A 230,686-nucleotide genomic window follows, 5' to 3' on the forward strand; every position below is an offset into this window, starting at 1 on the left:
TCAAAGAGCTGGGTAACCAAGGTTATTCGCCGCAGCAAATGGCCTCCCAACTCGGTTTGCATCCGTACGCGGTGAAAATTACGGGCGAGCAGGCCCGGAAATTCAGCCAAGAGAGGCTCGCGGTACTGCTGAATGAGCTAGCGGAACTCGATTACGCGATGAAGACTGGACGAGTCGAAAAAGCGCTCGGACTCGAACTGTTCTTGTTGAAGACAGGGTCCGGTAGCGCCGGCTAAACGAAAGTCATAAATCAATGCCAAAAGAGCCATCCTACAGCAGGGAATCCTGCAGAGGATGGCTCTTTAATAGCTGCCGCTTTTAAGGGCGGCAAGCCGCATATGCATCAGGCGCAGCCTTAAGCTTGCGCGGACAATGCGTTGAGTTTTTTGGCCAGACGGGACTTTTTGCGAGCAGCCGCATTTTTGTGAATGAGACCTTTGGTCGCTGCTTTGTCCAGTTTTTTCTGAGCCGCGCCGTAAGCTGTTTTAGCAGCGTTTACGTCCGTTCCTACGACCGCTACGTCAGCTTGTTTAACGGCTGTACGAAGAGCGGATTTAGCCGAAGCATTGCGCAGACGGCGAGCTTCGTTCGTTTTGGTACGTTTAATGGCGGATTTGATGTTTGGCATTCTTTTCACCTCCAGAACATACAGAAGTATTTCTCCACACAACTTGTAACATTCTATCATGCAAGGGGGTAAAAAGCAAGCAGGATCCCATCTCTAATCCGCATACGAAAGGGGCTTATTCCATCAGATGGACAAAGATTTATCGCTGTACGACGTACGCACGGATTTGGCTCTTGAGGCGAGAGAGCTTGCCGTAAGAGGGCAGCCGTCCGCAGACATTCCCGGGGTCTGGTCCGAGACCGATAGCCGCGAGGGGATTACCGTCACCAGAATGGAGATTCAAACCGACCAAGCCGCCAGACAGATTGGTAAAATGATCGGGCATTATGTCACGCTGGAAGTGCCGGATATGAGGCAAGGCGATACGACGCTGCAGGATCAAGTGGCGACGACGTTCGCGAAAGAATTCGAGGCGTTCCTGAAGCGGATCGGAATAACCGCGAAGAGCAGCGTTCTGATCGTCGGCCTCGGCAATTCGAACGTCACCCCCGACGCGTTAGGTCCGATCGTCATCGACAACATCATGGTGACGAGACATTTCTTCGAATTGATGCCTGACCAGGTCAGTCCGGGTTATCGTCCGGTCAGCGCCGTAGCTCCGGGGGTGCTCGGCACGACAGGCATCGAATCAAGCGATATCGTGCAAGGGATCGTCGATAAAGCCAAGCCGGAATTGATTATCGCGATCGACGCGCTTGCCGCCAAGTCGCTTGAAAGGGTGAATACGACGATCCAGATCGCGGATACGGGTATTCATCCGGGTTCTGGCATCGGCAATAAGCGCAAAGGCTTGACGAAAGACATTCTCGGCGTGCCTTGTATCGGGATCGGCGTTCCGACCGTCGTGTACGCTTCGACCATCGTGAACAATACGATGGATCTCGTATTCGAACATATGAAACGGCACACGGATAATACCGACCCGCTGTTCGGCGTCTTCGGCAAAATGGACGAGACGGAACGGCTGCAGTTAGTGAAAGAGGTTCTTAATCCACTCGGTCACGATCTTCTCGTCACGCCCAAGGAAATCGACAAATTTATCGAGGACATCGCCAACGTCATCGCTAGCGGCCTGAACGCCGCGCTTCATGAAGCCGTCGATAAGGATAACGTCGCCGCATACACGCATTAGCTTTACCGATCATGGAATGAAGGGTTTTCCCGGCTTGCGAGAGCCGGGCAGCCGCGCTCGCGACTCTATTAACCTCTGATTTCGCGGTTCTATCATTTTGGATTCTCTCATATGATAGGATACCGCAGAAAACAGAGAAGGCGCCTCGTTAGCTGATGGCTCCGGGAGGTAGAGGAATGAAACGTGGCTTCGTAACGCGCGATTGGGCATTTGCGCGGGCAAAATGGCGTCGGATGCTGATTACCGGCCGCGCTTTTTTCGCTTTAAGCGTATGCTCCATGCTGTTGTTCGTCATACTGGGATTGGGGGGGATGGTTCAGAAGTCTTTGGCCGCTTCCCCCGTGCAATCTATGAAAGGATGGGCAGCGTCGTTATCCGGGCATTTTTTTCAATCGCTCTTAAGCATGGAGCTTCCGCAGATGGAGGCACCCGCTGATTCCCCGCTGCAAACCGGCCGGATGGCCGCCTTCTTGCTGCGATTCATGACCGATATTAACGCTAACGATCCCAAAAGTTTGCTAGCTTTGGAGATGCCGGGCATGGACCGGGATCATTCCGTGCTGCTTCGTCCGGGAACCGGGGAACCGGAAGCGCCGGAAGACCGCAGCCCGTTAGAAGACTCCGGACAGACATTGCCGCCCGATGAAGATCAGATCGGAACGCCCGAAACGGCTTCGCCTGAGCCTCCCGCCCGCGACGACCGGAAGCCTGGTATCGAAGAAACTCGTTCGACGGGGAATCGCAAGGTCGCGTTTATCTACCATTCGCATAATCGCGAATCCTTTTATCCGGAGCTAAGTCCGGACAGCAAAGGCGCCGACTCCGGCAAGGTGAATGTAACTCTGGTCGGCAAACGGCTAGCGGACAAGCTGGAGGAGCTCGGTGTCGGTGCAAGCCATTCTTCTAAAGATTACGCGGCAACCATCGAAAGCTATAATTACAATTTTTCGTACAAATATTCATTGCAAACGGTTCGTCAGGCGCTGGCCGCGAATAAGGAACTGAAGTATTTCTTCGACATTCACCGCGATTCCCAGCGACGCAAAAAAACGACCGCTTCGATCAATGGCAAAGATTACGCGCAAGTGTATTTCATCATCGGGCACCGGAACCCGGATTGGCGCGAGAACGAAGCATTCGCCAATCAAATTCACGAACAGCTGGAGAAAACCTATCCGGGTCTGTCGCGAGGGGTATGGGGAAAGACGGCCGCGAACGGAAACGGGGAATACAACCAATCGGTCGCTCCGGACAGCGTGCTGATCGAGATCGGCGGCGTCGACAATACGCTCGAAGAATGTTACCGGACGGCCGACGTGTTGGCGAAAGTCATCGCGGAATTGTACTGGGACAGAGAGAAGACGGTTAAAGCGGATATCTCTGTCAAATAAAAGGAGGGAAGCATAATGCGCCGGGATACCTTTAAGTTACTCATCATGGCCTTGATTCTGGGTTTTGCGGTTCTATACGGAATGGAACTGTCTTCGCGAGGAATCGAGAACGTGAAAGGCCCGTGGGAAACGCAGGACCCTTCGCTCGGAAGATCCTCTTCCTCCTCGGAGGAAGATTGGACGCTGCCCCCGACCGGGAAAAAGACCGATCCGTCTTCGGTTAAGAAGCGTTTTCCGGCGGCCGGCGAAGAGAGTCCGTTCGGAGAGGACTCCGAGCAATTCGGCATTCCCCGCAATGACCGCGAGCCAATCGTCGACCGAGTGTCCGGCAAAACGGCCGAAGTGCTGCACGATCTGTCACGCGGCGGAATTCGTTTTGTCGTATCGCTGTTCGATAAAGTGCTGGGGTAACGGCAACGCCTCCCGCGTAGCATTCGGGCTTGACGTTGTACGTTGGCTGGCTTATGATAATCGCATCACGTTTGTAAGGGGAAATTTTGATGTTGGTATTGGTTCTGAACTGAATTATTCAATAGGCCGCGAATAAGCAAGGACGAGAAACCTTATCGGTTAAGGTTTATTTCCTTTCGAATTCGTCGCGGCTGGGATAACCAGTGAAGAACCGGTCAAGACCGCCCCTTCGTAACGAAGATCATCGGGGAGATCAGCCGTGCTCATCAGGGTACGGCTTTTTTGCGCAATTAAACCGGCATACGCCGACTTCTTGCGCTATTCCTCGACGACACTCACGACAGGCTGCGAGCTTGCGCCGATGGCGCACGTTCTTGCGGCCTGTTTTTTATTTTCTGCATCGAAAAACAAGGAGGTATTAGCTCATGAGAAACCATTCGCTTCAGAAACTGGAATTTCATCGAATCGTCGAACTGCTTACGGGATACGCTTCGACTTATTTGGGAAGAAGGCTAATCGAGAGGCTTGAACCTAATCTCGACAGGGAAGCTGTTCGCCGGAGATTGGAAGAAACGGAGGAAGCTTGCCGTTTGCTCGCAAAGGGCGGACATCCGCCGCTTCCATCGTTAGAGGGCATGGAAACACTAATGCCGCTGCTCGGGACGGGATACGTCATGGCAGAGCAGGACTTCGGCTTTTTGGCCCAATTCTCACGCAGCTGCGAACAATTGAGGCAGTATATGGCGGCTAAAAGATCGGATTCCCCGACGGTCGCGGGATACGGCATGGCCATGTTCGATTTGAAGCCTTTACGTGAAGCGATCGAAGCTTGCATCGACAGGGGACGGATCATCGATACGGCCAGCTCCGACTTGCACAAGCTCCGTAAAAAAATCCGCGCTGCGGAAGAGAAACTGCAGAAAAAGCTGGAAGGTCTAATGTCCAGGCATGCGGATATTTTACAGGAGCGGATCGTCAGCCAGCGGGGAGGGAGATACGTTCTTCCAGTGAAGAAAGAGTACCGCAAGCGGGTTCCGGGTACGGTGTTGGACGAATCGTCGAGCGGCCAGACCGTGTTCGTCGAGCCGTCCGAATTGGCCGGTTTGCAGATGGATCTGAACGAGCTGCGACTGGAGGAAAATCGGGAGGAAACGTTGATTTTGGCTCGTCTCACGGGAGAGGCGGAATCTTATGCCGATGAATTGTCCATTAATCTCGAAGCGGTCGGCCATTACGATTTTTTGTTCGCCAAAGCCAAATGGGGACTGGCGATCGGAGGCATCGCGCCTAAGCTGAACGATGACCGGACGATCGATCTTCGGGAAGCCAGACACCCGCTTCTTGCGGGCAACCCCGTGCCTTTGAACATACGGGTAGGAGGCGAATACAGAGCACTGCTTATTACGGGACCGAACACGGGCGGCAAGACGGTCGCGCTGAAGACGGCCGGACTGCTGACCTTGATGGCGCAATCCGGATTGCTCATTCCGGCGGCCGAAGGCAGCAGCCTATGCGTGTTCAGCTCCGTGGAAGCCGACATCGGGGACGGTCAAAGCCTGGATTCGTCGCTCAGCACGTTTTCCTCTCATTTGCGTAACGTTATCGATATTTTGGGCAGCGTTGGCCCGTCCGCCCTCGTATTGCTTGACGAACTGGCGACGGGCACCGATCCCGGGGAAGGCGTCGGCCTATCCATAGCCGTGCTGGAGGAGCTTTATCGGCGAGGCTGCGTCGTGATGGCGACGACCCATTTTAACGAAATCAAAGAATACGCCCGGGTGACGAAAGGTTTCCGCAACGCAAGGATGGCGTTTGACGAGGAGACGCTAAGCCCGCTCTATCGTCTTGACATGGGGGAAGCGGGAAACAGCTACGCGTTCGTCATCGCGGCGAAGTTAGGCATTCCGGGCAATATCATCGAAAGAGCGCGCTCGATTGCCGATGGTTTGAAAACGGGCCGTGGGGAAATTACGTTGCCGGGGTCAGAAGAGAGGTCGGGGCAAACTTCGAGTCCCAATATAAGGCGTGATGCTCACCGAAATGCCGCAAAGAGCTCTAAGCCAGACGCGAAGAGTGACGAACCCGCGGTAAAGTGGACGGTCGGGGACGTCGTATTTATCCCCCATCTGCGCAAGCCGGGCGTTATCTATCGCTTGCCGGACGAGCGGGGCAACATGATTGTGCAGGTGCGGAAAGAAAAGATAAAGCTGAACCATAAGCGGGTGCGCAAATATATCGACAAAAAACATCTGTATCCCGGAGATAACTACGATCTGGACATCGTGTTCGATACGGTGGAAAACCGCAAAAATCGCCGTTTGATGGGTAAGCGTCACGTAGAGGGAATGACGATCGAAAATCCGTCGGAGGAATAAGCGACTAGCCCGCCGCAACCGTTTTAAGATAAGGATCATTGATGCGGCGGGGATACGTTGTTATAATGAAGTGATTGTCATTTGACGCAAGGAACCGGCTGGAGGTACTTATTGGAATGGCACAACTTTCAATTAAACAAAGCCACATTCGCAATTTTTGCATTATCGCGCATATCGACCATGGCAAGTCGACACTGGCCGATCGCATTTTGGAATATTCGGGAGCGCTGACTTCCCGGGAGATGCAGGCCCAGGTTCTCGACTCGATGGACCTCGAACGCGAGCGCGGCATTACGATCAAGCTTACGGCGGTACGCCTGTTATACAAGGCTGATGACGGCGAGACGTATTTGCTTCATCTGATCGATACGCCGGGACACGTCGACTTTACGTACGAAGTATCCCGAAGCCTTGCCGCCTGCGAAGGAGCGTTGCTCGTCGTCGATGCTGCGCAAGGGATCGAAGCGCAAACATTGGCCAACGTCTATCTGGCGCTCGAGAATAACCTGGAGATCGTTCCCGTCATCAACAAGATCGATTTGCCAAGCGCGGAACCCGAGCGGGTGAAGCAGGAAATCGAGGACGTCATCGGGCTCGACGCCAGCGACGCGGTACTGGCTTCCGCGAAGAACGGCATCGGGATCAAAGAAATTCTGGAGGACGTCGTCAAGAAAATCCCGCCTCCGCAAGGCGATCGAGACAAACCGCTTAAAGCGCTCATCTTCGATTCCCATTACGATGCGTACAAGGGAGTCGTCTGTTACATTCGCGTCATCGACGGCACGATCCGTGCGGGTACGCGGATGAAGTTCATGGCCACGGGCGCGAATTTCGAAGTCGTCGAAGTCGGGACGTTCATGCCCCGCGCGACGGCCGTCGACGAGTTGGGACCGGGCGATGTCGGGTTCGTCAGCGCGTCGATCAAGAACGTGAAGGACACTCGTGTCGGGGATACGATTACCGATATGAGAAACCCGACGGCGGAACCCCTACCGGGTTATCGTAACATCAACCCGATGGTATTCTGCGGTCTGTACCCGATCGATTCGACGGACTACAATGACTTGCGCGACGCGCTCGAGAAGCTCGAACTGAACGACGCTGCGCTTCGCTACGAGCCGGAATCGTCTCAGGCGCTTGGATTCGGCTACCGTTGCGGTTTTCTCGGCATGCTTCATATGGAGATTATTCAGGAGAGAATCGAGCGCGAATTCAACATTCCGCTGATTACGACTGCACCTAGCGTTATTTACAAGGTCACGCAGACGAACGGCGAAGTGTTGGAAATTTCCAATCCGGCGGATTATCCGGACTCGAGCAAGATCGACTTCGTGGAAGAACCGTTCGTGCTGGCATCGATCATCGTACCGAACGATTTCGTCGGCGCGATTATGGAACTATGCCAAGGCAAACGCGGCGAGTTCATCGACATGCAGTACTTGGATACGAACCGCGTCACGTTGAAATATAACGTTCCGCTCGCGGAGATTGTGTACGATTTCTTCGATCAGTTGAAGTCGAGCACGAAAGGTTACGCTTCGTTCGACTACGAGCTGACCGGTTATCGCCAATCCGCGCTCGTTAAAATGGATATTTTGCTGAATGCCGAGAAGGTTGACGCGCTTTCCTTTATCGTCCATAGGGACAGAGCCTATAATCGCGGCCGCGTCATCTGCGAGAAGCTGAAGGATTTGATTCCGCGCCAGATGTTCGAGGTTCCGATCCAGGCGGCGGTCGGCCAGAAGATCGTCTCCCGCGAGACGATCAAAGCAATGCGCAAGAACGTACTCGCGAAATGTTACGGCGGGGACATCTCGCGGAAACGGAAGCTGCTCGACAAGCAGAAGGAAGGCAAGAAACGGATGAAGCAGGTCGGCAACGTAGAAGTGCCGCAAGAAGCGTTCATGGCCGTGCTGAAGCTGGACGAAGATTAAAAAGCAGGTTCCTGCCATACATGCGAAATAGCGGGCTTCCGGCCCGCTTTTCTTTATTGGCGGACGATGATCGGCTATTCAAGAGAGGTGACGAAGATGAGTTCTCCGATCTCCGGAAAAGGAGTTCCGCCGCTTCATCGGTGGACTCCCCGAGCGCTGTATATTCACATTCCTTTTTGCACGAATAAGTGCTTTTATTGCGACTTTAATTCATACGTCGCCGCAGGGCAGCCGATCGATGCGTATTTGGACGCGCTCGAGAATGAAATGAAACAAACGGTCGCCGTGCTGCCTCCGGAAGCGATCGAAACTGTATTCGTCGGAGGCGGTACGCCGACGGTGCTTTCGCCAGATCAAATGGCCCGGTTTCTCGCTTCGGTGAAAAAACATTTTCCACTGGCGGACGGGGCGGAATTTACGATGGAGGCTAACCCTGGCACGACGGACATGGACAAATTGGCGGCGATGCGCGAAGGCGGCGTTAACCGGATCAGCTTCGGTGCGCAGTCGTTCGACAACGGCTTGCTCGCCGCGATCGGGAGAATCCATGCCGCAGACGATGTCGTTCGCAGCATCGCGAACGCGAGAGCGGCCGGTTTTACGAATCTGTCGATCGATCTCATGTTCGGCTTGCCGAACCAGACGCTCGAACAATTGCAGGATAGCGTCGCCAAAGCGCTGGAGCTCGATCTGCCACACTATTCCCTGTACGGGCTTAAAGTAGAAGAAAATACGCTGTTCCACCGGCTTTACCAGCGCGACGAGCTTCCTCTCCCAGAAGAGGAAGAGGAGGTTGCAATGTATGAATATCTGATGGGACGTCTCGGAGAGGCCGGCTACCGTCATTATGAAATCAGCAACTTCGCCAAGCCCGGATACGAAAGCCGTCATAACACCACTTACTGGCATAACGAGCCTTATTACGGGCTGGGAGCGGGCGCTCACGGCTATGCGCTAGGAGAACGGCATATCAATATCAAAGGCGTCCAGCCGTACATCGACGCGGCGAACAAAGCGCTGCCCCGATTGGATAAAAGCGACGTAAGCGTTGAAGAAGCGATGGGCGACTTTATGATGGTGGGATTGAGGTTGCAGGAAGGCGTCACGCAGGCCGACTTCGCCAAACAATTCGGCGGGCCGAAGCTGGACGATGTCTACGGCCAAGAGCTGAATAAGCTGATCGGCCAAGGTTTGCTGGAGAAGACCCCAGACGATGGTTACCGCCTGACAGCCCGCGGTATATTGCTCGGCAACGAAGTGTTCGGAGCTTTCGTGTAACGGTTGAGCTGCTGCGAACATCATTGTATAGGGGCGTTAAAAACAGTTTCTTGGACGGTACGAATTGTACCTTGTAGGTTCATTCCTTTTGTTGTATATTTATTCATAAATATTCAACGTACAGAGAGAAGGAATCGTTATGTCTGTCATCTGCCGCAATGCGCTGACCGAGGACGTAGAAGCGCTTTTTGAACTTATAAAAGGGTATGCCGAGAAAGGCATTATGCTCCCGCGTTCCCGCGAAGCCCTGACCCGCAGTATCGATACGTTTATCGTGGCTGAGGATGAAGGGCGACTGATCGGCTGCGGCTCGCTATGTCAACTTGGCAGCGATCTCGTGGAAATTCGTTCGCTCGGTATCGCGGAAGGCTATAAAGGCCAAGGAATCGGAAGTCGACTAGTCGACGCGCTGATCGAGGAAGCGAAGATCCAGGGCATTCCGAAAGTGATGGCATTGACATACGAAGCGGCCTTCTTCCAGAAGAACGGTTTTGTGATCGTCGAGAAAGAAATTTTTCCGGAAAAAGTGTGGACGGATTGCGTGAATTGTCCTAAGCAGCATTGTTGCGACGAGATTGCGGTCGTTCGGGTCATCGCGCCGATCCCGGAGAACGAGAAAGTGACCTACGCCCAAATATAATCGTTTAAAGCCGAATCAGGCCAATTGGAGCCAAATCGAGCCGGAACGTCCTTGACACGACCGCCCTCGGTTTGGTATTTTTGTATTATCCGTTAGCACTCGACGCATTGGAGTGCTAACGAATCAAAAAGCGGTAAAACGAATAAGGAGGAGATTCGGATGCTGAGCGAACGGCAGCGGATGATTTTGAATGCGATTATCGACGATTATATTCGTTCCGCGGAACCGGTCGGATCGCGGAGCATTTCCAAGCGTGGCGATGTTTCTTTCAGTCCGGCCACGATTCGCAATGAGATGGCGGATCTGGAAGAAATGGGCTTGCTGGAGCAGCCGCATACGTCTGCCGGCCGAATCCCTTCCATTAAAGGCTACCGCTATTACGTAGATCACCTCGTTAAGCTTGGCGGCGTAGGGGATCAGGACGTCCGCACGCTTCGCACCTTTTTCGCGGAGAAGATGAACCGCTGGGAAGGGATCGTCGAGCATGCGGCCACGATATTGTCCCAAATGACCAATTACACCTCCATCGTTCTCGGACCGGAAATGTTTCACACGACGCTGAAGCATTTTCAACTCGTTCCGATTAACGATGTTTCGGCGGTTGCCATCATCGTGGCGAACACCGGTCATGTCGAGCATCGCACGATTACGATTCCGGACGGCGTCTCAATGGACGATATGACGAAAACCGTTAACCTGTTGAACGAAAGGTTGGCGGGCGTTCCTTTTTACAAAGTCAAATCCGTCCTTCACAGCGAGATCGCCAAGGAACTGAGCCGGTACGTGGAACATTGCGAGGATATTCTGTCTCTTCTGGATCAAACCATTACGGAAGAACAGGAGCCGAAAGTGTATTTAAGCGGAGCATCCAATATGCTCACCCAACCCGAATTCAAAGACGTGGACAAAGCAAAGACCATTCTGGAAATGCTGGAAGAGACGCAGATGCTCATGCAGCTGTTTCAATCCAATTCCGACGGAATTCAAGTGAAAATCGGCACGGAGAACTCGCTGGAAGCGATCAATCATTGCAGTCTGATCACGGCTACGTACTCCTTTGACGGACAATCGCTTGGTACGATCGGCATATTGGGGCCAACCCGAATGGAGTACGGAAAAGTCATTAGCCTGTTGGATTATCTATCCAAGGACATCGCCCAATTGATGAGCCGTTGGCATAAGTAATAGGCTGTATAGCCCCCGCTAGCGGGTGGTACGGTAAGGAGGTGAATCGTACATGAGTACGAATGAAACGAAGGAGCAGGTTAATATGGATGAGCGCCAAGAGGACGTAATGGAACAGGAATCGGAAGTAAACGAAACATCTGCCGCGGGCAACGAACAGCCAACTGCGGAAGAGGTTAGCGAGGACAACGCTCGTGTCGCCGAGCTTCAGCGCCAGGCGGACGATCATTATAACCGTTATTTGCGCACGCAGGCCGACTTCGACAATTTCCGTCGCCGCTCGACTAAGGAAAAGGAAGAACTCGCACAGTACGCTTCGATGAAGCTGATCACGCAATTGTTACCCGTTATGGACAATTTTGAGCGGGCGTTCCAAGCCGGAGGAGAAGGCGCGGATAGCAGCTTCGCCAAAGGCGTGGACATGATCTATCGCCAGTTCACGCAAGTGATGGATGCGGAAGGTTTGCAGCGGATGGAAGCGGAGGGCCAGCCCTTCGATCCCGAATATCATCAGGCGATCATGCGCGTGGAGAGCGAGGATCACGAGGAAGGTATCGTGGTCGAAGTCGTTCAAACCGGGTATATGTTAAAGGATAAAGTCATTCGTCCGGCAATGGTTAAAGTTAGCGGTTAATCCGTTCTTAGCCCGGTCGGTTTAAACAATCGCGCACTTATTTAAGGGAGGAACACAAGCCATGAGCAAAGTAATCGGAATCGACCTTGGTACAACCAACTCTTGCGTAGCGGTAATGGAAGGCGGCGAAGCCGTCGTTATCCCTAACGCGGAAGGAAATCGCACGACCCCTTCGGTCGTCGGATTTAAGAAAGACGGGGAGCGCGTCGTCGGCGAGACGGCCAAGCGCCAAGCGATTACAAACCCGGACCGTACGGTTAGCTCTATTAAGCGCCATATGGGTACGACTCATAAAGAAACGATCGAAGACAAATCTTATTCCGCTCCCGAGATTTCGGCGATCATTCTGCAGAAGCTGAAAGCCGATGCTGAAGCATACTTAGGTCAATCTGTTACGCAAGCGGTTATTACCGTTCCTGCATACTTTAATGACAGCCAGCGCCAAGCGACGAAAGACGCGGGCAACATCGCGGGTCTAGAAGTGCTCCGGATCGTTAACGAACCAACTGCGGCAGCGCTGGCGTACGGATTCGAGAAACAAGAAGACCAAACGATCCTCGTATTCGACTTGGGCGGCGGTACTTTCGACGTCAGTATTCTCGAGCTTGGAGACGGCTTCTTCGAAGTTAAGGCGACGAGCGGGGACAATCACCTCGGCGGCGACGACTTCGACCAAGTGGTTATGGAATGGTTGTCCGGAGAGTTCAAAAAAGAACATAGCATCGATCTGCTGAAAGACAAAGCAGCCGTTCAACGTCTGAAAGACGCTGCGGAAAAAGCGAAGAAGGAACTTTCCGGCGTCGTCTCCACGACGATTTCCTTGCCGTTCATCACCGTCGTTGACGGAGTTCCTCAGCACTTGGAGCTTAACCTGAGCCGCTCCAAATTCGACGAACTGACGGCAAACCTGGTCGAACGCACGATGGCGCCTACCCGCCAAGCGTTGTCCGACGCGGGCATGACGGCGTCCGATATCGACAAAGTCGTTCTCGTCGGCGGTTCCACGCGGATTCCGGCCGTTCAGGATGCGATCAAGAAGCTGACCGGCAAAGATCCGCACAAAGGCGTTAACCCGGACGAAGTCGTTGCTCTCGGCGCGGCTGTTCAAGCCGGCGTATTGACAGGCGAAGTTAAAGACGTCGTTCTGCTTGACGTTACGCCTTTGTCGCTCGGAATCGAAACGGCGGGCGGCGTCTTGACGAAGATGATCGACCGCAACACGACGATCCCGACGAGCAAATCGCAAGTGTTCTCCACTTACGCGGACATGCAGACGCAAGTCGAAATCCACGTCCTGCAGGGCGAGCGCGCAATGGCGAAAGACAACAAAACGCTTGGTCGCTTCGTTCTGAGCGAGATTCCGGCTGCGCCGCGTGGCGTGCCGCAAATCGAAGTTACGTTCGACATCGACGCGAACGGTATCGTTAACGTCTCCGCGCTAGACAAAGGCACGGGCAAAACGCAAAAAATTACGATCACTTCCTCCGGCGGCTTGAGCAAGGAAGATATCGAGCGCATGCAGAAGGAAGCAGAATTGCACGCTGAAGAAGACAAGGTGCGCCGCGAGCTGATCGAGGCCAAGAACAGCGCCGACCAATTGATCTATAGCGTGGACAAAACGATTAAAGATCTTGGCGACAAAGTCGACGCGAGCGAGATCGAGAAAGCGAACGCGGCGAAAGAGAAGTTGACAAGCGCGGTTGCTTCCGATAACCTTGAACAGATCCAAAAGGCGACTGAGGAACTGACGGAAGTCGTGCAACAGCTTTCCGTCAAGCTCTACGAGCAAGCGGCCCAAGCTGAGCAGGGGCAAGCTGATCAAGGTCAAGCCGACGCGGGCACAGGCCCAGCGAGAGACAACGTAGTCGACGCTGATTACGAAGTCGTCGACGAAGACAAGAAATAAGCTTATTCATGCAGAATAAATCGAAAGTCAAAGTTGATGCCGCTTCGGCGGGATCGCTTTGACTTTCCTTCATGAGGAGGTGGAGAAGTGGCCGACAAAAGAGATTATTACGAGGTGCTAGAGCTCGAGAAGAACGCCTCCGCGGACGATGTAAAAAAAGCGTATCGCAAGCTGGCGAGGCAATATCATCCCGACGTCAACAAAGCACCGGATGCCGAAACGAAGTTCAAGGAAGTCAAAGAGGCTTACGATGTTCTGAGCGATGATCAGCAGCGCGCGCGCTACGATCAATACGGGCATCAGGATCCTAACGCGGGTTTTGGAGGTTTCGGCGGTGGCGGCGCGGATTTCGGCGGCGGCTTCGGCGATATTTTCGATATGTTTTTCGGTGGCGGCGGCCGGAGGGATCCGAACGCTCCGCAGCGGGGGAACGATCTGCAATACACGATGACGATTGAGTTCAAGGAAGCGATCTTCGGCAAGGAAACCGACATTACGATTCCGCGCACGGAAACTTGCGATACTTGCCACGGCAACGGCGCCAAGCCGGGAACGAAACCGGAAACGTGTTCGGTGTGTCACGGCTCGGGTCAACAGGAAGTGGCTCAGAACACGCCGTTCGGCCGAATCGTCAACCGTCGTGCCTGCTCCGCGTGTTCGGGCAGGGGCAAGATCATCAAAGAACGTTGCGGCACTTGCAGCGGCAGCGGACAAGTGAAGAAACAGCGTAAAATCCATGTCAAAATTCCTGCCGGCGTCGATGACGGCGCTCAACTCCGCGTAAGCGGGGAGGGCGAAGGCGGAGTGCGCGGGGGACCTTCTGGCGACCTTTATATCGTGTTGAGGGTCAAGTCGCACGATTTCTTCGAGCGGGAAGGCGACGATATTTACTGCGAGATTCCGCTGACGTTCGCGCAAGCGGCGCTCGGGGACGAGATCGAGATTCCGACCTTGACGGAGAAAGTCAAGCTGAAGATTCCCGCGGGCACGCAGACCGGAACCTACTTCCGCCTCAAGGGCAAAGGCGTTCCGAAGCTGCGCGGCTACGGCCAAGGCGATCAGCAGGTCAAGGTAACTATAGTTACCCCGACCCATTTGAGCGACGATCAGCGCGAATTGCTGCGCGAGTTCGCTTCCAAAAGCGGCGAGGCCACGCACGAGCAGAGCAAAAATATTTTCGAGCGAATGAAACGCGCGATTTTGGGAGAATAAATCACACATCGAAACCGTCCGAATCTTCGGACGGTTTTTTACGCTAAACAAAAAACGTTAATTGAACCAGACCATCAACCAAGGCGCGAGACATAGCGTGATCAAAGCGGTGAACAGCATCGCGATGCCTGCGACGGAGCCGGTTACGGCCCCGTATTCAAGCGCTTTGCTGATTCCGGCGGAATGTGCGCTTGTTCCGAATAATATGCCGCGCGCGACCGGATGGCGAATGCGGCACCACTTGACGACCAGAGGGCCTGCGATCATCCCGAGCAATCCCGTAACCAAAGTCGCGACGGCGGTAATCGTAGGTAAGCCTCCGATCATTCCCGACACCGTTACGGCAATCGGCGTCGTCGCCGATCTTGGCACCAGGCTATCCATGACTTCCGGCGACAACCGCATCATTCGGGCCATTCCCACGGAAGTCACGATGGCGGCGAATGTTCCTCCGCCGACTCCGGCTAAGATAGCCGCGGCGTTCTTTTTCAACACGTCCAAGTGTTTATGAAGCGTGACGGCTAGCGCGATCGTGGCGGGCTCGATCATTTCCGAGAGCCAGTGGGCTCCTTTATCGTAACTTTTGAATGAAACGCCGCTTATTTCGATGACCGCGATCACGACGATCGGAGAGACGAGCAGGGGCGTGAGGTAGGTTTTGGGGAAGCGGGCGTACAGCATTTTCGAAGCCAAATAAACCGCGACCGTGAAAACGAGCCAGAACATTGCCGATAACATGGGCACTTAATCAGCTCCTTTCGCGCCGCGCGAAGCCAACTTTTGGCTGACAAGACCGGCGCACGCCATGACGATCAACGTACTTAGAACGATCGTCCCCATGATCTGAATTCCGCTGCTTAAGACGAGTTTCTTATAATCGATAATGCGGATCGTTGCCGGAATAAAGAACAGCAGCATTTCCGCGAGCAGCCATTTTGAACCGAGATCGACCCAATTCGGTTTGATCGCTTTCGCGCGAAGCAACGCGAACAGAATCGCAATGCCTAACAAACTTCCCGGCACGGGAAGATGCGCGTATTGTACGACCACATCCGAGCCTTTGGCTAGAAGCACGAAGAAAAGCACCTGAGCGAACGCGATCATTATTTTTTTCATTTGTTTTCTCCATCTCCTTCAGACTTTAAGTATACGAGCATTAAGATTATGCGTAAAATGAATAAAAGGAATAGTTTTCATTCCGAATAGCTATGTAAGAGGTGGCTTATGGAAATCAGACATTTGCAAACCATCATTGAAATCGTACGCCGGAACAGCTTTACGGGAGCCGCGGAAGCTCTGCATGTTACACAGCCGACGATCAGCAAAACGATTCGCAATTTGGAGCGCGAGTTGAATGTCGAGCTGTTCGTCAGGGATAGCAAAACGGTAAAACTGACCGATGCGGGAGAGACGATCTTACGTCATGCCGGAGCTATTCTTCAGTCCTTCGACCTGTTAATGACGGAGTTAAATGACCTGACTTATTTGAAGCGGGGAACGATACGGATCGGATTGCCTCCCATGGCGGGCTCGAGTTTCTTCCCGGTCGTGATCAAAAGGTTTCAAGAGCGTTATCCGGGCATTGCGATCAAGCTGGAAGAGGAGGGAGCGACGAGAATCGTCGAAGGAATTTCGGACGGTACGCTGGATGCCGGAGTCGTGCTGCCTCCGTTCGACGAGGAGAAGTTCGACTCTTTTCCGCTCGTAAAGGAACGGCTTAAACTCGTAGTCCCTCCATCGCATAGAATGGCCGGGCGGCAAAGCGTTAATCTTGGCGAATTGTCGGAGGAGAGGTTCATTTTGTTCAGCAGAGAGTTTGCTCTTCACGGTATCATTAACCGGGCGTGCGAGTCGATGGGGTTTTCTCCGCGGATCGTGTACGAAAGTTCGCAGTGGGATTTTATCGGCGAGATGGTCGCTTCGGACTTGGGAATATCGATGCTTCCAGATACGATATGTCGCTTGTTGAATCCGGACAAAGTACGCGCGATCGAACTGGTCGATCCGGTCATTCCTTGGCATCTGGCGATGGTTTGGAAACGGGAAGGGTATCATTCGTTAGCGATTCGGGAATGGATCCAATTTACGCGGGCGCAATTCGCTGAATAAGCCATCCTTATATTGAGAAATCTATGGGAATCATAGCGATGCGGTTTTACGTGCATTGCTCCCTAGGGAGGATAACTTAATGGCAAAACATAATGAAGAACAACTGCCCATCGGTTCGGCCGAGGATGTTGAATATTCCGAAGAACTTGCGGATCGCGACGACCAAGTCGCACAACAGCGCGCCGAAGCAGCGGATCGGCGGGCCGTTGCCGATGAGAGGGAGTGATAGCGTTGGAGATGCAGTCCTTGCAGGCGGGGTTCGCGAATCAAGATCAAGCGGAATCGGTAATCCGCAAGTTATCCGCGCTTAGAGGCGACTGTTTTCGGCTGGAACGGGCCGGCGGCGTCAAAAACGCAAACTTCGAGTTTGCAGGGGAGCTGGGGGCCTCGTCCAAGGTAATGGCTGCCGAGTTTACGTTGGCTGTCAACATCCCCGCTGCCGCCGTAGAACAAGCCCGGACCGTCATTATCGGAGCCGGCGGACAAATGATGTAGATCGGGTCGTACGTCTCATAGGTTTCTCAATGTCGGCACAGCGTTCGCGCTGCGCCTTTTTCGTTATCTCTTCTGCAGCCATTATCCCATTTGCTCAGAATGTTGCAGTGAAGTACCTTTTAAGCGCCTCTCTTTGCCGGTATCCCCTTGGTTCAGAACCCGTGACATCCCATCGCTCATGACTTCGCCGGTATCCCCTTGGTTCAGAACCGTGACATCCCATCGCTTATGCCTCTGCCAGTATCCCCTTGGTTCAGAAATGTGACATTCAATCGCTTATGCCTCTGCCAGTATCCACTTGGTTCAGAACCCGTGACATCCCATCGCTCATGCCTTCGCCGGTATCCCCTTGGTTCAGAACCGTGACATCCCATCGCTCATTCCTCTGCAAGTATCCCCTTGGTTCAGAAATGTGACATCCAATCGCTCATGCCTTCGCCGGTATCCCCTTGGTTCAGAACCCGTTACATCCCATCGCTCATGCCTTCGCCGGTATCCCCTTGGTTCAGAACGCTACAGCCACCGTCCAGAAGCTACGATTCTAACGGAAGCCGTAGCTGCTATTTAAGACAAATTCACGTTTTTCATAATCTAAAGGATGCCAGAAACCTTATTCGGCCTTCGAAAGCTATAAACCATGCCTTTTCGAGCCAATAACGGCTTCTCGTTCCGTTAGAATTTATGCCGGCGGATTTTCGGAATAATAACGGCTTTCGCTTCCGTTAGCATCCGTGTGCACGGTGCGGTCAACTAATTTTGATCGGCATCTACGAGCCAGCGTCTGGTTGAAGTCGAATTCCAAAGTATCCCGGTCATGTTCTGAACCTAAGGGATAATGGGCATAGAGAGCCGCATCATGCTACTGATCGAAAGGGATAATGGGCGTAGAGGACGGGAATGGAGTGTAAAAACGCGAGCTTCCTGATCGAGGGGGATAATGGCCGTAGGGAAACTGTACGGGGTAATCGATGTGATGTGAACTGAGCGAAGGGAATAGTGGAGATCGACTGACTGAAGGGGATAATGGCCATAGCAGAAAACGCGAGTATTTATTTTGCTCCGATAAAACAGTACGTGTATAATGGATTTCATTGAGCAGCAAGGGAGAGGAACAGATTTGCGGTGGCATGAAATTACCGTTCTGGCGGCGGAATCATCCCAGGAAATGGTGACCCATTATTTGACGGAACTTGGGGCCGGAGGCGTCTCGGTCGAGGAAGCGTGGTCGGCGGATAAGCCGAGGGACACGAAATACGGAGAGCTGTATGATACGCCGCTTAACGATATTCGTCCGGGATACGCGCAATTTAAAGCTTATTTTTCCGAGGATAACGATATGGAACCGATCGCGGAACAGCTTAAAGAGCTGCTCGCCGGTTTGCCGGAGTTCGGATACGACGCGGGAGAGTTTACGATTGAAGTGGGCTCCGTTCACGAGGACGACTGGGCCAACGCGTGGAAGCAATATTTTAAACCGGTTGCGATTACGGAACGATTGGTTATTAAACCGACTTGGGAAGAATACGAGCCTGAAGGTGATGAACTCATTATCGAGTTGGATCCCGGCATGGCCTTCGGAACGGGAACCCATCCGACGACGGCGTTATGTCTTAAGGCGCTCGACAGCGCGATTACCGGAGGAGAGCGGATTATCGACGTCGGAACGGGTTCGGGCGTTCTCGCGATCGGAGCGATGAAGCTCGGCGCGTCGAAGGTGCTGGCTCTTGACCTAGATCCGGTAGCGATAAAATGCGCGCAAGAAAACATCGATCTTAACGGATACGGGCAAGACGTGGAAGTCAGACTCAGCGATCTGCTCGGCGTGCTGCAGGAGAACAACGCGGAAGCTAGTGTCAAACCTCCCGTGGATCTTGTCGTCGCCAACATTTTGGCGGAAATTATTTTGCTCTTCATTGCGGACGTCATGGACGTTCTTAAGCCGGGCGGGCTCTATATCGCTTCGGGCATATTCAAAAACAAAGAAACAGCCGTGGAAGCGGGGCTGCTCGCCGCGGGTTTCGAGATTATCGATGTATTGCGGCAGGAAGATTGGGTTGCGTTCGTAGCCGGTAAACCGAAAGGGGGAGACGAGTGAACTTATTCTGGTTTCCGATCGAACATTTGCCGGTCATTATCCTGATCATGTTGGTTGCTTTCAGTGTGCATGAATTCGCGCATGCTTGGACGGCTTGGAAGTTCGGGGATGACACGGCTTACCGCGAAGGTCGGGTTACGCTTAATCCGCTTGCCCATCTGGATTGGATCGGAATGCTGTTCCTCGTCATCGCTGGCTTCGGTTGGGCGAAGCCTGTGCCGGTCCGTCGCAGCAGATTCAAGAACCCCCACCTGATGAATATTATCGTTACTGCGGCAGGGCCGGTAAGCAATCTGCTGCTCGCGTTTTTGCTTTTGCTGGTCGTGGATGTGCTGCATGCGTTTCATGTGATCGACAATTTCTCGAACCAGTTTTTTATTTTTATTCTCTATTGGATTTCAATTAACTTGGCTCTCTTTTTATTTAACCTTATTCCGTTGCCGCCGCTTGACGGATATCGGATCATCGAAGAGTTTCTGCCGATAAGAATCCGAATCAAAATCCAGGAAATGGGGCAATGGATCACGTTCGCGTTCCTGCTGATCGTGTTTGTTCCTCCTCTCCGCAGTGCGACGATCGGTCAACTGATGAGTTTAAGAGGGCCGCTTGTCCATGGCATGACGTGGATATTGGATAAGCTGTTCGCTTTCGGCGGAGGCAGTCTTGCGAAGGACTGGCTCCAGTATGTGAAGTGGTAGCGAAAATAGCTCGAAAACGGTATGATGAAGGTTGGAACTAAAGCGGGAGGCATGGAGAGATGCAGCGTTATTTTGTGCCGGAGGCGCAGATGGGCGACAGCGCCGTCTCGCTTACCGGAGAAGACGCGCGGCATGCGGCCGCCGTCATGAGATCCAAGCCTGGAGATCTTTTTATTGCCTGTAACGGTCAAGGACGCGACGTGATCGCCAAAATCGTGTCCGTGGATAAAGATAACGTGCAAGCGGACATCGTGGAACAATTGCCTTCGAGCGCGGAGATGGCCTGGAGGGTCGCGGTCGCGCAAAGTCTGCCCAAGGGAGACAAGTTAGAGATCGTCATCCAGAAAGGAACTGAAGCGGGAGCAGCCGAATTCATCCCCTTCCTATCGAAGCGGACCGTCGTGCAATATGATGAGCGCAAGGAAGCGAAACGGCTCGAGCGTTGGCGTAAGATAGCCAAAGAAGCGGCGGAGCAGAGTCACCGAAGCGTCGTTCCGCACATCCGCGAGGTGAACTCGTGGAAAACGTTGCTGCAGCGGTTCGCCGAATACGATTTGGTGCTGTTCTGTTACGAAGAACAAGGGCGTACCGGCAACGGGCTGCGGGATCTGTTGGCGGAGTTTAAGCGAGATCTCCCGTCCGGCCAACCGCGGGTGATGGTCGTTATCGGTCCCGAAGGCGGATTTGCCCCCGAGGAAGCGGAAGCGGCGCTCGCCGCCGGAGCTAAGCCGATCGGCCTGGGCCGAAGAATATTGCGGACGGAGACGGCCGCGCTGTACGCGCTCGCCTGTCTCGCTTACGAGTCCGGAGAGTTAGGAGGAAATTAAATATGCCTAGCGTGGCATTCTATACGCTTGGATGCAAAGTTAACTTTTACGATACCGAAGCGATCTGGCAGTTGTTCAAGAACGAAGGGTACGAGCAGGTTGACTTCGAGCAGACGGCGGATGTTTATTTGATCAATACGTGTACGGTGACGAACACCGGCGACAAAAAAAGCCGACAAATTATTCGGCGAGCGGTTCGGCGAAATCCGGACGCGGTGATCGCGGTAACGGGCTGTTACGCGCAAACATCGCCGGCGGAGATCATGGCGATCCCCGGCGTCGATCTGGTGATCGGAACGCAGGATCGCGAGAAGCTGATGTCGTTTGTCTCCGATATTCAGAACGATCGCAAGCCGGTCAACGCCGTGCGCAACATTATGAAAACTCGCGAGTTCGAAGAATTGGACGTGCCGAGCTTCACGGAGAAAACGCGCGCGTTCCTGAAAATCCAGGAAGGCTGCAACAACTTCTGTACGTTCTGCATTATTCCGTGGTCCCGCGGGCTGTCCCGCAGCCGCCAACCGGACAGCGTGCTGGAACAAGCCCGTCAACTCGTCGCTGCGGGTTATAAGGAAATCGTCCTGACCGGCATTCATACCGGCGGTTACGGGGACGACCTCGAGAACTACCGGCTCGCCAATCTGCTGGCCGACCTTGACCGTATCGACGGTCTCGAACGGATTCGTATCAGTTCGATCGAAGCGAGTCAGATCGACGATAAGATGATCTCGGTCCTGAACAGCTCGCCGAAGATGTGCCGCCATTTGCATATTCCGCTTCAAGCGGGCGATGACGACATATTGAAGAGAATGCGCCGCAAGTATACGACCGACGAATTCGCGGACAAAATCCGCCGCATTCAAGAAGCGATGCCGGGCGTGGCGATCACGACAGACGTCATCGTTGGGTTCCCGGGCGAGACCCAGGAGCAGTTCGAGAGCGGCTACCGCTTCATGGAAGCGATGAAATTCGCGGAAATGCACGTATTCCCTTATTCGAAGCGGACCGGGACGCCTGCGTCGCGCATGGACGATCAGGTAGATGAAGAAATCAAGCACGAGCGGGTGCAGCAATTGATCGACCTGTCGGAAAAAATGCAAGCTGATTACGCTCGCGAATGGGTCGGACGCGTCGTGGAAGTCATTCCGGAGCGTGACGGCAAAATGCTTCGCGAGCCCGGCAGTGTCGCCGGCCGTGCCGATAACTATTTGCAGGTCGTGTTCAAGGGGGATACGTCCCTGACCGGCAAGCTCTGCCGCGTCCGGATTACCGAAGCCGGCGTGAACGAATGCCAAGGCGAGCTTCTGGAAGTCGTAGAAGCATCCGCAAGCAAGGTTGCCTTGCAAGCCTAAAGCCGCAGACCGAAGATTTCATCGCAATGAAGGCATGCGCAAGCTTCCGCCTTGCGGTGAAATCTTTTTTTCATTCTAGGAGATTTTCGCGATCGTGAAGAGAGGGGATTTCGCAATATGCATAAGGAAATATCGGCCGGAGGCGTCGTCTATCGCCGTTTGAACGGTCGGCTCGAGATTCAACTGATCGAGGACCGGTTCGGGCGAATGACACTCGCAAAAGGGAAGATGGAAGCCGGCGAGACGATCGAGCAGACCGCGCTTAGGGAAATTCTCGAGGAGACCGGCGTCACGGGAAAAATCGAGGCGTCTCTTCAGGTAATCTCCTACGTATACGAGCATGACCGGTTAGGAACCGTGCAGAAGGAAGTGCACTATTATTTGGTCGAAGCCGAGGAGGGCCGTCTGCAGGCGCAACTCGAAGAGATCTCAGGAGTCGCTTGGTACGAGCCGACCGAGGCTTGGCGACTTCAGCGTGATTCCGGCTACGACAACAACGACGAAGTGCTTCGTCTCGGGCTCGAGAAACTTGGAGTAGCGATTGCTTAAGCTGCGTCGGGAGTCCTGCGATGCCAAAGAGGCAAGTAAGCGATTGGCAGCGCGATCAAGGAGCAGAGGACGTTAAAGATCGTCTGGGCATGAGCGATCTGCGCGGACGGGTCGTTCGGGGCGAACAAGGCCGACGCTTCGTGCAGCGCTCCGATCAGTGGATAGAAGAGCAACGCGCCACCTACGTTCAGGGCAAGCTGCGATAAAGCGACGAAACGGCCGCCGGTTCCGCCTCCGAGCGATGCGACGAGTCCCGTGAAACAGGTTCCGACATTGGCGCCGAGAACGATCGCGATGCCGGCTTCGGGGGAGATGGCGCCGGCGGCGGCAAGTCCCATGCACATGGCGATGACGGCCGCACTGGAATGAATAAGCGACGTAATGACGGCTCCACCGAGCACGCCCCATAGCAGATTGTCGTACGTTCGGCTCATTAATTGTTCGAAATAACCGTTTTCCCGGAGTGCTGGACCGATGCTTTGCAGCAGCTTAAAACCGACGAGCAGCAAGCCGAAGCCACCGAACGCGACCGATGCGTAACGAAACCAGACGAAATGTCCCGGACTTGCGGCAGCGTCACGCATTTCGTTGAGGACGTACGTAGCCGCCCATCCTGCAGCTCCGGCAAGAAGAAAATAAATACCGTACCGATGCAGTTGCAGGCTGATCAGCTCGGTCGTAAAACAGGTTCCAACGTTCGTGCCCAGAATGATGCCGAAGCTTCGGGATAACGTGAGCCATCCGGCGTTGACGAAGCCGATCGTCAGGACGGTTACGGCCGTGCTGCTCTGCAATAATGCCGAGGCTGCCGTGCCTACGACGAATCCTCTTAGCGGCGTGGCGGTCGATCGGGCCACCCAGGAGGTGAGCCGGTGTCCCGCCCAACGCTGCAAGGAAATTTCCATCACCTTCATGCCGGCTAACAATAGCGCGAATCCGAGTATGGACGGGATTATCAAACTGGCTATCATATTGCCACCCCCTCTTAACCCTATGCAAAATCAGGACAAGTTTATGATCGGATAAGGAGTGATCGTCAAGTGAGCAGTCAAGCGGCGATATGGTTAAATAAAAGCAGGCGTACCCGCCTGGAAGAAGGACACCCCTGGATTTACGCGAACGAAATTGCTAAGACGGAAGGGGAGCCGACACCCGGGCAGCTCGTAGAAGTGCGCGATCACCGCGGACAGCTGCTCGGAACGGGCTACTGGAACCCGGCTTCGCAGATTACGGTGCGAATCGTAGCATACGAGCCTTTGGAGGCGATGGATGCGGCATTTTTCCGCGCTAGATTCGAACGCGCGGCGGCTCACCGCTCGCGGTTTCTGGGGGAAGGCGTCTCTTGCCGGCTCGTATACGGAGAGGCGGACTTTCTGCCGGGTCTCGTCGTCGACAGATTCGACGACGTCTTGGTCGTGCAAGTGCTCACGCTCGGTATGGAGATTGCTAGAGAAGCTTGGCTTCCGGCTCTGGTCGTGGTATTCGCTCCCAAGGGCGTATACGAACGAAGCGACGTAGGCGTCCGTACGTTGGAGGGGCTTGAGGAAAGAACGGGCGTGCTTTACGGAGAATGCCCTAGACATATCGAGATCGTGGAAAACGGCCTCAAGGTTCAAGTCGATATTGAAGGCGGGCAAAAAACCGGCTACTTCTTCGACCAGCGGGAGAACAGGGCCGCGATCATGCCGTTGATCAAAGGCTGGGGGACGAGAAGCGGAATCCGGTTAGAGCGTCGGGAGTCGGACAACGGCGACATTCAAACAGTGCCCGTAAACGAGAAAGGCAACGTCGTCACATTCCCTTATTGGGATGGGGCGACGGTGCTCGAGTGTTTCGCGCATACGGGGAGCTTTACGTTGCATGCTTGCGATTACGGCGCGAAGAAAGTGACTTGCCTTGATATTTCCGAGCATGCATTGCAGACCGCTCGCCATAACGTGGAGATTAACGGTTTCGCCGATCGCGTGGAATTCGTCGCGGCTGATGCTTTCGAATACTTGCGCGAGCAGGTCGCTGGCCGGGACGAGCGGCAAGCGAGAGCTAACGCCAAGGCGGCCGGAGCCAAGGTAGATACGTCCAAGCCGCTATCCTCCGAGGGCAGAACCTGGGATGTAATCATACTCGACCCTCCGGCGTTCGCCAAAACGAAACGCTCGGTAGATGGGGCTCGCCGCGGATACAAAGACATTAATCTGCAGGCGATGAAGCTGCTGAACGAAGGCGGATATTTGGTTACGGCCAGTTGCTCTTACCATGTGAAGCCGGAGCTGTTTCTGGAATCGATTCAGGAAGCGGCCAAAGATGCGGGCAAAATCATTCGGCGCATCGAATGGCGCGGCGCTGGCAAAGACCACCCTCAGCTTGCGGGCGTCGAAGAAGGCCATTATTTGAAGTTCGGCATTTTCGAGGTGCGCAGCCGCAAGGATATTTAGATGTTGCGGACAGCTGATGCATATTGTTAAGAAAGTGTTAGCAAAATATCAGATCGATTCCCTCCATTTCTGGAACATTTCTAACGCCTCTCGATTATCTTTATCGTATAGGTGCTGAAACGGAGGGTTAGGCATGGTGCATGAAGTCTTTCTATTCGGAAAAAGAGCGGTTCCTCTGGAAAACAGGGCGAAAGCGCTGAACAGCCGAAACCGATTCAATACCCGGATGCGGGCGATGGCGGACGATTTGGAGTTTCGAAGGCGTTGGAAACATGTCAGCTTTATCGAGCTCTGGTCGGATGCCGCAATTTTCCAATATGATGACGGCACGAAGTGGTATATGAATATATCGTAAAAGCAAACGTCAGGAGAAAATCCTGGCGTTTTTTGTTGTCTTTTAAAACCCTAATCGAACAAATTTCGACCTCGTTATGATAGGAATTTGTCCCAAATTGTTAGAAATTGCCCCTATTTAGTTCGATTTTCCTCTCTACAATGGAAGGTGTAACCAGAATTCAAATTTTTTGTCGATTTACTTAGGTCTTTCTACTCGGTGAGTCGAATTTCTTAAAGGAGGTGAAGGTGAGAATCGCATTTCGTTTACAGCAGATATTCAGTAAAGCTAATGAGGAGAGGTGTATGATTTAATGGTACAACGCGGGTTATCTATTCGAAAAGGAAGTATCATCGTATTGCTTGCAGCTCTTATTCTATCAATGATTTCCTCGACAGAATTCGGCATTCAGAGGGCGAAAGCGGCATCATCCTACAAGGTAGTTGGCTATTACCCTGCATGGGGCGCATACGGAAGAAATTATAATGTCACAGATATGGATGTAAGCAAAGTCACCCATATCAACTATGCATTCGCGGATATTTGTTGGAACGGTATTCACGGAAACTCGGATCAGACGGGGCCGAATCCGATGACTTGGTCCTGTCAGGACGAAGTGGGCACGATCAACGTTCCTAACGGCACGCTCGTGCTCGGCGATCCGTGGATCGACGCCCAGAAGTCGTTCGCCGGGGATACCTGGGACAAGCCGATCAAAGGGAATATCGGGCAATTGATCAAGCTCAAGCAGTCGAATCCCCATCTGAAAACGATCATTTCGGTCGGCGGGTGGAGCTGGTCGAATCGGTTTTCAGACGTCGCAGCCAGCGAGACTACACGGGAGACGTTCGCGAACTCTGCGGTCAACTTCTTGAGAAAATATCAATTCGACGGAATTGACCTCGATTGGGAGTATCCGGTTGGCGGGGGATTAGCGGGTAACAGCGTAAGGGCGGCTGATAAGCAAAATTATACCCTTCTACTACAAAAAGTCCGTGAAAAGCTCAACGCGGCTGGAATCGTGGATGGTAAAACGTATTTGCTTACCATAGCTTCTAGCGCAAGCCCGACGTTCGCACAAAATACGGAGCTCAGCAAAATCGCTTCGATTCTCGATTGGATCAACATCATGACCTACGATTTCAACGGAGGCTGGCAAAACATAAGCGCACATAATGCTCCTCTGTATTATGACCCGGCCGCAGCCTCGGCAGGCGTTACGAACGCTTCTACCTTTTACGTGGCGGCAGGCGTTCAGAGCCATTTAGATGCCGGAGTTCCGGCAAGTAAAATTGTGCTCGGCATGCCGTTCTACGGACGCGGCTGGGCGAATGTCGGAACAGGCAACAACGGGCAGTACCAGATTAGTTCAGGTCTCCCAGCCGGTACTTGGGAAGCCGGCGTGTTCGATTATTCCGATCTTGAAGCAAGATATATTAATAAGAATGGGTACACTCGTTATTGGAACGATACGGCGAAGGTGCCATACTTGTATAACGCGTCCAATCGTACTTATATTTCTTACGACGATGCCGAATCTTTCGGACATAAAACCGCGTTCATTAAGAGTAAAGGGCTCGGCGGCGCGATGTTCTGGGAGTTCAGCGGGGATCGCAACAAGACGCTATTGACGAAGCTCACCAACGACTTATCCAGCGGATCTGGAAATGTAGACACGACTCCTCCGACAGTTCCGGGCAATCTCCGTTCGACAACGAAAACATCGACTAGTGTAAGCCTTGCTTGGGATGCTTCGACCGACAACGTCGGCGTGACCGGTTATACGGTTACTTACGGCTCCACGAACGTCAACGTTTCGGGAACGAGCACGGTGATCAGCGGACTTTCGCCGAATACGTCTTATACGTTTACAGTGAAAGCGCGTGATGCTGCCGGTAACGTATCAGGGGCAAGCAATGCGGTAACCGTTATTACAGAGCAGGCTCCGGTAGATACGACTCCTCCGACGGTTCCAACGAATTTGCGAGTAACCGGTCAAACATCCTCCAGCATTAACCTTGCCTGGGATGCTTCGACCGACAACGTCGGCGTGACCGGTTATACGGTTACTTACGGCTCCACGAACGTCAACGTTTCGGGAACGAGCACGGTGATCAGCGGACTTTCGCCGAATACGTCTTATACGTTCACGGTTAAGGCCAGGGATGCGGCGGGCAACGTGTCGGACGGCGCTTCGATTACGGCGGTGACCGAAACAAGCGGTGATAATAATATTGCCCCTTGGGCTCCGAACACCAGCTATAAAGTGAATGACCTGGTTACCTACGAAGGGAAGACGTATTATTGCATTCAGGCTCACACGACTCTCGTAGGTTGGGAGCCACCGATCGTTCCTGCTTTGTGGGGATTAAAATAAGGAAACAAGAGGCTGTCCCGTATGTGACGTATGGGCAGCCTCTTTTCTATCAGGTTCAATGCTTAACCCGAGGGCAGGTACTTTAATAGAGTGCTCTCTCGGGCTCTTTGCGATTCAGTTACTTATATATGTTACAATAATCAAGATAAAGAAATAGAGGAATTCGGACTAAGCAAGGAGGAAGAAGCATGTCTTTAAGGCTCATCGCCGGGCGTTCCGGAAGCGGCAAGACGCGCTTCTGCCTGGATGAAATCAGGAGCAGGCTGAAGGAAGATCCATTGGGCGCTCCGCTGATACTGATCGTTCCCGAGCAAGCAACGTTTCAAACGGAATACGCAATGGCGACGACGCCCGGATTAGGCGGGTTCATGAGGGCGCAGGTGCTGAGTTTTCGCAGGCTCGCTTACCGAGTCATGCAGGAAACGGGCGGTTCCGCCGTCGTTCCGATTCATGATAACGGCAAAGCTATGCTTTTACATAAAGCGCTTGAAGCAAGAAGGGAACAATTGCGACTGTTTCGCGGCGGGAAGACCGAATCGGGGCTAGTCGCGCGAATCAATGAGCTGTTTACGGAGATGAAGCGGTACGGCCTAGACGGCGGCTTGCTGTCGCAACACGCAGAGACTGCTTCCGGACGGATCGGAGAGACGAAAGAAACCGCGCTTTTAGCGGACAAGCTGCACGACCTGTCTCTGATCTATTCTGATATGGAACGACAATTGGCCGGTCATTGGCTCGACGGGGAAGACATGTTGGAATGGCTGACCCGCGGGGCCGGAAATTCTTCACTGCTTTCCGGCGCGGAAATTTGGATGGACGGCTTTCACGGATTTACCCCGAGCGAGTATGCGGCTGTAGAAGCTCTCTTGAAAAAGGCGGACAGAGTCAGCGTCGCCCTGTGCGCGGATCGCTTGTACGGTGAAGGTGAAAACCCGGACGAATTGGATGCGTTCCATCCGACAGCGGAGACGTCCGCCCGGCTGAGCGATCTGGCTCGTTCCGCGGGTGTTGACATAGAGCCACCTGTCGTTCTGGCGCCAGAGACGGCGCCACGATTCCGTTCGAACCCGCTGCTCGCGTTCCTTGAACGGAATTGGGAGAATCGGAAACGTTGGGACGGCGAGACTGAATGGTTGCGGCCGGATCACCCGCAATGCGGCCTCTCTCTGCACGAAGCGGCCAATCGCAGGGCGGAAGCGGAAGCCGCCGCCCGCGACATGCTTCGCCGGGTAAGGGAAGAAGGCAACCGCTGGCGGGATATGGCGGTGTTCGTCCGCAAGATGGACGATTATGCGGATTTGCTTTCGGCCGTTTTCGGCGATTATGGCATTCCGTATTATTTGGACGGCAAAGCGGCCGTCTCCCATCACCCGTTCGTCGAGTTCGTTCGCTCGGCGCTCGAATGCGTGACGGGAGGCTGGAAGGCGGAAACCGTATTCCGCTGCGCGAAAACGGACTTGTTGGGGACGCCCGAGCGGCGCGTGTCACGGGATGAGGTCGACCGTCTGGAAAACTATGCGTTGGCGGCGGGAATCGACGGCTGGCGGTGGCATGCCGATCAAGCATGGTTTCCTTTGTACCGAGGGGACATCGAGGACGAGACGGATCAGGCGCAAGCCGAGGAAGCGATGGCTCCGTTGATCGAAGTCCGCGATGCATTGCTGAAGCCGCTGATCGCTTTGGAGCGAAGAATGAAGCAAGGGGGTTCCGTAAAGGAATTGTGCGAGAGCGTTTATTATTTTCTCGAAGAGACCGGAGCGGCCGATACGCTGGAAAGCTGGGCGAAGCAAGACGCCGCGTCCGGCAAGCCGGGACGGATGGCCGTCCATCGGCCGTTATGGGATGGCGTCGTCAACCTTCTCGATCAACTGGTCGAGCTGATGGGAGAACAGTCGCCGGATACGGCGCTGTTCGCTGGCATGATCGACTCGGGGCTGGAAGAACTGAAGCTTGGGGCGGTTCCTCCGTCCCTCGACGGGGTGTTGATCGGAAGTCCCGAGAGGACAAGGTCCGATCGCGTGAAGATCGTTTATTTGCTCGGGGCGAGCGACGGTGTGATGCCGATGCGCATTTCCGAGAACGGCTTGCTGGCCGAAGAGGAACGCGACCGTCTTGCCGCGGCCGGATTGTCGCTCGCACCGGGGGCGAGGCGCCGGTTGCTGGACGAGCAGTTTTTGGCCTATTTGACGCTGACGACCCCTTCCCATCATTTGTGGGTAAGCTATCCGGTCGCCAACGAGGAAGGACAAACACTCCTTCCTTCGGAATGGATCGCGAAGCTGAGGAAGCGATTCCCGGGCATCCCCGTGCGTTCCGCGGCTGCCGAGCCGCAGGAAACGCATTCGGAGGAAGAGCAGCTCGAATACGCGGTGCACCCCGGCAAGGCGATGACTCATCTCTTAACGCGGCTTCGCGCTTGGCGTCAAGGAGAAGCTCTGTCCCCGGGCTGGCGTTCGGTATATAACTGGCTTCTGTCGCGCGAGGAGTGGAGAGCCAGGCTAGTTTCATTGATCTCATCTCTCAATTATACGAACGAGGAACAGCCGTTATCGCCCGAAACAAGTCGGCTGCTATACGGAGACCGGCTGCTAGCCAGCGTGTCCCGCATGGAAAGATTCATCGCCTGTCCGTTCCAGCATTTTGCCGTTCACGGCTTGCGTCTGCGGGAGCGCAAATTATTCCGGGTCGATTCCCCGGATATCGGACAGTTGTTTCACGCGGCATTGCGCCAGACGACCGAGAAGCTGTTCGCCGAAGGACCTGCGGGGCTGGACGCTTCCAGATGGCAGAGCGAAGCGGCGGCCGCCGTGGACAAGCTGCTGCCGCGTGTGCAATCGCAGATTTTGCTCTCCTCGCATCGCCATCAAGTGATGGCCCGCAAACTGCGGGACATCGTCATGCAAGCTTCGTCCGTGCTCGGAGAGCAGGCCGCGCTGTCGGCATTCAAGCCGGTCGGCCTGGAACTGAGTTTCGGTCCTAACGGCTTGCTGCCCGCATTGTCGCTTCCGATCGACGGCGCGCGCTGGATGGACATCGCGGGCAAGATCGACCGCGTCGACGCGGCGGAATCTTCGTCGGGCTTGCTGCTTCGGATCATGGATTATAAATCGAGCGCGATGAAGCTCAGATTAGACGAAGTGGCACACGGGCTGTCGCTGCAAATGCTCACCTACCTGGACGTCGTCGTCTCCCATGCACCGCACTGGCTGGGACGCCCAGCGGAACCGGCGGGCGTGCTCTATTTTCACGTTCAAAACCCACTGCTGCTTACGTCGAACGGATTGTCCCAGGAAGAGGCAAGGAACGCCTTGTTCAAGGAATACCGGATGCAAGGCCTGCTTTTGTCCGACGGCGAAACGGTCAAGCTGATGGACGAATCGCTCCATCAAGCGAGCAAGTCCGCGGTCGTTCCGGTCGAATTCAAGAAAGACGGGACGTTCTCCGCACGCTCGCAGGTCGCCAGTAGAAGCGAATGGGATGTGCTTCGCGGGTCGGTACGCTCCCAGATTCGCCGGATCGGCAAGCGGATCGTGGACGGGGACGTGGCGATCGCCCCTTATCGGCTGGACAAGCGTAGTCCGTGCGCGTTCTGCGATTACAAGCCTGTTTGCCATTTCGATACTCAGGTGGAAGGCAACGTATATCAATCGCTAAGCAAAGCTGCGAATCGGGAAGAGCTCTGGCAACGGCTCGCGAAAGACGCTCAAGGGAGGGAACCGTCGTGATCAAAGCGCAGGAATGGCCGGCCAAGCCGGAAGGCAGCCGTTGGACGGACGAGCAATGGGCGGCCATCGTCGCGGACGGCTCCAATCTGCTCGTCGCCGCGGCGGCAGGTTCGGGCAAGACGGCCGTGCTCGTGGAAAGGATCATCTCTCGAATCGCTGACGAGGAGAAGCCGCTGGACGTCGATGCCATGCTCGTGGCGACGTTCACGAAAGCGGCCGCTGCGGAGATGAAGGAAAGAATCCGCCATGCGCTGGAGGAAGCGTTGGAACGGAATCCGGATTCGAAGCATCTTCGGCGCCAGATCGCTCTTCTGCCGAGAGCGTCCGTGACGACGTTGCATTCGTTCTGTTTGGAAATCGTGGAGCGGTACGCACCGCTGATCGAACTCGACCCGGGATTCCGCATGGCCAACGATACCGAAGCGGAACTGCTCCGGATGGACACGCTGGATGAGCTGTTCGAGGAACTGTACGCAAGCGAAGGAGAGAACGGGGCGTTGGCGGCGCTTGCCGACCGCTTCGGGGGTGAAAGAAGCGATGAACCGCTTCATCGCCTCGTGCTCGAACTGTTCGAATACGCGGGCAGCCATCCGTGGCCGGAGCATTGGCTAAGACGGACGGCCGGTGAATTCCGGCTGGCCCAAGCGGAAGAGCTGCTTCGCTCGTTATGGGTCAAAAGCTTGCGGGACGATGCCGAACTTCTGCTGCAAGGCACGCTTCACCTGCTTCGCGGCGCGCTCAGACTGGCCCATGAACCGGGAGGGCCGGAGCCCTACATCGAAACGCTCTTCGCTGATATCGACGGTTTGGAGAAAGCCGCCGAGGCGTTCCGCACGGGGAATTGGGCGGACTGGCAGGCAGCGGTCGAAGGAATCGCATTCGGAAGGCTGAAGGCTTGCAAAGGCGACGAGTACGATCCAGCTATGATCGAGCGTGTCAAAGGTCTTAGAGATGCGGCGAAGAAAGCGGCGGGCAAGCTCGCAGGCGAGTGGCTCGTCCGCTCTCCGGAACAGTACGCGTCGGAGCTGCGTGAGCTGGCGCCGGAGATGGAGAGGCTGGCCGAACTCGCGATCGCGTTCGGCGAGCGTTACGAGCAAGCGAAGCGGGCGAAGGGATTGCTTGACTTCGGAGATCTCGAGCATTATGCGCTGCGGATCTTGCGAGATCCTTCCTCGACGCCGGAACGAAGCGTTCCTTCCCTGGCGGCACAGGGTTTCAGCGAGCGGTTCGCGGAGATCTACCTGGACGAGTATCAGGACACGAACGAGGTTCAGGAGGCAATCGTTTCGCTGATCGCGAGAAAAGACCCGGGCAACGTCTTTATGGTTGGCGACGTGAAGCAAAGCATTTACCGTTTCCGATTGGCGGAGCCGGGATTGTTCCTGGAGAAGTACAAAACGTATGAGGCTTGGAGTCCTGAATTCGCGCAAGTTCCTGCGGACAACGACGGACTTCGCATCGATCTGGCGAGAAACTTCCGCAGCCGCAGGGAGATCGTAAACGCGGTCAATCACGTGTTCCGGCTCATCATGCGCGAACCCGTCGGAGAGATGAATTACGACGAGCGGGCCGAGCTTATCTACGGGGACGGATATCCCTCAGCCGAAGAAGAAGCTAATCCGTACGCCGTCGAGATGATTTTGCTGGATGCAGCCGGTGGTTCGGACGACAGCGCCGACGAGGCGGCAGGTGCTTCCACCGAGTCGCCGGGAACGGGAGAAAGCGAAGCCACCTCCGAAGACGGGTCGCCCGACGGTGCCGAAGATATGGAAGCGGCACAGTTGGAAGCGCGGTGTATCGCGTCCGAGATCCGCAAGCTTATGGGCACGGACAGCGAAGATCGGGTTCCTTTTGCGGTATACGACGGCAAAGCAAAGCTGCACCGTCCGGTTCAGTACCGCGATATCGTCATTTTGCTCCGCGCCGTATCCGCGCTAGCGCCGACGTTTCTCGAAGAATTGAAGTCGGCGGGAATACCCGCTTACGCGGATCTCGCGACAGGATATTTCGCCGCGACGGAAGTCGATATTATGCTATCGCTGTTGTCGATCATCGACAATCCTCAGCAGGATATTCCGCTGGCTGGCGTGCTTCGGTCTCCAATCGGGGGGCTGACGGCGGAACAGCTTGCGCGAATCCGGCTTGCGCGGCGCGGGGGAACGTTCTGGGAAGCCGTGAACGCCGCGGCCGAGAATCCGGATGATTCGGAGGACGCGGATGGTCTGCGGGAGATGCTCGGCGGGTTGCTGCGGAAACTGGAAGAATGGCGGGATTTCGCGAGAAGGGAGCCCTTGGGTGATCTGCTCTGGATGCTTTACCGCGAAACCGGGTATTACGATTTTGTCGGCGGCTTGCCGGGAGGCGGGCAGCGGCAGGCGAACCTGCGCGCCCTCGTCGACCGCGCGATCCAATACGAGCGCTCTTCCAAGTTCCGCGGACTGTTCCGTTTCCTTCGTTTCCTCGGCCGGATGCGCGATACCGGAGCGGATCTAGGTGCCGCGAGAGCGCTCGGCGAAAGCGAGAACGTCGTGCGGATCGTGTCGATCCACCGGAGCAAGGGGCTTGAATTCCCGGTCGTATTCGCTGCGGGATTAGGTCGGAATTTCAACCGGAGGGATTTGAACGGCTCGTTCCTTAAGCATAAAAAACTCGGCTTTGGACCGCGAGTTGTCGAGCCGGATACGCGGGTCGCATATCCAACGCTTCCACAGCTCGCGATTCGCCGCAGGCTTGCCGCGGAAATGTTGGCGGAGGAAATGCGAGTGCTCTATGTCGCGTTGACCCGGCCGAAAGAAAAGCTATATTTGATCGGCACGAGCAAAGACGCGTCGAAGCAATGGGAGCAATGGGCCGAAACGGCCGCGATGTCGGACGAAAGCTTGCCATCGTTCGTCGCAGCCGCCGCGAGTAAGTATTTGGATTGGCTCGGTCCAGCGGCCGTTATAGCTAGCCAACTTTCAGACGCTTCACGGAAGTGGATATGCCGAATAGAGCCGTTTTCTGTTTATACCCGTCTGTCGGGTGCGGCGCAAGAGGAGCAGCCGGACTCGGACCGCTTGTGGCAGGCGGTATTAAACGGCGAGCGCGTAGAAGCGGCAACGATTACGGCGGAGTCCGCCGCTCTGGAGGAGAAGATCGAAAAAGTTTTGTCTTGGGAGTACGGGGGTGCGACCGCAGCTAAGGTCGCGGCCAAAACGTCGATCACCGCTTTGAAAAATCGTTTGTCCCTGGACGAAGCCGCCGCGACAGTCATTCCAGACGTATCGACGGGCGAGTCGGCAGGCGAGTGGACGGAGCGTTTGACAGAGGAGGGAGCCGCCGCTGCCGCGACATTCCGGCTGCGCAGACCACGGTTCATGTCCGCTCGGGAGCTTACCCCTGCAGAAAGGGGAACGGCGTATCACCTGGTCATGCAACATCTTCCCCTTAGCGGCGAGGCGGCGGAGGAGCATATCTCGGGCTTGCTGGACGGTCTGGTCGAGAAGCGGATATTGTCCGCAGACCAGCGGAACGGCATCGAAGCGTCCGCGGTAGCGGCTTTCTGCCGCACGCCGTTGTTCGATCGGATGCGCCAAGCTGCAAGGATATGGCGCGAAGTGCCGTTTACTTACGGCTTGAACGCCGCCGAAGTATATCCGGAGGCATTGGCACCCGCCTCAGGGGAAACCGTCGTGATTCAAGGCGTGATCGATTGCCTATTCGCGGAGGAAGACGGACTCGTACTCGTTGACTATAAGACGGATGCATTGAAGGGGCAAGACGCCGCGAACGCGGCGGAGAAACATCGCTACCAGGTGGAGAAGTATGCCGAAGCCGTTCGCGGAATCGCAGGGGCTCCGGTGAAGGAAGCGTACGTCTATTTCTTCGATGGCGGTCAGACCGTTCGGCTTGTCTGATCGGAAATGGAAGGGATTGAATATCAGGAGGGAACGTTATGCCGGCGAACGCCGAAAACAAAACCACAAATAAAAGATCCTACACCCTCGCGGCATTGTTCGCGGCAATCGTCGTTCTGGCGACGTTCGTAATTATGGCTTACTCGAAATACATTCTTTCGGAACAATCGCATACGACCGATAAGGGCTTAAGATTGGCGGAGCGTTACGGTTACGCGATGACGTTCGCTGATCGTCTGCACGAAGGAGCGGAGTCGCTGCTTGTCGCGAAGACGGAAACGGAACGAATCCGGGCTGTAAAAGCGATCGCCGAAGGGAGACTAGCCGGGGGAGAAACGTTGGGCTTGTTTATCGAAGCAGCTCATCTGGATTCGGGATTGTCTCGAACGGAAGCGGCCAAGCCCATTATGGAGGCGATGAACGCCGTTGTCGGAGCGGAAAGCCCGTTGGCGACGATCGGCGAGCACGAGGGTCCCTTGACAGAGGAGGAGACGGTTTTCCTGACTAACGTCCGGGACGGCGCCGCGAAGATGCAAGAGACGCTGTTCCGCTTTCGCCCGCCATCTGGCGAAGCGGGTTACCGCCAGATGATCACGGTGGGTGAATGGAGAGCCCCGGCGCTTGAAGCTTCGAAGCAATTGGAAGAGCTCGCGGACGTACTCGCCAAATAACGAAGCTTATTCAGAATCAGCCCATTCTAACCGCCCCCATGTAGCCATTCGCCTATGCCGGCATATGATGTGAAGAAGGCAGGCACCCAAGTTACGACGGATCGTAGAGGGATCCCTGACGATTGGACGGGACGGCGGCGGATGCGGTATGATGGATGCAAACGAAACAGAGGGGTGCGTCCATTGTCGGATTGCTTATTTTGTAAAATCGTCGAAGGAACGATTCCTTCCCGCAAAGTTTACGAGGACGATTCCGTCATCGCGTTTCACGACATTCAGCCTCAAGCTCCCGTTCACCTGCTCGTCATTCCGAAGAAACATATCGCGACGATGAACGATTGCGAAGAGCAGGATCAAATGCTTCTCGGACATCTACTGCTGTCGGCCCAAAAGATCGCGAAGGAAGCCGGATTAGCGGAAGGCGGCTATCGCTTGATCAACAACTGCGGCCGCGATTCGGGACAAGTGGTTTTCCATATCCACTGGCATATTCTCGGCGGAGAGAAACTGGGTCCGCTTAACGCGAGCGAACAAGCATAATTTCCATAATCGCAAGACTTTGAGGGAAGGAAAAACTTAGTGCCGTCCGATTAAGAATTTCTCGCCGGCTCAAGTTGACACTCCCTTTCCTCATCACATATAATATAGCTTGATAACCGTGTTGGGTCTGTTGCGGAGGGAGGGAAAACAGGTGGCCGAAACAAAAGTACGAAAAAATGAAACAATCGACGCTGCACTCCGCCGCTTTAAGCGTTCCATTGCCAAAGATGGCGTTCTCGCGGAAGTGAAAAAACGTAAACATTACGAAAAGCCAAGCGTGAAGCGGAAGTTGAAATCCGAAGCTGCACGTAAACGCAAGTACTAGGAGGAATCCGCACTCATGAATCTTGCGGACCGTTTGAACGACGAGATGAAACAAGCGATGAGGGACGGCAACAAATTCCGTCTGCAGACGATTCGTTTGCTTCGCGCGTCGATCAAAAATCAAGAAATCGAGCTGCGCCGACCGCTTGACGATAACGAAACGCTTAATATATTGAGCCGTGAACTCAAGCAACGACGCGATTCCCTCCAAGACTTCGAAAGAGGCGGGCGGGAAGATCTCGTAAGCAATGTCAAAGCAGAAATTGAGATCATCTCCGAATATCTTCCGCGACAGCTTACAGAAGAAGAAATTAAAGCAATCGTTGTGCAGACCATGCAAGAAACCGGTGCTTCTTCTAAAGCCGACCTCGGGAAATTAATGGGCGCTTTGATGCCCAAGGTGAAAGGCGTTGCGGACGGCAAGCTCGTCAACGCAATCGTCCAGCAATCTCTGCAATAATTCCGACATGAACGACAGGCACTCCCGCCAGGGGGTGCTTTTTGCTTTTTGCGAAGCCCCGTGACAAAATAACGCCTTTAGGAGTGCGAGCCAATCAGTAGGCCGCAACTTCCACACCACGTTTGATTTTATCTTTTTGATGAAAATTGTAATAATGTGTAACTTTTTCTCGTTTGTGGTGACTTAATAATTGGCTTTCTGGCCAGGATTTCATCATAATGAGTGGCGGTGTATCTATAGTGTCCAAAAATAATCGTATAGTAGTTCTTATTTCAAGTTTTATATTAGGTTTACTGATTATGTTCTCGCCTAACATTATTACTGGATCATCATATGATACTACTCATGTAATGGGAGGTCTCTTGACTGCTGAATTTGTTGTAAGAACAATCGTTATCGTGATTGGATTGATCGTTATTTACGATGGTATTAAAAATTATTTTTATATTAAGTAGACAATTAATTGGATACAGCCCCCATCCAGTCTGCTAAACGAGCAACTATTGTTTTTCAAAAATCAACCTAGGGGATGACAAGCAGGGGTTTGACTTTTTGGGTTGAGACCTAGAAAATTCGTAAAGAGGATGAAACGGTTCCTTTGTCGAATCGTAATATGGGGTATGTTGGAGAAATATAAAGAAGGAGGAATGAAAATGGGTTCAACGAATAAGCGCTCGCGCTTTCCGGATTGGACAAGGCGAATCTGGCTATTCGCATGGGCGGCATTGATCGCTATTCCGCTTATCGGTTCCGCCGCCCAAGGCGCTCGCGCATCCGCATCTCCGACTGCGGGATCCGTGTACGTGATCCCCGTCCATCAAACGGTGCAGACCGGCCTGGCCTCGTTCCTGGAACGTGCCTTTAAGAACGCTGAAGAAGCGAAAGCCTCTCTGATCGTGCTCGATATAGACACGCCGGGAGGAGAGCTCAGAACGGCCGAGGATATCGCCAAGCGAATTCGGAGCTCGTCGGTTCCGACCGTTGCCTTCGTTACGGGCAAAGCCGCGTCTGCCGGGGCTTACCTGGCTTTGAACGCCGGCGGAATCGCCATGGCGCCGGGAACGACGATCGGCGCGGCCATGATCGTGGATGGCTCCGGCAATCCAATCGACAATCCCAAGCACGTATCCTTCTGGAGCGAAGAAATGCGTTCCGCCGCGGAGCTTAACGGGCGTGACGCGAATATCGCAATCGGGATGGTTGATCCACACCGCGTTGTCGAGCTTAAGGAGATCGGGGAGACGAAGGAAAATGGTCAGATTATTTCTTTAAGCGCGGAGAATGCGTTTAAGGTCGGATACGCCGACAAATTGGCCGGGACGGTCGATGAAGTGATTGCCTGGAAAGGCTTGTCCGATCGTACCGTCGTCGAATTTAATCTGTCCCTCGCCGAGAAAATATCCGCAGTGGTTACCGGGACGGGCGTCAGCATTCTGCTGCTGATCATCGGAATCGCGGGTGTCGTGATCGAGCTTATCGTGCCGGGCTTCGGCGTTCCAGGAATCGTAGGATTGGTCGCGTTTGGCTTGTATTTCTTCGGACAATCGATCGCGGGCTTTGCGGGTATGGAATCGTTGGTCGTTTTCCTGATCGGGATCGGGATGCTCGTGTTGGAAGTGTTCTTACCGAGCTTCGGCATTCTGGGCATACTCGGAATCGCGGCGCTGATTACGGGGATCACGATGGGCGCCTACGATACGGGGAACGCGCTGAGGTCACTTGGAATCGCGGTGCTCGTGGCTGCCGTCGTCGTCGTTGCATTCGCGTACATTTTCCGCAAAAAGGGCGTATGGAACCGGTTTATCTTGAAGGAGCAATTGACAGCGGACAAAGGTTATGTTCCGCAAGAGCCTCGCCAGCATTGGGTCGGACAGACCGGCTTGGCGGTGTCCATGCTCAGACCTTCGGGTGTTGCGGAGATCGGCGGCCAGCGACTGGACGTCATCACGTCCGGTGAATTCGTCGAGGCGGGCAAGGCGGTACAGGTCGTCTCCGTTGACGGTACCCGGATTCTCGTAAAGGAGATTCACTAAGCGGCAACGAATCTTAAAGACCAGTAGTCGAAAACAAAAAAACGTCGGAGGTACACTATGAACATTACAGACATTCAACTTCTCGTAATCGTGGCGCTTGTTGTCGTCGCGGGTTCGGTATTCTTGAGCTTCTTCCCTTTTATGCTGTGGATATCGGCGCTCGCGGCAGGCGTGAGAATCGGCATTATTACGCTCGTGGCCATGAGATTGCGGAGAGTCGTTCCTAGCCGGATCGTCAATCCGTTGATCAAAGCGACCAAAGCAGGTCTAGGTTTGAATATTAACCAGTTGGAAAGCCATTACTTGGCCGGGGGTAACGTCGACCGTGTCGTCAATGCATTGATCGCCGCTCAACGGGCGGACATTCCACTCGTCTTCGAACGGGCTGCGGCAATCGATCTGGCGGGACGCGACGTGCTTCAAGCGGTACAGATGAGTGTTAATCCGAAAGTTATCGAAACGCCGGTCGTATCCGCCGTAGCGAAGAACGGGATTGAAGTTAAAGTCAGAGCCCGGGTTACGGTGCGCGCCAACATCGACCGTCTGGTCGGGGGAGCCGGCGAAGAAACCGTATTAGCACGTGTTGCCGAAGGCATCGTCAGTACGAACGGCGCGTCCGAGTCGCACAAAGACGTGCTGGAGCATCCGGATTTGATTTCCAAGACGGTTTTAGGCAAAGGCTTGGACGCAGGTACCGCTTTCGAGATTCTTTCGATCGATATCGCGGACGTCGACGTCGGCAAGAACATCGGCGCTCATCTACAGACGGAGCAGGCGGAAGCCGACAAACGGATCGCCCAGGCGAAAGCGGAAGAACGCCGCGCCATGGCCGTCGCCCACGAGCAGGAGATGAAGGCGAAAGTCGTTGAGATGCAGGCGAAAGTCGTCGAAGCCGAATCGGAAGTGCCGCTTGCGATGGCAAACGCGCTTAAGTCCGGCAATCTCGGCGTTATGGATTACATGAACTTGAAAAATATCGAAGCCGACACCCGGATGAGAGGATCCATCGGCAACCAGAGCGACCCGCACGGCGGAGACGGAACGCGTAAACCGTAAGGTGTGCGAATAGACCGATCTTAAAGGGGGGACAACCATGGAAGAGCTCCTATCGTTCCTGTCGCGCAACTTTTATATCGTTTTTATCATCATCGGGCTCCTTTATTCGATGTTTTTCCGCAAATCCCCGATCGAGAAACGGCCACCCAATCGGATGCCGGATTTCGGGGGAGAGGGACAGCAGCGTCATCCGGAGAGGCCAGAACGGCCTCGGATGGGACACGCTCCCGAAGTCTCTTGGCCGGGTTCCGAAGAAGTGGAAAGTCCGGAGCCCGAACGGCCCATTGCGGTAAAAGTTCGCGTTCAGTCTAAACCGGAGCCCAAGAAGGCTGCCACGCCAGTCGCAGCGCAAAGCAGCTTGGCCGCACCGGCGACCCTAGAGCAGCCTCAGGGATCATCCGAGGCTTCGTTGAATCTTACCGCAGTCGATATGCGCCGCGCGGTCATTTGGTCAGAAATATTAGGCCCTCCGAGGGCCAAGCGCCCTTACCGGCGCTAATATCGAAGTAACGAAAAAAGCAGGCCCGCGGGGCTTGCTTTTTTCGTCAGTTCACGATTTTGCTCCAGCGACCCAGAATAGCACGATTATATCGAGCAACTTCCCCGCATAGACGCCGCTGTCCCAGAATAGCACGAATAAATCGAGCAACTTCCCCGTATCCCCTCCGTGGTCCCAGAATAGAACGAATATATCGAGCAACTCCCCCGTATCCCCGCCGCGGTCCCAGAATAGCACGAATATATCGAGCAACTCCCCCGTATCCCCGCCGCGGTCCCAGAATAGCACGAATTTATCGAGCTACTCCCCCGTATCTCTGCCGAGGTCCCAGAATAGCACGATTAAATCGAGCAACTCCTCCGTATCCCCGCCGTGGTCCTAGAGTTGCACGAATACATCGAGCAACTCCCCCGCTCGGACGGCATCGCTTCATAAAGGGAGACTCCGGTGCATATGTTTTACGGTATAGGAGGGAGGACCGCCTAATGATGCGTGTAAGTCGGAAGCTGCGCAAATGGACCGCGACGATTCTCGACCTGCCGCAGGATGTGGCGCTGGACTTGCCGCGCATTACGATGATCGGGGGCCTTCAGTTAACGGTAGAAAATCATCGCGGCATTCTTCACTTTTCTCCGGAAAGTCTTAGATTGGCTATGGACAACGGAGAAATGGAAGTTACGGGGCGCGATTTGGTCATTCGCAACATCGGCACGGAGGAAGTATTCGTCGAAGGGCAAATCATGGGCGTTCAACTGCACGTCAAAGGGAAAACGCCCGGCTGATGCGTTCCTCACGCTCGTGAAGAACGGGCTGCTGATGCGCAGGACAAGCTTTAAGCCTGGAGGGGAGCAAGGATGAGGGCAAATTGGGTCGCTTATGCGCGCGGTTACGTATGGGTCAAGCTGATCGGCAAACAATCCGAAGCGTTCGTGAACGCGGCGACGAGAGAGCGGATCGAATTATGGGATATTTCTTTCGGACGGGCTGGCGAACTGACTTTCGGGGTATCCATTCCGGACTTTTTCCGGCTTCGTCCGATCCTTCGCCAGCATGGATGCAGAACTCGCATCATTTCCCGGCATGGATTGCCGTTTCGTATGGCGCGCTTATCGCGCCGGAAAACGTTCGCCGCGGGTATGCTCGGCTTTGTGCTAATTCTATTTATTTTATCGTCGCTGATTTGGGACGTGAGAATAGAAGGGAGTTCGGCGATTCCGGAAGAAAAAATTTTACAAGCAGCAAAGGCGGAAGGCATTTACGATTACCAGTGGTCGTTTCGGCTCGGGAACGCCGCGACTTTATCGCAGCGACTGGCGCAGAGGCTGCCTGAAGCGGCTTGGGTCGGTGTGGAGAAAAAGGGGACGTCGATCAAGATTACGGTCGTCGATTCGACGAAACCCGAGCAAAAAAAGTTGGAAGGACCGAGGCATCTCGTCGCTAAGACTGACGCGGTGATCACGAAGATCGTCGCGGAGAACGGCCGCCCGAAGGTGGAACGCAACGACCGTGTGCGCAAAGGAGAAATTCTCATTTCCGGCATTCTGGGCAGCGAGACGGACCAGAAGGCGGTTGTATCGAAAGGCAAGGTGATGGGGCTTGTGTGGCACGAGTACCGAATTGCAACACCTCTCGAGACGAAAACGAAAAATTTAACAGGTGAGTCGCAAGAACGCAAATATTTGATTATCGGGAATCGCGCACTGCAAATTTCCGGCTATGGAAATTCGGCGTTCGATAGCTCAGAAATCCGCACGACCGTCCAGCGCGCGCAGTTGTGGCAAAGGCTACTGCCGTTCGGAACGATGAAAGAGCATGAGCTGGAAGTCGTCGAGATCGAGAAAATACTGACTCCCGAACAAGCCAAAGAAGCGGGCTTGTCGCAAGCGCGCGCCGAATTGTTGGCGAAATGCGGCCCGGAGTCGACTATAAAAGCGGAAAACATTTTGCATGAACAAACCGAGAATGGTAAAGTGATGTTAACCGTTCTTTTTGAAGTGGAACAATCCATTGAGGTCGAACGTCCTATATTCTAGAAGCGATGAATTAGGGGGAATGAGTTTTTTTGACGGAACTGACTCAACATACGACAATACCGTTGCGCAACGCAGCCGAGGGGATGGCCCTGTTCGGCCCGCAGGACAAGTTCCTGCGATTAATCGAGAAGGAAACCGTGTCGCTCATTCGTTCGAGAGACGCTGAAATTTATATTGAAGGTCCCTCCGAGGAAGTCCGATCCCTGCAACAGCTGTTCGAGACATTGATTCAGCTCGTGCAAAGCGGTTTGGAATTAAATGAAAGAGACGTACGTTACGCGCTCGAGCTTTCGCGCGAGATGAAGGCGGACGAACTGCTATCGCTCTTCAAAGGCGAAATCACGTTGACGTTCCGCGGCAAGCCGATCATTCCGAAGACGCTGGGGCAGCGCCATTACGTTACGACGATCCGCAAGAAAGATATCGTCTTCGGCATCGGTCCGGCCGGAACGGGCAAAACCTATTTGGCAGTCATGTGCGCCATCGGGGCGCTGAAGGAAGGGAAAGTAAAGCGCATACTACTGACAAGACCCGCAGTAGAGGCCGGGGAGAATCTCGGATTTCTGCCTGGCGATTTGCAAGAGAAGGTCGACCCCTACTTGCGTCCGTTATACGACGCTCTTAACGACGCTCTCGGCCTGGAAGGCGTGGCGAAAGCGATGGAGCGCGGACAGATCGAGGTCGCGCCGCTCGCTTACATGAGAGGGCGGACGCTGGACGATTCTTTCGTTATTCTGGACGAAGCGCAGAATACGACGCCGGAACAGATGAAGATGTTCCTGACGCGGCTCGGTTTCGGATCGCGTATGGTCATTACCGGAGACGTCACCCAGATCGACTTGCCTAAAGGCAAGAAATCCGGTTTGAACGAGGCGGAGCGCATCCTGCGCGACATCGAAGAAATCGGCATGGTCTACTTCACCGATCAGGATGTCGTGAGACACGCTCTCGTGCAGAAAATCATACAAGCCTACAACGCAGACAGCGAATAATAACCCTAAGGGAGGGGAGAGCCGGATGAGTCGGAAAAACAGCGGCCAGCCTAGCAATCCGCTTACCTTGTCTGGGGCAGCGGCAGGATGGAAGAACAGCGCGGCGATGCGCTGGTTCCTGCTCCTGCTTTTTGTGTTTTTGTTTTATTTCAGCCTTGCGCCCAGGCTCGTGCCGGAAACTTACAATATTACGTTAAACGGCAAAGCGGACAAAGATATCAAAGCGCCCCGCCAGGAACTTGACGAGAAGGCGACGCTGCAGGCGCAAGAGGAAGCGGCGGAGAAGGTCTCCGATATTTATTCCATCGTGCCCCTAAGGAACGAGGTGCTCGTAAACGAGCTATTCGCGAGAATCGAGGAACTGAACTCGGACGATCAGATTACGGAAGCCGACAGGGTCGAGATTTTCCGCAGGGTGATTCCCGAACGCGTCGACCAGTATGTCACCAACTTCGTGATGACCAACCGAGGATCGGAAGCGTATTCCACCGATCTGCTCACGGAGATGCAGCGCGTCGTGAACGCGCAGAAATACTCGATTCCGGAAGAGACGTTCTATAAAATTCCGCGCATGACGACGGAGCAACTGCAAGAAATGAGGGCGGTCGGTCGCGACGTCGTGCGCAAGCTGACCAGCGAGCCGCTGACGCAAGCCGAGACGGCCCGCACGAAAGTGGCGGAGCTCGTGAATGCAAGCTCGTTGTCTCAGAAGACGGAGCGGGAGATCGTACAGGAGCTGGCCCGTCTGGCGATTATGCCGAACAAGTTTTTCGACAAAAAAGCGACCGAAAACGCGAAGGTCGAAGCGAAGCAAAATACGCCTTCCGTGCAGATCAAGCAGGGAGACGTCGTCGTCAAAGCCGGGCAGGTCATTACGGAAAGCCTGTACGAGAAGTTGGATTCCCTGGGCCTACTGCAGCAACGGAAAAACTATATGCCGCAGCTTGGCGTTCTGCTGTTCTCGGTTCTCTTCACTTTGGCGCTATACGGCTACGGCGAATTGACGTCGGCCGCAACCGCGCAGAAAAGAACGAACGCCCATTGGGTGATGATGCTGTTGATTTTCGCCCTGAACATCGTCCTGATGCATCTAGTCGCGCTGACTTACAGCGAGGAATGGCCTTTCGTCGGTTTCGTTGCCCCGGTAGCGATGGGCAGCATGCTAGTGACACTGCTCATCGATATGCATTTGGGGCTAGTCAGCTCGTTTTTGTTCACGCTGCTCGCCAGCATAATCCTGAACGTCACGCAGGAGCATGTATTCGATTTCCGGTACGGCTTCGTTGCCGCCGTCGTGTCCTTTACGGCCGTGCTCGCGATTCATCGAGCAAGCCAGCGGTCATCGATCCTGAAGGCGGGAATTATGGTCAGCCTGTTCGGCTCTGTAGCCGTGCTCGCCCTGATGCTCGTCAATCCGGAGCCCAGCCGTATGCAGTTGATCCAATCCGTCATTTTCACGCTGTCAAGCGGTTTGCTGACGGCCGTGCTTGTCATCGGACTAATGCCTTTCTTCGAATTGACGTTCGGTATCCTGTCCGCGCTTAAGCTCGTTGAATTGTCTAATCCGAACCATCCGCTGCTGCGCAAGCTGCTGACGGAAACGCCGGGCACGTACCATCACAGCCTGATGGTCGGCAATCTGTCGGAAGCCGCGGCCGAGTCCGTCGGGGCGAACGGGCTGCTCTGCCGGGTAGGTTCGTTCTATCACGACGTCGGCAAGACGAAACGACCGCTCTATTTTATCGAGAACCAGAACGCTTCCGGCAACCCGCACGACAAGCTGGATCCGAAAGTGAGCGCATCGATCATTATCGCCCATGCGAAGGACGGCGCGGAGATGCTTAAGGCGCACAAGCTCCCTAAGCCGATCCGGGATATCGCCGAACAGCATCACGGCTCTACTTTCTTGAAATATTTTTATTACAAGGCGGTTAAGCAGGCGCAGGAACAAGGCGCGGAGGTCGACTTTACCGAAGACGATTACCGTTATTCGGGGCCGAAGGCGCAATCGAAAGAGGCGGCGATCGTCGGCATCGCGGATTGCGTGGAAGCGGCCGTACGTTCGCTGAACCATCCGAAGGTCGAACAGATCGAAGCGATGATTGCCAAGATCATCAAAGATCGGCTGGACGATCAGCAATTCAACGAATGCGACCTAACGATGAAGGAACTCGACAAAATCGCGGAAACGCTGAAGGAAGCGGTCATCGGCATGTTCCACTCGCGGATCGAATATCCGGATGATAAAGAGTTGAAAAAAATGAAGGAAGCAAAGGAGAATCAAGCATGACTTTGAGCTTGGAATGGATCGACGAGCGTGAAGGCGGAGCCGGCGAACGCGAAGAAAAATGGATGGACCTGCTCGAGAAGCTGCTTCGCGTCGCAGGGGAGAAAGAAGACGTGAAGCGCGGGATCGTAACATTGACGCTGACCGACGACGAAGGCATTCGCGAGCTGAATCGCCAGTATCGCGGGCTGGACAAGCCGACCGACGTGCTTAGCTTCTCGATGATCGAAGGCGAACAGGCGGATATTCATTACGAGGACGAATACGAATCGTCGGAAGAAGGCGCAGACGATTGGCGCGACGAAGACCAAGCGGGCGATCCGTTCTCCGATATGCTCGGCGATATCGTCATTTCCGTACCTCGAGCGGAGGCGCAAGCCGAAGAATACGGCCATAGCTTCGAGCGCGAACTGGGCTTTCTGTTCGTGCACGGTTTTCTTCATCTGCTCGGCTACGATCACGGGGACGAGGAGCAGGAGCGGGCAATGTTCGCCAAGCAAGAGGAAGTGCTGCTAGAGGCGGGTCTCACCCGGTGAGCGGCTGGCGTTCGCGCGAGATCCGTTCGTTCCGCAGCGCGTGTGCGGGAATCGCGGAAACGTTGCGAGGCGAACGCCATATGCGATTTCACTTGGTTTCCGCTTGTATCGTAGCCGTTCTGGCAATCTGGCTGAGGATTCCGCGATCGGACATATTATGGCTGCTGCTAGCTATTGCGTTCGTCTTTACGGCGGAACTGATCAATACTGCGATCGAACGGACGGTAGACCGGATTTCATCCGACATTCATCCGCTCGCGAAAGCGGCGAAAGATGCTGCGGCAGGCGCCGTTCTAGTCGCCGTGATTTTCGCGGCGGCGGTAGGCGCGATCGTGATTGGTCCGCCATTATGGAGAGTTTGTTTTCAGTAGGTTGAACAAGGGAACTTCAGGGAATAGCCCGATGCAATGGAGAAAAGGAATGGTGTTCATGGAATTCAACGGACTATCCGCAACGATCGAGCAATTGGTGGAAGAAGCGAAGCAAGCCCGTTCGCGAGCGTACGTCCCGTATTCCGGCTTTGCCGTCGGAGCGGTAGCCATAGATGCCCAAGGCCGCATGCACCACGGCTGCAACGTAGAGAACGCGGCTTACGGGCCGACGAACTGCGCGGAGCGCACCGCGTTGTTTCGCGCGATCGCGGACGGGTGCGAAGCGGGAGAATTTCAAGCCATCGCCGTTGTCGCCGAGACGGATTTGCCGGTTTCGCCTTGCGGCGTCTGCAGGCAGGTGCTCGCGGAGCTATGCGGACCGGACATGCCGGTTATTTTGGCCAATATGCAAGGAGAAACGCGCGTGACGACCGTATCGGAGCTGCTTCCGGGCGCGTTTACGTCGCGCGATTTGAACAAATGAGCGTAACACAAGGAGATTAACGCATGCAGAAAAAAGGCTTCAAATCCGGCTTCGTGGCCATCGTAGGCCGCCCGAACGTGGGCAAGTCGACGCTCATGAACCAGGTCATCGGACAGAAGATCGCGATTATGTCCGACAAGCCGCAGACGACGCGCAACAAAATACACGGCGTATATACGACGGATGACGTGCAGATCGTGTTCTTGGACACGCCGGGTATCCATAAGCCGAATTCCAAGCTGGGCAATTATATGGTCAGAGCCGCTGAGAGCGCCTTTAACGAAGTGGACGCGATTCTGTTTTTGACCGACGTGACGGAAGCAATCGGCGGAGGAGACCGCTACATCATCGAGCAGTTAAAGAAAGTCAAAGAAACGCCGGTATTTTTAGTGCTCAACAAAATCGACAAGATTCATCCGGACGAGATGCTTCCGGTCATCGATAAATTCCGCAAAACAATGGATTTTACCGAGATCGTGCCGGTATCCGCGCTTCACGGCAATAATGTCAACTCGCTGCTCGAACAAGTGTCCAAATATTTGGGCGAAGGTCCGATGTATTACCCGGCCGACCAGATTACCGATCATCCGGAACAGTTCGTCTGTGCTGAGTTGATTCGCGAGAAACTGCTGCAATTGACCAGAGAAGAAATTCCGCATTCCATCGCAGTCGAGATCGAGAGCATGAGCGTCGGGGACAACGGGCTTGTCAGCATCGGGGCCGTCATCTACGTCGAACGGGATTCCCAGAAGGGAATTATTATTGGCAAAAACGGAGGCCTGCTTAAGGAAGTTGGCAAGTTGGCCCGACTGGATATGGAACGGCTGCTAGGTTCGAAAATATTCCTTGAACTTTGGGTGAAAGTAAATAAAGATTGGCGCAACCGGGAGTCGATCCTGAAAACGCTCGGTTACCGGGAAGATTAGGTTAAGAGCAATTGCGCCATACCGGTGTACAAAATGTGTCAGGCATACAGCTTCGGTTCCCGTGACATGCTAACTCTCGAAGGTGCAATTCATTTTCGCCCGGAGAGGATGAGGCGCTGTGCGGGATTTCACGTGGCACGTGTTTACGCAAACCGGCGATATCGAAGCGTATTTGCTTTATAAGGAAATGCACAATCTCGGCGCTCCCGAGCTCGGCGCGAATGCCGGAGCCGAAGATGACGAGGGGAACGTCGCGGACGAGGAATGAGAGCCGATGCTTTATCGGGCCGAAGGATTGGTCATCCGAAGTACCGATTACGGAGAAGGAAACAAAATTATTACCCTGCTTACGCCGTCTTTCGGCAAGCAGGGCATCGTCGTTCGCGGAGCGAAAAAGCTGAAGAGCAGATACGGATCGCTTGCTCAATTGTTTACATACGGCGATTATTCTTACTATAGATCGGGTTCGCTCGGAACGCTGAACAGCGGAGAGATTATCGAATCCTTTCAAGAACTAAGAGAAGGCCTGGAAGGCCCGGCCTACGCCGCGTACGCCGCGGAGCTTACCGACCGGGCCATTAACGACGACGAAGCCGCCGCCTATTTGTTTCATCAGCTTAAAGCGTGCCAGACTGCGCTTGCGGAAGGCAAAGATCCGCAAATCGTGCTGCGGGCATACGAGATGAAGGTCGTCAGCGCCGCGGGTTACGCCCCGATGCTGGACGAATGTGTCAGCTGCGGTAAGCTAGAAGGCCCCTTCCGATTCAGCGCGGGAGGGGGAGGCGCTTTATGTCTTTCTTGCAGGCATAGGGATCCGAACGCGCTGGAGCTGTCGGAGACAGCATGGAAGATTTTGCGCGTGTTTCTCGCAATCGATCTGAGAAGGCTCGGGAACATTGCGGTCCGCGATCGCACGAAAAAGGAACTGCAGCTTGCTCTCCGGCGATGGCTGGATACTCATCTAAACCTGAATTTGAAATCCCGAAACTTTCTCGATCAATTGGAGAAATACGGGGATTTGCTAGGCGAGCGGCCGATTCGGGCTAATCCGGAACGGGGTTCCGCGACGCCAGCCGCGGCTGAATCCGCGCCGGAAACCGGAGCGGAAGATGAAACGGTTTGACAGCGCACTTCCCTGTAGTTTAGAATGACATCATAATTTATATTTGTCTCGGTGAAAGAGAGAGTAACCGAATACCGTTGGGAACGAACAGCGAGCCGGGGATGGTGCAAGCCCGGAGTCACGGATCGGCGAAAGGCACTCTGGAGAGAACGGTTTGCGAAAGAGGAGGGTTTCCTTGACGTTTCGGCGGTTTATCCGCGTCGCGTCTCTGGGAAGCCAAGTAGGGTGGAACCGCGGGAACGTTCAGCTCCCGTCCCTATGTCTGCCAACGCGGGCGTGGGACGGGAGTTTTTTGACGTTCCAGGGCGCATTGAACGACTTGTATGTCCATATACAAAGAATTCGATTAAGGAGCGAACGAGATGAATTTTCAGCAAATGACGCTAACTCTGCAGCAATTTTGGGCAGAGCAGAAATGTATCGTCGTGCAGCCGTATGATACCGAGAAAGGCGCGGGTACGATGAACCCGATGACTTTCCTCCGTTCGATCGGCCCCGAGCCGTGGAACGTCGCTTACGTCGAGCCTTCGAGACGGCCGGCGGACGGCCGTTACGGGGAAAATCCGAACAGGCTTTATCAGCATCACCAATTCCAGGTGATCATGAAGCCTTCGCCGGACAACATTCAAGAGCTTTATTTGGAAAGCCTCAAACGGCTTGGCATAGATCCTCTTCATCACGATATCCGTTTCGTCGAGGATAACTGGGAATCTCCGACGCTTGGCGCCTGGGGGCTCGGATGGGAAGTGTGGCTGGACGGAATGGAAGTCACCCAGTTTACGTACTTCCAGCAAGTCGGAGGCATCGATTGTTTTCCCGTGGCGGTCGAGATCACGTACGGTATGGAACGTCTTGCTTCTTACATTCAGGACAAAGAGAACGTATTCGATCTAGAATGGGTCGACGGCGTATCTTACGGCGACGTATTCAAGCAGCCCGAATACGAACACTCCAAATATACTTTTGAAGTGTCGGACGCGGCGATGCTGTTCCAATTGTTCTCGACTTACGAGACGGAAGCGAAACGGGCGATGGAAGCCAATCTGGTGTTTCCCGCTTACGATTACGTGCTGAAATGCTCCCATACGTTTAACCTGCTTGATGCGCGCGGAGCGATCAGCGTTACCGAGCGTACTGGATATATTACACGCGTCCGCAATTTGGCCCGTCAAGTCGCGGCTACGTATTTGCAAGAGCGGGAGCGGCTGGAATTCCCGCTGCTGAAGAAAGGAGCGGCGAACAATGGCTAAAGACCTGTTGCTAGAGATCGGATTGGAAGAGGTGCCTGCCCGTTTCGTGCGCGCAGCAATGGCCCAACTGAAGGAAAAAACCGAAAAGTGGCTGAGCGACAGCCGCTTAACATACGAAGAAGTTAAAGCTTACGCGACTCCGCGCCGTCTTGCGGTACTCGTAACGGGAGTGGCCGATAAGCAAGCGGACATAAGCGAAGAGGTTAAAGGACCATCGCGCAAGATCGCGTACGACGAGAACGGCGGTTGGAGCAAACCGGCCCTCGGATTCGCGCGCAGTCAAGGCGTAGACCCGGATACGTTGTTCCTGCGCGAAGTCGGGGGCGTGGAATACGTATTCGCGAACAAAAGCAGCTTGGGCGTTGAAACGGCAGGTCTTCTGCCGGAGGCGTTGCCTGCACTGGTTACTTCTTTGACATTCCCGAAAAACATGCGATGGGGCGACCACGAGCTTCGTTACGTACGCCCAATCCGTTGGCTGGTGGCTCTCCACGGAACCGATGTCGTTCCTTTCGAGATCGCCGGCGTCGCTGCCGGCAGCACGACGCGCGGACATCGTTTTCTCGGAACGGATACGTCGATCGAGGAGCCGGGCGTTTACGTCGAACGGCTTCGCGCCCAGCAAGTGATCGTCGACGTGGAAGAACGCGAGAGCGCCATTCTGGAAGGCATTCGGAACCTGGCAGCGGAACGCGGATGGAAGATCGCCGTGAAGGAAGATTTGCTTGAAGAAGTTTTGTTCCTGGTCGAGACGCCTTCTGTACTGTCGGGATCGTTCGACGATTCGTTCCTGCAAATTCCGCAGGACGTGTTGATTACGTCCATGCGCGAGCATCAGCGTTATTTTCCGGTATTCGACGGCGACGGACGGCTGCTGCCGCATTTCGTGACCGTCCGCAACGGGGATCGCGCTTCGATCGACGTCGTGGCCAAAGGGAACGAGAAAGTGCTTCGCGCCCGTCTGTCCGACGCGAAATTTTTCTATGAAGAAGATAAGAAGCTGAAGATCGCGGATGCGCTCTCCAAGCTTGAGAATATCGTTTATCACGAAGAACTCGGCTCCGTCGCGGATAAAGTTCGCCGCGTACGCACCGTGGCCGATCGGATCTCCGCGCATTTGCGGCTGGACGAAGCTGCCCGGCAAGACGTCAGCCGTACGGCGGACATCTGCAAGTTCGACCTGGTATCGCAGATGGTTTACGAATTTCCCGAACTGCAGGGAATTATGGGCGAAGATTACGCGCGGATGGCTGGAGAACGCGAGAGCGTGGCGCGGGCGATCAATGAGCACTATTCTCCTCGCAACGCCGGGGATAAACCGGCCGCTTCGCTGATCGGAGCGATCGTGGGTATCGCCGACAAGCTGGATACGATCGCCGGATGTTTCTCCATCGGCATTATCCCGACCGGCTCGCAAGATCCGTACGCGTTGCGCCGCCAAGCGGCAGGTATCGTCAGCACTTTTCTCGCCCACGAGTTGGAGATTACATTGGACGATCTGTTCAACATTGCTCTCGATATTCATGCCGAGAGGGGATTAAAGCAGGAAGCATACGACGTCGCTAAGGACATGCAGGAGTTTTTCGTTCTGCGGGTCAAGAACGTGTTGTCCGATCAAGCGATTCGATACGATGTCGCGGATGCGGTGCTCGGAGCGGGCGTATCGGACATTCGCCGCACCTTGCTTCGCGCTCATGCGCTGCAAAATGCGACTTCGGAGAACGGCAAAGCAGAATTCCGTCCGGCGGTGGAGGCGTTTAACCGGGTATGCAATCTTGCGGCAAAAGCCGATTCCAAGCAAGTGGACGCGAATCTGTTTGCGGACGATGCCGAGAGAAAGTTATTCGAGGCTTGGCAGAAAGCCCATGCGGAATTCCTGAACGCTTCGACCGAGGCCGACTTGGCTGGGGCTTTAACCGCGCTCGCCTCTCTGAGCAATCCGGTGACGAACTTCTTCGAGGCTGTCATGGTTATGGCCGAAGACGAGGCGGTGCGCCGCAACCGTCTAGCCGTTCTCGCGCTGATCGCGGACGACGTGAAACAATTCGCCGACTTTTCTAAGCTGTCCGGCTAACACTAACGCAGGAGGTTGATGTTCATGCCGCAAGCGAGCGTAACCGTCTACGTCGTGTCCGATTCCGCGGGGGATACGGGAGAGCATGCGGTAAGGGCCGCGGCTGCCCAATTCCACCCGCTCTACATTCAGATCCGCCGGGCGGCATTTATTCAGACGCGGGACGGCATTGATTCCGTTCTCGCCGCGGCCCAAGCGGACAACAGCATCGTGTTGTATACGCTGGTCATCCCTTTTCTGCGAGATTACATGGTCGAGCAAGCCCGCCGATTGAAGTTGACGGCAATCGATCTGCTCGGTCCCCTCATCGACAACCTGGAACGGGTGCTCGGCCATGAGTCCAGGCATGAGCCGGGACTGAACCATGTGCTCGACGCCGATTACTTTCGCAAAGTCGAGGCGGTGGAATTCGCCGTGCGCTACGATGACGCAAGGGATGTTACCGGCATTCTTAAAGCGGATATTATTCTTGCGGGCGTATCGCGAACCTCCAAAACGCCGCTCTCGATGGTGCTCGCGCACAAAATGTTCAAAGTCGCGAACGTTCCGTTAATCCCGGAGCTTGTGCCGCCGAAGGAACTCTATCTTGCTTCGCCGAAAAAAGTCGTCGGACTTACGATCAATCCCGACGCTTTGAATGCGATTCGCAAGGAGCGCCTTAAGGCGCTCGGACTTCCGGATTCAGCTCCGTACGCCACATCAGAACGGATTGCAAGAGAATTGGAACACGCCAGACAAGTGATGGAGAAGATCGGATGTATCGTTATCGACGTCTCCAACAAGGCGGTTGAAGAAACCGCGAGCATGATCCTCGAACATTTTCAACGGTAACCATTCAGCGCAAAAGCCGCCGAGTCGAGCCAAAGAGAACCGTAAGGTTCTCTTTTATCGTATCTAAAAATGTCGAATAATGAGATATAAGAGGACTTTATGTCGAACATGCCACCAAAATTCAATAGATTACGTATTAATATAGGAAAGGTCGATTCGCTCCGCCGCGCTTCGTTTTCACTTCGAAGTTTCAAATTGGCAGATTTGGGAAACATAAATTTTGGCGGGGCAATGCAGGATTTTGGTTCCCTTTAGCGTATATAATATTACGGCAAACTTTGGCTGAATCGTGTGGTGATGTCGATGAGTGTCTCGCGCCGTCGTGTAGTGGTAGATGGCGACGCCTGTCCGGTAAAAGCGGAAATAGCCAGAGCGGTCCGAGCAAACGGCGCAACGGCGCTTCTCGTGTCCAGTCATGCCCATGTGTTGAAACCGGAGCCTTCTGTCGAAGTCGTGACGGTCGACGCCAGCGATCAATCTGCCGATCTGTATATCGCTAACGTCTTGACGAACAGCGATATTCTGGTCACGGGAGATTACGGGCTGGCCGCATTGGGACTAGCTAGGGGATCAGCGGTTTTAACGCCGAGAGGCAAAGAAATACGGGAGACCGACATCGAAGGGTTGCTCGAACAGCGACACTTCTCTGCGCGTCAACGGCGAGGCGGCGTTCGTACGAAAGGTCCACGTGCGTTTACCGAAGAAGACCGCGATCGGTTTCAACAAAAACTGACAACTCTGCTGAGGGGGATGCAGGAGATTCCCAACGTATAGTCGAATAGAACTACGTGCAAGAAAACGGCCGACGTCTGGCAAGCCGTTGGCTGGGATTGGCGCACAAAGGAATAAGGTGGGGTCATGAATTACGGAATGATACCGCAAGAGGTTATCGATGAGGTGCTTCGCCGTCATGAAATATCGGATACGGTAGGCAAGTACGTTCATCTGACCAAGAACGGGAAGTATTTGAAAGGGCTTTGTCCTTTTCATTCCGAGAAAACGCCATCCTTTACGGTAACGCCGGAAAAACAAATTTTTCATTGTTACGGCTGCGGTAAAGGCGGCAACGTCATTAAATTCATTATGGAGATGGAAGGGGAGTCGTTTCCGGAAGCCGTCAAGACGTTGGCTGAAGAAGCAGGCATCCCGGTCACTTGGTCGTCCGCAAGCGCGGAAGAACCTTCACCGTTCCAACGAGAGAAAAGAAATATTCTGGAAGCCCATGAGTATAGCGCGAAATTATACCATTATCTGTTGCAGAATCTGGAAATCGCAAAATCGGCCAAAGAATATTTGCTTGCCCGAGGATTAGGCGACGCTCTGATCGAGCAGTTCGGAATCGGTTATGCGCCGCCTAGATGGGATACGCTGGCCCAAGCATTGGACCGCAAAGGTTACGATGCTTCCGAGATGGAAACGGGCGGTTTGCTCTCGAAGAGGCAGGATGCCGAAGGGGTTGTCGACCGATTTCGTGACAGGATTATGTTTCCGATCCAGGATGCGAAAGGACAGACGATCGCTTTCGCGGGACGGCTTCTGTCAGACGGTCAACCGAAGTATCTCAATTCTCCCGAAACCGCGCTCTTTAGCAAAAGCCGAACTTTGTATCGCCTTCATGAAGCGCGCTCGGCGATCCGCAAAACGGGACAAGTCGTTCTGTTCGAAGGGTACATGGACGTCATTAAGGCCTGGTCCGCTGGCGTTCATAACGGCGTTGCCACGATGGGGACGGCGTTAACGAATGAGCATGCGGCTCTGCTTCGCAGATTCGCGGACGAAGTTATTTTATGCTACGACGGAGATGATGCAGGTCAGGCTGCCGCGCACAAAAGCATTCCGTTGCTGGAAACGGCCGGGTTCCGGGTCAGGGTTAGCGTGCTTCCGAACCGTCTCGATCCGGATGAGTATATCTCGGGTTACGGGCCCGAGCAGTTCGTTCGGGAAATGATCGAGGGAGCTGTTTCTGCGGTTAAATTTCAGCTTATATATTTAAGGAAATCCCATATACTCCTAGAAGAAGATGGAAGGATTAGGTATTTGCGTGATGCCGTCCGAGTCGTCGCCCGCAGGGATTCCCCAATGGAGAGGGAGCTTCTATTAAAGGAGCTGGCTCAGGAGTTCGGAGTATCCCTCGATACGCTGAAGCAGGAAAGCTTGGAGTTCAGGCAGCGGGAGAAATTGGAAGGCACAAGGGATATTCCTGCCGGATCGTGGAATAATGTATGGAATGGAAATAGCTTATCATCCAAGAATCCGCCGCTGGGAGCCGCGCACGTGAACGCGGAGCGCCAACTGCTCTCCTGGATGATGCAGGACAAAGACACCGCTTTACTTGTCCAGCAGAAGCTCGGAGATCGTTTTCACGTTGAGGATCATGCGGCTTTGGCTGCTTATTTATATGCATATTACGCTCAAAACGAGGATCCTGATGTCGGCAGATTCGTCACGATCTTGCAAGATGATCGCTTAGAACGAGTCGCCAGCGTTATCGCAATGATAGACATTCCGTTCGGTGAACGGGAGCTCGAAGATTGCATCCGAACGATCGGTCGCGCCACTCTCCTTAAAGAGGGCGAGCGGTTAACCGAAGAGCAGAATCGCGCACTGCGGGAAGGCGACAACGCGCGGGCACTACAATTGGGTATAGAGATTATCGCCCTGGAAAAGCAGCGCAAGACGTTGTAATGCGTTCGCTTCACAGGGAGGAGGGAGTCGGTAATGACAAACGATCAACACACCGGACTGGATACGGAATCGACACTGGAACAGGTTAAAGCGCAACTTATTGAACAAGGCAAGAAGAAATCTTCCTTGACCTATAAAGACATCATGGAGAAACTGTCTCCGTTCGATCAAGATCCCGAGCAAATCGACGAGTTTTTCGAACAGCTCGCGGATATCGGCATCGAAGTTTCCAACGATCACGATGAACTGGGCCGTAGCGGAAACGATGAAGAGGAACGCGACGAATTCAATTTCGATGACGATCTGTCTTTGCCGCCGGGCATCAAGATCAATGATCCCGTTCGGATGTATTTGAAGGAAATCGGACGCGTGCCTTTGCTTGGAGCGGACGATGAAGTCGAACTGGCGAAAAAGATCGAAATCGGCGGACCGGACGGGGAAGAAGCGAAAAAGAGGCTGGCCGAGGCCAACCTGCGTCTTGTCGTCAGTATCGCGAAACGTTATGTCGGCCGGGGAATGCTGTTTCTGGATCTGATTCAGGAAGGAAACATGGGCCTGTTGAAGGCGGTCGAGAAATTCGATTACGACAAGGGCTTCAAGTTCAGCACTTACGCGACGTGGTGGATCAGACAAGCGATCACGCGCGCGATTGCCGACCAAGCGAGAACGATCCGTATCCCCGTGCACATGGTAGAGACGATCAACAAGCTGATTCGGGTCTCCCGCCAACTGCTGCAAGAATTGGGACGCGAGCCTACGCCAGAGGAAATCGCAGAACAGATGGAATTAAGCGTGGATAAAGTACGTGAAATCATGAAGATCGCACAAGAGCCGGTATCTCTCGAAACGCCGATCGGCGAAGAAGACGATTCCCATCTGGGCGACTTTATTGAGGATCAGGAAGCACTCGCGCCTGCGGACGCCGCGGCGTACGAGCTTCTGAAAGAACAGTTGGAAGATGTGCTGGACACGTTGACCGAAAGGGAAGAGAACGTGCTCCGCCTTCGTTTCGGTCTGGATGACGGACGTACCCGTACGTTGGAGGAAGTCGGCAAAGTATTCGGCGTTACGCGTGAGCGGATTCGCCAGATCGAGGCCAAGGCGCTTCGCAAGCTTCGTCACCCGAGCCGGAGCAAACGTTTGAAGGATTTCCTCGAATAAAAAGAAAATAAATAATTGTAGGGCTGCTACAGAGACCTTGGCCGTTATGGTTGAAGGTCTTTTTGTTCAAATGGGCTGAGGAGGACCGCTCGTATGGCTGTGACGGATGAAGAGAAGCGCAATTTGATCGTAAAAGAAATCGAATCATGGCGCCGCAATAAGTTATTGCCGGAACAATATTGCGACTTTCTGCAGAATATCTATTTGGAGGATTTAGATGATCGTCCGAAAGGATTCGTCGGGAATGCCGTGAAAAAGATCGAGCAAGCATCCGGTAAGTCGTGGCTTCTTTCTTTTGGAATTTTTGCCTTGATTTGTTTTGTTGTACTTCATTTTAGCGCGTTTCCTTTTCTATTGCAAATATCCGTTGCTTGCCTTGTCACGTCAGCGTTTGCCGTTGTAGGCATCCGGATGAAAGAAAGGAATCCAACGCGAGGGCTGTTAACGCTGGCTGCGGGCATGGCTTTTATGATCGGAGTCGGATTCTCGATCGTCTGGAGCAATGGTTGGAGCGGGAGCTCCGGCCCGTTATGGCTTCTTGGCATCTGCGCGATCGTGTGGATCTGCGGGGGATTATGGCTGCGGCTCGCATTGCCGCAATGGTTGGGGTGGATATCCGCGATAGCGCTATACGCTCTGCTCCTGGCGCGGCATCTGCCGAATGCGTCGTTATTCGAAGTCCAGTTGTTCTGGATGCCTGCGTCGTTGCTGTTTTGCTGGTTAAGCTGGTTCCTGCACGTGCGAAACCAATCGGCCGGCACGGCCATGTTCGGCGCGGCCATCGTATTATGGTTTATGCCGGAAGTGTACTCCGCGATATATGGCATTCATCCAGAGTGGGTACAAATAGAAATCTTGATTAAAATATTAATCGCCGGAATCGGTATGTTCCGGTTACGAAAAAAATGGATGGAATGGGTTGCATAAAGATGAGAGAAGCGAAAGACGCCGAAGCGGTGTTGAAATTGTCCCGCCGCTTGTCAGCATTGGCTGAATGGGTTCCGCAAGGGGCCCGTTTCGCCGATATCGGGACGGACCATGCGCTGCTTCCGGTTTATTTGGCGAGTCAAGGCCGAATCGGATTTGCCGTCGCCGGAGACGTTCACGAAGGCCCGGTCAACGCCGCCAAGCGCCAAGTGGCCGAAGCAGGGTTGCAGGAAGTCGTTTCCGTCCGGCTAGGAGACGGAATGTCCGTCGTCGCGCCGGGAGAGGTCGATACGGTGACGATCGCCGGCATGGGCGGTAGCTTGATGGCCCGTATACTGGAGCAAGCCGGGGAGCGGTTAGATGGAGTAAGGACACTCGTATTGTCGCCTCACGTGGCGGAAAACACGGTCAGGTATTGGCTAGCGGATCACAGCTATCTCATATCCGATGAGAAGCTGCTTGAAGAAGACGGAGTCATCTATACGTTGATTCGCGCCGAGTACGAGAACGATCCGCAGGAGGTCCAAGCCGCTCGTGATCGACTTTACGATGAGCTGCTGCTTGCGCCGTCGTTACCGAAAATATCGCTCGGACTTGTCTATGAAATGGGGCCGCTCTTGCTCAGAAACCCGTCCGAGGAATTCCATCGGAAGTGGGAGCAGGAAATCGCCAAACGCGAGCGCGTTATTTTGCAGCTTAAGCATGCGACGGTCCCGGAGGCGGCGGAGAAAGCCGCGGAATGGGAAGAAGACGTCAAAGAAATTCGGGAGGTGCTAGCATGTTTGCGCGCGGAGAAACGATCCTCCAACTGATGGAAAAGCTAGCCCCTAAACATTACGCCGTACCGGACGATAAGATCGGACTGCAAGTCGGCTCGGCGGCGAAGGAAATGCGGCGCGTCCTGGTCACGCTCGATGTTACGCCTGCCGTCGTGGAAGAAGCGGCGGAGCTCGGCGCGGAGCTGATCATCGCCCATCACGCGGTGATCTATCGGCCGCTCGCCCATCTTCGTACGGATACGCCCGCAGGCGCCCTCGCGGCTGATCTATTGCGCAAAGATATCGCGGTTTATATCTCGCATACGAATCTCGATACGACAGAAGGCGGCGTCAATGATTGGATGGCGGAAGCGCTTGAACTGACCGGCCGGGACGTCTTGGAAGAAGTGCATACGGATCAGTTGTATAAGCTGGTTGTGTTCGTGCCCGAATCCCATCATAAAAGAGTCCGAGATGCCATCTTCGCCGCAGGCGGAGGATGGATCGGCAATTATAGCCACTGCAGCTTTAATATCGAAGGGACAGGCACTTTCCTGCCGCGGGAAGGCAGCGAACCGTTCCTAGGCAAGCAAGGCGAGCTGACCGAGGCGAAAGAAATTCGCCTGGAGACGATCGTGCCGCTCAGCGTCCGGAAGAAAGTCGTGTCGGCGATGCTTAAGGCTCATCCGTACGAAGAGGTCGCTTACGACCTGTACAGTATCGACTTAAAAGGCCGCTCTTTCGGGCTCGGCCGGGTCGGCAAGCTAAAGGAAACGGAAAGCTTGGATCAATTCGCCGAAAGAGTGAAAAAGGCATTCGACGTGCCGTTCGTCCGCATGGTCGGGGACGGTTCGAAGCCGATCCGCAAAGTCGCCGTGCTCGGCGGTTCGGGAGCGAGATATATTCGTCACGCGATTTTCGCCGGAGCGGATGTGCTCGTTACGGGCGATATCGATTTTCATTCCGCGCAAGACGCGCTGGCGGCTGGCATGTCGATCATCGATCCCGGCCACCACGCGGAGAAGATTATGAAACCCAACCTCGCGAATTGGCTTGCCGAGCAACTGAAAGAAAAAGGATACGCGACGGAAGTGTTCGCTTCCCGCATCGACACGGAGCCTTTCCAGCTTCGTTGATCGTTGTGGAGATATACGAATAGATGGTTTGAAACGATGAATGTGCGTCAGTAGTCCGGCGAAACCGAGTTTGGCGTCGCTAGTCCCATTTTCGCCATCGATTCCCGTTTGCTATCGTGGAAGATTCGCGTTATACTATTCGTTACAAACCGGAAAGTTTGACAGACAATCGCTGGCGGCTTCGCGCCGCGAGAGGAAAGTCCGGGCTCCGCAGGGCAGGATGCTGGATAACGTCCAGTCAGCGCGAGCTGAAGGATAGGGCCACAGAAATGGACCGCCGATGGCTGCTTAGGCAGATCAGGCAAGGATGGAACCGTGGTGTAAGAGACCACGAGGGGCACTGGCGACTTTGCCCCTGGTAAACCCCATCTGGAGCAAGACCGAGGAGAACGCGGGAGCTTCGCGCTTCAGCCCTTGCCCGGGGTGCGTTCGGGTTGGTCGCTTGAGCCGTATAGCAATGTGCGGCCTAGAAAGATGATTGTCGCTTCAACCGTGGGAGGACGCTTCGAGCGCTCCGTTCTGACCACGAGAAGTACAGAACCCGGCTTACGGCAAACTTTCCGGCCTACTTACTTTATAATGTAAAAAAGGCATTTCAGATCTTTTCTGAAAATGCCTTTTTTTGTGGGCAAAAGTCGAAGAATTACTCGAAATCATCGAGCAACCTACTCGCCATCCGAGTACGCATTGTCAATGACCTGCATTTAACCGTTCCAGTTCCTTGCGTACTCGCTGCGGGAAAAGCTGCAAGGACGTTTGGGCACCGTTGGCCGTCTGCAGCGCCGATCTGACATCGATCATGCCGTAGCCGAATTCGATGTCTTTGCCGCTTTTCCCCAGATCCTTGGCTGAACGTCGCATGACGTCCATCACTTCTTCGTTGCTTAACCCCGGATTGGCGGCGCGTACCAAAGAGGCAAGCGCGGCTACGTGGGGAGAGGCCATCGACGTGCCGGACAAAGCGGCATAGCGGCTGCCGGGGTAAGTGCTCGGAATCGAACTGCCGGGCGCGGCCACATCGATATAATCGCCGTAGTTCGAATATTCGGCCCGCGCTTCGTTGGGATCTGTCGCGGATACGGCGAGCACTTCCGGGTAAGCGGCAGGATAACCGGGCCTTTCCGTATTGTCGTTACCGCTGGCGGCGACAAGCACGACTCCATGCTCGTATGCATATTTAATCGCATCGTGGAGAAAGTCGGCTTGGGCGTAGTTGCCCAGGCTCATATTGATGACGTGCGCGCCATGGTCCGTCGCCCAAATAATGCCCTCCGCAACGGAGTAGGTAGACCCCGCGCCCGAACTGTCCAACACTTTAACTGGCATGACTTTCGTATACCAGGTCATTCCAGCTACGCCTTCATTATTATTGACGTCCGCGGCGATGATGCCCGCAACGTGCGTGCCATGACCGACATCGTCTTCCGGCGCGGCGGAAGGATTGACGATGTTCGTTCCCGGGACCAGTCGGCCTTTCAGATCCGGATGGTCGGATTGCACGCCGGTATCGACCACGGCGACGATAATATCCTTGCTTCCTTTCGAAATCTGCCAGCCGATTTCGGTCGAGATGTCGGGCAGATTCCACTGATACTCGGCATAGAGCGTGTCGTTGGGAACGATAACCCCATTTTCCTCGTTCGTTGCATTCGGGCGTATTCCGCTAGTCGGGAGATCGTTGGTTAAATACAAGTAGTGGGGCTCCACGAATACGGGATGCCATTTCTCCAGGAAATAAGCTTTTAGATGCATCGTCTGGTGTTTTTTGGAACGGAACACATAGATGTTCCTCGTATGCTTGACGACCGTCAAATCGAGCTCTTTGCGCAGCTGCAGCAACTGTTTCTGCGTCAGCGGCTCACGGAACTTAACGACGATCTCGTCGACGGCGTAATGGCTGGCGTTCCCGTTATCTTCTCCGGTGCGCACCGTCGTGTCCGTATGCGTGCCGGGAACGACGGATTCGATCCGGTAGCGCCCTTCCGCCGGATAAGGAATGAGCCGCATGTTGCGGCGCTGATGCCGTTCTACCGCCTGAATGACGTCCGTAGACACGAGCGCAATAATATGTTCCTTGGCGGAAGACGAGCGCTCGGACATGACGAAATAGCTTTTGCCGGCAACCGGGAAAACGGGAGTGGAGAAGCGGGCTTCTTTGTTCGAGTCCGACCGGGCTTTATCCAGATAAGGCTTTGCCTTGCTCATAAGATCGGCCGATGGTTTACCCGCGGTTTGTTTGCGACCCGAGTGCGACCACTCCAAATACAAAATCTCGGGATGCGCTCTGAGCAAATTATTAAGCGGTTGATTCGTCGAAGCATTGCGCGTCGGGGACTTATCATTCAAGAAATTGCGAATGTCTCTGGCAACCTGGGCGCGGGATAACCGTTCCGTCGCTTCCATGTCTCTTCGGACGGTTTGATGCTTGTAAGTCGCTTCCCTCACTGCGGGATGTTGCGCTTCATCATGCCCCGCGGGAGGCTGCGTTCGGTGAAAAGGGTTCAGGGGCGGGGGCAGCAAAGGGAACGCGAATAGAACGACGGCAAAAACGAACAAGACTCCAATCCAAGCATAACGGCGCAAGGTAGACCTCTCCTTTTACATCCCGAGAAGGGAGCTATTGTCATTAGGATGAAGGGGCGGGGATAAAAATATACGGCGCATTTTTCCCTTGCCAGTACCGTTCGATTCGGATTTATGGTACGATAACATTTATCACGATAGGCTTCGGGCACAATTGGAAAGGGGAACTTCGCATGGCAACCACCAATCTTAAATCGCTTGCCGAGTCCAGCAGAGAAAAATTAAAGGCGGCAATCGATCCGATTGAACAATTCCTTAATCACAATGCGTTGGAGCAACTTACTCAAGACGATAACTCGGATAACGTCGGATTTTATACTGGATTATTATCCGATTTGCGACATTTGCTCGTCTTCTCCGAAGTGGCGTACGAGAAGCTGGGCGCTGTGCTCAGACGTCCTAACTTCGATAACGATCTCGCCGAACGCGCATTATATGAAGTGTATCATCATGGCGTCAATTCCTTTTTCTACCCGAAAAATGAATGTTATTCCGAGGATGGCCGATACGCGTATACGGGACAAGATGCGATTCGCTTCCGTATGAAGCCGGTGCGCGCGGCGCGCGACATCATATTGAACATCGCTCGCATATACGAAGAACTTCGCGACGATCTCGCTTATTACGAGAGCGATTACTTAACGCATCGCCGCATGCAGAAACAATCGAAATAACAAATATGGTTTGAACCTCCGCCCCGCTGTCCGCATACCCTCTAATCTCGGGTACACAATAGGACAGGGGGTGATTTTATGCCGAATGGCGTAGCTTGCAGCGTGAGCAATTGCAGTTTCTGGAAGCAGGGAAATGCCTGCGGAGCGTCGGAAATCACGATCGAGGTGGATCAGCACTCGAACCGCCGTTGGAACGAAGAGTTCGCGGAGGAATTCGAATCGCATCACGACAAGGCGCAAACTTCATCCGTTACTTGTTGTTTGACGTTTCAGCCGAAACAGGGCAAATAGGACTTTCGTCGCGAAAATCCTTTTTGGGTCGGGACTAGCAGATTTCCTGTCAGTTGTTGTACAATAAGATCAACGAATGCCACTATGACTAACGGGAGCTAACCGACGTGAATGTAACGACGGATCCGCGCATTATGAAGCAAATGCTTCTTACGCAATGGATGACCGAATTGAATCCGTTAAGCCGCAAAGATAAAGATAATCCGACGAGCGAGAGCGGTTTGTTTGATTTGTTGCTCAACCAATATTCAACGTCGGCTTCTTCGGAATCGGCGCGAAACGGAACGATTTCCCTCGGTGCGCTATCCATGACTTCGAACTCTTGGGGCGGAGCGCTATCTTTCGATACCGGCTCGTCCTCGGCGTTCGACGATTTGATCGCCGAAGCGGGAGCCAAATACGGAGTAGATCCGGCGCTCATTAAAGGCGTTATCCAATCGGAATCTTCTTTTAATCCTTATGCCGTATCTTCCGCCGGAGCCAAAGGCCTCATGCAATTGATGGACGATACCGCTCGCGGTCTTGGCGTCGGCAATCCGTTCGATCCAGCGCAGAATATCGATGGAGGAACGCGATTCTTATCGTATCTGCTGCGCAAATACGACGGCAATGTATCGACGGCATTGGCTGCGTATAACGCGGGTCCGGGCCGAGTCGATCGACTCGGTATCGCGAACGATCAAGACGTGAACGAGAATCTTCATAAGCTGCCGTCGGAAACGCAAGGTTATATTCGCAAAGTATTAGACGCGAGCAACCGGTGGAGCATCTGACGATCGCGTCGCTAGCAAACCGTTTTTGCGAAAGAGATGCAGAAAAAGGATCAGGACGGGGCGCCGTTGGCGGAGCCCGTCTTTGGTCCTTTTATTATGATTCATTCCGAATGGAGTACGGTCATGAAAACCTATTATTTCGATCATTGCGCTTCTTCGCCGATGTTGCCGAGGGTTGTTGAGACGATGACCGAGCTGATGAAGCTGCAGTACGCGAATGCGTCGGCTCTTCATCGTTCTGGAGTCGAGGCAATGAAGCTTGCGGATCGAGCCCGTTCTAGCGTGGCGGAACGAATGGGCGCGTTGCCGCAAGAAGTCGTTTTCACTTCCGGCGGGACGGAAAGCAATAATCTGGCGATCAAAGGAGCCGTGAACAAAGCGGCCAGAACGATCAAGCATGTGATTGTCTCCGAGGTCGAGCATGCATCTGTCTACGAATGCGCTCGGCAGTTGGAAGCGGAAGGCGTTCAATTGACGGTGTTGCCCGTCGACGAATCGGGTAGAGTCGATCCGAACGATGTCGCTCGAGCGATCAAAAAAGAAACCGTGCTCGTAAGCGTCATGCACGTGAATAACGAGACGGGGACAATTCAGCCGATCCGCGAGATCGGAGAAATCGTCGCCGGACATCCGCATGTCAAGTTCCATGTGGACGGCGTTCAAGCAATCGGCAAAGTGCCTATCGATTGGAAGCGGTGGGGCGTTCATCTATATACGGGATCCGCGCACAAGTTCGGCGGTCCCAAAGGAGCGGGTTTTCTGCTCGTGAAAGACGGAGTCGAACTGAAACCGCTGTTCGGCGGAGGCAATCAAGAGCAAGGCCTCCGATCGGGAACGCTTAACGTTCCGGCCATCGTCTCAATGTCTCAAGCGCTGAGGTTAACCATGGAAAGCCAGAACGAAAGAAGACAGCGGATGTACGCGATGAAGCGCCGGCTTCAAGACATCGTCGCGAAGATTCCGGAATTCGTCGTTAACGGAATTCCAACCGATGCGGTCGATCCCGAAACGCTTGCCGCTCCGCACGTCGTGAATATTTCGTATCCTGGCATGCGTCCGGAAGTGATGATTCATATGCTCGAGACTCAGGGCATTCTCGTGTCAACGCAATCGGCGTGTTCTTCCAAAACCTTGCAGCCGAGCCGCGTCCTTCTTGCCATGGGACATAACGCGGAGAGAGCTTCGGGAAGCCTTCGCATCAGTTTCGGCGATGAGCACGGAATGGAAGATATCGAAATATTGGGTGAGAGGCTTGTCCAGGTCGTATCCAGTCTGAAAACGTTGGAGAGGAACATGAAATGAAATACGATCTCGTAATTGTCAGATTTGGGGAAATCGTAATTAAAGGGCGCAACCGCAATCGTTTCGAGACGATGCTGCTTACCCAGATCAGAATGGCGCTGAAGTCGATGCCTGCGCTCGAATTCGTAAGAAGCTACGCCCGCGTTTATATCCGTCTAAACGGAGAGAGCTACGAACAAGTCGCCAAGCGCTTGAAGGACATATTCGGCATCATGAGCTTCAGCCCGGTTATCGGCGCGGAACTTGATCTGGAAGCGATTCGCGAAAGCTCGCTTAATCTGATCCGAGGCTTAAAAACACCGCCGGCGACGTTTAAGGTTTCTGTTAATCGCGGTTGGAAGCAATTCCCCCACAATTCCGTGGAGATGAATCATCTTGTCGGCTCGCACGTGCTGCGTAATACGCCGGATCTGAAGGTGAACGTTCGTACCCCGGACGTGGAACTGAAGATCGACATTCAGCGCGATAATGCGTATATCTACTGCGAAGTAGAGAAAGGAGCAGGCGGCTTCCCGCTCGGGATGAACGGCAAAGCGATGCTGCTTCTCTCCGGGGGGATCGACAGTCCGGTCGCGGGTTGGATGGCGATGCGCAAAGGGCTGAAGATCGAGGCGGTACACTTCCACAGCTATCCGTTCACGAGCGAGCAGGCGAAGGAAAAAGTCGTTACATTGGCGAAGCGGCTTGCTTATTACGGCGGGAAAATAAAGCTGCATCTCGTTCCTTTTACGGAAATCCAGACCAAACTCGCCCAATCGGGCCACGATAACCTCATCATTACGCTCATGCGTCGCTGCATGCTCCGAATCACGGAACGGCTTGCCGAGCAGAACGGCGCGCTGGCGATCGTTACGGGGGACAGCTTGGGCCAAGTGGCGAGCCAGACGCTCGGCAGCATGAACGTGATCGGGCGGGTGTCTTCGTTGCCGATGCTTCGTCCGCTCGTCATGATGGACAAGCAGGATATTATCGAGCATGCCGAGAAAATCGATACTTACAAGACCTCGATATTGCCTTATGAGGATTGCTGCACGCTGTTCGTTCCGAAATCGCCGGCCATCAATCCGAATTTGAATATCGTCGAGCGTGCCGAAGCCTATATGGGCAGCGAACTGGATCGTTTGATCGATGAAGCGGTGCAAGGAACGGAAGTTGTTGTGCTCAAGGAAGACGGAATCACGGATTCCGCGGAACAAAGCCAGAAGGAAGACGCTTGGTTCTAATCGACTGCCGCGAAACGCGAATTAAAGCGTTTCGCGGCTTTTTTCACATATCAGAATAAATTTACTGCCTTATTTCAGAAAAGTTCATCGCACTAGGGGTGGTGCAGGATTCCGATCGAATGGACGGCGGGGATCCGGACGAACTCCCCTGACGGGAGCGTGCCAGCCACGATTTGTTCGATTCCCGAGTGAATAGTGATAAAAAACATCGTACTTTCGCCTCGAGGGGCGCTGGTGGGGAGCAAGTACGATGAAAAACATCGCTATAGGAGCGTGCCAGCCACTGTTTGTTCGATTCCAGAGTGATTAGTGTTGAAAAACATCGTACTTTCGCCTTGTGGGACTCCGGTGAGGAGCAAGTACGATGAAAAACATCGCTAAAGGAGCGTGCCAGCCACTTTTTGATGCTCACGACCGTCAGGACGAACTCTCCTGACGGTTTTTCTTAGAAGTCAGCGAAGGTTGGTTCGTACCGCGCCGTTCGCGCCGCGCTCGAATCGCGTTCGTCCATATGCCTGCCACGATAATCAGAACGACAAGCGCGACAATAAAAATCCAATCGAACACGGGATTATCTCCGAAAAAAACCTTGAATTCCTCTTCGTGCGTGATCATTTTGGCGGCCGTGTAGGCGAGAACGCCGGATCCCGCATAAATAATCCACGGATATTTGCCAAGCAACCTAATAAATAAAGCGCTGCCCCAGACGACGATCGGAACGCTGATAATGAGTCCCAGAATGACGAGAAAATAATCTCCGTGCGCAGCCCCGGCAACCGCGATGACGTTGTCCAGACCCATGGCTGCGTCCGCGATAATGATCGTGCGTACTGCTGCCCAGAGCGTCGAACCGGCTTTAATGTCTCCGTGCGCATTTTCCTGCACGAGCAGCTTATAAGCAATCCATAACAGCAGCACGCCTCCTACAGCGAGGATGAACGGTATTTTGAGCAGCGAGACGACGAGCATAGTCGCGACAACACGGATCAGTACCGCCCCGGCGGTACCAAACCATACGGCTTTTCTCTGGCTTTCCTTGGGCAAGCTTCTGGCCGCGAGTCCGATGACGATGGCGTTATCTCCCGCGAGCAATAGATCGATAAATACGATCGTCAGCAGTATGGACCAGAAATCGATGCCAAGCAGATCCCAACCGAACAGTTCCATAATGGATCCCTCCCATTCGAATTCAGGCAGTAATACGTCCGATTAAAAAAAACGGTTCAAAAAAATGTACTCTCATATCTGCGCCTGCTTGTACATAAAACAGGTATGTGGGGGTGCGCGTATGGATGCGATGGAAACATTGCTCGTTTTTCTGGAGATCGTGATGATCAATTTGCTGTTAAGCGGCGATAACGCCGTCGTGATCGCGATGGCGGGGCGCAGGCTGCCGCCGGAGCAGAGAAGGCGGGCCGTATGGTGGGGCGCCGCCGCGGCTATCGTTCTCCGCTGCGTGCTTACGCTTGGAGCGATCGCGCTCCTGAACGTTCCGTATTTGCAAACCGCGGGAGCGTTCCTGCTTTTCGTCATTGCCTACCAGCTGCTAGCCGATAAGAAAGATAAGGCCGAGCATTCTCGCGCGGCCAGCACGCTCGCCGGAGCGGTATGGACAATCGTTGTGGCCGATTTCGTCATGAGCCTAGACAACGTTCTGGCCGTCGCGGCCGTCGCGAACGGAGATACGATACTGCTTATTATCGGGATCGTCATGAGCATTCCGATCATTATTTGGGGAAGCTCTTTTATCATGCGAATGCTCGATCGCATGCCGGGACTGTTGTACTTGGGCGGCGGATTGCTCGGATATACCGCGGCGGAAATGGCGCTCGGGGATCCGGCTTGGAAATCTTACGCCCACCTGTTGACGTTCGAAGCCGAAAAGCTGATCCCGATCATGGCTGTTGCCATCCTTCTAGTCATTGCTTTGTGGATGCGCAAGAAAAGCCAAACCGAGTAAAAATTCCGACAAATGAAGTCTTTAGGGAAATTTTGTTTCCTTGAACTAGTTTTTTCACCCGACTTCCATTAAACTATAGAAAAAGATACTGCGTTCATTTATCAGGTCGCGGTGCGAAGAGTATGGGATGAAGTGGGGGAGCCATCGTGAACAGACAATCCGCCGCAGTCGGAATCGGTGTCGTGGCTGTGGGATTGATAATTCTTCTAGGCAAATTAGGTGTTTTTTCGGTTCTTAGCGCTATTTTTTGGCCTCTATTTATATTGATTCCCGGCGTGTTGCTGCACGTTCTCTATTTCGGACGCATGGTGCCGTCGGTCGCATTGATTCCTGCGGGCATTCTAACCGTCGTTTCGGTGATTTTGCTCATCGGCAACTGGTTTGGCTGGGGATTAATGAAGTATATGTGGCCGCTATTCCCGTTTGCGGTCGCGGTCGGTTTGTATGAGTATTACGTATTCGGATTCAGCCGCTCCAAACAGATGTGGCTAGCTTCCGTCGGGCTCGCCGCGATATCTCTGCTGCTATTTTGCATGACTTTATTATGGACCTGGGGGATCTATTTACTAGCGGCCGTATTGATTTTGTTCGGGGTATGGCTAGTCATCCGCCGTCCGAAAGCTTGGTGAATTTGCGCAATTCGTTCACAAATTTGTTGGCTTTTCAATGAACGTAGCGTATAATAGAAGGGATGAGGACCAGCGAATGCTTTCAGTTTCGTGCTGCGTCGTTCGTACCGGTGATGCTTATTAACGTCGGCCTCGTGTCGACGTTTTGTTTTGTGGTTAAAGTGAACCCGACGGAAAACGGAATTATCTTCCCGCGGGGATCGCATATAAACAGAGAATAACAAGGAGTGGAACTATGCATTCAAGAGACAAAATTCGCAACATCGCAATCATTGCCCACGTTGACCACGGCAAAACGACTTTGGTCGACCAATTGCTTCGCCAATCGGGAACATTCCGCGACAACGAACAATTGCAAGAACGCGCAATGGACTCGAATGACATCGAACGGGAACGCGGCATCACGATTCTGGCTAAGAATACGGCTATTAATTACAAAGACACGTTAATCAATATCGTGGATACGCCCGGACACGCCGATTTCGGCGGCGAGGTGGAGCGGATCATGAAAATGGTCGACGGCGTTCTCCTTGTCGTCGATGCGTTCGAAGGCTGTATGCCTCAGACGAAATTCGTTCTTCGCAAAGCGCTACAGCAAGGCCTTACGCCGGTCGTAGTCGTCAACAAGATCGACCGTCCGGCAGCGCGTCCGGCCGAAGTTATCGACGAAGTGCTCGAACTGTTCATCGAGCTTGAGGCTTCCGACGATCAATTGGAATTCCCAGTCGTCTACGCGTCGGGATTAAACGGCATCGCGGGCAATTCGCCGGACGATCTGAAAGAGACGATGGAACCGTTGTACGAAATGATTCTCGACCGTATTCCTTCGCCGAAGGAAAACCCGGACGAGCCACTGCAATTTCTAGTTACGCTTCTTGACTATAACGAATATTTGGGACGGATCGCGATCGGTCGCGTGAACCGCGGTCGTATCCGTCAAGGACAAGTCGTCGCCGTGATCGATCGGGAAGGCGCGGTTAAGCAAGCCCGGATCGAGAAGCTGTTCGGCTTCCAAGGACTGAAGCGCATCGAGGTCGAGGAAGCGGCTGCTGGCGATATCGTCGCCATCGCCGGCTTGAAGGAGATCAATATCGGGGAGACGATCGCCGATCCGGCGAATCCGGAAGCTCTGCCTGTGCTTGCGATCGATGAGCCGACGCTGCAAATGACGTTCCTCGTCAACAACAGCCCGTTCGTCGGACGTGAAGGCAAGTGGGTTACTTCCCGCAAGCTGCGCGAGCGGTTGTTCAAGGAAATCGAAACCGACGTCAGCTTGAGAGTCGAAGAGACGGATAGCCCTGACGCATTCGTCGTCAGCGGCCGCGGTGAGCTTCATCTCGGTATTCTGATCGAGAACATGCGCCGCGAAGGCTTTGAACTGCAAGTTTCCATGCCTGAAGTTATCATGAAAGTCGTCGACGGCGTCAAATGCGAACCGATCGAACGTCTGCTTATCGACGTACCGGAGGAAAGCATGGGAGCGGTCATGGAGAGCCTCGGCACGCGTAAAGCCGAGATGGTCAACATGATCAATAACGGCAACGGCCAGGTGCGTCTGGAATTTTTGATTCCCGCGCGCGGCTTGATCGGCTACCGGACGAACTTCTTGACGTTGACTCGCGGATACGGCGTCATGAACCACGCTTTCGACAACTACGGACCGGTAATTAGCGGCCAAGTCGGCGGACGCCATCAAGGCGTTCTGATCGCCAGCGAGACGGGCAAATCAACGATGTACGGCATGTTGTCGGTCGAAGACCGCGGCATTTTGTTCCTCGAGCCTGGTCTCGATGTCTACGAAGGGATGATCGTCGGCGAGCATACCCGCGATACCGACATCATCGTTAACATTTGTAAAGAAAAAGCGTTGAACAATATCCGTACGGCCAATAAGGAAGATACGGTCAAGTTGAAATCTCCGCGCTTGATGTCGCTTGAAGAAGCGCTCGAATACTTGAACGACGACGAGCTTTGCGAGATTACGCCGAAGAGCATCAGACTCCGCAAAAAAGTGTTGAACAAGAGCGAGCGGGACAGAGCCGAAAAGCAACGCCGTGTAGCGGCAGAGTCCGGCGTATAACCGTACGGAATCGTCTAAGGGGGGATTTTCATGCAGATGTGGTTCCACGACCATCCGGTCATCTCCTATCTGCTCATCGTCGCCTGTACGATCTATATTTTCAATTCCGTATTCAGAATGGGGAAGCTTCCCCTTCTGAAAGAAATTCTCGTTCACGTTGTATTGGCGATTGGTTGCTTGGTACTGCTCCTGCTGCAGCTTGACAAGCTTCCGATCATCCAATGCATGGCCGTCGCGGTAGCGATGATGGCCTTGCTGAGGATGCGCCAAATGTACGATAAGCGCAAAACCTATCGCAATAACAAAAAGGACAGCTCTTCAAGGGTCAACTAGTTATTGTCGCAACAAACAACGTTTCCCTTGGGAGAGGAGTAAACGCTATGTCGCTTATGGATGCGCTATTCTACTGGCTGCAGATGAAGATGATCCTGGCCGCCCGTCCGGAAGACGGAGCGGCACGGGAGACTCTTGCTTTTTTCGCTGGAATTTTGTCGGAAGATCACGAACTGGCGACTTTCGACGTCAGCTCCGAGGAAGCGGGAAAAGTATATGTAACCTATACGAAAACGGATGGTTCGGTCCGAACCGTGTGGTTCGATCAGGAAGCCGTACAACAACTGAATCGTGATATGTTCGGGCAGCCGAACGAGGAGGAAACGCTGTCCGGCGTAGAGGATGAGGAGGATACGGTTTGAGTCAGGATACACCATTGCCTTCGCGAAATAAAAACCGCGCTCCGGCGCCTAAAGCTTCGAAGCCAGGAAAGAAGAAATTCCGTTGGGGAAGATTCTTCTTTATTTTGCTGGGCGTCATCATTCTGGCGTTGGTTGCCTATGTCGGGTATTTATATATCGTCGGAGACAAAAATTTGACGAAAATCGCCAAGCCTGAAGAAGGCAACGGAGCCATCGTGATTCCAGCGGAAGAACGGGCACAGGTGAAGCCGATCTCCCTGACGCTTCTCGGACTGGACACTCGCAGCGAGACCGGAAGCATGAATACCGATGTCATGATGGTGGCGGCATTTAATCCGGTGACCAAAACCGCGACGGTCGTATCGATTCCGCGCGACAGCGATCTAAACCTGGATGGGTACAAGAAGCACAAAGCGAACGCTTATTATGCCGCGTTCTATATGAACGGGCGCAATAAGGAGAAGCTCGAGAAGGACAAGCTCGTCGGATATGCGCGGGACGAGACTCGGCTTATGCTCTCCAAGTTTTTCGATATTCCGATCGATTACACGGCCGTGCTCGATTTCCAAGGCTTCGTGGACGTCGTGGACGCGCTCGGCGGCGTAACGGTAACCGTCGATAAAGATATGCGGTATATCGATTCCGTCGACGGCACGAACATCGATCTGAAGAAAGGCGAACAGCCTCTCAAAGGAGAGCAGGCACTCGGTTTCGTCCGTTACCGTAAATCGAACCACAACCGCGGGTTCAAGCCGACGGCCGAATCCAGCGATTTCGAGCGCAACGAAAGGCAAAGCCAAGTACTCGGTGCGATTACGGATAAGCTGAAATCTTTCAGCAGCATCTCAAAGGTCGACGACATTTTGAACGCCGTCGGCGACAACATAAGAACGGATATCCCGAAAGCTCAGATCGAGAATATCATCGCGACTTACTTCGGCATTAATCGATCGGATATCCGATTTATTCCTCTCCCGGGCACTTGGAAAAGTCCTTACGTCTACTTGGACGAGGACAAGCTGAAAGATGCGAAGAAGGCGCTCGCGGAGGAGTTAAATCCGGAGGGTCGACCTGCTGCCGGCGAGGACTCCGCATCGTCTCCGCCTTCGCCCCAATGATACGGCAGTGGCGGACCTAACGCGAGTCCCGTTGGAATCAGAACTTCGTTATGGTATACTAACATCAGTAAACCTCTTAGGAGGGCTGCTGATGACAGCAATGAATTTTACTTTAATCGCATACGTTCGGACCGACCGCTCGGGTTCCTGTTCCCAGCGGGTTGCGGTCATGAGAAAAGCCCAGTGACTTCCACTGGGCTTTTTGTCATTTTTCGAGCTGTTGCTGAGGGGGTGTCCCCGTATCCTCCGGAGTTTTCGGAGGAATGATGTTCCGCGGGATTTGCGGAACGAGACGACCGACGATATCGGCGAGCTCTTCGGCAAAACCGGAGATCGGACGGCCGTTCATCATGTCGGCGCGGATTTCGCGAAGCCGTTGGCCCATATCGATATCCGCGGTTACGAGCGCGTCGACGCCATAAGGATCTTTGCGTAAAGCCTCGGCGACGGCATACTTGGTCGTCCCGACTTGGGTGCGCTCCATCTTCTCGTCGACGTCGATGCCGACGATCGCGTAATTACCGAAGACGACGCAGTTGGCGTTCTGAACGCCTTCCACGCTGCGGGCGAGCGATTCCAGGTGGGCGGCAACGTTTACCGGAGCGCCTTCGTTAACGTTCGGTGTACCGTCCAACGCTTGCGCGCGCGGCCCGTTGCCTACGGGTGGCGGGGCCGCCTGTTTGTTGCCGCAGCCAGCCAAACCGAGCGACAGCATGAGGATCATCACGGTTGCGGTCGCGCAAGTTGCGATTTTGGACTTTTTCATAGATGTTCACCACCCTGATATGGAGGGATGCCCGGATCAACCGATGTGGACCGTAACGGTCCACGACGTTCGGTAAATCTCAGGAAAAGCTTGCGATGCTCATATTGTTTCCCTGTCGCGCGGCCGATATGTAACTAAATGCTTTGGAGAAATTTGAGCGAAATCCGAGTTCGCCCAAATTCAAACCGGGAGGGAAACCCTATGCGTAAAATTTATGTTCTGGACACGAATGTGCTGCTGCATGATCCGCTCTCCTTGTTTGCTTTCGACGACAACGAAGTGATCATTCCCTCCGTCGTATTGGAGGAAATCGACTCCAAGAAGCGGCTTGCCGACGAAATTGGGCGCAATGCCCGCAACATCTCGCGGGAGCTTGACGATATCAGGGCGCAGGGACAGCTTCATGCCGGAGTACCACTCCCGAGCGGAGGGCTGCTTAAAGTAGAGATGAACCATCGCCTCTTCGTCAAAGTACAGGAGATGTTCGGGGAAATGACGAATGATAACCGAATTTTGGCGGTGGCGCTCAACTATCATATGGAAGAACAGGAAAGCGAAGATCCACGTCCCGTCATTCTAGTCAGCAAAGATGTCCTCGTTCGGGTGAAGGCGGACGTGCTCGGAATTACTGCCCAGGATTATTTATCGGATCAAGTTATGTCGGTAACGGATCAATACAGCGGACATTCGACGCTGCACGTGCATCCGTCCGTGATCGACGAATTTTATTCGAACCGGACTCTGAACGTCAATCAATTGGGGGATAAAATCAAGTTTCATCCTAACGAGTTCGTCATCTTGCGGGATGAGATGGGCACTTCCAAATCCGCGCTTCTGAAGACGACTCCCGACGGCAAACGTCTGGAGCCGCTCCATATGAGCAACGATCCGGTATGGGGGATAACGGCGCGCAACGCCCAACAAAGAATGGCGCTCGAGCTTCTGCTGAACGACGACATCCCGTTGGTTACGCTGACGGGACGCGCGGGAACGGGTAAAACATTGATCACGCTGGCAGCCGGATTGATGAAGGTGGAAGACGAGCATCGCTTCAAGAAGCTGTTGATCGCCAGGCCGGTCGTGCCGATGGGCAAGGATATCGGTTATTTGCCCGGGGAGAAAGAAGAGAAACTGCGTCCATGGATGCAGCCGATTTACGATAATCTGGAGTTTTTGTTCGATACGAAGAAAGCCGGAGATCTGGACAAAATTTTGATGGGGATGGGCAGTATCCAGGTCGAAGCGCTCACTTATATTCGCGGAAGATCGATTCCCGGACAATTTATCATCATCGACGAAGCGCAAAATCTAAGCAAGCACGAGGTCAAAACGATCGTGTCCCGCGTCGGCGAGCATAGCAAAATCGTGCTTCTCGGCGATCCTGAGCAGATCGACCACCCCTATCTGGACTCCCAGAGTAACGGACTGACATATCTGGTCGAACGGTTCAGGGAAGAAGGGATCAGCGGACATGTCACCTTGGAGAAAGGGGAGCGCTCCCGGCTCGCCCAGCTCGCGACTGAGAGGCTGTAAGGAACGCCTAATCATGCCATTCGGCAGAACAGCCGTATACGCGGGCGATCTTGTCCGCGAGCTCCGTTAGCTGACGGTCGATCAAGAGGAGTGGGATGCCTACGGACGTCACGCTTCCAATCAGGTGCTCTTGCAATTGCAGCCAAGCCGGAGCGGGTTCCGCGTCCGGTTTGGCCGCATGCAAGGAGAACATAGCGACAGTCTTCAAATCGACATAAACGTTCCCCCGGTCGGTCACGAAGGCGTAATCCGCAAAAAGTTCCCCGCGGTCCCATGTATCCGTACCGAGCCACAATAACTCGCAGCGCTCGTAAGGCTCCTTCAGACGATCAAGCAGTACGAGGACGGAATGAAGATGTTCCTCGGATTCCAGAATCAACAGCTCGTCGTACGAGTCGAATGGCGACGTCCTCGCTGCGATCTCCTGCGCGCGTCCCCCGTAAATCTCCAAACCGAATTTGCGTTGCGGAATCATGCAAGCTCCCCCATTTTCCGTCCGAAAGGTTTTTTTTATCATAACCGATAAAGCGCTTACTAAAAAAGGGAGACAGGGAAGCGCCAGTCCTGTTATCATGATGAGAGCGATGTTAATAACGACTTGACGAAAAAAGGTGAAGGCTATGGCGCGCCGCAAGATGGCCCTAGTATTCCTGTTGCTCAGCATTATGGTTTTGCTGTTGTCTCCGTGGGCGGATGCTCCGTCTCCGTCTTCGCCGCTCATAGCGGTCCAACCGGAGGAAATGGTCGCCATAGAGCCCGAGATTGTCGCCGAAACTTCTTATTTAAAGATCGAGGCGGCGCTGGATGAGGAACAGTTCTATTCCCTAGCGAATCAAAACAACGACTTTATGTTCCGTCATCCCGACATTAAAATCGAATTGAAGAGGTTGGACCCGGATCGGGCGTATGAGGTTTACAAGCTCGCTTCCGAACTGGAGGATGCCGCAGATGTCATGCTTCTGTCTAATGAATGGGTAACGGAGTTTGCTTCTTCGGGTTTTTTGCTTCCGGCCAACGCCGCATTCACGGGAAAGTCCCTTTCCGAACAATTCGAGGCGCTGCTCGCTCCTTTGAAGTGGAACGATTATTTGTGGGGCGTTCCCCGCGACATGGACCCGTACGTGCTCGTATGGAACAGGGATTTGCTGCGCCAATGGCTTGGCGACAACGTGGAACTGCCCTTAACGCTTGAGCAATGGTCTACCGTTGCGGAAGCGAGCGAGCTCTCGCAAGGAGAAAAGTCATGGCTGGCGATTGATCGCAACGATCCTCTCGCGCTATCGGCATGGCTCGACAATGCCGCGAACGAGCCGAGCGAGCCCTTGTGGAAGCGCGATCGAAAGTCGTGGACAGGCACTTCACTGGAGCGGGCGATGGAGCTGTTGGAACAGCAAAGGGCAAACCTCCGACTGAGCGACGACGGAGCTGAGGCGATGCGGATGCTTGAGAGCGGAACCGTGCTGGCTGCTGTCGTTCCGTATTCAATCGCGGAGGAGTTGGAGGCAAGTGAGCAATCGGCCACCGGGGCCGAGCTGACGATTGACTATCGTTTTTGGGCATTGCCTTTTATATGGCCTCGCGGCAGCAGTTATGTCATTTCTTCGCACACGAAAGCGGAAGAGGCAGCCAGCGCCTGGATCGCGGATATGACGGGTGACCAAGCCCAACTGACGAATCTGGCGGAAAATAATAAGCTCCCCGTATACCGTTCGCTCTACGACAGCGACAGACAGCTTTCGAACCTACTGTCCGGAAGGAACGGCGATTCTTTCCCCAACCGGGCGCCTGTCGTGTCGGGACCGAATATGGCCGAACGTCTGGGTGTTGACGGCGAATTATGGAGGAAGTTGGCTATTGGAGCGATGAGTACGGCCGATTGGGAAAAGCAATGGTTCGGGGATTCGGATCACTAACCGCCGATCGCAAGCTCGACGGTTAATTGTCCGTTTTCCATGTCCACGCTACGCGCCTTTACATACTTAATCAACTTCTGAGGATAGAATCCCAAGTCGAATTCGCGTTCCAAGTCCGCTCTGGTCGTGTCGGGCAATGCCAATCCGTTAAAGATGAGCGTGTCGACATGGAAGCGAATCGCGTTTTCCGGCTCGTCTTCGATCGTATACCGTCCTTGTATTTTGACTTGAAGGTGCCCGTTATCGCCTACCATCGTCAGCAGACCATCATCGAATGTAAACGCGAAATCGTCGAAGCGGCTATCTTCTTTTCTCAGGAAATCGTTGAGTTGAGCATCCGTTAAAGTAAGCTTGGCTTTTAATCCGCTTGTACTGATAATGCCTGGTGTGTCTTTTACGTAATCGGGTAAGTTCTGCATCGCGGCGGCAAGCGCCTTGAAATATTGCTTGACTTCGTATAGTCCGACATTCTTCCAATAAGCTTGAAGCTCATCCATCAATCGCCGCAGAAGTTGTTCATCATCGCGGGATGCGAGTTCTTGATTCAGATCGTTCCTCAGCGAGGTTATGCGCTCCCGTTGCGCGATAAGCTCTTTCTCTACCGATGCGAGATCTTCCTTATCACGGCGAAGCTGCTCGTAACCTTGTTTTAAGTTCCGATAGTTTGTTGCATAAGCATCCATGATTTGGCGGTCCGATTGAATAATCATATCCATCGTATCCCAGACTTTAATTACTTGGGACAGAGAATTGGCATTCATCAAGGCGGAAAGCCAGAAATCTCTGTAACCCATATAATAGGAGCGTAAAACACGACCGGATTTTTCTCTTTGCGCAGCGATCGCGATTTCTTGCTCGGCTAAGCGCCGCTGGCTCTGGTCGATATCGGCCTGGGTTTTGCCTTTAAGTCCCGATATGCGCTCGATCTCCCGGTCGAGTTCCGTTACGGATAAGCTCTTCTCGAGTAGTTTTCTCGTATCCTCGGGGTAAGGCTCCGCGTAAACGGGGAAGAACGCCCCGCTGCGGGAAAACAACACGAATAACGCGGCGATCGCGAGAGCCGATATTAGATGACGTCGCATCGGAGTCACTCCTTTCGTGATGTGCGGGCCGCATGCGTTTATCCTATGCTATTATAATATGACCATATCGCTTCGGAAAGGTTGCGGAAGAAATGAAGACTGCTCGTCAGGAAACGCCTCTTACTGCCGTTATCGAAGACGTGATACGCAGCAGCGGCCGAACCGGAATATCGGCAGATGGCAACGAGTTGTCCGCTATCCCCTTTCATCAGTATATGACGCTTTGTCTCTATCATCCCGAATTTGGCTATTATCGCACCGGGAATTCACGGATCGGACGCGAAGGAGATTTCTATACTAGCGCGTTCATCGGGGACGTTATGGGCGTACAGCTCGCATCGCGTCTTTCCCGGCTGGCGTTCGAGCTGTTCCCGCTGGATGACACGATTCAGATTGTCGACTGGGGCGGAGGAACGGGGCGCTTAAGCCGACAGATGATGGATGCATGGTATTCGCCGAACGAGGGAGCCGCTTCCGTCGACCGGTGCGGCAGAACGTTCACTGCGACGATAATTGAAGGAAATCCGGAACACCGGAAAGCGGCGGAACGAGAGTTGGAGCCTTTTATTCGATCGGGCAAGGCGAGGGTGATCGACGAGCGGGAAGCGGAGAGCCTTTTTCACTCAGAACATCCGATCTTCGTCGTCGCCAACGAATTGCTGGATGCATTCCCCGTTCATCGTATCGTCAATAAAAGCGGGAAAGTGATGGAGTGGGGAGTCGCTTGGGAAGAGAGCAAGCGACTCCCCGTACCGTGCCTGATGAAGGAGGTCAATCCCGCTCTCGAAGAGTGGATGGACGAACAAGGCATTAAGCTGCTCGACGGTCAAACGATCGAGGTTAACCTAGATGGGGCTTCATGGGCGTCGGGTTTGGCTGGCCGTCTGCAAAGGTCTTTGCTCATATTGATCGACTACGGGGACGAGGCGGAGGAATTGACGGCCCCTCATCGGATGGACGGTACGCTGCTTTGTTACCGCGAGCATCGGGCGCACAACGATCCGTATCGCGATCCCGGCGAGCAGGATTTGACCGCTCACGTGAACTTCAGCCATATTCGCAGATCGGTCGAAGGGAACGGTGGGAAGGAGATCTGGTACGGCACGCAGAAACGTTTTTTACTCGAAGCCGGCATACTGGAACAACTTAGCGCGCATTCGCATGAAGATCCGTTCCATCCGGTCGTTCGGCGCAACCGGGCAATCCGCCAACTTCTGCTGTCCGATGGCATGAGCGAGCTGTTCAAAGTCCAAATTTTCGTAATCGAATAACGTGATAAAGGCAAGAGGCTGCTTCCGCGTCAGTGATGACGGGAAACAGCCTCTTGCCGTTGGAAATCAACGTATGTATGCGTTCGCGAAGGTTATACGGGTATACCCATCTCGAATACGGTCCAATACGTGAATCCGAGGAATGCCAACACCATGTAGCTCCAGAATACCATAAGGTATGTCCGTTCGGTAAGATTCAAGTATCCAACCAGGAAGAAAACGGCGGTTTGAACGAAGAACAACAATGCGAATTCGTACATGTCGCCCGCAAACGCCATTAGGGCAATCGCCAGTGTCCAGAAACCAAGGACCCTAAACATCCGTGCCATCGTTAATACCCCTCTCATCACACGCAAGACGATTTTCTAAAGCATATTATAACGGTTGGACTAGAGCGTGTAAACCAACAAAGTCGTGACGAATCGGCAAACTTTTCGTTCGCCGCTTAATATTGACGTCCGCCCGGCTGATTATGCATAAGGTTGCGAGACGTCCATTTTGCCCGTAAAAGGTATAGCGAGCCGGAATATGGATATAAATAGAAGTATCCGATAGATTCTATGAATTCTTCTACGGGCATAGAAATGAAGAAAGCAGCAAAATATAGCGATGTTTAAGGAGGGAAGGGCACCCATGACGGCTGTGAGGCAAGACGCATGGAGTCCGGATGACGACCTGATCTTGGCGGAGGTTACCTTGCGCCATATCCGCGATGGCAGCACCCAATTATCCGCATTTGAAGAAGTGGGGCAACGAATCGCCCGCACTTCCGCCGCATGCGGTTTTAGATGGAATAGCTGTGTCCGCAAAAGATATAACGAGGCGATTGGAATTGCCAAGCAGCAACGACAGAAACGAAATTATCTCAAAAAACAAGGGATTACTATTTCCGGTACGGAAAATCTGATCGTTGAAGAAGGCGAAGGCGGCAAAGCCGAATTGCTTTCCCCGGAGTCGATGTCGCTCGAATCGATTATCCGCTATTTGCGCCAATGGAAAAATACCGTTCAAGAAATGAGCAGGCAGATTCGCCAGCTCGAGAAAGAATTGAAAGAGAAAGACGAGCGGCTGCATGAATTGACCGAGACGAACGATCGCTTGTCCAAGGAAGTTAACGAAGTCCAGACGGATTATCAGGTCGTTAACGACGATTATAAAGCGCTGATTCGGATCATGGACCGCGCCAGGCGGCTCGCTTTCCTTTCCGAGGAAGCGGATGAAGACCGTGCGAGATTCAAGATGGATGCGAACGGCAATCTCGAAAGAATCGAATAAGCGATATGACCGAACCCGCGAGGACTATCCTCGCGGGTTTTGCTTTGGTATCTTTAACTCATAAGACGAGGGGGAGATCGGATGAACGGATCGGTAGCGGTGTTGGGAGGCGGCTCGTTGGGCTTATTGCTGGCAGGCAGGTTGAGGGCGGCGGGAATCGAATGCGTCGTCTGGACAAGAACGCGCGAGCAAGCCGCCCGACTCACCGCCGAAGGGCTGACGTTGGAGGAAAACGACGGCGGTCGTTCCCGACGGATCGAAATAGAAGCCCAAGCGTTGGAGGATATCCGGAATATCGGCGAGGGAATCGTTCTATTAGCCGTCAAACAAACGGCGCTGACACCTTCGTTCCTCGAGCGGTTGGCAGGTATTGTTCCTCCCGAGGGGACGATCGTCCTCTTCCAGAACGGGATCGGACATGAGGAGTTGCTTAGGAACGCGCTGCCTGGCCGAACGCTGTTGACGGCGCTGACGACAGAAGGAGCGCTTAGAATAAACGACACGACCGTCCGTCATACGGGCCATGGAGATATTCGCATTGGCGATGACGGCGACATGGACAGAAACCGCATAAGATCGGTCGAAGAGATGCTGAAGGAGGCAGGATTTTCCGTTTTTTTGTCGAAACAGTTGAAAGAAGCAATTATGCGCAAATTGCTCGTGAATGCGGTTATCAATCCGCTGACGGCGATTTTGCGAGTACCGAATGGCGAGTTGACGGCAACACAGCATCGTCTGGAATTGATGAGAGCCCTTTTCGAAGAAACGTTCGGTATTTTAAGCGGATACGGGTTAAGCGATAAATCCGATTCGTGGAACGTCGTCTTGGGTGTGTGCGAAGCGACGCGAAACAACCGGTCTTCCATGCTGCAAGACGTCATTGCGGGCAGACCGACGGAGATCGATAGCATCAACGGCGCCATTTCGCGAATGGCGGCCGAGCAAGGCTTGACGGCGCCATGGAACGACGCGGTAACGGCGATGGTCAAGGCGATCTATTAATTTATCGGAGACGAGGTGACCTATGAGCTCCATTTGGAACGCGCTAGTTCACTCTTACGCTTTTTTGGCGACTGTTCCCATTATCCCATTTCTTCTCGTGTACATCGTAGCGTCGTACCGAGGGTTGGAACGCAAGCCTGCGATTCGGCTCGCGATGGACATCACGACCGTATTTCTGTTCGGCTGCGTGGCTATGTTGCTTAATCTTCGGTTACATACAAGCTTTGGTCCGTTTTTCCTTATTCTCGTCATGCTGATCGGCGGAGGATTGATCGGAAGTGCGCAAAACCGGGTCAAAGGAAAGGTTGATGCGCGTAAATTGGTGCGCTCCGTCTGGCGGCTGTCCTTTTTCGGTCTGACTGTTCTATACGTTCCGTTGATGTTGCTGGCGATCATTTTTCCGGCAACCAAAGCTTAAAGCTGCGAAAGCCGTCTTTTCCGCCCCGTGTTCTAAACCTTTTGACGATCGGTCTGCTGTTGTGTACAATCGATTTTGAATGGCACAACGACAGATCGGGGGACACTTCCCTTTGAACATTACATCTTTTATCGAATCCAATTCTTCTTCATTGGCCGAGCGTTATAGATTGGGAGACTCGCAAGTATGCGAGTTATTCGGCAGTCATCCGTCGAACGAACGGGCATGGGTGGACAGAGCCGCTTGGCTCGACGCTAATGCAAACAAACGGGCAAATTTAAAGCAGATTGCCGACGTCGTGAGAAAATATCATCGCGGATTGCCCGGCGGTAAGGAAACGGAAAACTCTCTCGCCAAATTAGAGCGGGAAGATTGCCTTGTCGTCGTCGGAGGCCAGCAGGCCGGATTGTTCGGCGGGGCTCTGCTTATTTTTTACAAAGCACTATCGGTTATACAAGCCGCTCGCGACGCGGAGCGGAGACTTTCGAGACCCGTCGTTCCGCTGTTCTGGATCGCAGGGGAAGATCACGACTTCGACGAGGCGAACCACGTGAACGTGCAAGTCGCCAGCGGCGAGGTTAGAAGAGTTAGAATCGAACGTCCGGATGGGCCGCGGCTTGCGGTTACCCGGACTCCAGTCTCGGAGGAGCAATGGGCTACTGCGCTGCAGGAGCTTGCAGAGCAATTGCCGGATACGGAATTCAAGCCCCGGCTTCTTGATCGACTGCAGAGCCACGTCGCGGATGCGCCGTCCCTGAGTCTCGCGTTTGCCCGACTGCTCGCGGACTGGTTCGGTGACATGGGACTCGTCTTGATGGACGCCGACGATCCCGATTTGCGGGCACTCGAAGGGCCGATGTTCCGCGAGCTGATGCTTCGTAATGACGACTTGGCGGCGGCGCTGAAGACCGGAGAAAGCCACGTCTCCGAAATGGGCTTCAAGCTTCAGGCGGAGACGACTCCGGGAAGCGCGAACCTATTCCTTCATCACGAGCAAGGAAGACTGCTGCTCCATAAAGACAAGGGCAGTTTCACCGACCGCAGGGGCAATGTCTCCTATACTTGCGGAGAAATGATCGAATTGTCGGCAACCCGCCCCGATTTATTAAGCACGAACGCATTGACGCGCCCGCTTATGCAAGATTTCGTACTACCCGTATTGGCGGCCGTTCTCGGGCCTTCGGAAATTGCTTACTGGGGCATTCTAGGCCCTGCGTTTAAGGAGTTTGGCATGTCCATGCCAATTCTGCTCCCAAGGCAATCGTTTACTTACATCGAGCCGGCTATTGTTAAGCTGCTGAGTAAATATTCGCTTACCGTGGAAGAAGCGATCGTCGATTGGGAGAGCAGAAGAGCGGAATGGCTAGGGAAGCAGGACGAATGGCGTCTGGAAGAGCGGTTCCGCGATGTCAAGGAACGATTCCGCGAGCTGTATGCGCCGCTGATGGATACCGTCTCGAAGGTACAGCCGGGGATGGCGGGATTGGCGGAATCCAACCGCGATAAAATTCTGGAGCAAATCGCCTACCTCGAGACGCGTTCCACGGACGCGATCGCCAAGCGTCACGAAGCATCGCTTCGGCAGTGGGATCGGATCAGGCAATCGTTATCGCCGCTCGATAAACCTCAGGAACGGCTGTACGGAACCGTGCATTTCTGGAACCGGTACGGCCCGGATTGGCTGAAGCTGTGGAGCGACGTCCCTTTTGACGAAAAAGGCGGTCACCGGTTGGTGGAAGGAATGCCTGGTTAATGAAACAAAAATCGACATCTACGGAGGAAATCTATCGTGAAAACCGCTTTGAATAGCATTGTCCGCGATCCGTCGCTGGCTCCGGAAGGCAAGCTGAAGATCGACTGGGTGCAGGCACATATGCCCGTTCTGAACCAAATTCGCAAAGAATTCGAGCGCGATCAACCTTTTAAAGGGCTTCGGGTCGCGATCTCGCTTCACTTGGAAGCGAAAACGGCTTATTTGGCCAAAGTCGTTCAAGCGGGAGGCGCGGAGGTCGTCATTACCGGCAGCAATCCGCTCTCTACCCAGGACGATGTGTGCGCCGCGCTTGTCGAAGACGGAATCGCGGTCTACGCGAAGTACAATCCGGACCCGCAAGAATATAAAGATCTGATGATCAAGACGCTGGAGACGAAACCGGATCTCATTATCGACGATGGCGGGGATCTGGTATCGATCCTCCATTCGGAGCGCCAGGATTTGCTCGCGCAAATTCGCGGAGGCGCGGAAGAGACGACAACCGGCATTCTTCGCTTGAAAGCGATGGAAAAAGAAGGCTCCTTGAAGTTCCCAATGGTAGCCGTCAACGATGCGTATTGCAAGTATTTGTTCGACAATCGCTACGGTACCGGCCAGTCGGTATGGGACGGCATCAACCGGACGACGAACCTGGTCGTCGCCGGCAAGACGGTCGTCGTTAACGGGTACGGTTGGTGCGGCAAGGGTGTTGCAATGCGCGCCAAAGGTCTTGGAGCGAACGTTGTCGTGACCGAGGTGGACGCGATTCGCGCGGTGGAAGCCTATATGGACGGATTTACGGTGCTGTCGATGGAGGAAGCGGCCAAGGTCGGCGACTTCTTCGTCACCGTAACAGGCAACAAAGACGTCATTCGCGGCTCGCATATCGCGAACATGAAGGACGGCGCGATCCTGTCCAACGCTGGCCACTTCGATGTCGAGGTCAACTTGGTCGAGCTTGCGGCGATGTCGGTATCCAAGCGTGTCGTACGCCGCAATATCGAAGAATACGAGCTCAAGGACGGCCGCAAGATCTACGTGCTTGCCGAGGGGCGCCTCGTCAACCTGGCCGCTGGTGACGGACATCCGGCGGAGATCATGGATATGACATTTGCCCTGCAAGCGATCGCACTCCGTTATGTGAACGAGAACTACGAGAAAATCGGCAAACAGGTCATCAACGTTCCGTACGAGCTTGACGAACTGGTCGCACGGACGAAGCTGGAATCGCTCGGCATCCAGATCGATGCTTTGTCCGAAGAGCAGAAAGCTTATTTGGACAGCTGGACTGCGCACTAAATAGAATTTAAGATCCCGCTCGCCGCTTTTGGCGAAGCGGGATTTTTTATTTGTCCGCCACCCCTCCCAATGTCGCAAAAAGCAACAATGGTGAGTCCAATCCGCCCGTCACCCCTCCCATCGCAAAAAGCAGCAATGGTGGGCCTGATCTGCGCGCTGCCGCTCCCATTGTTGCAAAAAGCAGCAATGGTGGGCCTGTACTGCGCGCTGTCTTTCCCATTGTCGCAAAAAGCAGCAATGGTGGGCCTGTACTGCGCGCTGCCGCTCCCATTGTCGCAAAATGCAGCATTGGTGAGCCAATTCAGCAAACTGTCCTTACCATTGTTGCAAAAAGCAGCAATGGTGGGCCTGATCTGCTACGTGAGGTCGAAGGTTGTTTAGTTAGGTTTGGCCGGGCTATGGGAGGTCGGAATGGAGATTAGCACGATTTAGTTGGGTTTGGTCGGACTACGTGAGGTGGCACTCCCTAACTAGCAACATTTTCCTGGACTGTCGCGTCTATCCTTTTAGCATGCAACGATTAATAAAGGGGAGATCGATATGAAGGGGAGGAAAGGCCGGAGTTTGCGCAACGGAACGTTGATCCTGATGGCGGTGGTGCTTTTGCTGTCTATCGCGGCATGCAGCAGCGCGAGGGACAGCAGCAGCGCGAAGAGCGACAGCGATTTCGCAAAGATGGCTCGCTCCGAAAGGGCGGCGAGTCAACCGATGGCTGAAGCTGTGCCGTCGGCATCAGTCTCGTTGACGTCGGCGGAGTCGGATATCAAAGCGGCGTCGGTGCAAATCGCCAGCGCGGGTACGGGCGGAGGAATCGGTCCGATCGCGGATGCGAACGCGGGTTATGGGCGCAAGGTCATTTATCGCGCGGAATTGGTCATGAAAGTCGAGCGATTCAAGACGGCCGAGGAACAATTGATGAACCTCATACATCTCAGCGGAGCGTTCGTCCTGCAATTTTCGGATAGCCGCAACGAGGACGAGGTCGGCGCTACGTACGTGATCAAAGTTCCGTCCGAAGGGTTCTCGTCCTTTCTGGAGAAGCTTCAGAAGATCGAGAGCTTGAAATTCGAGCGCGAAGTGAACGGTAATGACGTCACGGAGGAGTACGTAGATCTCGACGCCAGGCTTAATGCCAAAAAAACGGTAGAAGCCAGACTGCTCTCTTTTATGGATAAAGCGACGAAGACGGACGATCTATTAAAATACTCTAACCAGCTAGCCCAAGTGCAGGAAGAAATCGAACAGATCAAAGGGCGTATTCGCTATCTCGACCAGAACGTCACATTTTCCACGGTGAATCTTCGGTTATACCAGTCGTCGGGAATCGAGTTGGTCAAAAATAAGCCGCAAGACGAAAAAGCTTTCGGACAAAGGCTCGGTGACGCCTTATCCGGCAGCGCCAAAGTTCTTCGCCAATTCGGGGAGTGGCTGCTCGTGATCATCGCCGCGTTGTTGCCGGTGCTTGCGGTTGTCGCGGTGATCGGACTGCCGACTTACGTGATCGCGCGCAAACGTTCGGCTACCCGGAAAATTCGTTTGAAAGAGGAACGCAAAGCCTGGAATAAGCCGTTCGTGGCAACGGAACAATCCGATGCTCCGCCGAAGAACGAAGCGCTGCAAGAAGAAAACGCCTCCATTCCGGAGCGTCCGGATGAGAAAGATGAGAATCGTTAATCTCGTAAAATAAATTTTGAAAAATCCTGCCTTCGGGGCAGGATTTTTATTTTATGTCACGAATAATCATCATAAGTGGTTTAAAGTGGGGGAAAGTGGTGGATGTTGGGGGAGGTGTGGGGAGCTTATGTTTTTAGGGGAATTTCAGCATACGATCGACGATAAGGGACGCATTATTATCCCGGCGAAATTCCGCGAAGCTCTTGGCACCGACTTTATTATCACCCGCGGATTGGACAACTGCTTGTTCGTCTATCCCCGCGAAGAATGGGCTCATCTCGAACAGAAGATCAAGACGCTGCCCTCCATGGCGGCGAACGCGAGAGCTTTCTCGCGGCTCCTCTTCTCGGGCGCGTCCGAATGCGAATGGGACAAACAGGGCAGGGTAAACGTACCAAACCACTTGCGCGAATACGCGAAGCTGGACAAGGATTGCACCGTAATCGGCGTTTCCAGCCGCGTGGAGATTTGGGATAAGGCGACATGGGAAGAATACTCCCGGCAATCCGCCGAATCTTTTAACGAGATCGCAGAGAAACTGGTCGATTTCGATTTTAATTTCTGATCTGTTTACAACATCAATAACCATACATACACAAGAAAGACGGACCCGCAATCGGGTGCCGGGAGGCTGCAAAAATGTTTCACCACGTTACTGTATTAAAAAAAGAGTCCGTAGACGGTTTGAATATTCGTCCAGACGGAATTTACGTCGATTGCACATTGGGCGGAGCGGGGCATAGCGAATTGATCGCATCCCAGCTCGGTCCGAAAGGCAGGCTGATCGCGCTTGATCAGGACGAAACCGCGCTCGCCAACGCGCGCGTGAAATTGGCCGCTTACGGAGATATCGTGACGCTAGTGAAAAGCAACTTCAGGCATTTGAAAGCGGCGCTGAGAAGCGCAGCGGTTCCGGAAACGGACGGCGTGCCGCGAGTCGACGGAATATTGTTCGACCTCGGCGTGTCGAGCCCGCAGTTGGACGAGGCCGATCGCGGCTTCAGCTATAACCACAACGCCGAATTGGACATGCGGATGGACCGCGACGAATCCCTTACGGCGAAGGAAATCGTCAACGAATGGGAAGAGCGGACGATCGCGGACATTCTTCGGGATTACGGAGAAGAGAAGTTCGCCCGCAAGATCGCGGCGAATATCGTGAAGGCGAGAGAGAAAGCGCCGATCGAAACGACGGGACAACTCGCCGAGATCGTCAAATCCTCGATCCCGGCGGCGACTCGCCGCACCGGGCCGCACCCGGCGAAGCGTTCATTCCAGGCGCTGCGCATCGCGGTGAACGATGAGCTCGGCGCGTTCCAAGAGGCGCTAGAACAGGCGATCGATTGTTTGCTTCCCGGCGGCCGCGTGGCGGTTATTACGTTTCATTCGCTGGAAGATCGGATTTGCAAGACGACGTTCGCCAAAGAAGTGGCGAGTTGCAGTTGTCCGCCGGATTTTCCGGTATGCGTGTGCGGAGGCGGAGACGGACGTTTGAGACTGACGCCCCGCAAACCGATCGTACCTTCCGAACAGGAATTGGAGATAAATCCGAGAGCGCGTTCTTCCAAGCTGAGAATAGCGGAAAAGCTCGGTAAATGATAAGTTCAACCGTTGCATAACAAACTGAGAGGGGCACAAGGAACATATGGCTTATTACGGTAACTTGGCGCTTCGTCCGGAGCGCACAGAGGAACAGCAGGTTAAATCGAATGCTCATGTTGGCGTGGCCAAAACCAAAGTAACGCTTCGCCGCTCGATTCCGATAGGGGAAAAGCTGATCTATTTATTCACGATCGGCTTGATTGTATTTGTCGCGGGACTCATCATTTATCGTTACGCGCAAATCTATCAGATTAACGTCAATTTGCAAGGGACGAACAAGACATACAATCAGGTGAGCGAGCAGTCGAAAGAGCTGCAGAAAGAAATCGAACTCCTAAGCGATCCGAACCGAATTAAAGAAATCGCGATGAAAAACGGCTATGTTCCCGTTACCGGCGATAGCATAGTCGCTTCCAAAGATGATCGGAACGCCATGGCGATGAAGCAGCGTTAACGGGATCGGTACGGGAAGAGGGCCTAGTTATGACGAAAAGAATTAAACTGAGGACGTTGCTGGCGGGAGGGTTGTTTACCCTCCTTTTTATCGGTTTGATCTTCCGCTTATATTGGGTTCAGGTATATAAAGGCTCCTTTTTCTTGGAGAACGCGATGAAAGTATGGAGCGCGAGCGAGACGATCCGCCAGGAGCGAGGGATGTTGCTGGACCGCAACGGCAAAGTGTTGGCGGCCGACGCTCTCGCTTATACCGTCGCGGTTAATCCGAAGCTTATCGCCAAATATAACGAGCAGCATCCGGAGTGGAAGTTTGCGGACCAAATCGTCTCCAAACTGCATATCGTGCTAGGCACGCCGGAAGACAAGCTTAGGGAAATGATCACCTCGAAAAAAGAGAACGGAGAGTATCGGGATCAAAGAGAGATCCGGCCCGATGGCTGGAAGATCGATAAAGAAATTAAAGACCGACTGTCGGATTTCCGTGAGGAACTGCGCAAACTGACGGGAAAGAACGATGTCGGACTGTATTTTATGAATGAACAGAAGCGCTATTATCCGAAGGGACCGCTCGCCTCGCATATTCTTGGTTACGAGGACAAGGACGGCATCGCGATCCTCGGGTTGGAGAAAAAGCTAAATGAGGAACTTAGCGGATCTCCCGGATATATTAAGTACCAGAAGGACGGTTCTAGGACGCAGTTGCCCAACGGCGACGTCGATTTTAAACAAGCGGTGGACGGCAAAAATGTCACGCTGACAATCGACCAGGATATTCAGTTTTATATCGAAGAAGCGCTAAGAACCGCCTACGAGCAATATCACCCGATCAGTATTACCGCGATCGCCGCTGATCCGGATACGATGGAGATCCTTGGAATGGCTAGCCTGCCGGATTACGATCCGAACACCTTCTGGGATTATAAGGATCAATCCGTTTTCCGGGACAATGCGATCCAATCGTTATACGAGCCCGGCTCGACCTTTAAAATCGTGACGTTAGCAGGCGCGGTGGAAGAAGGGCTATTCGATCCGAACGCCTACTATAAGTCGGGCATGATTAAATATAGCCCGAAAGATAAGCCGGTCAAGGACCACAACAACGGCATCGGTTGGGGCGAAAACGGGATGATCACGTATTTGGAAGGGCTCAAACATTCTAGTAACGTAGCGTTCGTCAAGCTTGGTTACGAGAAGTTGGGCAAAGAACGTTTAATCAAGTATATTAACGGTTTCGGCTTCGGCCAGAAGACCGGTATAGAGCTGCCGAACGAAGTGTCCAGGCCTTACAGCCTGGATTGGCCTTCGGAAGTTGCGACGGCGACGTTCGGGCAGGGCAAAGTACTCGTTACGCCGATCCAGCAGGTCACCGCGGTAGCGGCCGTAGCAAACGGAGGAAAGCTGCTTCAGCCGCATATCATCAAGTCGATCAGCGATCCGAATACCGGCGAGAAAATCGTGACGGAGCCGAATGTCATTCGCCAGGTCATCTCTCCGGAAACCTCGCGTAAAGTCGGTGAGTATTTGGAAACGGTCGTCAGCGACCAAGCGATCGGAACGGGGAAAGCCGCATATACGCCCGGTTACCGGATTGCCGGCAAAACGGGAACGGCGCAGAAAGTTTCAAGAGGCGAATCTGGCGGTTACGCCAAAAACAAATACGTCGTATCGTTTATCGGGTACGCGCCGGTAGAGCATCCAAAGGTCGTGTTGTACGTTGTAGTCGACGAGCCCAAAATCGACAACGCCGGAGGCGGTAAAGTCGCCGGGCCGATCTTTAAAGATATTATGGTCAAATCGCTGCAGCACCTGGGCATCGAGCCGAAGCTGAGCAAGGAGGAGGAATCGCCCTCAAAGAGTTCGCCGTCAACGCCTGGCAAAAAGGCCGAATTGACGGCTTCAGTGCCGGACGTGACGGGAATGACGGTGACGCAAGCGCGGGATCGGCTGAAGGAGAATAATTTCCAGATCGGAGTGCTCGGCAAAGGCAATAAGGTATTGCAGCAACTCCCTAAAGGGGGCAGTGTATTGCCGCCTTCACAGCGAATCTATTTGCTGACGGATACGACGCCGGGCAATGTTCCCGATCTGACGGGTTTGTCACTGCGGGACGCGCTGGAGATGTGTTCGTTGCTCCAAGTTGTCGTCGCGGTTGAGGGCGAAGGGTACGTGACCGGACAGAAGGCCGTCAAGACAGACGATAAATGGACGTTGCAATTAACGCTCTCCCCGAAAGGGCATGCTGAGAAACTTACAGATAAGCAGACGGACCCCCCTTCGGAAGAGTGAGGGCTTGTTCTAACCCACTTGTCCCTGGAATAGTCTGAAACTAGGCGAAAGCCATGCAGACGTTCCCGGTAAAGGGGGTTTTTTCTTTATGAAGATATCACAGGTGACGGTCCGCAAGCGGCTCTATATCGTCTTGGTGTTTGCCGTCATCGCCTTCGCGGCCTTGATTATAAGGCTTGGTTACGTGCAACTCATGATCGGCGGGGAGATCGCGAAGAAGGCGGAGGATTCCTGGAGACGCAACATTCCGTTCGAAGCGAAGCGGGGCGACATTCTCGACCGCAACGGCATTCGGCTGGCGTACAACGTCAGCTCTCCGACGATCTATGCGATTCCGGTGCAGGTCAAAGATAAGCAGGGGACGGCGAGAAAGCTGTCCGGACCGCTCGGGATGTCGGAAGATCAATTGGTTACATTGATGTCCAGAAAGGTGTCGAGCGTGGAACTCAAGCCCGGAGGCCGGAAAATGACGACGGAGAAGGCGCAGGAAATACGTAACATGGCATTGCCCGGGATCTTTGTTTCCGAAGACAATAAACGCTATTACCCGTACGGGAATATGGCCGCGCACGTGCTTGGCTTTACGGGAAGCTACAACCAGGGCTTGACCGGATTGGAGCTTCAGTACGATGCGCGATTGACGGGACTGCGAGGCAGCGTGTCCTATTTGGCCGACGCGGCGGGAAGGAAGATGCCGCAATCGGCCGATCAATACATCCCTCCTCAAGACGGTTTGTCGCTGCAGCTGACCCTCGATCAGACGATCCAATCGGTCGTCGAACGAGAGCTCGATCAGACGATGCTGCAGTATCATGCGAACAGCGTCATCGCGATCGCGATGAATCCGAATACCGGAGAGATTTATGCGATGGGCAGCCGGCCTTCGTTCGAGCCGGACAAGTACCAGGAAGTATCGCCCCAGGTATACAACCGCAATCTTCCGATATGGATGACGTACGAGCCGGGTTCCACTTTTAAGATTATCACGCTGGCTGCTGCGATCCAGGAAGGTAAAGTGAATCTCGAGCACGAGCATTTCTACGACCCTGGATTTATCGAAGTGGCCGGCGCGAAGCTGAGATGCTGGAAGAGAGGCGGCCATGGCAGCCAGACGTTCCTCGAGGTCGTGGAGAACTCTTGCAACCCGGGTTTCGTGACGCTCGGCAATCGGTTGGGCAAGGATTTGCTATTCTCCTATATCAACAATTTCGGCTTCGGTAAGAAGACGGGAATCGATCTGAAAGGCGAAGAGAACGGAATTCTATTCAAGCTGAAGCAGGTCGGTCCGGTCGAACTTGCCACGACCGCGTTCGGCCAAGGCGTGTCGGTCACGCCGATCCAGCAGATTACGGCGGTGTCCGCGGCGATCAACGGGGGCAAGCTGTATAAGCCGTTCGTGTCCAAATCGTGGATTCAGCCGGAGACCGGGATCGTTCTGGAGGAGACGAAGCCGCAAGTCGTACGGCAGGTGATCTCTCCCGAAACGTCCAAAACCGTGAGAGAGGCACTTGAGAAGGTCGTGGCGCAAGGGACGGGGGGCAAAGCGTTCCTTGAAGGTTACCGGGTGGGAGGCAAGACGGGGACAGCCCAGAAAGTCGTGAATGGCCGTTATTCCAGCAACGAGCATATCGTTTCCTTCATCGGTTTCGCGCCGGCCGACGATCCGCAGCTCATCGTCTACGTTGCCGTCGACAACCCCCAAGGCATTCAATTCGGCGGCGTCGTCGCCGCGCCGATCGTTCGCAATATTATGGCGGATGCATTGCCGTATTTGGGCGTGAAGCCGCGGAGCGTTCAGGTGGAGAAAGAATATAAATTCGGCAGCGGCGAGCCTCGCACCGTAACCGTGCCGAACCTCGTCGGCAAGACGGTGTCCGATATTTACGAGGATATGAACTCGAACTTTCATCTGGCATCTTCTGGTAGCGGGGATGCGATCGTTCGACAGGCACCCGCAGCGGGGGCAAGGGTCGAGCAGGGTTCGGTCATCCGCATCTATCTGGGCGCATCGGACTAAAGTTAGGTTTTCCCCCTTGAACGAGGACATTCATTGGAACATAATGAGTGTACACTGCATATCAGGTCGTCAGGAGGCCGGTTTTACATGAAGTTAAATGAATTATCCCAACAATTGCTGCTCTATCGGATGATTGGCGATTCCGCCGCGGAGATTGGAAGCCTGGCAGTCGACTCCCGCAAAGTCGAGCCGGGCTGCTTGTTCTTCTGCGTGCCCGGGCACGCGGCGGACGGTCACGATTACGCCGAGCAAGCGATCTCCAAAGGAGCCGCAGCGTTAGTCACGGAGCGGGAGCTGCCGATCACGGCGACACAGATCATCGTGCCGGACGTAAGACAGGCGCTTGCGCTGATCGCCGATTACTATTACGGCCGACCTTCTCATAAACTGCGGCCGATCGGGGTTACGGGAACGAACGGCAAGACGACGACCACCTATCTGATCGAACGAATCTGGGCGGACGCGGGTGTGGCCGCAGGGGTGATCGGCACGATCGAAACCCGTTACGCGGGAGAGAGCTTGCCGATGTCGGGGACAACGCCGGGTGTACTGGAGTTGCAGCAAATCTTGCATGACATGGTCGAGGCGGGGACGGAGCGCTGCGTGATGGAAGTCTCTTCCCATGCGCTGGATCAAGGCAGGGTCAAAGGCTGCAGCTTCCGCACGGCGATCTTCACCAATCTCACGCAAGACCATTTGGACTATCACGGGACGATGGAAGCTTACGAGTCGGCCAAAGGATTGTTTTTCTCCAGGCTCGGCAATACGTATTCCGACGACCCGCGGGAACGGACTTACGCGGTGCTTAACGGGGACGACGAAGCTTCGGCCAGGTTCGCCAAGATGACGGCGGCAGAGGTGCTGACCTACGGCATCGAGAAAAAGGCTGATCTTCAGGCATCCGAAGTTCGTATTGCGGCGGGAGGAACATCCTTTAAGCTGGAATCCTTCCGCGGCAGCCGCCAAGTGAAGTTGAAGCTTGTCGGCAAGTTTAACGTCTACAACGCGCTGGCCGCTCTGGGGGCGGCTCTGTGCGAAGGGATCGGACTGGACGAGGCGATTACGAGTTTGGAGCGAATCGGCGGCGTGCCGGGGCGTGTAGAGCCAGTCGACGCGGGACAAGATTTCGCCGTCATCGTCGATTACGCCCATACCCCGGACGGACTGGAGAACGTCCTGAATACGGTGAAGGAGCTCGCGACGGGGAATGTCATATGCGTGTTCGGCTGCGGTGGCGATCGCGATCGGACGAAACGGCCGATCATGGGACGTATCGCGTCCGATCTCGCCGACAAGATCATCGTCACCAGCGATAATCCGCGCACGGAAGATCCGGAACTCATTATTCGCGATATCGAGGCCGGTCTGAAGGAAGCGGGAGCTACGAGAGACCGCTATGAGCTAGAGCCCGATAGGCGCGCTGCGATAGAAAAAGCGGTTGAAATGGCAAGCCCCGGCGATGTAGTATTGATTGCGGGGAAAGGCCATGAGGCGTATCAGATCATCGGAAACGTTACGCATGATTTCGATGATCGTCTCGTAGCGAAAGAAGCGATAAGGAGTCGAAACCAGTGATGCAGGCAACGGTACGCGAAGTAGCGGAATGGAGCGGCGCGGAACGAATCGGCGGTTTATCCGGAGACGAGAGCTTGCGGTTGATCGGCGTTTCGACGGACACGAGACATATTCGACCGGGACAATTGTTCGTTCCTCTGAGAGGCGAGCGGTTCGACGGTCATGAATATATTGAAGCAGCCAAAGAAGCGGGGGCTTCGGCGGCGCTGTGGGACAGGGCGATTCCGTTACCGGACGTCGGCATGCCTTTGATTCTGGTCGAAGACACGCTAGCCGCGCTTCAGAAGCTGGCCGCCGCGTATTTGAACAAGCGGTTAACCGCGAAAGTCATCGCGATTACGGGAAGCAACGGCAAAACGACGACCAAGGATTTGATTTCCTCCGTGCTGGCGACAAGATATCTTGTACATAAAACTGAGGGAAACTACAATAACCACATCGGTTTACCGTTAACCGTGCTTGGCGCGCCCGTGGATACGGAAGCGCTCGTGCTCGAGATGGGGATGAGCGGCTTCGGGGAGATTTCCCTGTTATCCGGCATGGCGCGGCCCGACGCAGCGGTCATTACGAATATCGGGGAGTCCCACCTTCGACAGCTCGGTTCGCGAAGGAACATCGCGAAAGCAAAGCTGGAAATCACAGAGGGGCTCAAGTCCGGCGGGACGCTCGTATACTTCGGCGACGAGCCGCTCATCGGGGAAGAACTGCCTGGCGCCTTGGCCGGCAAAGAGATCAAGCTGGTCACCTTCGGCGAGAACGCGGACAACGATTGGATCGCACGAAATATTCAGGTTACGACCGATGGCACGCGATTTACAGTCGCCGGGGACACGGAAACGACGTACGAACTTCCGATTCCCGGCAGGCATAACGGGGTGAACGCTTTGGCCGCCGTCGCGATCGGCGGATTGTTCGGGCTATCGCCTGACGAGATCGGCGAAGGACTTCGACTCGCCAAGCTGACAGGCATGCGGATCGAACGCAGCAACGCGAAGGTCGGAGCGGTCGTCTTGAACGACGCGTACAATGCAAGCCCGACTTCGGTCAAAGCCGCTATCGACTTGGTTGGGGAACTTTCGGGTTATCGGCGCAAGTGGGTCGTGCTCGGAGACATGCTGGATCTAGGCGATGACGAATTGGCGATGCATGGGGAGATCGGCCGCTATTTGGACAACTCGAAGGCCGATCGCGTTTATGTTTACGGGCCGTTGTCGAAACGGACGTTCGAAGAAGCCAAACCGAAGTACGCGGACGGATGGGTTCGCCATTTCGAGAATAAGATTGAGCTAGCCGACGCATTGCTCGAAGATCTAGCTCCGGACGATCTGGTGCTGGTCAAAGCATCCCGGGGCATGAAAATGGAAGATGTCGTTACGATGTTGCAGAGAGGAGGCAGAGGGTGACGGAATGGACTATACATCGGTTTTTTGGACTTTAGGCGTTTCTTTCGTACTTGCGGTTTTATTCGGTCCCCTGTTTATTCCGCTTCTTCGCAGGTTAAAATTCGGACAGCAGGTCCGTGTAGACGGTCCCGAGTCTCACTTAAAGAAGTCCGGCACGCCGACAATGGGCGGGATTATCATTTTGGCGGCGTTAACTCTCGCGTTCTTGCGATTCGCGGATCGCGGACCGGAATACTGGGCGCTCTTAACTGCTTGCTTAGGATTCGGTCTCGTCGGGTTTTTGGACGATTATATTAAAATCGTGTTTAAACGTTCGCTCGGACTAACGGCCAAACAGAAATTGTTTGGACAACTGCTGTTTGCCGTCATTTTCTGTTATATTTTATACACGATGAATCATAGTACGAGCATAGGCGTTCCGGGCACGGACTGGTCGGTCGACCTAGGGTGGGCGTATTATGCGCTGGTCGTCGTCATGTTCCTGGGCTCCACGAACGCTGTCAACTTTACCGACGGCCTTGACGGCTTGCTTGCCGGGACAAGCGCTTTGGCGTTCGGCGCGTTCGCCGTCGTCGCGGTGGAAGCGACACAGCCTCAAGCCGCGGTATTCAGCGCGGCGGTCGTCGGCGCGGTGCTTGGTTTTCTCGTCTACAACGCTCACCCAGCAAGAATTTTCATGGGAGATACCGGCTCTCTTGGGCTTGGCGGAGGCATTGCCGCCGTTGCAATACTGACCAAGACGGAACTGCTTCTTATCGTCATCGGGGGCGTATTCGTACTCGAGATGCTCTCCGTCATCATTCAGGTCGCCTCGTTTAAGACAAGGGGCAAACGGGTGTTCAAAATGAGTCCGATTCATCATCACTTCGAGCTTTCCGGCTGGTCGGAGTGGCGCGTGGTGACGACTTTCTGGTTCGTCGGGCTGCTGCTTGCGGGAGTCGGATTATGGTTGTTTAAGTCAAGTTAAGTTAAGGTTCGCTTAAAGGGGCAAATGCAAAGATGATGCAGCTTACATCCTACCGGGGACGTCATGTCGTCGTTCTCGGTTTGGCGAGAAGCGGCGTAGCCGCCGCGAAATTGTTCCACAACGTCGGAGCCGACGTCGTCGTCAACGACAAAAAAGAGCGGGATCAATGCCCCGAAGCCGACGAATTGACGGCTTTGGGCATTTCTGTTGTGTGCGGGCACCATCCTGACGGGCTCGTGACGAAGGATACGGCGCTGCTCGTCAAAAATCCGGGCATTCCCTACACGGCGCCTCCGATCATCGAAGCGCTCCGGCTTGGGGTGGAAGTGGTTAGTGAAGTCGAGATCGCGGGACACCTGTCTCCCGCGCCGCTCATCGGCATTACCGGTTCTAACGGCAAGACGACTACGACGACGCTTACCGGAGTTCTTCTTGAAGCGGCAGATCTTAAGCCGCTCGTGGCCGGCAACATCGGCCGTCCGCTTAGCGAAGCTTCCTTGGAAGTGGAGGAGGACGGCTGGCTTGTCGCTGAGCTCAGCAGCTTCCAGTTGAAAGGGACGTCAGATTTCCGTCCACGCATCGCTTGCCTACTCAACGTAGCCGAGACGCATCTGGATTATCACGGGTCGATGGAGGATTATGTCGGTTCGAAGGCGAAGTTGTTCAAGAATCAAACGCAAGACGACATCGCCATCTACAATGAGGATGACGAAACTTGCCGCCGTTTGGCGCAATCGTTCAAAGGACGGAAATTTCCTTTTTCCGTCACGCAGACGCTAGACGTCGGCATTATGATCGATCCGCCGTACGCCGACATCCGCCCCGCCGACGATGAGGCGGAACTGGAGCGTTGGATCGTTAGCCGTGAACCGGGCGGCGCGTTACGTCGAATCTTGCGCGTCGACGAGCTCGGCATCCCCGGACGCCATAACGCGGCAAACGCGCTTGCCGCGATCGCGATCGCGCTATCTGCCGGGGCGGATCCGCAGCGTCTTGCGGAGCCGCTGCGGGAGTTCCGCGGAGTCGAGCATCGCCTGGAATACGTCGGTACATTCGGCGGCGTGAAGTTCTACAATGATTCCAAGGCAACCAATCCGATGGCGACGACGATGTCGATCCTGTCGCTGCCGTCGCCGCTCATTCTGATCGCCGGTGGACTCGACAGAGGGTCCGATTATATGGAATTGCTGCCCGTCTTCCGCGATCGGCTGAAAGGCCTGGCCGCCATCGGAGAGACGAGAGAGAAGCTCGGCCGCGTTGCGTCGCTTTCCGGTTTATCGCGGGTGAAAATCGTCGAACCTGTAGAGGACGCCGAACAGACGCTCCGCCAAGCCGTGTTGGAAGCCGCCGCCATGGCGGAGCCGGGAGACATTGTACTTCTCTCGCCCGCGTGCGCAAGCTGGGACATGTTCCCATCCTACGAGGCAAGGGGTCGCATTTTTAAGCAATCGGCGCATACGCTGTAAGAGGGGGCTCGTCCCCACTCTTGCAAACCGCGAGGTGTCCGGTTCATGGCCAAAACCCGCTCCGTTCCCGATGTTTGGATGATCTCCGCTACGTTAGGCATATTGGCCATAGGTCTGGTGATGGTATACAGCGCCAGCGCCGTAGCGGCTTTTCACGATTACGGAGATTCGTTCTACTACGTGAAAAGACAATTGCTGTTCGCCGTACTCGGAATTGCTGCCATGTTCGTTACGATGAACGTGGATTATACATTTTGGCGGAAATGGGCGGTGCCCGCGCTTCTCGTATGTTTCGGCCTGCTCGTCATCGTGCTCGTACCCGGGCTCGGCGTCGTGAGGGGCGGAGCCAGAAGCTGGCTCGGCATCGGTTCCTTTGGCATTCAGCCGTCAGAATTCATGAAGCTCGCGATGATATTGTTCGTCGCCAAGCTGCTCTCGGAGCGGCAAAACCGGATTACCGATTTTACGAAGGGACTGCTTCCCCCGCTGGGCATACTGGGTGCGGCATTCGCTCTCATCATGCTGCAGCCGGACTTGGGAACGGGAACCGTCATGATTGGCGCTTCCTTGCTTGCGATCTACGTAGCCGGCGCTCGAATCTCTCATCTTGCGGGCCTGGCGATGGTCGGCGTCGTGGGCTTGGTAGGATTGATCGCCGCCGCACCATACCGATTACAGAGAATTACGGCCTTCCTCGATCCTTGGCAAGATCCGCAGGGCGCAGGATATCAATCGATTCAATCGCTCTACGCGATCGGCCCCGGAGGGCTGGTCGGCCTTGGACTCGGAATGAGCCGCCAAAAATATAATTATTTACCTGAGCCGCAAACGGATTTTATATTTTCCATTCTGGCCGAGGAACTTGGTTTTATCGGCGGCAGTTTGCTCATTCTTTTGTTTTTGCTGCTGATTTGGCGAGGCATGAGAACCGCGATTACGCTGACCGATCCGTTCGGCAGCCTGCTGGCCACGGGCATCGTCGGCATTTTCGCCGTCCAGGTGTTGATCAACATCGGCGTCGTCATCGGCTTATTGCCGATTACGGGGGTAACGTTGCCGCTTGTAAGCTACGGCGGTTCGTCGCTTACGTTATTGCTGACGGCGCTCGGCATATTACTTAACTTATCACGTTATTCGAGGTGAAATTTGATGCGTGTCGTTTTGACCGGAGGAGGCACAGGGGGGCATATTTACCCCGCGCTGGCCATCGGCCGCGAAATCGCGGATAAACAACCGGGTTCGTCGCTGCTGTACATTGGGACGACTCGCGGGCTGGAAAGTCGGATCGTGCCGGAGCAGGGCATTGCGTTCGAAGATATTACGATTACGGGTTTTCGGCGCTCGCTCTCCTGGGAGAACGTACGGACGGTCATGCGTTTCGTCCAAGGCGTTCGGCGTTCAAAGCAATTGCTGAAATCGTTCAAGCCCGACATTGTCGTCGGAACCGGCGGGTATGTCTGTGGTCCCGTCGTATATGCCGCTTCGCGGCTTGGCATTCCTACGCTTATTCACGAACAGAACGTTCTACCTGGACTGACGAACAAGTTTCTAAGCCGGTACGTGGACGGCGTCGCGGTCAGCTTCCCTGAGTCCGCGGCGCATTTCGCGAAATGCCCCAATGTTGTCTACGCGGGCAATCCGTGCGCTACGAGAGTGCTTCAGGCGAACCGTAACAGCGGGTACGAATCGTTAGGCTTGAAGCTGGGCACGCCTTTCGTGCTTGCCGTCGGCGGAAGCGGAGGGGCAAAAGCGCTGAACGAAGCGCTCGTTCAGGCGGCTCCTTTGCTTCGTAAACTGCCCGGCGTTCATCTTGTATTCGTCACCGGAGAAAGATTTTATAAAGATACCGAGGCGGCGATTTCCAAGGATTTGCTAGACGTCGCGAGCAGAGTAAAGGTTGTTCCGTATATTCGCAATATGCCGGAAGTTCTAGCCGCGGCGTCGCTGTACGTCGGGCGCGCTGGCGCTTCTTTTCTTGCGGAGATTACCTCGCTCGGCATTCCGTCCATTTTGATTCCGTCGCCGAACGTCACGAATAATCACCAGGAAGCAAATGCGAGAAGCCTGGTCAACGCCGGTGCGGCGAAAATGATTCTGGAACGCGAACTGACGGGAGATTTGCTGTTTGCTCGCATTGGCGAGATTATGGGAGACGAAACGCGGCGGGCGGAGATGTCCAAAGCTTCGCGAGGGCTGGGCATGCCGCAATCCGCGTCGCTAGTATACGAACAAATCGTGCGATTGCAACAAAAAAGATAATGGATCGTCCTTCAGGAGCCAGGAAAATGGGCGTTTGTCACAACACCTCCCCAGCCGTCATAAGATACAGCGTGATCGTGACTGTCGGACTTGAGCGCCAAGGCGACGACGGAGACCCGAAGCCCTGAAGGACATGTAAGGAGGATTAACGCCATGGATCAGTTGGTCGCTGAGCTAACGCAAGCGGGAATCGGCGAAGTGCGGTTGAATGAACCGCTCGCTGGGCATACGACTTGGAAAATCGGCGGACCCGCGGATTTATTGATTATCCCGGCTACCGAGGAGGAGCTCGAAACAGCCTTGCGGCTATTGTCACGCGATGGCGTCTCATGGTGCGTTCTTGGACGCGGATCCAATACTCTCGTGTCCGATAAAGGGGTTCGGGGTGCCGTCATTAAACTCGGAGATGGTTTTGACGACTTATGCTTTGATGGCGAGACGGTGACGGCGGGAGCATCGTATTCGTTCATCAAGCTGTCGGTCATGGCCGGCAAGGAAGGGCTGACCGGACTGGAATACGCGGGAGGTATTCCCGGAACGGTCGGCGGAGCCGTATACATGAACGCCGGCGCTCACGGTTCCGACATTTCACGCATCCTAAAGTCAGCAAGCATCGTTTGGGAAGACGGAAGTCGGGCAGTGCTCGGAAACGAGGAGATGAAATTCTCCTATCGCCATTCCATCCTGCAAGAGCGCCGAGGGATTATTACCCGTGCGGAACTTCAATTGGCAATGGGTGACCGCAAGGAGATCGCGGCCGCCATGGCGACGTACAAAGATCGCCGGCGCCGCACCCAGCCGCTGCAGATGGCCTGCGCAGGCAGCGTATTTCGCAATCCGCCGAACGATCATGCCGCAAGGCTGATCGAAGCGGCCGGATTAAAAGGCTTGCGCCAAGGAGCCGCAGAAGTTTCCCAATTACACGCCAACTTTATCGTGAACCACGGCGGTGCCAAGGCTGAGGACGTCCTCACCCTCATCGGAAAAGTCCAACAAATCATCGAACAAACCTATGGAATATCGCTTGTAACGGAGGTTCTCTTGATGGGTGAGCGGTAACCCGGAGGTGAAACCCTTGGACAATTTGGTGATTGAAGGCGGACATCCGCTTTCGGGCACCATCCGTATCCATGGAGCCAAAAATGCCGCTTTGCCGATTTTGGCCGCCAGCTTGCTCGCGGAAGGAGAAGTGAAGATCCGTAACGTGCCCAGATTGCTCGATATCGAGGTCATGCTGGACATTCTGCGAGATCTGGGGTGTAAAGCCCAGCATCAGGATACGGTGGTGACAGTCGAAACGGCGGTCGCAACATCTTCTCACATTCCGGAGACGCTGATGCGCAAGATGCGTTCCTCGGTATTTCTGATGGGTCCGCTTCTCGCGAGATTCGGAGAAGCCCAGCTCTATCAGCCCGGGGGCTGCGCGATCGGCGAAAGAAAGATCGACTTGCATTTGCGAGGTTTGGCGGCGCTGGGAGCGAAGATCGAAGAGAAGGGCAGTAGAATCGTCTGTTCTGCCCGGCGTCTGCAGGGCGCCGAAATCAGCTTGGATTTTCCCAGCGTAGGCGCAACCGAGAACATCATGATGGCAGCCGTTCTGGCCCAAGGCCGGACCGCGATTATCGGGGCCGCCAGAGAACCTGAAATTCAAGATTTGCAGCAATTTCTGAATCAAATGGGCGCACGTGTGGAAGGCGCGGGAACGGACACGATCATGATCGACGGAGTCGAATCTTTATACGGCTGCGATTTCGAAGTCATTCCCGATCGGATCGTAACCGGCACGGTTATGGTCGCCGCCGCCGCTACTCGCGGCGAAGTCACGTTGGAGAATACGAAGCCGAGCCAATTGACTTCTCTCATCCATGTGCTCCGCCGCGCAGGTGTTCAAATCGAGGCTGGAAATGATATAATGAGAGTCGGCGCATTTAAACGTCCTTTGGCCGTTGACCGGATCGTCACGTCGCCTTATCCGGCATTTCCGACCGACCTTCAAGCTCAAGTCATGACGCTGCTGGCTTTGGCGGACGGGGTAAGCGTGTTGAAGGAAACGGTATTCGAAGGCAGGTTTAAGCATGTGGATGAACTATGCCGCATGGGCGCCGACATTCGCGTCGATCTAAACAATGCTTTTATTCGAGGGGTCCCTCAGCTATACGGTGCGACCGTAGAGGCAACGGACTTGCGTGCAGGCGCGGCACTTGTGATTGCGGGGTTGGCGGCCCAAGGCCGTACCGTCGTCGAGCAGATTCATCACATCGACCGCGGTTATGATCGAATCGAAGAGATGTTCCGCCGGATCGGCGGCAACATTACGCGCGAAGTTAACAAGAGCAAGGTTTACAGCTAACGGTGACGGTTCCCCGCCGCAGAAGCTTTCTTCCGCCGCGGGGATTTTTATGGGCAATGCCGGAGACAAGCTTAACCCGCGAAGGGGTGACGGATGTTGAATGATAGAATTCCCGCGCTGAAGAAAGAGGCGGAAGTTCCGCGGACTCGCCGCGGGAAGAAATTGCTGAGGCTTGTCATTGCTCTGGCCGTTATCGTTCTGGTCGTGTTGTTCTTTCGTTCCCCATTGTCGAAAATTTCTGAAATTCAAATTACGGGACAAGAATTCGCGAGTCGGGAGGAAGTCGAGCAGGCGCTTGGGATTTCGTCCGGAGATTCTTTCTTTTATCCGAGCATCGGAAAGCTCAAGAGCAGATTGGATGCCGTGAAACCGATCGAGAGCGTACGGATAATCAAAAAATTTCCTGGCGTTCTTCGCGTGGAGATTAAAGAATATCCTCAAGTCGCCATTCAACTCGCCTCCGACGGCAAAATGTCGGCGATACTTTCCAATGGCTTGATGTTGACAATGCCGGAGGGCAAGCTGTTGGACAAGCCCATCCTTTCGGGATGGAAGCCGGCGGATGGCAACTTGGCTTCTCTCTGTCGCGTATTAAGCGGATTGCCCGGTTATTTGATGGCGGATTTGTCGGAGATTCAGCCCGATCCTTCGACCTCATACCCCGATCGGATCAAGCTTTATACCCGCTCGAGATTCGAAGTGACCACGACAATTGGACTATTGAAAGATAAGATCGCCTATCTTAGCGATATCGTGCAAAATCGGGAGCCCGGAAAGATAATTATGTTGGAAGCGGACACTTATTTGCCCTATTCGGCGGAAAATGTTACAGATGAAGCGGAGTAAGCCGATAAACATAAGGAAAAGGACTCTACTCAATAGGCGAAAATAATGCTAGAATTTTATTTACGGGTGAATTGGATAATTCTTTAGATGAGATATAGATTATCCCTGCGAGCAAACAAAAATATTGTTGAAAAAAGAGGGAAAACCTCGCGGATGTGGAATATATAGACGAAGCATCCCTAGTACGCAGCTATTTTCATCGATCTACGGGAGGTGCCACCGGTTGAGCAACAATGACCTCATTGTCAGCCTGGATATCGGAACGTCGAAAATCCGGGTGATTATCGGGGAAATCAGCAACGGGGCCATTAACATCATTGGCGTAGGATCAGCCGATTCCGATGGAATCCGCAAAGGCGCCATTGTCGATATTGACCAAACCGTGCAGTCCATTCGCAATGCCGTCGATCATGCCGAGCGCATGGTCGGTATCGGAATCAGCGAAGTTTACGTCGGGATATCCGGCAATCATATCGCTTTGCAGAGCAATCACGGTGTCGTTGCCGTCTCCAATGAAGACAGGGAAATTGGCGAAGAAGATATCGAACGTGTACTGCAAGCTGCTAAAGTGGTTGCATTACCGCCCGAACGGGAAATTATCGGACTCGTTCCCAAGCAGTTTTTAGTTGACGGACTTTCGGGCATACAGGATCCGCGAGGCATGATCGGCGTCCGTTTGGAAGTCGAATGCACAATCATTACCGGAACTAAAGCCGCAGTACATAACCTGATGAGATGCGTTGAGAAGGCAGGATTGAAAATATCCGGTCTGATCTTGATGTCTCTCGCTTCTGGTATGATGGCATTAACGAAAGACGAGAAACAAATGGGTACCGTTCTTGCAGATATTGGTGCAGGATCGACGACTCTTGCCGTTTTTGAGGGAGGCAGTCTTTCAGCCGTATCGACTTTGCCGATTGGCGGAGATTACGTGACAAGCGATATTTGTTACGGACTCAAGACTCAGACGGAACATGCGGAAAAAATCAAGCTGAAATATGGCTGCGCCCGTACGGACGATGCCGCCGAAGACCAGAAGTTCAAGGTTATGCGCGTCGGCAGCAATATGGAGAAGGAATTTTCGCAGCTTGATCTGGCCAACATTATCGAGCCTCGCATGCAAGAGATTTTTCAAATGATTCGCCAAGAAGTCAAACGTCTTGGTTATCATGACAAAATCAATGGTTACGTATTAACGGGCGGATCGGTTTCTTTGCCAAGCGTTCTTCCGCTGGCCCAATTTGAACTGGAGTCCAATGTAAGAATTGCCGTGCCGGATTATATCGGGGTCAGAGATCCTTCTTTCAGCAGCGGCGTAGGCATGATTCAATATGTCACCAAATACGTTCGAACGCGTTCGGCTGGGCCGAAGCGCGCTCCTAAGTCGAAAGCGGCAGCCGCAAGCTCAAGCGGCACGGCGACGGCATCCAAGCCCGGCGTTGTTGAATGGTTCAAAAACATGTTTAAGGAATTTATTTAAGCCGCCGCTTATTAGAGAGAACCATTCAAGCGAAGCAAGGAGGAGTTAGCAAATTATGTTGGAGTTTGATTTTGATATGGAACCACTTGCGAAAATCAAAGTCATCGGGGTCGGTGGCGGCGGCAGCAACGCTGTAAATCGGATGATCGAGAACGGCGTCAAAGGCGTCGAATTTGTTACCGTGAATACGGACGCGCAAGCTTTGCACCTTACCAAGTCCGAGCAAAAGCTGCAGATCGGGGACAAGCTCACCCGCGGTCTTGGAGCGGGTGCCAATCCAGACGTTGGAAAGAAGGCTGCCGAGGAGTCTCGGGAATTCATTACGAATTCACTCCGATCGGCAGATATGGTATTCGTTACTGCCGGAATGGGCGGCGGTACGGGTACAGGCGCAGCTCCGGTAATCGCCGAACTCGCCAAAGAATGCGGCGCGTTGACCGTCGGCGTCGTTACTCGTCCGTTCACGTTCGAAGGCCGTAAGCGTTCTACGCAAGCGGAGCTCGGCATCGAAGCTTTAAAAGAAAAAGTAGATACGCTTATCGTCATTCCGAATGATAGATTGTTGGAGATTGTCGACAAAAAAACGCCGATGCTGGAAGCATTCCGCGAAGCGGATAACGTTTTGCGTCAAGCCGTACAGGGTATTTCCGACCTGATTGCGGTTCCGGGTCTTATTAACCTGGACTTTGCCGACGTTAAGACGATCATGTCCGAGCGCGGCTCCGCTTTGATGGGAATTGGACAAGCCACTGGCGAGAACCGTGCCATGGAAGCGGCTCGGAAAGCGATCATGAGTCCGCTTCTCGAGACTTCCATCGAAGGCGCGCGCGGTGTGATCATGAATATTACGGGCGGCTCGAATCTGAGCTTGTACGAAGTCAACGAGGCGGCAGAGATCGTCATTTCGGCTTCCGATCCGGAAGTGAACATGATCTTCGGTGCCATTATCGATGATAACTTGAAAGACGAGATTAAAGTTACCGTGATCGCAACGGGGTTCGAACACAAAGGACCTTCCCGCCGTCAGGCAGCTCCCTCGGCTCTCCCGCAAACACAGCCTGAAACGGCTAGCAGCCAGAACGAGGCGCGTCAATCGAATAATCTGCGTCCTTTCGGCAATCAAAACGTGTCAAGCGATCAACTGGACATCCCTGCGTTTCTTCGCAACCGTCCGCGCGGCGATCGTTAAAAGTTATGATTCATACAGCGATAAGCTTCAGTTTCCGATCATTCGGAACTGGAGCTTTTTTGTCGTTTCCGTCGACAAAAAAAGGTTTTGAGGGTCGGCAAGATTAGACAGACACCGGATTTGAAAGCGATTATACTGGGTTCGGGCGGAAAAGGATGGGAACCCAATGACCGTTTATGTTGATCTCGTTTTTCTGACCAATCTGGCAGTTGACGGAACCGTGCTTCTAACGACTGCCAAACTACGTCGCAAGAGACCTTCTCGGACGCGTTTGTTTGCGGCCGCGTTTCTCGGGGCTCTCTATGCGGCGGTAATGTTTTGGGTTCATATTCCCTACTTTTATTCATTCGGAGCCAAAGTATTCATCTCGCTCGCAATGGTGCTGCTTTCTTTCGGATATGGCGGTCCGCTCCAATTCGTTCGCAATTTCGGCGCTTTCTACATCGTTAACTTTGCGACGCTGGGCGGTGTCATTGGGCTTTCCTTTCTAATGCGTTCTGCGCAATCTCCTTGGGAAGGGATGACATATACGGCGGATGGTGGAGTCATCCTGGAATGGCAAATGCAGCTTGGGTTATTCATCGTTGCTCTGGCGTTGTCCGTATGGTTATTTCGCAGTACCGCTGAAACGGGCCGGAAACGTCAAGAGCTGGAGCAGTTATTCTGGGATATCGAAGTTAGAGTAGGCGAGGGGAGCTGGACGATGAAAGCCCTCCTGGATACCGGAAACCGCCTATACGAACCGTTAACCCGGATACCCGTCATGATTATGGAAGCCGCCGTATGGAAGGATCAGCTCCCTCTCGGATGGAGCGACAGGCTTCAAACGGAATCCCCGGATTTGCTCATCACCGAACTGGATACCCGCGATTCGGAAGTCTACAGCTGGGGAAGTCGTCTCAGACTAGTTCCCTATCGTGCAGTAAACGGGGCAAGTCGTCTCATGCTGGCCGTCAAACCGGATATCGTGCTGTTATCCCGGGGAGATCAGCCCCCCATTCAAGCGAATCGGGTGCTTATTGGTTTAGATGGAGGCACTTTATCATCCGAAGGAACTTATCGCGCCATAGTCCATCCCGACATGGCTCAAGCCGACCCTAAGTCGTCGGCTCCATCTCAACCTGCGTGACAGGAGGCTAGCAGAAATGTTCGTAAACTTGAAATTAAGGTCGCAATTATCTCTTTATCGCCTGTTGTTCTGGTTCGGTTGGAAGAGCGAGGAAGTGTATTACATCGGGGGAAGCGAAGCACTGCCTCCTCCGCTCACCAGGGAAGAAGAAGAATATTTGTTGGAGAGGTTATCGACGGGAGACGCGGCGATTCGGGCGATGCTAATCGAGCGGAATTTGCGCTTAGTCGTCTATATCGCCCGTAAATTCGAAAACACGGGCATCCATATCGAAGATCTCGTATCGATCGGGGCGATCGGCTTAATAAAGGCGGTCAATACATTCGATCCCGAGAAAAAAATCAAGCTGGCGACCTACGCGTCCAGATGCATCGAAAATGAAATCTTGATGTATTTGCGCCGAAACAGCAAAACAAGGACAGAGGTTTCTTTCGACGAGCCCTTGAACATCGATTGGGACGGGAACGAGTTGCTGTTATCCGACGTGTTAGGGACGGAGAACGATACGATCTACCGGAATATCGAAGAGCAAGTCGATCGCAAATTGCTGCACAAAGCTTTGGATAAGTTAAGTGAGCGAGAACGAACGATAATGGAGCTCCGCTTCGGTTTGGCCGACGGGGAAGAAAAAACGCAAAAGGACGTGGCGGACCTGTTAGGCATCTCCCAATCGTATATTTCCCGCTTGGAAAAGCGGATTATAAAACGGCTTCGCAAGGAATTTAATAAAATGGTTTAGAAATTATGAGAAAATTCGGGGTTCTTGCGCACTGGAATAAAAAGCCCCTTCCCGGAGATACTTTACATTAATGCTGCTCCCCGGGAGGAATTGCCTTGACCCGTAACAAAGTGGAGATTTGTGGAGTGGACACCTCAAAGCTGCCCGTCCTAACCAATGCCGAAATGAGGGAGTTATTTCTCGCTCTGCAAACCCGAGGAGAGATTGCCGCCAGAGAAAAGCTAGTCAACGGCAATTTGCGACTTGTGTTGAGCGTCATCCAACGGTTCAATAACCGCGGAGAATTCGTCGACGATCTTTTTCAGGTCGGATGCATCGGATTGATGAAAGCCATCGATAATTTCGATTTGAGCCAAAATGTACGATTCTCGACTTACGCGGTCCCGATGATCATCGGCGAAATTCGCCGCTACCTGAGGGACAACAACCCGATCCGCGTATCTAGAAGCTTGCGGGACATCGCCTACAAAGCGTTGCAAGTCCGCGATCAATTAACGAACCAGCATTCCAGGGAACCGACGATTCTGGAAATATCGGAAGTTCTGAATGTTCCGAAAGAAGATATCGTCTTCGCATTGGACGCGATTCAGGATCCCGTATCTTTGTTCGAACCGATCTACCATGACGGCGGCGATCCGATATTCGTCATGGACCAGATTAGCGACGAGCGCAACAAAGACATCCAATGGATCGAAGAGATCGCTCTGCGAGAAGCGATGAGAAAGCTCAACGATCGCGAAAAAATGATTTTGTCCATGCGTTTTTTCGAAGGTAAAACCCAAATGGAAGTCGCCGATGAGATCGGCATTTCCCAAGCTCAAGTCTCTCGTCTAGAAAAGTCCGCCATACAGCAAATGCAGAAACACGTTAAATCTTAATGACTAGCGTAACAAGAGGATGTGCTCGAGTGGCATCCTCTTTCTTATTTTCCTCGGTTTATCAGGAATTCTATCCGCTATCGCCATTATCCCCGTCGATCAGAAGAACGATTTGGATGGCCTTAGGTTTTGTCGCCAATAGCTATCTTGTTCCGCTATGACCACTATCCCCGTCGATCAGAAAGTAACCGTTTCCGCCAAAGCGAATCCACTCATGAAACATTTTCAAACAACAGCCTTGTAACGAATCAATTTACCGCACAGAATTAAACATCCCCTTCGACAAGGAGATTCCACTTGGTTTCCGCGAAGAAAAGATGAATAGACTCGAACGAGGTGCAAGGTTCATGCAGAATGGCAGGACTAATCCTGGTTGGGAATGAAGGTTAGCTAGCGTATTTCAGGGATGAGAAATAATTGCGTTTATGATGTGCGGAACGATCGTCTCGGCTTATTAAGGCCGGATAATTAAGGGTTCGAGTAGAGGCGCAATATCGAAACAAAAACTCTAGCGGATTGGTGTTGTCTTGTGCCAAATTGAATCCGAAACAAAATTGATCCAAATAAGATTGAAGATGTTTGGCTCCGATTCCGTTGAAGGAATAGTTGAGCCAATTGGAGGCGCGTTTGCAGAGTTGAATCAACGGCCAGTGGCGGTGGAGGCTGAATTTTTGAATCACAACATGAATATCCGCAACGGAGGGGTCCACGTGTTGTTGAACGAAATCATGACTGCCCATGGGGGTAATCCGGTCGTAAGAAAGGTGCTCGTCGGAGATTTGTTTGATTTTAATGCAGCTGATTTGACAGTCGTTATCCATCGTCGCGCCGATAAGCAAGGGATGTTCTTGGGGGTGCCGATAAATTGTCGGATTGTAAGGACGTCCGTAAACACCGCAATTCACGCGAACGATTCCAGTAAGAAGCTTGCTCGTTTCAGCCTTAGACATGGCATGCCGTATTTTGTGGCAAATGAGCCAAGCAGTCTTGTAGGTGGTCCCGAGAACGACAGAGAGACGCAAAGCGCTTATACCCTGCGGTTGAGCATGAAGGAATAAAGCTTGAAACCAAAGCCGGAGCGGTGTACGGCTGCCTTCCAGGATCGTTCCGGCGATAAGCGATGTTTGTTTTCGGCAAGACCGGCACTCGAATAACGGCAACCTGCGCGACTGTACGCGGTAGAATTGGCGATGTTCACATCGCGGGCAACGGAAGCCTTCCGGCCATCGGATGGAGAATAACGTTTGCGCGCAGACCTCTTCACTATTGTAATGATCGCGGAACTGTTCGAAAGTCATATTAGCATCCATTAAAATCACCGCCCGAATAGGAACATTTGTTCTTATTTAATTTTATAACAATCTATCAATTTTATCAAGTCGTGAAGATGATATTTTTTGGATCATGCTCGCTGAATTCTTTGATGCGAGGATTCCGCCAAACAATGAAAACTGAGCGAGTGGGATAAAGGCTATATGCGGTAAGGGAGACTCAACCTGAGCAAAAGGGATAATGGCCCCAGTGAGTTGGATAAGCATGTCCGAGTAAAAAGAATGCTCTCTGAGCGAAAGGGATAGTGGCCCCAGTGAGTTGGATAAGCATGTCCGAGTAAACGGAACGTTCTCTGAGCGAAAGGGATAGTGGCCCGAGAAGACCGGAAGAGATGTCCAAGGTTACGAATATAATGGGTGCGAGGAGCGAGACAGCGTACATTTTTCCGAAGAGGATCATATATTTACTATTAGGGTACGAGTGCCCGGTCGGATTGGGGGCGAAGGATGATGAAAATATCCGATTTTCAAACGAAGGACGTAATCAACATCGTCGACGGGAAGAAGCTAGGGCAAGTGAGCGACTTGGAGCTGGATTTGCGCCAAGGGCGGATCGATGCGATCGTGGTGCCGACGTCTACTCGGCTGTTCGGAATGTTCGGCGGCGGCAACGACGTCGTTATTCCTTGGAGGAATATCGTTAAGATCGGGACGGACGTCGTTTTGGTGCGATTGGATGACGCCAAAGTGTATCGGCTCGAAGACGGGGAGCAGCATTCGGGAAGATAGCGCGCCGAGGCGCCTTTCTTCCGATTGCGGCGGAGCTATGGTACACTGAGGTCGGAGGTGTAAAAGGTTGGAACCTTTTCAATTGAATATAGAGAAAGAAAACCCGTCTTCGCTATTCCTGTTGCGTTCATGGAGCGATCTGGACGGGGTGACGGCCGGATTTACGACGAGACAAGCACTCAATTCCGCGTTGCACGTTGGCGACGATCCCGTCGCCGTATTGCGCAATCGGGAGAGAATAACGAATAGATTAGATTGGAAGATCGAATCATTTACTTGCGCGGAACAGGTACATAGCAATCATGTACACGTAGTTACACCGGAAGATACCGGTCGCGGACGTAACGACAGGGAAAGCGCCATACAAGACACCGATGCTCTCATAACGAACGAACCGGACGTGCTGCTTGCGATGTTTTTCGCGGACTGCGTACCGCTATATTTTTACGATCCCGTTACGGAAAGCCTCGGACTCGCCCATGCCGGCTGGAAAGGAACCGTGGCAGAGATCGCCGTCAAAACGGTTGAGAAAATGAAAGCCGTCTACGGCGTTCAACCCGCGAATTTGCTTGCCGCAATCGGCCCCTCGATCGGGAGTTGCTGTTACGAAGTGGACGAAAACGTGCTTAGGAACGTTAGGCCACTGTTGGCGTCTTTACGCGAATCAAACCCTTCTATAGATGATACGAACGTGGTCATGCCGAGCGAAACGGAAGGGCGCGCGAGACTCGACTTGAAACATTTAAACCGACAACTTATGATAAAAGCAGGAATTATGCCGAGCCGCATCGAAATAACATCATGGTGTACGAGCTGTCGCACGGATTTGTTGTTCTCCCACCGGAAGGAAAAAGGAGCAACTGGACGTATGATGAGCTGGTTGGGCAAGAAATCGAGGTGATCGTTTCGTGACATTGCAGAGTCGTCTACGGGACGTCGAAAGCCGATTGGAACAAGCCTGCTTACGGAGCGGAAGGAGACGCGAGGACGTTAACGTCATTGCCGTTACCAAGTACGTCTCGGCGGGAACGGCGGAAGCTGTCGTGCGGGAAGGCGTGACCCACATCGGAGAGAACCGTTGGCCGAACGCTAAGCCGAAGTGGGACGCGTTGAAGGGACAAGCTTCCTTCCATTACATAGGCTCCCTTCAAACCAATAAAGTTAAGGATATCGTCGGAAAATTCGAATTCATTCATTCCTTGGACCGTATATCTCTCGCGGAAGCGATTCACAAACGCGCTCAGGCGTTGGACGTTCAGGTGCCTTGTTTCCTGCAAGTCAACGTTTCGGGTGAGGAATCGAAGCATGGATTGGCGCCGGAGGAAGTCATATCTTTCATCGAGAAAGTAAAGCCGTTTGACCGGATTCGTCTTATCGGGCTGATGACGATGGCACCCTTCGAGAGTGAGGCGGAATCGACGAGACCCGTGTTTCGGGCTTTAAGACAGCTGAGGGACGATTTGAACGCGGCGTCCGCACTTGATGAGCCGTTAACGGAGCTATCGATGGGGATGTCCAACGATTTCGAGGTCGCTGTGGAAGAAGGCGCGACTTGGGTGCGTTTGGGAACGGTATTAGTCGGGAAAGAAGAGATGGAGGAGGAATTGTCATGAGCGTAATGAACAAATTTCTTAACTATTTAGGTTTGCAAGAGGAGCAAGAGCAAGAAGCGGATCGCGAACGTCACGCCGGGAACGAAGAGCAAGAAATTGAAACCCCGACGTTCGAAACCCGTAAACATTCAAGTAAGAACAACGTCGTCAGCATACATTCCCAGAAGAACGTCCGTGTCGTTCTGATGGAGCCCCGTTCCTACGATGAAGCTCAGGAAATCGCCGACCATCTGAAATCTCGCCGTTCCGTCGTAGTTAACCTGCAGCGCGTGAGAAGAGATCAAGCCATTCGGATCGTGGACTTTCTTAGCGGTACCGTATACGCGTTGGGAGGCCATATCTCTAAATTGGGATCGGACATCTTCCTTTGTACGCCGGATTCGGTGGAAATATCGGGAACGATAACAGAGATGTTGTCCGAGGAATCCGCTGACTATCCCAAAATGAGGTGACACCAGGTTGAATCAAATCACTGAATACATTGGCATTTTGTTTCAAATCTACTCCTACATGATCATTATTTACGTGCTCATGTCGTGGCTTCCATCCGTAAGAGAGAGCTTCATCGGAGAATTACTGGGAAAATTGGTGGAACCATACTTAAGACCATTTCGCAGATTAATTCCGCCGATTGGCGGGATGCTGGACATATCGCCCATCATCGCTTACTTCGCGTTGGGATTCGTCGCGCAAGGGCTAAATACCGTGATCAATTTCTTGTTTTTCTAGAATTGAAGGTGCAGATGAGCTATGACACGTTTGGAAATATACGATCATTTTCATCCGGATGAAAAAGCTTTCGTGGACCGCGCCTGGGAATGGGTCGAACGCGCCGCCGAACGTCATGAGACGAAGCGGACGGATTTTCTCGACCCGCGCCAGGCGCATATTTTATTTACGCTCGCGAACCGTGCGCCGGATGCGCAAGTACTTCTTGTCGGCGGCAGCGAGCAAGCCGAAAGAAAACGAGCACTGATCGCTCCGGATTATCGATCTCTTGAACAGGAAGATGCCGGGATCGCCGTGTTGGATATTTCATCGGACGACCGACGAATATCCGAATTGGATCATGGCGATTATTTGGGCGCGCTGCTAGGGCTTGGAATCAAGCGGGACAAGATCGGCGATTTGCATGTAAGCGACGAGGGTTGTCACGCTCTGATCGCCGAGGAGATCGGGGACTTCCTGGTCGGGCATATGAAACAAGCCCATCGAGTTGACGTTAGCGTTTCGATTAGGCCGTTGTCCGAGCTGCGCGAATCCAAAATCGCGTTAGAGGAACAGACGATCTCCGTAGCCTCAATGCGCCTGGACGGAATAGCCAGCGACGTCTTTCGAATGAGCCGAACGAAGATTCTCGCGCCGATTAAAGCCGGTCGCTGCAGAGTAAGCTGGAAACCCGTCGAAGATCCCTCTCACCCTTTAAAGGCCGGAGACGTCGTATCGATGAAAGGTTTCGGGCGTTTTAAGGTCATCGATGTGGAAGGTGTGTCAAAAAGCGGCAGAATTCGTGTAAGAATCGGTAAATTTGTGTAGTCGACAAAGAAGGATTTTTATAGGTTTCGTCGAATTCAGTTTTGAAAAGGTTACATGGAAATCATAACTGGGGAGGTGCGCCAATGCCACTTACACCATTGGACATCCATAACAAAGAATTCGCTCGCCGCCTTCGGGGTTACGACGAAGACCAAGTTAACGAGTTTCTCGATCAAATTATTAAAGATTACGAAGCCATGATTCGCGAGAACAAAGAACTGCAAAATATGGTCGCCGCTTCGCAGGATAAGCTCGGTCACTTCTCGAACATCGAGGAGACGCTGAGCAAAACGATCATCGTTGCTCAAGAAGCCGCCGACGAGCTGAGAAACAACGCAAAGAAAGAAGCTCACCTGATCGTGAAGGAAGCGGAGAAAAACGCCGATCGCATCATTAACGACGCGCTCGCCAAATCCCGCAAAATCGCGCTGGAAGTCGAAGAGCTGAAGAAACAGGCCACGATCTATCGGGCACGTTTCCGCGCTTTGATCGAATCCCAGATGGAACTCCTGTCCCAAGACGGATGGGAGACGCTCGAAGGACGCGAGTCGCGCGGAATCGAGGCATAATAAAATGCTCAAATAAAGATCCTTATGGGTCTTTTTTTGATTTGACAAATGCTTCGCCAAAAAGTATAACTTGATTATACGATTATGCTTGAAATGTCGAAGAAGGGACCAAGTAAGCGCGAGATCCGAGCCCAGAGAGTTGGCGGTTGCTGCGAGCCAATGCGAAGACGCGCCGAATATCTTCCCCGAGACGCCCCGCTGAAATCCGCGTTCGATCGAACGATGGTGATTAAGCGGAGCCGGACGTCCTCCGTTAACAGGACCTCAAGAGTTGCCGCTATGTCCCCGATAAGGGAGCCAAAGCGGAACAAGGGTGGTACCGCGAGCTAACCTCGTCCCTTTCCGGGATGAGGTTTTTTATTTTGTCACGAAAGGAAGATCAAACATGCAACGCGTAGACGTCAAGGAAAAAGCAAGATCCCGCGAAAAACGAATTTTGGAGCAATGGAAATTAGAGGATACGTTTCGCAAATCCATCGACAATCGCGAGGGGAAACCGAATTTCGTTTTTTACGAAGGGCCTCCGACGGCGAATGGCAAACCTCACATCGGGCACGTATTGGGCCGGGTCATTAAAGACTTCGTAAGCCGCTACAAAACGATGTCGGGCTACCGGGTCATCCGCAAAGCCGGTTGGGATACGCACGGCTTGCCGGTTGAGCTTGGCGTTGAGAAACAGCTCGGCATCTCGGGCAAGCAGGAGATCGAGAATTACGGCGTAGAGCCGTTCATCAATAAGTGCAAGGAGAGCGTCTTCGAATACGAACGCCAATGGCGCGAGCTTACGGAAGCGATCGCGTATTGGACCGACCTAGACGATCCGTATATTACGCTGGATAACAACTACATCCAGAGCGTTTGGCATATCCTTTCGACGATTCACGAGAAAGGTTTGCTCTATAAAGGCCACCGGGTCAGCCCGTACTGTCCGTGCTGCCAAACGACGCTCAGTTCGCACGAAGTTGCCCAAGGTTACGAAGACGTTAAGGATTTAACGGCAACTGCGAAGTTCAAGTTTAAGGAAAACGGCGAATACGCGCTTGCTTGGACGACGACGCCTTGGACGCTTCCGGCGAACGTAGCGCTTGCAGTCAATCCTGATCTCGACTATGCACGGGTAAGTCAAGACGGCGAAGTGTACGTCGTGGCTTCCGCATTGGTCGACAAAGTCATGAAAGGCGAATACGAGACGCTCGGCACGGTGAAGGGCCGCGAGTTGGTCGGTTTGTCTTACGAGCCGCTGTTCCCTTATGTGACGGTAGAGAACGCATATCGCGTCATCGATGCGGATTATGTCACGGACTCTAGCGGTACGGGGATCGTTCACATTTCCCCGGCCCACGGCGAGGACGATTACCGCGTTGCTCGCCAGCACGGCATTCCGATGCTGATGGTCGTGAACAACGAAGGCAAATACATCGCCGAAGTCACGGACTTGGCCGGACGTTTCGTCAAGGATTGCGACGTCGATATCGTCAAAATGCTGTCCGAGCGCGGACTGTTGTTCCACAAAGAAAGAATGGAGCACAGCTACCCGTTCTGCTGGCGCTGTAAAACACCGCTGCTTTACTACGCGACGGAAAGCTGGTTTATTAAGACGACCGCGGTGAAAGATCAACTAATCGCGAACAATAAAAAGATCCAATGGTATCCGGAGCATTTGCGAGACGGACGTTTCGGTAAATTCCTAGAGGATCTGGTCGATTGGAACATCAGCCGGAACCGTTATTGGGGAACTCCGCTTAACGTGTGGACTTGCGAAAAGTGCGGCAAGGAAAAATCCCCGCATAACATTGCCGAGCTTCGCGAATGGGCAATCGAGGACGTACCGGAAACGATCGAATTGCATAAGCCGTACGTCGACGGGATCCACATGCGCTGCGAATGCGGGGGGACGATGAATCGCGCGTCCGAAGTCATCGACGTATGGTTCGACAGCGGTTCGATGCCATTCGCGCAATATTACCACCCTTACGGAGACGATAAGAAATTCAACGAGCAGTATCCCGCGGATTTCATCTGTGAAGGTATCGACCAAACGCGCGGATGGTTTTTCAGCCTCCTGGCGGTATCGACGCTCTACAACGGCCAAGCGCCGTACAAATCGGTCATCTCGACCGGTCACGTGCTTGACGAGAACGGGCAGAAAATGAGCAAATCCAAAGGCAACGTCATCGATCCATGGGAAATCATCGACGAGTTCGGAACGGACGCTTTCCGCTGGTCGATGCTGGCGGACAGCGCGCCATGGAACAGCAAACGGTTCTCGAAAGGCATCGTGGCGGAAGCCAAATCGAAGGTCGTGGACACGCTTGTCAATACACATGCATTCTATGCGTTGTATGCTTCGATCGACGGCTATCAACCTTCCGAACACGCGAAGGTGAAAACAGACAATAAGCTGGACCGCTGGATCTTGTCGCGTCTTAACACGTTGACGGCGGACGTCGTGAAAGGTTTGGATGCGAACGATTTCCTTAACCCTGCGAAAGCGATCGAGACGTTCGTCGACGAGTTGTCCAACTGGTACGTACGCCGTTCTCGCGATCGCTTCTGGGGCAGCGGCTTGACGGAAACGAAGCTGGCCGCTTACCAAACGTTGGGCGAGGTGTTGCTCACGTTGTCCAAGCTGATCGCGCCATACGCGCCGTTCGTAGCCGAAGACATCTACTGCAATCTCGGCGGCAAGGGCAGTGTGCATCTGGCCGATTACCCGCAAGCGGGCTCAGCAGCGATCGATGAGGAACTGGAGCGGGAAATGGCCGCCGTACGCAACATCGTCGAACTGGCGCGCAATATCCGTAACGAAACGGGCTTGAAAACGCGCCAGCCGCTGTCTGAGCTTCTCGTATCGCTTAGCGACGAATTCGATCTATCGGGGTATAAAGAAATCATCGAAGACGAGATCAACGTCAAGAAGATTACGATCGTCAGCGATGACGGAGGATTCGTTAACTTTAACCTGAAGCTCAACTTGAAAGTGGCGGGCAAGAAGTATGGCAAGAACGTCGGGCCGATCCAGGCCGCGTTCAAAGCAATGTCGAGCGACGAGACGCGGGGCATTGTCCAATCGGGTAAATACGATTTCGTTTCGCCGGATGGTGAAACGTTGGCCGTAGAGTTGGAAGAGATGCTCGTCGAGAAGGAAGCGAAGACGGGCTTCGCGTCGGCGTCCGCTGGTGGTCTTACGGTGGCGCTTAATACCGAAATTACGCCGGAGCTTGTGCAGGAAGGCTGGGTCCGCGAAGTTATTCGCGCGGTACAGGACACGCGGAAGAAACTCGACTTGCCGATCGAGAAACGGATCGATCTCGTTCTCGATGTCGACGCCGAACTGGAAGCTGCGCTGCGCGCCTTCGACGAAGTTTTGAAAGAGAACGTGCTCGTCAACCGCGTATCGTTCGGAAAAACGGAAACGACGGAAACGGTGCAAGCCGGAGAGAAAACGATCGGCGTCGCGATCGGGACGGAAGCATAATTCAAGAACCAAGTTGCTAAACATAATAAGGAAAACGATAAGACGAGCTCCATCATCCGGGAGCGGGCGTAATACCCGCCCTCCGAGAGGGCTCGTTTTGCATTCGGCGGCGCAGGGTAAAGATAAGGCAAAGGAAGCCTGAAGGGAAGTGCTGCTGTGGGCGACAATTCCGAGAAAGACAAAAAAGCGAAACCAATTAACGTTAAGATTACGCCGAAAGCTCCAGCCAAGGACGCGGGAGGTTTGGAAGAGGACACGAAGGAGCTCAACGGAACGCTTCGGTTTCTATCCGAGAAGCTTGAACGGCTATCCATCGATATGGAGAAAGCCCAGTTGAGCGAATACGTAAACTTGATGCACCGTCCTTGGCAGTTGATTATCCGGAATTTCATAGCCGGACTATCTAGAGGCGTGGGCATCGCGCTCGGCTTTACGTTCTTCGCGGCGACGATCGTGTACTTGCTGCAAATGCTCGGGGCGCTGAATTTGCCGATCGTGGGGGATTATATTGCGGACATTGTGCGGATCGTTCAGCGGCAGCTTGAGATTAACCCACATTGAGTTTGCGAATGGAAAAAAACCTACACAAATATATTCCTCTCCAGCCGCTTCCTCTCCGCCCATTGCCTGAATGATTTCATTGAGGTGGCAATGGGCTCCAAGAGGCGGACGTAAACTCTTACGAGGAACATATTTGTTTCGGTTTAACATTCGCAGTCTGGGGAAAATCCCAAGCTCCGCTGAACCTTTTTTTAGTAGGGGGAGCGGTCGCGGTCGTCGTCGGGCTCCAGGAGATGGTCGCCTTCGTTGTCGGCCATGTAGCGGTGGTAAGCGCGGTTGCGCACGACCGAGACGTGATGGCCAGTAATGTCGGTGGCGAGGAAACTTTCCAACGACTCGACGTAACCGTCGTTCTCTTCGGCTTCGATGAACATCAGGTTGTAATCGTCGACGTTGTTATTCTCGGCCATGGCCGGAGTGTTTGAAGTTCCCCAGGACTCGACGATCTGCCAGGCGTCTTCTCCGTCGAAGCCATTTTGATCGCCTTGGCCGTCCAGACTCGTCCGACCGAAGGGGGGCATCAGAAATTCTTCCTCGACCGGCCGATCGTTGGAAGTATTCTGGCGCGGCTCATGCTCCACGCAATAGATCGCGGTGGGGAGGGCATCCAGCCTTTCGATCGGTATGAATTTGCCGCATGCGACGCAACGCCCGTATTCCCCGGTATTCATCCTTTCCAGCGCGGCTTCGACGCGCTCCAATCGGAAAGCTTCCTTCTCCAATAACGCAGAGTCTTTGCTTCGTTCGAACATGTCGGTTCCTATGTCCGCGGGATGGTTATCGTTGGAGGAGAGCTCGCCGGTCGAATCCCGATAGGAAGCCGCAAGGCCGTAATGGCTGTTTTCATTTATCCTTTTTCTCAAATCGCTTTGTTCTTCCAGCAGCTGACGCCGAAGCGATTCGATTTTATCCCGATCAAGCCGCAGAGCCAAAGTATCCACTCCCTTTATCGTCTGGTTGACCTTAGTTTTATCGAGTCGAACTTGTTTTACGTATGGAATCGGGCGGTCATGTTTGGAGGTTCTGTCGATTTTTAGTTGTGCTTCGTGGACGCTCCTTGGCGCAATGTGATAAAATCAACACGCAGGACAATAGATGAAGGGCGGATATAACGAATGCAGCGTCGTATTTGGCCGATTTGGGCCTATTATGCAATCGCGATCGTCGTGTTATTAATCGATTACGCGAGCAAAAAAGTCATCAGCCGCAACGTGGAACTGAATACCGAGAGCATTTCCGTGCTGGGGAACTTTTTTCTCATCACCCACACCCGCAATAGGGGCGCGGCCTTCAGCATGCTGCAGGATCAGCGCTGGTTTTTTCTAGTGGTCACGATCGCCGTTGTCACCGGCATTCTGTGGTACCTGCATCGCTCTTTTCGCACGAGCAGGCTTTTGCTGCTGCTTGCGCTGGCCGTCATTTTAGGCGGGGCGGTCGGAAATTTTCTAGATCGTGCCCTTTATGGCGAAGTCGTTGATTTTCTGCAATTCAACTTCGGTTCGTACACGTTTCCGATCTTTAATCTCGCCGATACGGCAATTTGCGTCGGCGTCGGGATGGTCATCCTGGATACGTTGCTGACTATGAAACAGGAGAATAAATCGAATGGCAATGGAGAACAACCCCGAGATGCTTCCCAAGAGCAGCATTCCGTTTGAGGAAGAAGACGGGCTAGAGGAAAAAGAAAACGAATTTGAATGGCGCATTGAGGAGGACCAGGCAGGAGAACGCGCGGACAAGCATATCGCTTCGATGCTTGCCGATAAATCCGTGTCCCGGTCCCAAGTGCAAGAATGGATCCGCATTGGGGCGATTACGGTAAACGGAGAACCTGCCAAAGCTAATGCCAAGCTTGCGGCCGGCGCTCTGATCCGCGTCGCGCTGCCCGAACCTGAGCCGCTCGAGGCGTCCCCGGAAAATATTCCGCTTGACGTCGTTTACGAGGATGGAGACGTCATCGTCATCAACAAACCACGCGGAATGGTCGTTCATCCCGCAGCGGGTCATCCAAGCGGCACGGTCGTTAACGCTTTGCTGTACCACTGCAAAGACCTGTCCGGCATTAACGGCGTGATGAGACCGGGGATTGTGCACCGCATCGACAAAGACACGTCCGGCTTGCTCATGGTCGCCAAGAACGACCTGGCGCATGCCTCGCTTGCCGAACAGCTTAAAGAACACAGCGTGACGAGAAAGTATCGTGCGCTCGTGTATGGCGTCATGCAGCATGACAAAGGCACGATCGACGCTCCGATCGGACGGGCCAATCACGACCGAAAGCTGTACGTCGTCACTGACAAGAACAGCAAGCATGCGGTCACGCATTTTACCGTGAGCGAGAGATTCGACGAATATACGTTGCTTGATCTTAGGCTTGAAACCGGCAGAACGCATCAAATTCGCGTTCATATGAAGTACATCGGATTTCCGCTTGTCGGAGACCCGGTATACGGCGGCAAAAGCGGCAGAACGCTCGGAATGTCGGGGCAGGCCCTCCATGCGGAAATTCTCGGCTTCAAACACCCGAGAACGGGCGAGTATTTGGAGTTCTCGGCGCCGATTCCCGAAGACATGGAGCATGCGATCGGCATTTTGAAAAACCGGTAACTGCAAATGATCGGTGCAATAATCCATGGTGGTTCGCGGGCAATTCAGTCATAGTTTGAGAATAAAAACTGTGATTTGAAGGAGTGTCGCGAGCGTGAGCGTGGAGAAATATCAGACGTCGTTTATTCAGGAGCAATTTGCCGTCCGCATTGGCGGTTCCGACTATGGCAAAGACACGAATATTTATAAATTCGAGAAAATAAAGAGGGCCAAAGCTGCGGCGAAAAAAGCCCACCCCGATATGGATTTGATCGATATGGGCGTTGGCGAGCCGGACGAGATGGCGGATGCCGGCATCGTGGCCAAGCTTGCCGAAGAAGCGGCAAAGCCGGAAAACCGCGGTTACGCGGATAACGGGATCGCGGAATTCAAACAAGCCGCCGCGCAATATTTGAAAGACGTTTTCTCCGTTGAAGGCATCGACGCCGAGACCGAAGTGCTGCATACGATCGGCGCCAAGCCGGCGCTGGCGATGCTGCCGACCGTGTTCGTCAATCCAGGCGACGTCGTCATCATGACGGTGCCGGGATACCCGATCATGGGCACGCATACGAAATATCTCGGCGGCGAAGTGTATAACGTGCAATTGACGAAGGAAAACGATTTTCTGCCCGATCTGGATGCCATTCCGGAAAGTATCGCCACGCGCGCCAAGCTGCTCTATTTGAACTATCCGAATAACCCTACGGGAGCGGCGGCGACGCCGGAATTTTTCGGGAAGGTCGTCGCATGGGCGAAAAAGCACCAAGTCATTGTCGTTCACGACGCTCCATACGCCGCATTGACTTACGATGGCGCGAAACCGCTGAGCTTCCTGTCCGTTCCGGGCGCGAAAGATGTTGGGGTAGAGCTTCACTCGCTGTCCAAATCGTACAATATGACGGGATGGCGCATCGGTTTTATCGCCGGCAATCCGCTCATCGTCAAGGCGTTCGGCGACGTGAAGGACAATAACGACTCCGGCCAGTTTATCGCCATCCAGAAGGCGGCGGCGTACGGACTTGCCAAACCGCAGATTACCGAGGCGATCGCGGCGAAATATTCCCGCCGCCACGATCTGCTGGTGGCGGTATTGAACGAAATCGGCTTTCGCGCCGAGAAGCCGAAAGGCTCGTTCTTCCTTTACGTTGAAGCGCCCAAGGGCATCGAAGGCGGAGAACGATTCGAGACCGCTGAACAATTCTCGCAATATTTGATCCGCGAGAAGCTGATCTCGACCGTGCCTTGGGACGACGCGGGCAATTTCGTGCGTTTCTCGGTGACATTCATCGCTCATGGAGAAACGGAAGAAAAACGCGTGATCAACGAAATTAAACGCCGGCTAACAGACGTGCGATTCGAGTTTTAAGCGGCGATTTTTTCGAGCGGATTTCAAACGGATGTCCTTGACACTTCATGTCGAACATGGGATAATCATTGGTAATGAAACGGGTACCTTTAATTCAGTCCAGAGAGACTGGCAAGGTGGCGCAGAGTTGACCAATATCCGGGTTCGCATATTCGACATGAACATGTTCGGCAAGTTCGGTAATGTTGCCGCGCCTTGAGCATGTCTATGATTGTGCGCCTGTTGATATCTCACACTGACTGTAACCTCCTTGCGAATACGCAAGGAGGTTTTTTATGTGCCATTATCGCGTGAAGGAGGGATCGAAATGTCGGACTCGCGCGTCATTATGGACGAATCGGCCATCCGGCGGGCGCTTACCCGGATAGCCCACGAGATGGTCGAGAAGAACAAAGGAATCGAAGACTGCGTGTTGATCGGCATTCGAACGAGAGGCATCTACCTTGCGAAACGCGTAGCGGATCGGATAATGGACATCGAAGGACAGCCGGTCCCCGTGGGGGAGCTCGACATTACCCGCTATCGCGACGATCGTCCCGACAGGGCTAAGGCGAGCGGGGTTTTACCGGACGAAGAACTGAAACTGCTGGTCAGAGATAAGCGGATCATACTGGTTGACGACGTTCTCTATACCGGCCGGACGATTCGCGCCGCGCTCGACGCGCTCATGGATTGCGGCAGGCCGCAATCGATCCAACTGGCCGTCCTCGTCGACAGGGGGCATCGGGAGCTTCCGATCCGCCCCGACTACGTAGGCAAGAACGTGCCGACCTCGCGGCACGAGAAGATCGACGTCTCGCTGAGCGAGATCGACGAGACCGATTGCGTCACGATTTTCCATCCGCGCGAGGCGGAGATCGGCAGGTAACGACGGTACACCATCAACAGCACGGTAGAGGAGGCGCTAGAGAACATGACGACTTGGATTATTAACGCGAAAAGGCTGAGCGAACAGAACGGAGAAACGGAAATCGCTCACGTACGAGTAGAGAACGGATTGATCGCCGAATGGCGGGAAGGCGGCTCATTGCCGGATACGACGGGCGCGGAAGTAATCGATGCTCGCGGCAAGCTGATTTCCCCCGGGCTGATCGATATGCACGTTCACTTGCGCGAACCGGGTTTCGAATATAAAGAAACGATCGCGAGCGGAACGGAATCGGCGGCCAAGGGCGGATTTACGACGATCGCACCGATGCCGAACACGCGACCGGTCATGGATACGCCGGATACGATCCGGCTCGTGCTGGACAAAGCGGCAACGGAAGGCGTCGTTCGCGTGCTGCCTTACGCCGCGATCACGAAAAACGAACTGGGCCGCGAATTGACCGACTTCGCCGCACTGAAGGAAGCCGGAGCGATCGGTTTTACGGACGACGGCGTCGGCGTGCAGAACGCGCAGATGATGAAGAACGCGATGGCGCTCGCGAAGTCGCTGGATATGCCGATCATCGCGCATTGCGAGGATGACTCGCTCGTAGAAGGTGCGGCGGTGTCGGAAGGCGAATTCGCCCGCAAGCACGGGCTGAAGGGCATTCCGAACGAATCGGAAGCGATCCATGTTGGCCGCGACATTCTGTTGTCTGAAGCGACGGGCGTACATTATCACGTCTGCCACGTCAGCACCGAGCAATCGGTCAGGCTGATCCGGCTCGGCAAGTCGGTGGGCGTGAAAGTATCCGCGGAGGTGTGTCCGCATCATCTGCTGCTGGCGGACGAAGACATTCCGGACAGCATGGACGCGAACTGGAAAATGAACCCGCCGCTGCGGACGCCGAAAGACGTGGAAGCCTGCATCCAAGCGCTCGAAGACGGAACGATCGATATTATCGTGACCGACCATGCGCCGCACAGCGAGGAAGAGAAAGCGCGCGGCATGGAACGGGCACCATTCGGAATCGTTGGCTTCGAAACCGCGTTTCCGCTTCTTTACACGAAATTCGTCCGCACGGGACGCTGGAGCCTGGATTTTCTGCTCCGCAGAATGACCAGCGATCCCGCCAAGCTGTTCCGCTTGCCATACGGTACGATGGCAGTAGGAGCGCCTGCTGATTTGATTCTGATCGACTTGGAGAACGAGCGGGAAGTCGATCCCGCGAAGTTCCTGACAAAAGGTCGCAATACCCCGTTCACGGGTTGGAAGTTATACGGCTGGCCGGCTTTAACGATGGTTAACGGCAACGTGGTCTGGACCGAAGAAAACGGCATTAACCGCTAAGGAGTGATTGGGATGCAAGCAAGATTATTGTTGGAAGACGGCACGCTGTTCACGGGACGGGGCTTCGGAGCCGAAGGCGGTTCCGTCGGAGAAGTCGTATTTAACACGGGAATTACGGGTTACCAAGAGGTACTGTCCGATCCGTCTTACTGCGGGCAAATCGTCACGATGACCTACCCGCTGATCGGCAACTACGGCATCAACCGGGATGACTTCGAAAGCATTCGCCCTTATGTTCACGGCTTCGTCGTTCGTCGTCATGAGGACGTGCCGAGCAACTGGAGGGCGCAATATACGGTCGACCAATTGCTGAAAGAATACGGCATTATCGGAATCAGCGATGTCGACACGCGCATGCTGACTCGCATTCTTCGTCAGCATGGAACGATGAAAGGCATTCTAACGACGGGGAACGAGCGCGTAGAAGAGTTGATGGAGCGTATGGGAACTACTCCGCTCGCCATTGATCAAGTCGCGCGTACGTCGACCAAATCCATTTTCAACAGCCCCGGAGACAAGGAACGCATCGTCCTAATCGATTACGGCGCGAAGAGCGGTATTCTGCGCGATCTCACGAAGCGCGGCTGCGACGTCATCGTCGTGCCTCAAGACACGACCGCGGACGAAATCCGCCGCTTGCATCCGGACGGCATCCAGCTGTCCAACGGACCTGGGGACCCGAAAGACGTGCCCCATGCCGTGAACACGATCCGCGATCTGCTCGGCGAATATCCGATGTTCGGAATCTGCCTCGGACACCAATTGTTCGCGCTCGCTTGCGGCGCCGATACCGGCAGACTGAAATTCGGTCACCGCGGCGGCAACCATCCGGTGAAGGAACTCGAAACCGGACGCTGCTTCATCACTTCCCAGAACCACGGCTACGCTGTCTTGGATGAGTCCATCGCCGGAACGGAACTGGAAGTGACGCACATCAACAACAACGACAAAACGATCGAAGGCTTGAAGCATAAGCGTTACCCGGCCTTCACGGTTCAATATCATCCAGAAGCGGCTCCGGGACCTTACGACAACGGCTACTTGTTCGACCGTTTCTTACAAATGATCCGCGACAACAAGGAAGCCAATCCGGAACGCCCACGCCAAGCGCAATTGTCGGAAACGCTGAGAGGAGAGCTGCAGTATGCCCAGAAATAATGACCTCAAAAAAATTCTCGTTATCGGCTCCGGCCCAATCGTCATCGGACAAGCGGCGGAATTCGACTATGCCGGCACGCAAGCCTGCCAAGCTCTGAAGGAAGAAGGCATCGAGGTCGTATTGATCAATAGCAACCCCGCTACGATCATGACCGACACGAACATCGCCGACAAAGTTTACATCGAACCGATCAACCTGGAATTCGTATCGCAAATCATTCGCCAAGAGCGTCCAGACGGTTTGCTGCCGACGCTCGGCGGACAGACTGGCCTGAACATGGCGGTCGAACTGGCTCGCGCGGGCGTGCTTCAGCAGGAGAACGTGAAATTGCTCGGCACGCAGCTTGACGCGATCGAACGCGCCGAAGACCGCGACTTGTTCCGTGAGCTTATGCGCGAGCTGGAGCAGCCGGTACCGGAAAGCACGATCGTGACGACGGTAGAAGAGGCAGTCGAATTCGCGAACGGACTCGGCTATCCGGTTATCGTTCGTCCGGCTTACACACTCGGCGGCACGGGCGGCGGTATCGCCCCGAATGAAGAAGAGCTGCGCGAGACTGTAGCCAACGGCATCCGTTACAGCCCGATCGGACAATGTCTGATCGAGAAATCGATCGCCGGTATGAAGGAAATCGAATATGAAGTCATGCGCGACGCGAACGACAACTGCATCGTCGTCTGTAACATGGAGAACTTCGATCCGGTCGGCGTTCATACCGGCGACAGCATCGTCGTCGCTCCGAGCCAAACGCTCTCCGATCGCGAATATCAAATGCTTCGCTCGGCTTCGCTGAAGATCATTCGCGCGCTGAATATCGAAGGCGGCTGTAACGTGCAGTTCGCGCTTGACCCGCAAAGCTATCAATACTATGTCATCGAAGTTAATCCTCGCGTTAGCCGTTCTTCCGCGCTGGCATCCAAAGCGACTGGATATCCGATCGCCAAGATGGCTGCCAAGATCGCCGTCGGCTACACGCTGGACGAGATCGTTAACCCGGTCACGGGCCAAACTTACGCTTGCTTCGAACCGACGCTGGACTATATCGTATCGAAGATTCCTCGCTGGCCGTTCGACAAGTTCACTTCGGCGAACCGCAAGCTCGGCACGCAAATGAAAGCGACCGGAGAAGTTATGGCCATCGGCCGTACATTCGAGGAATCGATTCACAAAGCGGTGCGCTCGCTGGAAATCGGCGTTCACCGCATCAACTTGAAAGACGCGAATGAACTTTCCGACGAGGTGCTGTCGGCTCGCTTGAACAAAGCAGACGACGAGCGGCTGTTCCTGGTGGCGGAAGCATTCCGTCGCGGTTGGACGCTGCAGCACATTCAGGATCTCACTAACATCGACTGGTGGTTCCTCGACAAGATCGAACGCATCGTTCAACTGGAAGACGAAATCCGCAGAGAGCCTGCACTTACGCCGGAATTGCTGTACAAGGCGAAAAGAAACGGCTTGACGGACCGCGCGATTGCCGAGCTGAGAAGCGAAGGTCATCCGAATGGCGCGTTGACGAAAGAAGCGGACGTGCGCACATACCGTCTCGAGCAAGGCCTCAAACCGGTATACAAAATGGTTGATACTTGCGCGGCCGAATTCGAAGCGACGACGCCGTACTACTATTCGACCTACGAGACGGAAAACGAAGTGACGGAAAGCGCGAAAGAAAAAATCATCGTGCTTGGCTCCGGTCCGATCCGTATCGGCCAAGGGATCGAATTCGACTACTCGACCGTTCACGCCGTATGGGCGATCCGCAACGCGGGTTACGAAGCGGTTATCATCAATAACAACCCGGAGACGGTATCTACAGATTTCAGCACGTCCGATCGTCTCTACTTCGAGCCGCTCTTCTACGAAGACGTCATGAACGTCATCGAGCAAGAGCAACCGATCGGCGTTATTGTACAATTCGGCGGCCAGACGGCGATCAACCTGGCGGCTCCGCTTGCCAAAGCCGGCGTGCGCATTCTTGGTACGTCCCTGGACAGCATTGACGAGGCGGAAGACCGCAAGCGGTTCGAAGCGCTGCTGAGCAAATTGAGCGTACCGCAGCCGAAAGGAACGACGGTTACATCGGTCGACGAAGCAGTCGGCGCCGCGCAAGAGCTCGGTTATCCGGTTCTCGTTCGTCCGTCTTACGTGCTTGGCGGACGCGCGATGGAAATCGTATACTCCGATGAAGAGTTGCTATCCTACATGGAAGTGGCCGTGAAGATCAATCCGGAGCATCCGGTGCTCATCGACCGCTACATGCTGGGCAAAGAAATCGAAATCGACGCGATCTGCGACGGCGAAACGGTGCTCATTCCGGGCATTATGGAGCATGTCGAGCGCGCGGGCGTTCACTCGGGCGACTCGATCGCGGTCTATCCGCCGCAATCGCTCTCCGAAGATATCAAGCAACAAGCTATCGATATTACGATTAAAATCGCCAAAGAACTGAAAACGATCGGTCTTGTCAACATCCAGTTCGTCGTATGGCAAGAAAAAGTGTACGTGATCGAGGTTAACCCTCGCTCTTCCCGTACCGTTCCTTTCCTGAGCAAAGTGACGAAAATTCCGATGGCGAATCTTGCGACGCAAGCGATTCTCGGGAAGAAGCTTACCGACCTGGGTTATCAAGAAGGCCTGTGGCCGGAAGATGAGTTCGTCTCCGTCAAAGTTCCGGTATTCTCCTTCGCGAAGCTGCGCCGCGTAGACCCTACGCTGACGCCGGAGATGAAGTCGACGGGCGAAGTCATGGGACGCGATCGCTTCTATGCGAAAGCTTTGTATAAGGGCCTCGTTGGCTCAGGTATGAAGATTCCGAATTCCGGCGCGATCATCGCGACGGTCGCCGACAAGGATAAAGATGAAGCGATTCAAATTCTGAAAGGCTTCTACAACCTCGGCTACAAGCTGCTCGCCACTGGCGGGACGGCAGACGCTCTGGAAGCTGCGGGACTTAAAGTGCGCCGCGTAAATAAGCTTTCCGACGGTTCGCCTAACATTCTCGATCTCATCCGCACGGGTCAAGCGCAATTCGTCGTCAACACGCTGACGAAAGGCAAGACGCCTGAGCGCGACGGCTTCCGCATTCGCCGCGAAGCGGTCGAGAACGGAGTTGTCTGCTTGACGTCGTTGGATACGGTCAGCGCGCTGCTGAACATGCTGCAAGCGCTCCGGTTCTCCAGCGAGCCGATGCCGGCTTTCCAAGCTTAAATCCAGTATGCCGCCCGGTCCTCTAGCAACAAGGGGATCGGGCTTCTATATGAACTTCAAGCCGAAGAGGAGGAACCGCGAATGGCAAATCTTACGCGTGAGCAGGCGGCCGGCAAAATCATGGTGGCATTGGACAAGCCGGATGAATCCGCCGCTCTGGCAGTCGCTGATCAACTACAAGGCTCCGGTTGTTGGATGAAGGTGGGCATGGAGTTGTTCTACGCTGCAGGCCCTTCAATCGTCCGGGAGTTGAAAGGCAAGGGATTTCGAATCTTCCTCGATTTGAAAATGCACGATATCCCAAACACGGTGCGAGGCGGGGCGAGGAGCATAACCCGTCTTGGCGTTGATCTCTTTAACGTACACGGTGCCGGCGGCATCGCGATGATGAGCGCTGCGATCGAAGGCGTTAGCGAGGCGGTAGCCGCGGGAGACGCGGAACGTGCGCCGCTCGTGATCGCGGTTACGCAACTGACGAGCACGAACCAGGCAGTGCTGAATAATGAGATCGGGATTGCGGGAACCGTAGAAGACGCAGTTGTGCATTATGCTAAACTAGCTCAGCAAGCAGGTTTGCAAGGGGTTGTGGCTTCGCCTCTGGAGGTGGCCGCGATCAAAGCCGCTTGCGGAGTCGGTTTCGCTACGGTTACGCCGGGCATTCGTCCGAGGGGCGTGGACGCGGGCGACCAGTTCCGCATTACGACTCCCGGCGATGCCGTGAAAGGCGGCACGGATTATCTCGTGATCGGCAGGCCGATCACGGGCGCGAACAATCCGGCCGCAGCTCTGGACACTATTTTGAAGGAGATGACCGAATAATGGGCAACAACGTTTCCCTTGAACAACTGCCGGCGGAGATCGCCGGGCGTCTACTGGAGATCGGCGCGGTAAATCTCCGCCCGAACGATCCGTTCACGTGGACTTCGGGCATCATCTCGCCGATCTATTGCGATAACCGGCTGACGATGAGCTATCCGGATATCCGCGATTCGATCGCAGAAGGTTTCGCGGCTTTGATCCGCGAGCATTATCCGGACACGGAAGTGATCGCGGGAACGGCAACCGCCGGCATTCCGCATGCTGCTTGGGTGGCGCAGAAGCTGAATCTTCCGATGGCCTATATTCGCGACAAGGCGAAAGGCCACGGCAAGCAAAACCAGATCGAAGGTTTGATCAAGGATGGGCAGAAAGTTGTCGTCATCGAAGATCTGATCTCCACCGGCGGCAGCTCGCTTAAAGCCGCATTGGCCGTCATTGAGGCCGGCGGAGACGTGCAGAGCGTTCTGGCTATTTTCACATACCAGTTCCCTCAAGCGGCCGAGGCGTTCCGCGAAGAGGGGATCGAGCTGCAGACGTTGTCGAATTATTCCGCTCTCGTAGAGGAAGCCCGCAACCGCGGTACGATCAGCGACGCGGACGTGAGCCTGCTCCAATCCTGGAGAGAAAATCCTCAAGCTTTCGGTAAATAACCCGCACAATTCAATCATCGCAAGGTCTTTTCGAGGGGGGAGTATCCCCGTATCGGAGAGACCTTGTTTTTTTGCGCAGATGCTTCTCCGTCTCTAGACCGATATCGAAAGCATGCTTGGGACCGTCGAACCGGTCGTAGGTCTAGGTTACAATGAGGCTAACTCGGATGATAAAACGGAAATAAGGGAGTGTGCGGAAGTGTCCATCTTGGAAGTGAAAGGTTTGCGCAAATCCTTCGGAGCGGTCACGGCAGTTGAGGAAATCAGTTTTACAGTCGAAGCTGGCGAAGTATTTACAATCATCGGCCCGAATGGGGCAGGCAAAACGACGACGTTGGAAATGATCGAGGGACTTCAATTTCCCGATGCGGGAACGATCGTCCTGAATGGAATGACCTGGGACAAAGACGCGGATCGGATCAAAATGATTATCGGCGTACAGCCGCAATCGAGCGCGATGTTCGATTTGCTCACGGTAGAAGAAAATCTGGATTTGTTCGCCTCGTTCTATCCTCGTTCCAAGCAAACGGCGGAAGTGCTTGAGATGATTAATCTCACCGATCACCGGGCTAAAAGAGTAAAAGCTTTATCCGGGGGCCAGCAGCAGCGGTTAGCGATCGGACTGGCCATGATCAGCGACCCGCAGATCATTTTTCTGGACGAACCAACGACGGGACTTGATCCTCAGGCGCGGCGCAACATTTGGGATATCGTGCTCAAGCTTAAGGAACTGGGCAAGACGACGATCCTGACGACGCATTACATGGAAGAGGCCGAGAAGCTGAGCGATCGAGTGTGCATCGTCGATCAGGGGCGGATCGTCACGCTGGATACGCCGGCCAAGCTCATCGATCGCCTGACGAAGGAACGGGAAGTTCGGCTATTTTTCCAGGATGGCGAAGCGGCGGCGCAGGAGACGGAGGAAGTGGCGAAAAGTCGTCCGTCCGTCGTTCGTACGGCTCTTGAGGGCTCGGCGCTTAAGCTATGGTCCGTACAGCCCGAGGAGACATTGTATGATGTTTTCGGTTTTACGAAGGAGAAGGGCTACCGCGTGGAGCAGGTTTCCATTCGCGAGATGAGCCTTGAAGACGTATTCATTGCCTTTACCGGCAAAGAGTGGAGGGACTAAGGTGAGCAACGGGAAGCAACTGGGAAAGCTGTTCGGAGCGCAAATCAAAATGATGTTCCGTGAGAAGCAGGTGTGGTTTTGGAACCTCTTTTTCCCGATTATTCTCATGGTGATTTTTATGATCATCTTCGGCGGAAGCGGCAACAGCAATTTCAAGGCCAAAGTAGCCGTGGTGAAACCGAGCGTGAACGAAACTTCGAATATGCTGGAAAGTTATCTTCGCAACGTTTCGGTTCTGGAATGGAAGTCGGAGCAAACTGTCGACGAGGCCCAGGCGGATGACTGGGTGAAAAACAAAAAAGTCGATGCCGTCATCGTTCTTCCCGCTGCGGGCGCTACGACGCTCGATTTGATCGTAAACAAGGAGAACGAAAGAAGTGCCACTACGCAAGTCATATCCGGTATTCTTGATCAATTCATACAACAAACCAATTACGCGGTGGCAGGCATCCAGCCTACATTTAAAGTAGAGACGAAGTCCGTTTCAGGCGGAAGCGAAGATCTGAGCTACGTGGATTTCCTGCTAACGGGAATGATTGCGCTCGCGGTCGCGCAAGGTGGCCTATTCGGTATGGTCGACATGGTAGAGATGAGGCGCAAGGGACTGCTTAAGCGGCTGAAGATGACCCCCGTCAAAATGGGACTGTTCGGCGTAGGAGGCATGATGGTTCGTTTAGTGCTCGGCATCGTGCAAGTTCTCATACTAACCTTAATAGGGGTGCTAGGATTTGGAGCGAAGCTGCATGTTGATGTTTCTACGCTAATCGTCGCTTTCTTCATCGGGGCTCTTGCGTTTAATGCATTGGGGTATTTATTCTCTTCCTTCAGCAAATCGATCGAAGCGTATATGGGGATGGCGAACATCGCGAGTTTCCTAATGATGTTCTTGAGCGGTATTTTCTTCCCGACGAGCGGATTTCCGGAGTGGCTGTTGCCGGTATCGAAAGTACTGCCTCTTACCTATTTCGTGAATGGAATCCGGGACGGCTTGGCGTACGGAAGCGGAATCGCAACCGGAGAATTTTGGTCCGGTATCGGAATACTTGGAGCATGGGGCCTTGTCGCCTTCGTCCTCGGCGTGTTGATCTATCGTAGGGGGAAAGTAGAGGTCCGTTAATCGAATCGGATTCATGGCTATGCCGCTTATCGCGCTTTAATGGCGCGTTAGGCGGTTTTTTTCGCATTATGGTAATCAAACCCGTAGGACGAGCATACGCTATTAAATATGCCAAGATGAATAAGAATGAGAGGTAGGAAAAAATGAAATCATCTTTAGAACAATTACTGGCGACGACGGACGATCTGCTATACCGTGCACGTATATATGATCGGAATCTACTCCGCAGAGACGAACTCTTGCGCATGGGCGAGATGCGCGACTCGCTAGTACGGAATCGTTGGATCGCCGATAACGGTCCCCTTCGCGATCGGGCGGTAGAGACGCTTTTGTTAATGCGCCAACGTCTGATCACGCTCCTCGAAGATATGCTGTACACGGCATAAGAGGATTACGCTTCACTGCTGCCAATATCCCCCTGGCTCAGAATAGTGCCGCCCGGTGCATTGATGCCTCTCCGCCAATCTATAGCCATTATCCCTTTGGATCAGAACATCATGGCAATGCATTCTCTAACCATTATCCCCTTGGATCAGACTTCCTTAACGAGAGGGATAATGGTCGCAGTCTGAACGAGAGGGATAGTGGTCGCAGTCTGAGCGAGAGGGATAATGGTCGTAGAGTGGAAAAAGGCAAATCGCGTGCGGGGAAGCACACTGAGTGAAGGGGATAATGGAGCGAGAGAAAAACAGACCGACTGACGAGATTCACCTCGCCAATCGGTCTGTTTATTATTTGAGCTCACGCAGCCAATCGCGGATGGCTTCATTGGGAAGATCAGCGACTGAAGGCACGGGAACAGGGGAATCGCTTAGTTGGTATTTGAACTTGAGGGTAAGGATGCGGCGAACGCTTTCGTCGATGCGGGCTTCATCCAGTCGCCCCGATTGAATGGCTTGCAGGAGCGAATCGTACACTTTTTTCTCGGTATCGTATCCGTGCGCGACCAGAATAATATCGCTTCCCGCCTCGACCGATTTGAGCGCCGCATCTTCGAGCCCGTAATGTTGGGCAATCGCGCCCATCGTCATGTCATCGGTAATGACGACGCCGTCAAATCCGAGCGTGCCGCGAAGTTGTTCCCCGATAATCACCTTGGAGAACGACGCGGGAGCGTCGGGATCGACTACCGGAAAAAAGATATGGGCAACCATGACGGCGTCTGCGCCCTCCTCGATAGCTGTCCGGAACGGAACCCATTCCATCGCTTCAAGCTGATCGGTCGTCTTATGGACTACGGGCAACTCCAAATGCGAATCGACCGAAGTATCGCCGTGGCCGGGGAAATGCTTGACGACCGCGACCGTTCCGCCTTCTTGCAGCCCTTTCATCGCGGCGACACCCATCTTCGTGACGCGTTCGGCATCGCTCCCGAAAGCTCGGCTGCCGATGACGGGGTTATTCGGGTTGCTGTTAATATCGAGTACGGGAGCGAAATCCACATTAAATCCCATGATCCGCAGTTCTTCGGAGAGCAGGGACCCCATCTGCCGGGCAAGCTTCGGATCGCCGGTCTTGCCTACCTTGGCCGCATCCGGGATGGCTACGAAATCCTTCGGAAGTCGGCTGACTTTGCCGCCTTCCTGGTCAACGCTCATGAAGAGCGGGACCGGGTTGTTCTCGTTCGCTTTTTTCAGCGCGTTAACGAGGCCGACCGAGCCTTCCAAGTCGGAGAAATTATTTTTGTACAAAATAATGCCCCCGACATGTTGCTCAGCAATCATTTTTTTCATCGCGGTATCGAAACTCGTTCCGTCTATTCCGGCCAAAATCATTTGCCCGATTTTCTGTTCCAGCGTCATATCTTTCATCATTCCGGCGATTTCGTCTTCATCCGTCGGAGAAGGCTCGCCGGTTGGCGTTGGGGACGGCTGAACGGATGACTGGGATGTTTCCGACGGTAGGGAAGGCGGAACCGAAGATTCCCCCGATGGGCCGGGGTTTCCGGATCCGCACCCGACGATTAGCGCGAGGAACACGCAGATACATAGGATACCGCTATAGCGGGCGTTAACTGCTTTCATGATTCAGGACAAACCTCCTTAATCAAAAGGCTCCCGCACTCCCGGGAACGGGCGGCAGGAGCTCTTTGTTTATTTTAGACGACGAACGAGCTTTTCAATGAAACGATACGGTTAAAAACGGGATGCCCAGGAGTCGAGTCTTTCGGATCGACATTAAAGTAGCCGTGACGGAAAAATTGGAACTTGTCTCCGCCTGAAGCGTCTTTCATCTCCGGCTCTACGAAGCCTTCGAGCACTTGAAGCGAATTCGGATTAAGCCGATCGAGGAACGATTGACCGTCTTCTTCTTCCTCATCGGATATCAGCGGCTCGTACAGGCGGAATTCGGCAGGGACCGCATGGGAAGCGTCCACCCAGTGGAGCGTGCCTTTCACTTTGCGCCCGGTGAAGCCAGATCCGCTTTTCGTCTCAGGATCGTACGTGCAGCGAAGCTCGATGACGTTGCCTTCCGAATCGTGAATAACCTCTTCGCACTTAATGAAATAAGCATGCTTCAAACGGACTTCGTTGCCCGGGAACAGACGGAAATACTTCGGCGGCGGATTATCCATGTAATCGTCCCGTTCGATATAGATTTCCCTGGAGAACGGAATTTTACGATGGCCCATTTCCTCGTTCTCGGAATTGTTCTCGGCATCCAGCCACTCCGTCTGGCCTTCCGGATAGTTGGTGATGACCACTTTCAGAGGTTGAAGGACGGCCATCGTCCGAAGCGCTTTGAGCTTAAGATCTTCGCGGATAAAATGCTCCAGCATCCGTTCGTCTACGATGCCATAGCTCTTCGCTACGCCGATCTCCCGGCAGAACGCCCGGATCGCTTCCGGCGTGTAGCCTTTCCTGCGCAGCCCGGAAATGGTCGGCATACGCGGGTCGTCCCAGCCGTCGACCGCGTTCTCATCTACGAGCAATTTCAGCTTTCTTTTGCTCATGACGGTATTCGTCAGGTTGAGACGCGCGAATTCGTATTGATGCGGAACCCATTTCATCTCGCATTCGCGAATCACCCAATCATAGAATGGGCGTTGATCTTCGAATTCGAGCGTACAGATCGAATGCGTGACGCCTTCGATGGCATCCTCAAGCGGGTGGGCGAAGGCGTACATCGGATAAATGCACCATTCGTCGCCGGTGTTATGATGGTGCGCATGTACAACGCGATACAGGATCGGGTCCCGCAGGTTGACGTTCGGCGAAGCCATGTCGATCTTCGCCCGAAGCACCTTCTGGCCATCCGCGAATTCGCCTTCTTTCATCCGGCGGAATAAATCAAGGTTTTCCTCGACCGATCGGTTGCGATAAGGACTTTCTTGTCCCGGGGATGTCAGCGTTCCCCGCGTTTCGCGGATTTGATCGGCGGATTGATCGTCTACGTAAGCAAGCCCTTTGCGAATCAGAAGGACAGCGCGATCGTACATTTCGCCGAAATAATTAGAAGCGAAAAATAAATTGTCCCACTTAAATCCGAGCCATTCCACGTCATTTTTAATCGACTCTACGTACTCCACGTCTTCCTTGACGGGGTTCGTATCGTCAAAGCGTAAATTCGTTCTTCCTTTGAACTCGTCGGCGAGTTCAAAGTTCAGGCATATCGACTTGGCATGTCCGATGTGTAGATATCCGTTAGGTTCCGGGGGGAAGCGGGTCACGACCTCCGATACTTTCCCCGAAGCGAGATCCTCGGCCACGATGTTCCGAATAAAGTTCGATGACGACGTCTTAGTTTCCAAGCGGACCAACCTTCCTCACAATAACAAGTTATATCCTCTAATAATACACAAAAAACAGCCTTCTTATAAAGGGTTAAGCGAAAAATTGATGAAATGTCGGATGAAGTCGACAGCCCCCTTTACAGAAACGGTCGTTTTTCATCTAAAAATATGATAAAGATTTAATTTTTCAGTAACTTTTCAGCATGAAGGCTCGTTATAATCATTGAAGAGTTTGGTAAGGGAGGAAATGGAATGCTGTCATGGCTAAGCCGTGGTTCAACCGCCGCCAAAGCCGGCGAACAAACCGAGTCCACGGCGCAGGCGCAGGGCAAGCCGTCGAATGCGGGCAATAAGACGCCCGAACGGACGCTCGCTAGCGAGCCGCTGCTATCCGTACGGAACGTGGAACGTTCTTTCGATGTCGGCAGCCAGAAAATTCGCGTGCTTAAAGGGATCAATCTGAACCTCTATCCGTCTCAACTCGTCATGCTCAGAGGACGCTCGGGTTCCGGCAAAACGACGCTGATGAACTTGATGGGGGGGCTGGATACGCCTACTCAGGGCGAAATTTTCTTCAAGGATCGGCCGTTCCACAAATGGGATGACGATAAGCGCACGGAAGTGCGTCGCAAGGATATCGGCTTCATTTTCCAAGCATTCGCTTTGATGCCGCTCCTATCCGCTTACGAGAATGTCGAACTATCGCTTCGTATGGCGAACACTCCCCGGTCCGAATGGAAATCGAGAATTACTTCCTGCCTGGATCTGGTCGGCCTGTCCAAGCGGATGCATCACCGGCCTTTCGAGTTATCGGGGGGAGAACAGCAGAGGGTTGCGATCGCCAAAGCCCTCGCTCACAAACCGAGCCTCATCCTGGCAGATGAACCGACGGCGGAATTGGACAGCCAGATGACGGCGCAAATCATGCAAGTTTTCAAGGAAGTCGTCGCGACCGAGAATGTGTCGATCTGCATGACGACGCATGACCCTACGATTATGGAGGTAGCAGACCATGTCTATGAAATGGTGGACGGCGTATTCATCGCCAAGTAACGAGAATCCTATCAAGCGCCGCAACCGTAAGAGCGCGAGTGTGCTAGCCGTATTGGCTTTGTCTGTGGCTCTTTCAGGCTGCAGTTTACTTCCTAGCGAGCCTGAGGAAGAAGATTTGTCGACGATCCAACTGCCGAAGATTTCGGAGAAGCCCAGATACGACGTCGTAACGAAGACGCTGGAAACGACGGCTTCGGGTTCCGGCAAAATTTTGTCCACTCAGGAAAAGCAATTATATTTTACGTTGGAAGGCAAAAGACTGAAGAAATTATACATACAATCCGGACAGACCGTGGAAGCGGGACAGGCGATCGCCGAGCTCGACGTGGACGATTTGAAGAAGGCACTAAGCAAGGAAGCGCTATCCTTTAAACAATTGGAATTGGATATGAAATCGACGTTAAGAAAGAAAGACGAGATGGACCCGATCGAATTCGAGATGAAGACGCTCCAATTCGAAGAAGCCCGTCAGGCTCTCGTCGACAAGCAGGATGACATCGATAAGGCGGTGCTGACCGCACCTTTCTCCGGGACTGTCGTGTCGGTACCGGTACAAGAAGGCGACCTGATTAAAGCGTACGACACAGTCAGCGTTATCGCGAATCCTAACAGCCTGATCGTCGCAGCGGAGATATCCAAGGACGATCTGCAGAAGGTGGCCGTCGGCATGGAAGTTCGCGTCGACATCAATAACGCCGGGAAACTGAAAGGCAAAGTCAAACAGCTTCCGATCCCTTCGACCGACAATCAGAACGGCGGGAACGGTAACGGTAACGGCGGCAAAACCGATAACATGAACAAATACTTGCTCGTCGACGTCGATCAGTTGCCTAAGACCGTAACCAGAGGAACCCCGTTGTCTATCTCCGTTATTATTAATCGCAAGGAGAACGCGGTCGTCATTCCACTCGCCGCGCTTCGAACGATTGGTCCGCGCACGTACGTCCAGGTCGCGGAGCCGGACGGAAGCAAACGGGAAATTGACGTCGAAGTCGGGCAACAGACATCGACCGATGCGGAAATTTTGAACGGTTTAACGCCGGGACAGAAAGTCGTAGGGCGGTAAAGTATGAACGCGCTGATTCGGTTTCTCTTTCGCAAAATGTGGAATACGCGCTGGATGACGCTCAGCACGCTCGCCGGATTGTTCGTTGCCGTAGCATTTACGACCAGCATCCCGATGTATGCGGACGGCGCACTAAAGCGGGTCGTTTCGCAATCGCTGCAGGACAACAGCGAAGGCATGCCAGCTGGCTCACTGCTAATCCGTTACCAGTCGACCGACGGCAAGACGGATATGGAAAGATTTAACGACGTCGACAAGTATATACGCGAAGATGTGACGTCCGATATCGGATTTCCCGTCGAGGTTTCCCAGCGAAGCTTAATGCTTCGCAGTTCGGAAGTATCGCCCGAGGATCCGACGAAAGTAGATGCCAGCCGCACGCGTAAGCTGACGCTCGCATCGCTCGGCGGCTTGAAGGAGCAAACGGAGCAGGCGGGTGGCAAGTGGTTCGCGGACAACGCGGAAGCGGACGGTACGATCCAAGCGGTCATGATGGAAGAAGCGATGTTCCGCAACGACCTGCATGTCGGCGACGTACTGCTCTATCCCATCTCCGGCGGCTTGAACATTACGCTTCGCATTCAGATCGTAGGTGCATTCAAGCCGGTAGATGAGGAAAGCGCTTATTGGTATCAAGGCCTGGAAGGGCTAATGAACAATCTGTATATCGCCGAGCCCGTGTTCTTGAAGGACTTGGCCGAGAAGCAGAAGATTCCGATCCAGATCGCAAGCTGGTATTCGGCTTTCGATCTTCGGGAGATCAAGACGAGTCAACTTTCCCCTCTTTCCGGGAAGTTGAACCGCATCGACATTGAAGTGTACAAGAAGTTGAAGGATACGCATCTGGAGATTAGCTTTGCCGAAATGCTTAGCGATTTCCGCAAGGATAGCATCCAATTGCAAACGATGCTCTTCACGCTCGCGGCACCGATGATCGCGATGGTGTTCTATTTTATTACGATGAACACGCAGCAGGCGCTCGAGAAGCAACGCTCCGATATTGCCGTGCTGCGAAGCAGGGGCGCGAGCACAAGGCAAATCTTCATGCTGTTCTTGCTGGAAGGAACGCTGCTCGGCATCGTCGCTTTGTTGATCGGGCCTCTGTTCGGCTTATTCATGGCCAAGAGTATCGGGTCGGCAAGCGGATTCCTGCATTTCGTGGATCGCAAAGCGATCCCGGTCGGATTCTCGATCGACGGCGTACTTGCCGGCGTGGCGGCCGTTGTCGTCGCGATCGCGGCTACGGTAATTCCTGCGCTAGTCTTTACGAGAACTTCGATCGTCGATTATAAGAGACAGATGGCGCGTGGAGACCGCAAGCCGTTCTGGCAGAAGTGGTTCATCGACGTTATTTTATTGGGCGTTGCCGGCTACGGTTGGTATTTGTTCAACGAACGGCAGATGGTCAGTTTCAAAACGGGCATGACGACTGATCAGTTAAACGTGCAGCCGTTTCTGTTTTTCGTTCCGGCATTGAGCATTTTCGCGGCGGGCCTTGTATTCCTCAGGCTGTTCCCGCTATTGCTCAAGCTGTTTAATCTCATGTGGAAAAAGATTTTGCCCGTGCCGTTCTACCTGACGCTGACGCAATTGTCGCGTTCTTCCAAGTCGTACTATCCGCTCATGATTTTGCTGATCTTGACGCTCGGCCTTGGGGTATACAATTCCTCCGCGGCGAGGACGATCGGGCTGAACTCGGAAGAGAGGATCATGTACAAATACGGGTCCGACGTTGTCGTTCAGACAGTATGGGAAGGAACCGCTGAATTCAAACAGCCTAGCAAACCGCAAGGCGGCGGAAACGGAGGCGGCAGCGGAGGAGGCGGTGGCCAGGGCAATCGTCAAACGCCTACGAAGTACAATTACAACGAACCGCCGTTCGAAATCTTCCGTACATTGCCTGGAGTAGAGCGCGCGGCACGCGTGTTGCAGACGAAAAGCAGCATCACCATTTCCGGCAAGACAGCCGGGCAGTCGACGATCATGGGCATCGACAACGTCGATTTCGCTCGTGTCGGATGGCTGCGCAAGGACATGTATAAGGTCAATCCTTACAAATATCTCGAATGGCTCGGCCAGGTGCCCGAAGGAGCGTTGATCTCCTCCAACGTGGCCAAGAAATTCGATCTGAAGCGCGGAGATACGGTTCAGACGATCATTCAGGAGCAACCGATCGAATTTATCATTCTCGATGTCATTCCTTACTGGCCTAGCCTCTATCCGGATCAAGCGCCGTTCTTGATCGCGAACTTGGACTATATATACGATCAAGCGCCGCTCGTGCCGTATGACGTCTGGCTGAAGATGAAACCCGACGCGAAGGTGCAGGAAATCATTCCGGTTCTTCAGGAGAAAGGAATCGATATCGCAGCCATCAACAGCATGCGATCGGAGCTGGCTACGCAAAGCAAGCATCCAGCTAGAGGCGGCGTGTTCGGTATTTTGAGTCTCGGATTCTTAGTCACGATCATCGTGTCGCTGTCCGGCTACATTCTGTTCTGGTTTTTCAATCTTTCCAGACGGGTCGTGCAGATCGGTATTTTGCGGGCGATGGGATTGTCGCGCAAGCAACTGACCGGCATGCTGCTGCTAGAGCAAATCTTTACGGCCGGCTTATCGATCGGACTCGGCATCGGAATCGGCAAGCTTGCGAGTCTGCTGTTCCTGCCGTTCCTGCAGACGACGGACAACTCGTCGAACCAAGTTCCTCCGTTCCGCGTCGTGTTCGAGGCGGCGGATACGAACAGGTTGTACATCGTCGTCGGCGTCATGATGGCGATCGGCGTCGGGCTGCTCATTACGCATATTAGACGCTTGAAGGTTCATCAGGCGGTTAAGCTCGGAGAGGAGCGATAATCCATGATTACTTGCGAAGGCCTTGTCAAAATCTACAAGGCCGACGACCTGGAAGTCGTCGCTCTTCAGGGTCTGAATCTAACCGTCAAACCCGGAGAGATGATGGCGATTATCGGCAACAGCGGAAGCGGGAAGTCCACTCTGCTGAACATACTCGGCGGTTTGGACCGTCCATCCGCCGGCCAGGTACAAGTCGGCCCCTGGAATCTGCTGAAGGTGAACGACGACGATCTCGTGAAGTATAAGCGCGATACGGTCGGATTTATCTGGCAGAACAACGCACGCAACTTGCTCCCGTTCTTAAGCGCGCTGGAGAACGTGGAGATGCCGATGATGTTCTCGGGCAAGCTGGATCGCGCTTACGCGAAGCAACTGCTCGAATGGGTCGGCTTGAAGGACCGCATGCACAACAAGCTGCAACAACTGTCCGGCGGCGAACAGCAGCGGGTCGCGATCGCGATCTCGCTGGCGAATCGTCCGCAACTTCTGCTCGCCGACGAGCCGACGGGCTCCGTCGACTCTAAAACATCCGATATCATCATGGATATTTTCCGGAAGTTTAATAAGGAACTCGGCCTTACAATCGTTATCGTTACCCACGATTTATCGCTTGCGGGTAAAGTGGATCGCGTCGTCGCGATCCGCGACGGACTGACGAGCACCGAATTTATCAAAAGAAATCCGAATCTTGACCATTCTCAGCCGCTATCGGGAGGAACGCCGGAAGAAGCGCATGAAGCTTTCGTCGTGGTGGATCGGGTCGGCAGGCTGCAGATTCCGAAGGAGTATCTATCCGCGTTGTCGATCGGCGACAAAGCGACGATGGAATTCGACGGAGACAAGATCGTCATTACCAAACCCAAATCCTTAGAGGAGGACGAAACAGCATGAACAACAAAGTAAGCCGCATCCGAAAAGGGGTGCTGACCGGAATGAGCTTATCTTTGCTTATTCCGATTTTGGCGGCGTGTAACTCAAACAGTGAGAAGGACGATCCGAATAATCGCCGTGTTTTGCGCGTCGGAACGATGTACGGAAGCAAATCGGATGAATCCTGGTTCCGCCAGCAATTCACCGACATGTTCGAATTCTCCCATTCCAACATTGAGATCGAGGTCGTTCCCGCGATCGACTACACGGAGATGCAATTCGAAGATCAATCGAAGAGGGAAAATCAGCCCGATCAATTCACGAGAGTGAAGGAGATCATGAGCGGAACGAATCCGGTCGATGTGATGATCATTAACGATCTGAATATGCTCGGACAATTGGTGAACGAAAGTCTGCTTAAGCAACTCGATCCTCTCTTAAAAGATGACAAGATCGATATCAATGAATTCGTGCCTACGATCGTCGAAGGAATCAAGGATCAAGGCAACGGCTTCCTGTACGCGTTGACGCCAACTTTCCAGCCTGCCGCACTCTATTATAATAAGGGCCTTTTTACAAAGGCCGGCGTTGATTTTCCGAAAGACGATATGAACTGGGACGATGTATTCAACTTGGCCAAACGGATGAAATCCGGCAGCGGCAAAGACGCGATCTACGGCTTCTCCTTTAATCAATGGGGGGCGAGCGATAGCTTCTGGGACCTGCAGAACTTCGCTGCTCCGCTTCAATTGAAAATGTACGACGACAAAGGCGAGACGATGACGGTCAATTCGCAGCAATGGCAAACGCTATGGGAAACCATGGTGCAGTTGAAGAACGATCGTGTCACACCGCGGCAGGAAGATATGCAATACGATCAGCCTGAAAGTGACACGGGCATATACAACCCGTATAGGAGTCGTCTGTTCTATAGTGGCAGGGTCGCGATGACGATCGGGGATTACGGCATGATGAACGAAATCCAGCTGATGAACGACAACAGCGACAAGTTGAAAATGGAAAAACTCGACTGGGATGTCGTGACGGTCCCGTACCATGTCGGCAAAGAAGGAATCGGCGGCAACATTTTCTTGGGTCAGCTCGCCGGCATCAACGCCAATGCAGCTAATCCTAAAGATGCGTGGGAATTCGTCAAGTTCATGAACGGCAAAGAATGGGCGAAGCTGAAGTCCCGCAGCACTTATGAAATGTCGGCTCGCAAGGAGTTCGTGAAAGTGCGCGACGGAATGAATTTCAACATCGATGCCTTTACGAAAATGAGACCGGCTCCGGCGTCATATGGCGGCAACACCCTGAAAGAACAGGAATTGCTGCGCGAGAAACCAAACTTGAGCATGATTACGGATATGGGTTCGATGATCTATAGCCAAGTCATGCAAGGCAATAGAACGGTCAAAGAAGGATTGGCTTTATGGGAAGATCAGGGCAACGCTCTTCTTCAGAAGATCAAGACGACCCCGAAAGGGCAGATCCCAGATGCTTTCGACGGCATCAATACGGGCGACTCCGGAGGCATTTCGCCCCAGAAGAAAGCTCTGATGGAAGCGTCAGGAGAAGTATTCGTGGATTAACGATTGATACGGTTGCCATTAAGTAGGCGGCTCATCCCTTGGGATGAGTCGCTTTTGTGTAATTTGAGAAAGATGGGATTCAAATTCAGGAAAGCCGCGCATGCTATGGTCAGCCTTATTTTAGGAACAGGGGGATGCCTTATGAGATGGGTATATTGGTCAAGGCTATACGACAGCAAATTTCAGGCAGGCTGTCTCGTACAGAGATTGGAGCATGACAGTTGGGTATTCGGGCTCGACGTTCCTCGGGAGATCGAAGTATTCCGTTCCCGCAAAGGCAAGTACGGCGTTCGTTATTTGCCGTGAAATGCTTATTGGCAGCGAACCCGAATCTATGCTAAGCTGTGTCCTAGGTATAGGAAACGGAGGAAACAGCAGTGAGAAGAATGCCCTTTTCCGCGGAAACGGCCGTTAAGCTTGCCGAATACATGAAGGTACCGTTGGAACATTTAATGCATATGCCCCAGCATATATTGCTTCAGAAGCTTGCGGAGATGGCGAAGTCCCAAAGTAGCGAAGAAAAGCAGGAATAGGTAGCGGAAGAAAAGAAAAATGAGTAGAAATGGTTGACGGCGGGCCTGATTTTATAGTATATTATTAGTTGTCGCCAATAAATTCGACAAAGTCATAACGACGCGGGGTGGAGCAGCCCGGTAGCTCGTCGGGCTCATAACCCGAAGGCCGCAGGTTCAAATCCTGCCCCCGCAACCAACCATTTCTCTGGACCTATACGGGGGCCTTTAGCTCAGTTGGTTAGAGCGGTCGGCTCATAACCGATTGGTCGGGGGTTCGAGTCCCTCAAGGCCCACCACTTGGAAATCGGCAAACGGTTGCAACTTACATACTTACATAGCCGAGCTATGAACTTACTCCTATGCCGGGGTGGCGGAATTGGCAGACGCACAGGACTTAAAATCCTGCGGTAGGTGACTACCGTACCGGTTCGATCCCGGTCCTCGGCACCATTTGGTTTTTCCCGTTAAATCAACGCTTAGCCTACGGTAACCTAACCGTAAGCCACTCGAAATTAACGGTACAAAACGGTTCGCGAAACGATAATCCTGCGGTATAAATGCCGCGATATACGCACGAAAACGCACGCCACAGCCGCGCAATATTAACGGTGAGGGGTGTTTTTTATTGTGTCCGGAATAAAACGGAATCTGCCGCGAAGGAGGAATACGGTCGCGGTATCCGGTTACGAAGCATCAAAGCTCTCGGGGGAGTCCGTAGACTTCGACGTCGCCACAGCGACCTTTCTGCGGAACTGTAAAATCCGTAACTTGACGGGTCCAACCCGACGTATTCCTCCACGAAATTGTCGATCGCGTGATTCGGTTCCAGCCGGACGGGATCGCAGCGGAGGCGCAAGCGGCGCAGGAATTCTTCGTGTACACAAATTTAAAGAAGCGCTTCGGGCCGCAGGCTATCCGGCGAATAACCGCGTGAAAGAGATTCATCAGCGGTCGCGGAAAGACTTACGGATCGAAGCACTTCTTCCGGAAATCGAGAACGGTACGATTCAGTTCAGTCGGAAGCACGCGCTACTTCTCGAATAGTTCGAATTATACGGATCGAGCGCTCACGACGACTTGCCGGACGCTCTTGAAATGGCAGTAAGTATTTCGAAGAGGAGACGCAGGGCACTAAGAAATAAACCCTCTTGGATGTAACACTTACTTCAAGGCCGCCTCTTCTAGCTTCGCAAGAAAGATTGATTGGATAATTTCTTGGTAACTGTTTCCTAGTTTTTTGGAGACTACTGCTCTGATCTCCTCAAACGGTATGCTAACTTCGATGTCGGTTATTGTAATTGTCCAAACAGGGTTATCTGAACCTTCATCTGATATCTTATAGCTCGAGGGGAAATTGGAGGATTGGAGCTCCTTATAAATATTCGAAATAACTTGGTGAAAGGCGTCTTTTTGAACTAATCTATCAGAATCTTTCTGCGCCTTTGTCCTTAGAATAGTCGATACTCTTGTGGTTAAAAAATTGCTCATAAAGACCACCATCCTATCAAGTTTAACCATATTGTACTACTAGAATACTTTAGTTCCAAGGGAAGGAGGATGTACTATGCCGAAACTTTTCGCAACTGGCGCACAATACCCGCCGCCCGCCGATATCCCCCGTCTAGCGAAATTGATTCGACAAAATTAGACTCCTACCGCGTATCGCGCGTTGAGATTAGCGGATTCATTTTTCGCCAGCTAGTTTGAACGTACCGGAGGTTGTGTCTCCAATTTCATAGTTTTTAATCGTTACATAAACGTTGTTATCGTCCCACTTTGGAAGATAAGATTCGCTGGGACCGTATAGTTCCTTCACCGCCGCTATTAACGTCTGGCTTTTGGCGCGTAATTCGCGGTCAGACAGATTGAAGGTACCGCGGCCCACATAGAGTGCTTTCATTGACGGCTGCATACCTATGTCAATATTGACGAGCAGCTTTTCATTGTCTTCTGAAATGAGGTGCAGCTTTTCAACAGTAAAGTCGTCCGTAACAACTCCGCCTTCGATGAGATGTTGCATCGCCATCAAGTTTAGGGTGGTTGTATGATTTTTCGCCAGGTTCTTAATAGCGGAAATCTCCGAAATTTGTTTGTCATACTTCGAAATCTTAGCGCTCAGTCCCTCGATTTTCTTCGCCTGTTCCGCGATTAGCGCCCCTTGTGCGTCATTCGTTTCCGCAAGTTCGTTGCTTTTTACGTACAAAATGGCAGCGGCTCCGCAAGAGGTGATCGCCAAGATTAGCGCGACGATAACCAGTATTCGAATGGCGAGCGTTTTTGGTTCCGGTTTAATAGCAGGCTGCGCAACCGCCACCGCCCCCTCTAACTGTTCATTCACCGATAAGACCTCCAACTCGATTTAAGTACAAAAACCATTAATTCGACACGTTCCGCCTAAATCCTTCCACTGATTCGATCCCGGTCCCTGGCACCCTTGGTTTGTGGTGTTTTTATTACGTTCGGTAATCAGTCATGCTTGTATGAATCTATTGATAGGAGATCAATATTGTGCAATAATTACCCATATATTAACACGAAATATCGCGAAGTTTGTCTAAGACGGAGGTTTGTATAAAATGAGAAAAATGATTTTTCCTTTCATCATTGCGTTCGTATTTCTAACAGCTTGTGGTGTTGATCCTGTAAAGGATGACCTTCTGAATTATCTTAATCATAATCTTCAACCACTAGGAGACGAAGAAACCCGGCTAACTAAAGCATATAGTGATGTAACAGGTGAAAACTATTCGAGTGATGAAGAAACGTATGAAGCATTCGTTAATGATATAGTTCCGGGATATCAAAAATTTGTTTTCAAACTCGAAGAGATAAGGCCTGAAACACAAGAAGTTCGGGACCTGCATGAGATTTATATTTTGGGTGCGAATACTCAACTTAGTGCCATGACTCAGATGCAATTAGCGTTTGAGAATGATGACGCGAACTTGATTCCAGCGGCAAACGATAAACTCGCAGAGGGCAGGAAATACATAAGAGATTTTCAAAATAGGCTTGACGAAGTGGCAAAAAAGCATAATGTCAAGATTACGAAAAAATAAAGATTATTACTAGAATAAGAGGTGCCTAAATGAAAAAGTGGTTGTTTATTTCTTTGACGGTATGCTTGCTATTGACCGGTTGCGGGGCAGGGGCAGGTGTAAGGGTAGATGCAAGTGCAGATGTAAGTGCGGATGTAAGTGCGGATGTAAGTGCGGATGTAAGTGTAGATGCGGAGGAAGGAAACGTTGTTGCGGAAATTATATTCGGCGATTGGTCCGATACCCCTGAAAGTTTGGTAGAAAACGAACGGAGTACCTTTAAAAGCGACGAGAATATCACGCTTGCTTTTGAAACATCGGAAAAGTTCGGTACAAGGTCGCTTGGACTACATTTATATAAGGTTTCAAATCATGAATTGCTTGACAGCTGGGACACGGATGTCGATCCCGACTGGACATCGCTGATGCACGAATTTCAAACGCCAAGTGTCGATGAGCTAGAGCCGGGAGAGTATGAGATTGCGATCTTTAAGGACAATACTCGTATTGGGGAAGGGACATTTAGAATCAAATAAACCAGCCTTCTTCGGAACGTCTGACGAATTCAGATACCCGAAGGAGGTTTTTTTGTTGCATATAGTTGGGTTCGTTTATTTCTTATTGTTATAATATCAGTTATATATAGTGAGGCGATTAGAAACCAAGAAATCGGGGATGGATATATGTATACGAGCGCAATTGCTGAACTAAAAAATGATTGGGGGCTGCTGCTGCGGGAAGAGCGAGAGAAGCCTTACTATAAAGAGCTGATGGAACGAGTAGATGACCAGTATCGCAAGAACGCTGTATATCCGCCCAGGGAGGCGATCTACAGTGCACTTGAGCTTACGCCTTATGAGAAGGTCAAAGTCGTCATTCTTGGCCAAGATCCGTATCACGGATCGGGGCAGGCGCATGGCTTGAGCTTCTCGGTATTGCACGGAGTGAAATTGCCGCCATCGCTGAAAAATATATACAAGGAGCTTCAGGAGGATATCGGTTGCCCGGTTCCTGCACATGGCTTCTTGGAGCATTGGGCGAGACAAGGCGTGTTGCTCCTGAACAGCGTGCTCACTGTTAGGGAAGGAATGCCGAACTCGCATCGGAAGCTAGGATGGGAGACTTTCACGGACTCAGTGATCAGCTTACTGAATGAGAGGCAGCAACCGATTGCTTTCGTGTTATGGGGTAAGCATGCGCAGGATAAAGGCCGCCGGATCGATCAATCGAGACATTTCGTATTGAATTCCGTGCATCCGAGTCCGCTATCCGCATATGGAGGATTCTGGGGGAGCAAGCCGTTTTCCCAGTGCAACGTTTTTCTTAGAAGCAACGGGATGGAAGAGATCGACTGGCGTATTCCGGATATCGAAAAGGATGTTTAATGACAAAGGAAGGATCGGGCTGCCCGATCCTTCCTTTGTCATCATATAAGCTTATCGCGACGCGGCTTCCTCTAGCACGACTTTGTAGTTAGAAGCGATGTAGGTCGATACCGACACGTTCTTGAGCACTTGTAGGTACATTCCGTCCGGATCGGGCAGGACGATTCGGTACTGGATAATGGCTTCGTCTTTCTCGAAGCGAATGCCGGAAATCTCGAAGCCGTATCCGGAATGCGGAACGGTAGCCGAGAGGGTGACCTTGGACACGTTGTCCGTCTCTTTGTCGACCGTGAAGCTGACATCTCCGACGAGCGAGTTTTCCGGTTCTGCGGGTTTGTTGTTTTGCAGGAATTTGACGGTTTTCGCGATCATGATAGCGGCTTCCGGCTTCGTTACGTTGTTTTTCGGGTGGAATTTTTGTTTGCTGTCCAACGTAACGATCTTCGCGATCAGCAGCTTTTGGATACTGTCCATGTAACCTTTCGAGATCTGATCGGCGTCGGAGACATTTTGGTAAATCTGGATCCATGAATAGGAGCCTTTGTGGCTAAGCGCGCCGTATAGCCATTTGGCGAATTGTTCGCGCGTAACCGTTGCCGCGGGATTAATGTCTTTGGGAACGTCCAAGCCGTTATATTGGGCGATAATGAAATCTTTCGCATACGGGGCGTCATCTTTTACTTTCTTAAAATAGTCGCTGGCTTTAGGCTCTTTGAAAAAACGGATACCGTCGATGTTTAATTCGAGTCCCTTTACGATCATAGATACGGCTGTTGCGACATTGATAGGTTTGTTGGACTTGGAGTCGCTGTTCTGCCCGTTATGGGCGAAAGCGGAACCGCCAAGACTCAGGCAGGCGACGGCGATCATCAGAAGCAATAGAAGTGGTCTTTTTAGTGCGTAGTTCATCATGGATTCCTCCGATTCCAGTTTATTCTTTCTCTGTTTCCTCCAACTAGACGCGAACGGATTGCAAAAGGTTGCGCAAGCGGAAAAAAACAATCGAAATGAAAATCCCCGCTAAGCACGTTCGCTTAACGGGGGTTCGGGAAGTTTCTTCTCCTTAATCGGTCATCTATTACGAGTCGAATTTTCAAATTTGTTGCCGTTATAACTTTGCACATCTTGATTATAGATCATCCCATCTATTCTTTGTCCCTGCCAGCCGCTTCCATACATACCAGACGAATGATGGTGCGGAAAATGATGAATGTGATGGACGTGAATGACGTAGTGAGGTTCATGATGGTGGTGGTGATACATCCCATATTGGGGGTCCATTGCCAAAGGTTGATTCCTCCTTAGTTTTGATGATACCAACCTATTCGCATGGATAAAATCATGAAGCTTGCCCAATGAAGTTGGGCCTCAAAATAGGCTTTACTCCTGGAGATATGATCACTTTTCTAATGGCGAAGGATACGTTTACGAATTGACCCGGAAATAGCTGCGCCAATAAGTATAAAGACCATGAGGATAAAAATAACAAGAACGATTAATCCGGCAATTGAAAAGCCCATTTATTCACCGCCTTTAATCAAAAACCCCGCTAGGCAAGTTAGCGGGGTTTATCCATATTCGCCATCACATCATACAGGAAGAAATTGAAGTAGGGATATACTTCTTAGAAGAAACCGGCTCGCAAGATGATGACCAACAGAATGAAGAGCACAAGCACAAACGCAGCCGCTTGCATTCCGCCGCCGTAACCACCACAACTTCCACCTACTCCTCCAACATAGCCCATTTTTTTCACCACCCGTTTCGTGTTTGTGATTCGGTGTTACAGGGTTATTTTATGTTGGGATATGTATACGGTAAGTGCGTTAGCACAGATTGTTGTTAATCCGCGATTGTCATAGTACAAACAAAAAAAGAATCCTTGATTTCTCAAGAGTTCCCAGACAGTCGAGCAACTCGCTTCTTCGCAACTGGGACTCTTACAATTCCCGGAATGAAAATCGTCAAAGGCGTTACCGGCACAATAAGAGCTCTTGCATGCCTTGGAATAGCTAGTGGCGAGGCTGCAGTCGGTATCGCTACTGCCGCACGTTCGACTGGAATGTTTACATCGGCTCTCGGATTTTTTCTAATTTGCCAATACGGCAAATATAAGTTCTTAGAAGGTCATAAATTCCTATTTTCGAGAATGTTGACTGAAGTGATGAGTAATATTTGTTTTCGAAAGTAATTTCTAGAGTTTTTTGGTTAATACATATTACAAATGGCTTTCCAAATAATACGAGGTGGTTTATTATGGAAAGAAAGTCCAAAGAGTCAAAGCGCGATTATGCAACCGAAAGGATGAACGAAATGTCAAAACTTCTTGAATCGTTTCGGGGGGCTTCTAATGCATTGGTAAATACTAGAAAAGCATCGACTGCATACAAAGAGGCTTTATCAAGTAGTAGAAATGCACTACCTCGTACGAGTTTTACTCCTAAAGAAAAGTCAGCTTATGAAAGAAACTCGGATGATAAGGTTCAATCAAAAAAGTTTCTTGATTAGGGGGATTTTGGTTTGTTGGAACACCGCTCAAAGTTGATAAATGAAATCGAAAAACGAAGAGACTCAACAGTTTTAATATACGTGCACGATACAAGCTTAAAGTATGCACATGTCCCCATGATTTATAACGCACTCAGGAAAAAGGGTGTAGTTAAAAATCTTGATATTTTTCTTAGCAGTGGAGGTGGAGATCCTGATGCTGCTTATAAAATAGTTAGGATGTGCCGAGAGCACTGCTCTGGAAAGTTGTCGGTCATTGTCCCGTTTATGGCAAAAAGCGCTGCAACATTATTAGCAATCGGAACTGATGAAGTAGTAATGGGTCCTCCGTCAGAACTTGGTCCAATTGATCCGCAAATAAAAGATAAGGCAAGCGAAACCTTTGGTGCTACACAATCAATTCGAGATTGTATTGATTTTTTGGAGAAAAGATTTAGCGATTCGAAAATGCCAAACAGAACTTCTTACGTTCTCATGCCTATATTAGACAAGTTAAACCCTTTTATGATAGGGAAGTATGAAAGAGCCGTCAAAATGTCTAAACAATATGCAGAAATATTGTTGAAGAATGGCATGCTTCAAGGAAGAGATAAATCAATAATTGATTCAGTTGTTGGGAAACTTAGTGAGTCTTACTATTCTCATGGATATGCTATAGATTCTCGCGAGGCAAAGGATGATCTCCATTTAAATGTTGTAAATGCAGATGAGGAGCTTTGGGAGTATATCTGGAACTTATTCTTGACATATCATTATGAGATGGAACAATCCGATGAATATCTCTCATTTATTGAAACAAAGGACACAATAGAAGAATCACTTTATGGTTTCGACGAAGATGATGTTGATGAACAAGCCGATGAAACTGAAGAAACAGCATAACACAACGGCGAAGAAAGCAGGGGGTTAAAACCCAACTGCTTTCTTTTTTAGTGCGCCACGCATGACGATTAACTAGTCGGTGAAAGTCCGCTGTGGGGGTTTGTAGTTACCAACCACTAGCCAAGAGTAAGGGTGTCCATCGCGAGGTGGAATCTGAAGGAAGCTGGAGGCAAAATTCCGACCCGAGGAACACGAACATCATCAGGCATAAGGCATGGGATGAGTTTGCATAACAAAACGAAGTCCAATCAACTACACGGACGTGTCAATGTAAATGGTGCGGGTACATGGAAGGAAAATGAATCGTCTTACCGTGGGAGGTCTCATGGACGTGATGAGATGTACTTCAAATCACGGTTGAAACAAGATTTATCATGAGAAGTCAGCAGATGCCATATTACCTCGTTTAGTCGACAATACGGGGGAAGGGCTGAACCTAAGGAGTGTAGGTCAATGAAAGTTACTAAAGCAGGAGCAAAGTACAGCCAACCTCTCAGAAGAGAAGGCTCCACGCAGAAGAATAGTGCGGAACACGAAGAATATGCGGGAGTGTACAGTCCTGCAAAGATAGCTGAAACGGACAGCACCAACGCAAACGAGTCGGAGGAAAGATTGCTTGAACAGATTGCGAGCAACCACAACTTGAATGAAGCATTCAAGAGAGTGAAAGCGAACAAGGGATCTCATGGGATCGACGGGATGAAGGTGGATAAACTTCTGCAATATCTCAAAGAGAACGGAGAAACACTCAGGCAATCCATCCTGGACGGGAAATACCGTCCGAATCCCGTTCGAAGGGTAGAGATACCAAAAGAGAACGGAAAGAAAAGAAATCTGGGGATTCCAACGGTCGTTGACCGGGTCGTTCAACAAGCCATCGCTCAAGTATTAACGCCAATCTATGAGAAGCACTTCTCAGAGAACAGCTTCGGTTTTCGTCCGAAACGAAGTGCACATGACGCCATCCGGAATAGTCAAAACAACATACAAGAAGGATACAAGTATGTCGTCGACATGGACTTGGAGAAATATTTCGATACCGTAAACCAAAGTAAGCTAGTGGAAGTACTGTCGAGAACGATTAAGGATGGTCGAGTTATCTCACTCATCCACAAGTTCCTGAAGGCAGGCGTCATTATTAAACACAAGTTTGAGGAAACGGAAGTCGGCGTGCCACAAGGGGGAAACCTCAGTCCTATACTGAGCAACATCATGCTGAACGAACTGGACAAGGAACTGGAAAGCAGAGGCCACCGTTTTGTCCGCTATGCAGACGACCTACTCATTTTCTGCAGAAGCAGGAAAAGCGCCGAGCGGACGCTAACGAACATTCTCCCGTACATCGAGAAGAAGCTATTCCTCAAAGTAAACCGGGAGAAAACAGTCGTAGACGAAGCGAAAAGGGTCAAATTTCTTGGTTTCTCATTCTTTCGGTATAAAGGGGAAGCAAGGGTTAGAATACATCCGAACTCCGTTGCGAAGATGAAAGTGAAAATAAAAGAACATACATCGAGAAGCAATGGAAATGGAAACGAAGCCCGAGCAGAACAACTCAGACGCTACATCAGAGGATTGGTAAACTATTTCAAGATAGCAGATATGAAGACACTGCTCCAATCCACCGACAAATGGATGAGAAGACGAATTCGCATGATCTATTGGAAACAGTGGAAGCGAGTGAGGACAAGGTTTGCGAACCTAAAATCACTTGGAATCCGCGCCCAGCAGGCATGGGAGTACGCCAACACAAGAAAAGGCTATTGGAGAATATCCGATAGTCCGATACTTTCCAAGTCCCTCTGAAATAACGCCTTCAAAGAACAAGGATACCTATTCTTTTCAGACTATTACCGACAAGTCACGACGTAAACTTAGGAACCGCCGTATACCGAACGGTACGTACGGTGGTGTGGGAGGTCGGCTGCTCAATTAATGGGCAGCCTCCTACCCGATTGCAATAGCTAGAAAATATAGGCCATAATCGTTTTCGGAAAAAAAGTCCGAAAAATTAACGAAAATACTGTTGATTTTTCGGACTGAATTGTAGTAGACTAAAAGAGGAGGAAAGATCTGGTCGCAAAAAGCTAGAGTCTTCAAATTCTGAAGGGAGGAACGATCCGTGTTAACCCTATTCGGGAAATTCTGTCGGAAGTTAAGAATTGACACTGGAGAGTTGCTAAAAGAAATGGCAGATAAACTGGGCGTAACTTCGTCTTACTTATCTGCTGTCGAAAACGGCAAACGTAATATTCCTAAAAGCTGGCCGAGCATACTAATTAAAGAATATTCTCTCAATACTGATCACCAAAGAGAACTACTCAGAGCAGTTGAGGAGTCTCGGATTTCAACTAAGGTCGATATGAAGGGCTACGGAAATGACGATAAGACCTTGATTATGGCCTTTGCACGAGAGCTAAAGGATTTAGATGAGGACAATAAGATGAAGATTCGGGAAATTCTCTCGAACCATAAAAAGGGAGGACATCAATGAGTTCATATGTTGCTCAGCCGCTCTCTAGAGTCAAAATTCGGAACCTTGCTCTCGAAATGAGAGACGCTTTGGGGGTGAAGGATGTTAAGGAATTTCCTGTGATGCAATTTCTAGAACACATTCTTCCTCAAGTAGACCCTGAATTTGTTTATGATGTGATGCCCATTCATGAAATGGGTGGGCATTACGGTCTTGCTATCCCTCAAGATCATACAATTTTGTTGAGAGAAGACGTATATGAAAACGCAGTTAAAGGCGTGCCAAGGGATAGATTCACCGTTGCTCATGAAATCGGGCACTACTTTTTACATACGCCCAGTAGAGTCGCCTTTGCTCGTGGAAATGATCTGAGGAAAGTACCGGCATACCTGAACCCAGAATGGCAGGCAAATACATTTGCGGGAGAATTGCTTGCACCACCTAATGTCATAAAGGATTTGAGTCTGTTTGAAATCATGTCTCATTGTAAGGTGTCAAGAAAAGTAGCAGAAATTCAAATACGAGATTGTTAGTATTACATGTATTGACGAGAGGAGAGGGGGATACGACATGAGGCTACGAAAAATAAAATACCGCAGGCCTTGTAGAGGGCCTACGGCATAGCCGACTGTAGGTTTAGACAACCCAAAGTGCGGCCGATACAGAAAAGACTCGACACCTTTAATGTATCACTTTTGGTTGTCCTTCTGCAAGGTTTATTTGGCAAAAACCTTCGGAAGGAAGTAGATAAATATGCTAGTTTGTACACCCTTTATCACGCTTCGAAATGGAAGAAAGCTATTCGCTCATGAAAAAGGACTCGAGGCATTTTGCTTTGAAGTCACCGAGGAACAGCACAAAAAGTACACAGAGAAAAAGCAAAAGCAAGAAAACGCAGTTGAAAATAAAGACGAAAACTAAGCACTAATTCGGTATCCCCACGGCTGGGGGATATTTCATAAAACATAATTTTCATTGAAAGGAGGATATTTCATGGCCCAGACAAAATCAAGCGTTAGAGGAAAACAGACAAAGAAAATCGTTCCAGTCAAACCATACACAAAAAAAGATGGAACTAAGGTGCCCGGACATAGAAGGTCGACTCCTAATTAAACTTCCAATATCATCGGCGAAAGTAGTCTCAGCTAAAGCTGAGGCTTTTTTTTTATTTCCCATAACCTCATAACCCAACTTTAAGTCTTATCCACGTTCTTAGTCCATAGTAGTTACATAATAAACTGTACAAACTCCGGAATCCACAACATCCCCGCCCGTATCAAGTTGCGAAAGCTTACCCTCGCACTAATCCTCGGCCCAAGTATACTAAATCCCGAAGTGATTTCCGAAACGCAGATCATTCCGAATTCCTCGAATGTAGGAAATCACATGTTATATGAATGTGTATAAAAACAGATAAAATTAGTTCTGCCCCCCAATTGCCCCCAAGGAACGTAGAACAATGAAATGAATAAAAAAACAAAAAAGAGAGCCCTTATGGTTCTAAGGCTCTCGGTCGCTTAAGTATGGTGATCTGAACAGGGATCGAACCTGTGACCCCCACCCTGTCAAGATGGTGCTCTCCCAGCTGAGCTATCAGATCATGTTATTTTTCGCGGCGACAAGTAATATAATAACAAGTACGAGTCGAGAAGTCAACAAGATTTCGATAATATTTTTTTGCACAATTCACGCCAACTGAAGGCGTCGGCTAATGTATAAAAAGGTGATGATTCGCGTCCTCCGTGCGTACATATGTAATAGCGGGTAAACGGACAGAAGGAGCGGCGCGATGAGAGACGCGGCATTGCTGGCGGTGTGGTTGATCGGTCTATTTACTCTAATCGGTGGCGTATTAGCGGCGGTTGCGCGTTTTGTCAGAAGAGACTCGGCCCGATATGACGAGCAGTTCACGTGGGCAGCTTTCTTAACGGCAAGGGTTCATAGGCGGGAAGATCCGCAAGACAAAGAAATGCTCTGAATCTCAACAGATTCGGAGCATTCTTTTTAAGCTTTTATTCCTCTTCATCCCATTTGCGGGAATAGGCCTTTTTGGTAGTCCAAAGGACGAGCCATGTAAGCACAACGGCGATAATGCCGGCGAAAATATACGTGCTGACCAAAATCGCAAACTTCCTTTCCTGTGCGGTTGTCCCTCTATTCTAACGAATTATTCGGTTCTTGTTAACCGTTCGAGCTCGTAAACGATATGCTGTTCGATAAATTCCATTTGCCCGGTACGTCCGATGAAATCGGGTTGGTCGTCGCCATAATGCATCAGATAGATTCGTTCCTGCAGATCGTCCGGCAGCATGAGCAATTCGGACAAGCAAGCGTGAACGATTCCAGGCCCATGCAGCTGGCAATCATGGAAAATGACCTTCACCCCGCGAGAACGAACTAACGAGGTCAATAATTCGGCATCGAAGACGGTATCGCCAGAGTAGAAGAAGGAGCCGTTAAACAGCATCGAGTAGCTCGGTTTATTTGGAATGTGGGGAGTCAGAATCGGCTCGACGCTAAGACCGGGCATAAGCTCGCGAGAGACGCCTGGCGTCAGGGGGCGCACGTCGAAATAGTCGTCCAGCGTCTGAAACTCTTGCTGCCACATCCCGCCTTTTAAGGAATGCTCCCAGAGGGGTTCGACCAACGTATCGGCAATATATAAGATCGGCTTACGGCTGTAGACAAACTTCATTTGGAACCCGAGCTCTTCCAAACCACCCATGTGATCGCCATGGATATGCGTAATCAACACCGCGTCCAAGTCATTAAAGCTGACTCCGAGTTGATGCAACGCGCTGGGGGCGGTAATCCCGCAATCGAGCAGCAGCTTTCGGCCTTCTACTGTGATCAGAGCATTATTGTTGAAGAAAGATTTGGCAAAGGCGCTGCCCGTGCCTAACATTTGAATGTTCATATCGTTCCCTCCCGACTTCAGGCCGTGTATACAGGACCATGACATTACTCAATGTACCATAATTTGTCTCGCCGAGTAAGAAGGTATACGATAACCGCAGAAAGCCGGTGACGATCTGGGCGGATTTCGCATAGCTTGAGGAGACGGATGTTATTCTCCAAGGTTGGCGAAAGGAAGATTCCGATGTCCAAGGTGAACAAGAAGAAAAAATCGGCCGCGGTGGTCGAACAGAGAAGGGCGCAGATGAAAATCGTCACATCCGACGTCTGCGCAGTCTGCAAAACGCCTTGCAAAAGAGGATTGGACTATCTCGAACAGATGAGTTCTTCGGGAGCGGTAGGGCGCGGTGTGCCGTGCGTGCTTACGCTGCCTGGACGCAAAGGGTAATTTTAGGGTTCCGAACCTCTCGCCTATTTCCTGGGCAAGCGCACGCTTCGTCACAATGCGACAAAAGGAAGCGGAATGTGTATTAAAAAGTTTTCATTCATTTTTAACAATTCTGCGCAACTTTCTGTCGGGCTGTTGGTATAACCAAGTACAGTCTATTGAAAACGAGACGGCGAAGACGGAGGAACTTAGTGATGAAAGTGCGCAAATTAATCGTATTGGTTGCGGCATTCACTTTACTGTGCGGCAGCGTTGCTTATGCGGATTCCGTAACCCAGAAATTGCGGGTGCTGGTGAATAAGAAATGGGAAGAGGGCAGCGACGGCGTAATCGTAGACAATAAATCCTATATCTCTTCACAAGTCGTATCCGATAAGCTTCAGGCTATCGTTATTAGCGACGACAAGAAAATATCGGTTTTCAAGCCTAACGTTCATATGCTGACGAACTCGGGAAACGATATTTTCGCGGAAGTGAAGAAGGGCAAGTCGATCAAATTTAACACCTTTATACAAGTCGATTCTTTGAAGGTCGACATCAGCGCGCTGAAATTAACGATCGCGGATACGTACGGGGAAGAAACGATGATCGAACAGCGCAAGTCGGGAGACAGCGATTTCCCGGACGGCAAATCCGATTTCTGGATTACGATGAAAGACATTTCTTATACGTTCGACCAAGCGGGTCCGTATACGTTGCGTCTATTGATGAAACCCGCAGGCGAATCTTCCTTCCAAGTCGTGTCCGAGAAGACGATCGTTTCCCGATAATCATTCACTAGAACGCCCGAATCGGTTTGGCCGGTTCGGGCGTTTTCGGTTTGACCCATGTGGTCGGAAGTGATACGATACGTGAGTAGGAAAAATCAACCGATTGAACGGAGGTTCGCCATGAGCGATCATATCCACGACGAGAATTGCGACCACGACCACGATGAAGCCGTATTTGTTGTAACGGATGAAGACGGCAATGAGCACGAGATGGTGCTTGTATACACATTCGAAAGCAACGATCGTGTATATGCCGTATTATTGGACCGTAACGACCCAGAGGACGACGGCGTTATTTTCCGTGTTGAAGAAGATGGAGAAGACGAAGTTCTCGTTAATATCGAAGACGACCAAGAGTGGGAAACGGTAATGAAGGTGTATGAAGAGCTGGCTGCGCAAGAGAACGCGATCGAGTAAGCGGAATTCCGGCCTTCATGTCAACAAATAGGCTGCTTCATGTCCTCGCGGAGAGGACGGAAGCAGCCTATTTACGTTAAGAAAGCTCATATATGTAGCCTTGATAGAATGATTCGGTTACTTGCGAGGGTTAAAATATATCGTTCTTCCGTTGAACATCTTTACTTCCGCTTGCAGCTGTTTGCCGATCCATTTGCAGAGTTCGTTGGCTTTCGATTTGTCCCCATGGGTCGAATCGTCCGGCAATACGAGATGGATATAAGGAATGTTCGCCCCTTCTTCTTCGCGTTGCCCCGTTCCGACAACGATATAGCGATATTGCGGGACCGTGCCTTTCAAATAAAACCACTTGCCGCCGGCTTCCGGCTTGTGCTCGATGCTGTAAGGGAACGCCGCTTCGGCATAATCCCAACCGAGTTGCTTGCCCGTTAACGACATTTGCTCCCGGTAATGGCGAAGCTGATCTTGGACGCCATCCAGGTCGATCTCGGATACGGCCGAGCCTTGTACGAGAGAAATGTAAGCGCTTTGACTCATCGATTCCACCCCCACGCCCATGATAGCATTTCCCGCTTTTGTTGGCAACGGGTTCCAATCGGCGCAAAGCCGCAAAAAACCGATCCTCCGCAACGATAGAAGCGGAGGATCGGAATTGGAGTGCGGATCAGGAGATCGCGGTTTCTTCCATAATGACTTTGACGTTCGTGACGGAGCGGTCCTCCGGTCCTTTGACGGGAAGGCCGACTTCAAGGTGGTCGATGATATAATCGATATTTTCCTGCGAGATGATTTCTCCCGGAAGAAGAATCGGAATTCCCGGCGGATAGACATAGATGAACTCGGCAATGATCCGGCCTGCGGATTCCTTAAACGGCACGAGCTCGGTTTCTCCGTAGAAAGCGTCCCTCGGCGTCAACGCCAGATGGGGGATTTCCGGGATAATGACCACGACTTCGGCAATTTCCTTATCTTCCGCATGATAAGCGGCAGACATCGCTCGTAGCGACTCGAGCAGAATACCGATCGATTCCTCGTCGTCGCCTGGAGTAGCGAGACAAAGAATATTGTACATATCGCTGAGCTCGACTTCGAGCCGGTAATGCTCGCGAAGCCAATTTTCCGCGTCGTATCCCGTAATGCCCAAGTGCCGGACATGAATCGTCAGCTTCGTCGGATCATAATCGTACGTCGCTTCCTCGCCGAGCAATTCCTCGCCGAAGCAGTACAGTCCGGGGATCTGGTTGATCTCGGACCTGGCATGTTGAGCCAGACGCAGCGTGCGCTCCGCGATCTCCTTGCCTTTGATCGCAAGCTGACGGCGTGCGGTGTCCAGGGAGGCAAGAAGCGGATACGACGTCGAAGTTGTCGTCAGCAGGCTGAGAATCGTCTGAACCCGTTGCGGATTGATCAAGCCCTTGCGAACGTTCAAGATCGAGCTTTGCGTCATGGAACCGCCCAATTTGTGTATGCTCGTAGCGGACATATCGGCTCCCGCCTCCATGGCGGAGATCGGCAATTCGTCGGAGAAGTGAATAAGCGCTCCGTGCGCTTCGTCCACTAGGACGGGAACGTCGTACTCATGAGCTAGATCGACGATTTCCTTTAGATGCGTGCAAACCCCGTAGTAAGTCGGATTGATGACCAGAACTGCGGAGGCGTCGGGATGGCGTTCCAACGCTCTTCGAACGGACTTCGTCGTCACGCCGTGATCGATCCCGAGGTTCGTATCGCGAACGGGGGAGAGGAACACGGGACGAGCACCGGCGAAAATAATAGCCGACAGCACCGACTTGTGCACGTTGCGAGGGACGATGATTTTATCGCCCGTACCGCATACGGACAAGATCATCGTCATGATGGCCGTGCTTGTTCCTTGCACGGAGAAATATGTCGAATCCGCTCCGAACGCGTCTGCCGCGAGCTGCTGGGCTTCGAGAATGACGCCGACCGGCTGATGAAGATCATCGAGCGGAGCGATATTGATCAGATCGATGTCGAGAATGTTTTGTCCGATGAAGTCGCGATATTCGGGGTCCATTCCTGCGCCTTTCTTGTGACCCGGAATATGGAATTGCACCGGATTCCGTTTCGCATGGGAACGCAATGCGTCGAATAGCGGAGTACGATTATGATCCAATAGAAGTTCCCTGCCTTTCTTAAACGAGCAACGAGATAGAGGAAAATACTTTTAACCAAACAAGCATGAGTATAACAAAAATGGAGTGGAAATCAACAACGGACTGATAGATGGCGAAGTTGTCACGAAAACGTCAACAGATCGATTTGGAACTTGAGCGACGAATATGCTACCATCGATAGAAGAGAAGATGCGGTGCGTTAGCGTTTTTTTATCGTTCGGACAAGAGGAGAGACTAACCTGTGAAAAGCAAATTGGCAATCGTAGGACTTATGCTCTTTACGATTTTTATCGGTTTCGGCATCATTATTCCTGTTCTTCCCCAATTGGTAACGGAAGCGAGTCAAGAAACCGCGAACTGGCACACCGGCGCGATGCTCGCGATCTATTCCCTAATGTCGTTCCTGCTGAGCCCGGTATGGGGAGGCTTGTCGGAGCGGATCGGCCGTCGTCCCGTCATTATGACCGGGGTGCTCGGATTCGCGATCAGCTTTCTGATCTTCGGCTTATCCGGAGACCATCTGTGGATCATGTACGCTTCCCGCGTGCTCGGCGGTTTGTTCTCTGGTGCGGTCGTGTCCTGTATCGTCGCGTACGTCGCGGATATTACGACGGAACAGGAACGCACGAAAGGAATGGCCGTCGTCGGCATGAGCATCGGACTCGGATTTACGTTCGGGCCGGGATTCGGCGGGCTGCTGAGCGAGATTACGCTTCATACGCCTTTCTATGCGGCTGCCGCCTTATCCTTGATTGTATTCATCGCGGCATGGACCAAATTGCCCGAATCCCTTCCGCCGGAGAAAAGGGCTGCGGCCGACAAAGGCAAGCGGGTATCGCGTTGGACCGCTTTCCAAGGTCCGCTGAAGTATTTATACGTACTCGCGTTTTTCGTGACCTTCTCCTTGGCGATTCTGGAAGCGACATTGCAATTGTTCGGAATGGAGAAATTCGGAGTAACGCCTTTGCAAGTCGGGATGATGTTTTTCTTCTGCGGCTTGGCGGGCGCTCTCGTACAGGGCGGCGTCGTTCGCAGACGCGTGAAGGTCGGCCAAGAAGGCCGGTATATCGCGATCGGTCTGCTGATTTCCGCGGTGGGATTTTTCCTGCTTCTCACGTCCACAAGTTGGGGAATCGCGACGCTGTACCTATGTATTTTCGGAATCGGCAATTCGCTCATTAAACCATGCGTAACCTCGTTGATCACGCAGAAGACGACGGTCGGACAAGGTATCGCATCCGGACTCAGTTCCTCGATGGACAGCTTGGGCCGCATTGTCGGCCCGCTGCTCGGTGCGGCGCTGCTCGGTGCGACTTCCTGGCTGCCGTTCGTCGTATCGGGCGTTCTCTCCATCGCGGCGCTCGGGTTATTGGCCCAATTCCGCAGTCAAGACCGCCAAAGAGCTCAAGCTTAATCGCTATTTTGCCCGTTCTTACACATGGAAGTCCTTAATCGCCATACAGGCGGTCGGGGACTTCTTTTTTATGCCTGAACTCGTCATGAAAGACCTCGGTAGGAGTTCTGCTCAGACTCCAGTCCAGTGTAAAGTCCAGTCTACAGCCGATTCTCGCCCTGGCCGTCGTTCCGTTAAGCTAGACAAAGAAAAATGAAGCATCCGAAAGGGGTACATTCGAAGTGAAAAGTTTGATTAACGGGACGTTTCGCAATAAAGCGGCTATGATCATTATCGTGATCATGGTGCTCGCCATGGGGGTGTTGAGCTATACCAAGCTGCCTATGGAATTTTTGCCGGAGGCCGATAATCCGCAAGTTACGGTGTCGGTCATCGGACCGGGATACGATGCTTCTTCGATAGATAGATCAGTCACCGGACCGCTAGAGAAGGCATTGTCTGGGATCAAGGGAAAAACGAACGTATTTTCCTCGTCCGGGGACGGTTTCTCCCAAGTGAATCTGAATTTCGATTCGGATACGAATATGAAGGACGCGAAATCGGAGGTCGAAAAGGCGGTCAATACGGTAAAGCTGCCCGACAATGTCTCGCCTCCGTACATCGTTCAATTGAACACCTCGATGATTCCGATTTCGTTCGTTACGCTTACGTTCGCCGACGGAGTAAGCGATGCAGAAAAAGTAACGCTGGAAGAGCGGATTCTGAACGAATTCAACGGGATCGACGGCGTAGGCAGTGTGCAATTGTCCGGCAAATCGCAGTCTAAAGTGAGCATCGTGCCGGATGCTGCCAAGCTCGCGGAGAAAGGCGTTCCGCTGCAAGCGTTGTACGGAGTCCTGCAGGGGCGTTCCGCGTCCTCCTCGGTCGGGGAGAGCACCCTGGACGGACAGATCGTGAATTTGAACGTGACTTCAAGCTTGCAGGACGCGAATACCTTGAAACGACTCCCTGTCGCTCAGGGAGTTACGCTAGGGGATGTGGCGAGCGTCACGCTTGAAGACAAGAAGGAAAGCACGTTCCGAATCGACGGGAGGGATGCATTACAGTTCGTTATCTCCAAAGGCGCCAACGCCAACGCGGTGAATGTCGGCAAGGACGTCGGGAAAATCGTCGACAAATATAACGAAGAGATCAGCTCCGTTAATATGAAAATCGCGGTAAGCACGTCCGAACAGGTCGTTCATTCCGTGAACAGCATGATGAGGGAAGTGCTGCTCGGGGCGCTGTTCGCGACGATCGTCATTCTGATCTTCATGCGGAACGTTCGCGCGACGCTCGTGACGATCGTCTCGATCCCGCTGTCTCTCGCCATGACGCTTTATCTGCTCGATCTGTCCGGCATTACGCTGAACATTCTGACGCTTGGAGGCGTTGCGGTCGCGGTCGGGCGTTTGGTGGACGACAGCATCGTCGTCATCGAGAATATTTTCCGAAGGCTGCAGAAGGAGAAATTCTCTTCGGAGCTCGTCATCGACGCGACCAAAGAAGTGGCTAGAGCCATTACCGCGTCTACGTTAACGACGATCGCCGTATTCCTGCCAATGAGCTTACTGAGAGGTGGCCTGCAGTCATTCCTGCTGCCGTTTGCCTTAACGATGACCTATTCGCTGCTATCATCACTACTCGTCGCCTTGACGGTTATTCCGTTGATGAGCGCCGGCGTGCTCAAGAACTCCTACATTAAAGAGCATCAGCCGTCCCAACGTTTCGTCCGTCTGCTCGAGTGGAATTTGCGGAACAAATGGTTGCCGATTTTGGGAGCCGTCGTATTGCTCGTCGGTTCCATCGCGACTTACGTGGCGATGCCCAAAGGCGCGATCGACTCTTCGAGCGCCGAGAATATTAACGTCAGCTTGAAATACAAACCGGATACGCCAGCCGCGCAAGTCCTAGAGAACGGTCATAAGCTCGAGACTTATCTCATGAACCGAGAAGACGTCGAGTGGGTGGCCATGTCCAACGGCAACAGTGCGGATGCGGCGAAATACGGCGGCGTATCGTCACCTGCCCTCGTTTCCTATATGTTGAAAATGAAAAAAGGCAAAGACGCCGAGAAAGTGATGGAAGACGTGAAATCCGAAGCTGTCCATTATCCGGGCGCCGAAATAAATACGTCGACTGGCAATTTTATGTCAAGCGGGAGCTCCACGCAAATTCTCGTCGACATTACGGGGAATAACCTGGACGATATCGGCAAGACGGCCGAGGATGCGATCGCGAAGATCAAGCCGATCAAAGACGTCCTGAAGGTCGAGAGCAATCAGCAAGAGAAGAAAACGGTCTATACGCTCGAAGTTGATCCCGCAGCGGCGAAAGCCGGAGAGATTGTGATGCAATTGCAAAGCATGCTGAACCCGGTTCCGGTCGGTTCCATCGCAGTGGATGGACAGAACGTTCCTGTACAGATCGAGCCGGTGCTGAAGCCGACATCTGAAAGCGAGCTTTCCTCGCTGACCGTCATGACCGAAGCCGGACCGAAGCCGGTGTCTAGCGTGGCGAAGTGGACGAAAACGGAACAAGCGACGACGTTCTTCCATAAGGACGGCAAGAGCTACATCCGCGTAACGGCTTCCGTCGAACCGTCCCAATTGTCCAAAGTCGGCGCGGAGATCGACAAGCAGCTCAAGGACGTTCCCACGCCGGAAGGCGTCAAGCTGATCGTGGGTGGAGCATCCGCGGACCAATCGGCCGACATCATGAGCTTGTTCATGATGATGATCGTTTCCATCGGCATCGTCTATCTGATTATGGTGTTTACCTTCAAAACGATCAAAGCACCGCTTGCCATCATTAGCTCGATTTTCTTCGTTCCGATTGGTTCCGTGCTCGGTCTGATCGTGACTGGTGTTACGCCAGACTTCACCGCCATCTTCGGCGTCGTGATGCTTATCGGTATCGTCGTGACGAATGCGATCGTCCTGATCGACCGGGTGAAACACAACGAAGAGAAAATGACGATCCGCGACGCGCTTCTCGAAGCGGCCGGTACGCGCATGCGTCCGATTCTGATGACCGCGATCGCCACCGTCGGCGCGATGCTGCCGCTTGTGTTCGGCTCCGCGGAAAGCGGAAGCATCGTTTCGCAAAGCCTTGCCGTCGTCGTCATTGGCGGACTCGTCGTCTCGACGCTGCTGACGCTCGTCATCGTCCCTTGCGTCTACGAGCTGCTTTACTTCCGCAAGTCCGCGCGTCAACGCAAGGTGGCCGCTGCGACCGTTCGCGAAGTCGCGGCTCAGAACTAAAAAAATGGCGGCGCCGGGAACTTTCCCTGCGCCGCCATTGCATGTTAAGCCAAGGCCATCCGATACAATGGCAGAAGCGTGCGGAAGGTTTCCTCGGCGCGTTTCACAAACGCGTCCCCATCCGCAAGGAGCGGGTCTCCGCGTCGGATATGGATGCCGCACGTCAGTTCGGCGGCTTTGACCGTTTTCAGCCGATCGAACAGCTCGATCAGCTCTCCGTCCGATAACTCGCCGTGTATTAACCCTGTAGGCACCATATGGTCCTTGGACCATATGTAATCCGCGGGTACGGCTCGGCGGACGGAATCCAACTCGCCCAGCGCTCGCTCGGCGAACGTGTTTTTGTTCGGACACTCGTAGATAATGGCGAATTGAACGAAGACGTGAGTGGACCATAATCCGATCTGGAAGTGGGGATAAGCTTTGTAGCCTCTTTTGTTGTTCGCGAAGGCGACCCAGGAATCGTTCGGCGGGTTCACTGTTCTTCTGGCATGCTTGGCGACATGCGTAAACATCTCTTCTCCGCACATTTCGCCGAGGAAAGGCGTTAAGTGCTCCCCGAGCGCGTGGAATTTCGGGCGCACCCGTTCGATTAGCGCCTCCATTCGGGCTTCCAGCCCATCGATCTCGAATACCTGGAAATCGCGGTCGTCGAAACCTTTGAACGCGGTTTTCGTTTCTATGCTCATCGTTTAATCTCCTCGTATGTAGTTTCATATGATCCGATCTCGCGGCAAACTCTACAACATTATAGCACTCCGGAAAGGGGGCTTGTCACCTTTGCCTGCAGGTCCGGTTTCCATAAATTAAACAAGCGACCTCAGTCCCAAGGAATTCGGGACGAAGGCCGCTTAATTTCACTCTATGGATTGGCTAACGAGATAATCTTTTGTTAATAGCTTCAGCTTCCCGTGCCCTGGTAGCGGTTCAGCCCCGCGTTCCAGACGCGGTAGCCGATCGCGAAGAGCAGCAGGCCGACCGCCGGTGTGGCATACGGCAGCCACGAGGCAAAGAGCGCGTCGTCGTTCCGGTTCAGGATGAGCTGCGCCGGGTAGAAGTTGACGAACGCGTACGGGATGACGAACGTGAGCACGCCGCGCAGCACGGTGCCGTAGATCGAGACCGGGTAGTCCATGAGGTCGCGGATGCCAAACAACACCATATTCATGAGCGAGCGAGAGCGAACGAGCCAGAAGCAGGCTGAGCCCGAGATGACGATGAATGCCGCCTGCACGAGAACGCCGCCGAGCAGCACCGCGATGAAGGCGATTGCCGAGCCGAAGTCGAGCGATAGGCCGAGCTTGTGGAAGCAGAAGACGAGCATGCCCACCGCGATGACGATGTCGCCCAGGAAGAAGTGGCCGAAGGCGCGGATGATCATGTGCACGAACGGATTGATCGGCTTTACAAGCAAGCTGTCGAACGTGCCCATGTGCACGTCCTCTTCGACGTCCGTCATCTGGAAGAAAAAGAATACGGCCGCGATGCCGAAGGTCAGCATGTTCAGCGTGTACATGAGCATAACCTCGTACATGTTCCACCCGTTGATCGTCTGAAACCGGCTCATGAGCGCCCAGATGACGAAGTAGCTGACGACGTGGTTGAGCGCGAAGCCGACGAAATCCATGTAGAAGCCGAAGCCGTGCTCCGTCTTGCTCTTGAAGTAGATCGGAATGAATCGCGCGTACAGTTTAAGGAATCGCATTCGGCATCAACCTCCCTGCACGACGAGCCGGCGAACGGCGCGTCCCCACATCCAGCGCTGAAGCAGAAGCAGGCCGACGATCCAGGCGAGTTGCTGCGCGAACAAGCCAAGCAGATTCGCCCAGCCTGTCGTTTTCCCGAGAAAAACCGCGATCGGCTCGTAGTAGATGAGCCGGAACGGGAAGAAGTACGACAGCTTCACGAGTGTATCCGAGAAAAACCAGATCGGGATGAAGGCGCCGGAGAGCAGCCGGATGAGGCCGTCCAGCACCGTGTTGACCTGCCAGACGAGAATGTACCAGAAGGCGATCAGCCCGATGGCGTACGTGATGAGAAAGTTCAGGATCAGTCCGCCTACGACCAGCCCGAGGAAGGCGAGGCCGTTCGCGAGCGTCGGCAGATGCACGCCGAACAGAATCAGGCTGACCATCATGAGCGGCAATAGCTCGAACAGGATGCGGTAGACGTTCACGCCGAGCGTCTGGCAGAACAGCACTGAGCGGAAGCTCATCGGCTTGATCAGGTCCATGGCGATCTCGCCGGACGACACCTTGCGGCTGACGCGGAAGATGACGTCGTTTGTCGCGAACACCGAGATCGCGGTGCTGACAACCGAGTACGTGATCATCTCGGAGAGTGTGATCATGCCCGATTGCGAGGACAACTCGGTGGAGTTCGCGAACAGCGCCCGCCAGATGTACACCTGAACGAACAGGCGCAGCAGCTGCCCGAACAGGAACAGGATGACCTCAGAGCGGAACGCGAGGCTCGTGCGGAGCGAATTGAGCGTCATTTCGCGATAGAGGGCGAGTCTCATATGAGCGCTTCCTCTCTGGCCGATACCGGCGTCCCTTGTTGCTGCAGATGGATGTATAGGTCACGGATGATCTGCTCGATCTCCGTCTCCTTGACGATGAAGTCGCGGACCGAATAGCGTTCCATGATCCACTTGATGATCACCGTCGAATTGATCGAATTCTTGTCGTAGGTGAGCTGCGTCCGGTTTTCCTCAGTCAGGCCGAAGGCGACGCCCATGCGCCGAAGCTCCTCACTCATCGCGAACGGCTCATCCGTGTCTACCTCCATCTTTTCCATATTGCCGAAGTCGTTTTTCAGAGTCTCGAGATTGCCGTCGTACATGAGCTTGCCGTGGTCGACGACCATGACGCGGCTGCACAGCTTCTCGATGTCGGCCATATCGTGCGTCGTCAGGATGACCGTCGTGCCCCGCTCGCGGTTGATCTCGCGGATGAACTGGCGGATGCGCTCCTTCACGACGACGTCGAGGCCGATCGTCGGCTCGTCGAGATAAACGATGTCGGGGTCGTGCAGCAGTGCCGCGCACAGATCGGCGCGCATACGCTGGCCGAGGCTGAGCGAGCGGACGGCGACCTTCTTGAACTCGTCGAGGTCGAGCACGTCGTTGAACAGCTTCATGTTGCGTTCGTAGCGGTCGTTCGGAATGTCGTACATATACTTCGTCAGACGGAGCGACTCGATTACGGGTGTATCCCACCAGAGCTGGCTCTTCTGGCCGAACACGGCGCCGATGCGGCGAGCGTTCTCGATGCGGTTCTCGTAAGGCACGAGGCCGTTCACGCGGACAATGCCGCTCGTCGGCACGAGAATGCCGACCATCATCTTGATCGTGGTCGACTTGCCGGCCCCGTTCGGCCCGATATAGCCGACCACCTCGCCCCTATCGATCGTGAACGAGATGTTCTCTACCGCGGTTTTGATCTCGTACTCTCGATGGACGAGGCTCTTCATCAGCGGCCAGAAGCCGTCCTTGCGCTTCTGTCGCTTGAATTCCTTACGCAAGTATTCGACTTCGATGAGTGCCATGCGAGAATGGTTCCCCCCTTTTTTGGAGCGTTATTTCCCTCCATATTTTTCCTATTGTAAGGATGTAGAGGGGCAGCGTGAAGGTGGGATTCTTATCTTTTCATGTTGATTATTATCCGGTTTGCGCCCAAGAGCTGATGAGGCACTGCTTCAGTCGTTTTCTGTGAACTCAAGGAGCAGGATCGGCTCCCGGACCGATCCCGCCACATTATCTCAGCCCGCGCTACAAAAATGGGAAGGAAAATAGTAAAGAAACCAAGTTGCCATAACATAAGATGGAGTATAAGATATAAGCAAGCAACAATATTCTGACAATTCGGTCAACATCTCAAGCCGTCCAATCAATGCAGGAGGGGGGATGGCCGTGAACCGCAGTTACGAAGTGGAATATTGCAACCTGGAGCTTCGTTTCGACCGTCGCCAAATTCAAAATTTGATTCGGGAACTGATTCAGGAAGGTTATTCTTTGTACTGGCACGAAAGCGAACATCAATTTCTCGTATCCGTAAGAACCGGGCGCAAGTTGCTCAAGCTGAGGTTCCTGAGGGTGTTGGGTCGCTACAAAATGATCGGCAACTACCTGGTCAAAGACGAGAAGCTGGCGCAATGGATCGAGAAGCTTATCAATGATTCCCGCGGCCACGCCGTCGTTAAAAGGTTTCAGGAACGTCAGGTGCTCCGGATCGAAAATATCATGTTCGGCGAAATTATCCGTCTCGTGGAGGTGTCCGGCATGGAACATCGGATTATTTTTCAGAAAAGGCCGCAAGTAACGGTGGAAGAAATGGTTCAAGCGTTCAAGTCGAACAGAGCCGAGCTGCGAGCGGGAGTGCTCCGGCTTGAGATCGATTACGAGCTTGCCAGTCTGCATGAAGCCGTCGAGAACGGATGGCAGGATAAAATCGAGGAGAGCAAGGAAAAGCTGATGGGCATGAGAACCGAGATGCTGCAACTAGAGCTGTGAATCGCGGAAAATGCCTGAAAATACGAAAGCGGAGCATTCTCTCTTCATGAGAATGACTCCGCTTTTTCTGTTCCGTGATTAGCCTTGGGCGAATTCCAATTCAATGTGAATCTTGATCGCGTCCCCGACAAGAAAACCGCCGGTTTCAAGAGCCGCGTTCCATGTCAAGCCGAAATCGGAACGATTGATCGCGCCATCGGCCACGACGCCGAATTTCGTATTGCCCCATGGGTCTTTAGCTGGGCCGGAGATTTCCGTGTTTAACGTAACGGATTTCGTGACGCCCGCGATCGTTAAGTCGCCGGTCAGGGAATAGTCTTCGCCGCCTTTGGAGACGAGCGCTGTTTTCTTAAACGTGATTTGCGGGAATTGCTCGGCATTGAAGAAATCCGGGGATTTCAGATGGCCGTCGCGTCCTTCGTCTTTCGTGTCGATGCTTCCGACTTCGATCGTGACCGTTGCGTCCAGATCGGACAAGCTAGCCGGATCCGCGCTGACGGACGCGTTGAAATCGTTAAAGCTGCCGCGCACGTTCGTAATCATCATGTGCCGTACGCTGAACGTAATTCCACTGTGGGATTTATCCAAATTCCAATTGCTTGCTGCCATGATCAACACATCCTTAATATTTTATATTAACTATTAAATTATAAGTAACAAAGAAAATCAAGTGTTATTTTTGGCGCGGATTGGAAATGGCTTGCAAACCGATGGGAATGCAAATGATGGTTTTCATCTTCGTCCAAAAAGAGTACAATATGCTTATTGTGACAATAACGTACTAAAGGATGAAGAGAACATGTCTAAAGCAAACATTGGCGTCGTTGGCATGGCCGTAATGGGCCGCAATCTTGCCCTCAACATCGAGAGCCGCGGATTCACGGTTGCGGTATTTAACCGCTCGAGAGAAAAAACGGACGACCTGCTGAACACGGACGGCAAAGGCAAAAACCTCGTCGGCACGTACTCGGTCGAGGAGTTCGTCAACTCTCTTGAAAAGCCCCGCAAAATTCTGATCATGGTTCAAGCGGGAGCCGGAACGGACGCGACGATCGAATCGCTCGTTCCTTATTTGGATAAAGGCGATATTATTATCGATGGCGGCAACGCGTACTTCCCGGACACCCAGCGCCGCAGCAAGGAATTGACGGCCCAAGGCTTCCATTTCATCGGAACAGGCGTTTCCGGCGGAGAAGAAGGCGCGCTTAAAGGACCGTCCATCATGCCGGGCGGGCCGGAAGAAGCTTACCGTTTGGTCGAGCCGATCCTGACGGGCATTTCCGCGAAAGTAAACGGCGATCCATGCTGTACATACATCGGGCCGGACGGCGCGGGACACTATGTAAAAATGGTTCACAACGGCATTGAATATGGCGATATGCAGTTGATCTGCGAAGCTTATCAATTGCTGAAGGACGTCCTTGGCGTATCCACGGACGAGTTGCACCAAATCTTCGGCGAATGGAACAAAGGCGAGCTCGACAGTTACCTGATCGAGATCACCACCGATATTTTCGCGCAGAAGGACCCGGAAACCGGCAAACCGATGGTCGACGTTATTCTGGACGCGGCAGGACAGAAGGGAACGGGCAAATGGACGAGCCAAAGCGCGCTCGATCTCGGAGTGCCTCTGTCCATCATTACGGAATCGGTATTCTCCCGTTTCCTCTCCGCGATGAAGGAAGAGCGCGTCGCCGCGAGCAAAGTGCTTAAAGGACCGCAAACGAAGCCGTTCCAAGGCGATAAAGCGGCATTCATCGAGAGCGTGCGCAAGGCGCTGTTCGCGAGCAAGATTTGTTCCTACGCGCAAGGTTTCGCGCAAATGCGCGCCGCTTCCGAGGAATACGGCTGGAATCTGCGTTACGGCGATATCGCGATGATTTTCCGCGGCGGCTGCATCATTCGCGCCCGTTTCCTGCAAAACATCAAAGACGCCTATGACCGCGAGCCGCAGCTGCGCAACCTGCTGCTCGACGAGTACTTCAAAGGTGTCGTGGAATCGTATCAAGACGCATGGCGCGAAGTCGTGACCACGGCTGTCGCGTACGGGGTTCCTGTACCTTCGTTCGCGAGCGCGATCGCTTATTACGACAGCTACCGTTCCGAACGTCTGCCGGCGAATCTGCTGCAAGCGCAGCGCGATTATTTCGGCGCCCATACGTTCAAGCGTTTGGACAAAGAAGGCACGTTCCATCATAACTGGATCCAGTCTTAATTCAGTCGCGCGGCAGCAGCTCGCTTAACATCGTGCGAAAGCATGCGGTCTCCTGACCGCTGGGGCTGCGCCGATACAGGAGCAGAAGGGCCATATCCGCGAAACAAGCAAAATGGGCAAGCAGCTGTGGCCGATCGAGCCCCGACCATTCGGGGGCTCTGTCGGCCACTTTTTTCTTAATAAAACCGAGCGCCCATAACACGTCTTCCCGGCAGAGCGGGTAAGAGGGATCAAGCAGACGGCGGAGAGGCTGCTCGAACGGCGGAGTCGGCTGTTGGTTGCTCACGGGAACATCACCTTCGACGATGGGATTGTACACTATCAAAGTACGGATAAACTCGTCGTTTTATACCTTTGGATCGATATGCTATGATATAAAAAGCGTAATTTCACGGAATGGGGATCTGGAATTGAACGAGATCGATTCGCGCCGCAATATTATCATCGTCGGGTTCATGGGAACCGGCAAATCGACGGTAAGCCAGCTGCTCTCCGAACGTCTGGGCTGGGAAAGCAAGGATACGGACGCGGAGATCGAGAAAGCGGCGGGCCGGTCTATTCCGCAGATTTTCGCGAAGGACGGAGAAGAAGCGTTTCGCGATTGGGAGACCCGGGTGTTGGAGCAAACGTTGTGCCAGGGGAACCGGATCGTCGCGACGGGAGGCGGAGCCGTTCTGCGCGAGGGCAATCGTCGTACGATGCTAGAGCGGGGATGGGTGGTTGCGCTTACGGCGGACAAGGCGAGCTTGATCCGGCGGGTAACAAGCGCGGCCGAAGGCACGAGGCCGCTTCTTGCGGGCGACGCGGAAGCGCGTGTCAGCGCTTTGCTCGAAGCGAGGAAACACGCCTACGACTTCGCGAACGCGAAGGTGGACACGTCCGACCGTACGCCCGCGGAAGTCGCAGAACTATTACTGCAAGGATTGCCGAAGGGCTGGATTTAAGGCTCAAGCTGGTTCCAAGCGAGCATGCCGCCGATCATATTGGCGACGCCTTTATAACCGATGGAAGCAAGGTACTGGCAAGCTTGGTCGCTGCGATAGCCGCTGCGGCAGATAAAGACGACTTCCTCTTCTTTCGGGATGGCGCCCAATTGTTGCGGGACTTGGCCCAGGGGGAGATGCACAGCGCCGGGAATCATGCCTTGCGCGACTTCTTCGTCCTCGCGGACGTCGATAAGATGTATCCGCTCGCCGGCATCGAGCCGGGATTTGAGCTCTTCGACAGTAATGGTGTTATAGTTACTCATGATTAGCCAGCCTTTCATTCGAATATAGATTTATCATATGAAACCGGCATAAGGCTGTCAAACGCGGTTAGGCATACATCGTGATCAAGGAGCGTGTTTATTCATGGATATGATCGTTACCCCTACAGGAAAATTGAACGGCGAAATTCAAGCGCTGTCTTCCAAAAACTATACGACCCGTTATTTGCTCGTCTCCGCCCTGGCGGAAGGGACGAGCACGATTCTATATCCGGCCCACAGCGAAGACGGAGAGGCAATGCGCCGCTGCATTCGCGACTTGGGAGCGATCGTGGAAGAAGACGAGGAGAAAATCGTCATTACCGGCTTCGGGCGCCATCCTCGTCCGACGAAGGAATTGGACGTTGGCAACGCCGGAGCCGTACTGCGGTTTATTATGTCCGTGGCGGCTTTGTTGCCGGAAGTTCATTTCCTCAATTCCTATCCAGCGTCCTTGGGCAAACGTCCACATGACGACCTGATTGTCGCGCTCGAAAGCATGGGCGTTAAGATCGAGCATCAGAACGGTCGTCTTCCGATGACGATCAAGGGGGGCAACCCGCGCGGAGGCAAAATTCAAGTATCCGGCAGCGTCAGCTCCCAGTTCCTTAGCTCTTTGCTGTTCATCACGCCGCTGCTGGACGAAGACAGCGAGATCGAAGTGCTTCACGACCTCAAATCCAAAGTCGTGATCGGACAGACGCTGGAGGTGCTTGCGCAAGCGGGGATCGTCATCGAAGCATCCGAGGACTTGATGTTTTTCCGGATTCCCGGCAAGCAGAAGTATAAGGCGCAGACCTACACGGTGCAGGGGGATTACCCGGGCTCCGCGGCTATTCTGGCCGCGGCGGCGGTAACGGAATCCGATGTCGTCGTCCATCGTCTGATGGAAGATAGCAAGCAGGGAGAACGCGCCGTCGTTGACGTACTGCGGGCGATGAACGTTCCTCTGACTCATAAGGATGGCATCGTTCATGTCCAAGGAAACGGGCGATTAAAAGCCGGCGAGTTTGACGGGGACGAATTTACCGACGGCGTGCTCGCGATGGTAGCGGCTGCCGTGTTCGCAGAGGGCACTTCCCGCTTCTACAACGTCGAGAACTTGCGGTATAAGGAATGCGACCGCATTACGGACTATTTGACGGAGCTCCGCAAGGCGGGGGCGCGAGTCGAGGAGAAAAGGGACGAGATCATCGTCCACGGACGTCCTGAGGGCGTGGAAGGCGGTGTCGAGATCGATGCGCATTACGATCATCGCGTCATTATGGCGCTGACGATCGTCGGCCTGCGCTCGGCCCAACCAATTCGTATCAAGGATGCGCATCATGTCGCAAAATCTTATCCGATCTACTTCGACCATCTGAAGTCGCTTGGCGCTCAAGTGGAATGGACAGAATAACGAAATCCGCAAGCCAATAAAGGAGGCAGTTTCCATGACCTATGTTCATCCGTCTCGGGACGAGATCAAACAAATTTTGCTCGACTCGCATACGATCGCCGTCGTCGGCTTGTCCGACGATCCGTCTAAGACGTCACACATGGTATCCGAAGCGATGCAGCGCAAAGGGTACCGGATCATTCCGGTGAACCCTAAAGCGACATCGATCCTAGGAGAGACGTGTTACGCGTCTTTGAAAGACATTCCCGAGCCCGTCGATATCGTGAACGTCTTCCGACGTCCCGAGCATACTCCGCCGATCGCCAAGGAAGCCGTAGAGATCGGCGCCAAGACGCTTTGGCTCCAGTTAGGCATTTCGAACGAAGAAGCGGCGGCGATCGCGACCGAAGGCGGTCTGAACATGATTATGGATCGCTGCATCAAGGTGGAGGATTCCATCCTTCTGCCTCAAGGCAAAGCGTAATTTATGACCCCCGTAAAGTGACGAAGGGCTCTTGCAGCGCATTCCGAATCTTTGCGGGGATTTATTTCTGCGATCCTTTCGAGAAAGGAGGGGCACATGTACGGAATCGGTTATCTCCAAAGATTAGGCCGAGCGATGATGCTGCCGATGACGGTGCTTCCCGCCGCGGCGATATTCCTTATGTTATCCCGGTTGCCTTGGGATTCTTTCGGTTGGACCCAGGCGCCCGAGCTGCTTAGTGCCGCGGGCATGGCGATTTTCCAATACGTGCCCTACGTCTTCGCGATCGGCATCGCGCTCGGCATGTCCAATCAGTCCGTCACGGCAGGAATGGCGGCTTTGGTCGGGATGTTTATTTTCCATGTCGTTACGCACACCTACGATCCGGATGGGGTTCAGCCCTCGATGTTCGCGGGCGCGGTTATCGGCATCGCCTCCGCATGGGCGAATGATCGTTTTAAATCTTTTCAGTTGCCGGAAGCGCTGCAATTCCTTGGCGGTTCCCGGTTCGTTCCATTGTTTATGAGCGTCGTATCGCTCGGCTTCTCCTGGCTGATGATCGCTCTAGGCGAAGGCTTAAGAAGCTGGGCGGAGTCCGCCGGAACCCTCGTTTATTCCGCTGGCGGCTTCGGCGTTTTCCTCTACGGATTCCTGCATCGCATTCTGGTTGCTTTCGGACTTCATCATCTGCTGAACCATATGTTCTGGTTCCAAATCGGCGAATTCCGGGGGACGGACGGGGCTGTCTATTTCGGCGATTTGCCGCGTTTTTTTGCGGGGGATCCAACGGCGGGCATCTTTATGGCTGGGCTTTATCCGACGATGATGTTCGCTTTGCCGGCCATCGCTTTCGCCATTATTCACGAAGCCAGAGAAGACTTGAAGCCGAAGACGAGCAAGCAATTCCGCATCGCCGCGCTCAGTTCATTCTTAACGGGTGTTACCGAGCCGGTCGAGTTCGCTTTTCTGTTCGTAGCGCCTTATCTATTCCTCGTGCACGCGCTGCTATCGGGCGGGATTATGTGGCTCGCTTACGAACTCGATATTCATCACGGCTTTACGTTCTCCGCGGGAGTGCTTGAGTATTTGGTGAATATGCCGTTGGCCCAAAGAGGATGGCTCCTATTGCCAATCGGCTTAGGCGTAGCGCTTGTCTACTATGTACTGTTCCGGTGGAGCATCCGCCGCTTTCAGCTTGCGACGCCGGGGCGCGAAGACGCGACGAGGCTGGACGATTGGGCGGGGGATATTCCTTACCGTGCTCCGCTTATCCTGCAAGCGCTCGGCGGAAAAGAAAACATGGTTCGCATGGAAGCATGCATCACACGGCTTCGGCTCACCTTGGAGGACGATCGGCGAGTCGACGTTCAATCGCTGCGCCATCTAGGCGCCGCCGGAGTCATTCGGCTCGGCGGCGGGCACGTACAGGTCGTGTTCGGCACGTTCTCCGAGCTCATTCGAGAAGAAATCAATAAAATCATGCAGACGGACGTGCGGCAGATTCAATTTCACTCTCCGGTGCAAGGCAGGATGATTCCGATCGAGGAAGTGGACGATCCGATCTTCGCGCAGAAGCTTGTCGGCCGAGGTGTCGCCTTTATTCCGGACAAGGGAGAACTGGTCGCTCCCATTCAGGGCAAAGTCATTCACATTCACCCCTCCAAGCACGCGATCGGCTTGGTCACGAAAGACGGCCTCGAAGTATTGCTGCATGTCGGCATTAATACTTCCCAGTTGGAGGGCAAAGGGTTTACGGCGCTCGTGGCGATGGGAGACGAAGTATCGCCGGGCCAGCCTCTGCTGAAGTTCCATATTCCGACGCTTAAGCAACACGCCAAATCGCTGGAGACGCCGATGGTCATTACGAACAGCGATATCGTGAAGTCCTGGAGATTCGCTCCGTATAAGGCGGTCAAGAAAGGACAGGCCGCGGTCATGTCGGTGGTTGTGAAAGAGAGAGAAAAGGGGGCAGAGAAATGATACAAGCAACGGGAGCCTCGCAAGGAATCGCGATCGGCAAAGCATTCGTTCTGCCGCACTGGGAGTGGGAACTGCCTGACCAGAAAATAGACGTCGCCGATCTGGCCAAAGAATTCGACCGTCTGTACGAAGGAATCCGCAGATCCAAAAGCGAGATCAGTCAGATGAGGACCGAATTGGACGAGGTCGTCGGTTCCGAGGAAGCGAGCATTTTCGACGCCCACCTGGCCATTCTTGAGGATCCGATATTCATGAACGAGATTCAGGGTATCATTCAACGCCAATATAAGGTCGCGGAGGTTGCCGTCAAGGAGGCGATCGACCATTTCGTGACGATGTTCGATCTGTTGGACGACGAATATATGAAAGAGCGCGCACTCGACATTAAGGACGTCGGCAACCGCTTGCTCAAGCATCTGTTAGGCGCGCCGGAGATCTCCCTGCCCGAAGACACGCAACCGTTCGTTCTCGTCGTTCGGGAGCTGTCTCCGTCCCAACTCGTTCATTTGAAGCCCGATCTTGTGCTCGGTATCGTGACGATGGTCGGCAGCCCGACTTCGCATTCGGCGATCATGGCGAGAGCTTTCGGCATTCCGATGGTTATGGGCCTGGAAGGAAAGCTGCAGAGTCCGATCGTCACGGGCGACCATCTGGTCATCGATGGCGAAGCCGGTACGTTGCAATTGGACCCGAATTCCGAGGTGGTTGCCCGCTATACGGACATGCGCAAGCGTCTGATCGCACAGAAAGAACAATTGTTGAAGTTAGTGGAAGTACCGTCTGTGACGCAGGACGGCGTTGCGATGATGCTGGCGGCGAATATCAGCTCGCTGAAAGAGCTGGAAACCGCTCTCGGCAACGGTGCCGAAGGCGTAGGGCTGTTCCGGACGGAATTTCTCTACATGGACCGGACGCGTTTCCCGACGGAAGAGGAGCAGTTTGAAGTATACAAAACGGCCGTTCAGAAGCTGAAGGGCAAATCCCTCACTATCCGAACGTTGGATATCGGCGGAGATAAGCAGCTCGATTATCATGAGTTGCCGGAAGAGGAGAATCCGTTCCTAGGTTTCCGCGCGATTCGTTTCTGTCTCGAACACAAGGACTTGTTCAAAACCCAGCTTCGCGCCATTCTTCGCGCCTCCCATTACGGCAACGTAAAGATCATGTATCCACTGATTACTTCCGTGGAAGAGGTGCGGGAGGCCAACCGGTTACTGGAGGAAGCCAAACGCGAGCTGACGGCCGAAGGCGTCCCGTTTTTAACGGAGATTAAAGCCGGGGTCATGATCGAAGTTCCGGCGGCCGTGGCGATCGCTGATATGCTTGCGGAAGAAGCGGCCTTCTTCAGCATCGGAACGAACGATCTCATTCAATTTACGCTTGCGGTGGATCGGATGAACGAAAGGATCAGCCATATGTATGAACCTTTTCATCCGGCAATCTTGCGCATGATCCGAACGACTGTCCAGGCGGCCAAAACAAAGGGGATACCGGTCAGCATTTGCGGGGAGATCGCGGGTGACGTCAATGCCCTGCCAATATGGCTCGGAATGGGCATCGAAGTGCTGAGCTTGTCCGCGCAAGCGATATTGCCTTTGAAGGAGAGAGTGCTTCATTCGAGAGCTTCGGACGGCCGTTACGTGTTTGAGGAGATGCTCCGCTGCGCGACGGCGGGAGAGATCAAGGATCTTGCCCGCCGATACTTTGCGGAAGCAGCGCTCGCTCCGGGTAACGCGCAGCCGCTTATCTAAGGATTAACGGCCAAACAGCAGATCGCAGAACGCTTTCGCGTACGGCGGAAGATCGGGCGGTCTGCGCGCGGAGACGAGGTTGCCGTCTACGACGACCGCTTCGTCGATCCAGGTCGCGCCAGCGTTCTCCATGTCGTCCCGGATTCCCGGGGTCGAGGTGACGGTTCTGCCTTCCAGAATCTTGGCGGAGATCAGCACCCATCCGGCATGGCAGATTTGCCCGATCGGTTTGCCCGCATCGTTCATACGGCGAACGAATTCAAGCACATGCGCGTCTCTGCGGATTTTGTCCGGGGCCCATCCTCCGGGTACGAGCAATCCGTCGAATCGATCGGCATCGAGCTCATCATAGGAAAGATCCGCCACTGCGGGAACGCCGTATTTGCCGATATGCTTGCGCCCCTTCTCCGGACCGGCGTAGAGCACTTCGGCGCCTTCTTCGCGCGCGCGGTAGACGGGATACCATAGTTCCAAGTCTTCGAACTCATCGTCGAGCAGGCATACGACTCTTTTAACTGCAGTCATGATAGAAAACCTCCATTCGAGAGTATAACGTGATTCCGGAGTCCATTGTATCAAATCAAATGCTTTTCTTCACGTTGTAACTGGAGCGAAGAGACAGGAGTGAACAAGATGACGAAGAAATGGAGATATATCCCTGCTCTTCTCTGCATGGGGGCCATTTTCTTTACCTCTTCGAGGAGCGGAGATCAACTGAACAGCGTTCTGCCTTGGTTCCAGCAAATGCTGCCCTCCTTATCTGATTTTGATCCGATGCATTACGTCGCCTATTTTGCGCTCGCGTTAACGCTTGCTTATGGCATGGGAAGGATGGCCTTCACGTGGAAGGGTTGTCTGCTTAATGTCGCGATATGTCTCGCGTACGGCGTAACAGACGAGTGGCATCAATCGTTCGTTCCGATGAGATCTCCCGACCCGCTCGATCTTCTGCACGACGGGATGGGGGCCGCGGCGGCGGCTCTACTCGTTCTATTGATCGCCCCCCTATTTAATAGACGCGGTTCCAGAAATTACACCGCTCGCTGAGCAGGAGTTCGCCGGCATATGCACGAATATAGTTCGTGTAGCTCTTTGAATTTAAGGAGAGATGGCCGTTGCTTAAGCGCTGTTATTGCGGAGGGGAAATGAACCTGAAGCTCCGTACCGTTATTTTCGCGAAAAAAGTGAATATCAACAACGTTCCCGTCTACAATTGTTCGGATTGCGGACGGAACGATCTGTTCCCCAGCGTGAAGGACGACGTCGGAAAGCTGGTCGGACAATTGGGCGCGAGACCGGACGTCGGAGAGATTCCGTTCGAACAGGTACATGAATGGGCATGCGTGCTTTCCCAAGCTTTCTTGCAAGGCGATTCGCTGCAAGCGAAGGAGATCGCCAAAGCGACCGAGGAAAGAATTGATCAATTGCTGGATTTGTGGCTGATCGCATCTTCTCTCAAGGACGAAGTCTGGATGACGGAAATACATAACCGTTTATCTCAGTTAAGCGCGCCATATCTTCCATCCTAATTTAAACGGACGACAGATTCAGAGCGGAAAATCTTCGCTCTTTTTTTGCGATTGCCGCTATTTTCTGCTACGATAATCGTAAGGATCTTCAAGGGAGCTGAAAGTAATGGCAAATCTACAGCAATTTACAACACTCGAGCAGTGGGACCAAGCGTTAAAAGACAGTTCACGCAAGCCTTTGCTCATATTCAAACATAGCACGAGTTGCTCGGTGAGCGCCGGCGCTCACGAAGAAATGACGAACTTCGTTAAAGACGATCAAACGGATGCGGTGGATTATGCGATCGTTCACGTGATCGAGGATCGCCCGGTCAGCAACGCGATCGCGGAGCAACTGGGAATCAAACACGCTTCTCCTCAAGCTATCTTTGTTCGGAACGGCGAACCGGTGTGGGATACCTCACATTGGCATATCACCTATGCTTTTTTGTCGGATAAGCTTGGAGCACCTTCAAGCGAATCTTAATCTCGACTTCATCCGCGGTATAACCGCATGCAACATTGCTAAACATACGGTTTTATCGTATGATTACCTTAATAATCCAGACTGGACGAGCCTTTTTGCTGCCGGTCGCGAACATTGGAGCGAATCATTGTGACGGTTACCATTTACGACGTAGCACGAGAAGCTGGCGTATCGATGGCGACGGTATCCCGTGTCGTCAATAACAACCCAAACGTGAAGCCGCAAACCCGCAAGAAAGTATACGAGGCGATCGAACGCCTGGGATACCGTCCTAATGCGGTGGCGCGCGGATTGGCAAGCAAGAAGACGACAACCGTAGGCGTCGTCATTCCCGATATCGCGAACTCGATCTTCGCGGAAGTAGCCAGAGGAATCGAAGATATCGCTAATATGTATCACTATAATATTATTCTTTGCAACGCTGACAAGCGTAAAGACAAGGAAATTCGCGTCATCAACACGCTTCTCGAGAAGCAGGTTGACGGCTTGCTGTTCATGGGCGGCACGGTAACTGACGAGCATATTCAAGCCTTCAAAACTTCTAATGTTCCGATCGTATTATGCGCAACGACCGACGAGAAGGCCTCGATTCCTTCCGTCGATATCGATCATGAAGGAGCGGCGTTCGACGCGGTATCGCGGCTGATCAAGGAAGGGCACAAGTCGATCGCGATGATTAGCGGAACGCTGCAGGATCCCGCGAACGGATACGCCCGTTATCAAGGCTATAAGCGGGCTTTGGAACAGGCTGGATTGCCGCAACGGGAAGAGTACGTGCGAGTCGGTAATTACAAATACGAGTCGGGGATCGAAGCGATGCAGTATTTCCTCGATTTGCCGGATCGCCCGACGGCGGTATTCTCTGCGACGGACGAAATGGCGATCGGAGCGATCCATTGCATTCAAGACGCGGGATTAAGTGTTCCCGAGGACGTTTCCGTCATCAGCGTAGACAACAGCCGAATCTCGTCGATGGTTCGTCCGCTCTTAACGACGGTCGCCCAACCGATGTATGATATCGGAGCGGTTTCGATGAGGTTGCTCACGAAACTGATGAAGAAAGAAACGGTGGACAACGCCAAAGTCACGCTTCCGCATGAACTGATTGTCCGGCGATCCGTTGCCGCGCCTAAGGGCAACTCATAGATAGCCAATGGAGGACCCCGGCTTGGCGATTATTCCGCCGAAGCGGGGTCTCTTTTATGGAAGAATGGCGCCAGAAAGGACGTACATACAGATGACCTATGGTACGATTGGCATTATCGGAGCCATGCAAGAGGAGATCGAATTGCTGCTGGCCAAGCTGGAAGAGCGATTAACGGAAAACCACGCGGGGATCATTTATCATCGGGGCGTTTTCCAAGGCAAAAAAGTCGTGCTTACCCGTTCCGGAGTAGGCAAAGTCAATGCGGCCGTCTGCACGCAAGTGCTGATCGATCGGTTTTGTGCCGACGTTATTCTATTTACCGGTGTAGCGGGAGCCGTGGATCCTCGCCTGAACATCGGGGATATCGTCATTTCTACGAGCAGCTTGCAGCACGACGTAGACGTCACCGCGCTCGGATTCGCGCGGGGAACGATTCCTTATCAGGAAGTATCCGAGTATCCAGCCGATGAAGCGCTGATTGCTTTGGCAGAGGAAGCCGGCCGCAAAGTGTTTCCGGATCGATGCCATAGAGGAAAAGTGTTGTCCGGGGATCAATTCGTCGCCGACAGGGCTGTCGTTAAAGGGCTATATGATGAATTCGGCGGAGCCTGCACGGAGATGGAAGGAGCGTCCGTCGCGCAGGTATGCTTCATGAACGGGATTCCGCACGTTGTTATCCGCTCCATGTCCGATAAAGCGGACGGTTCGGCGCACGTGAATTTTGCGGAGTTTACGGTCGAAGCGGCGAATCGTTCGTACGCGATCATTGAAGAGATGGTTAAGGCGCTATAAGATGATATCCGTATAGTGAAAAAATAGGACCGCAGCGGAGGTGTATGCCTCCGGCGGTCTTATTCTCTATTTCGGAACCCTTTAGCCGATATGCTGCATAGCAAGCTCCAGGTTCTTTTTGTTTTTCTCCGTAATTTCCGCCCTGCGAGGCATTGGGACCCAGGACGCGACATCGTCCAGCCAAGTCGTCGGAAGAGCAACGTCCGGCTTGGATTTTAAGGGAATGTTTGGCCAGGCCCGCGGCAACGGTCCTCCAAGCGGCACAGAATCGATGGAGGATAATAGAGGATCCTCATTCATCTCGAGCCAGAGCAGACTCCAAGCTCTCGGCACGACTCGCCAGTGATCGTACCCGCCTCCGCCGAGCGCGACCCATTTGCCATTCGTATAACGATGGGCAAGTTGATGGATCATTCGCGGCATTTCCCGGTAAATTCTCATGCTGCAATGGATATGGGCGAGCGGGTCGAGCGCATGGGCGTCACAGCCATGCTGGCTGACGATAATATCGGGCCGAAAAGCGAGTGCGGTGCGCTCGATCGCCTGACGGAAGCAATCCAGCCAGGAATCGTCTTCCGTATACGGCTCCATTGCAATGTTCAGGCAGGCTCCGTATCCGGACGAATCGCCACGTTCATGAGGAAAGCCGCTTCCCGGGAACAGAAACTTGCCCGTCTCGTGAATCGATAAAGTGAATACGTCCGGGTCGGTGTAGAAAAACCATTGCACGCCGTCTCCGTGGTGAACATCGGTATCGATATACAGTACCCTTGCCCGATATTTGCTGCGGATATAAGAAATCGCGGCGGCGGCGTCGTTGTATATGCAGAAACCGGAAGCACGATCGGGAAAAGCATGATGCAGACCTCCGGCCAAGTGCAGCGAATGCTCGAAGCGGCCGGACATCACGGCATCGGCAGCGGCAATCGAGCCGGCGGATAGAGCGACCGCGGCTTGGTGCATGCCGGGGAAATGCGGTGTGTCCCCGTCCGCTTCCAGGCCATATTGTGCCGCTATACTAAGCGCTTTCATATTCGGACTGTCGGCACTTAGCGCCTCGACCGCCTCGACATAATCGCTCCGATGGATCTCCCGAACGATTCGCTCCGCTTCCTCCAGAGAGAAGGGAGGGGCGGTCCGCGTTCGATCCAGCGCGTCGCTTTCTAGCAGAAGGTTCTCCGCGAGCTCCAGCCGAACGGGATGGAAGGGGTGATCATCGGAAAACCGGTAACGTCCGGAAGACGTATTATTGATCCATATCGTACTGGAAGCCAGAGGGGGTCGCCTGCCTTTCTAATACATAAAACGCTGTCTGAATCTGACGCGATCGAATTGTTCGACGGAGGACTGGGGAACGTCTTTGCCGATCCTGACCATCAGGCAGTTGGCGGGGTGCGCGCAAATCTCCGGGTCATCCGTCGCGAACCAGATCATGCCGACCGATTTCATCAGCCGTTCCATCATCTCGCGGTATTCCCACACATTTAAACCACTCGATTCCAAATCCCAGTGCCAATAATATTCGGTCGTAAATACGATCATATTCTCCAATTGGTCTTTCTCGAAGGCGGTCGAGATCAGGGCTTTGCCAAGGCCATAATTCCGGTAGTCGTCGGCGACCTCGATGGCTCCAAGCTCGACGAGGTCTACCATGCCGCCTTCCGACCAGCGTTCCATCTCGTCCGGGTAATGGAAAGTGACATAACCGACGATGACATCGCCGTCTATGGCGGCAATAATTCTGCCCTCGGGCAGCTCGGATATTTCGATCAAAGCCTGATGCTGTTCATGAGGCCTGCGGAAGGCATCCAACTTCGGATGCAGCGTAAGGCCGCGCAGCGTCTCGGGTAAGAGAGGGCCTTCTACGGCCAGGGACCGGCCATGCCGTTCGATCTTATTGCGAACGATCATTTTGATGTGCTCCACGCCGTTCCCCCTTTCATCGGTGTTTGAACTTCGTCCATTATAGCATCAACGCGTGCTCCTGGGGAGATTTGTTAGCGATGCTTCGGTAATATTGCCCCTCGGGTAAAGGAAAATATCCTTTCGGAAGATACCTAGCTAGGCAACACTATGTTATAATGTCATGCAGAGGAGAGGTGTTCTCCGAATCATGAAAGCGCATTCCCGCTCGGGTGCCTGCATTTCAATAGGAAGGTGATGGATAGTGTCATTGCAATCGGATGAAAAATTAGCCGTTACGGCGAAAGTATCCAACATGTCATCGTATGAAGAAGCGGTAAAGAGCTTTAACTGGTCGGATGTTGAAAAGCAATTTTCATGGTCCGAGACCGGCAAGGTAAACATGGCTTACGAAGCGATCGACCGCCACGTCGCCAGCGGCCGCGGCGGCAAAACCGCACTTCACTACAGTGACAACCATCGCGAAGAAAGCTACACCTTCGAAGATATGTCAAGGCAGTCCAATCGTTTTGCCAACGTGCTTCGCGGACTTGGCGTAGGCAAAGGGGACCGTGTGTTTATTTTTATGCCGCGGACGCCGGAGCTTTACTTCAGCCTGCTCGGAACGCTGAAAATGGGCGCGATCGTCGGACCTTTGTTCGAAGCGTTCATGGAAACGGCCGTAAGAGACCGTCTGCAAGACAGCGAAGCGGTCGCCTTGATCACAACGCCGGCTTTATTGTCCCGGGTTCCTAGAGCCGAACTGCCTAATTTGAAGCATATTATCGTGTTCGGAGAATCTGTTGAAGCCGGAGACGGAATCGTCGATTTCCGTGCGGCGATGGATACGGCTTCCGACGAGGCTGAAGTCACCTTCCTGGATCGGGAAGACGGACTTATTCTGCACTACACTTCCGGGTCGACCGGCAAGCCTAAAGGCGTGTTCCACGTTCAAAACGCGATGATCCAGCACTATCATACGGGCCGTGTCGTACTAGATTTGCGCGAAGATGACGTATACTGGTGTACGGCCGATCCAGGCTGGGTCACCGGCACGTCGTACGGAATATTCGCGCCATGGCTGAACGGCGTAACGAACGTCGTGCGCGGCGGACGATTCAGTCCGCAGGATTGGTATTCGACGATCGAGAAATATAAGATTACCGTTTGGTACAGCGCGCCAACGGCGTTCCGCATGCTGATGGGAGCGGGAGACGACGCCATTAAAGGATTCGATCTCTCCAGCCTGCGCCATGTGCTCAGTGTCGGAGAACCGTTGAACCCGGAAGTCGTGCGTTGGGGCAATCGCGTATACGGACAGCGCATTCACGATACTTGGTGGATGACGGAGACAGGCGGACAATTGATCTGCAACTATCCGAGTATGGAGATTAAGCCAGGTTCGATGGGCCGTCCCGTACCGGGCATCGAAGCTTCGATTATCGACGACCAAGGCAACGAGCTTCCGCCATACCGGATGGGCAACCTTGCCATTAAAACCCCATGGCCTTCGATGATGCGTAATGTATGGAACAACCCTACGAAGTACGCGGAATATTTTCACATCCCGGGCTGGTATGTATCCGGAGATTCTGCGTATAAGGACGAAGAAGGTTATTTCTGGTTCCAAGGACGTATCGACGACGTTATCAACACGTCGGGCGAACGCGTCGGGCCGTTCGAGGTCGAGAGCAAGCTGGTCGAGCATCCGGCCGTCGCGGAAGCGGGCGTCATCGGCAAGCCGGATCCCGTGCGCGGTGAGATCATTAAAGCGTTCATTTCCCTTCGCGAAGGATTCGAGCCTTCGGACGACCTGAAAGCGGACATCGCCAAGTTCGTAAAAGAAGGGCTGTCCGCGCACGCGTCCCCTCGCGAGATCGAGTTCAAAGACAAACTTCCGAAAACTCGCAGCGGCAAGATCATGCGTCGGGTACTGAAAGCTTGGGAGCTCAACCTGCCTACAGGCGACTTGTCCACAATCGAGGATTGAGTAAATATAATAGAAATGACGGCACAGGGGAGTCCTTGGCCGTCATTTCTTTTTGTTCACGGACCGTGCAACGGTCCCGCAGACCGTAACAGCCACCAAACCTCCGTTCATGGACTGTGTAACGGTCCCGCAGACCGTAACAGCCACCAAACCTCCGTCCACGGACCGTGCAACGGTCCCGCAGACCGTAACAGCCGCCAAACCTCCGTTCATGGACTGTGTAACGGTCCCGCAGACCGTAACAGCCACCAAACCTCCGTCCACGGACCCTGTAACGGTCCCGCAGACCGTAAGCCGCCAAACCTCCGTCCACGGACCACGTAACGGTCCCGCAGACCGTAACAGCCACCAAACCTCCGTTCACGGACCTTGTAACGGTCCCGCAGACCGTAACAGCCGCCAAACCTCCGTTCATGGACCATTTAACGGTCCCGCAGACCGTAACAGTTGCCAAACCTCCGTCCACGGACCATGTAACGGTCCCGCAGACCGTAACAGCCGCCAAACCTCCGTTCACGGACCGTGTAACGGTCCCGCAGACCGTAACAGCCGCCAAACCTCCGTTCATGGACCATGTAACGGTCCCGCAGACCGTAACAGCCACCAAACCTCCGTTCACGGACCTTGTAACGGTCCCGCAGACCGTAACAGTTGCCAAACCTCCGTTCATGGACCATGTAACGGTCCCGCAGACCGTAACAGTTGCAAACCTCCGTCCACGGACCATGTAACGGTCTCGCAGACCGTAACAGTCACCAAAACTCCGTTCACGGACTGTGCAACGGCCCCGCAGACCGTAACAGCCGCCAAATCACCGTTCTGGGGCCGTGCAACGGTCTGGCAGACCGTAACAGTCACCAAAACTCCGTTCACGGACTGTGCAACGGCCCCCCGCAGACCGTAACAGCCGCCAAATCACCGTTCTGGGGCCGTGCAACGGTCTCGCAGACCGTAACAGTCACCAAAACTCCGTTCACGGACAATTTAACGGTCCCGCAGACCGTAACAACCGTCAAACCTCCGTTCACGGACCATGTAACGGCCCCGCAGACCGTAACAGCCGCCAAACCTCCGTCCACTAGTGGGATAATCCCCCTTGCAATCAATTGATAAAACAAGAGGCTATCCCTTAGTCAAATGAAATGACTTGGGGATAGCCTCTTGTTTCGTAGCGGCGCTTAACCGCCGGATTTTACTTCGACTGCGGTCGTCGGAGAAGATTCACCTGCTGGACTGACCGCGGTTATCCGATACCATCCCGAGGACATCGGGGCGATATACTCGAAAGCTGTTGACTCCGTCGTCCCGAGCAGCTTGTATTTTTCGCCCTCGGACGAACTGTACCATACTTGATACTGGGTAACGCCTTCGCTTGCCGGATTGGCGTTCCAAGACAACGTTACGCCGATATCGGTGCCGCGTGCGCTAAGTCCGCTTGGAGCGGAAGGCCCGTTGCTCGTGTTTCCGCCATTCGGACGATCGGGCCCTTCCGTAGAGCCGCCGTTGCCATTACCGTTACCATTGCCATCCGGCAAGCCGGGCAGGCTCGGATCCACGATGATGCCGCCATCCGATGTCACTTTCTCGCTCGCGACGGACTCGTTGCCGGCCACGTCAACCGCAGTGACGAAATACGTATAGGATTGTTTGGAGCTAATATAGTTGACGAACTTGGCGTCGTCACCTGCAGGTACGGAAGCTTCGACCTTCTGGAACGGCCCTCCGTTAACGGACCGGTATAGTCGATAGCCGGCCACGTCTTGCTGCGGGGAAGGCGTGAACGTAATTCGCGCCAAGTTGTTAAGTGTTTCCACCGTGACATGTCCCGGTGGGCTCGGTGCGGCCCCGTCCTCGACGCGCGGATCGATCTTCGAAGGCGCGCTTTGGGCCGCGTCCGACGGCAGGTAATACGACAAAGCTTTCCGGTTTTGGGCGGCAACTTGTCCCAGCTTGGTCTTTAGTTCTTCCATTAACGTATCGAGCGGCGTCTCGCGGACGATCATGACGGATTCGCGCAACAGGTCCTCCGGCGTTTCGCTCTGAGGCAAGTAGTTTACTCCGTTATAAGAGATATACTTCACTCTCACGAGCGCATCGTCGGCTTCTTTCGGAACGAACTTACGATTGAAGATGTCGGTCACGAGCCTGCCCGCGGATCTGGTTAAGTCCGTCGGAAGCTTGCCGCTAACGCTGGATACGGTCATCGAAACGATGTCGCCGGGTTTCTCGAACGATTTGGTCGGGAACAGCTCCGGCTTCGCTTCAGTAACCTCGTTCATGATTTTGGCCCAGATCGAACGAGCACGACCATGGCTGTCGGAAGACAGCGTATGGATGACTTTCTCATAACCGGCCCATACACCGAGCGTGACGTCGGGAGTGAAGCCTTCGAACCAAACGTCGCTGTAATTTTGAGTCGTTCCCGTTTTACCTGCGATCGGGATCGATTTGTAATTTTTGAATTGCGACATAAGCGACGTAGCCGTACCGTTCGTCACGACCGTGCGCAGCATGTCGGTCATCAAATAGGCGGATTGTTCGGAGACGATTTGCTTTGGATCCGCCTCGTGCTTGAAGACGATCTGGTTTTTGCTGTCGCGGATTTCCTCGATCATATACGCGTCGTTGAACACGCCTTTGTTCGCGATCGCGGAGTACGCGTTCGTCAACTCTTCGACGGACGTTCCGTACTTCAATCCGCCAATAACGCCCGTTTGAGCCTCGTCGTCCTCTTTGACAAGCGTCGTGATGCCGAGGGAACGCACGAACTTCCACGATTCCTTGATTCCGACTTTGTCCAAGAAAATTTTCAAAGCAGGAATGTTGTAGGAACTGTTCAATGCTTGGCGAGCGGTCACCAGTCCCGAATAGCGGTTGTTGGAGTTTTTCGGGATATGGTAGCCGCCTCCGCCGTTCTTCAGAATAACCGGGGAATCGTCCAAAATGCTGGCCGGTTGGATCAAGCCCATTTCGATTGCCGGCAAATAAGCGGCGATCGGTTTCATGGCCGAGCCCGGCTGCCGGACCATCTGAGTCGCGAAGTTCATTTGCTCGATATGGAAATCGCGACCTTCGATCATTCCCAGAATGGCGCCCGTCTTGTGATTGATCATGACGGCAGCGATCTGCTCTACGCCTTTAACCTTATGATCCGGGGCGAAGTTGTCCGGATTTTCGGCGACTTGGTGCATCAGGTTGTACACTTTTTTATCGATCGTCGTTGTGATCTTGTAGCCGCCTCTCAGAAGCTGCCCGCGGGCGTCTTCGATCAGGGCGGAATTTTCTTTTTTCTTCAGATCTTCCTTTTTCAGTTCAGGATTCTGTTTAAGGACGAGCAATTCAGCAGCCTGGCGTTCGACTTCGAGCATTAGGTATGGATAAGTGTTGTACGCTTTTTCGCTCGGTTTGGCCAGGGAACGGTACAGATCGAAAGCGACCGCTTCGTTGTACTGGGCTTTCGTGATTTTGTTCTCGTCCAGCATGCGGCTGAGTACGAGTTTCTGTCTCGTGACTGCGCGTTTGAAGTTTTTCTCGTTGAATTCCCCTTTGCCGTTAAACGCGGAGTAGAGGGAAGGAAGCTGCGGCACGCCCGCTAAATACGCGGCTTGGGCAATGTTCAGCTGGTCGAGCTTCTCGATGCCGAATATGCCTTTGGCTGCGGCTTTGATTCCGAATACTTGATAGCCGTTGGAGCCATTGCCGTAAGGGACTTTGTTCAAGTAAGCCGTTAGGATTTCATCTTTGGTCAAGAACCTTTCCAGTCTCATTGACAGGAAAATTTCCTTGGCTTTCCGGCTGGAAGTTTGGTCCAGGTTCAAGAACACTCGTCTAGCCAACTGCTGCGTGATCGTACTGCCGCCGGTCTGCACGCTTTCGTTAAGCAACTGTTGCTTAACGGCGCGGAACAAACCGTTCGTGTCAACGCCGGGATGGGTGAAGAAATTTTTGTCCTCGATAGACACGACCGCGTCGATCATCACCTGCGGAATTTGATTGAAGGCGACCGGCCGGCGGTCTTCTTCCGATCGCAACTGCCCGATCGGCGCTCCGTCGTTGAAATAGACAAAGCCGGTTATCGCGTTCTCGTTAATTCTTTCTTCAATAAAGCTACGGTCCCGAATCGGATCGTCATGGACGAGCGACGCGACGTAGCCTGCTACCGCTCCAGCTGCGGCAAGTCCGGCCAGAACGCCGAATAAGATCAGCCAGAGTACGGTAAACCCCACGATCTTCCCAGTGGTCTTGAAGCCTTCGCCCTTGCGCTTCGGCTCGGAAGGGGGTTGTTTAGTAGTCGTCATTTAGAAATCCTCCTTCAACAAACAGAACTATTATAGCACATTTACCCATCGTTTGACTTCCTCCTGAAGGGAAGGGAAATAGACGCAAAAAAGCCGAGCAGAGGTGGACCTCTGACTCGGCCTTATGACGATATCGTGTGTTACAGAGCCGGAGGCGTGAACGTCCGGGTCGCGAATTCCGCATCCATCATGAAGAAAGCGTTGCTGTCCTTTTCGATGCGTTTCAGTTTGTTGATAATCGTGTCGAACATCGACTCTTCCTCGACTTGTTCGTCGATGAACCATTTCAGGAATTGAATCGTCGCGTGTTCCCGATCGTTCAGAGCAAGGTCGGAGAGATGATAGATTCTCCGCGTGACTTCCTGCTCATGTTTGTAGGCATGCTCGTAGGCGTCCAGCACCGATGAATATTCGTTGATCGGAGTGTCCATCCCGGATAAAGTCGCGCGAAGTCCGCGATCGTTTAAGTACTTATAGATTTTCATCGCGTGGAATTTTTCTTCCTCCGCTTGAACCATGAAGAAATTGGCGAATCCGTCCAAGCTCTCGCCTGAGCAGTAAGCGGCGACCGCCAAGTATACGTGCGCGGAATAGAGCTCATAGTTCAATTGGTCGTTTAATGCTTTGCTTAGGGTTTCGTTGATCATTGTCACCAATCGCTCCTTCTGGAAATCTTCGGATCTACCCGAATTGTACCATAAACCGACTGGTTATCCTATTCGGAGCTTTAATTTGTCGAATAATGCTTCGGGAGTGGGGGCCGCGATCATTTCCGTTTTGCCAATCAGGGCCACGCATTGTCGCGTGCAAGCCTTGCAGACGCCTATGCAGTCTTTTTTCTTCCTCTTGATCTCCGGATATTCGATTTTAAGCGATTTATATACCGACTTGGACCCGTGCTTGAAATTTCTGCAGCAGAATTTGATTTTTTTCATGCGTAACCGACTTTCGTAGAAAAATTCAAATCTACTTAAATGATATTAATTCTCATTATCATTGTCAATACCGGAAACGAGCAAAAAAAACCACTCCAGCAAGTGGAGTGGTTGTTGCCGATTGCAATTAGCGGCTATAGAATTCGACGATTTGCTTCTCGTCGATCTCTTGCGACAGCTCTCCGCGATCCGGAAGACGAGTAAACTTGCCTTCCATAGCGTTAGCATTGAAGTCCAGGTAGCCAGGAATATGATGGCGTCCTTCCAATGCTTCTTTGATCGATTTCAGGGAACGGCTGCGTTCGCGAAGGCCGATTACGTCGCCGATTTGTACGATGTAGGAAGCGATGTCGACTTTTTTGCCGTTAACCGTTACGTGACCGTGGGATACGAGTTGGCGGGAACCGTAACGCGTGTTCGCAAAGCCAAGACGGTATACCAGGTTGTCGAGACGGCTTTCGAGCAAGAACATGAAGTTCTCACCGGCAATACCTTGTTGCTTCGACGCGCGATCGAACAAGTTGCGGAATTGCTTCTCGTTCAAACCGTACATGTGACGAAGCTTTTGTTTTTCAAGCAATTGTTTACCATACTCGCTCACTTTGCGACGTTGGTTAGCTCCGTGCTGTCCTGGAGGGAAAGCACGCTTTAAATCTTTACCGTTGCCGCTCAGGGAAATGCCCAGACGGCGGCTCAACTTGAACTTAGGACCTGTATATCTTGCCATGTGTGTGAAAGCTCCTTTTTCAAAATAAAATGTTCTGAAAATGGGTTCCGTTGCGCGAATTCTCCATAACCGATAATCGGTTCCAACAGGGTAGTTCAGCCGCTGCCCGTTGGTGGATCGTTCGAGAGGGTGTCACAAATGCTAAGCCCAGTATTCAACAAGATATATTATAAGAAACCTGCCGCAATTGTCAAGTTGTTTCAGGCAATCGGAGTCTGAAGACAAAGAAATTCATGACCATTCTTTAAGGCTAAAGACTTATATGAAGCTAGTGCAAAAATCACTGTTTCATTGTATAGTTAAAAGAAAGAGACACGCGGGGGACGGAGGTGTCGGGCATGGTCGGCAAGAGAAAACAACAATTGAATCACGATGGGCAAGATGGTTTCGAGCATCCGTCCCGCACCCGTCAGCAATTGCCTCAGTGGTTGCAGAAACAGGAATTAACCGAAGCGGATATGCCGTATACACATGAGATGATGGCGGAAAGTTACCGAATATGGCTGGAGGAAGCGGAACACTTTCCGTGGCTCGGAGGGCAGATTGTGTTGCTGCATCCGGACGGCACGAACGTGTCCGCGGGAGCCGAGCCTGAAGAAGGCGCGTTGGAGCTTCCTTCCTGGAGTATAGAGAATATCGGCCCCACTGCCGCCAGCACTGCGCTTGAGACTTGTCGTCCGACGATGACGAGAGCCGAAGATCACCGATTGCCCGCGTTGAAAAGCTACGACTCGATCGCTGTGCCGATCTTTACGCGGACAACCGGATTTCCGTGCGGGATCGCGGCTTGCCTATTGCCTGCGGGCACGGCGAATGCGGGGGACTTGAAGCTGCTGCAAGCGGCGGCGCTGCATCTTCGGAGTTGCATCTACCGAGACTTCGAGAATTTGTTCGTCGAAGGGCTGCTTCGAGAGCGCAAGCTCTCGAATAAGGAAGAGCAGCGCCGGAGCATTCTGTTCGACGTAATGCGCAGGCTGAACGATCATATTGACGTGGAGAACGTGCTGTCCGAAGTGCTGTTCAGCCTCGAGGAGTTATATCCGGTCTGCAAGGCCGATTTATTCCTTTCTCAGGACTACAGCAGTCCGAATGAGAAGGTCAAGCCGCTCGCTTTTCATCTTCATGATATGGAACTATGCAAAGCCGCGTTCTTGGACGGGCAATTACGCGAAGAAATGATTGGAGACCATCAACGGCTCGCGCTTCCGCTGTCGGGCAAACAGGGCGTCTACGGAGTGCTGCGGTTGGATATGCCGGAAGGCAAATTCGACGAAGCAGACATCGACTTCCTGAAGATGCTTGCCGGCACTGCCGGCGCAGCGTTCGAGAAAGCCAAGCTTCACGAGCAAGCCAACGTGCTCGTTGGAGAATTGCGCTTGATTAACGAATTGACGCAGAGGCTGAACAGGAGCTTGCACCTCACGGAGACGATGCAGTTCGCTACGGCCGAGTTGCTTCAAATATTCAAATCCGATTTCTGTTGCGTGTTGCAATACGATGCCTCGACGCAGAATTTCAAAGTGATGTCCGCCAACGTGCCGGAGATGATCGGAGAGGCGTACTCGAAAGATTACGGCTTTTGCGGAGTGACATGGTCGACGAAGGAACCAATCATTTTGTCGGATTACTGCTCCGCGACGCCCGTAACTTCGAAATTAATGGAAGTGACATCGTCCCGTTCATTGCTTGCCGCTCCATTGCTGTTAAACGGAGAAGTGATTGGAGCCGTCATGATTACGAAGAGGGAACCGAATCATTTCTCTTACGATAATTATAAGTTATTGCAGGTGTTATCGGCGCATCTCGGGCTCGCCATCTCCAATGCGACATTACACGCCGAGATGCGGAGAATGGTGATTACCGACAAGCTGACGGGATTATATGCCCGTCATTACTTGAACGAGCGAATCGGTCGAAACCAACTGAGGGACAGCTCGGGGTCGCTGATCGTCGTAGATATCGATCACTTTAAGAAAATCAACGATACGTTCGGGCATCAAGTCGGCGACGACATTCTGATTCAGGTCAGCGGCATTATTCGAACCTCGATTCGCGACAGCGATATCGCCGCCCGTTGGGGCGGAGAGGAATTGGCCATCTATTTGCCGCTGCTGAGCCTGGAGCAGACGCGGCGAGTCGCCGAGCGGATCAGGCAGAGAGTGGAGAGCGAGACGGGTCCGCAAGTTACCGTTTCCTGCGGGATATCGGAGTGGCATGTCGCGGACGACAAGATCAGCGTGGAAACGTTGTTCTATAAAGCCGATATGGCGCTATATGAAGCGAAACACCACGGACGGAATTGCATCGTTATCGGATAATCACCCTAATGAAAGAAGCTTGCGCGAAGCGACGACTTTGCGTAAGCTTCTTTGCTTTATGAATATACAGGGCAAAAGGGGAGACGATACGAAACGAAAGGATGATGACGATGCAAACCATAATGAGAAAAGCTGTCGCGATTACGGGAACGATGGTCATGCTGTTCGGCTTGTCGGGGTGCTTGGGAGCGTCTATCCGCGTACCTGCGGACCAAGCATTCGCGCTGTCCGCTTCCGCTCTCTCGGGAAGCGACAACTATGCGTTTACCGGCGAAATGGCCGTTATCAATCCTGGAGGAAAGGTAGGAAGCAGGGCGTCTTACGAAGGTGAAGTCAGCGATCACGGCAATCTGAAGGTCCAGTGGAAAAACCTGAGCACGACGTCCGAGTCCACCGCCAGAACGAATCGGATCGATTATCGTCCATTGCAAATTTTGGAAACTATTAACGGTCAGACCGCAACGATCTCTTATTCCGAGAAACCGATCGCATCGCAGCCGGTCAGCCTGCAGATTCAATTAGACGAGAAAACGGCGAAAGAACGGATCTCAAGCGGACTTAAGAAAGAAATGGCGCTTGTGAGGGCCGATAGCGTCCTTGTCGGGCGTCACCCCGAACGGAGCGAGGAAATACTGACTGCCGCGGACAAACGCTTGGAAAGGATGCTGTCGACCTTAAAAGCGACCACGGTCGTCCATTGGAAAGCGAATCCGAAAAACTGGTTTCCGTATCAGATGAAGGAGGAAACCGTGCTTTCGTACGAATGGCAAGGAAAGCCTTATCAAGAGAAACGGACAGCCGAAACGAATTTCCTTGTTCGTAACCAAGGTGGTACAATAAAATAGACATTAAAGCAATAGGGTGAAGGAGAGTTTTTTATCATGCGGGATCCACGTATTCAGAAATTAGCCGCGAATCTTGCCGGGTATTCGGTAAAAGTCAAACCGGGCGATAATGTGTTGATCGAAATGATCGGTTCCGAAAGGGAATTGTTGAAAAGCCTGATCGAGGAAGTCGCCAAACTCGGCGGAAATCCGTTCGTCGAGATCGAGGACCGCGCTGTGCTTCGAACGCTGCTTATGAACGCTAACGAGGAGCAATTGAAAACTTGGGCCGAATATGATCTGGAAAGAATGAAACGCATGGACGCTTATATCGGAATTCGCGCCGGAGAGAACATGAACGAGCTTGCCGACGTTCCCGGGGATGTGATGAAGCAGTATGACCGGATTCATAGGCACCCCGTTCACATGGAGCAGCGGGTAAAGAAAACGAAATGGGTCATCTTGCGTTATCCGAACGGTTCAATGGCGCAATCCGCGAGCATGAGCACGGAAGCTTTCGAAGATTTTTATTTCGACGTATGCAATCTGGATTACGCCAAGATGGATCGGGCGATGGATCCGCTTCACGAGCTCATGAACCGCACCGACGAAGTACGCATCGTCGGGCCGGGAACCGATCTAACCTTCTCGATCAAAGGGATCGGGGCTCAGAAATGTTCCGGTGAGCGCAATATTCCGGACGGTGAAGTCTATTCTTGCCCGGTGCGCGATTCCGTGAACGGAACGATCTCTTACAATACGCCGAGCGTATATAACGGGTTTACTTACGAGAACATCAAGTTCAGGTTCGAGAACGGCAAGATCGTCGAAGCGACGGCAAACGATACCGACCGCATCAACGCCCTGCTGGACAGTGACGAAGGAGCCCGCTTTATTGGCGAGTTCAGTCTTGGCTTTAATCCATATATTTTACACCCTATGAAAGATACGCTTTTCGACGAGAAGATCGCGGGCAGTCTGCATTTTACGCCGGGACAAGCTTACGAAGTGACAGACAACGGCAATCGGTCTTCGATCCACTGGGACCTGGTGCTGATCCAAAGACCCGAATACGGCGGCGGAGAAGTGTATTTCGATGGCAAATTGATTCGCAAAGACGGTTTGTTCGTCATTCCAGAACTGGAAGGCCTTAACCCGGAATCTTTGAAATAATGGTTTACCCCCTTGCGTGAATTTGGGGGAACAAGGTATGATGTGGAAGAGATTGATATGCCTAAATTTAGGAGGGTATCCTATGTCGAACAATGCGGCAATCGTAGAGTTATCCCAAACCGCGAACAAATTCCGTTCTTCGATCGTACTTCAAGCAGAGAATAAGTATATTGACGTCAAAAGCATTCTCGGCCTGTTCACGACGCTCGTAGGGAACCTTTCTTACGAACTTCACGTCCATGGACCGGATGCAGAAGAAGCGAAGAAAGAATTGGGAGCCGTTTTCGCCAAGCATAACTTGAACGTTTCCGTTGTTGAATAATTCCGGCCATCCGGAATCATGAACGGTTACGAAGAACATCCCGTCCGCCCGGACGGGATGTTTTTGCATGAAACTGTGCCTGGTTCGCGGAAAGTTTAGGGAAAGAGATGGCTTGATCTTGTGCTTCCGGCCAATATCGTCTAATATAAAAGTGATAGCTTGAAACGGTACGCGAGCGAGTCTGCATAACGAATGGCATAGTCGCTTATGATTGGGAGCATGGGCACAGGGGGAGTGGGAATGGCAGCATCGGATACCACAATCGGTCTTAACGAGAAAGCGATCAGGCTTCTTCAGGAAGACGCCGGTAAAATCGAGAAATTGATCGCGATTCAGATGGAGAACCTAACGACCCGCAAATGCCCTTTATACGAAGAAGTCCTGGATACCCAGATGTACGGCTTCTCAAGGGCAGTCGATTTCGCGGTGCGCACGGGCCTGGTAGAGGAAGATGCAGGCAAGAAGCTGATCAGCCAGTTGGAACGCAATCTGGCGATTTTATACGAAGCCTTGGAAAAAAAAGAGTAGCGCCTGAATAGGCTGCTGCTCTTTTTTTATGGCACACCGCTACACGTAGTAGAACGATACGCCTAGAATCACGTATACGATCAAAAGCAGCATTCCCTCGAACCAGGTGGTCGCTCCGTCTCTGGAAATCGACGTCGCGATAAAAACCGATACCCCGATGGCAGCCAGTTCGATCGTGGTGAAGATCAGGTTCATGCCGTTGCCGAACATCAGGCTCACGAACACGAGGACGGGGGCGACGAAGAGGGCGATCTGCAGGCTGCTGCCGACGGCGATCTCGACGGCTGCGCCGATCTTGTTCTTCAATGCGAGCATCACCGCGGCGCTGTGTTCGGCGGCGTTCCCGATGATGGCGACGACGAAAGCCCCGATGAACAATTCGGATAAACCGAAGCGGGCAGAGAACGTATCCAGAGTATGAACAAGCCATTCACTAATGAATGCGACCATGAGGGTGGCGATGACGAGCACGACGACCGACATCCCTTTGGTCCAGCCCGGGCTTTCGCCATGATCGGCTTTCGTATCTACGTGATCTTCGAGCAGATCTTTATGGGTGAACATGGAATACATCATCCATCCGGCATAAGCCAGAATGAGAAAAGCTGCCACGGCAATGCTGATCTTCATCGTGTCATGTTCCGAGATATGCTCGGTTTTGACGAATATAGCGGGTATAAACAGCGCGATAATTCCAAGCAGCATGAGAGAGGCGTTCTGGCCGGCCAGGTGGACGTTAAACTTCTGCTCCTTGAACTTTAATCCCCCGACGAGCGCGCTGGCCCCGAGTACGAGGAGCAGGTTTCCGATGATCGCGCCGGTTAAGCTTGCTTTAACGATGTCGAACAAACCTTCCTTGATCAGGAAAATCGCAATGATCAGCTCGGCGGCATTGCCGAACGTCGCGTTGAGAAACCCGCCCAGTCTCTGCCCTGCGTAGTGGGCGACCGATTCGGTCGCTTTGCCGAGCAGTCCGGCCGCGAACAGGATAGCTAGACCGGCGGAGACGAACTCCGCTTCGGCTCCCCAATGCATGTAGTGAGACAAAGCGCTAAGGATAAAGGTCGCAATCAGCAGCGGATAAAACGATTTTTTCAGCAAGCGGGCATCTCTCCGTTAAGCAGTCGGAATTGAGTTAATTGGTATTTATTACTATACCCAAATCACCCTCAATAGTAAACGGGTACGCTTCTTGACGGAGAAATCCGGACAAAGCCGGCCGCGGTTGATTATGGGCCGATCTTCCATTACAATAAAAGCATCACAGGTTCGGGAGAGTGGGCCGCTATGACGGAAGAACAACAAGGTTTAATACGAATTTCCGACGACGTCGTCGCTACGATTGCCGGATTAGCGGCGTTGGAGACGCCCGGGATTGCAGCGATGTCCGGAGGAATTTCCGAAGGATTGGCTAAGAGATTAAGCGGACGCAACGCGCAGAAGGGCGTATCCGTCGAAGTCGGGCAAGTAGAGGCGGCAATCGATCTGAGAATCGTCGTCCAATATGGCATTCCCATTCAAGAAGTCGGACGCAGATTGCAAGAAAACGTCCGGGAAGCGGTCGAGAATATGACCGGCCTTAACGTCGTGGAAGTTAATGTCAAAGTCGAAGGCGTTGCCTTCAAGGACGAAGAGACGGAAGATACTAATGGCAACCGAGTTAAGTAACTTCATATCCGTACTACAACAAAACCGCGATCGGGCCGAATTCGGACCGTTCGCGGTTTTATTTATCCATGCGATTTGCGGTTAATAGGTGCGGAGGGCTTTCCTACCCGGTTATACTCTCTTGAGATGCTGAGCAGGATACCCATGCCCGTCAACAAAGTCAGCATCGAGGAGCCGCCGTAGCTGATGAACGGCAAAGTCACCCCGGTGATCGGAATCGCTCCGCTAACGCCCCCCATATTAATAAGCGCTTGAATCGCGATGAGGGAGACAAGGCCGATGCCGACCAGCGTTCCGTATATGTCCGGACAACGAAGCGATACGATCAGCGCTCTCCATAGAAAAACGATATAGAACAAAATAAATATCGTCGTTCCGATAAACCCGAGTTCTTCTCCGATAACGGCAAAAATGAAGTCGTTATATGCGTACGGCAGATAGAACAATTTCTGGACGCTGTTGCCTAGGCCAGCTCCCGTCAATCCGCCATGCCCAAGCGCTTCCAAGGACCGGATCAGGTGATAGGTAGTGCCTTGTTGATCAGCCATCGGATCCAGGAAAGCCGTAAAGCGATCGCCGCGGAATCCAAAGCCGGCGCCGGGGTTGAGTAAGAAGTAAAAGCTTGTCCCTAGCGCGGCCAAGCCGAGCAATACGGCCGACGAAAGCATAATATGCTTGAGATTCGAGCCTCCGGCGATGATGATGGCAGAAGCACACATCACAAGTATGGCGCAGGAACCGAAGTCGGGCTGCAGCATAATCAGAAAGGCGAAAAATCCGACGACGATCATAACGGGAAGAAGACCTCGTTTGAAATCGCGAAACTTCTCGTCCTTTTTGGCGATAATCGCGGCCAAATACAAAATGATCGCGAGCTTGGCGAACTCAGTCGGTTGAATGCCGAACGTTCCGACGCCAAGCCAGCTTTTGGCGCCGTTCCTCGTTTCCCCGATAATGGGGACAAGGAAGAGCAAGACGAGCGTACCAATAAAGAACAATAGGAACAGCTTCTTATACTTCTGAAAATGGATGTTCATCATGATTAGCATGATAAACGTTCCTAGCCCGACCCACAGCAACTGACGCTTCAAGAAGTAGAGGGCGTCGTTGTTGTAGCCGGGCTTGGAGACGGCCATGCTTGAGCTGGCGCTGAACACCATGACAAGACCAAAACCCACGAGCAGAAGCGTCAGAATCAGCAACAGAAAATCCGGCGTACCTCGCTGACCGCTCTCCGGAGCTTTCATTCTTGTTTCCTCCGTGCCGCTGCTAGGAAAGCAGCTTTTTCAAATCCTGCGTGCGCTGCGAAGCGGCGTTCAGAATCGGCTCGGGAATCGGCGATTCGTAATCCAGTCCATGCGGGAATGTAGCCCGTCCAATATAGACAGCCTCCACTTCGAGAATGGCATCCGGATTCTCGAGCTTGCCTTCAACGGCTCTGGTCGAGACGCGCAGGTAGTAATCTTGTCCGCTGGTGCGGTCGTGCAGTTTAAGATCGTATGTAGCGCGGCGATATTCCCATTGCCAACGGACGAAGCCCAACTTGTCTCCGGATTCGTCCAAATGACCGAGATCGCTGCGCATTCCGTTTAATCCTGTATTTTCGAGTAACATGATAATCCTCCTCGTGCTAACGTCTACGGTTTGCCTTTATTATAACAAGCGGCTTTCTTTTCCATGATAGTCGGTTTGAGAACCTTCTGCAAGCCTGCATGCGATCCTAACTTCGAACGTTCGTTGACAATTAATGACTGTTCGCGGCAGGAAGGTTACTTGACGAGGGGCTTTCTGTTACAATAGTACAAATTAACGGTTTTCGGAAAGGGGTCGTCGCCTTGTCGGTACGGGAACAAACGCTGCATTCTCTATACGGGAATATGGTTGAATGGCGCCGCCATCTTCATCGGCATCCTGAACTTTCTTTCCTTGAATATCGGACATCGGCCATGATCGCCGACCTGCTTGAGGAATGGGGGCTGGAAGTGCGCCGCGGGGTCGCGGGAACGGGAGTCGTCGCGAAGCTGACTGGCGGAATGCCGGGGCGCGCGATCGCCCTTCGGGCCGATATCGACGCGCTTCCGATTCACGACGCCAAAGATTGCTCCTATCGCTCTTCCGTGCCCGGAGTCATGCACGCCTGCGGACACGACGGCCATACGGCGCAACTGCTAGCCGTTGCACGGTATTACAGCTTGCACCGGGAGGAAACGGCCGGTACGCGCGTTTTTCTATTTCAGCCCGGAGAAGAAGTATTGCCGGGAGGCGCGATCCGGATGATCGAAGACGGAGCGCTTGACGGAGTGGACGCCATTTACGGCGTTCACCTTTGGTCCCCTCTGCCGTACGGCATGGCAGCGACAAGGCCCGGCCCGTTCATGGCGACCCCGGATGAGTTCGAGATCCAGATTTCGGGCCGCGGAGGACATGGAGGATTGCCTCATGAGAGCATGGACGCTCTGGTAACGGGAGCCTCCTTAGTCGTGGCATTGCAGACGATCGTTTCCCGGAACGTGAACCCGCTCGATTCGGCCGTGCTTTCCATCGGCCAGTTTGCCTCGGGAACGGCCAATAACGTTATTGCGGAAAGCTGTCGGCTTAGCGGGACGGTTCGTTCCTTCAACAAGGAAATGCGCGACGTCGTACGCAGGCGAATGGAGGAAATGGTCAGGCATACGTGCGAGATGTATGGGTGCGGGTACGAATTCCGTTATTTCGAAGGTTATCCGACGGTCGTGAACGATGAGCGCGAGGCGCAAAGGGTGCTGCGAATCATCGCAGAACAGTTGCCGGAGACAGCTGCCGGACCTTGCGAGCGTATTATGGCAGGAGAAGATTTCTCCTATTACTTGGAGCGGAAGCCGGGCTGTTTCTTTTTCGTAGGCGCGGGCAACGCGGAGGGAACTTCTGCTCCCCACCATCATCCTGCTTTCGATCTGGACGAACGGGCGATGCTTCACGCCGCGCGGCTTCTGATCGCCATTGCGGACGATTCGGCTGCGGATAAAGGTTAATCGTCGTTCCGTATGAGACTTTCCTGTTTCGGTCATTCTAGATGAGGAATGATTACGAAGCCGGAGTTGCGCTGGATATGCGCGTCCGGAAGATCAGGAGGTCAATAACAATGAGGAAAATCGCCGATATCATGTCGTCGGACTGCATTACCGTCTCCCGGAAGGACAACATCCAACAAACGGCCAGGTTGATGAGGGATAACGACATCGGGTTTATCCCGGTCGTCGAGGGCCGGAATCTGATCGGTGTCGTTACCGACCGCGATTTGGTCATACGCGGTTATGCCAACGATCGCCAGGGCACCGCTTCGATCGAAGATGTGTTTACGGAAGGCGTGCGAACCGTATCGCCGGACATGTCTGTCGACGAAGCGGCGAATATTATGGCTTCCGAGCAGATCAGAAGGTTGCCCGTGGTGCAGAACGGAATACTCGAAGGCATCGTTTCTCTGGGGGATATGGCCGTTCGCGAAATCTTCGTGAATGAAGCCGGAGAAGCGTTGAGCGATATTTCCGAGAACGGCATTCAAGGTTCATCATACGCCCACTGAATAAGCTATTGCGGTCCTCGTCCGGATGTCCCGGACGGGGCCTTTTTGCATTTATAACTAAGAGAAGATTCCGACGGGATGCATGAACGGTCGCGTAAAGAGGGAACGCTGTAGTAGCAAGGAGGAATGAATGATGAATAGCGCATCGTCGTTGTGGGTGCAATCGGACGGCACGCTTATGCTTAACGAAGCGCATCCCGACTTTGAGCAGGCGCGCGATTTTCTAAGGGTAATCGCCGTGCTGCATAAACGTCCCGGTTCATGGCACACGTACCGCTTGACTTCGGTATCGCTATGGAATGCTGCCGCCGCAGGTTGGTATTCCGGAGGCGTCATCAATCGGCTGTCCGAGCTGTCAGGTGACTCGCTACCATTCGCGGTAGAGAACGAGATTCGCTCGCTGATGGACCGTTATGGGCAAATTCGGCTTTTGAACGATAGAGAACGTCTCGTGCTCGAGACTGCAACACCGGAAATGATGGATCAAATTCGGCGACGAGAACCGATTGCTTCGTGTTTCGATGGCACCCCGTCGGAGACGAGCGTAACGATTCGCTCCGGTTCCCGCGGATGGATAAAGAGAGAGCTTGCCAACTGCGGGTTCCCAGTCAAGGACGAGGCGGGCTTTCACAGAGGACAAGCGTTGGACGTTTCGCTGCGGGAACTGACCGCCGAAGGCTATCCGATCATGCTGAGAGATTATCAGAAGGAAGCAGTCGACGCATTGCTGAGAGAACCCGCCGTCGACGGAGGGAGCGGTGTCGTCGTGCTGCCGTGCGGCGCAGGCAAAACTTGGGTCGGAATGGCTGCGCTGGTGCGATTGCGCTGCGAGACGCTCATTCTCACACCTAACGGAGTGTCGGTCTCTCAATGGATTTCCGAGCTGCTCAAAAATACAAACCTCACGGACAACGAAGTAGGCGAATACACGGGACAGGCCAAAAACGTAAAGCCGGTCACGGTCGCCACTTATCAAGTTCTCACCCATCGGCGTTCCAAGGGGGAGGAGTACCCGCATATGCAATTGTTCGTGAACCGGGACTGGGGGCTCATCGTATACGACGAAGTCCACTTGCTGCCGGCGCCGGTCTTTCGAATGACCGCCGACATTCAAGCGACTAGGAGGTTGGGACTCACCGCTACCCTCGTTCGGGAGGACGGCCGGGAAGAGGATGCGTTCGCGCTCATCGGACCGAAACGATACGAGATGCCATGGAAAACGATGGAGAGCAAAGGATGGATTGCGAAAGCGGACTGTACGGAAGTTCGGGTCCCGCTTGATTCCGCAACCGCCCTGAAGTACTTCTCCGCGACGAAAAGCGCCCGCAATCGGATCGCGGGGGAAAATCCGCGCAAGGCGGAAGTGGTAAGAGCGTTGCTGAGTCGTCATCAAGGCGCGCCGACGATCGTGATCGGGCAATACTTGGATCAGTTGCATGGGCTGGCAAAGGAACTGTCACTGCCATTAATCACCGGAGAAATGCCGCTTCGCAACAGGAAACAGATGTTTGATCGGTTCAAGTGCGGGGAGATCGACGTTCTTCTCGTATCGAAAGTGGCTAATTTCGCTGTCGATCTTCCGGATGCCTCAGTGGCTATTCAGGTATCCGGAAGCTACGGTTCGAGACAAGAAGAAGCGCAAAGGTTGGGCAGAATATTGCGTCCCAAAAAAGACGGGATCACCGCGAAGTTTTATTCCCTTGTAAGCGAGGGGACGGACGAAGTTGAATTTTCCCGCAACCGGGGGCGCTTTTTGCTTGAACAGGGTTATCCTTATGCGGTGGATCGATGGAAGATGGCAGAACTTACGGGAACGGAGGGGGAGGGGAAAAGGTGAATGTCAATCAATCGGTGGAGCGGCTTTCCGATTCAGTCAGGAAGTTGATCGCCGCGGATCCGACGGTATCGGCTCGTATCAGCCGTGGAGAAGTTCTTCCTGACATCCTTAGCAGCGCGGAATGGGCCGAGGATTGGAAGCGGCAATGCCGCGATTTCGCTCAAATCGAGGTTCTGAAAGGCATACTCGTCCGTTATGGAGCGCAGCCGTTCGAATTGGAAAGCTTAAGCCGGTCTCTGGAAGAGGCGTCCGACCTTGCGGGCGCGGATATCCGAGTTGCCGTCGCCAAGCTGCGCCGGAGCGGCGTTCTTTACGCCGTGCGCAAGGCTTGGGGAGATCGGCTGATCTATTTGCCGGAAGACGGCGTCGCCTTGTGGCAGCCTCATCTGTTCCCTGCGGAATACGTCCCACTTGCCGAGAGCGACAGTCGGGGAGTCGTGAGAAAGACCCGAAACTTCAGACTTCCATTGGCACTGGAAATGCTGTCTGCGTGGCAGGAAATCGAAAGGCGGCCGATCGAACGAACGGCCAAAGGATCGATTCATCGCGCGGACATGCAGCGTTTGATTGCGCATATGAGGTTAACGCCCGAAGAGCTTGCGTGTCTGCCATTATCCTATCCCGATCGGGACCAGTTGCCGCCGCAGGCCGCCTTGGCGCTAGACCTCGGACTTTGCTGCGGCGTGCTGTGCCCGTTTCCAGACGTGATAGGAATCTCGAAAAGCGGTTTGGAAGCTTGGTTGTCATTATCATTGGACGAAGCGGACATCCGGCTTCAGGAGTTGATCATGACCCGGTATTGTTCAGCCGAACCGGCACTTCATCTCGCCTTGTCGAGTATGCTTTCCCTAAAGACGAATGTTTGGCATCTAGAAGGGCTGCCCTCTTCCAATCAAGGAGATATCGAAACAAGGTGCAAGAGCATTGCGTTGCTGGAGTCTTTCGGATGGCTTGAACGCGGAGATTGGCAAGGCAGTCCCGTATTCCGTAGAAAATCGGTCATTGTCCGGGAGGTGGAGCATGGATCACCATTTTTGATCGTGCAGCCCGACGGGGAAATTCTCGCTCCGCCGGAAATCGGCATGAGAACGAGATGGACGTTATCGCAAATCTCGGAGAATGTGACCGCGGACGCCGTATTCATCTATCGGCTGACCAAGCGCGCTTGCGAGAACGCCTATCGATTGGGCTACACGTTGCAATCCGCAGTCCGATTTCTGGAGCGGGAATCGCGAAAGCCATTGCCGGAGCCGGTGCTCGGAGCGTTGGAAGATTGGTTCTCAGCGCTCGGGCGAACGAGACTCACCGAGGTGACGCTGTTGCGGACGGAAAGCATCGATATCGCCGAAGCTCTCCTACGCGATCCTGAGTTGAGGGCTCATCTCGTCGAGCAGGTTGGAGACAAAGATTTTATTATCGACGCTTCTTCCTATAAGCGAGTAAGCGGATTGCTTCGCAAAGCCGGATACCCTCCATTGGAGACCAAACGGATCGCCGTAGCCGAGAATAGCTCGGAAAAACTTTCAGATGACGAAAATAAGGGATGGATTCGCAAGCTCAACGTCGTTTCCGTATTCGAGTCCGATCGAACGCTGCCCGTAACGGAAGATTTGTTTCCGGGACTTGACGACATTCCCGCCGCGTGGGTAACGCGGCCGAGGAGATATCATCATTCTACGAGCAAAGAAATTGTTCGGCGCGCGATCGAATGGAAAGCGCAGTTGCATCTGGAACATGAAGGGAAATCGCGTTTGTTCATCCCAACGGAAATGTTGGGCGAAGGCCCGGACTGGACGGTTAAGGGACGATGGCGATCCTCGCCCGGCGACGGGAAAGCGCGTCTCGAGAACGTGATAGCGACCGTAGGCGCGACAGAAATCGCCGAGATCATGATCGCGCTTCCTCAAGTAGAGGAACTTGAAACCGATTGACCGCAGATGAGTCTGATGTGTTATGATAATGGGGTAACACATAGCCGAAACGGTGAGGTGAGGCCGATGGCCGGTATAATGCAAACCCTCCCTACGGCGGAGCAGGGCGTTCCGGAAAGCGCATCTGCCGATATGGCGTTGCTGCTGACCCACGCCTATGAGCTGGGGGATTCTCTTATTCATTCCGCCTATGCCGCGGAATATGTTTATTGGAAAGACCGAGTTTCGCAAGACGATGAAGTTCAGGGTCTGTCGGCCCAATTCGCCAAGGCGAAAGAAACGTTCGCCGAATGCGAGAGATTCGGAAGGTTTCACCCGGATTACAACGCCGCCCTGGATCACGTCTACGAGATTCAAAGAAGATTGGACGACGTGGAGTCCGTTCGCAGATACAAAGCGGCGGAGAATTCGCTGGATGAATTGCTCCACGATATATCCAGAACTTTGGCCCATGCCGTATCGGCCACCATCAAAGTTCCGGATAACGACCCGAACCCGAAAGCGTCGGGTTGCGGGAGCGGAGGCAGTTGTTCCTGCGGTGGCGGTGGCTGCGGCTAAATATTCAGGATAAACCGGAGGTTACACATGTTTGCCGAACGGACAGGTTATATCGTATGGTTCAGCGATTGGAAGGCGGCCAGAGGTCTGGATAAGTACGGCACGCTGCACTATTTGTCCCGCAAAATGCAGTACGCCGTCATGTACATGAACGCCGACGTTGCGGAAGAAACCGTACGCAACCTTCAACGTCTGTCTTTCGTTCGCAAGATCGAACGTTCCTACAGGAACGAGATCAAGACGGAGTACGAGAAAAACGTGCCCGACAAGACAAGATTCTATGGATTGTAAACGGGACAAACGCATAGCTTCCGAAAAAAGTCTCCTGGCGAACCAGGAGACTTTTTTCATGATTCGGGCATGTTCCGAAGATTTGATTGACGAAAGCGGAAAAAGCCTATTAAACTAGTATCAATTCATTTTATTGCTGCGCTTGAAAAAAGCGTCAAAGCTTTAACGGATTCAGAAATAACGACTTTAGAAAAGGGGTAATCCAATTGAAAAAGAAACTGCTTGCCACCACTTTGGTATTAACCACAGCTGCGATGGTAGCGCTTACAGGATGTGGGACCAAGAAAGAATCCGGTTCCAGTCCAAGCGAAACCCCCAGCTCCAGTCCGACCTCCAGTGCCAGCTCTAGCCAAAGCCCAAGCGAAGCACCACCCAGCTACAAGATCGCCATTTCCCAGATCGTCGAGCATCCTTCGCTGGATGCGACTCGGGAAGGCTTTCTTGCGGCATTAAAAGACGCCGGCATCGAAGAAGGAAAAAATCTGAAAGTCGATCTGAACATCGCGCAAGGGGATTCAACGAACAATTTGTCGATCGCCCAGAAGATCGCTTCTGAGAAATTCGACCTGGCGCTCGGGATCGCAACGCCTTCCGCATTGTCTCTCGCGCAGAACGTTAAGGACATTCCAGTATTGTTCGCGGCCGTAACGGATCCGCTGGCAGACCATGTTGTGAACAGCCTCGAGAAACCAGGCGGCAACATATCCGGTGCATCCGATACGAACCCGGAAGCGATCGTGCAGTTGATGGACTTCATCGCTAGCGATTTTCCAAATGTAAAGAGTGTGGGCGTCGTTATCAACGAAGGCGAATCGAATGCGGTCATTATGGCTAAGAAAGCGGAGGAAGCGCTGGCCGCCCATAACATCAAACTCGTAAGGGCAGCCGCGGCGAATACGTCCGAAGTCAAGCAAGCAGCCGAATCTCTCGTAGGCCGCGCCGACGCATTCTATATTACGCTGGACAATACGGTAGTCAGCGCCGTAGACTCGATTATCCAAATCGCCAACGACAAGAAGATTCCGTTCTTCTCGAGCGATCGCGATACCGTTGAGAAAGGCGCGTTCGCGACCGTTGGCTTCAAGTACTACGACCACGGCTATCAAGTCGGGAAGATGGCGGTCGAAGTTCTGAAGGACGGCAAGAAACCTGCGGATATGCCGGTCACAGTGCCGGACAAGCTCGATCTTATCCTTAACCTGAAATCCGCCGAGGCTCAAGGCATTACCGTGACGGATGCGATGAAAGATAAAGTCAAAGACAAAGCAAACAATATTATTGAATAAAGAGATAAAGATTCAGGGGGGTGAGCGGCTCACGTCGTTCACCCCATTTTTCTTTTCAGGAGGCAGCTTCGATGATAGATTCAATTTACGGCGCGATAGCATTAGGGCTTCTCTATGCGTTGATGGCTCTTGGCGTGTACATGACCTTCCGGATTCTAAACTTTCCGGACTTGACGGTTGACGGCAGCTTCGCGACAGGAGGCGGCATCGCGGCCGTCATGATCACTCACGGCTACCATCCCGCGCTGGCGACGCTCGCGGCTTTCGCCGGAGGCATTCTTGCCGGAATGTGCACCGGTCTCCTTCATACGAAAGGCAAAGTTAACGGATTGCTGGCGGGGATACTGATGATGATCGCGCTTCATTCCATCAATCTCCGCATCATGGGTAAACCTAACGTCTCCATCGTCAATGTCGATACGTTAATCTCTCCGATCGTAAAACCCGTGGGGTTATTCATATTGGTGGCCGGTATTGGCGTGCTTATCGTTAAGCTGCTGCTTGATGTTTTCTTGCATACGGATACGGGCCTTGCGCTCCGGGCGACCGGCGACAACGAAAGAATGATCCGCAGCTTCGGAGCGAATACGGACCGCACCAAAATTCTCGGCGTTAGCTTGTCCAACGGACTCGTTGCCGTCTCGGGCGCGCTTATCGCCCAGCAGGGCGGATTCGCCGACGTCACGATGGGCGTGGGGATGATCGTCATCGGACTTGCGTCCGTCATTATCGGAGAAGCGATCTTCGGCGCAAGATCGGTATTCTTCGCGACGCTTGCCGTCGTTCTCGGATCGATTATCTATCGAATCGTCGTCGCTTTGGCTCTACGCGTGGAATTGCTCAAAGCATCCGATTTGAAGCTGGTTACGGCTCTGATCGTTATCGTCGCGCTTGTCGTGCCGTACGTCAGACGAGTGCTCAAGCAGCGCAGCGTTGCGCGCAAACGTTCGGCGGAACTGCTGTCGACCGCCATGCCCGGCAAAGGAGGCAGATCCTGATGCTGAATCTGATTAACGCGACCAAGCTGTTTAACCCGGGTACACCAGACGAGAAGATCGCGCTCATTAACGCGAACTTGAACATCAAACCTGGAGATTTCATTACTGTAATCGGCAGCAATGGCGCGGGCAAGTCCACTTTGATGAATCTGATCTCGGGAGTATTGAAGCCCGATATCGGCCAAGTCGTCGTCGAAGGCACCGAGATACAGAGCATGCCGGAGCATAAGAGGAGCCGATGGATCGGGCGCGTATTCCAAGATCCGATGGCCGGCACCGCGCCGACAATGACAATTGAGGAAAACTTGACCATGGCCTATAAACGGGGCAAGCCGCGCGGACTGGCTTGGGGAGCGACGGCCGCCAAACGGAAGCTGTTCCGGGAGCAGCTCAGCCGGATCGGGATCGGTTTGGAGGACCGGATGAGCGCTAAAGTAGGCTTGCTCTCCGGCGGTGAACGCCAAGCGCTCAGCCTGCTGATGGCGACGTTCACAAGACCGCAAATTCTTCTTTTGGACGAACATACGGCGGCGCTCGACCCCGCAAGGGCAGAACTCATCACGAGACTTACGCAGGAAATCGTCCGCGAGATGAACCTGACGACGCTAATGGTCACGCACAATATGGAGCAAGCGATTCGCCTCGGCAACCGTTTGATCATGATGGACCAAGGGCGGATTATTCTGGATATCCCGGAAGAACGCAAGTCGAGCTTGACGGTTTCCCAGCTTCTCGGAGAGTTCGAACGTATCAGCGGACATCAACTGTCGGACGACAGAATCGTGCTCGGCTGACGGTTTTCTCGCTGCCAGCGGTCGCAGACAGTGGGAAAAGCCAGCGAAAGATCGTCAGAAACCGTCTGACGATCTTTTGCTTTTCGAAAAGATTGTGAGAACGTTTTAATTTCATGTTGAACCATAGGGAATAAATGCTGTAAAATGAACATGAGTTCCTAGACGTAAATGATAACGGTGAATCATTCGACCTATAATCGGGAAGGGGAGAGCCCGGTGAAGGATAAGCATACGGAGCGTTGGAGCACTTACGAACCTTTCCATGTTGTTCTGGGAGACAAGAAAGTCGTCGATATCGTCATCACGAATCATGCCCGTACGCGTTGGTCCGATCGGGTGGAGAACGAGAAAACCGGTTACTCCGATATCGCGGAATACATGTGGGAATGTTTGAAAGAAAACCGCATCCAGCCCTATTATCGAAATGAGCAAGACGTATATACGATCGACGACGATCTCGTTTTCGTGGCGGAATTCGCCGTGAGTGAGACCGATACGGATCTGCTGGGCAATCCTCTTCATAAGATGATTGTCGTTACTTTTCTGGGTAGAATGTCGGAAACGATGGAGCTTCGCGACTTGAAAACCTACTATTCATGGCTCCGGCATTCCAGGCGCATGACATTGATAAAAAATAACCGCAAGCGGCGTTAGCCGCCTTAGCGGCCGCGGTCCAGCCGGGCAGGAGGTTTAGCCTCCCCCGGCTGTTTTCGCATATGATGTAATAATCGTGAGAACAATCGTACGGAAGGCGGAACAGGCATGGCTTTGAATGTGCACCAACTTCATATTTTTTACACCGTAGCGGAAAGAGGCAGCTTCTCGGCCGCTGCCCAGACGCTGCACATGACCCAGCCTGCCGTCACGATGCAGGTTCAAGCGCTTGAGGAACGTTTCGGAACGAAGCTGCTCAATCGCACGACCAAGCGGCTAGAGCTGACGGAAGCGGGACTTCGTTTGTTGCCGCAAGCGCGCAAGGCCGTAGAGCTTATGCGGGACACCGATCTGATGATGGTCCAATATATCGAGGAATTGAAGGGCCGGCTACAATTCGCCGCCAGCCTGACGATCGGGGAATATGTTCTGCCCAGATTGATCGGTCCTTTTCTGCGAAAGTTTCCGGATATTTCGGTGGATATGAAAGTCATGAACACGACAGAAATCATCGATGCGGTGGCACACCAAGGACTTGATTTCGGCATTATTGAAGCGCCTTGCGACGTTCCGGGTTTCGATGCTCAGCCCGTTATGGACGACGAATTGCTGCTGATCGCCCCGGCGAATCATCCATTTGCCTCGAGAGACCAGGTTACTCTGGAGGAGGCAATCCGCGAGCCGATGGTGCTTCGCGAGAAAGGTTCCGGTACAAGGCAGATCATGGGAGATGAACTGCAACGACACGGCGTGACGGAAAACGAATTGCGAGTCGTGAGCGAATTCGGCAGCACGGGCGCGGTAAAGTCGGCGGTAGAAGCGGGACTTGGGCTCTCGCTGCTGTCCGTGTGGACGATCAAGCATGAGCTCGCCCTCGGTCTGCTGAAGCCGGTCAGCATTGCAGGGGTTAATTTCAGAAGGCAGTTTTTTTCGGTAAGGCTGCAATCTTCATTGCTCCCGATGCCTGCGGTAGCCTTGCTGAACGAATTGAGGGAGTTGTCCCATGAGTAACGGAGCGGATCTGCACACCCATACGGTTTTTTCCGATGGGATGTTCACCCCCGAGACGAACGTCCGGATGGCATTGGAAGCCGGTTTGGCAGCGATCGCGATTACCGACCACGATACGGTCGCCGGCATTCCCGACGCGCTGGAAGCGGGACGCAAGTTAGGCATTGTCGTCGTGCCCGGAGTAGAGTTAAGTACAAGCTCGAACGGCAAGGACATTCATATACTCGGATACGGTTATACGTTGGACGATCCGGTATGGCTTGGCAGGTTGGAAGCTTTGCGGAATCTAAGGAATAGCCGCAACGAGGCGATACTCGCAAATCTGGAACGGCTGGGAATTCCCATTACTGCGGATGATTTGGCGCACGCGGCCGGGAAGTCCGATCGAAGAGACAAATCCGTAGGCCGTCCGCATATCGCTCAGGCTCTCGTCGATAAAGGCTTCGTCGCCGACGTTAGGGAAGCGTTCGACAAGTATTTGGCAGAAGGCAAACCGGCTTACGCGGCTCAGGCGCGTCTTGCGCCGGATGAAGCGATCCGGTGGATTCATGAAGCCGGCGGGAAGGCGGTCATCGCCCATCCCGGCATCTACGGCGCCGACAATCTGGTGTTGCCCATCCTGGATGCGGGAGCAGATGGAATAGAGGCGTATCACTCCGAGCATGATCCCGAACAGGAAAGCCGTTATGCGCAATGGGCGGCCATGCGGGGAATTATGGCGACCGGCGGATCGGATTTTCACGGGGTGAAAAACGGAGAAGCCTTCCACGGGGCGATCGGAGCCCGGAAGGTCGACGCGGAAATCGCAGAACGTCTAATTCGCAGGTAAGAGGACGATAAAGAAAAGGCGGTGCAAGGGGAGACCTTGCATCGCCTATTTAATCAGTAATACTGGCGCATGAACGCTGCAGCCCCAGAGTAACACGATAATTTCGAGAAACTCCCGCGTATGGACGCCGCAGTTCCAGAATTACACGATTATTTCGAGTAACTCCCGCGTATGGACGCCGCTACCCCAGAATAACACGATAATTTCGAGTAACTACCTCGTATGGACGCCGTAGTCCCAGAATTACACGATTACATCGAGTAACTCCCTCTCATGTCCGCCAATAAGCATCTGTAGTCCGGCGAAACCCACCTAAATCGCGCAAAATAGGGTTCGTGCGTCTGTAGTCCGGCGAAACCCACCTAAATCGCGTAAAACAGGAGTTCGTGCATCTGCAGTCCGGCGAAACCCACCTAAATCGCGCAAAATTGAGTTCGTGCAACTGTAGTCCGGCGAAACCCACCTAAATCGCGCAAAATAGGGGGTCGTGCAACTGTAGTCCGGCGAAACCCACCTAAATTGCAGGAACAGCGAGGCCGATCGTCATTTTATTTCGAACGGAAGCTGTTGAATCATGGCTTCGTCCGGCGTGACGAATAGCGTCTTTTGTCCGTCGTAGATGACGAAGCCGGGTTTGGCTCCATTAGGCTTGCGAACGTGGCGAATGAGGGTGTAATCGACCGGGACGCTGCTGGACGCTTTGGCTTTGCTGTAATACGCCGCCAGCGACGCCGCTTCGTGCAAGGTCGCTTCGCCGTACTCCACGGCGCGGATAAGCACGTGCGAGCCAGGAATATCCTTCGTGTGCAGCCAAGTATCCGATGCGGATGCGAGCCGATTCGTAATATAGTCGTTCTGCGTGTTGTTCTTGCCGACATAGATCGCTATACCTTCGCTGGACGTGTACGCCAGAACGGCCGGGCGGTCCTTCTTTTTCTTCTTCGCTCCCCGTTTCATGCCGCGTTCGCGGATGTAGCCTTGCTCGATCAACTCGTCGCGGATTTCTCCGATATCTTCGGGAGTGGCCGATTCCAAGCCCTGAAGTACCGAGGCCAAATACTCAAGCTCGGCTTGCGCGGCGGCAATCTGCTCGCTCACGACAGTGCGGCTGTTCTTCAGTTTGTTATATTTGCGGAAATACCGCTGCGCGTTCTCGTTCGGGGTCAAGAGCGGATCGATGGCGATCGTTCGCGTTGGCTGCTCGTCCTCGTAGTAATCGATAACCTCGACGGCAGCGTCCCCCTTTTTAAATGCATGCAAATACGCGGTAAGCAGCTCGCCCGTTCTGCGTAGCAGATCCGCCTCAACGGCTTCCTGCAGCGTTTCTTGCAGCTTGACTAGTTTTTTCTCGTTTTTAGCCGTCTCGTTAAGCAGGAAACGATTCAGATCCGACGTGCGTTGCCGGACCAGATCCCGCGAAGCTTTGTCCCGGAAGAACGAATCGAGGCATTCGTGCATCGAAGAGAAGGCCACGGCATCCCCCTGTACATGCGTTAAGGCAACCGCCGAGAATTGGGCTTTACCGTTCTCCTGAACGACCATGTTCGGTTCATATGCATGACGCGAGACTTGCTCCATGACGTCGCTGAAAACCGTCCAGAGATCGGATGATTGCCGCTCCGTCCGATAGGCGATCTCGCGGGCAATTAAAGGACTGATGCCCGTAAAGGCGTTCAGCAGTGCGGCGGAAGCAACGCCGACGAACGCCTCTTCCCCGGGAGCAGGGATGTCCCCGGAGCGTGCGATCACGTTTTCGAATTCGGACCGAGAGACGCCGAGCGGATCGATCTTGTCTTGCTCCGGAGGAGAGACGTACGGGCTCCCCGGGAGTACGATCCTGTAGCTGCTGATTGCCGGGGTGACGTGCCGGATTCCGTCATGGATGATCCCGGTGGCGGGATCCAACAAGATCACGTTGCTGTGTCGGCCCATGATCTCGACCACGATTTTTTTTAACGAGGAATCTCCCAGTTCGTCGCGGTGGCGGACATCGAGCTCTACAATCCTCTCAAGACCGATCTGACGGACGGCTTCGATGACGCCGCCTTCGCAATATTTGCGCAGCAGCATGCAGAACATCGGAGGCTCCGCGGGGTTGGACCACGTTTGTTCCGTCCATTGTAATCGCGGCATCGAAGGATGCGCGGACAGCAGAAGCTTGCCGCTTGTTCCTTGACCCCGAATATGCAAAATCAATTCATTTTCCGTCGGTTGATAGATTTTATGAATACGCGCTTTCACGCAAGCCTGCAGCTCGTGCACGAGCGCCCTGGCGACGATTCCGTCCAATGACATGGCGATGGCTCCTGTGTATCTCTTGGAATGAGTTATTTGAACGTGCTTGTGTCCTCCTATGATGCCATACAACGGTCGAAAGGGAAAGCGGCGGATGTCGTTCGCGTTTCGTCGGGGATATTTCCCGGCTTGTCTGAATACATATAGGTCATAAACGCGGATAAGACGGAAGGAGTTGGCGATCTTGGAAGGGAAGGCATGGCACCAGCTTGGCGAGGAACAGTTGCTGGAGACGCTCGGCTCGGACGGCAGAATCGGATTGACTCATGAAGAAGCGGCCAAGCGACTGCAAGAGCAGGGACCTAACGAGCTGGCCGAGAAAGACGGGGAATCTCCTCTTAAGCTTTTGCTGAATCAATTCAAGGATTTCATGGTGCTTGTGCTGCTCGGGGCGACCGTCATCTCGGGTTTGCTCGGGGAGATGTTGGACGCCCTTACGATCGTGGCGATTATTCTCATTAACGGCATTCTGGGATTTTATCAAGAATATCGCGCGGAACGTTCGCTTAGGGCGCTTAAAGAGCTATCCGCACCCTCCGCTAAAGTCATTCGGGGAGGAGAATACACGCAGGTTCCCGCTCGTGATCTCGTAGCGGGAGATGTCGTGCTCCTGGAGAGCGGCGATCGCGTTCCGGCTGATCTCAGGCTGATCGTATGCAACGAATGCTCGATCGACGAATCGGCGTTAACGGGGGAATCCGTTCCGTCTACTAAAGAGGCGAAACCGATCGCCTCCTCCGAGATTCCGTTAGGAGATCGCAAAAATTGCGGGTATCTGGGGACGATGGTGACCCGGGGGACGGCCAAGGGGATCGTCACCGTTACTGGCATGCAGACGGAAATGGGGAAAATCGCCGACCTGATCCAACAGACGGAAGTAGCAGATACACCTCTCCAGCATCGCCTGGAGCAGCTTGGAAAAATTCTGATCGTCGTTTCTATCATCTTGACCGTCGTCGTTGTGCTCGCCGGTATTTTGCACGGACAACCTATCTACGAGATGTTCCTGGCGGGAGTGAGCTTAGCTGTAGCGGCTATACCGGAAGGACTTCCGGCGATCGTCACGATCGCGCTCGCGCTTGGCGTACAGAGGATGATCAAACGAAGGGCGATCGTGCGCAAGCTGCCATCTGTAGAGACGCTCGGCTGTGCTTCCGTCATCTGCTCGGACAAAACCGGGACGCTGACACAGAACAAAATGACGGTCACGCAATTGTGGCTGGGCGGAAGAACGATCGAAGTGACCGGAGAGGGGTACGAGCCGGTCGGCATGCTGAAAGAAGACGGCAAAGGAATCGATCCGAAGGGAGACACGACGCTGCGCAGGCTGACTCAGATTGCCGCGCTATGCAACAACGCGGAGCTTGCCCAGCAAGAAATAAACGAAGAAGCGAAAAAGCGCAAAGCGGGCAAGGGAGAAAATGCGCAGGCCGATTCTTCGGAGTGGAAAATCAAAGGCGATCCGACGGAAGGCGCCCTGCTCGTGCTCGCGACCAAGACCGGCACTTCCAAATCGACGTTGCACAATTTGTATACCCGGGAGAAAGAATTTCCGTTCGACGCGGAGCGCAAACGGATGTCCGTGCTCGTATCCCATCAGGGCGGCCGGATGGTCTGCGCGAAGGGAGCCCCGGATCTGCTCATTGGGCAATGTACATACGTATTATGGGGAGGACAAGTCGTTCCCTTTACTCCGACATTGAAATCGAAGGTGATGTCGGCGAACGAGTCGATGGCGAAAAATTCGCTGCGCGTGCTGGGAATGGCTTACCGGGACGTAAAGTCGCACGAAACATGCGACAACGGCGCGCAAGCGGAGAACGGCCTGATCTTCGTCGGACTGACGGGAATGATGGATCCGCCGCGCAAAGAGGTGAAAGAAGCGATCTACAAGTGCCGTCAAGCCGGCATCAAAACGGTCATGATCACGGGAGATCATGGAACGACTGCGGAAGCGATCGCGCAAGCGCTCGGCATTATGGTGCGCGGCAGCCGGGTCGTCACCGGCTCGGAACTATCGGGCATGAGCGACGAACAGCTAGAGAAAATCGCGGACGACGTTCAAGTATACGCCCGGGTGTCGCCCGAACATAAGCTGCGGATCGTCCAAGCCCTGCAGCGGCGCGGACATGTCGTGGCGATGACCGGCGACGGAGTGAACGATGCTCCTGCCGTGAAAGCCGCAGATATCGGCATCGCGATGGGGATTACGGGGACTGATGTGACGAAGGAAGCTTCGGCGCTTGTGCTCTCCGACGATAACTTCTCGAGCATCGTCGCAGCTGTCGAGGAAGGACGGGGCATATACGAGAACATACGCAAGTTCATCCGGTATCTTCTCGCATCCAACGTCGGAGAAATCATGACGATGTTCCTGGCGATGATGGCCGGGTTCCCGCTTCCGCTCGTCCCGATCCAGATTTTATGGGTGAACTTGGTTACCGACGGATTGCCGGCCATGGCGCTTGGCGTAGACCAAGCGGAAAGCGACCTGATGCAGCATAAGCCTCGCCCGGCGAAGGAGAATATTTTCGCGCGCCGACTCGGCTGGAAAATCATCAGCAGGGGCATTCTGATCGGCATCTGCACGCTCGGCGCGTTCATCTTGGCATTAAAGGCGGGTGAAGGCCAGTCCCAGCAGCTAGTCCATGCGCAGACCGTGGCTTTCGCCACGTTGGTCATGGCGCAGTTGATTCACGTATTCGATTGCCGCAGCTCCCGTTCGATTTTTCACCGCAGATTGCTAGAGAACAAGTTTCTTGTGCTAGCCGTATTGTCTTCGCTGCTGCTTATGATCGCCGTTTTGTACATCGAGCCTCTGCAGCCGGTGTTCAAGACCGTCCCGCTCGATTTCCGGGATTGGGCGCTCGTGATCGTCGCGGCCGGCATTCCGACGTTCGCGATGGGCTTCGGGAGCGTGCTCGGTTCTTCGAAACGGAGAAGGAAAGGCAGCAAAATCACGTACGGAGGCAATACCGCTTCTCCGAGATTGGCGAGATAAGCGCATCCGACCGGTCGAACCATGCTGTTGAACCGTCTGCCATCGTGTATAATGAACGGTATTCCACAAGACATCCGGGAGGACTAGTTCATGTACGCGACGCAAAAAATGCTGCTGCTCGGATCGGGAGAGCTCGGCAAAGAAGTGATCATCGAAGCGCAACGATTGGGGATCGAGACGATCGCCGTAGACCGTTACGAAGGAGCGCCCGCGATGCAAGTCGCCCATCGGAGCTACGTAATCGACATGCTGGATCGGCAAGCCTTGCGCGATATCGTCGAACGGGAGAAGCCCGATCTGATCGTGCCGGAGATCGAAGCGATCGCGACGGCCGAGTTGGAGAAGCTCGAAGAGGAAGGATTCCGCGTCATTCCGACCGCGCGTGCGGCCCGTCTGACGATGGATCGGGAGGGCATTCGCCGGCTCGCGGCGGAAACGCTCGGCTTGCCGACGGCTGCTTATCGGTTCGCGGACGATTTCGGGCAATTCGCGGAAGCCGCACGCGAGATGGGGTTTCCCTGCGTCGTGAAGCCGCTCATGAGTTCGTCGGGCAAAGGGCAGAGCGTATGCCGATCGGAAGACGATTTGGAGCGCTGTTGGACGATTGCAATGGAAGGCGGCCGCGTTCAGCAGACGAGGGTCATCGTCGAGGAATTCATTACGTTCGAATCGGAGATTACGCTGCTGACCGTTCGCTCGGCGAGCGGCACGTCGTTCTGCGCTCCGATCGGCCATATTCAGAAGGACGGAGACTACATTGAATCGTGGCAGCCGCACGAGATGAGCCCGATTCAATTAGAAGAAGCCGAGAGAATCGCCAAAACGATTACGGACGAACTGGGCGGAGCGGGTATTTTCGGCGTCGAGCTGTTTCTTGCGCCAAACAACAAAGTGTATTTCAGCGAAGTTTCGCCCCGTCCGCACGACACGGGATTGGTCACGCTGGTCAGCCAGAATTTGTCCGAATTCGCGCTTCACGTACGCGCGATCTTCGGATATCCGATACCCGAGATCGAGAACACTTCACCCGGAGCCAGTCGGCCGCTTAAAGCCGGCGAAGAGTTGGCGAACTACCGGATCGACGGCATCGCGGACGCGCTGTCCGTTCCGCGCACGCAGCTTCGCGCGTTCGGAAAGCCGGTGACGAAACCGGGACGCCGTATGGCGGTCGCGCTGTCTGCCGGCGATACCGTGGAGGAGGCTCGCATAAGAGCGAAGAAAGCATTGGATGCCTTGAGCGTACAGGAGATTTAATCGAGTTAGAATAGCGGAAAAGTGCAAACAATCGGGGAATTGCTGTATGCTCATCTCTCCAGCTGGCCGTTATGATTAAACGAAAAGAACGTTTAATTCATACCGCGCGGGTTATTCGGGGGAGGCTGGAGCATATGGAATTCACGAAAATGCACGGATTGGGCAACGACTTTATTATCGTTGCGGGCGAGCAGACTTTGCCGGACAATGCGTCAGAGATGGCTGTCAAATTATGCAACCGGTTCTTCGGCATCGGAGCCGACGGACTCGTCTATATTCTTCCATCGGATAATGCGGATTTTCGAATGAGTATTATCAATTCCGACGGGTCCGAGGCGGAGCAATGCGGCAACGCGATACGCTGCGTCGCTAAATACGCGTATGACAACGGCCTGACGGATCGCGAGACGATGACGATCGAAACGTTAGGCGCGGGAGTTCAATCTATACGGTTGACGATCGAAGACGGAAAAGCAGCGCTTGCGACCGTCGATATGGGGGCGCCGATCTTAAACGGTCTCGACGTGCCGACGACGATCGCCGAAAATCCGGTTCGCGGGCATATCGTCGAGGTGGACGGGCGCAAGTTCGAGTTTACCGCGGTTTCCATGGGTAATCCGCACTGCATCATCTACGTCGACGACGCGATCGGCTTCGACTTGGCGACATGGGGGCCGAAGCTGGAGAAGCATCCGTTGTTCCCGCGTAAGATCAACGTCGAATTCGCGACCGTGCGGTCGCGCGACCGGGTCGATATGCGGGTATGGGAACGCGGGGCGGGTCCGACGCTCGCCTGCGGAACGGGCGCATGCGCGACGCTCGTATCCTCCGTGCTGAACGGATTGACCGGGCGGCAAGCGACGATCTCGCTCGCCGGGGGCGATCTGTTCGTCGAATGGAACGAGGAGAACGATCGAATCTATATGACGGGACCGGCCGCTTTCGTGTATTCCGGAGCTTTGGTCTAGGGTGCTCGATAACGATTCGAAATGAAATTCCGTTCAACCCGATCGAAATTGGTCGGGTTTTTCCATTTTCCCAGGAAGAAAATTATGCTACATTAAGAATACTTTATCTGTAGATGGGATGGGGAAGCTTCATGAAACCGGATTTGCGCGCGGCGCTTAGCAATAGGCCTCTGGTCGGCGACGGCGCGATGGCCACCTATTTATATCAACTCGGATTGCCCGTCGGGGTATCCTTCGAGGAATTCAACTTGCTGAAGCCCGACGTCATTGCGGAGGTGCATCGTCAGTATGCCGCCGCAGGCGCGGAGATTATCGAGACCAATACGTACTCGGCTCAGCATAATAAGTTGTCCAGGTACGGATTGGAGAAAAAGACGGAAGTGATCAACGCGGCGGGCGTGGCGATCGCACGCAATGCCGTCGGACCCGAAGCGTACGTGGTTGGCTCAATCGGAGCCGTTCGCGGCGGCGCGGGGAAAAACATCCGCACGGCGACGGTCAAGCGCGATTTCGAGGAGCAGATCGGCGTCTTGTTGGCGTCGGGTGTGGACGGCTTGATTCTAGAGACTTTCTTCGACTTGGAAGAGTTGTCTTTGGCATTATCTATTATTCGCAAAAAAAGCGACATCGCCGTCATCTGCCAGTTTGCCGTCGAGGATCCGTCGAGAACGCGCGACGGCATTCCGTTGCCGGAAGCTTTCCGCAGGCTGAAAGCCGAAGGGGCCGACGTCATCGGGCTGAACTGCCGCAGCGGTCCCGCAGGCATTCTGCGCGCCCTCGAAACGATACCTAAGGATATCGGCTTGCCGCTTAGCGTATTCCCGAACGCCGGAATTCCCGATTACGTGGACGGACATGTCGTCTATTCGGCGACACCGGAATATTTCGGAGCTTCCGCGCTCCGTTTCGCGAACGCCGGCGCGCGTCTGATCGGGGGTTGCTGCGGGACGACGCCGGAGCATATCGCCGAGATTTCGAAAGCGCTGCGGGACTACATGCCGCCGGCGCAAGAGGAAGCAACGAAGGAGAGCGCGCATCCGGCAGTGGAAGTAGCGGTTGAACCGACCGCGGCTGAAGCTTTCGACGACGGAACTCCGGTCATTACAGAACCGAGCATCGTTGATCTTGTTCGCGAACGCCATACCGTGATCGTAGAACTCGACCCTCCGCGCGATTTGGACATTCGGAAATTCATGGCGGGTGCTCAAGCGCTTAAAGACGCCAAAGCGGACGCGCTGACGATGGCGGACAACTCGCTCGCCGTCACGAGGATGAGCAACTTGGCGCTTGCCGCGCTGCTTAAGGAAAGAGTGGGTATCCGACCGCTTGCCCATATCGCTTGCCGGGATCGGAACCTGATCGGAACGCAGTCCCATATGATGGGGTTCGATGCGCTCGGAATCGACCACGTGCTCGCGGTGACCGGAGATCCGGCCAAGTTCGGCGATTTGCCGGGATCGAGCTCGGTGTATGATCTGACTTCGTTCGAGATCATCCGCATGATCAAGCAATTGAACGAAGGCATCGCTTTCTCGGGCAAACCGTTGAAACAGAAAGCGAAATTCGTCATCGGCGCGGCTTTTAACCCGAATGTCAAACATTTGGACAAAGCGATACAACGGCTCGAACGCAAAATCGCGGCGGGCGCGGATTATATTATGACGCAGCCGGTGTACGATCCGGTGCTGATCGAGCGCATCGCGGACATGACCAAGCATTTATCCATCCCGATTTTCCTCGGCATTTTCCCGCTAGCCAGCGGGCGCAACGCCGAGTACCTGCACAACGAAGTGCCGGGCATTCAGCTTTCCGACTCGGTTCTCGGGCGCATGAGCGGTCTAGAAGGAGGGGCTGGTCGCGCGGAGGGCGTGCGGATCGCGGAGGAGTTGCTTGACGTGGCGATGGAGCATTTTAACGGCATTTATTTGATGACTCCGTTTTTGGCTTACGATATGACCGTTTCCTTAACCGAATACGTGAGATCGAAGAGCAAAACGACTTCCGGAGTTTGACAATTGGGAACGGATCTGCTATATCCCCTTGTCCCACTAAGGGATTTGAAGTACAATAGAGCAATATATCGATAGATGTACAAAAATGGGCATTTTCGGGCCGACAGTATGCGGAGAACCGCTTTCGGCAACAATGGAAGCGTAGTTCGGATACCGTTCATATGCTGTTTGGTAGGAATGACCGGGGGGAAAGTGCATACCATGGCGATCAAGCTGATCAATATCGGATTTGGCAACATCGTTTCCGCGAATCGGATTATATCCATTGTCAGTCCGGAATCGGCTCCGATTAAAAGGATTATCCAAGAGGCGCGCGACCGGCATATGCTGATCGACGCGACTTACGGCCGCCGAACGCGCGCGGTCATCATAACGGACAGCGATCACGTGATCCTATCGGCCGTCCAGCCGGAAACGGTTGCGCACCGGTTGTCTACCAAAGACGACGAACACGATGAATGAATTGGGGAACACCATGAGCAGAGGCATTTTATTCGTATTATCCGGTCCTTCCGGCGTAGGCAAAGGCACGGTATGCTCCGCGTTGCGCGGAAATAGTCCCGAGTTGGTATATTCCGTCTCGGCGACGACGCGATCGCCGCGTGATGGCGAGCAGGAAGGCGTCAACTATTTTTTCAAGTCACGCGAGCAATTTCTCCATATGATTGAGACGGACGCGCTCCTCGAGCACGCAGAGTATGTCGGTAATTTTTACGGCACGCCGCGTGATTTCGTGGAGAAGACGCTGTCCGAAGGCAAAGATATCATTCTGGAGATCGAAGTGCAGGGAGCTATCAAAGTGAGAGAGAAGTTCGCCGAAGGCGTCTTTATTTTCCTCATGCCTCCTTCCCTGAATGAATTGAAGCAGCGGATTGTGGGCAGAGGAACGGAGACCCAGGCAACGATCGACCACCGGCTTTCGGTCGCGGCGGAAGAGATGAATCTTCTGCATCATTACGACTACGCTGTCGTGAACGACGAGATCGAACATGCCTGCAGCCGAATTTCCGCCATCATCACGGCAGAGCACTGCAAGCGGGAAAGATTTCTCGGCGAGCTGTTCCAGCAGTTCGAAACGGCAAGTGTCGCTGATAACGTTCTGAAGAGGTGAACATTAATGTTATATCCATCCATTGACGAGTTGGTAAAGAAAGTGGACAGCAAATACACTTTGGTTGTAGCTGCTTCCAAGCGGGCACGGGGATTGCGCGAAGGCGTGATGTGCAATCTCGGAGCGCCTAAGTCCCATAAGCAAGTAGGGATCGCGTTAGAGGAAATCTACCAGGACGCGATTAAGGTCGAACATCTGAAACCGAACCTCGAGGGCGCGGAATAGATTTGCAGAACCGGATATGATTTTCGGAGAGAAAGACAACCCAAGCGGTTGTTTTTTTTCTACGAACGGACTATTTTCCAAGCATTCGGGAGGGGAAGCCATGAGCGGGATTTTAACGGGGAAAACGATACTGCTCGGAGTGACAGGGGGGATCGCGGCCTATAAAGCGGCGACGTTGTGCAGCAGGCTGGTCGGCCTCGGCGCGACGGTCAGAGTCATGATGACGGAAGGAGCGACGAAGTTCATTACGCCTCTGACGCTGCAGACGCTTACGCGACATCCTGTTGCGACGGACGTCTTCGACGAGCGCGACGCATCGATCGTCCAGCATATCGACTGGGCCGATTCCGCCGACCTGGCGGTTGTCGCTCCTGCAACGGCGAACATGATAGCAAAGCTTGCGAACGGCTTAGCAGACGATATGCTGAGCACGACACTCCTTGCGACGACGGCTCCACTCTTGATCGCTCCAGCCATGAACGTCCATATGTGGGAGCATCCAGCGGTCGTCGACAACGTGAACAGGCTAGCATCGCGCGGCGCGACGTTCGTGGAACCGGGGACGGGGCAACTGGCATGCGGTTATGTCGGCAAAGGTCGACTGGCGGAGCCAGACGAGATCGTGGATGCCGTCGTGGCGATGCTTACCGCGCCAAAACCGCTAGCGGGTCAACGCGTGCTCGTGACGGCGGGGGGGACGGTCGAGAGAATCGATCCCGTCCGTTATATCACTAACGATTCGTCGGGAAAAATGGGCTTCGCGATTGCGGAAGCCGCCAGGGATCGCGGCGCAGAGGTTACGCTCGTCTGCGGAAGGACGGAGACGACTGCGCCTAACGGTATTCGTGTCGTGAAGGCGGAATCCGCCGCGGAAATGCACGAGGCCGTTATGGAACGGCTTGCTGCGACGGATATCGTCTTCAAGGCGGCCGCCGTAGCCGATTACCGGCCATTGCATCGGGCAACCCAGAAAATGAAAAAGACGACGGACCAGTTATCGCTGGAGCTTGTCCGGAATCCGGATATTTTACAGGCGATCGGGGAATGGAAAGAGACGAACGGGGGCAAGCCGTTCGTCGTCGGCTTCGCTGCGGAAACAACAGACGTGGAGAAGCATGCCCTGGACAAGCTGAACCGTAAAAAATGCGACCTAATCGTCGCGAACAACGTTGCGGAAGCAGGCGCGGGATTCGGCTCGGAGACGAACATCGTCAGCGTGTATGGACAGGGCGGACTTGTCGAGCACGTTCCTCAGATGACGAAGAGAGCGGTCGCCGAACGATTGCTCGATATCGTCCAGGCCGACGTGAAAGGAACAGTCAAGCGATGACGGTAGCTAGAGTAATCGTGGACGTACCGAGTCGGGACACCGACCGGCCGTTCGACTATCTCATCCCTGATCGGCTGGCCGGCTGGGTAGAGGTCGGCAGCCGAGTCGCTGTCCCGTTTGGTCCCCGCACGCTCCAGGGGATCGTGACCGGCATCGCGGAAGACGCGGATGTCGCATACGCGAAGCTGAAACCGCTGGAGGACGTGCTCGACGCGCTTCCCCCGTTATCGCCGGAGCTTGTCGAACTGGCGGAGTGGATCAGCCGAAGATGGCTGTGCCCGCTAACGGTCGCTCTTCAAGCGATGCTGCCCGCTGCGCTGAAGGGGCGTTCCGAGAAATACGTGTTCCCTGCGTTTGGCGCCGAGTGGCTGGAGGAAGAGATTGTCCGAAGCGGCGGTCTGTTGGACGCTCTTCGCAAGGGTAAGCCGCTTAAGCTTGCCGCTCTGCTAAAGCAGTATCCCAATCAAGGGCTTTCGATCAAGCGATGGCTGAGGGAAGGAAAGCTCGAAGAACGGCAGCGGGTAGAAAACCAAGTGTCCGTCAAAACGGTATTAACGGTATTCCCGCAGCCGACGGGGGAATTGCTGCAAGCGCTCGAAAAGGTGCCGGCCAGGGCGAGTAAACAGCGCGAAACGCTTCGTTACTTGGCCGAGCACAACGAAGCGATCCCGGCAGTGAAGCTGGCGGAAGCCGTCGGGACGACTACGACCGCGATCCGGACGCTCGAAGAGCGCGGGTGGGTCGAGATTCGCCCGGTAACGGAGGATCGCGATCCGTACGCGGATCGCGATTTTCCGTCTACGACGCCGATGAAGCTGACGCCGGGACAAGCCGAGGCGTTAACGCCGATCCAATCGGCTATGGCGAACGGGGAAAGCCGGACATTCCTGCTTCATGGCGTTACGGGGAGCGGCAAAACGGAAATTTATTTGCAGGCGATCCAACGGTGCTTAGAATCCGGGCGCGAGGCGATCGTGCTCGTGCCGGAGATCGCGCTTACGCCGCAGATGGTCGAACGGTTCAAAAGCCGATTCGGGGCTAGCGTAGCGGTGCTGCACAGCCGGCTGTCCCATGGGGAGCGTTACGACGAGTGGCGCAAAATTCGCGAAGGACGCGCCCGGGTGGCTGTCGGCGCCCGTTCGGCTATTTTTGCGCCTTTTACGAAAATCGGACTTATCGTGATCGATGAAGAGCACGAAACATCATATAAGCAAGAGGAAAGCCCGAAATACCACGCGCGCGACGTTGCCGTCGAGCGCGCTCGGCTTCACGGGGCGGTCGTCGTATTGGGCTCCGCGACTCCGGCTCTGGAAACGTACGATTCCGCCGTATACGGAGGGCGCGATCAGGGCGGGGAAGCGGCAACTTATATCGTAATGCCGGACAGGGTAGCGAACCGTCCGCTTCCGCGAGTCCATATCGTCGATATGCGCGAAGAGCTGAAGCTCGGCAATCGCGCCATGTTCAGCCGGATGCTGGCGGACGCGATTCGGGATCGGCTGGCCAAGCGCGAGCAAATGGTGCTGCTGCTTAATCGAAGAGGTTATGCAACGTTCGTCATGTGCCGGTCATGCGGACATACGGCGGCTTGTCCGCATTGCGAGATTTCTTTGACCTATCATCGCGGTTCGCAAAATCTGCGCTGCCATTATTGCGGGTATTCGGAGGCAGAGCCTAAGACGTGCCCTAGCTGCGAAAGCCCGCATATCCGCTTCTTCGGAACGGGGACGCAGAAAGTAGAAGAAGCGCTGGCCGCGACGTTCCCGGGCATCCGCGTGATCCGGATGGACGTTGACACGACGACGGAGAAAGGCTCTCACGAGCGGTGGCTCACGGAATTCCGCGAGCGCCGCGCCGACGTTCTGCTCGGCACCCAGATGGTCGCCAAAGGATTGGACTTTCCGTACGTCACGCTAGTCGGCGTGCTGGCGGCGGATGCGGCGCTTAGATTGCCGGATTTTCGGGCTTCGGAGCGCACATTCCAGCTGTTGACGCAGGTGGCGGGCCGGGCCGGGCGTCACGAGCTCCCGGGCGAAGTCGTGATCCAGACTTACGACCCCGAGCACGAGTCGATTACCTCAGTGCAAGGCCACGATTACATCGGTTTCGCGGAGCGGGCGCTCGTCTTGCGTAAGCAGCTCGGTTATCCGCCTTACGGCCGACTCATCTGCGTGACGTTCTCGCACGAATCGGTGCCGATGCTGCTGTCGGTCGGGGCGCAATTCGCTTCCGGCTTAAAAGGAAGGGCCGCTTCTCTTGGAATACGCCATGACTTTGACGCGGCCGGGTCGTCGGCGATGGAGGTGCTCGGACCGGTATCTTCCCCGATCGCCCGATTGAAAGATCGCTACCGGTTTCAATGTATGGTAAAATATCGGGGAGACATGGATGCGAGCGCGCTCGTAGCGGAAACGCTCGCGGATATGGGAGAAGCGGTCAAGCGCAGCGGCGTGCAGGTCAGCGTCGACGTGGATCCGCAAATGATGCTTTAAACCTTTGTAACG

General features: G+C 53.4%; 217 protein-coding genes, 4 tRNA genes, 1 other RNA gene, 1 pseudogene and 1 other annotated feature (1 of these 224 cut by a window edge). Of the genes and pseudogenes, 179 read left to right on the forward strand and 44 right to left on the reverse strand.

The genetic code is table 11. The features are described 5' to 3' along the window. Positions 1–236 carry the 3' portion of a DNA polymerase III subunit delta gene (gene holA / locus FPZ45_RS10750; protein WP_342780039.1) on the forward strand. The gene continues 772 nt to the left of window position 1, outside the view, so the window shows 236 of its 1,008 coding nt (coding positions 773–1,008); its start codon lies beyond the left edge, outside the window; its stop codon occupies positions 234–236. A 119-nt stretch (positions 237–355) separates the two neighbouring features. Here the strand turns inward: holA and rpsT are convergent, their stop codons facing one another. Then, positions 356–628, reverse strand: a complete 273-nt coding sequence (rpsT, locus tag FPZ45_RS10755) for a 30S ribosomal protein S20 (protein ID WP_144701121.1) — start codon at positions 626–628, stop codon at positions 356–358. A gap of 127 nt (positions 629–755) precedes the next feature. Here rpsT and gpr point away from each other — a divergent pair, with 127 nt between their 5' ends. The 11 genes from gpr (at position 756) to dnaJ (ending at position 14,726) form a co-directional block, all read left to right on the forward strand. Beyond that, positions 756–1,760 carry a GPR endopeptidase gene (gene gpr / locus FPZ45_RS10760; RefSeq protein WP_144701123.1) on the forward strand — a complete coding sequence of 335 codons (1,005 nt, stop codon included), beginning with the start codon at positions 756–758 and terminating at the stop codon, positions 1,758–1,760. A gap of 176 nt (positions 1,761–1,936) precedes the next feature. Then, positions 1,937–3,151, forward strand: a complete 1,215-nt coding sequence (locus tag FPZ45_RS10765; protein ID WP_144701125.1) for a stage II sporulation protein P — start codon at positions 1,937–1,939, stop codon at positions 3,149–3,151. Positions 3,152–3,166: 15 nt separating this feature from the next. Next, positions 3,167–3,562, forward strand: coding sequence for a DUF3679 domain-containing protein (locus FPZ45_RS10770; protein ID WP_144701127.1), 396 nt, complete (start codon positions 3,167–3,169; stop codon positions 3,560–3,562). A 425-nt stretch (positions 3,563–3,987) separates the two neighbouring features. Further along, positions 3,988–5,937: an endonuclease MutS2 gene (locus tag FPZ45_RS10775; protein WP_144701129.1), complete on the forward strand. Its 1,950-nt coding sequence runs from the start codon at positions 3,988–3,990 to the stop codon at positions 5,935–5,937. 116 nt (positions 5,938–6,053) lie between these two features. Then, positions 6,054–7,871, forward strand: coding sequence for a translation elongation factor 4 (gene lepA, locus FPZ45_RS10780; RefSeq protein WP_144701131.1), 1,818 nt, complete (start codon positions 6,054–6,056; stop codon positions 7,869–7,871). Between the two features lie 96 nt (positions 7,872–7,967). After that, positions 7,968–9,149, forward strand: a complete 1,182-nt coding sequence (gene hemW, locus FPZ45_RS10785; RefSeq protein WP_144701133.1) for a radical SAM family heme chaperone HemW — start codon at positions 7,968–7,970, stop codon at positions 9,147–9,149. A gap of 139 nt (positions 9,150–9,288) precedes the next feature. Next, positions 9,289–9,789, forward strand: a complete 501-nt coding sequence (locus FPZ45_RS10790) for an N-acetyltransferase (protein WP_144701135.1) — start codon at positions 9,289–9,291, stop codon at positions 9,787–9,789. Between the two features lie 159 nt (positions 9,790–9,948). After that, positions 9,949–10,974 (forward strand): heat-inducible transcriptional repressor HrcA, encoded by a 1,026-nt coding sequence (gene hrcA / locus FPZ45_RS10795; RefSeq protein ID WP_144701137.1) that lies wholly within the window; start codon positions 9,949–9,951, stop codon positions 10,972–10,974. Between the two features lie 52 nt (positions 10,975–11,026). Beyond that, positions 11,027–11,608, forward strand: coding sequence for a nucleotide exchange factor GrpE (grpE, locus tag FPZ45_RS10800; protein ID WP_144701139.1), 582 nt, complete (start codon positions 11,027–11,029; stop codon positions 11,606–11,608). A gap of 61 nt (positions 11,609–11,669) precedes the next feature. Further along, positions 11,670–13,514 (forward strand): molecular chaperone DnaK, encoded by a 1,845-nt coding sequence (gene dnaK, locus FPZ45_RS10805; protein WP_144701141.1) that lies wholly within the window; start codon positions 11,670–11,672, stop codon positions 13,512–13,514. A gap of 87 nt (positions 13,515–13,601) precedes the next feature. Further along, positions 13,602–14,726 carry a molecular chaperone DnaJ gene (gene dnaJ, locus FPZ45_RS10810; protein ID WP_144701143.1) on the forward strand — a complete coding sequence of 375 codons (1,125 nt, stop codon included), beginning with the start codon at positions 13,602–13,604 and terminating at the stop codon, positions 14,724–14,726. A 57-nt stretch (positions 14,727–14,783) separates the two neighbouring features. On the opposite strand, the gene FPZ45_RS10815 is transcribed toward dnaJ, so the two are convergent. Together FPZ45_RS10815 and FPZ45_RS10820 are read right to left on the reverse strand one after the other, a co-directional pair. After that, positions 14,784–15,464, reverse strand: a complete 681-nt coding sequence (locus tag FPZ45_RS10815; RefSeq protein ID WP_144701587.1) for an LrgB family protein — start codon at positions 15,462–15,464, stop codon at positions 14,784–14,786. A 6-nt stretch (positions 15,465–15,470) separates the two neighbouring features. After that, positions 15,471–15,842, reverse strand: coding sequence for a CidA/LrgA family protein (locus FPZ45_RS10820; protein WP_144701145.1), 372 nt, complete (start codon positions 15,840–15,842; stop codon positions 15,471–15,473). A 108-nt stretch (positions 15,843–15,950) separates the two neighbouring features. On the opposite strand from FPZ45_RS10820, the gene FPZ45_RS10825 reads away from it, so the two are divergent. The 8 genes from FPZ45_RS10825 to FPZ45_RS10860 all read left to right on the forward strand — a co-directional run bounded on the left by FPZ45_RS10825 (position 15,951) and on the right by FPZ45_RS10860 (position 22,851). Further along, positions 15,951–16,835 (forward strand): LysR family transcriptional regulator, encoded by an 885-nt coding sequence (locus FPZ45_RS10825; RefSeq protein ID WP_144701147.1) that lies wholly within the window; start codon positions 15,951–15,953, stop codon positions 16,833–16,835. A 79-nt stretch (positions 16,836–16,914) separates the two neighbouring features. Beyond that, on the forward strand, positions 16,915–17,061 hold the full coding sequence (locus tag FPZ45_RS10830) for a YfhD family protein (protein WP_144701149.1): 147 nt from the start codon (positions 16,915–16,917) through the stop codon (positions 17,059–17,061). Between the two features lie 5 nt (positions 17,062–17,066). After that, on the forward strand, positions 17,067–17,330 hold the full coding sequence (locus tag FPZ45_RS10835; RefSeq protein ID WP_144701150.1) for a hypothetical protein: 264 nt from the start codon (positions 17,067–17,069) through the stop codon (positions 17,328–17,330). Positions 17,331–18,447: 1,117 nt separating this feature from the next. After that, on the forward strand, positions 18,448–19,425 hold the full coding sequence (gene prmA, locus FPZ45_RS10840) for a 50S ribosomal protein L11 methyltransferase (protein ID WP_144701152.1): 978 nt from the start codon (positions 18,448–18,450) through the stop codon (positions 19,423–19,425). Further along, a complete protein-coding gene (locus FPZ45_RS10845) occupies positions 19,422–20,123 on the forward strand; it encodes a site-2 protease family protein (protein WP_144701155.1) in 702 nt (233 codons plus the stop codon). Before prmA ends, FPZ45_RS10845 begins: the two co-directional genes overlap by 4 nt. Before the next feature lie 59 nt (positions 20,124–20,182). Then, a complete protein-coding gene (locus FPZ45_RS10850; RefSeq protein ID WP_144701157.1) occupies positions 20,183–20,950 on the forward strand; it encodes a 16S rRNA (uracil(1498)-N(3))-methyltransferase in 768 nt (255 codons plus the stop codon). A 2-nt stretch (positions 20,951–20,952) separates the two neighbouring features. Then, on the forward strand, positions 20,953–22,302 hold the full coding sequence (gene mtaB, locus FPZ45_RS10855; RefSeq protein ID WP_144701159.1) for a tRNA (N(6)-L-threonylcarbamoyladenosine(37)-C(2))-methylthiotransferase MtaB: 1,350 nt from the start codon (positions 20,953–20,955) through the stop codon (positions 22,300–22,302). Between the two features lie 117 nt (positions 22,303–22,419). Beyond that, on the forward strand, positions 22,420–22,851 hold the full coding sequence (locus tag FPZ45_RS10860; protein ID WP_144701161.1) for an NUDIX hydrolase: 432 nt from the start codon (positions 22,420–22,422) through the stop codon (positions 22,849–22,851). Here FPZ45_RS10860 and FPZ45_RS10865 read toward each other — a convergent pair. Beyond that, a complete protein-coding gene (locus tag FPZ45_RS10865) occupies positions 22,848–23,822 on the reverse strand; it encodes a Na/Pi cotransporter family protein (RefSeq protein ID WP_144701164.1) in 975 nt (324 codons plus the stop codon). The genes FPZ45_RS10860 and FPZ45_RS10865 overlap by 4 nt on opposite strands. Positions 23,823–23,891: 69 nt before the next feature. On the opposite strand from FPZ45_RS10865, the gene FPZ45_RS10870 reads away from it, so the two are divergent. From FPZ45_RS10870 to FPZ45_RS10930, 12 genes are all read left to right on the forward strand, one after another. Further along, positions 23,892–25,283 carry a class I SAM-dependent rRNA methyltransferase gene (locus FPZ45_RS10870; RefSeq protein ID WP_144701166.1) on the forward strand — a complete coding sequence of 464 codons (1,392 nt, stop codon included), beginning with the start codon at positions 23,892–23,894 and terminating at the stop codon, positions 25,281–25,283. 133 nt (positions 25,284–25,416) lie between these two features. Beyond that, the gene (locus FPZ45_RS10875; protein ID WP_144701168.1) at positions 25,417–25,638 is read left to right on the forward strand and encodes a hypothetical protein; all 222 of its coding nucleotides are present in this window, start codon (positions 25,417–25,419) and stop codon (positions 25,636–25,638) included. A gap of 292 nt (positions 25,639–25,930) precedes the next feature. Then, positions 25,931–27,994: a glycosyl hydrolase family 18 protein gene (locus FPZ45_RS10880; RefSeq protein WP_144701170.1), complete on the forward strand. Its 2,064-nt coding sequence runs from the start codon at positions 25,931–25,933 to the stop codon at positions 27,992–27,994. A gap of 188 nt (positions 27,995–28,182) precedes the next feature. Continuing rightward, positions 28,183–31,719, forward strand: coding sequence for a helicase-exonuclease AddAB subunit AddB (addB, locus tag FPZ45_RS10885; protein WP_144701172.1), 3,537 nt, complete (start codon positions 28,183–28,185; stop codon positions 31,717–31,719). Next, the gene (gene addA / locus FPZ45_RS10890) at positions 31,716–35,615 is read left to right on the forward strand and encodes a helicase-exonuclease AddAB subunit AddA (protein WP_246120410.1); all 3,900 of its coding nucleotides are present in this window, start codon (positions 31,716–31,718) and stop codon (positions 35,613–35,615) included. Before addB ends, addA begins: the two co-directional genes overlap by 4 nt. 38 nt (positions 35,616–35,653) lie before the next feature. Continuing rightward, entirely contained in the window at positions 35,654–36,286 is a 633-nt protein-coding gene (locus FPZ45_RS10895) for a hypothetical protein (RefSeq protein WP_144701174.1), read from the forward strand. 183 nt (positions 36,287–36,469) lie between these two features. Then, positions 36,470–36,826, forward strand: coding sequence for a histidine triad nucleotide-binding protein (locus tag FPZ45_RS10900; RefSeq protein WP_246120411.1), 357 nt, complete (start codon positions 36,470–36,472; stop codon positions 36,824–36,826). A gap of 151 nt (positions 36,827–36,977) precedes the next feature. Continuing rightward, positions 36,978–37,151, forward strand: coding sequence for a 30S ribosomal protein S21 (rpsU, locus tag FPZ45_RS10905; protein ID WP_094041673.1), 174 nt, complete (start codon positions 36,978–36,980; stop codon positions 37,149–37,151). A gap of 15 nt (positions 37,152–37,166) precedes the next feature. Beyond that, positions 37,167–37,610 carry a GatB/YqeY domain-containing protein gene (locus tag FPZ45_RS10910; RefSeq protein WP_144701178.1) on the forward strand — a complete coding sequence of 148 codons (444 nt, stop codon included), beginning with the start codon at positions 37,167–37,169 and terminating at the stop codon, positions 37,608–37,610. Positions 37,611–38,263: 653 nt separating this feature from the next. Then, on the forward strand, positions 38,264–39,643 hold the full coding sequence (locus FPZ45_RS10920; RefSeq protein ID WP_144701182.1) for an NfeD family protein: 1,380 nt from the start codon (positions 38,264–38,266) through the stop codon (positions 39,641–39,643). 57 nt (positions 39,644–39,700) lie between these two features. Then, positions 39,701–40,699, forward strand: coding sequence for a flotillin-like protein FloA (gene floA / locus FPZ45_RS10925; RefSeq protein ID WP_144701184.1), 999 nt, complete (start codon positions 39,701–39,703; stop codon positions 40,697–40,699). Positions 40,700–40,736: 37 nt separating this feature from the next. Then, positions 40,737–41,198, forward strand: a complete 462-nt coding sequence (locus FPZ45_RS10930; RefSeq protein ID WP_144701186.1) for a hypothetical protein — start codon at positions 40,737–40,739, stop codon at positions 41,196–41,198. A gap of 51 nt (positions 41,199–41,249) precedes the next feature. On the opposite strand, the gene FPZ45_RS10935 is transcribed toward FPZ45_RS10930, so the two are convergent. Further along, the gene (locus FPZ45_RS10935; RefSeq protein WP_144701188.1) at positions 41,250–41,486 is read right to left on the reverse strand and encodes a hypothetical protein; all 237 of its coding nucleotides are present in this window, start codon (positions 41,484–41,486) and stop codon (positions 41,250–41,252) included. A 197-nt stretch (positions 41,487–41,683) separates the two neighbouring features. Here FPZ45_RS10935 and yqfC point away from each other — a divergent pair, with 197 nt between their 5' ends. From yqfC to rnpB, 20 genes are all read left to right on the forward strand, one after another. Further along, entirely contained in the window at positions 41,684–41,980 is a 297-nt protein-coding gene (yqfC, locus tag FPZ45_RS10940) for a sporulation protein YqfC (RefSeq protein WP_144701190.1), read from the forward strand. Positions 41,981–42,052: 72 nt separating this feature from the next. Continuing rightward, positions 42,053–43,231, forward strand: a complete 1,179-nt coding sequence (yqfD, locus tag FPZ45_RS10945) for a sporulation protein YqfD (RefSeq protein WP_144701192.1) — start codon at positions 42,053–42,055, stop codon at positions 43,229–43,231. 83 nt (positions 43,232–43,314) lie between these two features. Continuing rightward, positions 43,315–44,223: a PhoH family protein gene (locus tag FPZ45_RS10950; protein WP_186438355.1), complete on the forward strand. Its 909-nt coding sequence runs from the start codon at positions 43,315–43,317 to the stop codon at positions 44,221–44,223. Between the two features lie 25 nt (positions 44,224–44,248). Beyond that, the gene (locus FPZ45_RS10955) at positions 44,249–46,513 is read left to right on the forward strand and encodes an HD family phosphohydrolase (protein WP_144701194.1); all 2,265 of its coding nucleotides are present in this window, start codon (positions 44,249–44,251) and stop codon (positions 46,511–46,513) included. Beyond that, on the forward strand, positions 46,510–47,046 hold the full coding sequence (ybeY, locus tag FPZ45_RS10960) for an rRNA maturation RNase YbeY (protein ID WP_144701196.1): 537 nt from the start codon (positions 46,510–46,512) through the stop codon (positions 47,044–47,046). Before FPZ45_RS10955 ends, ybeY begins: the two co-directional genes overlap by 4 nt. Then, entirely contained in the window at positions 47,043–47,417 is a 375-nt protein-coding gene (locus tag FPZ45_RS10965) for a diacylglycerol kinase family protein (RefSeq protein ID WP_144701198.1), read from the forward strand. The genes ybeY and FPZ45_RS10965 overlap by 4 nt, the downstream gene beginning before the upstream one ends. Before the next feature lie 58 nt (positions 47,418–47,475). Further along, positions 47,476–47,901: a cytidine deaminase gene (locus FPZ45_RS10970; protein ID WP_144701596.1), complete on the forward strand. Its 426-nt coding sequence runs from the start codon at positions 47,476–47,478 to the stop codon at positions 47,899–47,901. 23 nt (positions 47,902–47,924) lie between these two features. Beyond that, on the forward strand, positions 47,925–48,827 hold the full coding sequence (gene era / locus FPZ45_RS10975) for a GTPase Era (RefSeq protein WP_144701200.1): 903 nt from the start codon (positions 47,925–47,927) through the stop codon (positions 48,825–48,827). 118 nt (positions 48,828–48,945) lie between these two features. Further along, entirely contained in the window at positions 48,946–49,095 is a 150-nt protein-coding gene (locus tag FPZ45_RS10980; protein ID WP_144701202.1) for a YqzL family protein, read from the forward strand. Positions 49,096–49,101: 6 nt separating this feature from the next. Beyond that, positions 49,102–49,950, forward strand: coding sequence for a DNA repair protein RecO (gene recO / locus FPZ45_RS10985; RefSeq protein WP_144701204.1), 849 nt, complete (start codon positions 49,102–49,104; stop codon positions 49,948–49,950). A gap of 362 nt (positions 49,951–50,312) precedes the next feature. Continuing rightward, positions 50,313–51,200 carry a glycine--tRNA ligase subunit alpha gene (gene glyQ / locus FPZ45_RS10990; RefSeq protein WP_144701206.1) on the forward strand — a complete coding sequence of 296 codons (888 nt, stop codon included), beginning with the start codon at positions 50,313–50,315 and terminating at the stop codon, positions 51,198–51,200. After that, the gene (glyS, locus tag FPZ45_RS10995) at positions 51,193–53,274 is read left to right on the forward strand and encodes a glycine--tRNA ligase subunit beta (RefSeq protein WP_144701208.1); all 2,082 of its coding nucleotides are present in this window, start codon (positions 51,193–51,195) and stop codon (positions 53,272–53,274) included. The genes glyQ and glyS overlap by 8 nt, the downstream gene beginning before the upstream one ends. A 24-nt stretch (positions 53,275–53,298) precedes the next feature. Continuing rightward, the gene (locus tag FPZ45_RS11000; protein WP_144701211.1) at positions 53,299–54,105 is read left to right on the forward strand and encodes a pyruvate, water dikinase regulatory protein; all 807 of its coding nucleotides are present in this window, start codon (positions 53,299–53,301) and stop codon (positions 54,103–54,105) included. A gap of 303 nt (positions 54,106–54,408) precedes the next feature. Continuing rightward, positions 54,409–54,879 (forward strand): YaiI/YqxD family protein, encoded by a 471-nt coding sequence (locus FPZ45_RS11005; protein WP_186438344.1) that lies wholly within the window; start codon positions 54,409–54,411, stop codon positions 54,877–54,879. An 84-nt stretch (positions 54,880–54,963) separates the two neighbouring features. Then, entirely contained in the window at positions 54,964–56,790 is a 1,827-nt protein-coding gene (gene dnaG, locus FPZ45_RS11010; protein ID WP_144701213.1) for a DNA primase, read from the forward strand. A 33-nt stretch (positions 56,791–56,823) separates the two neighbouring features. Then, positions 56,824–57,951, forward strand: coding sequence for an RNA polymerase sigma factor RpoD (gene rpoD, locus FPZ45_RS11015; RefSeq protein ID WP_144701215.1), 1,128 nt, complete (start codon positions 56,824–56,826; stop codon positions 57,949–57,951). A 93-nt stretch (positions 57,952–58,044) separates the two neighbouring features. Further along, positions 58,045–58,878, forward strand: a complete 834-nt coding sequence (locus tag FPZ45_RS11020; protein ID WP_144701217.1) for a hypothetical protein — start codon at positions 58,045–58,047, stop codon at positions 58,876–58,878. Between the two features lie 2 nt (positions 58,879–58,880). Then, entirely contained in the window at positions 58,881–59,690 is an 810-nt protein-coding gene (locus FPZ45_RS11025; RefSeq protein WP_186438345.1) for a tRNA (adenine(22)-N(1))-methyltransferase, read from the forward strand. Beyond that, positions 59,657–60,772, forward strand: coding sequence for a Nif3-like dinuclear metal center hexameric protein (locus FPZ45_RS11030; protein WP_144701221.1), 1,116 nt, complete (start codon positions 59,657–59,659; stop codon positions 60,770–60,772). The genes FPZ45_RS11025 and FPZ45_RS11030 overlap by 34 nt, the downstream gene beginning before the upstream one ends. Before the next feature lie 153 nt (positions 60,773–60,925). Beyond that, an RNA gene (rnpB, locus tag FPZ45_RS11035) (RNase P RNA component class A) lies at positions 60,926–61,336 on the forward strand. Positions 61,337–61,462: 126 nt separating this feature from the next. On the opposite strand, the gene FPZ45_RS11040 is transcribed toward rnpB, so the two are convergent. Then, on the reverse strand, positions 61,463–63,355 hold the full coding sequence (locus tag FPZ45_RS11040; protein ID WP_246120413.1) for a S8 family peptidase: 1,893 nt from the start codon (positions 63,353–63,355) through the stop codon (positions 61,463–61,465). 173 nt (positions 63,356–63,528) lie between these two features. On the opposite strand from FPZ45_RS11040, the gene FPZ45_RS11045 reads away from it, so the two are divergent. The 5 genes from FPZ45_RS11045 (at position 63,529) to thiI (ending at position 67,618) form a co-directional block, all read left to right on the forward strand. Next, positions 63,529–64,029 carry a YpuI family protein gene (locus FPZ45_RS11045; RefSeq protein WP_144701223.1) on the forward strand — a complete coding sequence of 167 codons (501 nt, stop codon included), beginning with the start codon at positions 63,529–63,531 and terminating at the stop codon, positions 64,027–64,029. Between the two features lie 78 nt (positions 64,030–64,107). Further along, positions 64,108–64,320 (forward strand): DUF1540 domain-containing protein, encoded by a 213-nt coding sequence (locus FPZ45_RS11050; protein ID WP_144701225.1) that lies wholly within the window; start codon positions 64,108–64,110, stop codon positions 64,318–64,320. A 107-nt stretch (positions 64,321–64,427) separates the two neighbouring features. Beyond that, a complete protein-coding gene (locus FPZ45_RS11055; protein WP_246120414.1) occupies positions 64,428–65,093 on the forward strand; it encodes a lytic transglycosylase domain-containing protein in 666 nt (221 codons plus the stop codon). A gap of 123 nt (positions 65,094–65,216) precedes the next feature. Then, complete coding sequence (locus tag FPZ45_RS11060; RefSeq protein WP_144701227.1) at positions 65,217–66,395, forward strand: cysteine desulfurase family protein; 1,179 nt, start codon at positions 65,217–65,219, stop codon at positions 66,393–66,395. Beyond that, on the forward strand, positions 66,392–67,618 hold the full coding sequence (thiI, locus tag FPZ45_RS11065; RefSeq protein WP_144701229.1) for a tRNA uracil 4-sulfurtransferase ThiI: 1,227 nt from the start codon (positions 66,392–66,394) through the stop codon (positions 67,616–67,618). Before FPZ45_RS11060 ends, thiI begins: the two co-directional genes overlap by 4 nt. Positions 67,619–68,035: 417 nt before the next feature. On the opposite strand, the gene FPZ45_RS11070 is transcribed toward thiI, so the two are convergent. Then, on the reverse strand, positions 68,036–68,785 hold the full coding sequence (locus FPZ45_RS11070; RefSeq protein WP_144701231.1) for a TerC family protein: 750 nt from the start codon (positions 68,783–68,785) through the stop codon (positions 68,036–68,038). Positions 68,786–68,906: 121 nt separating this feature from the next. Here FPZ45_RS11070 and FPZ45_RS11075 point away from each other — a divergent pair, with 121 nt between their 5' ends. From FPZ45_RS11075 to FPZ45_RS11100, 6 genes are all read left to right on the forward strand, one after another. Beyond that, positions 68,907–69,578, forward strand: a complete 672-nt coding sequence (locus tag FPZ45_RS11075) for a TerC family protein (protein ID WP_342780040.1) — start codon at positions 68,907–68,909, stop codon at positions 69,576–69,578. A 146-nt stretch (positions 69,579–69,724) separates the two neighbouring features. Beyond that, positions 69,725–70,207 carry a hypothetical protein gene (locus FPZ45_RS11080; RefSeq protein WP_144701233.1) on the forward strand — a complete coding sequence of 161 codons (483 nt, stop codon included), beginning with the start codon at positions 69,725–69,727 and terminating at the stop codon, positions 70,205–70,207. A gap of 235 nt (positions 70,208–70,442) precedes the next feature. Continuing rightward, the gene (gene typA, locus FPZ45_RS11085) at positions 70,443–72,287 is read left to right on the forward strand and encodes a translational GTPase TypA (RefSeq protein WP_144701235.1); all 1,845 of its coding nucleotides are present in this window, start codon (positions 70,443–70,445) and stop codon (positions 72,285–72,287) included. Positions 72,288–72,317: 30 nt separating this feature from the next. Continuing rightward, a complete protein-coding gene (locus FPZ45_RS11090; protein WP_144701237.1) occupies positions 72,318–72,620 on the forward strand; it encodes a YlaH-like family protein in 303 nt (100 codons plus the stop codon). Positions 72,621–72,667: 47 nt separating this feature from the next. Further along, a complete protein-coding gene (locus tag FPZ45_RS11095; protein WP_186438346.1) occupies positions 72,668–72,982 on the forward strand; it encodes a hypothetical protein in 315 nt (104 codons plus the stop codon). After that, complete coding sequence (locus FPZ45_RS11100; RefSeq protein ID WP_144701239.1) at positions 72,979–74,100, forward strand: LCP family protein; 1,122 nt, start codon at positions 72,979–72,981, stop codon at positions 74,098–74,100. The genes FPZ45_RS11095 and FPZ45_RS11100 overlap by 4 nt, the downstream gene beginning before the upstream one ends. A 205-nt stretch (positions 74,101–74,305) precedes the next feature. On the opposite strand, the gene FPZ45_RS11105 is transcribed toward FPZ45_RS11100, so the two are convergent. Next, positions 74,306–74,866, reverse strand: coding sequence for a YhcN/YlaJ family sporulation lipoprotein (locus tag FPZ45_RS11105; RefSeq protein ID WP_246120415.1), 561 nt, complete (start codon positions 74,864–74,866; stop codon positions 74,306–74,308). A 201-nt stretch (positions 74,867–75,067) separates the two neighbouring features. Here FPZ45_RS11105 and FPZ45_RS11110 point away from each other — a divergent pair, with 201 nt between their 5' ends. Next, positions 75,068–76,399 carry a PhoH family protein gene (locus tag FPZ45_RS11110; RefSeq protein WP_144701241.1) on the forward strand — a complete coding sequence of 444 codons (1,332 nt, stop codon included), beginning with the start codon at positions 75,068–75,070 and terminating at the stop codon, positions 76,397–76,399. A 7-nt stretch (positions 76,400–76,406) separates the two neighbouring features. On the opposite strand, the gene FPZ45_RS11115 is transcribed toward FPZ45_RS11110, so the two are convergent. Further along, positions 76,407–76,874 (reverse strand): hypothetical protein, encoded by a 468-nt coding sequence (locus tag FPZ45_RS11115; protein WP_144701243.1) that lies wholly within the window; start codon positions 76,872–76,874, stop codon positions 76,407–76,409. A 145-nt stretch (positions 76,875–77,019) separates the two neighbouring features. Between FPZ45_RS11115 and FPZ45_RS11120 the strand changes: the two genes are divergently transcribed. Further along, entirely contained in the window at positions 77,020–78,312 is a 1,293-nt protein-coding gene (locus FPZ45_RS11120; RefSeq protein ID WP_144701245.1) for an ABC transporter substrate-binding protein, read from the forward strand. On the opposite strand, the gene FPZ45_RS11125 is transcribed toward FPZ45_RS11120, so the two are convergent. Then, positions 78,309–79,394, reverse strand: a complete 1,086-nt coding sequence (locus FPZ45_RS11125) for a coiled-coil domain-containing protein (protein WP_144701246.1) — start codon at positions 79,392–79,394, stop codon at positions 78,309–78,311. The two genes, FPZ45_RS11120 and FPZ45_RS11125, sit on opposite strands and share 4 nt — an antisense overlap. A gap of 92 nt (positions 79,395–79,486) precedes the next feature. Here FPZ45_RS11125 and FPZ45_RS11130 point away from each other — a divergent pair, with 92 nt between their 5' ends. Further along, the gene (locus tag FPZ45_RS11130; RefSeq protein ID WP_144701248.1) at positions 79,487–80,665 is read left to right on the forward strand and encodes a class I SAM-dependent methyltransferase; all 1,179 of its coding nucleotides are present in this window, start codon (positions 79,487–79,489) and stop codon (positions 80,663–80,665) included. Positions 80,666–80,757: 92 nt separating this feature from the next. Here FPZ45_RS11130 and FPZ45_RS11135 read toward each other — a convergent pair whose 3' ends face one another. Next, positions 80,758–80,994 carry a DUF2626 family protein gene (locus FPZ45_RS11135; protein WP_144701250.1) on the reverse strand — a complete coding sequence of 79 codons (237 nt, stop codon included), beginning with the start codon at positions 80,992–80,994 and terminating at the stop codon, positions 80,758–80,760. Positions 80,995–81,298: 304 nt separating this feature from the next. Here FPZ45_RS11135 and FPZ45_RS11140 point away from each other — a divergent pair, with 304 nt between their 5' ends. The 27 genes from FPZ45_RS11140 (at position 81,299) to FPZ45_RS25695 (ending at position 111,786) form a co-directional block, all read left to right on the forward strand. After that, positions 81,299–81,940: an RsfA family transcriptional regulator gene (locus FPZ45_RS11140; protein WP_144701252.1), complete on the forward strand. Its 642-nt coding sequence runs from the start codon at positions 81,299–81,301 to the stop codon at positions 81,938–81,940. 81 nt (positions 81,941–82,021) lie between these two features. After that, positions 82,022–82,942 carry a ketopantoate reductase family protein gene (locus FPZ45_RS11145; protein ID WP_144701254.1) on the forward strand — a complete coding sequence of 307 codons (921 nt, stop codon included), beginning with the start codon at positions 82,022–82,024 and terminating at the stop codon, positions 82,940–82,942. A 22-nt stretch (positions 82,943–82,964) separates the two neighbouring features. After that, the gene (locus FPZ45_RS11150) at positions 82,965–83,360 is read left to right on the forward strand and encodes a DUF3397 domain-containing protein (RefSeq protein ID WP_144701256.1); all 396 of its coding nucleotides are present in this window, start codon (positions 82,965–82,967) and stop codon (positions 83,358–83,360) included. Between the two features lie 112 nt (positions 83,361–83,472). Continuing rightward, the gene (gene bshC, locus FPZ45_RS11155; protein ID WP_186438347.1) at positions 83,473–85,113 is read left to right on the forward strand and encodes a bacillithiol biosynthesis cysteine-adding enzyme BshC; all 1,641 of its coding nucleotides are present in this window, start codon (positions 83,473–83,475) and stop codon (positions 85,111–85,113) included. Positions 85,114–85,149: 36 nt separating this feature from the next. Beyond that, positions 85,150–86,412, forward strand: a complete 1,263-nt coding sequence (locus FPZ45_RS11160; protein ID WP_144701260.1) for an adenosylhomocysteinase — start codon at positions 85,150–85,152, stop codon at positions 86,410–86,412. A 135-nt stretch (positions 86,413–86,547) separates the two neighbouring features. Further along, entirely contained in the window at positions 86,548–86,793 is a 246-nt protein-coding gene (locus FPZ45_RS11165; protein ID WP_144701262.1) for a hypothetical protein, read from the forward strand. A 159-nt stretch (positions 86,794–86,952) separates the two neighbouring features. Next, positions 86,953–88,086: a DUF4349 domain-containing protein gene (locus tag FPZ45_RS11170; RefSeq protein WP_144701264.1), complete on the forward strand. Its 1,134-nt coding sequence runs from the start codon at positions 86,953–86,955 to the stop codon at positions 88,084–88,086. A gap of 127 nt (positions 88,087–88,213) precedes the next feature. Next, positions 88,214–88,651 (forward strand): division/cell wall cluster transcriptional repressor MraZ, encoded by a 438-nt coding sequence (gene mraZ / locus FPZ45_RS11175; RefSeq protein WP_144701266.1) that lies wholly within the window; start codon positions 88,214–88,216, stop codon positions 88,649–88,651. 74 nt (positions 88,652–88,725) lie between these two features. Beyond that, positions 88,726–89,685 (forward strand): 16S rRNA (cytosine(1402)-N(4))-methyltransferase RsmH, encoded by a 960-nt coding sequence (gene rsmH, locus FPZ45_RS11180; RefSeq protein ID WP_144701268.1) that lies wholly within the window; start codon positions 88,726–88,728, stop codon positions 89,683–89,685. A gap of 46 nt (positions 89,686–89,731) precedes the next feature. Then, positions 89,732–90,142, forward strand: a complete 411-nt coding sequence (gene ftsL / locus FPZ45_RS11185; protein ID WP_144701270.1) for a cell division protein FtsL — start codon at positions 89,732–89,734, stop codon at positions 90,140–90,142. Positions 90,143–90,171: 29 nt separating this feature from the next. After that, entirely contained in the window at positions 90,172–92,430 is a 2,259-nt protein-coding gene (locus FPZ45_RS11190) for a penicillin-binding transpeptidase domain-containing protein (RefSeq protein ID WP_144701272.1), read from the forward strand. Positions 92,431–92,518: 88 nt separating this feature from the next. After that, positions 92,519–94,447: a stage V sporulation protein D gene (locus tag FPZ45_RS11195; RefSeq protein ID WP_144701274.1), complete on the forward strand. Its 1,929-nt coding sequence runs from the start codon at positions 92,519–92,521 to the stop codon at positions 94,445–94,447. 87 nt (positions 94,448–94,534) lie between these two features. After that, the gene (locus FPZ45_RS11200; protein ID WP_144701276.1) at positions 94,535–96,022 is read left to right on the forward strand and encodes a UDP-N-acetylmuramoyl-L-alanyl-D-glutamate--2,6-diaminopimelate ligase; all 1,488 of its coding nucleotides are present in this window, start codon (positions 94,535–94,537) and stop codon (positions 96,020–96,022) included. Next, positions 96,019–97,425 (forward strand): UDP-N-acetylmuramoyl-tripeptide--D-alanyl-D-alanine ligase, encoded by a 1,407-nt coding sequence (locus tag FPZ45_RS11205; protein WP_144701278.1) that lies wholly within the window; start codon positions 96,019–96,021, stop codon positions 97,423–97,425. The genes FPZ45_RS11200 and FPZ45_RS11205 overlap by 4 nt, the downstream gene beginning before the upstream one ends. 4 nt (positions 97,426–97,429) lie before the next feature. After that, positions 97,430–98,392, forward strand: coding sequence for a phospho-N-acetylmuramoyl-pentapeptide-transferase (gene mraY, locus FPZ45_RS11210; RefSeq protein ID WP_144701280.1), 963 nt, complete (start codon positions 97,430–97,432; stop codon positions 98,390–98,392). A gap of 32 nt (positions 98,393–98,424) precedes the next feature. Then, on the forward strand, positions 98,425–99,858 hold the full coding sequence (gene murD / locus FPZ45_RS11215; RefSeq protein ID WP_144701282.1) for a UDP-N-acetylmuramoyl-L-alanine--D-glutamate ligase: 1,434 nt from the start codon (positions 98,425–98,427) through the stop codon (positions 99,856–99,858). A gap of 45 nt (positions 99,859–99,903) precedes the next feature. After that, positions 99,904–101,001: a stage V sporulation protein E gene (gene spoVE / locus FPZ45_RS11220; protein ID WP_144701284.1), complete on the forward strand. Its 1,098-nt coding sequence runs from the start codon at positions 99,904–99,906 to the stop codon at positions 100,999–101,001. 6 nt (positions 101,002–101,007) lie between these two features. Next, positions 101,008–102,117: an undecaprenyldiphospho-muramoylpentapeptide beta-N-acetylglucosaminyltransferase gene (murG, locus tag FPZ45_RS11225; protein ID WP_144701286.1), complete on the forward strand. Its 1,110-nt coding sequence runs from the start codon at positions 101,008–101,010 to the stop codon at positions 102,115–102,117. Positions 102,118–102,270: 153 nt separating this feature from the next. Beyond that, a complete protein-coding gene (gene murB, locus FPZ45_RS11230) occupies positions 102,271–103,176 on the forward strand; it encodes a UDP-N-acetylmuramate dehydrogenase (protein ID WP_144701288.1) in 906 nt (301 codons plus the stop codon). Positions 103,177–103,192: 16 nt separating this feature from the next. Continuing rightward, positions 103,193–104,467, forward strand: a complete 1,275-nt coding sequence (gene murA / locus FPZ45_RS11235) for a UDP-N-acetylglucosamine 1-carboxyvinyltransferase (protein WP_144701290.1) — start codon at positions 103,193–103,195, stop codon at positions 104,465–104,467. 93 nt (positions 104,468–104,560) lie between these two features. Further along, a complete protein-coding gene (locus FPZ45_RS11240; protein ID WP_144701291.1) occupies positions 104,561–105,313 on the forward strand; it encodes a cell division protein FtsQ/DivIB in 753 nt (250 codons plus the stop codon). Positions 105,314–105,536: 223 nt separating this feature from the next. Next, the gene (gene ftsA / locus FPZ45_RS11245; protein ID WP_144701293.1) at positions 105,537–106,793 is read left to right on the forward strand and encodes a cell division protein FtsA; all 1,257 of its coding nucleotides are present in this window, start codon (positions 105,537–105,539) and stop codon (positions 106,791–106,793) included. A gap of 55 nt (positions 106,794–106,848) precedes the next feature. Continuing rightward, a complete protein-coding gene (gene ftsZ, locus FPZ45_RS11250; RefSeq protein ID WP_144701295.1) occupies positions 106,849–107,982 on the forward strand; it encodes a cell division protein FtsZ in 1,134 nt (377 codons plus the stop codon). A gap of 166 nt (positions 107,983–108,148) precedes the next feature. Continuing rightward, a complete protein-coding gene (gene spoIIGA, locus FPZ45_RS11255; RefSeq protein WP_144701297.1) occupies positions 108,149–109,111 on the forward strand; it encodes a sigma-E processing peptidase SpoIIGA in 963 nt (320 codons plus the stop codon). A gap of 16 nt (positions 109,112–109,127) precedes the next feature. After that, positions 109,128–109,850, forward strand: a complete 723-nt coding sequence (sigE, locus tag FPZ45_RS11260; RefSeq protein WP_144701299.1) for an RNA polymerase sporulation sigma factor SigE — start codon at positions 109,128–109,130, stop codon at positions 109,848–109,850. 95 nt (positions 109,851–109,945) lie between these two features. Next, on the forward strand, positions 109,946–110,728 hold the full coding sequence (gene sigG, locus FPZ45_RS11265; protein WP_144701301.1) for an RNA polymerase sporulation sigma factor SigG: 783 nt from the start codon (positions 109,946–109,948) through the stop codon (positions 110,726–110,728). A gap of 527 nt (positions 110,729–111,255) precedes the next feature. After that, on the forward strand, positions 111,256–111,786 hold the full coding sequence (locus FPZ45_RS25695) for a hypothetical protein (RefSeq protein WP_246120416.1): 531 nt from the start codon (positions 111,256–111,258) through the stop codon (positions 111,784–111,786). A 78-nt stretch (positions 111,787–111,864) separates the two neighbouring features. Here FPZ45_RS25695 and FPZ45_RS26015 read toward each other — a convergent pair. Next, a pseudogene (locus FPZ45_RS26015) lies at positions 111,865–112,038 on the reverse strand (transposase); the annotation flags it as partial. Between the two features lie 471 nt (positions 112,039–112,509). Here FPZ45_RS26015 and FPZ45_RS11275 point away from each other — a divergent pair. The 9 genes from FPZ45_RS11275 (at position 112,510) to FPZ45_RS11315 (ending at position 120,545) form a co-directional block, all read left to right on the forward strand. Continuing rightward, a complete protein-coding gene (locus tag FPZ45_RS11275) occupies positions 112,510–112,788 on the forward strand; it encodes a YlmC/YmxH family sporulation protein (protein ID WP_144701614.1) in 279 nt (92 codons plus the stop codon). Positions 112,789–112,855: 67 nt separating this feature from the next. Next, positions 112,856–113,689, forward strand: a complete 834-nt coding sequence (pgeF, locus tag FPZ45_RS11280; protein WP_144701305.1) for a peptidoglycan editing factor PgeF — start codon at positions 112,856–112,858, stop codon at positions 113,687–113,689. A 7-nt stretch (positions 113,690–113,696) separates the two neighbouring features. Beyond that, on the forward strand, positions 113,697–114,401 hold the full coding sequence (locus FPZ45_RS11285) for a YggS family pyridoxal phosphate-dependent enzyme (protein ID WP_144701308.1): 705 nt from the start codon (positions 113,697–113,699) through the stop codon (positions 114,399–114,401). After that, entirely contained in the window at positions 114,398–114,853 is a 456-nt protein-coding gene (locus tag FPZ45_RS11290; RefSeq protein WP_144701310.1) for a cell division protein SepF, read from the forward strand. Before FPZ45_RS11285 ends, FPZ45_RS11290 begins: the two co-directional genes overlap by 4 nt. 7 nt (positions 114,854–114,860) lie before the next feature. Continuing rightward, positions 114,861–115,130, forward strand: coding sequence for a YggT family protein (locus tag FPZ45_RS11295; protein WP_144701312.1), 270 nt, complete (start codon positions 114,861–114,863; stop codon positions 115,128–115,130). A gap of 21 nt (positions 115,131–115,151) precedes the next feature. Beyond that, positions 115,152–115,937 (forward strand): YlmH family RNA-binding protein, encoded by a 786-nt coding sequence (locus FPZ45_RS11300; RefSeq protein ID WP_144701314.1) that lies wholly within the window; start codon positions 115,152–115,154, stop codon positions 115,935–115,937. An 83-nt stretch (positions 115,938–116,020) separates the two neighbouring features. After that, complete coding sequence (locus FPZ45_RS11305) at positions 116,021–116,506, forward strand: DivIVA domain-containing protein (protein WP_144701316.1); 486 nt, start codon at positions 116,021–116,023, stop codon at positions 116,504–116,506. A gap of 90 nt (positions 116,507–116,596) precedes the next feature. Then, positions 116,597–116,849: a binding site (T-box leader), on the forward strand. A gap of 42 nt (positions 116,850–116,891) precedes the next feature. After that, positions 116,892–119,984, forward strand: coding sequence for an isoleucine--tRNA ligase (gene ileS, locus FPZ45_RS11310; protein WP_144701318.1), 3,093 nt, complete (start codon positions 116,892–116,894; stop codon positions 119,982–119,984). 156 nt (positions 119,985–120,140) lie between these two features. Then, positions 120,141–120,545: a DUF5665 domain-containing protein gene (locus FPZ45_RS11315; RefSeq protein WP_425457000.1), complete on the forward strand. Its 405-nt coding sequence runs from the start codon at positions 120,141–120,143 to the stop codon at positions 120,543–120,545. A 191-nt stretch (positions 120,546–120,736) separates the two neighbouring features. On the opposite strand, the gene FPZ45_RS11320 is transcribed toward FPZ45_RS11315, so the two are convergent. After that, on the reverse strand, positions 120,737–121,477 hold the full coding sequence (locus FPZ45_RS11320; RefSeq protein WP_246120417.1) for a TraR/DksA C4-type zinc finger protein: 741 nt from the start codon (positions 121,475–121,477) through the stop codon (positions 120,737–120,739). Positions 121,478–121,660: 183 nt separating this feature from the next. On the opposite strand from FPZ45_RS11320, the gene lspA reads away from it, so the two are divergent. The 12 genes from lspA (at position 121,661) to FPZ45_RS11380 (ending at position 135,182) form a co-directional block, all read left to right on the forward strand. Next, positions 121,661–122,203, forward strand: coding sequence for a signal peptidase II (gene lspA / locus FPZ45_RS11325; RefSeq protein WP_144701320.1), 543 nt, complete (start codon positions 121,661–121,663; stop codon positions 122,201–122,203). Then, positions 122,175–123,152 carry an RluA family pseudouridine synthase gene (locus FPZ45_RS11330; RefSeq protein ID WP_144701623.1) on the forward strand — a complete coding sequence of 326 codons (978 nt, stop codon included), beginning with the start codon at positions 122,175–122,177 and terminating at the stop codon, positions 123,150–123,152. Before lspA ends, FPZ45_RS11330 begins: the two co-directional genes overlap by 29 nt. 94 nt (positions 123,153–123,246) lie before the next feature. Then, a complete protein-coding gene (locus FPZ45_RS11335; protein WP_144701322.1) occupies positions 123,247–124,500 on the forward strand; it encodes an LL-diaminopimelate aminotransferase in 1,254 nt (417 codons plus the stop codon). A gap of 307 nt (positions 124,501–124,807) precedes the next feature. Beyond that, entirely contained in the window at positions 124,808–125,368 is a 561-nt protein-coding gene (gene pyrR / locus FPZ45_RS11340) for a bifunctional pyr operon transcriptional regulator/uracil phosphoribosyltransferase PyrR (protein ID WP_144701325.1), read from the forward strand. A gap of 45 nt (positions 125,369–125,413) precedes the next feature. Then, positions 125,414–126,718: a dihydroorotase gene (locus FPZ45_RS11345; RefSeq protein ID WP_144701327.1), complete on the forward strand. Its 1,305-nt coding sequence runs from the start codon at positions 125,414–125,416 to the stop codon at positions 126,716–126,718. Positions 126,719–126,730: 12 nt separating this feature from the next. Further along, on the forward strand, positions 126,731–127,876 hold the full coding sequence (gene carA / locus FPZ45_RS11350) for a glutamine-hydrolyzing carbamoyl-phosphate synthase small subunit (RefSeq protein ID WP_144701329.1): 1,146 nt from the start codon (positions 126,731–126,733) through the stop codon (positions 127,874–127,876). Beyond that, positions 127,863–131,081, forward strand: coding sequence for a carbamoyl-phosphate synthase large subunit (gene carB, locus FPZ45_RS11355; RefSeq protein WP_144701331.1), 3,219 nt, complete (start codon positions 127,863–127,865; stop codon positions 131,079–131,081). The genes carA and carB overlap by 14 nt, the downstream gene beginning before the upstream one ends. An 81-nt stretch (positions 131,082–131,162) precedes the next feature. Continuing rightward, a complete protein-coding gene (pyrF, locus tag FPZ45_RS11360; RefSeq protein ID WP_144701333.1) occupies positions 131,163–131,900 on the forward strand; it encodes an orotidine-5'-phosphate decarboxylase in 738 nt (245 codons plus the stop codon). After that, positions 131,900–132,550, forward strand: coding sequence for an orotate phosphoribosyltransferase (gene pyrE / locus FPZ45_RS11365; RefSeq protein ID WP_144701335.1), 651 nt, complete (start codon positions 131,900–131,902; stop codon positions 132,548–132,550). Before pyrF ends, pyrE begins: the two co-directional genes overlap by 1 nt. A gap of 199 nt (positions 132,551–132,749) precedes the next feature. Further along, positions 132,750–133,679 (forward strand): ABC transporter ATP-binding protein, encoded by a 930-nt coding sequence (locus FPZ45_RS11370; protein WP_144701337.1) that lies wholly within the window; start codon positions 132,750–132,752, stop codon positions 133,677–133,679. 1 nt (position 133,680) lies between these two features. Next, positions 133,681–134,796 carry an ABC transporter permease gene (locus FPZ45_RS11375; RefSeq protein ID WP_246120419.1) on the forward strand — a complete coding sequence of 372 codons (1,116 nt, stop codon included), beginning with the start codon at positions 133,681–133,683 and terminating at the stop codon, positions 134,794–134,796. 143 nt (positions 134,797–134,939) lie between these two features. Next, on the forward strand, positions 134,940–135,182 hold the full coding sequence (locus FPZ45_RS11380) for a hypothetical protein (protein ID WP_144701338.1): 243 nt from the start codon (positions 134,940–134,942) through the stop codon (positions 135,180–135,182). A gap of 345 nt (positions 135,183–135,527) precedes the next feature. Here FPZ45_RS11380 and nagZ read toward each other — a convergent pair whose 3' ends face one another. Both nagZ and FPZ45_RS11390 read right to left on the reverse strand, forming a co-directional pair. After that, positions 135,528–136,820, reverse strand: coding sequence for a beta-N-acetylhexosaminidase (gene nagZ, locus FPZ45_RS11385; protein WP_144701340.1), 1,293 nt, complete (start codon positions 136,818–136,820; stop codon positions 135,528–135,530). Between the two features lie 74 nt (positions 136,821–136,894). Continuing rightward, positions 136,895–138,547, reverse strand: a complete 1,653-nt coding sequence (locus FPZ45_RS11390) for a glutamine--tRNA ligase/YqeY domain fusion protein (RefSeq protein WP_144701342.1) — start codon at positions 138,545–138,547, stop codon at positions 136,895–136,897. Positions 138,548–138,781: 234 nt separating this feature from the next. On the opposite strand from FPZ45_RS11390, the gene FPZ45_RS11395 reads away from it, so the two are divergent. From FPZ45_RS11395 to FPZ45_RS11440, 11 genes are all read left to right on the forward strand, one after another. Then, positions 138,782–139,582, forward strand: a complete 801-nt coding sequence (locus FPZ45_RS11395; protein ID WP_144701344.1) for an ABC transporter ATP-binding protein — start codon at positions 138,782–138,784, stop codon at positions 139,580–139,582. Further along, positions 139,542–140,648 (forward strand): efflux RND transporter periplasmic adaptor subunit, encoded by a 1,107-nt coding sequence (locus FPZ45_RS11400; RefSeq protein WP_186438348.1) that lies wholly within the window; start codon positions 139,542–139,544, stop codon positions 140,646–140,648. Before FPZ45_RS11395 ends, FPZ45_RS11400 begins: the two co-directional genes overlap by 41 nt. Before the next feature lie 3 nt (positions 140,649–140,651). Next, a complete protein-coding gene (locus FPZ45_RS11405) occupies positions 140,652–143,504 on the forward strand; it encodes an ABC transporter permease (RefSeq protein WP_144701346.1) in 2,853 nt (950 codons plus the stop codon). 3 nt (positions 143,505–143,507) lie between these two features. Next, positions 143,508–144,395 (forward strand): ABC transporter ATP-binding protein, encoded by an 888-nt coding sequence (locus FPZ45_RS11410; protein ID WP_144701348.1) that lies wholly within the window; start codon positions 143,508–143,510, stop codon positions 144,393–144,395. Then, positions 144,392–145,966 carry an ABC transporter substrate-binding protein gene (locus FPZ45_RS11415; RefSeq protein ID WP_144701350.1) on the forward strand — a complete coding sequence of 525 codons (1,575 nt, stop codon included), beginning with the start codon at positions 144,392–144,394 and terminating at the stop codon, positions 145,964–145,966. Before FPZ45_RS11410 ends, FPZ45_RS11415 begins: the two co-directional genes overlap by 4 nt. A gap of 141 nt (positions 145,967–146,107) precedes the next feature. Further along, the gene (locus FPZ45_RS25315; RefSeq protein WP_186438349.1) at positions 146,108–146,272 is read left to right on the forward strand and encodes a hypothetical protein; all 165 of its coding nucleotides are present in this window, start codon (positions 146,108–146,110) and stop codon (positions 146,270–146,272) included. Positions 146,273–146,343: 71 nt separating this feature from the next. Beyond that, positions 146,344–146,499 (forward strand): YycC family protein, encoded by a 156-nt coding sequence (locus tag FPZ45_RS11420; protein WP_144701352.1) that lies wholly within the window; start codon positions 146,344–146,346, stop codon positions 146,497–146,499. A 101-nt stretch (positions 146,500–146,600) separates the two neighbouring features. Beyond that, positions 146,601–146,677, forward strand: a tRNA-Met gene (locus FPZ45_RS11425). Positions 146,678–146,700: 23 nt separating this feature from the next. Then, positions 146,701–146,777 (forward strand) — tRNA-Ile (locus FPZ45_RS11430). 65 nt (positions 146,778–146,842) lie between these two features. Further along, positions 146,843–146,931 (forward strand) — tRNA-Leu (locus FPZ45_RS11435). A gap of 177 nt (positions 146,932–147,108) precedes the next feature. After that, a complete protein-coding gene (locus FPZ45_RS11440) occupies positions 147,109–147,525 on the forward strand; it encodes a hypothetical protein (RefSeq protein ID WP_144701354.1) in 417 nt (138 codons plus the stop codon). 117 nt (positions 147,526–147,642) lie between these two features. Here FPZ45_RS11440 and FPZ45_RS11445 read toward each other — a convergent pair whose 3' ends face one another. Both FPZ45_RS11445 and FPZ45_RS11450 read right to left on the reverse strand, forming a co-directional pair. Continuing rightward, positions 147,643–147,969, reverse strand: a complete 327-nt coding sequence (locus tag FPZ45_RS11445; protein ID WP_144701356.1) for a hypothetical protein — start codon at positions 147,967–147,969, stop codon at positions 147,643–147,645. Positions 147,970–148,165: 196 nt separating this feature from the next. Then, on the reverse strand, positions 148,166–148,819 hold the full coding sequence (locus FPZ45_RS11450; RefSeq protein WP_144701358.1) for a hypothetical protein: 654 nt from the start codon (positions 148,817–148,819) through the stop codon (positions 148,166–148,168). A 238-nt stretch (positions 148,820–149,057) separates the two neighbouring features. On the opposite strand from FPZ45_RS11450, the gene FPZ45_RS11455 reads away from it, so the two are divergent. The 3 genes from FPZ45_RS11455 to FPZ45_RS11465 all read left to right on the forward strand — a co-directional run bounded on the left by FPZ45_RS11455 (position 149,058) and on the right by FPZ45_RS11465 (position 150,904). Continuing rightward, a complete protein-coding gene (locus FPZ45_RS11455) occupies positions 149,058–149,540 on the forward strand; it encodes a hypothetical protein (protein WP_144701360.1) in 483 nt (160 codons plus the stop codon). 29 nt (positions 149,541–149,569) lie between these two features. Further along, positions 149,570–150,055 carry a putative periplasmic lipoprotein gene (locus FPZ45_RS11460; protein WP_144701362.1) on the forward strand — a complete coding sequence of 162 codons (486 nt, stop codon included), beginning with the start codon at positions 149,570–149,572 and terminating at the stop codon, positions 150,053–150,055. A gap of 147 nt (positions 150,056–150,202) precedes the next feature. Then, on the forward strand, positions 150,203–150,904 hold the full coding sequence (locus FPZ45_RS11465) for a uracil-DNA glycosylase (RefSeq protein ID WP_144701364.1): 702 nt from the start codon (positions 150,203–150,205) through the stop codon (positions 150,902–150,904). Between the two features lie 51 nt (positions 150,905–150,955). On the opposite strand, the gene FPZ45_RS11470 is transcribed toward FPZ45_RS11465, so the two are convergent. Continuing rightward, complete coding sequence (locus FPZ45_RS11470) at positions 150,956–151,816, reverse strand: S-layer homology domain-containing protein (RefSeq protein WP_144701366.1); 861 nt, start codon at positions 151,814–151,816, stop codon at positions 150,956–150,958. A gap of 712 nt (positions 151,817–152,528) precedes the next feature. Beyond that, positions 152,529–152,651 carry a sporulation protein YjcZ gene (locus FPZ45_RS25700; protein ID WP_144701368.1) on the reverse strand — a complete coding sequence of 41 codons (123 nt, stop codon included), beginning with the start codon at positions 152,649–152,651 and terminating at the stop codon, positions 152,529–152,531. A gap of 509 nt (positions 152,652–153,160) precedes the next feature. Here FPZ45_RS25700 and FPZ45_RS11480 point away from each other — a divergent pair. The 5 genes from FPZ45_RS11480 to FPZ45_RS11505 all read left to right on the forward strand — a co-directional run bounded on the left by FPZ45_RS11480 (position 153,161) and on the right by FPZ45_RS11505 (position 157,297). Further along, complete coding sequence (locus tag FPZ45_RS11480) at positions 153,161–153,412, forward strand: hypothetical protein (protein ID WP_144701370.1); 252 nt, start codon at positions 153,161–153,163, stop codon at positions 153,410–153,412. A gap of 12 nt (positions 153,413–153,424) precedes the next feature. Next, entirely contained in the window at positions 153,425–154,294 is an 870-nt protein-coding gene (locus FPZ45_RS11485) for an SDH family Clp fold serine proteinase (protein WP_144701372.1), read from the forward strand. A gap of 453 nt (positions 154,295–154,747) precedes the next feature. Next, complete coding sequence (gene ltrA / locus FPZ45_RS11495) at positions 154,748–156,097, forward strand: group II intron reverse transcriptase/maturase (RefSeq protein ID WP_144701374.1); 1,350 nt, start codon at positions 154,748–154,750, stop codon at positions 156,095–156,097. 316 nt (positions 156,098–156,413) lie between these two features. Then, the gene (locus tag FPZ45_RS11500; protein ID WP_144701376.1) at positions 156,414–156,785 is read left to right on the forward strand and encodes a helix-turn-helix domain-containing protein; all 372 of its coding nucleotides are present in this window, start codon (positions 156,414–156,416) and stop codon (positions 156,783–156,785) included. Further along, a complete protein-coding gene (locus tag FPZ45_RS11505) occupies positions 156,782–157,297 on the forward strand; it encodes an ImmA/IrrE family metallo-endopeptidase (protein ID WP_144701378.1) in 516 nt (171 codons plus the stop codon). The genes FPZ45_RS11500 and FPZ45_RS11505 overlap by 4 nt, the downstream gene beginning before the upstream one ends. A gap of 991 nt (positions 157,298–158,288) precedes the next feature. Here FPZ45_RS11505 and FPZ45_RS11510 read toward each other — a convergent pair. After that, positions 158,289–158,364 (reverse strand) — tRNA-Val (locus FPZ45_RS11510). A 189-nt stretch (positions 158,365–158,553) separates the two neighbouring features. On the opposite strand from FPZ45_RS11510, the gene FPZ45_RS11515 reads away from it, so the two are divergent. Further along, positions 158,554–158,742 (forward strand): hypothetical protein, encoded by a 189-nt coding sequence (locus FPZ45_RS11515; protein ID WP_144701380.1) that lies wholly within the window; start codon positions 158,554–158,556, stop codon positions 158,740–158,742. Positions 158,743–158,931: 189 nt separating this feature from the next. Here FPZ45_RS11515 and FPZ45_RS11520 read toward each other — a convergent pair whose 3' ends face one another. Next, positions 158,932–159,681, reverse strand: coding sequence for an MBL fold metallo-hydrolase (locus tag FPZ45_RS11520; RefSeq protein WP_144701382.1), 750 nt, complete (start codon positions 159,679–159,681; stop codon positions 158,932–158,934). Positions 159,682–159,864: 183 nt separating this feature from the next. On the opposite strand from FPZ45_RS11520, the gene FPZ45_RS11525 reads away from it, so the two are divergent. From FPZ45_RS11525 to FPZ45_RS11535, 3 genes are all read left to right on the forward strand, one after another. Then, on the forward strand, positions 159,865–160,068 hold the full coding sequence (locus FPZ45_RS11525) for a hypothetical protein (protein ID WP_144701384.1): 204 nt from the start codon (positions 159,865–159,867) through the stop codon (positions 160,066–160,068). Positions 160,069–160,262: 194 nt separating this feature from the next. Continuing rightward, positions 160,263–160,838, forward strand: coding sequence for a copper amine oxidase (locus tag FPZ45_RS11530; protein WP_144701386.1), 576 nt, complete (start codon positions 160,263–160,265; stop codon positions 160,836–160,838). A 120-nt stretch (positions 160,839–160,958) separates the two neighbouring features. Further along, positions 160,959–161,255: a DUF1292 domain-containing protein gene (locus FPZ45_RS11535; protein WP_144701388.1), complete on the forward strand. Its 297-nt coding sequence runs from the start codon at positions 160,959–160,961 to the stop codon at positions 161,253–161,255. Positions 161,256–161,372: 117 nt separating this feature from the next. Here the strand turns inward: FPZ45_RS11535 and FPZ45_RS11540 are convergent, their stop codons facing one another. Together FPZ45_RS11540 and FPZ45_RS11545 are read right to left on the reverse strand one after the other, a co-directional pair. After that, positions 161,373–161,792 (reverse strand): DUF1885 family protein, encoded by a 420-nt coding sequence (locus FPZ45_RS11540; protein WP_144701390.1) that lies wholly within the window; start codon positions 161,790–161,792, stop codon positions 161,373–161,375. Positions 161,793–161,919: 127 nt separating this feature from the next. Continuing rightward, positions 161,920–163,392, reverse strand: a complete 1,473-nt coding sequence (locus tag FPZ45_RS11545; RefSeq protein ID WP_144701392.1) for an aminotransferase class I/II-fold pyridoxal phosphate-dependent enzyme — start codon at positions 163,390–163,392, stop codon at positions 161,920–161,922. Between the two features lie 242 nt (positions 163,393–163,634). Between FPZ45_RS11545 and FPZ45_RS11550 the strand changes: the two genes are divergently transcribed. Next, the gene (locus FPZ45_RS11550) at positions 163,635–164,807 is read left to right on the forward strand and encodes an MFS transporter (protein WP_144701394.1); all 1,173 of its coding nucleotides are present in this window, start codon (positions 163,635–163,637) and stop codon (positions 164,805–164,807) included. A gap of 221 nt (positions 164,808–165,028) precedes the next feature. Beyond that, positions 165,029–168,049: an efflux RND transporter permease subunit gene (locus FPZ45_RS11555; RefSeq protein ID WP_281284900.1), complete on the forward strand. Its 3,021-nt coding sequence runs from the start codon at positions 165,029–165,031 to the stop codon at positions 168,047–168,049. A 44-nt stretch (positions 168,050–168,093) separates the two neighbouring features. Here the strand turns inward: FPZ45_RS11555 and FPZ45_RS11560 are convergent, their stop codons facing one another. The 4 genes from FPZ45_RS11560 to FPZ45_RS11575 form a co-directional block, all read right to left on the reverse strand. After that, a complete protein-coding gene (locus FPZ45_RS11560; protein WP_144701396.1) occupies positions 168,094–168,738 on the reverse strand; it encodes a YktB family protein in 645 nt (214 codons plus the stop codon). Between the two features lie 212 nt (positions 168,739–168,950). After that, positions 168,951–169,754, reverse strand: coding sequence for an ABC transporter permease (locus FPZ45_RS11565; RefSeq protein ID WP_144701398.1), 804 nt, complete (start codon positions 169,752–169,754; stop codon positions 168,951–168,953). A 6-nt stretch (positions 169,755–169,760) separates the two neighbouring features. Then, positions 169,761–170,570 (reverse strand): ABC transporter permease, encoded by an 810-nt coding sequence (locus tag FPZ45_RS11570; protein ID WP_144701400.1) that lies wholly within the window; start codon positions 170,568–170,570, stop codon positions 169,761–169,763. After that, positions 170,567–171,598 (reverse strand): ABC transporter ATP-binding protein, encoded by a 1,032-nt coding sequence (locus tag FPZ45_RS11575; protein WP_144701402.1) that lies wholly within the window; start codon positions 171,596–171,598, stop codon positions 170,567–170,569. The genes FPZ45_RS11570 and FPZ45_RS11575 overlap by 4 nt, the downstream gene beginning before the upstream one ends. A gap of 364 nt (positions 171,599–171,962) precedes the next feature. Between FPZ45_RS11575 and FPZ45_RS11580 the strand changes: the two genes are divergently transcribed. Next, a complete protein-coding gene (locus tag FPZ45_RS11580) occupies positions 171,963–172,562 on the forward strand; it encodes a hypothetical protein (protein WP_144701404.1) in 600 nt (199 codons plus the stop codon). A 78-nt stretch (positions 172,563–172,640) separates the two neighbouring features. Here the strand turns inward: FPZ45_RS11580 and FPZ45_RS11585 are convergent, their stop codons facing one another. After that, entirely contained in the window at positions 172,641–173,171 is a 531-nt protein-coding gene (locus tag FPZ45_RS11585; protein WP_144701406.1) for a YceI family protein, read from the reverse strand. Positions 173,172–173,361: 190 nt separating this feature from the next. Here FPZ45_RS11585 and gndA point away from each other — a divergent pair, with 190 nt between their 5' ends. Then, entirely contained in the window at positions 173,362–174,777 is a 1,416-nt protein-coding gene (gndA, locus tag FPZ45_RS11590) for an NADP-dependent phosphogluconate dehydrogenase (protein WP_144701408.1), read from the forward strand. A gap of 1 nt (position 174,778) precedes the next feature. Here gndA and FPZ45_RS11595 read toward each other — a convergent pair whose 3' ends face one another. Further along, positions 174,779–175,063: a hypothetical protein gene (locus FPZ45_RS11595; RefSeq protein WP_144701410.1), complete on the reverse strand. Its 285-nt coding sequence runs from the start codon at positions 175,061–175,063 to the stop codon at positions 174,779–174,781. A gap of 124 nt (positions 175,064–175,187) precedes the next feature. On the opposite strand from FPZ45_RS11595, the gene FPZ45_RS11600 reads away from it, so the two are divergent. Continuing rightward, positions 175,188–175,721 (forward strand): shikimate kinase, encoded by a 534-nt coding sequence (locus tag FPZ45_RS11600; RefSeq protein WP_342780041.1) that lies wholly within the window; start codon positions 175,188–175,190, stop codon positions 175,719–175,721. Here the strand turns inward: FPZ45_RS11600 and FPZ45_RS11605 are convergent. After that, entirely contained in the window at positions 175,718–176,026 is a 309-nt protein-coding gene (locus tag FPZ45_RS11605; RefSeq protein WP_144701412.1) for a rhodanese-like domain-containing protein, read from the reverse strand. The two genes, FPZ45_RS11600 and FPZ45_RS11605, sit on opposite strands and share 4 nt — an antisense overlap. Before the next feature lie 103 nt (positions 176,027–176,129). On the opposite strand from FPZ45_RS11605, the gene aroA reads away from it, so the two are divergent. The 4 genes from aroA to ptsP all read left to right on the forward strand — a co-directional run bounded on the left by aroA (position 176,130) and on the right by ptsP (position 181,616). Then, a complete protein-coding gene (gene aroA, locus FPZ45_RS11610) occupies positions 176,130–177,422 on the forward strand; it encodes a 3-phosphoshikimate 1-carboxyvinyltransferase (protein ID WP_144701414.1) in 1,293 nt (430 codons plus the stop codon). Between the two features lie 34 nt (positions 177,423–177,456). Further along, entirely contained in the window at positions 177,457–177,885 is a 429-nt protein-coding gene (locus tag FPZ45_RS11615) for a CoA-binding protein (RefSeq protein ID WP_144701416.1), read from the forward strand. Positions 177,886–177,981: 96 nt separating this feature from the next. Continuing rightward, complete coding sequence (locus tag FPZ45_RS11620; protein ID WP_144701418.1) at positions 177,982–179,865, forward strand: glucose PTS transporter subunit IIA; 1,884 nt, start codon at positions 177,982–177,984, stop codon at positions 179,863–179,865. Further along, positions 179,862–181,616 (forward strand): phosphoenolpyruvate--protein phosphotransferase, encoded by a 1,755-nt coding sequence (gene ptsP / locus FPZ45_RS11625; protein WP_144701420.1) that lies wholly within the window; start codon positions 179,862–179,864, stop codon positions 181,614–181,616. Before FPZ45_RS11620 ends, ptsP begins: the two co-directional genes overlap by 4 nt. A 3-nt stretch (positions 181,617–181,619) precedes the next feature. Here ptsP and FPZ45_RS11630 read toward each other — a convergent pair whose 3' ends face one another. Then, positions 181,620–182,141 (reverse strand): type 1 glutamine amidotransferase domain-containing protein, encoded by a 522-nt coding sequence (locus FPZ45_RS11630; protein ID WP_144701422.1) that lies wholly within the window; start codon positions 182,139–182,141, stop codon positions 181,620–181,622. A 108-nt stretch (positions 182,142–182,249) separates the two neighbouring features. Here FPZ45_RS11630 and FPZ45_RS11635 point away from each other — a divergent pair, with 108 nt between their 5' ends. The 5 genes from FPZ45_RS11635 (at position 182,250) to FPZ45_RS11655 (ending at position 185,550) form a co-directional block, all read left to right on the forward strand. Further along, on the forward strand, positions 182,250–182,663 hold the full coding sequence (locus FPZ45_RS11635) for a VanZ family protein (RefSeq protein ID WP_144701424.1): 414 nt from the start codon (positions 182,250–182,252) through the stop codon (positions 182,661–182,663). 68 nt (positions 182,664–182,731) lie between these two features. Then, the gene (locus tag FPZ45_RS11640) at positions 182,732–183,145 is read left to right on the forward strand and encodes a hypothetical protein (protein ID WP_144701426.1); all 414 of its coding nucleotides are present in this window, start codon (positions 182,732–182,734) and stop codon (positions 183,143–183,145) included. 106 nt (positions 183,146–183,251) lie between these two features. Beyond that, the gene (gene ytxJ / locus FPZ45_RS11645; protein ID WP_144701428.1) at positions 183,252–183,611 is read left to right on the forward strand and encodes a bacillithiol system redox-active protein YtxJ; all 360 of its coding nucleotides are present in this window, start codon (positions 183,252–183,254) and stop codon (positions 183,609–183,611) included. 129 nt (positions 183,612–183,740) lie between these two features. Continuing rightward, positions 183,741–184,757 carry a catabolite control protein A gene (gene ccpA / locus FPZ45_RS11650; RefSeq protein WP_144701430.1) on the forward strand — a complete coding sequence of 339 codons (1,017 nt, stop codon included), beginning with the start codon at positions 183,741–183,743 and terminating at the stop codon, positions 184,755–184,757. 91 nt (positions 184,758–184,848) lie between these two features. Beyond that, the gene (locus FPZ45_RS11655) at positions 184,849–185,550 is read left to right on the forward strand and encodes a 5'-methylthioadenosine/adenosylhomocysteine nucleosidase (RefSeq protein WP_144701638.1); all 702 of its coding nucleotides are present in this window, start codon (positions 184,849–184,851) and stop codon (positions 185,548–185,550) included. 81 nt (positions 185,551–185,631) lie between these two features. Here FPZ45_RS11655 and FPZ45_RS11660 read toward each other — a convergent pair whose 3' ends face one another. Further along, the gene (locus FPZ45_RS11660) at positions 185,632–186,825 is read right to left on the reverse strand and encodes an acetoin utilization protein AcuC (protein WP_144701432.1); all 1,194 of its coding nucleotides are present in this window, start codon (positions 186,823–186,825) and stop codon (positions 185,632–185,634) included. 18 nt (positions 186,826–186,843) lie between these two features. Beyond that, positions 186,844–187,461 carry a GNAT family N-acetyltransferase gene (locus FPZ45_RS11665; protein ID WP_144701641.1) on the reverse strand — a complete coding sequence of 206 codons (618 nt, stop codon included), beginning with the start codon at positions 187,459–187,461 and terminating at the stop codon, positions 186,844–186,846. A gap of 307 nt (positions 187,462–187,768) precedes the next feature. Between FPZ45_RS11665 and acsA the strand changes: the two genes are divergently transcribed. Continuing rightward, a complete protein-coding gene (gene acsA, locus FPZ45_RS11670; protein ID WP_246120425.1) occupies positions 187,769–189,442 on the forward strand; it encodes an acetate--CoA ligase in 1,674 nt (557 codons plus the stop codon). Here acsA and FPZ45_RS11675 read toward each other — a convergent pair. The 7 genes from FPZ45_RS11675 to rpsD all read right to left on the reverse strand — a co-directional run bounded on the left by FPZ45_RS11675 (position 189,411) and on the right by rpsD (position 195,402). After that, positions 189,411–190,112, reverse strand: a complete 702-nt coding sequence (locus tag FPZ45_RS11675) for a hypothetical protein (protein WP_144701436.1) — start codon at positions 190,110–190,112, stop codon at positions 189,411–189,413. The two genes, acsA and FPZ45_RS11675, sit on opposite strands and share 32 nt — an antisense overlap. Further along, positions 190,109–190,315 (reverse strand): hypothetical protein, encoded by a 207-nt coding sequence (locus FPZ45_RS11680; protein ID WP_144701438.1) that lies wholly within the window; start codon positions 190,313–190,315, stop codon positions 190,109–190,111. The genes FPZ45_RS11675 and FPZ45_RS11680 overlap by 4 nt, the downstream gene beginning before the upstream one ends. After that, positions 190,312–190,521, reverse strand: a complete 210-nt coding sequence (locus tag FPZ45_RS11685; RefSeq protein WP_144701440.1) for a hypothetical protein — start codon at positions 190,519–190,521, stop codon at positions 190,312–190,314. The genes FPZ45_RS11680 and FPZ45_RS11685 overlap by 4 nt, the downstream gene beginning before the upstream one ends. 99 nt (positions 190,522–190,620) lie before the next feature. Beyond that, positions 190,621–193,740: a penicillin-binding protein 1A gene (locus tag FPZ45_RS11690; protein WP_144701442.1), complete on the reverse strand. Its 3,120-nt coding sequence runs from the start codon at positions 193,738–193,740 to the stop codon at positions 190,621–190,623. Between the two features lie 140 nt (positions 193,741–193,880). Further along, positions 193,881–194,387, reverse strand: coding sequence for a ferritin (locus tag FPZ45_RS11695; RefSeq protein ID WP_186438350.1), 507 nt, complete (start codon positions 194,385–194,387; stop codon positions 193,881–193,883). A gap of 63 nt (positions 194,388–194,450) precedes the next feature. Next, a complete protein-coding gene (locus tag FPZ45_RS11700; RefSeq protein WP_144701444.1) occupies positions 194,451–194,675 on the reverse strand; it encodes a DUF1450 domain-containing protein in 225 nt (74 codons plus the stop codon). 127 nt (positions 194,676–194,802) lie between these two features. After that, a complete protein-coding gene (gene rpsD, locus FPZ45_RS11705) occupies positions 194,803–195,402 on the reverse strand; it encodes a 30S ribosomal protein S4 (RefSeq protein ID WP_144701446.1) in 600 nt (199 codons plus the stop codon). A gap of 338 nt (positions 195,403–195,740) precedes the next feature. Between rpsD and FPZ45_RS11710 the strand changes: the two genes are divergently transcribed. The 5 genes from FPZ45_RS11710 to FPZ45_RS11730 all read left to right on the forward strand — a co-directional run bounded on the left by FPZ45_RS11710 (position 195,741) and on the right by FPZ45_RS11730 (position 200,567). Beyond that, a complete protein-coding gene (locus FPZ45_RS11710) occupies positions 195,741–197,720 on the forward strand; it encodes a sensor domain-containing diguanylate cyclase (RefSeq protein WP_144701448.1) in 1,980 nt (659 codons plus the stop codon). Positions 197,721–197,830: 110 nt separating this feature from the next. Further along, entirely contained in the window at positions 197,831–198,565 is a 735-nt protein-coding gene (locus FPZ45_RS11715; RefSeq protein WP_144701450.1) for a hypothetical protein, read from the forward strand. A 36-nt stretch (positions 198,566–198,601) separates the two neighbouring features. Next, positions 198,602–199,717, forward strand: coding sequence for an aminopeptidase (locus tag FPZ45_RS11720; protein WP_144701452.1), 1,116 nt, complete (start codon positions 198,602–198,604; stop codon positions 199,715–199,717). Positions 199,718–199,799: 82 nt separating this feature from the next. Continuing rightward, positions 199,800–200,039 (forward strand): HPr family phosphocarrier protein, encoded by a 240-nt coding sequence (locus tag FPZ45_RS11725; protein ID WP_144701454.1) that lies wholly within the window; start codon positions 199,800–199,802, stop codon positions 200,037–200,039. Between the two features lie 240 nt (positions 200,040–200,279). Then, positions 200,280–200,567, forward strand: coding sequence for an Fpa/YlaN family protein (locus tag FPZ45_RS11730; protein WP_144701456.1), 288 nt, complete (start codon positions 200,280–200,282; stop codon positions 200,565–200,567). 39 nt (positions 200,568–200,606) lie between these two features. On the opposite strand, the gene cax is transcribed toward FPZ45_RS11730, so the two are convergent. Then, positions 200,607–201,665, reverse strand: coding sequence for a calcium/proton exchanger (gene cax / locus FPZ45_RS11735; protein WP_144701647.1), 1,059 nt, complete (start codon positions 201,663–201,665; stop codon positions 200,607–200,609). A gap of 189 nt (positions 201,666–201,854) precedes the next feature. On the opposite strand from cax, the gene FPZ45_RS11740 reads away from it, so the two are divergent. Continuing rightward, positions 201,855–202,235: an Asp23/Gls24 family envelope stress response protein gene (locus FPZ45_RS11740; protein WP_144701458.1), complete on the forward strand. Its 381-nt coding sequence runs from the start codon at positions 201,855–201,857 to the stop codon at positions 202,233–202,235. 62 nt (positions 202,236–202,297) lie between these two features. Here FPZ45_RS11740 and ftsW read toward each other — a convergent pair whose 3' ends face one another. Together ftsW and FPZ45_RS11750 are read right to left on the reverse strand one after the other, a co-directional pair. Then, positions 202,298–203,482, reverse strand: coding sequence for a putative lipid II flippase FtsW (gene ftsW / locus FPZ45_RS11745; RefSeq protein WP_144701460.1), 1,185 nt, complete (start codon positions 203,480–203,482; stop codon positions 202,298–202,300). Positions 203,483–203,504: 22 nt separating this feature from the next. After that, positions 203,505–203,849, reverse strand: a complete 345-nt coding sequence (locus FPZ45_RS11750) for a YugN family protein (protein WP_144701462.1) — start codon at positions 203,847–203,849, stop codon at positions 203,505–203,507. 263 nt (positions 203,850–204,112) lie between these two features. Between FPZ45_RS11750 and FPZ45_RS11755 the strand changes: the two genes are divergently transcribed. The 12 genes from FPZ45_RS11755 (at position 204,113) to FPZ45_RS11810 (ending at position 215,986) form a co-directional block, all read left to right on the forward strand. After that, a complete protein-coding gene (locus FPZ45_RS11755) occupies positions 204,113–205,246 on the forward strand; it encodes a M20 metallopeptidase family protein (protein WP_186438358.1) in 1,134 nt (377 codons plus the stop codon). A 110-nt stretch (positions 205,247–205,356) separates the two neighbouring features. Then, positions 205,357–205,797 (forward strand): CBS domain-containing protein, encoded by a 441-nt coding sequence (locus FPZ45_RS11760; RefSeq protein WP_144701467.1) that lies wholly within the window; start codon positions 205,357–205,359, stop codon positions 205,795–205,797. Between the two features lie 133 nt (positions 205,798–205,930). Next, entirely contained in the window at positions 205,931–207,634 is a 1,704-nt protein-coding gene (locus FPZ45_RS11765; protein ID WP_144701650.1) for a DNA repair helicase XPB, read from the forward strand. Next, on the forward strand, positions 207,631–209,565 hold the full coding sequence (locus FPZ45_RS11770) for a helicase-associated domain-containing protein (RefSeq protein WP_186438351.1): 1,935 nt from the start codon (positions 207,631–207,633) through the stop codon (positions 209,563–209,565). Before FPZ45_RS11765 ends, FPZ45_RS11770 begins: the two co-directional genes overlap by 4 nt. A 66-nt stretch (positions 209,566–209,631) precedes the next feature. Further along, a complete protein-coding gene (locus FPZ45_RS11775) occupies positions 209,632–210,123 on the forward strand; it encodes a YlbF/YmcA family competence regulator (protein WP_144701470.1) in 492 nt (163 codons plus the stop codon). Between the two features lie 27 nt (positions 210,124–210,150). After that, positions 210,151–210,414, forward strand: a complete 264-nt coding sequence (locus FPZ45_RS11780; protein ID WP_144701472.1) for a YlbG family protein — start codon at positions 210,151–210,153, stop codon at positions 210,412–210,414. A gap of 206 nt (positions 210,415–210,620) precedes the next feature. Then, positions 210,621–211,700, forward strand: a complete 1,080-nt coding sequence (locus FPZ45_RS11785) for an ABC transporter substrate-binding protein (RefSeq protein WP_246120420.1) — start codon at positions 210,621–210,623, stop codon at positions 211,698–211,700. A gap of 71 nt (positions 211,701–211,771) precedes the next feature. Continuing rightward, entirely contained in the window at positions 211,772–212,698 is a 927-nt protein-coding gene (locus FPZ45_RS11790) for an ABC transporter permease (protein WP_144701474.1), read from the forward strand. Then, positions 212,698–213,492 (forward strand): ABC transporter ATP-binding protein, encoded by a 795-nt coding sequence (locus FPZ45_RS11795; protein WP_144701476.1) that lies wholly within the window; start codon positions 212,698–212,700, stop codon positions 213,490–213,492. The genes FPZ45_RS11790 and FPZ45_RS11795 overlap by 1 nt, the downstream gene beginning before the upstream one ends. Before the next feature lie 216 nt (positions 213,493–213,708). After that, on the forward strand, positions 213,709–214,146 hold the full coding sequence (locus tag FPZ45_RS11800; RefSeq protein ID WP_144701478.1) for a hypothetical protein: 438 nt from the start codon (positions 213,709–213,711) through the stop codon (positions 214,144–214,146). Between the two features lie 108 nt (positions 214,147–214,254). Next, positions 214,255–215,157, forward strand: a complete 903-nt coding sequence (locus tag FPZ45_RS11805; RefSeq protein ID WP_144701480.1) for a LysR family transcriptional regulator — start codon at positions 214,255–214,257, stop codon at positions 215,155–215,157. Next, positions 215,150–215,986 (forward strand): PHP domain-containing protein, encoded by an 837-nt coding sequence (locus FPZ45_RS11810; protein WP_144701482.1) that lies wholly within the window; start codon positions 215,150–215,152, stop codon positions 215,984–215,986. Before FPZ45_RS11805 ends, FPZ45_RS11810 begins: the two co-directional genes overlap by 8 nt. A 543-nt stretch (positions 215,987–216,529) precedes the next feature. Here the strand turns inward: FPZ45_RS11810 and FPZ45_RS11815 are convergent. Further along, entirely contained in the window at positions 216,530–218,281 is a 1,752-nt protein-coding gene (locus tag FPZ45_RS11815; protein WP_144701484.1) for an Rqc2 family fibronectin-binding protein, read from the reverse strand. Between the two features lie 184 nt (positions 218,282–218,465). Here FPZ45_RS11815 and FPZ45_RS11820 point away from each other — a divergent pair, with 184 nt between their 5' ends. The 9 genes from FPZ45_RS11820 (at position 218,466) to priA (ending at position 230,674) form a co-directional block, all read left to right on the forward strand. Continuing rightward, positions 218,466–221,282 (forward strand): calcium-translocating P-type ATPase, SERCA-type, encoded by a 2,817-nt coding sequence (locus FPZ45_RS11820; RefSeq protein ID WP_144701486.1) that lies wholly within the window; start codon positions 218,466–218,468, stop codon positions 221,280–221,282. A 90-nt stretch (positions 221,283–221,372) separates the two neighbouring features. Then, positions 221,373–222,536: a phosphoribosylglycinamide formyltransferase 2 gene (gene purT, locus FPZ45_RS11825; protein ID WP_144701488.1), complete on the forward strand. Its 1,164-nt coding sequence runs from the start codon at positions 221,373–221,375 to the stop codon at positions 222,534–222,536. A gap of 134 nt (positions 222,537–222,670) precedes the next feature. Next, a complete protein-coding gene (gene dapF / locus FPZ45_RS11830) occupies positions 222,671–223,504 on the forward strand; it encodes a diaminopimelate epimerase (RefSeq protein ID WP_144701490.1) in 834 nt (277 codons plus the stop codon). Between the two features lie 131 nt (positions 223,505–223,635). Then, positions 223,636–225,516 carry a bifunctional homocysteine S-methyltransferase/methylenetetrahydrofolate reductase gene (locus tag FPZ45_RS11835; protein ID WP_144701493.1) on the forward strand — a complete coding sequence of 627 codons (1,881 nt, stop codon included), beginning with the start codon at positions 223,636–223,638 and terminating at the stop codon, positions 225,514–225,516. Between the two features lie 201 nt (positions 225,517–225,717). Beyond that, a complete protein-coding gene (gene remA, locus FPZ45_RS11840; protein ID WP_027084220.1) occupies positions 225,718–225,978 on the forward strand; it encodes an extracellular matrix/biofilm regulator RemA in 261 nt (86 codons plus the stop codon). 13 nt (positions 225,979–225,991) lie between these two features. Further along, positions 225,992–226,627, forward strand: coding sequence for a guanylate kinase (gene gmk, locus FPZ45_RS11845; RefSeq protein WP_144701498.1), 636 nt, complete (start codon positions 225,992–225,994; stop codon positions 226,625–226,627). Between the two features lie 6 nt (positions 226,628–226,633). Further along, positions 226,634–226,852, forward strand: a complete 219-nt coding sequence (gene rpoZ, locus FPZ45_RS11850; protein ID WP_144701501.1) for a DNA-directed RNA polymerase subunit omega — start codon at positions 226,634–226,636, stop codon at positions 226,850–226,852. A 109-nt stretch (positions 226,853–226,961) separates the two neighbouring features. Continuing rightward, positions 226,962–228,182, forward strand: a complete 1,221-nt coding sequence (gene coaBC / locus FPZ45_RS11855) for a bifunctional phosphopantothenoylcysteine decarboxylase/phosphopantothenate--cysteine ligase CoaBC (protein WP_144701655.1) — start codon at positions 226,962–226,964, stop codon at positions 228,180–228,182. Next, entirely contained in the window at positions 228,179–230,674 is a 2,496-nt protein-coding gene (priA, locus tag FPZ45_RS11860; RefSeq protein ID WP_144701504.1) for a primosomal protein N', read from the forward strand. Before coaBC ends, priA begins: the two co-directional genes overlap by 4 nt. Positions 230,675–230,686: the final 12 nt, after the last annotated feature.

Origin of the sequence: Cohnella terricola (assembly GCF_007786475.1) — a bacterium.
GTDB lineage: Bacteria > Bacillota > Bacilli > Paenibacillales > Paenibacillaceae > Cohnella > Cohnella terricola.

Excerpts from the sequence above, each read along its gene's own strand:
- rpsT (WP_144701121.1), bottom strand. The coding sequence starts at position 628 with ATGCCAAACATCAAATCCGCCATTAAACGTACCAAAACGAACGAAGCT.
- gpr (WP_144701123.1), top strand. The coding sequence starts at position 756 with ATGGACAAAGATTTATCGCTGTACGACGTACGCACGGATTTGGCTCTT.
- FPZ45_RS10765 (WP_144701125.1), top strand. The coding sequence starts at position 1,937 with ATGAAACGTGGCTTCGTAACGCGCGATTGGGCATTTGCGCGGGCAAAA.
- FPZ45_RS10770 (WP_144701127.1), top strand. The coding sequence starts at position 3,167 with ATGCGCCGGGATACCTTTAAGTTACTCATCATGGCCTTGATTCTGGGT.
- FPZ45_RS10775 (WP_144701129.1), top strand. The coding sequence starts at position 3,988 with ATGAGAAACCATTCGCTTCAGAAACTGGAATTTCATCGAATCGTCGAA.
- lepA (WP_144701131.1), top strand. The coding sequence starts at position 6,054 with ATGGCACAACTTTCAATTAAACAAAGCCACATTCGCAATTTTTGCATT.
- hemW (WP_144701133.1), top strand. The coding sequence starts at position 7,968 with ATGAGTTCTCCGATCTCCGGAAAAGGAGTTCCGCCGCTTCATCGGTGG.
- FPZ45_RS10790 (WP_144701135.1), top strand. The coding sequence starts at position 9,289 with ATGTCTGTCATCTGCCGCAATGCGCTGACCGAGGACGTAGAAGCGCTT.
- hrcA (WP_144701137.1), top strand. The coding sequence starts at position 9,949 with ATGCTGAGCGAACGGCAGCGGATGATTTTGAATGCGATTATCGACGAT.
- grpE (WP_144701139.1), top strand. The coding sequence starts at position 11,027 with ATGAGTACGAATGAAACGAAGGAGCAGGTTAATATGGATGAGCGCCAA.
- dnaK (WP_144701141.1), top strand. The coding sequence starts at position 11,670 with ATGAGCAAAGTAATCGGAATCGACCTTGGTACAACCAACTCTTGCGTA.
- FPZ45_RS10815 (WP_144701587.1), bottom strand. The coding sequence starts at position 15,464 with ATGTTATCGGCAATGTTCTGGCTCGTTTTCACGGTCGCGGTTTATTTG.
- FPZ45_RS10820 (WP_144701145.1), bottom strand. The coding sequence starts at position 15,842 with ATGAAAAAAATAATGATCGCGTTCGCTCAGGTGCTTTTCTTCGTGCTT.
- FPZ45_RS10825 (WP_144701147.1), top strand. The coding sequence starts at position 15,951 with ATGGAAATCAGACATTTGCAAACCATCATTGAAATCGTACGCCGGAAC.
- FPZ45_RS10830 (WP_144701149.1), top strand. The coding sequence starts at position 16,915 with ATGGCAAAACATAATGAAGAACAACTGCCCATCGGTTCGGCCGAGGAT.
- FPZ45_RS10850 (WP_144701157.1), top strand. The coding sequence starts at position 20,183 with ATGCAGCGTTATTTTGTGCCGGAGGCGCAGATGGGCGACAGCGCCGTC.
- mtaB (WP_144701159.1), top strand. The coding sequence starts at position 20,953 with ATGCCTAGCGTGGCATTCTATACGCTTGGATGCAAAGTTAACTTTTAC.
- FPZ45_RS10860 (WP_144701161.1), top strand. The coding sequence starts at position 22,420 with ATGCATAAGGAAATATCGGCCGGAGGCGTCGTCTATCGCCGTTTGAAC.
- FPZ45_RS10865 (WP_144701164.1), bottom strand. The coding sequence starts at position 23,822 with ATGATAGCCAGTTTGATAATCCCGTCCATACTCGGATTCGCGCTATTG.
- FPZ45_RS10875 (WP_144701168.1), top strand. The coding sequence starts at position 25,417 with ATGGTGCATGAAGTCTTTCTATTCGGAAAAAGAGCGGTTCCTCTGGAA.
- FPZ45_RS10880 (WP_144701170.1), top strand. The coding sequence starts at position 25,931 with ATGGTACAACGCGGGTTATCTATTCGAAAAGGAAGTATCATCGTATTG.
- addB (WP_144701172.1), top strand. The coding sequence starts at position 28,183 with ATGTCTTTAAGGCTCATCGCCGGGCGTTCCGGAAGCGGCAAGACGCGC.
- FPZ45_RS10895 (WP_144701174.1), top strand. The coding sequence starts at position 35,654 with ATGCCGGCGAACGCCGAAAACAAAACCACAAATAAAAGATCCTACACC.
- FPZ45_RS10910 (WP_144701178.1), top strand. The coding sequence starts at position 37,167 with ATGAATCTTGCGGACCGTTTGAACGACGAGATGAAACAAGCGATGAGG.
- FPZ45_RS10920 (WP_144701182.1), top strand. The coding sequence starts at position 38,264 with ATGGGTTCAACGAATAAGCGCTCGCGCTTTCCGGATTGGACAAGGCGA.
- floA (WP_144701184.1), top strand. The coding sequence starts at position 39,701 with ATGAACATTACAGACATTCAACTTCTCGTAATCGTGGCGCTTGTTGTC.
- FPZ45_RS10930 (WP_144701186.1), top strand. The coding sequence starts at position 40,737 with ATGGAAGAGCTCCTATCGTTCCTGTCGCGCAACTTTTATATCGTTTTT.
- yqfC (WP_144701190.1), top strand. The coding sequence starts at position 41,684 with ATGATGCGTGTAAGTCGGAAGCTGCGCAAATGGACCGCGACGATTCTC.
- yqfD (WP_144701192.1), top strand. The coding sequence starts at position 42,053 with ATGAGGGCAAATTGGGTCGCTTATGCGCGCGGTTACGTATGGGTCAAG.
- FPZ45_RS10950 (WP_186438355.1), top strand. The coding sequence starts at position 43,315 with ATGGCCCTGTTCGGCCCGCAGGACAAGTTCCTGCGATTAATCGAGAAG.
- FPZ45_RS10955 (WP_144701194.1), top strand. The coding sequence starts at position 44,249 with ATGAGTCGGAAAAACAGCGGCCAGCCTAGCAATCCGCTTACCTTGTCT.
- ybeY (WP_144701196.1), top strand. The coding sequence starts at position 46,510 with ATGACTTTGAGCTTGGAATGGATCGACGAGCGTGAAGGCGGAGCCGGC.
- FPZ45_RS10970 (WP_144701596.1), top strand. The coding sequence starts at position 47,476 with ATGGAATTCAACGGACTATCCGCAACGATCGAGCAATTGGTGGAAGAA.
- era (WP_144701200.1), top strand. The coding sequence starts at position 47,925 with ATGCAGAAAAAAGGCTTCAAATCCGGCTTCGTGGCCATCGTAGGCCGC.
- recO (WP_144701204.1), top strand. The coding sequence starts at position 49,102 with ATGCTTTATCGGGCCGAAGGATTGGTCATCCGAAGTACCGATTACGGA.
- glyQ (WP_144701206.1), top strand. The coding sequence starts at position 50,313 with ATGAATTTTCAGCAAATGACGCTAACTCTGCAGCAATTTTGGGCAGAG.
- glyS (WP_144701208.1), top strand. The coding sequence starts at position 51,193 with ATGGCTAAAGACCTGTTGCTAGAGATCGGATTGGAAGAGGTGCCTGCC.
- FPZ45_RS11000 (WP_144701211.1), top strand. The coding sequence starts at position 53,299 with ATGCCGCAAGCGAGCGTAACCGTCTACGTCGTGTCCGATTCCGCGGGG.
- FPZ45_RS11005 (WP_186438344.1), top strand. The coding sequence starts at position 54,409 with ATGAGTGTCTCGCGCCGTCGTGTAGTGGTAGATGGCGACGCCTGTCCG.
- dnaG (WP_144701213.1), top strand. The coding sequence starts at position 54,964 with ATGAATTACGGAATGATACCGCAAGAGGTTATCGATGAGGTGCTTCGC.
- rpoD (WP_144701215.1), top strand. The coding sequence starts at position 56,824 with ATGACAAACGATCAACACACCGGACTGGATACGGAATCGACACTGGAA.
- FPZ45_RS11020 (WP_144701217.1), top strand. The coding sequence starts at position 58,045 with ATGGCTGTGACGGATGAAGAGAAGCGCAATTTGATCGTAAAAGAAATC.
- FPZ45_RS11025 (WP_186438345.1), top strand. The coding sequence starts at position 58,881 with ATGAGAGAAGCGAAAGACGCCGAAGCGGTGTTGAAATTGTCCCGCCGC.
- FPZ45_RS11030 (WP_144701221.1), top strand. The coding sequence starts at position 59,657 with ATGTTTGCGCGCGGAGAAACGATCCTCCAACTGATGGAAAAGCTAGCC.
- FPZ45_RS11045 (WP_144701223.1), top strand. The coding sequence starts at position 63,529 with ATGGCAACCACCAATCTTAAATCGCTTGCCGAGTCCAGCAGAGAAAAA.
- FPZ45_RS11050 (WP_144701225.1), top strand. The coding sequence starts at position 64,108 with ATGCCGAATGGCGTAGCTTGCAGCGTGAGCAATTGCAGTTTCTGGAAG.
- FPZ45_RS11060 (WP_144701227.1), top strand. The coding sequence starts at position 65,217 with ATGAAAACCTATTATTTCGATCATTGCGCTTCTTCGCCGATGTTGCCG.
- thiI (WP_144701229.1), top strand. The coding sequence starts at position 66,392 with ATGAAATACGATCTCGTAATTGTCAGATTTGGGGAAATCGTAATTAAA.
- FPZ45_RS11070 (WP_144701231.1), bottom strand. The coding sequence starts at position 68,785 with ATGGAACTGTTCGGTTGGGATCTGCTTGGCATCGATTTCTGGTCCATA.
- FPZ45_RS11075 (WP_342780040.1), top strand. The coding sequence starts at position 68,907 with ATGGATGCGATGGAAACATTGCTCGTTTTTCTGGAGATCGTGATGATC.
- typA (WP_144701235.1), top strand. The coding sequence starts at position 70,443 with ATGCATTCAAGAGACAAAATTCGCAACATCGCAATCATTGCCCACGTT.
- FPZ45_RS11090 (WP_144701237.1), top strand. The coding sequence starts at position 72,318 with ATGCAGATGTGGTTCCACGACCATCCGGTCATCTCCTATCTGCTCATC.
- FPZ45_RS11095 (WP_186438346.1), top strand. The coding sequence starts at position 72,668 with ATGTCGCTTATGGATGCGCTATTCTACTGGCTGCAGATGAAGATGATC.
- FPZ45_RS11105 (WP_246120415.1), bottom strand. The coding sequence starts at position 74,866 with ATGAAAAAGTCCAAAATCGCAACTTGCGCGACCGCAACCGTGATGATC.
- FPZ45_RS11110 (WP_144701241.1), top strand. The coding sequence starts at position 75,068 with ATGCGTAAAATTTATGTTCTGGACACGAATGTGCTGCTGCATGATCCG.
- FPZ45_RS11115 (WP_144701243.1), bottom strand. The coding sequence starts at position 76,874 with ATGATTCCGCAACGCAAATTCGGTTTGGAGATTTACGGGGGACGCGCG.
- FPZ45_RS11120 (WP_144701245.1), top strand. The coding sequence starts at position 77,020 with ATGGCGCGCCGCAAGATGGCCCTAGTATTCCTGTTGCTCAGCATTATG.
- FPZ45_RS11125 (WP_144701246.1), bottom strand. The coding sequence starts at position 79,394 with ATGCGACGTCATCTAATATCGGCTCTCGCGATCGCCGCGTTATTCGTG.
- FPZ45_RS11130 (WP_144701248.1), top strand. The coding sequence starts at position 79,487 with ATGAAGACTGCTCGTCAGGAAACGCCTCTTACTGCCGTTATCGAAGAC.
- FPZ45_RS11135 (WP_144701250.1), bottom strand. The coding sequence starts at position 80,994 with ATGGCACGGATGTTTAGGGTCCTTGGTTTCTGGACACTGGCGATTGCC.
- FPZ45_RS11140 (WP_144701252.1), top strand. The coding sequence starts at position 81,299 with ATGACGGCTGTGAGGCAAGACGCATGGAGTCCGGATGACGACCTGATC.
- FPZ45_RS11145 (WP_144701254.1), top strand. The coding sequence starts at position 82,022 with ATGAACGGATCGGTAGCGGTGTTGGGAGGCGGCTCGTTGGGCTTATTG.
- FPZ45_RS11150 (WP_144701256.1), top strand. The coding sequence starts at position 82,965 with ATGAGCTCCATTTGGAACGCGCTAGTTCACTCTTACGCTTTTTTGGCG.
- FPZ45_RS11165 (WP_144701262.1), top strand. The coding sequence starts at position 86,548 with ATGGTGGGCCTGATCTGCGCGCTGCCGCTCCCATTGTTGCAAAAAGCA.
- FPZ45_RS11170 (WP_144701264.1), top strand. The coding sequence starts at position 86,953 with ATGAAGGGGAGGAAAGGCCGGAGTTTGCGCAACGGAACGTTGATCCTG.
- mraZ (WP_144701266.1), top strand. The coding sequence starts at position 88,214 with ATGTTTTTAGGGGAATTTCAGCATACGATCGACGATAAGGGACGCATT.
- rsmH (WP_144701268.1), top strand. The coding sequence starts at position 88,726 with ATGTTTCACCACGTTACTGTATTAAAAAAAGAGTCCGTAGACGGTTTG.
- ftsL (WP_144701270.1), top strand. The coding sequence starts at position 89,732 with ATGGCTTATTACGGTAACTTGGCGCTTCGTCCGGAGCGCACAGAGGAA.
- FPZ45_RS11190 (WP_144701272.1), top strand. The coding sequence starts at position 90,172 with ATGACGAAAAGAATTAAACTGAGGACGTTGCTGGCGGGAGGGTTGTTT.
- FPZ45_RS11195 (WP_144701274.1), top strand. The coding sequence starts at position 92,519 with ATGAAGATATCACAGGTGACGGTCCGCAAGCGGCTCTATATCGTCTTG.
- FPZ45_RS11200 (WP_144701276.1), top strand. The coding sequence starts at position 94,535 with ATGAAGTTAAATGAATTATCCCAACAATTGCTGCTCTATCGGATGATT.
- mraY (WP_144701280.1), top strand. The coding sequence starts at position 97,430 with ATGGACTATACATCGGTTTTTTGGACTTTAGGCGTTTCTTTCGTACTT.
- murD (WP_144701282.1), top strand. The coding sequence starts at position 98,425 with ATGATGCAGCTTACATCCTACCGGGGACGTCATGTCGTCGTTCTCGGT.
- spoVE (WP_144701284.1), top strand. The coding sequence starts at position 99,904 with ATGGCCAAAACCCGCTCCGTTCCCGATGTTTGGATGATCTCCGCTACG.
- murG (WP_144701286.1), top strand. The coding sequence starts at position 101,008 with ATGCGTGTCGTTTTGACCGGAGGAGGCACAGGGGGGCATATTTACCCC.
- murB (WP_144701288.1), top strand. The coding sequence starts at position 102,271 with ATGGATCAGTTGGTCGCTGAGCTAACGCAAGCGGGAATCGGCGAAGTG.
- FPZ45_RS11240 (WP_144701291.1), top strand. The coding sequence starts at position 104,561 with ATGTTGAATGATAGAATTCCCGCGCTGAAGAAAGAGGCGGAAGTTCCG.
- ftsZ (WP_144701295.1), top strand. The coding sequence starts at position 106,849 with ATGTTGGAGTTTGATTTTGATATGGAACCACTTGCGAAAATCAAAGTC.
- spoIIGA (WP_144701297.1), top strand. The coding sequence starts at position 108,149 with ATGACCGTTTATGTTGATCTCGTTTTTCTGACCAATCTGGCAGTTGAC.
- sigE (WP_144701299.1), top strand. The coding sequence starts at position 109,128 with ATGTTCGTAAACTTGAAATTAAGGTCGCAATTATCTCTTTATCGCCTG.
- FPZ45_RS11275 (WP_144701614.1), top strand. The coding sequence starts at position 112,510 with ATGAAAATATCCGATTTTCAAACGAAGGACGTAATCAACATCGTCGAC.
- FPZ45_RS11290 (WP_144701310.1), top strand. The coding sequence starts at position 114,398 with ATGAGCGTAATGAACAAATTTCTTAACTATTTAGGTTTGCAAGAGGAG.
- FPZ45_RS11300 (WP_144701314.1), top strand. The coding sequence starts at position 115,152 with ATGACACGTTTGGAAATATACGATCATTTTCATCCGGATGAAAAAGCT.
- FPZ45_RS11305 (WP_144701316.1), top strand. The coding sequence starts at position 116,021 with ATGCCACTTACACCATTGGACATCCATAACAAAGAATTCGCTCGCCGC.
- ileS (WP_144701318.1), top strand. The coding sequence starts at position 116,892 with ATGCAACGCGTAGACGTCAAGGAAAAAGCAAGATCCCGCGAAAAACGA.
- lspA (WP_144701320.1), top strand. The coding sequence starts at position 121,661 with ATGCAGCGTCGTATTTGGCCGATTTGGGCCTATTATGCAATCGCGATC.
- FPZ45_RS11330 (WP_144701623.1), top strand. The coding sequence starts at position 122,175 with ATGCTTCCCAAGAGCAGCATTCCGTTTGAGGAAGAAGACGGGCTAGAG.
- pyrR (WP_144701325.1), top strand. The coding sequence starts at position 124,808 with ATGTCGGACTCGCGCGTCATTATGGACGAATCGGCCATCCGGCGGGCG.
- FPZ45_RS11345 (WP_144701327.1), top strand. The coding sequence starts at position 125,414 with ATGACGACTTGGATTATTAACGCGAAAAGGCTGAGCGAACAGAACGGA.
- carA (WP_144701329.1), top strand. The coding sequence starts at position 126,731 with ATGCAAGCAAGATTATTGTTGGAAGACGGCACGCTGTTCACGGGACGG.
- carB (WP_144701331.1), top strand. The coding sequence starts at position 127,863 with ATGCCCAGAAATAATGACCTCAAAAAAATTCTCGTTATCGGCTCCGGC.
- pyrF (WP_144701333.1), top strand. The coding sequence starts at position 131,163 with ATGGCAAATCTTACGCGTGAGCAGGCGGCCGGCAAAATCATGGTGGCA.
- pyrE (WP_144701335.1), top strand. The coding sequence starts at position 131,900 with ATGGGCAACAACGTTTCCCTTGAACAACTGCCGGCGGAGATCGCCGGG.
- FPZ45_RS11380 (WP_144701338.1), top strand. The coding sequence starts at position 134,940 with ATGAAATCATCTTTAGAACAATTACTGGCGACGACGGACGATCTGCTA.
- nagZ (WP_144701340.1), bottom strand. The coding sequence starts at position 136,820 with ATGAAAGCAGTTAACGCCCGCTATAGCGGTATCCTATGTATCTGCGTG.
- FPZ45_RS11395 (WP_144701344.1), top strand. The coding sequence starts at position 138,782 with ATGCTGTCATGGCTAAGCCGTGGTTCAACCGCCGCCAAAGCCGGCGAA.
- FPZ45_RS11400 (WP_186438348.1), top strand. The coding sequence starts at position 139,542 with ATGTCTATGAAATGGTGGACGGCGTATTCATCGCCAAGTAACGAGAAT.
- FPZ45_RS11405 (WP_144701346.1), top strand. The coding sequence starts at position 140,652 with ATGAACGCGCTGATTCGGTTTCTCTTTCGCAAAATGTGGAATACGCGC.
- FPZ45_RS11410 (WP_144701348.1), top strand. The coding sequence starts at position 143,508 with ATGATTACTTGCGAAGGCCTTGTCAAAATCTACAAGGCCGACGACCTG.
- FPZ45_RS11415 (WP_144701350.1), top strand. The coding sequence starts at position 144,392 with ATGAACAACAAAGTAAGCCGCATCCGAAAAGGGGTGCTGACCGGAATG.
- FPZ45_RS25315 (WP_186438349.1), top strand. The coding sequence starts at position 146,108 with ATGAGATGGGTATATTGGTCAAGGCTATACGACAGCAAATTTCAGGCA.
- FPZ45_RS11445 (WP_144701356.1), bottom strand. The coding sequence starts at position 147,969 with ATGAGCAATTTTTTAACCACAAGAGTATCGACTATTCTAAGGACAAAG.
- FPZ45_RS11455 (WP_144701360.1), top strand. The coding sequence starts at position 149,058 with ATGAGAAAAATGATTTTTCCTTTCATCATTGCGTTCGTATTTCTAACA.
- FPZ45_RS11460 (WP_144701362.1), top strand. The coding sequence starts at position 149,570 with ATGAAAAAGTGGTTGTTTATTTCTTTGACGGTATGCTTGCTATTGACC.
- FPZ45_RS11465 (WP_144701364.1), top strand. The coding sequence starts at position 150,203 with ATGTATACGAGCGCAATTGCTGAACTAAAAAATGATTGGGGGCTGCTG.
- FPZ45_RS11470 (WP_144701366.1), bottom strand. The coding sequence starts at position 151,816 with ATGATGAACTACGCACTAAAAAGACCACTTCTATTGCTTCTGATGATC.
- FPZ45_RS25700 (WP_144701368.1), bottom strand. The coding sequence starts at position 152,651 with ATGGGCTATGTTGGAGGAGTAGGTGGAAGTTGTGGTGGTTACGGCGGC.
- FPZ45_RS11480 (WP_144701370.1), top strand. The coding sequence starts at position 153,161 with ATGGAAAGAAAGTCCAAAGAGTCAAAGCGCGATTATGCAACCGAAAGG.
- ltrA (WP_144701374.1), top strand. The coding sequence starts at position 154,748 with ATGAAAGTTACTAAAGCAGGAGCAAAGTACAGCCAACCTCTCAGAAGA.
- FPZ45_RS11505 (WP_144701378.1), top strand. The coding sequence starts at position 156,782 with ATGAGTTCATATGTTGCTCAGCCGCTCTCTAGAGTCAAAATTCGGAAC.
- FPZ45_RS11515 (WP_144701380.1), top strand. The coding sequence starts at position 158,554 with ATGAGAGACGCGGCATTGCTGGCGGTGTGGTTGATCGGTCTATTTACT.
- FPZ45_RS11520 (WP_144701382.1), bottom strand. The coding sequence starts at position 159,681 with ATGAACATTCAAATGTTAGGCACGGGCAGCGCCTTTGCCAAATCTTTC.
- FPZ45_RS11525 (WP_144701384.1), top strand. The coding sequence starts at position 159,865 with ATGTCCAAGGTGAACAAGAAGAAAAAATCGGCCGCGGTGGTCGAACAG.
- FPZ45_RS11530 (WP_144701386.1), top strand. The coding sequence starts at position 160,263 with ATGAAAGTGCGCAAATTAATCGTATTGGTTGCGGCATTCACTTTACTG.
- FPZ45_RS11535 (WP_144701388.1), top strand. The coding sequence starts at position 160,959 with ATGAGCGATCATATCCACGACGAGAATTGCGACCACGACCACGATGAA.
- FPZ45_RS11540 (WP_144701390.1), bottom strand. The coding sequence starts at position 161,792 with ATGAGTCAAAGCGCTTACATTTCTCTCGTACAAGGCTCGGCCGTATCC.
- FPZ45_RS11560 (WP_144701396.1), bottom strand. The coding sequence starts at position 168,738 with ATGAGCATAGAAACGAAAACCGCGTTCAAAGGTTTCGACGACCGCGAT.
- FPZ45_RS11565 (WP_144701398.1), bottom strand. The coding sequence starts at position 169,754 with ATGCGATTCCTTAAACTGTACGCGCGATTCATTCCGATCTACTTCAAG.
- FPZ45_RS11570 (WP_144701400.1), bottom strand. The coding sequence starts at position 170,570 with ATGAGACTCGCCCTCTATCGCGAAATGACGCTCAATTCGCTCCGCACG.
- FPZ45_RS11575 (WP_144701402.1), bottom strand. The coding sequence starts at position 171,598 with ATGGCACTCATCGAAGTCGAATACTTGCGTAAGGAATTCAAGCGACAG.
- FPZ45_RS11585 (WP_144701406.1), bottom strand. The coding sequence starts at position 173,171 with ATGGCAGCAAGCAATTGGAATTTGGATAAATCCCACAGTGGAATTACG.
- gndA (WP_144701408.1), top strand. The coding sequence starts at position 173,362 with ATGTCTAAAGCAAACATTGGCGTCGTTGGCATGGCCGTAATGGGCCGC.
- FPZ45_RS11605 (WP_144701412.1), bottom strand. The coding sequence starts at position 176,026 with ATGAGTAACTATAACACCATTACTGTCGAAGAGCTCAAATCCCGGCTC.
- aroA (WP_144701414.1), top strand. The coding sequence starts at position 176,130 with ATGGATATGATCGTTACCCCTACAGGAAAATTGAACGGCGAAATTCAA.
- FPZ45_RS11615 (WP_144701416.1), top strand. The coding sequence starts at position 177,457 with ATGACCTATGTTCATCCGTCTCGGGACGAGATCAAACAAATTTTGCTC.
- FPZ45_RS11620 (WP_144701418.1), top strand. The coding sequence starts at position 177,982 with ATGTACGGAATCGGTTATCTCCAAAGATTAGGCCGAGCGATGATGCTG.
- ptsP (WP_144701420.1), top strand. The coding sequence starts at position 179,862 with ATGATACAAGCAACGGGAGCCTCGCAAGGAATCGCGATCGGCAAAGCA.
- FPZ45_RS11630 (WP_144701422.1), bottom strand. The coding sequence starts at position 182,141 with ATGACTGCAGTTAAAAGAGTCGTATGCCTGCTCGACGATGAGTTCGAA.
- FPZ45_RS11635 (WP_144701424.1), top strand. The coding sequence starts at position 182,250 with ATGACGAAGAAATGGAGATATATCCCTGCTCTTCTCTGCATGGGGGCC.
- ytxJ (WP_144701428.1), top strand. The coding sequence starts at position 183,252 with ATGGCAAATCTACAGCAATTTACAACACTCGAGCAGTGGGACCAAGCG.
- FPZ45_RS11655 (WP_144701638.1), top strand. The coding sequence starts at position 184,849 with ATGACCTATGGTACGATTGGCATTATCGGAGCCATGCAAGAGGAGATC.
- FPZ45_RS11665 (WP_144701641.1), bottom strand. The coding sequence starts at position 187,461 with ATGATCGTTCGCAATAAGATCGAACGGCATGGCCGGTCCCTGGCCGTA.
- acsA (WP_246120425.1), top strand. The coding sequence starts at position 187,769 with ATGTCATCGTATGAAGAAGCGGTAAAGAGCTTTAACTGGTCGGATGTT.
- FPZ45_RS11675 (WP_144701436.1), bottom strand. The coding sequence starts at position 190,112 with ATGAACGGAGGTTTGGCAACTGTTACGGTCTGCGGGACCGTTACAAGG.
- FPZ45_RS11690 (WP_144701442.1), bottom strand. The coding sequence starts at position 193,740 with ATGACGACTACTAAACAACCCCCTTCCGAGCCGAAGCGCAAGGGCGAA.
- FPZ45_RS11695 (WP_186438350.1), bottom strand. The coding sequence starts at position 194,387 with ATGATCAACGAAACCCTAAGCAAAGCATTAAACGACCAATTGAACTAT.
- FPZ45_RS11700 (WP_144701444.1), bottom strand. The coding sequence starts at position 194,675 with ATGAAAAAAATCAAATTCTGCTGCAGAAATTTCAAGCACGGGTCCAAG.
- rpsD (WP_144701446.1), bottom strand. The coding sequence starts at position 195,402 with ATGGCAAGATATACAGGTCCTAAGTTCAAGTTGAGCCGCCGTCTGGGC.
- FPZ45_RS11710 (WP_144701448.1), top strand. The coding sequence starts at position 195,741 with ATGGTCGGCAAGAGAAAACAACAATTGAATCACGATGGGCAAGATGGT.
- FPZ45_RS11715 (WP_144701450.1), top strand. The coding sequence starts at position 197,831 with ATGCAAACCATAATGAGAAAAGCTGTCGCGATTACGGGAACGATGGTC.
- FPZ45_RS11720 (WP_144701452.1), top strand. The coding sequence starts at position 198,602 with ATGCGGGATCCACGTATTCAGAAATTAGCCGCGAATCTTGCCGGGTAT.
- FPZ45_RS11725 (WP_144701454.1), top strand. The coding sequence starts at position 199,800 with ATGTCGAACAATGCGGCAATCGTAGAGTTATCCCAAACCGCGAACAAA.
- FPZ45_RS11730 (WP_144701456.1), top strand. The coding sequence starts at position 200,280 with ATGGCAGCATCGGATACCACAATCGGTCTTAACGAGAAAGCGATCAGG.
- FPZ45_RS11740 (WP_144701458.1), top strand. The coding sequence starts at position 201,855 with ATGACGGAAGAACAACAAGGTTTAATACGAATTTCCGACGACGTCGTC.
- ftsW (WP_144701460.1), bottom strand. The coding sequence starts at position 203,482 with ATGAAAGCTCCGGAGAGCGGTCAGCGAGGTACGCCGGATTTTCTGTTG.
- FPZ45_RS11750 (WP_144701462.1), bottom strand. The coding sequence starts at position 203,849 with ATGTTACTCGAAAATACAGGATTAAACGGAATGCGCAGCGATCTCGGT.
- FPZ45_RS11755 (WP_186438358.1), top strand. The coding sequence starts at position 204,113 with ATGGTTGAATGGCGCCGCCATCTTCATCGGCATCCTGAACTTTCTTTC.
- FPZ45_RS11760 (WP_144701467.1), top strand. The coding sequence starts at position 205,357 with ATGAGGAAAATCGCCGATATCATGTCGTCGGACTGCATTACCGTCTCC.
- FPZ45_RS11765 (WP_144701650.1), top strand. The coding sequence starts at position 205,931 with ATGAATAGCGCATCGTCGTTGTGGGTGCAATCGGACGGCACGCTTATG.
- FPZ45_RS11775 (WP_144701470.1), top strand. The coding sequence starts at position 209,632 with ATGGCCGGTATAATGCAAACCCTCCCTACGGCGGAGCAGGGCGTTCCG.
- FPZ45_RS11780 (WP_144701472.1), top strand. The coding sequence starts at position 210,151 with ATGTTTGCCGAACGGACAGGTTATATCGTATGGTTCAGCGATTGGAAG.
- FPZ45_RS11790 (WP_144701474.1), top strand. The coding sequence starts at position 211,772 with ATGATAGATTCAATTTACGGCGCGATAGCATTAGGGCTTCTCTATGCG.
- FPZ45_RS11795 (WP_144701476.1), top strand. The coding sequence starts at position 212,698 with ATGCTGAATCTGATTAACGCGACCAAGCTGTTTAACCCGGGTACACCA.
- FPZ45_RS11805 (WP_144701480.1), top strand. The coding sequence starts at position 214,255 with ATGGCTTTGAATGTGCACCAACTTCATATTTTTTACACCGTAGCGGAA.
- FPZ45_RS11810 (WP_144701482.1), top strand. The coding sequence starts at position 215,150 with ATGAGTAACGGAGCGGATCTGCACACCCATACGGTTTTTTCCGATGGG.
- FPZ45_RS11815 (WP_144701484.1), bottom strand. The coding sequence starts at position 218,281 with ATGTCATTGGACGGAATCGTCGCCAGGGCGCTCGTGCACGAGCTGCAG.
- purT (WP_144701488.1), top strand. The coding sequence starts at position 221,373 with ATGTACGCGACGCAAAAAATGCTGCTGCTCGGATCGGGAGAGCTCGGC.
- dapF (WP_144701490.1), top strand. The coding sequence starts at position 222,671 with ATGGAATTCACGAAAATGCACGGATTGGGCAACGACTTTATTATCGTT.
- FPZ45_RS11835 (WP_144701493.1), top strand. The coding sequence starts at position 223,636 with ATGAAACCGGATTTGCGCGCGGCGCTTAGCAATAGGCCTCTGGTCGGC.
- remA (WP_027084220.1), top strand. The coding sequence starts at position 225,718 with ATGGCGATCAAGCTGATCAATATCGGATTTGGCAACATCGTTTCCGCG.
- gmk (WP_144701498.1), top strand. The coding sequence starts at position 225,992 with ATGAGCAGAGGCATTTTATTCGTATTATCCGGTCCTTCCGGCGTAGGC.
- rpoZ (WP_144701501.1), top strand. The coding sequence starts at position 226,634 with ATGTTATATCCATCCATTGACGAGTTGGTAAAGAAAGTGGACAGCAAA.
- priA (WP_144701504.1), top strand. The coding sequence starts at position 228,179 with ATGACGGTAGCTAGAGTAATCGTGGACGTACCGAGTCGGGACACCGAC.